At 72.1% G+C, this 230,686-nt stretch carries 187 protein-coding genes, 8 pseudogenes and 1 riboswitch (2 of these 196 running past the window's edge); of the genes and pseudogenes, 94 read left to right on the top strand and 101 right to left on the bottom strand.

Going from position 1 to position 230,686, the window contains the following annotated elements:
- The 3 genes from ACF09C_RS02050 to ACF09C_RS02040 form a co-directional block, all read left to right on the top strand.
- Positions 1-315, top strand: the end of a protein-coding gene (locus tag ACF09C_RS02050) for an NADP-dependent isocitrate dehydrogenase (protein ID WP_392087580.1). It extends 1,908 nt beyond the left edge of the window; 315 of the gene's 2,223 nt are visible here — the last part of the coding sequence; its start codon lies off the left edge, out of view; it ends in the stop codon at positions 313-315.
- A 97-nt stretch (positions 316-412) separates the two neighbouring features.
- Positions 413-742 carry a hypothetical protein gene (locus ACF09C_RS02045; protein WP_392087578.1) on the top strand — a complete coding sequence of 110 codons (330 nt, stop codon included), beginning with the start codon at positions 413-415 and terminating at the stop codon, positions 740-742.
- A 119-nt stretch (positions 743-861) separates the two neighbouring features.
- The gene (locus ACF09C_RS02040) at positions 862-2,400 is read left to right on the top strand and encodes a sigma-70 family RNA polymerase sigma factor (protein ID WP_392087576.1); all 1,539 of its coding nucleotides are present in this window, start codon (positions 862-864) and stop codon (positions 2,398-2,400) included.
- Between the two features lie 27 nt (positions 2,401-2,427).
- Here ACF09C_RS02040 and ACF09C_RS02035 read toward each other — a convergent pair whose 3' ends face one another.
- The 4 genes from ACF09C_RS02035 to ACF09C_RS02020 form a co-directional block, all read right to left on the bottom strand.
- On the bottom strand, positions 2,428-3,219 hold the full coding sequence (locus ACF09C_RS02035; protein WP_392087574.1) for a CAP domain-containing protein: 792 nt from the start codon (positions 3,217-3,219) through the stop codon (positions 2,428-2,430).
- A 149-nt stretch (positions 3,220-3,368) separates the two neighbouring features.
- Entirely contained in the window at positions 3,369-4,268 is a 900-nt protein-coding gene (locus ACF09C_RS02030) for a universal stress protein (RefSeq protein ID WP_392087572.1), read from the bottom strand.
- A 121-nt stretch (positions 4,269-4,389) separates the two neighbouring features.
- On the bottom strand, positions 4,390-5,709 hold the full coding sequence (locus ACF09C_RS02025) for an acyl-CoA dehydrogenase family protein (RefSeq protein ID WP_392087570.1): 1,320 nt from the start codon (positions 5,707-5,709) through the stop codon (positions 4,390-4,392).
- A gap of 155 nt (positions 5,710-5,864) precedes the next feature.
- Entirely contained in the window at positions 5,865-6,323 is a 459-nt protein-coding gene (locus ACF09C_RS02020) for an RrF2 family transcriptional regulator (protein ID WP_392087568.1), read from the bottom strand.
- A gap of 580 nt (positions 6,324-6,903) precedes the next feature.
- Here ACF09C_RS02020 and ACF09C_RS02015 point away from each other — a divergent pair.
- Complete coding sequence (locus tag ACF09C_RS02015) at positions 6,904-7,815, top strand: glutathione S-transferase C-terminal domain-containing protein (protein WP_392087566.1); 912 nt, start codon at positions 6,904-6,906, stop codon at positions 7,813-7,815.
- 77 nt (positions 7,816-7,892) lie between these two features.
- Here ACF09C_RS02015 and ACF09C_RS02010 read toward each other — a convergent pair whose 3' ends face one another.
- Positions 7,893-8,930, bottom strand: coding sequence for an NAD-dependent epimerase/dehydratase family protein (locus ACF09C_RS02010; RefSeq protein ID WP_392087564.1), 1,038 nt, complete (start codon positions 8,928-8,930; stop codon positions 7,893-7,895).
- Positions 8,931-9,076: 146 nt separating this feature from the next.
- On the opposite strand from ACF09C_RS02010, the gene ACF09C_RS02005 reads away from it, so the two are divergent.
- Both ACF09C_RS02005 and ACF09C_RS02000 read left to right on the top strand, forming a co-directional pair.
- Positions 9,077-9,319, top strand: coding sequence for a DUF5133 domain-containing protein (locus ACF09C_RS02005; RefSeq protein ID WP_392087561.1), 243 nt, complete (start codon positions 9,077-9,079; stop codon positions 9,317-9,319).
- Between the two features lie 92 nt (positions 9,320-9,411).
- Positions 9,412-9,870 carry an ATP-binding protein gene (locus ACF09C_RS02000; RefSeq protein WP_392087560.1) on the top strand — a complete coding sequence of 153 codons (459 nt, stop codon included), beginning with the start codon at positions 9,412-9,414 and terminating at the stop codon, positions 9,868-9,870.
- Positions 9,871-10,003: 133 nt separating this feature from the next.
- Here the strand turns inward: ACF09C_RS02000 and ACF09C_RS01995 are convergent.
- Positions 10,004-10,876: pseudogene (locus ACF09C_RS01995) on the bottom strand (SigB/SigF/SigG family RNA polymerase sigma factor); the annotation flags it as partial.
- Positions 10,877-11,118: 242 nt separating this feature from the next.
- On the opposite strand from ACF09C_RS01995, the gene ACF09C_RS01990 reads away from it, so the two are divergent.
- The gene (locus ACF09C_RS01990; protein ID WP_392087558.1) at positions 11,119-11,466 is read left to right on the top strand and encodes a hypothetical protein; all 348 of its coding nucleotides are present in this window, start codon (positions 11,119-11,121) and stop codon (positions 11,464-11,466) included.
- A gap of 102 nt (positions 11,467-11,568) precedes the next feature.
- Entirely contained in the window at positions 11,569-13,662 is a 2,094-nt protein-coding gene (ligA, locus tag ACF09C_RS01985) for an NAD-dependent DNA ligase LigA (protein WP_392087556.1), read from the top strand.
- 84 nt (positions 13,663-13,746) lie between these two features.
- On the opposite strand, the gene ACF09C_RS01980 is transcribed toward ligA, so the two are convergent.
- Complete coding sequence (locus ACF09C_RS01980; RefSeq protein ID WP_392087554.1) at positions 13,747-15,117, bottom strand: D-alanyl-D-alanine carboxypeptidase family protein; 1,371 nt, start codon at positions 15,115-15,117, stop codon at positions 13,747-13,749.
- Positions 15,118-15,648: 531 nt separating this feature from the next.
- Here ACF09C_RS01980 and ACF09C_RS01975 point away from each other — a divergent pair.
- Positions 15,649-17,547 carry an NAD-binding protein gene (locus ACF09C_RS01975; RefSeq protein ID WP_392088660.1) on the top strand — a complete coding sequence of 633 codons (1,899 nt, stop codon included), beginning with the start codon at positions 15,649-15,651 and terminating at the stop codon, positions 17,545-17,547.
- A 64-nt stretch (positions 17,548-17,611) separates the two neighbouring features.
- Here ACF09C_RS01975 and ACF09C_RS01970 read toward each other — a convergent pair whose 3' ends face one another.
- Complete coding sequence (locus ACF09C_RS01970; protein WP_362008225.1) at positions 17,612-17,857, bottom strand: hypothetical protein; 246 nt, start codon at positions 17,855-17,857, stop codon at positions 17,612-17,614.
- Positions 17,858-17,944: 87 nt separating this feature from the next.
- Positions 17,945-18,382: a DUF4345 domain-containing protein gene (locus tag ACF09C_RS01965; protein WP_392087552.1), complete on the bottom strand. Its 438-nt coding sequence runs from the start codon at positions 18,380-18,382 to the stop codon at positions 17,945-17,947.
- 86 nt (positions 18,383-18,468) lie between these two features.
- On the opposite strand from ACF09C_RS01965, the gene ACF09C_RS01960 reads away from it, so the two are divergent.
- Complete coding sequence (locus ACF09C_RS01960; RefSeq protein WP_392087550.1) at positions 18,469-19,089, top strand: TetR/AcrR family transcriptional regulator; 621 nt, start codon at positions 18,469-18,471, stop codon at positions 19,087-19,089.
- A 157-nt stretch (positions 19,090-19,246) separates the two neighbouring features.
- Here the strand turns inward: ACF09C_RS01960 and ACF09C_RS01955 are convergent, their stop codons facing one another.
- From ACF09C_RS01955 to ACF09C_RS01935, 5 genes are all read right to left on the bottom strand, one after another.
- Complete coding sequence (locus tag ACF09C_RS01955; protein WP_392087548.1) at positions 19,247-19,729, bottom strand: NUDIX domain-containing protein; 483 nt, start codon at positions 19,727-19,729, stop codon at positions 19,247-19,249.
- A 23-nt stretch (positions 19,730-19,752) separates the two neighbouring features.
- Positions 19,753-20,487 carry a D-Ala-D-Ala carboxypeptidase family metallohydrolase gene (locus ACF09C_RS01950; protein ID WP_392087546.1) on the bottom strand — a complete coding sequence of 245 codons (735 nt, stop codon included), beginning with the start codon at positions 20,485-20,487 and terminating at the stop codon, positions 19,753-19,755.
- Between the two features lie 133 nt (positions 20,488-20,620).
- The gene (locus ACF09C_RS01945; RefSeq protein WP_392087544.1) at positions 20,621-21,889 is read right to left on the bottom strand and encodes an NAD(P)/FAD-dependent oxidoreductase; all 1,269 of its coding nucleotides are present in this window, start codon (positions 21,887-21,889) and stop codon (positions 20,621-20,623) included.
- A complete protein-coding gene (locus tag ACF09C_RS01940; RefSeq protein ID WP_392087542.1) occupies positions 21,886-23,355 on the bottom strand; it encodes an FAD-dependent oxidoreductase in 1,470 nt (489 codons plus the stop codon). The genes ACF09C_RS01945 and ACF09C_RS01940 overlap by 4 nt, the downstream gene beginning before the upstream one ends.
- Positions 23,352-24,803 carry an FGGY family carbohydrate kinase gene (locus tag ACF09C_RS01935; RefSeq protein ID WP_392087540.1) on the bottom strand — a complete coding sequence of 484 codons (1,452 nt, stop codon included), beginning with the start codon at positions 24,801-24,803 and terminating at the stop codon, positions 23,352-23,354. The genes ACF09C_RS01940 and ACF09C_RS01935 overlap by 4 nt, the downstream gene beginning before the upstream one ends.
- Before the next feature lie 331 nt (positions 24,804-25,134).
- Here ACF09C_RS01935 and ACF09C_RS01930 point away from each other — a divergent pair, with 331 nt between their 5' ends.
- Entirely contained in the window at positions 25,135-26,109 is a 975-nt protein-coding gene (locus ACF09C_RS01930) for a hypothetical protein (RefSeq protein WP_392087538.1), read from the top strand.
- A 59-nt stretch (positions 26,110-26,168) separates the two neighbouring features.
- Positions 26,169-27,701, top strand: coding sequence for an amino acid permease (locus tag ACF09C_RS01925; RefSeq protein WP_392087536.1), 1,533 nt, complete (start codon positions 26,169-26,171; stop codon positions 27,699-27,701).
- Positions 27,702-27,804: 103 nt separating this feature from the next.
- On the opposite strand, the gene ACF09C_RS01920 is transcribed toward ACF09C_RS01925, so the two are convergent.
- The gene (locus ACF09C_RS01920; protein WP_392087534.1) at positions 27,805-28,569 is read right to left on the bottom strand and encodes a GntR family transcriptional regulator; all 765 of its coding nucleotides are present in this window, start codon (positions 28,567-28,569) and stop codon (positions 27,805-27,807) included.
- A gap of 200 nt (positions 28,570-28,769) precedes the next feature.
- On the opposite strand from ACF09C_RS01920, the gene ACF09C_RS01915 reads away from it, so the two are divergent.
- The gene (locus ACF09C_RS01915) at positions 28,770-30,110 is read left to right on the top strand and encodes a DUF2252 domain-containing protein (protein ID WP_392087532.1); all 1,341 of its coding nucleotides are present in this window, start codon (positions 28,770-28,772) and stop codon (positions 30,108-30,110) included.
- A gap of 54 nt (positions 30,111-30,164) precedes the next feature.
- Here ACF09C_RS01915 and ACF09C_RS01910 read toward each other — a convergent pair whose 3' ends face one another.
- The gene (locus tag ACF09C_RS01910; protein ID WP_392087530.1) at positions 30,165-31,553 is read right to left on the bottom strand and encodes an FAD-dependent oxidoreductase; all 1,389 of its coding nucleotides are present in this window, start codon (positions 31,551-31,553) and stop codon (positions 30,165-30,167) included.
- Positions 31,554-31,578: 25 nt separating this feature from the next.
- The gene (locus ACF09C_RS01905) at positions 31,579-31,956 is read right to left on the bottom strand and encodes an ArsR/SmtB family transcription factor (RefSeq protein ID WP_392087527.1); all 378 of its coding nucleotides are present in this window, start codon (positions 31,954-31,956) and stop codon (positions 31,579-31,581) included.
- A gap of 151 nt (positions 31,957-32,107) precedes the next feature.
- On the opposite strand from ACF09C_RS01905, the gene ACF09C_RS01900 reads away from it, so the two are divergent.
- From ACF09C_RS01900 to ACF09C_RS01885, 4 genes are all read left to right on the top strand, one after another.
- Positions 32,108-34,030, top strand: a complete 1,923-nt coding sequence (locus ACF09C_RS01900; RefSeq protein WP_392087525.1) for a heavy metal translocating P-type ATPase — start codon at positions 32,108-32,110, stop codon at positions 34,028-34,030.
- Positions 34,031-34,086: 56 nt separating this feature from the next.
- Positions 34,087-34,833 carry a hypothetical protein gene (locus ACF09C_RS01895; protein WP_392087523.1) on the top strand — a complete coding sequence of 249 codons (747 nt, stop codon included), beginning with the start codon at positions 34,087-34,089 and terminating at the stop codon, positions 34,831-34,833.
- Between the two features lie 91 nt (positions 34,834-34,924).
- Positions 34,925-35,455: a toxin-antitoxin system, toxin component gene (locus tag ACF09C_RS01890; protein ID WP_392087520.1), complete on the top strand. Its 531-nt coding sequence runs from the start codon at positions 34,925-34,927 to the stop codon at positions 35,453-35,455.
- Between the two features lie 14 nt (positions 35,456-35,469).
- The gene (locus ACF09C_RS01885; RefSeq protein WP_392087517.1) at positions 35,470-36,720 is read left to right on the top strand and encodes an MAB_1171c family putative transporter; all 1,251 of its coding nucleotides are present in this window, start codon (positions 35,470-35,472) and stop codon (positions 36,718-36,720) included.
- 76 nt (positions 36,721-36,796) lie between these two features.
- Here the strand turns inward: ACF09C_RS01885 and ACF09C_RS01880 are convergent, their stop codons facing one another.
- The 16 genes and pseudogenes from ACF09C_RS01880 to ACF09C_RS01805 all read right to left on the bottom strand — a co-directional run bounded on the left by ACF09C_RS01880 (position 36,797) and on the right by ACF09C_RS01805 (position 54,050).
- Positions 36,797-37,330, bottom strand: coding sequence for a PadR family transcriptional regulator (locus tag ACF09C_RS01880; protein WP_392087515.1), 534 nt, complete (start codon positions 37,328-37,330; stop codon positions 36,797-36,799).
- Between the two features lie 32 nt (positions 37,331-37,362).
- The gene (locus ACF09C_RS01875; RefSeq protein WP_392087513.1) at positions 37,363-39,396 is read right to left on the bottom strand and encodes an FAD-dependent oxidoreductase; all 2,034 of its coding nucleotides are present in this window, start codon (positions 39,394-39,396) and stop codon (positions 37,363-37,365) included.
- 98 nt (positions 39,397-39,494) lie between these two features.
- The gene (locus ACF09C_RS01870) at positions 39,495-40,343 is read right to left on the bottom strand and encodes an ATP-binding cassette domain-containing protein (protein WP_392087511.1); all 849 of its coding nucleotides are present in this window, start codon (positions 40,341-40,343) and stop codon (positions 39,495-39,497) included.
- Positions 40,340-41,089: a cobalt ECF transporter T component CbiQ gene (cbiQ, locus tag ACF09C_RS01865; RefSeq protein ID WP_392087509.1), complete on the bottom strand. Its 750-nt coding sequence runs from the start codon at positions 41,087-41,089 to the stop codon at positions 40,340-40,342. Before cbiQ ends, ACF09C_RS01870 begins: the two co-directional genes overlap by 4 nt.
- A gap of 6 nt (positions 41,090-41,095) precedes the next feature.
- A complete protein-coding gene (locus ACF09C_RS01860; protein WP_392087507.1) occupies positions 41,096-41,443 on the bottom strand; it encodes an energy-coupling factor ABC transporter substrate-binding protein in 348 nt (115 codons plus the stop codon).
- Positions 41,443-42,141, bottom strand: a complete 699-nt coding sequence (locus ACF09C_RS01855) for an energy-coupling factor ABC transporter permease (protein ID WP_392087504.1) — start codon at positions 42,139-42,141, stop codon at positions 41,443-41,445. The genes ACF09C_RS01860 and ACF09C_RS01855 overlap by 1 nt, the downstream gene beginning before the upstream one ends.
- 28 nt (positions 42,142-42,169) lie before the next feature.
- Positions 42,170-42,394: riboswitch (cobalamin riboswitch) on the bottom strand.
- Between the two features lie 72 nt (positions 42,395-42,466).
- Positions 42,467-42,871 carry a PTS-dependent dihydroxyacetone kinase phosphotransferase subunit DhaM gene (locus ACF09C_RS01850; RefSeq protein WP_392087502.1) on the bottom strand — a complete coding sequence of 135 codons (405 nt, stop codon included), beginning with the start codon at positions 42,869-42,871 and terminating at the stop codon, positions 42,467-42,469.
- Positions 42,868-43,467: a dihydroxyacetone kinase subunit DhaL gene (gene dhaL, locus ACF09C_RS01845; protein ID WP_392088658.1), complete on the bottom strand. Its 600-nt coding sequence runs from the start codon at positions 43,465-43,467 to the stop codon at positions 42,868-42,870. Before dhaL ends, ACF09C_RS01850 begins: the two co-directional genes overlap by 4 nt.
- Before the next feature lie 82 nt (positions 43,468-43,549).
- Positions 43,550-44,542, bottom strand: coding sequence for a dihydroxyacetone kinase subunit DhaK (gene dhaK / locus ACF09C_RS01840; RefSeq protein WP_392087500.1), 993 nt, complete (start codon positions 44,540-44,542; stop codon positions 43,550-43,552).
- A gap of 613 nt (positions 44,543-45,155) precedes the next feature.
- A complete protein-coding gene (locus ACF09C_RS01835; protein ID WP_392087497.1) occupies positions 45,156-45,614 on the bottom strand; it encodes a cyclic nucleotide-binding/CBS domain-containing protein in 459 nt (152 codons plus the stop codon).
- The gene (locus tag ACF09C_RS01830) at positions 45,611-47,086 is read right to left on the bottom strand and encodes an AAA family ATPase (protein ID WP_392088655.1); all 1,476 of its coding nucleotides are present in this window, start codon (positions 47,084-47,086) and stop codon (positions 45,611-45,613) included. The genes ACF09C_RS01835 and ACF09C_RS01830 overlap by 4 nt, the downstream gene beginning before the upstream one ends.
- A 356-nt stretch (positions 47,087-47,442) precedes the next feature.
- The gene (locus tag ACF09C_RS01825) at positions 47,443-48,063 is read right to left on the bottom strand and encodes a TetR/AcrR family transcriptional regulator (protein ID WP_392087494.1); all 621 of its coding nucleotides are present in this window, start codon (positions 48,061-48,063) and stop codon (positions 47,443-47,445) included.
- Between the two features lie 69 nt (positions 48,064-48,132).
- A complete protein-coding gene (locus ACF09C_RS01820; protein WP_392087492.1) occupies positions 48,133-48,819 on the bottom strand; it encodes an NADPH-dependent F420 reductase in 687 nt (228 codons plus the stop codon).
- 219 nt (positions 48,820-49,038) lie between these two features.
- Positions 49,039-51,975: an ABC transporter permease gene (locus ACF09C_RS01815; RefSeq protein ID WP_392087489.1), complete on the bottom strand. Its 2,937-nt coding sequence runs from the start codon at positions 51,973-51,975 to the stop codon at positions 49,039-49,041.
- Between the two features lie 2 nt (positions 51,976-51,977).
- Complete coding sequence (locus tag ACF09C_RS01810; protein WP_392087488.1) at positions 51,978-52,715, bottom strand: ABC transporter ATP-binding protein; 738 nt, start codon at positions 52,713-52,715, stop codon at positions 51,978-51,980.
- Positions 52,716-52,836: 121 nt separating this feature from the next.
- Positions 52,837-54,050, bottom strand: a pseudogene (locus ACF09C_RS01805) (nitrate/nitrite transporter).
- A gap of 236 nt (positions 54,051-54,286) precedes the next feature.
- Here ACF09C_RS01805 and ACF09C_RS01800 point away from each other — a divergent pair.
- Genes ACF09C_RS01800 through fdhF form a run of 3 tightly spaced genes read left to right on the top strand, consistent with a single transcriptional unit; the run spans position 54,287 to position 58,976 of the window.
- A complete protein-coding gene (locus ACF09C_RS01800; RefSeq protein ID WP_392088654.1) occupies positions 54,287-54,544 on the top strand; it encodes an SHOCT domain-containing protein in 258 nt (85 codons plus the stop codon).
- 53 nt (positions 54,545-54,597) lie between these two features.
- Positions 54,598-56,286: an NAD(P)H-dependent oxidoreductase subunit E gene (locus ACF09C_RS01795; protein ID WP_392087485.1), complete on the top strand. Its 1,689-nt coding sequence runs from the start codon at positions 54,598-54,600 to the stop codon at positions 56,284-56,286.
- On the top strand, positions 56,283-58,976 hold the full coding sequence (gene fdhF, locus ACF09C_RS01790; protein ID WP_392087483.1) for a formate dehydrogenase subunit alpha: 2,694 nt from the start codon (positions 56,283-56,285) through the stop codon (positions 58,974-58,976). Before ACF09C_RS01795 ends, fdhF begins: the two co-directional genes overlap by 4 nt.
- A 12-nt stretch (positions 58,977-58,988) precedes the next feature.
- Here fdhF and ACF09C_RS01785 read toward each other — a convergent pair whose 3' ends face one another.
- The 8 genes from ACF09C_RS01785 to ACF09C_RS01750 form a co-directional block, all read right to left on the bottom strand.
- On the bottom strand, positions 58,989-59,846 hold the full coding sequence (locus tag ACF09C_RS01785; protein ID WP_392087480.1) for a universal stress protein: 858 nt from the start codon (positions 59,844-59,846) through the stop codon (positions 58,989-58,991).
- On the bottom strand, positions 59,843-60,523 hold the full coding sequence (locus tag ACF09C_RS01780) for a CBS domain-containing protein (RefSeq protein WP_392087479.1): 681 nt from the start codon (positions 60,521-60,523) through the stop codon (positions 59,843-59,845). The genes ACF09C_RS01785 and ACF09C_RS01780 overlap by 4 nt, the downstream gene beginning before the upstream one ends.
- A complete protein-coding gene (locus ACF09C_RS01775; protein ID WP_392087477.1) occupies positions 60,523-60,792 on the bottom strand; it encodes an acyl carrier protein in 270 nt (89 codons plus the stop codon). The genes ACF09C_RS01780 and ACF09C_RS01775 overlap by 1 nt, the downstream gene beginning before the upstream one ends.
- On the bottom strand, positions 60,789-62,120 hold the full coding sequence (locus ACF09C_RS01770; RefSeq protein WP_392087474.1) for a 2-oxo acid dehydrogenase subunit E2: 1,332 nt from the start codon (positions 62,118-62,120) through the stop codon (positions 60,789-60,791). The genes ACF09C_RS01775 and ACF09C_RS01770 overlap by 4 nt, the downstream gene beginning before the upstream one ends.
- A gap of 1 nt (position 62,121) precedes the next feature.
- Positions 62,122-63,132 (bottom strand): alpha-ketoacid dehydrogenase subunit beta, encoded by a 1,011-nt coding sequence (locus tag ACF09C_RS01765; protein ID WP_392087472.1) that lies wholly within the window; start codon positions 63,130-63,132, stop codon positions 62,122-62,124.
- Positions 63,129-64,067 (bottom strand): pyruvate dehydrogenase (acetyl-transferring) E1 component subunit alpha, encoded by a 939-nt coding sequence (pdhA, locus tag ACF09C_RS01760; protein ID WP_392088651.1) that lies wholly within the window; start codon positions 64,065-64,067, stop codon positions 63,129-63,131. The genes ACF09C_RS01765 and pdhA overlap by 4 nt, the downstream gene beginning before the upstream one ends.
- 131 nt (positions 64,068-64,198) lie before the next feature.
- The gene (acsA, locus tag ACF09C_RS01755) at positions 64,199-66,001 is read right to left on the bottom strand and encodes an acetate--CoA ligase (protein WP_392087470.1); all 1,803 of its coding nucleotides are present in this window, start codon (positions 65,999-66,001) and stop codon (positions 64,199-64,201) included.
- On the bottom strand, positions 65,998-66,675 hold the full coding sequence (locus ACF09C_RS01750; protein ID WP_392087468.1) for a CBS domain-containing protein: 678 nt from the start codon (positions 66,673-66,675) through the stop codon (positions 65,998-66,000). Before ACF09C_RS01750 ends, acsA begins: the two co-directional genes overlap by 4 nt.
- Between ACF09C_RS01750 and ACF09C_RS01745 the strand changes: the two genes are divergently transcribed.
- Positions 66,572-67,141 (top strand): DUF1918 domain-containing protein, encoded by a 570-nt coding sequence (locus ACF09C_RS01745; protein WP_392087465.1) that lies wholly within the window; start codon positions 66,572-66,574, stop codon positions 67,139-67,141. The two genes, ACF09C_RS01750 and ACF09C_RS01745, sit on opposite strands and share 104 nt — an antisense overlap.
- A gap of 6 nt (positions 67,142-67,147) precedes the next feature.
- Here the strand turns inward: ACF09C_RS01745 and ACF09C_RS01740 are convergent, their stop codons facing one another.
- A complete protein-coding gene (locus tag ACF09C_RS01740) occupies positions 67,148-67,747 on the bottom strand; it encodes a CBS domain-containing protein (RefSeq protein ID WP_392087463.1) in 600 nt (199 codons plus the stop codon).
- 366 nt (positions 67,748-68,113) lie between these two features.
- On the opposite strand from ACF09C_RS01740, the gene ACF09C_RS01735 reads away from it, so the two are divergent.
- Together ACF09C_RS01735 and ACF09C_RS01730 are read left to right on the top strand one after the other, a co-directional pair.
- Positions 68,114-69,016 (top strand): universal stress protein, encoded by a 903-nt coding sequence (locus ACF09C_RS01735; protein WP_392088649.1) that lies wholly within the window; start codon positions 68,114-68,116, stop codon positions 69,014-69,016.
- Positions 69,013-69,738, top strand: a complete 726-nt coding sequence (locus ACF09C_RS01730; protein ID WP_392087460.1) for a helix-turn-helix domain-containing protein — start codon at positions 69,013-69,015, stop codon at positions 69,736-69,738. The genes ACF09C_RS01735 and ACF09C_RS01730 overlap by 4 nt, the downstream gene beginning before the upstream one ends.
- 170 nt (positions 69,739-69,908) lie before the next feature.
- Here ACF09C_RS01730 and ACF09C_RS01725 read toward each other — a convergent pair whose 3' ends face one another.
- On the bottom strand, positions 69,909-70,766 hold the full coding sequence (locus ACF09C_RS01725; RefSeq protein WP_392087458.1) for a universal stress protein: 858 nt from the start codon (positions 70,764-70,766) through the stop codon (positions 69,909-69,911).
- 231 nt (positions 70,767-70,997) lie between these two features.
- On the opposite strand from ACF09C_RS01725, the gene ACF09C_RS01720 reads away from it, so the two are divergent.
- The 8 genes from ACF09C_RS01720 (at position 70,998) to ACF09C_RS01685 (ending at position 80,634) form a co-directional block, all read left to right on the top strand.
- A complete protein-coding gene (locus tag ACF09C_RS01720; RefSeq protein WP_392087456.1) occupies positions 70,998-71,903 on the top strand; it encodes a universal stress protein in 906 nt (301 codons plus the stop codon).
- The gene (locus tag ACF09C_RS01715) at positions 71,900-72,910 is read left to right on the top strand and encodes a universal stress protein (RefSeq protein WP_392087454.1); all 1,011 of its coding nucleotides are present in this window, start codon (positions 71,900-71,902) and stop codon (positions 72,908-72,910) included. Before ACF09C_RS01720 ends, ACF09C_RS01715 begins: the two co-directional genes overlap by 4 nt.
- Positions 72,911-73,038: 128 nt before the next feature.
- The gene (gene ppsA / locus ACF09C_RS01710; protein WP_392087451.1) at positions 73,039-75,441 is read left to right on the top strand and encodes a phosphoenolpyruvate synthase; all 2,403 of its coding nucleotides are present in this window, start codon (positions 73,039-73,041) and stop codon (positions 75,439-75,441) included.
- Positions 75,442-75,681: 240 nt separating this feature from the next.
- Entirely contained in the window at positions 75,682-76,095 is a 414-nt protein-coding gene (locus ACF09C_RS01705; protein WP_392087449.1) for a CBS domain-containing protein, read from the top strand.
- 213 nt (positions 76,096-76,308) lie between these two features.
- Entirely contained in the window at positions 76,309-76,764 is a 456-nt protein-coding gene (locus ACF09C_RS01700) for an Hsp20/alpha crystallin family protein (RefSeq protein ID WP_392087447.1), read from the top strand.
- Positions 76,761-77,264: a flavodoxin domain-containing protein gene (locus tag ACF09C_RS01695; RefSeq protein WP_392087445.1), complete on the top strand. Its 504-nt coding sequence runs from the start codon at positions 76,761-76,763 to the stop codon at positions 77,262-77,264. The genes ACF09C_RS01700 and ACF09C_RS01695 overlap by 4 nt, the downstream gene beginning before the upstream one ends.
- A 48-nt stretch (positions 77,265-77,312) precedes the next feature.
- Positions 77,313-77,906: a hypothetical protein gene (locus ACF09C_RS01690; protein ID WP_392087442.1), complete on the top strand. Its 594-nt coding sequence runs from the start codon at positions 77,313-77,315 to the stop codon at positions 77,904-77,906.
- A complete protein-coding gene (locus ACF09C_RS01685) occupies positions 77,884-80,634 on the top strand; it encodes a cation-translocating P-type ATPase (RefSeq protein WP_392087440.1) in 2,751 nt (916 codons plus the stop codon). Before ACF09C_RS01690 ends, ACF09C_RS01685 begins: the two co-directional genes overlap by 23 nt.
- Here the strand turns inward: ACF09C_RS01685 and ACF09C_RS01680 are convergent.
- The 7 genes from ACF09C_RS01680 to ACF09C_RS01650 all read right to left on the bottom strand — a co-directional run bounded on the left by ACF09C_RS01680 (position 80,583) and on the right by ACF09C_RS01650 (position 86,923).
- A complete protein-coding gene (locus ACF09C_RS01680) occupies positions 80,583-81,263 on the bottom strand; it encodes a DUF4389 domain-containing protein (protein WP_392087438.1) in 681 nt (226 codons plus the stop codon). The genes ACF09C_RS01685 and ACF09C_RS01680 overlap by 52 nt on opposite strands.
- 5 nt (positions 81,264-81,268) lie before the next feature.
- A complete protein-coding gene (locus tag ACF09C_RS01675) occupies positions 81,269-81,874 on the bottom strand; it encodes a CBS domain-containing protein (protein WP_392087436.1) in 606 nt (201 codons plus the stop codon).
- A gap of 41 nt (positions 81,875-81,915) precedes the next feature.
- Positions 81,916-82,641 (bottom strand): potassium channel family protein, encoded by a 726-nt coding sequence (locus ACF09C_RS01670; protein ID WP_392087434.1) that lies wholly within the window; start codon positions 82,639-82,641, stop codon positions 81,916-81,918.
- A gap of 303 nt (positions 82,642-82,944) precedes the next feature.
- Positions 82,945-84,279: a nicotinate phosphoribosyltransferase gene (locus ACF09C_RS01665; RefSeq protein ID WP_392087433.1), complete on the bottom strand. Its 1,335-nt coding sequence runs from the start codon at positions 84,277-84,279 to the stop codon at positions 82,945-82,947.
- 53 nt (positions 84,280-84,332) lie between these two features.
- On the bottom strand, positions 84,333-84,986 hold the full coding sequence (locus ACF09C_RS01660; protein WP_392087430.1) for a CBS domain-containing protein: 654 nt from the start codon (positions 84,984-84,986) through the stop codon (positions 84,333-84,335).
- 10 nt (positions 84,987-84,996) lie between these two features.
- The gene (locus ACF09C_RS01655; RefSeq protein WP_392087428.1) at positions 84,997-85,401 is read right to left on the bottom strand and encodes a cyclic nucleotide-binding domain-containing protein; all 405 of its coding nucleotides are present in this window, start codon (positions 85,399-85,401) and stop codon (positions 84,997-84,999) included.
- 94 nt (positions 85,402-85,495) lie between these two features.
- The gene (locus tag ACF09C_RS01650) at positions 85,496-86,923 is read right to left on the bottom strand and encodes an MBL fold metallo-hydrolase RNA specificity domain-containing protein (RefSeq protein WP_392087426.1); all 1,428 of its coding nucleotides are present in this window, start codon (positions 86,921-86,923) and stop codon (positions 85,496-85,498) included.
- 172 nt (positions 86,924-87,095) lie between these two features.
- On the opposite strand from ACF09C_RS01650, the gene ACF09C_RS01645 reads away from it, so the two are divergent.
- Genes ACF09C_RS01645 through ACF09C_RS01635 form a run of 3 tightly spaced genes read left to right on the top strand, consistent with a single transcriptional unit; the run spans position 87,096 to position 91,339 of the window.
- Positions 87,096-88,136, top strand: coding sequence for an alcohol dehydrogenase catalytic domain-containing protein (locus tag ACF09C_RS01645; RefSeq protein ID WP_392087424.1), 1,041 nt, complete (start codon positions 87,096-87,098; stop codon positions 88,134-88,136).
- Positions 88,137-88,145: 9 nt separating this feature from the next.
- Positions 88,146-88,952: an HAD family hydrolase gene (locus tag ACF09C_RS01640; RefSeq protein ID WP_392087421.1), complete on the top strand. Its 807-nt coding sequence runs from the start codon at positions 88,146-88,148 to the stop codon at positions 88,950-88,952.
- A complete protein-coding gene (locus tag ACF09C_RS01635) occupies positions 88,949-91,339 on the top strand; it encodes a glycoside hydrolase family 65 protein (protein WP_392087419.1) in 2,391 nt (796 codons plus the stop codon). Before ACF09C_RS01640 ends, ACF09C_RS01635 begins: the two co-directional genes overlap by 4 nt.
- An 8-nt stretch (positions 91,340-91,347) precedes the next feature.
- Here ACF09C_RS01635 and ACF09C_RS01630 read toward each other — a convergent pair whose 3' ends face one another.
- A complete protein-coding gene (locus ACF09C_RS01630) occupies positions 91,348-92,337 on the bottom strand; it encodes an Acg family FMN-binding oxidoreductase (protein ID WP_392087416.1) in 990 nt (329 codons plus the stop codon).
- 22 nt (positions 92,338-92,359) lie between these two features.
- Positions 92,360-92,983 (bottom strand): CBS domain-containing protein, encoded by a 624-nt coding sequence (locus ACF09C_RS01625; RefSeq protein WP_392087414.1) that lies wholly within the window; start codon positions 92,981-92,983, stop codon positions 92,360-92,362.
- A gap of 245 nt (positions 92,984-93,228) precedes the next feature.
- On the opposite strand from ACF09C_RS01625, the gene ACF09C_RS01620 reads away from it, so the two are divergent.
- From ACF09C_RS01620 to ACF09C_RS01605, 4 genes are read left to right on the top strand one after another with little or no spacing between them, the layout of a single operon-like run.
- The gene (locus ACF09C_RS01620; protein WP_392087412.1) at positions 93,229-94,131 is read left to right on the top strand and encodes a universal stress protein; all 903 of its coding nucleotides are present in this window, start codon (positions 93,229-93,231) and stop codon (positions 94,129-94,131) included.
- On the top strand, positions 94,128-94,988 hold the full coding sequence (locus tag ACF09C_RS01615; protein WP_392087410.1) for a universal stress protein: 861 nt from the start codon (positions 94,128-94,130) through the stop codon (positions 94,986-94,988). The genes ACF09C_RS01620 and ACF09C_RS01615 overlap by 4 nt, the downstream gene beginning before the upstream one ends.
- Positions 94,989-94,995: 7 nt before the next feature.
- Complete coding sequence (locus ACF09C_RS01610) at positions 94,996-97,617, top strand: cation-translocating P-type ATPase (RefSeq protein ID WP_392087409.1); 2,622 nt, start codon at positions 94,996-94,998, stop codon at positions 97,615-97,617.
- A gap of 48 nt (positions 97,618-97,665) precedes the next feature.
- Entirely contained in the window at positions 97,666-99,396 is a 1,731-nt protein-coding gene (locus ACF09C_RS01605) for a GAF domain-containing sensor histidine kinase (protein ID WP_392088646.1), read from the top strand.
- Between the two features lie 11 nt (positions 99,397-99,407).
- Here the strand turns inward: ACF09C_RS01605 and ACF09C_RS01600 are convergent, their stop codons facing one another.
- From ACF09C_RS01600 to ACF09C_RS01570, 7 genes are all read right to left on the bottom strand, one after another.
- The gene (locus ACF09C_RS01600) at positions 99,408-100,094 is read right to left on the bottom strand and encodes a response regulator (protein ID WP_392087407.1); all 687 of its coding nucleotides are present in this window, start codon (positions 100,092-100,094) and stop codon (positions 99,408-99,410) included.
- Positions 100,095-100,155: 61 nt separating this feature from the next.
- Entirely contained in the window at positions 100,156-100,782 is a 627-nt protein-coding gene (locus ACF09C_RS01595) for a CBS domain-containing protein (protein ID WP_392087405.1), read from the bottom strand.
- 25 nt (positions 100,783-100,807) lie between these two features.
- Positions 100,808-101,266, bottom strand: coding sequence for a Crp/Fnr family transcriptional regulator (locus ACF09C_RS01590; protein WP_392087403.1), 459 nt, complete (start codon positions 101,264-101,266; stop codon positions 100,808-100,810).
- 287 nt (positions 101,267-101,553) lie between these two features.
- Complete coding sequence (locus ACF09C_RS01585) at positions 101,554-102,099, bottom strand: flavodoxin family protein (protein WP_392087401.1); 546 nt, start codon at positions 102,097-102,099, stop codon at positions 101,554-101,556.
- A 14-nt stretch (positions 102,100-102,113) separates the two neighbouring features.
- The gene (locus ACF09C_RS01580; protein ID WP_392087399.1) at positions 102,114-102,758 is read right to left on the bottom strand and encodes a hypothetical protein; all 645 of its coding nucleotides are present in this window, start codon (positions 102,756-102,758) and stop codon (positions 102,114-102,116) included.
- A 220-nt stretch (positions 102,759-102,978) separates the two neighbouring features.
- Positions 102,979-103,377, bottom strand: coding sequence for a cytidylyltransferase domain-containing protein (locus ACF09C_RS01575; RefSeq protein WP_392087397.1), 399 nt, complete (start codon positions 103,375-103,377; stop codon positions 102,979-102,981).
- Between the two features lie 195 nt (positions 103,378-103,572).
- A complete protein-coding gene (locus tag ACF09C_RS01570) occupies positions 103,573-104,355 on the bottom strand; it encodes an aminotransferase class IV (RefSeq protein ID WP_392087396.1) in 783 nt (260 codons plus the stop codon).
- Between the two features lie 152 nt (positions 104,356-104,507).
- Here ACF09C_RS01570 and ACF09C_RS01565 point away from each other — a divergent pair.
- Positions 104,508-105,022: pseudogene (locus tag ACF09C_RS01565) on the top strand (putative immunity protein).
- Between the two features lie 202 nt (positions 105,023-105,224).
- On the opposite strand, the gene ACF09C_RS01560 reads toward ACF09C_RS01565, so the two are convergent.
- The 3 genes from ACF09C_RS01560 to ACF09C_RS01550 form a co-directional block, all read right to left on the bottom strand.
- A complete protein-coding gene (locus ACF09C_RS01560; RefSeq protein WP_392087394.1) occupies positions 105,225-105,845 on the bottom strand; it encodes a carbonic anhydrase in 621 nt (206 codons plus the stop codon).
- Between the two features lie 399 nt (positions 105,846-106,244).
- Entirely contained in the window at positions 106,245-106,634 is a 390-nt protein-coding gene (locus ACF09C_RS01555) for a DUF6479 family protein (protein WP_392087393.1), read from the bottom strand.
- Positions 106,635-106,816: 182 nt separating this feature from the next.
- Positions 106,817-107,212 (bottom strand): DUF427 domain-containing protein, encoded by a 396-nt coding sequence (locus ACF09C_RS01550; RefSeq protein WP_392087392.1) that lies wholly within the window; start codon positions 107,210-107,212, stop codon positions 106,817-106,819.
- A gap of 35 nt (positions 107,213-107,247) precedes the next feature.
- Here ACF09C_RS01550 and ACF09C_RS01545 point away from each other — a divergent pair.
- Positions 107,248-107,778: pseudogene (locus ACF09C_RS01545) on the top strand (SDR family NAD(P)-dependent oxidoreductase).
- A gap of 131 nt (positions 107,779-107,909) precedes the next feature.
- Entirely contained in the window at positions 107,910-108,485 is a 576-nt protein-coding gene (locus tag ACF09C_RS01540; RefSeq protein ID WP_392087389.1) for a TetR/AcrR family transcriptional regulator, read from the top strand.
- A gap of 45 nt (positions 108,486-108,530) precedes the next feature.
- Here ACF09C_RS01540 and ACF09C_RS01535 read toward each other — a convergent pair whose 3' ends face one another.
- Both ACF09C_RS01535 and ACF09C_RS01530 read right to left on the bottom strand, forming a co-directional pair.
- Positions 108,531-109,694: a class I adenylate-forming enzyme family protein gene (locus ACF09C_RS01535; RefSeq protein ID WP_392087387.1), complete on the bottom strand. Its 1,164-nt coding sequence runs from the start codon at positions 109,692-109,694 to the stop codon at positions 108,531-108,533.
- Positions 109,695-109,897: 203 nt separating this feature from the next.
- On the bottom strand, positions 109,898-112,108 hold the full coding sequence (locus tag ACF09C_RS01530) for a SpoIIE family protein phosphatase (RefSeq protein WP_392087385.1): 2,211 nt from the start codon (positions 112,106-112,108) through the stop codon (positions 109,898-109,900).
- A 284-nt stretch (positions 112,109-112,392) separates the two neighbouring features.
- On the opposite strand from ACF09C_RS01530, the gene ACF09C_RS01525 reads away from it, so the two are divergent.
- The 3 genes from ACF09C_RS01525 (at position 112,393) to ACF09C_RS01515 (ending at position 114,891) form a co-directional block, all read left to right on the top strand.
- Positions 112,393-113,367, top strand: coding sequence for an NAD(P)H-dependent flavin oxidoreductase (locus tag ACF09C_RS01525; RefSeq protein ID WP_392087384.1), 975 nt, complete (start codon positions 112,393-112,395; stop codon positions 113,365-113,367).
- A gap of 49 nt (positions 113,368-113,416) precedes the next feature.
- A complete protein-coding gene (locus ACF09C_RS01520; protein WP_392087381.1) occupies positions 113,417-114,043 on the top strand; it encodes an enoyl-CoA hydratase-related protein in 627 nt (208 codons plus the stop codon).
- 710 nt (positions 114,044-114,753) lie between these two features.
- On the top strand, positions 114,754-114,891 hold the full coding sequence (locus ACF09C_RS01515) for a hypothetical protein (RefSeq protein WP_392087379.1): 138 nt from the start codon (positions 114,754-114,756) through the stop codon (positions 114,889-114,891).
- A 147-nt stretch (positions 114,892-115,038) separates the two neighbouring features.
- Here the strand turns inward: ACF09C_RS01515 and ACF09C_RS01510 are convergent, their stop codons facing one another.
- Positions 115,039-115,683, bottom strand: coding sequence for a hypothetical protein (locus ACF09C_RS01510; RefSeq protein WP_392087376.1), 645 nt, complete (start codon positions 115,681-115,683; stop codon positions 115,039-115,041).
- Entirely contained in the window at positions 115,680-115,841 is a 162-nt protein-coding gene (locus ACF09C_RS01505) for a hypothetical protein (protein ID WP_392087374.1), read from the bottom strand. Before ACF09C_RS01505 ends, ACF09C_RS01510 begins: the two co-directional genes overlap by 4 nt.
- Positions 115,842-115,965: 124 nt before the next feature.
- Here ACF09C_RS01505 and ACF09C_RS01500 point away from each other — a divergent pair, with 124 nt between their 5' ends.
- On the top strand, positions 115,966-120,249 hold the full coding sequence (locus ACF09C_RS01500; protein ID WP_392087372.1) for a tetratricopeptide repeat protein: 4,284 nt from the start codon (positions 115,966-115,968) through the stop codon (positions 120,247-120,249).
- 42 nt (positions 120,250-120,291) lie between these two features.
- On the opposite strand, the gene ACF09C_RS01495 is transcribed toward ACF09C_RS01500, so the two are convergent.
- Positions 120,292-120,873 carry a hypothetical protein gene (locus tag ACF09C_RS01495; protein ID WP_392087370.1) on the bottom strand — a complete coding sequence of 194 codons (582 nt, stop codon included), beginning with the start codon at positions 120,871-120,873 and terminating at the stop codon, positions 120,292-120,294.
- A gap of 758 nt (positions 120,874-121,631) precedes the next feature.
- On the opposite strand from ACF09C_RS01495, the gene ACF09C_RS01490 reads away from it, so the two are divergent.
- Both ACF09C_RS01490 and ACF09C_RS01485 read left to right on the top strand, forming a co-directional pair.
- A complete protein-coding gene (locus ACF09C_RS01490; RefSeq protein WP_392087368.1) occupies positions 121,632-122,279 on the top strand; it encodes a hypothetical protein in 648 nt (215 codons plus the stop codon).
- A 577-nt stretch (positions 122,280-122,856) separates the two neighbouring features.
- Positions 122,857-123,687, top strand: coding sequence for a thioredoxin domain-containing protein (locus ACF09C_RS01485; protein WP_392087366.1), 831 nt, complete (start codon positions 122,857-122,859; stop codon positions 123,685-123,687).
- 311 nt (positions 123,688-123,998) lie between these two features.
- Here the strand turns inward: ACF09C_RS01485 and ACF09C_RS01480 are convergent, their stop codons facing one another.
- Complete coding sequence (locus tag ACF09C_RS01480; protein WP_392087363.1) at positions 123,999-125,951, bottom strand: amino acid transporter; 1,953 nt, start codon at positions 125,949-125,951, stop codon at positions 123,999-124,001.
- 226 nt (positions 125,952-126,177) lie between these two features.
- Between ACF09C_RS01480 and ACF09C_RS01475 the strand changes: the two genes are divergently transcribed.
- The 3 genes from ACF09C_RS01475 to ACF09C_RS01465 are packed head-to-tail and all read left to right on the top strand — an operon-like array spanning position 126,178 to position 127,983.
- Positions 126,178-126,648, top strand: coding sequence for a hypothetical protein (locus ACF09C_RS01475; protein ID WP_392087361.1), 471 nt, complete (start codon positions 126,178-126,180; stop codon positions 126,646-126,648).
- Positions 126,649-126,662: 14 nt separating this feature from the next.
- Positions 126,663-127,310, top strand: a complete 648-nt coding sequence (locus ACF09C_RS01470) for a class I SAM-dependent methyltransferase (RefSeq protein WP_392087358.1) — start codon at positions 126,663-126,665, stop codon at positions 127,308-127,310.
- A 10-nt stretch (positions 127,311-127,320) separates the two neighbouring features.
- Complete coding sequence (locus tag ACF09C_RS01465; protein WP_392087356.1) at positions 127,321-127,983, top strand: hypothetical protein; 663 nt, start codon at positions 127,321-127,323, stop codon at positions 127,981-127,983.
- A 54-nt stretch (positions 127,984-128,037) separates the two neighbouring features.
- Here the strand turns inward: ACF09C_RS01465 and ACF09C_RS01460 are convergent, their stop codons facing one another.
- Complete coding sequence (locus tag ACF09C_RS01460) at positions 128,038-129,009, bottom strand: helix-turn-helix transcriptional regulator (RefSeq protein ID WP_392087354.1); 972 nt, start codon at positions 129,007-129,009, stop codon at positions 128,038-128,040.
- A gap of 63 nt (positions 129,010-129,072) precedes the next feature.
- Here ACF09C_RS01460 and ACF09C_RS01455 point away from each other — a divergent pair, with 63 nt between their 5' ends.
- Positions 129,073-130,227 (top strand): epoxide hydrolase family protein, encoded by a 1,155-nt coding sequence (locus ACF09C_RS01455; RefSeq protein ID WP_392087352.1) that lies wholly within the window; start codon positions 129,073-129,075, stop codon positions 130,225-130,227.
- 93 nt (positions 130,228-130,320) lie between these two features.
- Here the strand turns inward: ACF09C_RS01455 and ACF09C_RS01450 are convergent, their stop codons facing one another.
- The 3 genes from ACF09C_RS01450 to ACF09C_RS01440 form a co-directional block, all read right to left on the bottom strand.
- Positions 130,321-133,971 (bottom strand): DNRLRE domain-containing protein, encoded by a 3,651-nt coding sequence (locus ACF09C_RS01450; protein ID WP_392088644.1) that lies wholly within the window; start codon positions 133,969-133,971, stop codon positions 130,321-130,323.
- Positions 133,972-134,466: 495 nt separating this feature from the next.
- On the bottom strand, positions 134,467-136,779 hold the full coding sequence (locus tag ACF09C_RS01445) for an RICIN domain-containing protein (protein WP_392087349.1): 2,313 nt from the start codon (positions 136,777-136,779) through the stop codon (positions 134,467-134,469).
- A gap of 164 nt (positions 136,780-136,943) precedes the next feature.
- Positions 136,944-138,071 carry a methyltransferase gene (locus ACF09C_RS01440; RefSeq protein WP_392087346.1) on the bottom strand — a complete coding sequence of 376 codons (1,128 nt, stop codon included), beginning with the start codon at positions 138,069-138,071 and terminating at the stop codon, positions 136,944-136,946.
- Between the two features lie 178 nt (positions 138,072-138,249).
- Between ACF09C_RS01440 and ACF09C_RS01435 the strand changes: the two genes are divergently transcribed.
- The 3 genes from ACF09C_RS01435 (at position 138,250) to ACF09C_RS01425 (ending at position 141,583) form a co-directional block, all read left to right on the top strand.
- Positions 138,250-139,254, top strand: a complete 1,005-nt coding sequence (locus tag ACF09C_RS01435; RefSeq protein ID WP_392087344.1) for an ion transporter — start codon at positions 138,250-138,252, stop codon at positions 139,252-139,254.
- Positions 139,255-139,383: 129 nt separating this feature from the next.
- Positions 139,384-141,228: a bifunctional metallophosphatase/5'-nucleotidase gene (locus tag ACF09C_RS01430; protein WP_392087342.1), complete on the top strand. Its 1,845-nt coding sequence runs from the start codon at positions 139,384-139,386 to the stop codon at positions 141,226-141,228.
- A gap of 55 nt (positions 141,229-141,283) precedes the next feature.
- A complete protein-coding gene (locus tag ACF09C_RS01425) occupies positions 141,284-141,583 on the top strand; it encodes a DUF1876 domain-containing protein (RefSeq protein ID WP_362415355.1) in 300 nt (99 codons plus the stop codon).
- A 210-nt stretch (positions 141,584-141,793) separates the two neighbouring features.
- On the opposite strand, the pseudogene ACF09C_RS01420 reads toward ACF09C_RS01425, so the two are convergent.
- The 4 genes and pseudogenes from ACF09C_RS01420 to ACF09C_RS01405 all read right to left on the bottom strand — a co-directional run.
- A pseudogene (locus ACF09C_RS01420) lies at positions 141,794-142,390 on the bottom strand (CBS domain-containing protein); the annotation flags it as partial.
- Between the two features lie 96 nt (positions 142,391-142,486).
- Positions 142,487-143,719: a glycoside hydrolase family 64 protein gene (locus tag ACF09C_RS01415; RefSeq protein WP_392087340.1), complete on the bottom strand. Its 1,233-nt coding sequence runs from the start codon at positions 143,717-143,719 to the stop codon at positions 142,487-142,489.
- A 224-nt stretch (positions 143,720-143,943) separates the two neighbouring features.
- Positions 143,944-144,609, bottom strand: coding sequence for a GntR family transcriptional regulator (locus tag ACF09C_RS01410; protein WP_392087338.1), 666 nt, complete (start codon positions 144,607-144,609; stop codon positions 143,944-143,946).
- 120 nt (positions 144,610-144,729) lie between these two features.
- Complete coding sequence (locus ACF09C_RS01405) at positions 144,730-145,908, bottom strand: CaiB/BaiF CoA transferase family protein (protein ID WP_392087335.1); 1,179 nt, start codon at positions 145,906-145,908, stop codon at positions 144,730-144,732.
- 135 nt (positions 145,909-146,043) lie between these two features.
- Here ACF09C_RS01405 and ACF09C_RS01400 point away from each other — a divergent pair, with 135 nt between their 5' ends.
- Positions 146,044-147,246, top strand: a complete 1,203-nt coding sequence (locus ACF09C_RS01400) for an acyl-CoA dehydrogenase family protein (protein ID WP_392087332.1) — start codon at positions 146,044-146,046, stop codon at positions 147,244-147,246.
- Positions 147,247-147,265: 19 nt separating this feature from the next.
- Here ACF09C_RS01400 and ACF09C_RS01395 read toward each other — a convergent pair whose 3' ends face one another.
- From ACF09C_RS01395 to ACF09C_RS01385, 3 genes are all read right to left on the bottom strand, one after another.
- Positions 147,266-147,805: an FBP domain-containing protein gene (locus ACF09C_RS01395; protein WP_392087330.1), complete on the bottom strand. Its 540-nt coding sequence runs from the start codon at positions 147,803-147,805 to the stop codon at positions 147,266-147,268.
- A 26-nt stretch (positions 147,806-147,831) separates the two neighbouring features.
- Positions 147,832-149,325 (bottom strand): PLP-dependent aminotransferase family protein, encoded by a 1,494-nt coding sequence (locus ACF09C_RS01390; protein WP_392087328.1) that lies wholly within the window; start codon positions 149,323-149,325, stop codon positions 147,832-147,834.
- Between the two features lie 306 nt (positions 149,326-149,631).
- Positions 149,632-151,083: a DUF6777 domain-containing protein gene (locus tag ACF09C_RS01385; protein WP_392087326.1), complete on the bottom strand. Its 1,452-nt coding sequence runs from the start codon at positions 151,081-151,083 to the stop codon at positions 149,632-149,634.
- A gap of 85 nt (positions 151,084-151,168) precedes the next feature.
- On the opposite strand from ACF09C_RS01385, the gene ACF09C_RS01380 reads away from it, so the two are divergent.
- Positions 151,169-152,494: a streptophobe family protein gene (locus ACF09C_RS01380; RefSeq protein WP_392087324.1), complete on the top strand. Its 1,326-nt coding sequence runs from the start codon at positions 151,169-151,171 to the stop codon at positions 152,492-152,494.
- Between the two features lie 37 nt (positions 152,495-152,531).
- On the opposite strand, the gene ACF09C_RS01375 is transcribed toward ACF09C_RS01380, so the two are convergent.
- From ACF09C_RS01375 to ACF09C_RS01365, 3 genes are all read right to left on the bottom strand, one after another.
- Positions 152,532-153,539: a serine/threonine-protein kinase gene (locus ACF09C_RS01375; RefSeq protein WP_392087322.1), complete on the bottom strand. Its 1,008-nt coding sequence runs from the start codon at positions 153,537-153,539 to the stop codon at positions 152,532-152,534.
- Entirely contained in the window at positions 153,539-154,183 is a 645-nt protein-coding gene (locus tag ACF09C_RS01370; protein WP_392087319.1) for a hypothetical protein, read from the bottom strand. The genes ACF09C_RS01375 and ACF09C_RS01370 overlap by 1 nt, the downstream gene beginning before the upstream one ends.
- 98 nt (positions 154,184-154,281) lie before the next feature.
- A complete protein-coding gene (locus tag ACF09C_RS01365) occupies positions 154,282-156,873 on the bottom strand; it encodes an FHA domain-containing protein (RefSeq protein WP_392087317.1) in 2,592 nt (863 codons plus the stop codon).
- 90 nt (positions 156,874-156,963) lie between these two features.
- Here ACF09C_RS01365 and ACF09C_RS01360 point away from each other — a divergent pair, with 90 nt between their 5' ends.
- Positions 156,964-157,584 (top strand): TetR/AcrR family transcriptional regulator, encoded by a 621-nt coding sequence (locus ACF09C_RS01360; protein ID WP_392087316.1) that lies wholly within the window; start codon positions 156,964-156,966, stop codon positions 157,582-157,584.
- A gap of 11 nt (positions 157,585-157,595) precedes the next feature.
- Here ACF09C_RS01360 and ACF09C_RS01355 read toward each other — a convergent pair whose 3' ends face one another.
- Positions 157,596-158,402, bottom strand: a complete 807-nt coding sequence (locus ACF09C_RS01355) for a class II aldolase/adducin family protein (protein WP_392087314.1) — start codon at positions 158,400-158,402, stop codon at positions 157,596-157,598.
- Positions 158,403-158,639: 237 nt separating this feature from the next.
- Here ACF09C_RS01355 and ACF09C_RS01350 point away from each other — a divergent pair, with 237 nt between their 5' ends.
- Together ACF09C_RS01350 and ACF09C_RS01345 are read left to right on the top strand one after the other, a co-directional pair.
- The gene (locus tag ACF09C_RS01350; protein ID WP_392087313.1) at positions 158,640-159,338 is read left to right on the top strand and encodes a ThuA domain-containing protein; all 699 of its coding nucleotides are present in this window, start codon (positions 158,640-158,642) and stop codon (positions 159,336-159,338) included.
- A gap of 241 nt (positions 159,339-159,579) precedes the next feature.
- The gene (locus ACF09C_RS01345) at positions 159,580-160,971 is read left to right on the top strand and encodes an NADP-dependent succinic semialdehyde dehydrogenase (protein ID WP_392087311.1); all 1,392 of its coding nucleotides are present in this window, start codon (positions 159,580-159,582) and stop codon (positions 160,969-160,971) included.
- Between the two features lie 182 nt (positions 160,972-161,153).
- On the opposite strand, the gene ACF09C_RS01340 is transcribed toward ACF09C_RS01345, so the two are convergent.
- Both ACF09C_RS01340 and ACF09C_RS01335 read right to left on the bottom strand, forming a co-directional pair.
- On the bottom strand, positions 161,154-162,167 hold the full coding sequence (locus ACF09C_RS01340) for a PHP domain-containing protein (protein WP_392087309.1): 1,014 nt from the start codon (positions 162,165-162,167) through the stop codon (positions 161,154-161,156).
- A gap of 10 nt (positions 162,168-162,177) precedes the next feature.
- Positions 162,178-164,268 (bottom strand): SpoIIE family protein phosphatase, encoded by a 2,091-nt coding sequence (locus tag ACF09C_RS01335; RefSeq protein ID WP_392087307.1) that lies wholly within the window; start codon positions 164,266-164,268, stop codon positions 162,178-162,180.
- Positions 164,269-164,539: 271 nt separating this feature from the next.
- On the opposite strand from ACF09C_RS01335, the gene ACF09C_RS01330 reads away from it, so the two are divergent.
- Positions 164,540-167,824 (top strand): BTAD domain-containing putative transcriptional regulator, encoded by a 3,285-nt coding sequence (locus ACF09C_RS01330; protein ID WP_392088642.1) that lies wholly within the window; start codon positions 164,540-164,542, stop codon positions 167,822-167,824.
- A gap of 38 nt (positions 167,825-167,862) precedes the next feature.
- On the opposite strand, the gene ACF09C_RS01325 is transcribed toward ACF09C_RS01330, so the two are convergent.
- On the bottom strand, positions 167,863-168,768 hold the full coding sequence (locus ACF09C_RS01325; RefSeq protein WP_392087304.1) for a siderophore-interacting protein: 906 nt from the start codon (positions 168,766-168,768) through the stop codon (positions 167,863-167,865).
- A 183-nt stretch (positions 168,769-168,951) separates the two neighbouring features.
- Between ACF09C_RS01325 and ACF09C_RS01320 the strand changes: the two genes are divergently transcribed.
- Together ACF09C_RS01320 and ACF09C_RS01315 are read left to right on the top strand one after the other, a co-directional pair.
- Positions 168,952-169,152: a hypothetical protein gene (locus ACF09C_RS01320; RefSeq protein ID WP_361966323.1), complete on the top strand. Its 201-nt coding sequence runs from the start codon at positions 168,952-168,954 to the stop codon at positions 169,150-169,152.
- Between the two features lie 256 nt (positions 169,153-169,408).
- Positions 169,409-170,587 (top strand): acyl-CoA dehydrogenase family protein, encoded by a 1,179-nt coding sequence (locus ACF09C_RS01315; RefSeq protein WP_392087302.1) that lies wholly within the window; start codon positions 169,409-169,411, stop codon positions 170,585-170,587.
- A 102-nt stretch (positions 170,588-170,689) separates the two neighbouring features.
- Here ACF09C_RS01315 and ACF09C_RS01310 read toward each other — a convergent pair.
- The 3 genes and pseudogenes from ACF09C_RS01310 to ACF09C_RS01300 form a co-directional block, all read right to left on the bottom strand.
- Positions 170,690-171,154, bottom strand: a pseudogene (locus tag ACF09C_RS01310) (transposase family protein); the annotation flags it as partial.
- 330 nt (positions 171,155-171,484) lie between these two features.
- The gene (locus tag ACF09C_RS01305; RefSeq protein ID WP_392087299.1) at positions 171,485-171,970 is read right to left on the bottom strand and encodes a hypothetical protein; all 486 of its coding nucleotides are present in this window, start codon (positions 171,968-171,970) and stop codon (positions 171,485-171,487) included.
- On the bottom strand, positions 171,970-175,689 hold the full coding sequence (locus ACF09C_RS01300; RefSeq protein WP_392087297.1) for a DNRLRE domain-containing protein: 3,720 nt from the start codon (positions 175,687-175,689) through the stop codon (positions 171,970-171,972). The genes ACF09C_RS01305 and ACF09C_RS01300 overlap by 1 nt, the downstream gene beginning before the upstream one ends.
- Before the next feature lie 721 nt (positions 175,690-176,410).
- Here ACF09C_RS01300 and ACF09C_RS01295 point away from each other — a divergent pair.
- From ACF09C_RS01295 to ACF09C_RS01265, 7 genes and pseudogenes are all read left to right on the top strand, one after another.
- Positions 176,411-177,004 (top strand): annotated as a pseudogene (locus ACF09C_RS01295) (oxygenase MpaB family protein); the annotation flags it as partial.
- Positions 176,901-177,305 (top strand): annotated as a pseudogene (locus ACF09C_RS01290) (DUF2236 domain-containing protein); the annotation flags it as partial. The pseudogenes ACF09C_RS01295 and ACF09C_RS01290, both read left to right, overlap by 104 nt.
- Positions 177,287-179,650: a tetratricopeptide repeat protein gene (locus ACF09C_RS01285; protein WP_392088640.1), complete on the top strand. Its 2,364-nt coding sequence runs from the start codon at positions 177,287-177,289 to the stop codon at positions 179,648-179,650. The pseudogene ACF09C_RS01290 and the gene ACF09C_RS01285, both read left to right, overlap by 19 nt.
- A 171-nt stretch (positions 179,651-179,821) precedes the next feature.
- The gene (locus ACF09C_RS01280) at positions 179,822-181,360 is read left to right on the top strand and encodes a phytoene desaturase family protein (RefSeq protein WP_392087294.1); all 1,539 of its coding nucleotides are present in this window, start codon (positions 179,822-179,824) and stop codon (positions 181,358-181,360) included.
- 225 nt (positions 181,361-181,585) lie between these two features.
- On the top strand, positions 181,586-182,614 hold the full coding sequence (gene tdh, locus ACF09C_RS01275) for an L-threonine 3-dehydrogenase (protein WP_392088639.1): 1,029 nt from the start codon (positions 181,586-181,588) through the stop codon (positions 182,612-182,614).
- A gap of 66 nt (positions 182,615-182,680) precedes the next feature.
- Positions 182,681-183,880: a glycine C-acetyltransferase gene (locus tag ACF09C_RS01270; protein ID WP_392087292.1), complete on the top strand. Its 1,200-nt coding sequence runs from the start codon at positions 182,681-182,683 to the stop codon at positions 183,878-183,880.
- A 4-nt stretch (positions 183,881-183,884) separates the two neighbouring features.
- A complete protein-coding gene (locus tag ACF09C_RS01265) occupies positions 183,885-184,793 on the top strand; it encodes a LysR family transcriptional regulator (RefSeq protein ID WP_392087289.1) in 909 nt (302 codons plus the stop codon).
- A 72-nt stretch (positions 184,794-184,865) separates the two neighbouring features.
- On the opposite strand, the gene ACF09C_RS01260 is transcribed toward ACF09C_RS01265, so the two are convergent.
- Entirely contained in the window at positions 184,866-186,650 is a 1,785-nt protein-coding gene (locus tag ACF09C_RS01260) for a serine hydrolase (protein ID WP_392087287.1), read from the bottom strand.
- A 170-nt stretch (positions 186,651-186,820) separates the two neighbouring features.
- On the opposite strand from ACF09C_RS01260, the gene ACF09C_RS01255 reads away from it, so the two are divergent.
- From ACF09C_RS01255 to ACF09C_RS01235, 5 genes are all read left to right on the top strand, one after another.
- Positions 186,821-187,930, top strand: a complete 1,110-nt coding sequence (locus ACF09C_RS01255) for an NAD(P)H-dependent flavin oxidoreductase (protein WP_392087285.1) — start codon at positions 186,821-186,823, stop codon at positions 187,928-187,930.
- Complete coding sequence (locus tag ACF09C_RS01250) at positions 187,927-189,474, top strand: acyl-CoA synthetase (protein WP_392087283.1); 1,548 nt, start codon at positions 187,927-187,929, stop codon at positions 189,472-189,474. The genes ACF09C_RS01255 and ACF09C_RS01250 overlap by 4 nt, the downstream gene beginning before the upstream one ends.
- 69 nt (positions 189,475-189,543) lie before the next feature.
- On the top strand, positions 189,544-190,653 hold the full coding sequence (locus ACF09C_RS01245; protein ID WP_392087280.1) for a calcium:proton antiporter: 1,110 nt from the start codon (positions 189,544-189,546) through the stop codon (positions 190,651-190,653).
- A 63-nt stretch (positions 190,654-190,716) separates the two neighbouring features.
- Positions 190,717-192,228 (top strand): fatty acyl-CoA synthetase, encoded by a 1,512-nt coding sequence (locus tag ACF09C_RS01240; protein WP_392087278.1) that lies wholly within the window; start codon positions 190,717-190,719, stop codon positions 192,226-192,228.
- A 50-nt stretch (positions 192,229-192,278) separates the two neighbouring features.
- Positions 192,279-192,737 carry a hypothetical protein gene (locus ACF09C_RS01235; RefSeq protein WP_392087276.1) on the top strand — a complete coding sequence of 153 codons (459 nt, stop codon included), beginning with the start codon at positions 192,279-192,281 and terminating at the stop codon, positions 192,735-192,737.
- A gap of 195 nt (positions 192,738-192,932) precedes the next feature.
- Here the strand turns inward: ACF09C_RS01235 and paaK are convergent, their stop codons facing one another.
- A complete protein-coding gene (gene paaK / locus ACF09C_RS01230) occupies positions 192,933-194,219 on the bottom strand; it encodes a phenylacetate--CoA ligase PaaK (RefSeq protein ID WP_392087274.1) in 1,287 nt (428 codons plus the stop codon).
- 163 nt (positions 194,220-194,382) lie between these two features.
- On the opposite strand from paaK, the gene ACF09C_RS01225 reads away from it, so the two are divergent.
- From ACF09C_RS01225 to ACF09C_RS01195, 7 genes are all read left to right on the top strand, one after another.
- The gene (locus ACF09C_RS01225; protein WP_392087272.1) at positions 194,383-195,198 is read left to right on the top strand and encodes a hypothetical protein; all 816 of its coding nucleotides are present in this window, start codon (positions 194,383-194,385) and stop codon (positions 195,196-195,198) included.
- A gap of 180 nt (positions 195,199-195,378) precedes the next feature.
- Complete coding sequence (locus ACF09C_RS01220) at positions 195,379-196,635, top strand: type III polyketide synthase (RefSeq protein WP_392087269.1); 1,257 nt, start codon at positions 195,379-195,381, stop codon at positions 196,633-196,635.
- A complete protein-coding gene (locus ACF09C_RS01215; protein ID WP_392087267.1) occupies positions 196,632-197,855 on the top strand; it encodes a cytochrome P450 in 1,224 nt (407 codons plus the stop codon). Before ACF09C_RS01220 ends, ACF09C_RS01215 begins: the two co-directional genes overlap by 4 nt.
- Before the next feature lie 16 nt (positions 197,856-197,871).
- Positions 197,872-198,414, top strand: a complete 543-nt coding sequence (locus tag ACF09C_RS01210; protein WP_392087265.1) for a cupin domain-containing protein — start codon at positions 197,872-197,874, stop codon at positions 198,412-198,414.
- 87 nt (positions 198,415-198,501) lie between these two features.
- A complete protein-coding gene (locus ACF09C_RS01205) occupies positions 198,502-199,287 on the top strand; it encodes a GNAT family N-acetyltransferase (protein WP_392087263.1) in 786 nt (261 codons plus the stop codon).
- A gap of 155 nt (positions 199,288-199,442) precedes the next feature.
- Positions 199,443-200,705 carry an FAD-dependent monooxygenase gene (locus ACF09C_RS01200; protein WP_392087261.1) on the top strand — a complete coding sequence of 421 codons (1,263 nt, stop codon included), beginning with the start codon at positions 199,443-199,445 and terminating at the stop codon, positions 200,703-200,705.
- Entirely contained in the window at positions 200,705-202,234 is a 1,530-nt protein-coding gene (locus tag ACF09C_RS01195) for a hypothetical protein (RefSeq protein WP_392087259.1), read from the top strand. Before ACF09C_RS01200 ends, ACF09C_RS01195 begins: the two co-directional genes overlap by 1 nt.
- Here ACF09C_RS01195 and ACF09C_RS01190 read toward each other — a convergent pair.
- Positions 202,231-203,031 carry a pentapeptide repeat-containing protein gene (locus tag ACF09C_RS01190; protein WP_392087257.1) on the bottom strand — a complete coding sequence of 267 codons (801 nt, stop codon included), beginning with the start codon at positions 203,029-203,031 and terminating at the stop codon, positions 202,231-202,233. The two genes, ACF09C_RS01195 and ACF09C_RS01190, sit on opposite strands and share 4 nt — an antisense overlap.
- Positions 203,032-203,130: 99 nt before the next feature.
- Here ACF09C_RS01190 and ACF09C_RS01185 point away from each other — a divergent pair, with 99 nt between their 5' ends.
- Positions 203,131-204,651 (top strand): alpha/beta fold hydrolase, encoded by a 1,521-nt coding sequence (locus ACF09C_RS01185; protein ID WP_392087254.1) that lies wholly within the window; start codon positions 203,131-203,133, stop codon positions 204,649-204,651.
- A gap of 51 nt (positions 204,652-204,702) precedes the next feature.
- Here the strand turns inward: ACF09C_RS01185 and ACF09C_RS01180 are convergent, their stop codons facing one another.
- The 4 genes from ACF09C_RS01180 to ACF09C_RS01165 form a co-directional block, all read right to left on the bottom strand.
- The gene (locus tag ACF09C_RS01180) at positions 204,703-205,713 is read right to left on the bottom strand and encodes a transporter (RefSeq protein ID WP_392087252.1); all 1,011 of its coding nucleotides are present in this window, start codon (positions 205,711-205,713) and stop codon (positions 204,703-204,705) included.
- Positions 205,710-206,606 (bottom strand): ABC transporter ATP-binding protein, encoded by an 897-nt coding sequence (locus ACF09C_RS01175; RefSeq protein WP_392087251.1) that lies wholly within the window; start codon positions 206,604-206,606, stop codon positions 205,710-205,712. The genes ACF09C_RS01180 and ACF09C_RS01175 overlap by 4 nt, the downstream gene beginning before the upstream one ends.
- Entirely contained in the window at positions 206,603-207,007 is a 405-nt protein-coding gene (locus tag ACF09C_RS01170) for a GntR family transcriptional regulator (RefSeq protein WP_392087249.1), read from the bottom strand. The genes ACF09C_RS01175 and ACF09C_RS01170 overlap by 4 nt, the downstream gene beginning before the upstream one ends.
- A 263-nt stretch (positions 207,008-207,270) precedes the next feature.
- The gene (locus ACF09C_RS01165; RefSeq protein WP_392087247.1) at positions 207,271-208,902 is read right to left on the bottom strand and encodes an acyl-CoA synthetase; all 1,632 of its coding nucleotides are present in this window, start codon (positions 208,900-208,902) and stop codon (positions 207,271-207,273) included.
- Positions 208,903-209,079: 177 nt separating this feature from the next.
- Here ACF09C_RS01165 and ACF09C_RS01160 point away from each other — a divergent pair, with 177 nt between their 5' ends.
- From ACF09C_RS01160 to ACF09C_RS01120, 9 genes are all read left to right on the top strand, one after another.
- Complete coding sequence (locus tag ACF09C_RS01160) at positions 209,080-209,880, top strand: crotonase/enoyl-CoA hydratase family protein (protein WP_392087245.1); 801 nt, start codon at positions 209,080-209,082, stop codon at positions 209,878-209,880.
- A gap of 196 nt (positions 209,881-210,076) precedes the next feature.
- The gene (locus tag ACF09C_RS01155; RefSeq protein ID WP_392087243.1) at positions 210,077-211,036 is read left to right on the top strand and encodes a Zn-ribbon domain-containing OB-fold protein; all 960 of its coding nucleotides are present in this window, start codon (positions 210,077-210,079) and stop codon (positions 211,034-211,036) included.
- Positions 211,033-212,109, top strand: coding sequence for a thiolase domain-containing protein (locus ACF09C_RS01150; RefSeq protein WP_392087241.1), 1,077 nt, complete (start codon positions 211,033-211,035; stop codon positions 212,107-212,109). The genes ACF09C_RS01155 and ACF09C_RS01150 overlap by 4 nt, the downstream gene beginning before the upstream one ends.
- Positions 212,102-213,268 (top strand): thiolase domain-containing protein, encoded by a 1,167-nt coding sequence (locus ACF09C_RS01145; protein WP_392087238.1) that lies wholly within the window; start codon positions 212,102-212,104, stop codon positions 213,266-213,268. The genes ACF09C_RS01150 and ACF09C_RS01145 overlap by 8 nt, the downstream gene beginning before the upstream one ends.
- Positions 213,269-213,380: 112 nt before the next feature.
- Positions 213,381-213,623, top strand: coding sequence for a DUF397 domain-containing protein (locus tag ACF09C_RS01140; protein ID WP_392087237.1), 243 nt, complete (start codon positions 213,381-213,383; stop codon positions 213,621-213,623).
- A 57-nt stretch (positions 213,624-213,680) separates the two neighbouring features.
- Entirely contained in the window at positions 213,681-214,091 is a 411-nt protein-coding gene (locus ACF09C_RS01135) for an ACT domain-containing protein (protein WP_392087234.1), read from the top strand.
- A gap of 698 nt (positions 214,092-214,789) precedes the next feature.
- On the top strand, positions 214,790-217,498 hold the full coding sequence (locus tag ACF09C_RS01130; protein WP_392088636.1) for an ATP-binding protein: 2,709 nt from the start codon (positions 214,790-214,792) through the stop codon (positions 217,496-217,498).
- Positions 217,499-217,644: 146 nt separating this feature from the next.
- Positions 217,645-218,145, top strand: coding sequence for a hypothetical protein (locus tag ACF09C_RS01125; protein ID WP_361966387.1), 501 nt, complete (start codon positions 217,645-217,647; stop codon positions 218,143-218,145).
- A gap of 24 nt (positions 218,146-218,169) precedes the next feature.
- Positions 218,170-218,535, top strand: coding sequence for an RNA-binding S4 domain-containing protein (locus ACF09C_RS01120; protein ID WP_392087232.1), 366 nt, complete (start codon positions 218,170-218,172; stop codon positions 218,533-218,535).
- A gap of 29 nt (positions 218,536-218,564) precedes the next feature.
- On the opposite strand, the gene ACF09C_RS01115 is transcribed toward ACF09C_RS01120, so the two are convergent.
- The 3 genes from ACF09C_RS01115 to ACF09C_RS01105 form a co-directional block, all read right to left on the bottom strand.
- Positions 218,565-220,778 (bottom strand): germacradienol/geosmin synthase, encoded by a 2,214-nt coding sequence (locus ACF09C_RS01115; protein ID WP_392087230.1) that lies wholly within the window; start codon positions 220,776-220,778, stop codon positions 218,565-218,567.
- Between the two features lie 158 nt (positions 220,779-220,936).
- Positions 220,937-222,859, bottom strand: a complete 1,923-nt coding sequence (locus tag ACF09C_RS01110; protein ID WP_392088633.1) for an N-acetylmuramoyl-L-alanine amidase — start codon at positions 222,857-222,859, stop codon at positions 220,937-220,939.
- A gap of 335 nt (positions 222,860-223,194) precedes the next feature.
- On the bottom strand, positions 223,195-224,319 hold the full coding sequence (locus ACF09C_RS01105) for an aminoglycoside phosphotransferase family protein (RefSeq protein ID WP_392087228.1): 1,125 nt from the start codon (positions 224,317-224,319) through the stop codon (positions 223,195-223,197).
- 233 nt (positions 224,320-224,552) lie between these two features.
- Here ACF09C_RS01105 and ACF09C_RS01100 point away from each other — a divergent pair, with 233 nt between their 5' ends.
- A complete protein-coding gene (locus ACF09C_RS01100; RefSeq protein ID WP_392087226.1) occupies positions 224,553-226,046 on the top strand; it encodes a hypothetical protein in 1,494 nt (497 codons plus the stop codon).
- A 242-nt stretch (positions 226,047-226,288) separates the two neighbouring features.
- On the opposite strand, the gene ACF09C_RS01095 is transcribed toward ACF09C_RS01100, so the two are convergent.
- Entirely contained in the window at positions 226,289-227,767 is a 1,479-nt protein-coding gene (locus ACF09C_RS01095; RefSeq protein ID WP_392087224.1) for a PP2C family protein-serine/threonine phosphatase, read from the bottom strand.
- Between the two features lie 198 nt (positions 227,768-227,965).
- Between ACF09C_RS01095 and ACF09C_RS01090 the strand changes: the two genes are divergently transcribed.
- Positions 227,966-229,345 (top strand): hypothetical protein, encoded by a 1,380-nt coding sequence (locus ACF09C_RS01090; RefSeq protein ID WP_392087222.1) that lies wholly within the window; start codon positions 227,966-227,968, stop codon positions 229,343-229,345.
- A 16-nt stretch (positions 229,346-229,361) separates the two neighbouring features.
- On the opposite strand, the gene ACF09C_RS01085 is transcribed toward ACF09C_RS01090, so the two are convergent.
- Positions 229,362-230,012, bottom strand: a complete 651-nt coding sequence (locus tag ACF09C_RS01085) for an NADPH-dependent F420 reductase (RefSeq protein ID WP_392087219.1) — start codon at positions 230,010-230,012, stop codon at positions 229,362-229,364.
- A 142-nt stretch (positions 230,013-230,154) separates the two neighbouring features.
- Between ACF09C_RS01085 and ACF09C_RS01080 the strand changes: the two genes are divergently transcribed.
- On the top strand, positions 230,155-230,686 hold the 5' portion of the coding sequence (locus ACF09C_RS01080; RefSeq protein ID WP_392087217.1) for a GNAT family N-acetyltransferase. It continues 11 nt past the right edge of the window; 532 of the gene's 543 nt are visible here — the first part of the coding sequence; the start codon lies at positions 230,155-230,157; the stop codon falls past the right edge of the window.

The raw sequence follows: 230,686 nt of genomic DNA, 5'->3' as shown, positions 1-230,686 counted from the left end.
GGCACCTTCCTCAACGAGGACAAGTCGCCGACCCGTCGCGTCGGTGGTATCGACAACCGCGGCAGCCACTTCTACCTGTCCCTGTACTGGGCCCAGGAGCTGGCCAAGCAGACCGACGACGCGCAGCTCGCCGAGGCCTTCGCCGGCCTGGCCAAGACCCTGACCGAGCAGGAGGGCACCATCGTCTCCGAGCTCAACGCGGTCCAGGGCTCCCCGGCCGAGATCGGCGGCTACTACCAGCCCGACCCGGCCAAGGCCGCGGCCGTGATGCGCCCGTCCACCACCTTCAACGAGGCCATCGCGTCCCTCGCCTGACCCTGGCGCGACAGCCGAACCGCCCCGGCCGGGATTCCTCCCGGCCGGGGCGGTCCCGTCGGTGGCGGATGTGCCATTCGGGTGTGAACCTGGATGGATGAGCTGGGCATCATGGACGACCCCCGGCGTCTACACCGGGCGCGGTGGGGTGCTCACCGACGAGGTCGGTACGGTCACCGGCGACATGACCGTGCACACCACCTGGGTAGATGGCGAAGCACGCGTAGCCGTGCAGTACACCGGCGCCTCCGACTGGTTCACCATGGCGGGCAGTCCGGTGCCGTGTGCCTCCGAGGCGGAGAGCCGCGATCTCCACGCGGCCGCCGTCGAAGCGGTACGGGAAGGGCACGCGGCCACCGTGCCGTACCTGCCCCACCCACCCGTACAGGGCCTGCCCGCAGGACAGCCCCCACAGGACAACACCTAGGATGCGCCTCCGGCCGGAGACCCGACGTCTTCCGGCCACAGAAGTGTTATCCCACCCGCTCCCACGGGTCTCCTCAGGACGGGACGGTAAGGACCCAGTACGACGAGGGAGCAGGGCACATGCACAGCGACGAGCGCGGCACGGCCGCACTGGTGGGCGCGGCCGTGTCGGGAGACCCGCACGCCGGTGAGCGGCTCGTCCGCGCGTACCTTCCGCTGGTCTACAACATCGTGGGCCGCGCCCTCGACGGCCACGCGGACGTCGACGACGTCGTCCAGGAGACGATGGTCCGCGCCCTGGACGGGCTGCCCGGGCTGCGCGACCCCGAGCGCTTCCGGTCCTGGCTCGTCGCCATAGCGACCAACCAGATACGCCGACGCTGGCGCGAACGCCAGAGCGGACCCGTCCCCGGCCTCGACCGGGCGGCCGAGCTGGCCGACCCGGAGGGCGACTTCGTCGACCTGACCATCCTCCGGCTCGGACTCACCGGCCAGCGGCGCGAGGTCGCCGAGGCCACCCGCTGGCTCGACGACAGCGACCGCGAGGTCCTCGCGCTGTGGTGGCTCGAGGCGGGAGGCGAACTCGACCGCGCCGAACTGGCCGGGGCGCTCGACGTCACCCCGGCGCACGCGGCGGTCCGCGTCCAGCGGATGAAGGAGCGCCTGGAGACCGGCCGGACGGTCGTCCGCGCGCTCGGCGCCCGGCCGCGCTGCGCGGAGCTCGCGCGGCTGACCGCCGACTGGGACGGTGTCCCCTCTCCGCTCTGGCGCAAGCGCGTGGCCCGCCATGTCACCCCCTGCCGCCGGTGCCTGCCGCCCCGCACCGACCTCGCCCCCGCCGAGGCGCTCCTGGTGGGCCTCGCCCTGGTGCCGCCGGTCCTGCTGTGGGGCGCTACGAGTCCGGAGACCCAGGCGGCGGCGTGGGCGGCCGACGCCACGGCGCCGCAGACCGCAGCCGCCCCGAACGGCGGCGCGGGCCCCGAGCCGCTGACGGATCCGGTCCCCGCCGATCTCGGGACCGTCGGCGCGGGCGGCGGGGGCTCGCTCGGCCGGGCCTGGATCGCCGGCGCGGCCGCCGTCGGCGTCCTCGGCGGCCTCATCCTGCTCGTACCCTCCGAGCCCGAGAAGCGCGCGCCCGCGCCCGCCGCGCCCGTGGCGGCGCCCCCGGCAGCCCTGCCGACGACGCCCCTGCCGACCACCACGAGCCCCACGCCCACCCCGACGCCCACCCGGCCGCCCGCCCCGAAGCCGACGCCCACGCCGCAGCGGACGGCGACCGCGGAGGAGCGGCTCACCCGGCTCGTCAACCAGCGGCGGGCGCAGGAGGGCTGCGCACCCCTGCGGACCGATCCCCGGCTCGACGACGCGGCCCGCGCCTACGCGCGGGACATGGTCCGGCGCGGCTACTACGCGCACAGCAGCCCGGAGGGCCGGTTCGCCGACGCGCGGATCTCGGCCGTCGGATACGAGTGGTCGGCGTGGGCCGAGAACCTGGCGCGCGGCAGCTCCGACCCGGCCGCCGTCTTCGACGACTGGATGGACGGCTCGATGCACGAGCGCAACATGCTGGACTGCGCCTACCGGGACACCGGGGTCGCCGCCGTCTCGGGGCCCGACGGCACGGTGTGGGTGCAGAAGCTGGCCACGCCCGCGCCGTGAGACCGCGTCCTCGACGTGGCGGCCGGATCAGCGCCGGGTGCCGAAGTTCTGCACCCACCACGGCCCGTTGGCCGTCAGGGTCACCCCCACGCCGATGTCCTTGAACGCGCAGTTGAGGATGTGGCGGCGGTGCCCGTCGCTGCCCATCCAGTCCTCCATCGCCTGGACGGGGGTCTTCGGGCCGCGGTGGATGTTCTCCGCCCAGCTCGACCACGCGTACCCGGCCGCCGTGATCCGGTCGCCCGCGTCCTTGCCCTCGGGCGTCCTGTGCTCGTAGTAGTCGCGGTCCGCCATGTCGTCCGCGTGCGCCTGGGCGGACTCGGCCAGCCGGTGGTCGGCGCGCAGCGGCGCACAACCGGCCTTCTCCCGCCGGGTGTTGGCGAGAGCGATGACCTCCTCGACGTACCGCCCGGCCGTCCCGCCGACCATGGACTCGGCACCGGGCGCCTGCTCCTGCGCCGCCTTCTCCGGCGCGGGGGTCTGCCCCGGCGCGGGGGCCTTCTCCGGCGTCGCAGGCGCCTGCGCGGACGGGGCCTGCGAGGCCGGGGAGGCGGCGGGCTCCGGTGCGGACCGTCCGGACAGCGGCGCCAGGTCCGGGGGCGCGACGGCCTCCGAACGGGTGGCGGGCGGGGTCCCCAGGGTCGCCACGTACGCCCCCGCGGCCACGGTGAGGACGACGGCGGCCGTGCCCGCGAGCGTCACCGCCGTACGGAAGGAAGGACCCCGACGGGTCCGAGGACCCGCGCCCCCGCCCCTGCGGTGCCGGCCGCCGTCCGGCGTCGGCTGTTCGTCGGGGCTCGTGTCGTCGTGGTGTGCCATGGGCTCCGCTCTCTTCTCCGGGGGCCGCCGGACCGTCCGGCGCGCGGGAGAGCCGCCGGGGCGGCGGTCAGAACACTTTCCGGCGCCGGTCCGTTCGACACTCCTCGTCAACCCGGCCCGTCAACACGCCGCCCCGTGGAGCCACCGCATCACCCGTGGGGCACGACCGCCACCGGACACGGCGCCAGATGCAGCGCGGCATGCGCCACCGAACCGATCCGGGACCCGAGCGCCCCGCGCCTGGCCCGTCGCCCCACCACCAGGAGCCGCGCGGCACCCGAGGAGGAGAGCAGCACCTGACCCGCGCTCCCGATCTCCACCTGCTCCGTCACCCGCACCCCCGGGAACCGCTCCCGCCACGGCGCCAGGGCCTCGCGGAGCGCCTTCTCCTGGTACGGGACGAGCCCGCCGGCCTCGTCGGCGAGCGCCATCGACGCCGGGCTGTAGGCGTACAGGGACGGTACGCTCCACGCCCGTACCGCCCTGAGCGAGGCCCCGCGCGCCGCCGCCGCGGCGAACGCGAAGCCGACGGCCGGGGCGCTGTCCTCCGGGCCGCCCTCCTGCCCGACGACGATCTCGCCGCCCTCGTCACCCGCGTCGCCGGCGCCCTCGGCGCCGTCCGTCTCGGGGGCGTCCCGCGTCCTGACCGCCACGACCGGGCGGGTGGCGGCCGCGATGATCTGCTGGCCGTGGGAGCCGAGCAGGAAGCCCACCACCCGCCCGTGCCCGCGCGAGCCGATGACGAGCATCTCGGCCCGCTCCTCGGTGCCCAGCAGGGCCGCGACCGGGGTGTCGGGCAGGACCTCGGCGGTGAGGGCGAGGTCGGGATGCCGGCCGCCGACCGTCGACTCGGCCGCCCGCACCACCTCTTCGGCCATACGGTCCTGGCGCGCGCGGTCCTGGTCGAGCGGGATGTTGAGCGGTTCCGACCGCCAGGCGTACACGAGCCGGAGCCCGAGGCCGCGGCGCACCGCCTCCCGGGCGGCCCAGTCGGCCGCGGCGAGACTCTCGGGCGAACCGTCCACTCCGGCGACGATCTCGCGACTCATCAGGCTGTCTCCCTCACGTCCGTGGCGGGCCCGGCCGAGGCTGGGCCCCTCTGCCTTCCAGCTTGGGCCCGACGGCCGCCCGAGGAGAGGGTCGGAGGTCCCGACATGCCGGACGGCCTCCTCAGGCGAGCAGTCTGAGGCCCGGCCTGGTCCCGTGGAGGTAGTGGTCGCCGATGTCGCGCAGGCGGTGCGTGGGGGAGGAGTGCGCGGTGAGCGCACGCGCGTTGCGCCAGAACCGGTCGAAGCCGGGGCCGCCGCCCGGGGCGTCGGCGGGCGCCGTGGTGTCGACGAGTTCCAGGATGCGGGTGGTGATCCGGACGGCCGCCCGACTCGTCACCGCCTCGGCCGCCGCGACGAGGACGGCGATGTCGGCGCGGTCCTCCACGCCGAGCGCCCGCCCGGCGGCGAGGCCGCGCGCCAGGGCGTCCGTGGCGCGCTCGACGACAGCCGCCGCGGCGTGCGCCGCCGTGGCCAACTCACCGTAGGCCAGGAGGAGGTACGGATCCTCCGGGCCCGGCGTGTGGTCGGGCGCCCCGACACGCGCGAGCGCCGCCGGGGCGGCCAGGGTCGCGCGGCTGACGTCCCGGGCCTCGGCCAGCGCGCCCTCGGCGATGCCGAGCCCGACGTGGACGAGCAGGAGCCGCAGCGCGAGCGGGGCCAGCGTCGTGAACGGGGCGACCGCGTGCTCGTCGCGGGGGAGCGTGCCGAGGATCCGCCGGGCATCCACCCTGACCTGGTCGAACGTCACCGTCCCTGCGCCCGCGAGCCGCTGGCCGACCCGTTCCGCGGCGGCCTCGACGAAGACGGCGGGGTCGGCTGGATCCACGAGCACGACCAGGACGTTCCCGGTCTCCGTACAGCGCGCCCCGACGACCAGGCGGTCCGCGACCGTCACCCCGGAGCCGAAGGAGCGGCGCCCGTGGAGGACATGGCCGCCGCGGGTCGGGGTGAGGGAGAGTTCGCGCCCGATGTCCGTCGCGGGCGACTCGGGGCCGCTCGTCCCCGTCGGCTCCATACCGCCGCCGAGCAGCAGGCCCTCCCGGGCGGTGCCGTCCTCGAACGCGGTGTGCGAGGAGGCCCCGGGGGCGGGTGGCTCGCCACCGCCGAGGAAACGGGCGCTCCAGGCCAGGACGTAGTGGTGGGCGAGGAGTTCGCCGATCGAGCTGTCGGCGGCGGAGATCTCCCGGATCACGGCGCACCCGGCCCGCCAGTCGGCCCCCCGCCCACCGGCGCCCGGCGGGGTGAGCAGGGCGGGCAGCCCGGCCTCCCGCAACCGGGCGACCTCGTCGAACGGAGGCTTCCCGGCCCGGTCCCGGCCCGGGGCGTCGAAGGAGAGGTCGTCGGCGAGCTCGCGGGTGACGCGGGGCCAGATCTCGTCGTCACCCCGGCGGTCGGCCGGCCGGGAGGTGGGGCGCAGCGCGGACTTCTTCGGCGTTCTCACGTCACCTCATAGGATCCCGAGTTTTCCCACTGGAATAGTAGGGATAGTCCCAGAGGGAGGGGCATGGCCCCAAGGGGCGTTCGCATCATGGACAGTTCAATTCCAGGAGTCGAGACGGCCCGGCGTCGTGCGGGGTCGGAGGAAGTGCGGGGGAGTCAGGGATTGGTCCAGGCGTCCGGCGACTCCGCGAGTCCGGAGATCTCGGCCGGCAGCTTTCCTGCCGCCACGTCCGCGAGGGAGACCCCGTCGAGCACGTTGCGCACATTCGCCCGCAGCGCGATCCAGAGCGTCAGGAGCGATGCGGCAGGACCGGTGTACGAGAGCTCCGGAGGCCGTACCCCGCGCACCGACACGAGGGGGCCGTCCACGCACCGGATCACGTCCGCGACGGAGATCGTGTCCGCGGGCCTGGCCAGCCAGTAGCCGCCGTTGCCGCCTCGCTGACTCTGCACGAGACCGCCCCGGCGCATGTCGCCGAGGATCCCCTCGAGGAACTTGTGCGAGATGTCCTGGGACTCGGCGATCGCCTCGGCCTTGACCGGCCCCGCGTCCTGGGCGGCGGCCAGCTGGAGCGCGGCTCGCACCGCGTAGTCGGCCCTGGCTGAGATGCGCATGCCCGCATTATTCCGCACCTCGGTGACCGGATCCGTACCCCACGGGGGAGTGCCGGGGAGGCTACGTGTCCGAGGCTTGTCCGCGGTCTTGACGCGGGCCGTGGCCGCGCCGACACTCGGGAGACGGGAATCCGAGTGAACGGGTAGGGAACGATGACGCGCAGGGGAGCACGGACGACGGCCTTCGCCGGCCGACCGGTGCGCTCACCGGCCCTGACCTCCCGCCGTCACATCGACCTGCTGCGCGTGTGCAGCGCGGCGAGTCGCCACCACCGCCGGCCCACGGCACCCACCGACGGCTCCACCCGCTGAGCCCGCTGGGCCTGCGGGCCCCAGCCCTCGGGCTGCGGGCCGAGCCCTGGTCTGCGGGCCGGAATCCGGCCTCCGGGCCGACCCCGGGCGCCGCCTGCCGGGCGGGTCCGTCGGCCGGCCGTCGAGCCCGGCGGGCGGGCTGTACGCCCCCGACCGCGGCCTTCCGTACCACTCCGCCCTCCTCCTTCCCGTACCTCTGCTGCCTCCGGACGCCCGCCGACGCCGTCGCGCGCCCGTGACCCAGCACCGAGCACCCTCAGGGAGAAGCATGTCCGTCACCCCGCACCTCGGCCCGGACGTCGCCCCACCGGCCTCGGCCCCCGCCGCCGTGTCCGCCGCGCCCGCCTTCCGGGGCCGCATCGGCGCGGACGTCCGCAGCGGCCATTACGCCGTGCCGCACCGCTACCGGATCCACCTCTCCCTCGCCTGTCCCGGTTGTCTGCGCATCGCCGTCACCCACAGTCTTCTCGGGCTCGATGAGACCGTCCCGCTCTCGCTCCTCCCCGCCACCCCGGACACGCCCGGCGGCGGGTACGCGGACCTGCTGCCGCTGTACGAGGCCAGTGCCCACCTCTACCCGGGTCCGGCCGCGGCGCCCGTCCTCAGCGACGGCTGGACCGGCCGCATCGTCAGCACCCACGCGCCCGACATCCTGCGCGACCTCGCCCTGCGGTTCCGCGGACCCGGCCGCCCCGACCTGCTGCCCGAAGGGCGCGAGGCCGAGATCGCCGCCATCGCCGAACTGTGCGAGCGCGGCATCAACCGGGCCGCGCAGCAGGCGGGGGAGCTCGGTCTCGACGACGAGGCCGCCCACCAGGGCCCGCTCGCCGAACTCTTCGCCGCCCTCGGCGGCCTCGAGCGCGGACTGCGACGGCGGGCGTACGTCCTCGGCGACACCCTCACCGCAGCCGACATCCACGTCTGGGTGACCCTCGTCCAGCTGGACACCGTCCACCGCCGCCATCTGGACGCCGGCGCCCTGGAGCGGATCGCCGGACACCCGGCGCTCTGGTCCTACGCCCGACGCCTCGCCGCCCGCCCGGCGTTCGGCCACCACCTCGACCTCGACGGCATCGCGGCGCGCCACCGCGCCCACTGCGGCGGCCGGGAGGCGGCGGGAGCCGCCATGGGCGTCGTGGACTGGGCGGCGTACGGACGGAGCCACGGACCGACGGGTTGACGTACCGACGGAGCGACGGGCTACCGGGCTGACGGGCTGACGGACTGACGGACTGACGTGCTGACAGGCCGAGGCCGTCAGCCCACGCGGCGGCCCGCGAGCGGGGCCGTCGCGTCGCCGCTGCCCGCCCGTACGCCCCGCAGGAAGGCGCTCAGCGCCTCCACCGAGGTGCGGGTCGGTTCCCAGTCCAGCTCACGACGGGCCCGCTCGGTGTTCATCAGGGGCAGTCGGAGGACCGCGTCGAAGAGGTCGGGGGAGGCCCCCGCGACCCGGAGCCGCCAGGCCGCCGAGAGGAGGCCGCGCGCCGCCCCGCTCGGCACCTTCACGGGCCGGGCGGACAGGAGGGAGGAGAGCGCCGCCGTGTCGATCACGGGGTCGGCGGCGATGTTGAACGCACCCCGGACGTCTCCCACGAGCGCGCGGACGTACGCCTCGGCCGCGTCGTCCGTATGCATGGCCTGGAAGCGCAGCCCGGCCGGCTCCGGGAGGAGCGGCAGCAGATCGGGACGCATCAGCCACCCGGGGAAGAACCGGCCGGCGAAGATCCGCCGCTGCTCGCTCGCCGACTCCTCCTTGAAGAGGAAACAGGGCCGCATCCGCACCACGCGGGTCTGGGGGTGGTCGCGCTCGAAGGTGTCCAGGACGCGTTCCAGATACGCCTTCTCGCGGGTGTACGCGGCGCCCGGCCAGCCGTGCGTGGGCCAGGCCTCCGAGACGGGCGCGCCGTTCCCGGGCCCCGGGGAGTAGGCGCCGACGGACGAGGCGTACACCAGGGCCGGCACGTGCGCCGCCGCCACCGCGTCGAAGACCCGCATCGCCCCGAGGACGTTGGACCGCCAGGTCACGGCCGGTTCATGGGTCGGCTGGAAGGCCCAGGCGAGATGGACCACGGCGTCGGCGTCCTCGATGTACCGCGCCAGCTGCGGCTCGTCGCCCTCCAGCGACAGGTCCACCTCGGCCCACTCGGTCTTCCCCAGGGACAGGTTGGGTCTGCGGCGGGCCAGGCCGAGCACGGAGGCGATCCGCGGCTCTCGTTCCAGAGCCCGGACCAGACTCGTGCCGACATTGCCCGTGGCGCCGGTGACGACGACCTTCAGACCCGCACTCGCCTTCATGGAATCGACCATCCGCCATCCCGCGCGCCGCCGCACGCCGGACGGACGCCGTGACGGAACGTGTCCGCATGGGTCGCGCAGGTGACCCGCCGACCCGAATATGGAGCGACGGAGGGAAGGGAGGGGGGACGCGCCAGGAGGACTAGATGTTGATGCCCGACAGAAACACCGTCGACCGGCTGCTGCGGCACTATCGGGCTCAGGAACGGGGTGTCCTGGCCAGGCCCTGCGACCTGTCGGTCCGTCGCCGCTTCGAGGACACCGCGTACACGCTGTGCGTGCTGATGGGGGAGCGGACCGCGCGCGAGGCGGTGCACGCCGCCGAACGGTACGTCGGAGGCCCGGGCACCGCGCCCCGCCAGGCCCTGGAACGGCTCCCCGGCTCCTGAGCGCCGGCTCTCGTACCGACGGGACGAACCATGCGTTCCGGGGCGTGAGTGGGGTATGCGCCCGTACGAGTACGGAGGGAGGCGGGTGACCGATGGAGTCGGAGCACGGCGCGTCCACGGCCCCGCACGCCGTGGACGAGGAACAGGTCCGGCGGCTGGTGCTGTTCGGGACGAGGGGCGTGGTCACGCGTTGCCGCGACTTCACGGAGGCGGCGCTCGGCGACTGGGGCTGGCTCCCGGCCGAGGACGACGACGGGCGGGAGCGGGCGGAGGACGTCCTGCTCCTGGTCTCCGAGGTCGTCACCAACGCCTGCCTGCACGCCGAGGGCCCCGAGGAGCTGGTCCTGCGGCACCGCGACGACCACCTGCGCGTCGAGGTGTCCGACGCCAGCCCCGAGCCCCCGAAGCGGCGCCGGTCCAGGGCGCCGTCGCTGCCCGGCGGCCACGGCCTGATGGTCCTCGACCGGCTGGCAGGGGCCTGGGGGTCCGAGCCGCGCGGGCGCGGCAAGGTGGTCTGGCTCGAGGTCAGCCGCCCGGGGCACCCGCGCTGAGCGACGCGGACCGGTCGGGGGCGTGGGTCCCCCGGTCCTCGGTGTCGGCGTGCCGGTCGTGGGTGTGGGCGTGCCGGTCCTCGGCGTGGGTACCCCGGTCCTCGGCGTGGGTGTCGGCCTGCAGGTCCTGGACGTCTTCCCGCAGGCCCGCGCGGAGCTCGCCGAGGATCCTGGCGAGCAGCCGGGAGATGTGCATCTGCGAGAGGCCGAGCCGATCACCGATCTGGGCCTGTGTCAGTTCCTCGCCGAAGCGCAGCGCCAGGATCCGGCGGTCCCGCAGGTCGAGCCGCGCGATCAGCGGCTTGAGCGACTCCAGCGTGTCGATCAGCTCGAAGGCCGGTTCCTCCGCCCCGAGCCGACGGGCCACCGCCGACACGGACGACTCGTCGTCCCCGGCGGGGGTGTCGAGCGAGCGGGCCACGTAGCCGTTCGAGGCCTGTTCGCCCTCCGCCACGCTCTCCTCGTCGAGGTGCAGATGGGCGGCGAGCTCCGCCCGGGTCGGACGTCGGCCGAGCCGCTGCTCCAGGATGTCGACGGCCTTCGCCAGCTCGATGCGCAGCTCCTGAAGGCGTCGCGGCACCTGCACCGCCCAGCTGGTGTCGCGGAAGAATCGTTTCATCTCCCCGACGATCGTGGGCAGGGCGAAGGCGGAGAACTCCACCTCCCGGCCCGTCTCGAACCGGTCGATCGCCTTGATCAGGCCGATCGTGCCGACCTGGACGATGTCCTCCGGCGGCTCGGTGCGGTTGCGGAAGCGGCGCGCGGCGAACTTCACCAGGCTGAGGTTCAGCTCGACCAGTGTGTTCCGGACGTACGCGCGCTCCGGCGTGCCCTCCTCCATCTCCGCCAGCCGGGCGAAGAGCGCGGTGGAGAGCGTCTGGGCGTCGCCTGTGCTCACTTCGGTGGGCCGGTCGACCTCGGGCAGGCCGTCCAGCGCGCGCTCGCGCACCGCGGCCGCCGCACCCGTACGGGCGGTGACGGGTGGGGCGGGAGGGTTCCGGGGCATGGACATGTGGCTCCCTCGACGGTGGTGGCGAGCCTGCGTCGCCGAGCGGGGCGGCGCGGTCCGTCGTTCGAGCGTCCTGGGTCGATTATCCCATGTATGGGTGATTCACCCGCTTCTTGCGGGGGCGGCGACACCTCACTTGCGGGGTGGCGGTACCTCGGACCGGGGGAGGTGTCCGGGGGCTCCCCGCGGGTACCCGCGGGGGTGGAAGGCGCAGGGCGTGCAGGTGGAGGTGTCCGGCGATGGACGAACCCCGGCTCTCGCAGCGGGAGCGGCGGATCCTGGCCGAGATGGAGCGTGATCTCCGCGCGGACATGTCGGATGCGTCGCCGGAGGACGGCTCGCGTCGCAGGCGCCGCCTCGGAGGAGGGGGCCGCCCGTCCGGCCGCCCGGGGCACGGCCACGCGCTCGCGGTGGTCGTCGCCCTCCTCGGCGTGCTGTCACTCGGGCTGCTCGTCCTGGCGGTCGCCACCGGTGAACCGGCTCTGGTCTGGGTCTTCGCGGTCACGTGGGTCCTGACCGTGACCGGCCTGCTGCGGCTGGTCATCCGCTGGTCGCGCCATCTGAGGCCGAGGTCCTGGCCGAACTGACCTTGCGCTGACCCGACACCTCCGGGGGCGGCGTGGCCGGGGGAGTCGACCGCGCGCGGAGCCGTCGGTCGGCGGGGCCCGTTGTCAGTGGTGCCCGGCACGATGGAGTCCATGACGACGACTCCGGTTCTCGCCGATGCCGCCGCGTACGCGCGGGCGGTCGAGGATGCCAAGCACGCCGCCGCGGCCTACTACGCGGGCGGTACGTCCCCGCTGGACGACGACGCCTACGACCACCTCGCCCGGGCGATAGCCGCCTGGGAGGCCGACCACCCCGGGCAGGCGCGCGCCGACTCACCGACCGGCAAGGTCGCCGGGGGCGCGGCCACCGGGGACGTCCCGCACACACGGCCGATGCTCTCCCTGGACAACGTCTTCTCCGCGGAGCAGTTCACCGCCTGGGCCGCCTCGCTGGAGCGCCGGATCGGCCGGACGGTGGAGCGGTGGAGCGTCGAACCCAAGCTCGACGGACTCGCGATCGCGGCGCGCTACGAACGGGGTCGGCTCGCCCGTCTCATCACCCGCGGGGACGGCACGGCAGGGGAGGACGTGTCGCACGCCATCGGGACGATCGTGGGTCTGCCGGAGCGGCTCGCCGAGCCCTTGACGGTCGAGGTCCGCGGCGAAGTGCTCATGACCATCGAGCAGTTCGAGGCCGCCAACCCGGTCAGGGTGGCCCACGGCGGCGAGCCGTTCGCCAACCCGCGCAACGCGGCGGCGGGCACCCTGCGTGCCAAGGACCGGCCGTACCGGGTCGAGATGACCTTCTTCGCCTACGACCTGCTGGGCGGCGCCGGTCTCGGCGGGGCGGCCCACAGCGAGCTGCTCGCGCGAGCCGCCGCCCTCGGGCTGCACACCTCGGCCGCCACCGCCGTTCCCGGCCGGTCGGTGACCGGCACGGCCGAGGTCCTGGCCAGGGTCGAGGAGATCGCGGCGCTCCGGGCGGAGCTGCCGTTCGGGATCGACGGGATCGTCGTCAAGGCCGACCTCGCCGCCGACCGCCGCGAGGCCGGAGAGGGCTCCCGCGCGCCGCGCTGGGCGATCGCGTACAAGCTGCCGGCCGTGGAGAAGGTCACCCGGCTCCTCGCCGTCGAGTGGAACGTCGGCCGTACGGGCGTCATCGCGCCCAGGGCCGTTCTGGAGCCGGTGGACATCGACGGCAGCACCGTCACGTACGCGACCCTGCACAACCCCTCGGACATCACCCGCCGCGATCTTCGCCTCGGCGACCATGTGATGGTCCATAAGGCGGGCGACATCATCCCCCGGGTCGAGGCGCCCCTCGCCCAGCTGCGGACCGGTGAGGAACAGCCCATCGAGTTCCCCGAAGCCTGTCCGCAGTGCGGCTCGGAGATCGACCGCAGCGAGCAGCGCTGGCGGTGCGCGCAGGGCAGGAACTGCCACCTCGTGGCCTCCCTCTCGTACGCCGTCGGCCGCGACCAGCTCGACGTCGAGGGGCTCGGCGCGTCCCGGATCGTGCAGCTCGTCGACGCCGGTCTCGTCGCCGACGTGGCCGGTCTGTTCACCCTGACCCGTGAGCAGCTCCTGGGCCTGGAGCGGATGGGCGAGACCAGCGCGGACAACCTGCTGGCCGCGCTCGCCACCGCCCGGACCCGGCCGCTCTCCCGCGTCCTGTGCGCGCTCGGTATCCGGGGCACGGGCCGTTCCATGTCCCGTCGGATAGCGCGCCACTTCGCCACGATGGACGAGGTCCGCGCCGCCGACGAGGAGGCGATGCGGAGCGTCGAGGGCATCGGGGCGGAGAAGGCGCCGGTCATCGTGGCCGAGCTGGCCGAGCTCGGCCCGGTCGTCGACAGGCTCGTGGCCGCCGGAGTGAACATGACCGAGCCCGGAGCCACCCCGCCGCCCGCGCCGGGGACGGCCGGCCCGGACACGGGTCCCGAGGCGGAGCACGTCGCCGCCGCATCCGACGCCCCGGCCGGGCCGCTCGCGGGTCTCTCCGTCGTCGTCACCGGAGCGATGACCGGGGTGCTGGCCGCCCTGAGCCGCAATCAGATGAACGAACTCGTCGAGCGCGCCGGGGGCAGGGCCTCCTCCAGCGTCTCCCGGCGCACCGGGCTCGTCGTCGCGGGCGAGAAGGCCGGGTCCAAGCGGGCCAAGGCCGAGGAGCTGGGCATCCGTCTGGTCGGTCCCGAGGAGTTCGCCGAACTGCTCGGGGAGTTCCTGCCCGCCTGACGAGGGCGGGGAGCCGGTCGCGCGGCGCTCACCGTGGCCCGTGGCGTGGGGCCCCGGTCTCTCGCGGCGTCGCGCGACCGGCGGTCACAGGCCCCCGTCACCCCGTCCGGCGGACCGCCGGCGCCAGACCCAGAGCGAGAGCGCGGCGCCCAGCGACGCCCCGACCAGGGCGAGCGGAAGCCCCGCCCAGGGGCCCGAGGGCACGTCCTCCTGGCGTACGGCCTTCGCGGGTGCGGAGAGCGCGGCCATGTCGCCGGAGACCGCGGCCGCCCCGGCCCGCGGCGCGGTACGCGCATCGGGCCCGGTCGCGGTCCCGGTCCCGGCGCCCGCGCCGCGCTCGGCGCCCGCCTTCGGCCCCGCCTGCGGCACGGCCCCCGAGGTCTTCCCCGCCGCTTCGGCCGCCGGCTTTCCCGCCGCCGGTTTCCCCGTGGCCTTCTTCACCTGCCCGTCCTTGGCCCGGTCCCGTACGGCCGCCGGAGCGAGCGAGCCGACCGGCTGGACCCGTCCCGCCGCGTCGAAGCCCCAGTCCAGCAGCGTCCGCGCCTCCTCGTACACCGCGAGCCCGCCGCCCCACTGCGGGTTCATCACCGACACGACCAGCGTCCGTGAGCCCTGCCGGGCGGCCGCGATCAACGTGTTGCCCGCGTTGGTCGTGTATCCGTTCTTCACGCCGATCAGCCCGGGGTAGCGGCGCACGCCGTCCTCCCCGGTCAGCAGCCGGTTGGTGTTGCGGATGCCGTAAGACCAGCCGTCCGCAGGGAATTCCGCGTACCGCGTCGAGGAGTACCGGACGAAGTCCGGATCCTGCAGCCCGGCACGGCCGAAGAGCGCCAGGTCGTAGGCGGAGGACACCTGACCGGGCGCGTCGTACCCGTCAGGGGACACCACACGGGTGTCATGAGCCCCCAGCGCCCGGGCCTTGGCCTGCATCTGACGGGTCGTGGACTCCCAGCCGCCGTTCATCGCGGCGAGCACCCGCACCGCGTCGTTCCCCGAATTGAGGAAGACGCCGTTCCACAGGTCGGAGACCTTGTACGTGAGTCCGGCCTGGACGCCGACCATGCTGCTTCCGCTGCCGATCCCCGACAGCTCCGACTCGGAGACGGTGTGACGCTCCCTCTGGTCGATGCGGGGGAGGGCGGTCACGGCGAACAGGGTCTTCAGCGTGCTGGCGGGCGGCAGCCGCCGATGCGCGTTGCGCGCGGCCAGGACCTCGCCCGTGGAGGCGTCCGCCACCAGCCAGGACAGCGCGGAGACGGAGGACGGCGCCGCCGGGCCACCGGGCAGGGCCTGGACCTGGGTGCCCGAGCGGTGGAGGCGGGCGGGATCGATGAAGCGTTCGGCAGGAGGCGTGGGTTCGGTGCCGGAGGCCGCCGCGGCCGCCGGCACGGGCAGCGCGAGCAGCAGCGCCGCGGCACCGGCGGCAGCATGACGGACAGCTGACATGACGATCATTCAGCCACCGTAGGAAGCGGGACCGGCCCTCGCAGATCGGAGTGCGCCGACCGGCGTACGGGGAGTGGCGTACGGGCGGTTCGGGACTCTCGAACGGCGGGAGAGCACGCCGGCCCGAGCCGCCACGCCCGCCGCCGGGTCCGCCGCCACGTCCGCCGCCCCCGGTAGCCGTCCGGGCGGATCCCTCACGACGCCCCGAACCCCGCTCCGAGCCGCGCCCAGACGGGCGGGGGCGGCGCGGGCAGCGGCAGCGGCAGCGACCGCGACGGAGCCGACTTCCGACGCGGAGCCGACCCGACGGCGTCGGGAAACCACCGACGCGGGCGGCGCAACCACCCATCGCGCATGGGCGGTGGCCGGAGTGTCGGTGCCACACGGCATCCTGGTGACGTGTCCTCACTTCCGCACCAGAGCTTGCCCGTTCCTCCGGAACCCGCTCGGCGGGCGCCCTCCGCCGATCCGCAGGGCAGGCCCCTCGGCGCGCCCGCGGCGCGACCCGACCGGCTCCCGCCGCCCGCCCCGGCAGGGCACATGATCGTCTGCGGTGACGACGTCCTCGCCCACCGGCTCGCCCTTGAGCTCCACGATGTGTACGGGGAGCGGATCACCCTCCTCGTACCCGTGCGGGGTGACGAGCCGCAGCAGCCCTCCGGCCGCCTGGGCCGCGCCGCCTCGCTCTTCGGCCGGGTGACCGCCGCCATGACGCGTACACCCGCCCTGGACCAGCGCGGCGCGCCCGAGGGCCGGTCGATCCGGCTGGTGGAGACGGCCGAGGTCGACGACGCGGTGCTGATCGACGCGGGAGTGGAGCGGGCCGCCGCGCTCGCCCTCGTCCATGACGACGACGAGACCAACATCCGCGCCGCCCTCGCGGCGCGACGGCTCAACCCGCGACTGCGCCTGGTCATCCGGCTCTACAACCGCAGGCTCGGGCAGCACCTGGAGACGCTCCTCGACCAGGCCGCGACGGTCGCCGAGCCCGGCCTCGATCCGAAGGAGCTCGACGCGGCGACGACCGTGCTCTCGGACGCCGACACCGCGGCGCCCGCGCTCGCGGCCACGGCCGTCGCCGGTACCAGCAAGGTCGTGCAGGCCGGCGGGCTGCTCCTGCACGCCGTCGAGCGGACCCCGCCCGCCCGGGGTGAGGTCGCCGACCCGGGGCTCTGCACGCTCGCGCTGCTGTCGGCGACGACGAACGACCCGGCCGGCGTCGAGGGCGCCGAAGGCAGCGGCGCCCAGGGCCCGCTGCTGCTGCCCGACGACCGGGCCGTCGCCGCCGCCTCCGGGCGGGGCACGGTCGCGCTCGAAGCGATCACCTACGCGGGCCCCACCCTGTCCCACAAGCGGTTCGGCGGCTCCTCCCTGCCCGTGGGCTCGCTGTTCTCCCGCAGGCTGCGCTGGTCGCTCGCGGGCGTCACCGCCGCCGTCGGGGCGATCGCCCTCGCCACGTGGCTGGCCACCGACGACCACCCCCTGCACGCCGCGTACCTCACCCTCCTCGACATCTTCGCCATCGGAGACCCGGCGGTCGAGGAGACGACCGGCCGTCAGGTGCTGCAGATCCTCGCCGGGTTCGTCGGGCTCCTCCTGATGCCGGTGCTCATGGCGGGCATCCTCGAGGCGCTCGGCACCTTCCGTACGGCGACCTCGCTGCGCCGCCCGCCCCGCGGGCTCTCCGGACATGTGGTGCTTCTCGGCCTCGGCAAGGTCGGCACCCGCGTCCTCGCCCGGCTGCGGCGCCTCGACATCCCCGTGGTCTGCGTCGAGTCCGACCCCGAGGCCCGCGGCATCGCCCTCGCCCGCCGGCTGCGCGTGCCCACCGTCATCGGCGACGTCACCGAGGAGGGCGTCCTGGAGGCCGCCCGGATCCACCGGGCGCACGCTCTGCTCGCGCTGACCAGCATCGACATCACCAATCTGGAGGCCGCGCTCTCGGCCCGCTCGGTCAAGCCCGACCTCCGGGTCGCGCTGCGGCTCTACGACGACGACTTCTCCACCGCCGTCTACCGGACCCTGCGCGCCGCCCACCCCGAGGCGCTCACCCGCAGCCGCAGCGTCTCGCACCTGGCGGCCCCCGCCTTCGCGGGCGCCATGATGGGCCGCCAGATCCTGGGCGCCATTCCGGTGGAGCGCCGGGTGCTGCTCTTCGCGGCGGTGGAGGCGGGCGGCAACCCGTACCTGGAGGGCCGTACGGTGGCCGAGGCCTTCCGTCCTGGGGCCTGGCGGATCATCGCCCGCGCCACCGGTTCGGCGCCTCTCGGCAGGCACGCGGCGGGGCTCGTCTGGCAGTTGGAGCCGGACCGGGTCCTCGGCGCGGGCGACCGGGTCCTCGTCGCCACCACCCGGCGCGGCCTGGCCGAACTCCTCGGCCGCCATCCCCGCCCCCCGCGTCAGGAGCGGCCCGACTCCACCCGCCACAGGACGCGTTGACCCCGGGATCCGAACCCGGCACGAACCGACACCCGCGCGCGTCGCACCGCAACGTCCTCGCCGTTCACCCCGTCCGGCCGAGGTCCGCGGTGGGGGAGGCGCGCAGGGCCGACACGAGATGCAGCAACCTCGCCTCGTTCCCGGAAAGCCCCGCCGCGCGCAGCGCCTCGTCGGCCTCGGCCATGGGGTGGGTGAGCATCGCCGCCGCGTAGGGCACGAGGTGCGGATCCGTCAGCACGGCCTGGGTGGACTCCAGCAGACGGAGGTACGCCTGGGCTGCGGCGCGCTCACGGACGGTGATCGTGGTCATGTCGGGCTCCCTCTCGACAGGTTGGCAACCTCCACCCTCTCGTACGGGTCTGACAACGCCCCTCGAAGCGGTTCCGGTGGGCGTGGCTCAGGCGGGATCCGGAAGGGACGGCCCGGCCGCCGCCGCACCCGCCGGCACCCGCTCCCGGGCCGCCCGCTCGTCGGCGTCCGCCAGCCAGAACCAGACGGGCGGGAGGGCCAGCTCGACCACGGTCAGCGCCACCTGGAACGAGTGCGGCCAACCGTGCACCGCCAGGGACAACAGCCGCCCCGCACCGCCCAGGAGGAAGACCGCCGCGAGCCACCGCACCACCCGCGCCGGGACCGGGTGCTGCCTGGCCGCCCACAGCCAGACCAGCCCGTACCCGGCGAAGATCGCGCCGAAGAACCGGCCCAGGCTGTCCAGAGTGGGGCCGGCGTCGGCCTCGCCCGGAATCGCGGCATTGCCGCCGACCACGTGGAACAGCCCGATCGCCGTGCAGGCGAGGCCCATCACCCAGGCGAACACCCGGAGTGCCTTGGCCATATGACTCCACCCCACTTAGTTGACGTGTGCCTACTTATCTTCAGGATAGGGTCCCTTGGTAGATGAGTGTCAAGTAATCTGGGCGCGTGCCTCCCCGTCGACGTCTGAGCCCTGCCGACCGCCGTGCCCAACTGCTCGCCGTCGGCGCCCGGCTCTTCTCCGCCGCCCCCTACGACGACGTGCTGATGGAGGACGTAGCGCGGCAGGCCGGTGTGTCCCGCGCCCTGCTCTACCAGCACTTCCCGAGCAAGCACGCGCTCTTCGCGGCGGTGTACCAGCAGGCGGCCGACCGGTTGCTGGAGGCGACCGCGTTCGACCCCGACGCCACGCTCGTCGAGCAGCTCGCCCAGGGCCTGGACACCCATCTCGACTACTTCGTCGCCAACCGGCACGCCGTCCTGGCCGCGAACCGGGTGCTGGCGGGCGACCCCGTCATTCAGACGATCATGACGGACGAACTCGACGCCCTGCGTTCACGTCTGCTCGGTGTGCTCCCGCTCGCCGACGCGCGCACGCACGCCGCCGTCTCCGCGGCGCTGAAGGCCTGGCTCGTCTTCGTCCAAGTGCTGTGCGTGGACTGGCTCACCCGCGAGACCTGCACCCGCACCGAGCTGCGGGACACCTGCATCGGCGCGGCGGTCGGCGCTCTGCGCCCCCTGCTCTCCGAGGACCCCGCCCCCGACTGGCCGCCCGCTCCACCCGCCTGAACCGGCCCGACCGACCGACCGGCCCGACCGACCGACCGGCCCGACCGACCGACCGGCCCGACCGACCGACCCGACCGACCGGCCCGATCGACCGGCCGGCACGACCGCCCGACCGGCCCGATCGACCGCCCGACCGGGCCGACGGGTCGAGCGTCGGTCAGGACCCGCCCCGCCCGTCCAGCCACTCCGAGAGCCGTTCGAGGAAGATCCGCTGGCCCGGAACGAGCAGGGGCGCGGCCGTTTCCGGAGTGAACCAGCCGACCCGGTCGATCTCGGGAAACTCGCGAACGACACCGGAGCCGCGCGGCCATTCCATGGTGAACGTGCCCGGCACGACCAGGGTCGGATCGAGATCCGCCTCGACCGCCCAGATCGTGACGGTCTTTCCGCTCGTCTGCCGGGCCTCGCCGAGTGCGATCCGCTCGCCGTCGGGTGCCGGCAGGCCGAGCTCCTCCTCGAACTCGCGGCGGGCGGCGGCCTGCGGTGCTTCCTCAGGGCCGTACTCGCCCTTGGGGATCGACCAGGCGGAGACGTCCTTCGACGCCCAGAAGGGCCCGCCCATATGGCCGATGAGCACCTCGAAACCGCCGTCCGCACTCCGGCGGAAGAGAAGGAGCCCAGCGCTGCGCTTGTCAGGCATACCGCTCAGTGTCGCCGAGCGGGTCAGATACCGCAGCTGCTCGCCGACCAGAAGCGCGAGGCGCGGGTGTCCACGTGCGCGTGGTCGCCGTGGCCCGGGTAGCCCGGACCGAGGATGCCGTTGAAGCCGTGGTTGCGTGCCTGCTTCGCGAGCGTGCACAGCGAGGGCGATCCCGTCAGGTCGATGCCGTCGCCGTACAGGTGGCGGCTGTCGGAGGCGCCGCCCACCGCCGCGTTGCAGGCGTGCGAGCGGAAGCCGCTGCTCACCGAGATCGGCACGTCGCCCAGCGCGTGGCGGAGCGCCTCCAGCTTCCACATCGCGCGCAGGGCGTTGGACTTGGCGGTGGCCGCGCTGACGGCTCCGCCGGAGAAGTCGCCGTTGCACTTGTTGAGCTCGGCGTAGGTGAAGTGGACCGGGGTGCAGTCCGCGTCCTGGAGGGCGTACAGCTTCGCGAAGGTCGCGGGTCCTGCGACGCCGTCCGCGGCGAGCCCGTACGCCTGCTGGAAGCGGGTCACGGCGGCCTGGGTGGCCGGGCCGTAGGAGCCGTCGACCCCGAGGACCGCGCCGTAGCCGGGGTATCCGGCCACCCGGATCTGCAGCTGTGTGACGTCTGCACCGGACATGCCCGAGGAGAGCGTGCGGCCCCAGGTGTAGCACTCGTCGGCGTGCGCCGTGCCGGACGTCGTGACCGTGCCCGTGAGGGCGGCGGCCACCACCAGGAGCGTGGCGAGCAGGGATCTGACCATGCGCCGGACCATGACACCTCCGTGTCGTAACTGGACGGGGTCTCCGCCCGCAGTGTTCGGCATGAACATGACCAGCAGGATGGGGGGAGGTGACGCGGCGGTCAACGGTTCCGTGCACCTGCCAGTGGCCCAGGCCACTGGCAGGTCAGACCGTGACCCATACCGTCACCGGCCCGCCCGCCGGATCGACCCCGCGCGCCCAGCCGCCGGCCACCCGCACCGAACGGTGCGGCCAGGCCGTACCGAGAAGCCGGGAGCGGTGCAGGACCCGGCAGTCCTGACGGACCTCCACGAGCGGCCGGGTCAACGGCTCGCTCGCCCGCAGGAGGAACGGGCGGAACGCGGCCCCCTCGGGCGGCGCGAGCGTGATCCGGTTCGGCGCCACCCACTCCACCGGGCCTTCCACCCGCACCGGCACCGCCGTCACCGGCCAGGGTTCTCCGGCCAGATGGCGCAGTACGGCGTCCGCCGCGGCCCTCCCCTCGGCCGCCGCGGCCCCCGCCGACTCGACCCCGCGCAGGACGTTGCCCGCCGCGAAGACGCCCGCCGTGGCGGTGCGGTGGGCGCCGTCGACCGAAGGGCCGCGCGTACCGCCGTCGAGGGGCACCCCGCCTGCCCGGGCCAGTTCGTGTTCGGGAATCCAGTCCCCGGTGAACACGACCGTGTCGCAGCCGATACGGCCCTCCAGGCCGTCCGCGCGGCGCAGCCGGACACCCGTGAGCCGCCCCCGGCCCAGCAGTTCGGTGACCGCGGTGCCGGTCAGCAGCGGGGGCGCGGGGAGCGTGCCGAACCACCGCCGGGACCGGGGCTGTTCGGTGACCATCGCCACCACGTCCACCTGCGCCCGGCGGAGCGCCCGTACCGCGTGGTGGGCCACCGGTTCCGCGCCGATCACGACGGCGCGCCGCCCGAGCCGCTCGCGCCGGACCCCGTACAGGTGCACGGACTGCTGGAGCTCACCGGTCGTCAGCACCCCGGCAGGACGTGTCCCCGGTACGAGGCGTGCGCTGCGCGGCCGTTCCCGCGCACCGGTCGCCAGGATCACCGCCCGCGCGGTGATCCGTTCCAGGCCGGTCGGTGCCGTGACGTCCAGGGTGAGCGGCCCGGCCCAACCGGTCACCGACACACCCGTACGGACCGTGGCACCTGCCCTGTCCGCCGCGCGCGTCAGCCGGCGGGCGTATCCCGGGCCGTCCAGCGGCCGCCCGAAGTCGGCCAGGCCGAAACCGCCGTGGGCGCAGTGGCGCGGCACCCCGCCGGCCTCGCGCTCACGCTCCAGGACCTCGACCCGGAACCGCCCCGCCCCCGCGGCGGCGAGCCGCTCCGCCGCGGTGAGTCCGGCGGGCCCCGCGCCGACGACGAGGACATCGACGAACCGGTGCGCGGGTCCGTCGAGGCTCGGCTGCCCGCTCACGCCTCCCGCCACGGCCGCCCCACCCCCTCGTCGAACAGCGCCCGGACCGCCGCGCCGCAGGAGAACCCCTGGCACCGGCCGCCCCGCGCCCGCGTCCTGCGCCGCAGCCCGTCCAGCGACGCCGGTGCGACGGTCGAAGTGAGAGCCGCCCGGATCTCGCCCCGGGTCACCCGCTCGCAGTGGCAGACGATCGCCCCGAACTCCGGATCCCGGGAGATCAGTTCGGCGTCCCGGTACGGGCGTGGGAAGGCCTCGCCGAGGTTGGGCATCCGGACCGGGGCGAGCGGCAGCTCCGGCCCGAGTGCGAGGCCGCACTCCGCGAGCAGCTCCATCGTGTGCGCGGCGATCGCCGGAGAGGCCGTCAGGCCGGTCGACCGGATGCCGCCCGCCGTGACGTACCGCAGCCCGGGATGGGCGGCGCACTTGTAGTCGTCGTCCTCGGTGGCCGCCCGCAGCCCCGCGTAGACCGCGGTGACCTCCTCGTCGAGGAGCGCGGGCAGCACGCGGCGTCCCTGGTCCAGGAGGCCCGCAAGCCCGTCTGCGGTCGTTCCGGTGGCCGTCCGGTCGTCGAGGTTCTCCGCCGTGGGGCCGAGCAGCACCTTCCCGTACACCGTCGGTGCGACCAGAACCCCCTTGCCCAGAGCGCCCGGTACGGGCAGGAGGATGTGGCGGACGAGCGAGCGGGCGAAGGAGTCGAAGACGATCAACTGACCGCGCCGCGGCGTCACCGTGAAGTCCCGGCGCCCGAACAGCGCGTCGAAGCGGTCCGCGTGGAGCCCGCAGGCGTTGACGACATAGCGGGCCCGCAGCACGCCGCGGGGCGTGACCAGTCGGTGCGGTACGCCAGGATCGGCCTTCTCCACACGGCAGTTGAGGTGCAGGTCGACGCCGGAACGGACGGCCTGGGTGGCGTACGCGAGCGTCGTCGTCCAGGGGCAGACGATCGACTCGCCCGGCACTTCGAGGGCTCCGAGAGCCCCCGGACCCAGGTGGGGCTCCCGCGCGCGGAGTTCGTCGGCGGCCAGGAGGCGTGTGCTGCGATGGCCGTTGCGTACGGCCTTGTCGGCGAGGCGGGGGAGTGCGGCCAGCTGCTCCTCGTCCCAGGCGACGAGGAGTGCGCCGAGGGGCTCCACGGGAATGCCCGTCTCCCGCGCGTAGTCGAGGAGCAGGCGCTGCCCCTCCCGCACCAGTCGCGCCTCCAGCGAACCGGGTACGGCGTCGAAACCCGTGTGCAGGATCGCGGTGTTGGCCTTCGACGTGCCCTCGCCGACGTCCCCGGACGCCTCGACCAGCGCGACCCGCATCGGCCTGCGGGCCAGCTCGCGCGCGATCGCACAACCGACCACCCCGGCGCCGACGACCACGACGTCGTACGCGGCGCCGGGTGCCGAGGTGTCCGGCAGGGTGCCGGCGCGCGTCACGGCCCCGGGCCGCCGGTCCGGCGGCGCCGGTCTGTCCGGGTTCACGGCCGGGCCGCCCCACCGGTCCCGTCGAGCAGCGCCGCCACGGCGGCACGGAACCGGCCGAGGCGCTCGTCCGCCTCCGCTCCGGTCACGGCCGGCTCGTAGGCGGCCGAAGGCTTCCACTCCGGTACGGCCTCGTGGACGGGGAGCCCCGGGTCGAGCCCGAGCCGCGCGACCGCGCCGACCCCGAGCGCCGTCGCGTCGGGCAGGGCCGAGACCTCGACGGGGAGTTGGAGCAGGTCCGCCTGCGTCTGCATCAGGAGCGCCGAGCGGGTGAGTCCGCCGTCCACGCGCAGGGAGGTGAGCGGTCGGCCGAGATCGCTCGCCGCCGCGGCCGCCAGCTCCACGACCTGTGCGGCGATGCCCTCGCAGAGCGCCCTGACCAGGTGTCCCGCGGTCGTGTCCAGGCCGAGGCCGTGCAGGGAGCCGCGGACGTCGCCCCGCCACCAGGGCGCGGCGAGACCCGCGAGCGCCGGGACGAAGGTGACCCCGCCGGTGTCCGGCGCCGTCGCGCCCACCGCGTCGAGCTCTCCGGCGCCCGACAGCAGCCCGAGGTCGGTCAGCCACCGCACGGCGGACGCGGCCGTGTACACCTGGCCGTCCAGGCAGTAGCTCGTCAGGCCCCTGAGTCGCCAGGCCACACAGCTCACCAGTCCCGAGGCGCCGCGGCGCGGCGACGAGCCCGTCTGGGCGAGCAGGAACGCCCCGGTTCCGTACGTGCACTTGGCCGCGCCGGGGGCGGTGACGCTCTGCGCGAGCAGGGCCGCCTGCTGGTCCACGAGCAGCCCCGTCAACGGGATCGGCCGGCCGAACGCCGTCGTCGTGCCGATGTGCGCGTCCGCGTCGACGACCTGGGGCAGCCGTTCGGCGCCCAGGCCGTAGACGTCGAGGGCGGGCGCGGACCAGGACACCGAGTCCAGGTCGAGGAGCCCGGTGCGCCCCGCCGTCGCGGCATCGGTGACGAACGCGCCCGTCAGACGGTGCACCAGCCACGCGTCGCTCGTGGTGACCACTCCCGCGCCGGTGAGCCGACGGCGGATCCAGGCCATCTTGGGAGCGGCGAAGTAGGGATCGAGCGGAAGCCCGGTCCGATCCCTCAACTCGTCGGCATGGTCGGCGAGTTCGCCGCAGATGTCGGCCGCTCTGCGGTCCTGCCAGACGAGAGCGTCGGTGAGGGGTTCACCCGTCGCGGGATCCCAGGCGAGGACGGTCTCGCCCTGGTTGGCCAGGCCCACGGCGACGACCGGGGTGCCCGCCTCGGCGAGCGCTGCGCGGCCTGCGGCGACGACGGAGTCGTAGAGCTGCGCCGGATCGACCTCGACCAGGCCACCGGGCAGATGGCGCGGTCGAACGGGAGCGGAGCCCGTTCCGATGACGCCCCGTTCGGGGCAGACGACGAGCGCCTTGGTCCCCGACGTTCCCTGGTCGACGGCGAGCACCGGACCCGTCATCACTCGTCCTCCTGCCCCTCGAAGGGTCGCGGGCCTTGATCGCGGAACCGGCAAGACTGGTGCACGCGCCGCGTCCCGTCAAGCGGAGCGGAGTCTCTCCGTCGGCTTCCTCCCCGAGAGATGACACATGCTCAAATTCGCTCCGTGGCTGGATAGTTACGGTCAGATTTGAAAGCCGATCGCGATCAACCGGCGGAGCCTATAGTGATCGCCGATCATCACCGGTCATCGCCGATCGCCACTGATCGACGCCGACCAGCGGCCGATACGTCTCACCGATGCGCCCCACCCACCGAGGAGCCATGTCACCCACCGCACGTCCCGTCCTGTGATGGCTGGGCACGGATTCAAGCCCGTCTACCATCCGGCGGGCCACGACCACGCCCTGCGCAACGCGGTCCAGGAGCTGCGGACCGGCCGCTGGGTGTCGACGGCCCGATTACTCGACGAGACCCCCGGCTGGGCCGACTGGACACGGCGTACCCAAGTGCTCGCCACCGTCGCCGCGGGCGGCGACGTCGTCCAGACCTGGCGGACCGAGGAGCCGGACAGCGTCCCCGCGCTCGTCCTGCACACCCGCGTCGCCGTCGAACGCGCCGTACGCGCCCACCGCGGCGGTCACCCCCGCACCCGCGAACTGTGGCAGGAGGCCTGGACCGCCTGCCGTCGCTCCGCCGAGAGCGCGCCCGCCGACCCCGTCCCCTGGATCTGCCTGCTGGCCCTCGCGGCCCTCGACGACCGGCAGCGGATGCCCGAGCACCGGCAGTCCCCGCCCGCGCCGCTCCTACCGCCCGGCCCCTGGGGGCTGCTCGCCGAGGCCGAGCGGCGCGATCCGCAGAACCGCGAGGCGCACCACCGGCTGCTGCAGTTCCTCTACGTCCGCCGCGCGGGCTCCTTCTCCGAGGCCGTCAACTACGCGCAGTGGGCCGCCGGTTCCGCCCCCACCGGCTCGGCCCTGCACGCCCTGCCGCTGTACGTCAGGGTGGAGCGATACCGACGGGAACGCGGCCACACGCACGCCCTGGACCTGCACTGGGTCGCCGAGGACGCGGTCCGTGACGCCCAGCAGGCCCTGCGGTCCTGGTTCCTCTTCTGCGCCACCGACGAGGCGTCCCTGCTCGACCTCAACCACCTCGCCCACGCGCTCTTCGGCGCCCAGCGCTTCGCGGACGCCGCCCGGGTCTTCGAGGCCCTCGGGCCGTACCACACGGTGCTGCCCTGGGCGTACCGCACCGAGCGCCCCGACGACCGGGCGCTCGCCACCGAGTTCTTCGTCCGCGCCCGCGCGCGCTGTCTCGACCCCTGACCCCCGCTCCCTCCGCTCACTCGTCCCTCTCCCCCCGTCCCCACCCCGGAGGTACCGCCATGTCCCGCACCGCCCCCGTCGACGAGACAGCCAGGCCCCGCGCGGGCGGCCAGGACGACGAGGCCCGGCTGAGAGAGCTCGGCTACCAGCCGGTCCTCGCCCGTCGCATGGGCGGCTTCGGCAACTTCGCCATCAGCTTCTCCGTGATCTCGATCCTCTCCGGGTGCATGACGCTCTACGGGTTCGGCCTCGGCACCGGCGGCCCCGCCGTCATGCTGTGGGGCTGGGCGGGCGTCGGGCTCTTCGTGCTCTGCGTCGGACTCGCCCTCGCCGAGGTCACCAGCGCCTACCCGACCTCCGGCGCCCTCTACTACATGGCCGACCGGCTGGGCGGCCGCCGCTGGGGCTGGTACACCGGCTGGCTCAACCTGCTCGGCCTGCTCGGCGCGATCGCCGGCATCGACTACGGCGCCGCCCTGTTCACCGGAGCCTTCCTCAACCTCCAGTGGGGCATCGTGCCCACCGCCGGCTCGACCTTCCTGATCTTCCTCGCCATCCTGCTGCTGCACGCCGGCCTCAACCTCTTCGGCGTACGGCTCGTCAGCGTGCTCAACTCCGTCAGCGTCTGGTGGCACCTCGCGGGGGTCGCCGTGATCGTCGGGGCGCTCGCCTTCATCCCCGACCGCCACCAGTCCGCCGAGTTCGTCTTCACCGAGTTCGTCAACGACACCGGCTGGGCCAACCCGTTCTACGTCGCGGCCATCGGCCTGCTCCTCGCCCAGTACACCTTCTCCGGTTACGACGCCTCCGCCCACCTCTCCGAGGAGACCTCCAACGCCTCGGTCAGCGCCGCCAAGGGCATCGTGCGAGCCATCTGGGTCTCGTGGATCGCCGGTTTCGCCCTGCTCGCCGGACTGACCTTCGCGATCCAGGACTACGCGGGCACCCAGAGCACCGCCACGGGCGTACCGCCGGCGCAGATCCTCCTCGACGCCCTCGGCTCCGGCGCCGCGAGCGCGCTGCTGCTCGTGGTGATCGTCGCCCAGCTCTTCTGCGGCAACGCCGAGGTGGCCGCCGCCAGTCGGATGGTCTTCGCCTTCAGCCGGGACAACGCCCTGCCCGGCTCCGCCCTCTGGCGGAAGGTCAGCAGCCGGACGCAGACCCCGGTGCCCGCGGTCTGGCTCGCCGTCGGCGTCGCCGCCCTCCTCGCCCTCCCGTCGCTCTACTCCGCCACCGCGTACGGCGCCGTCACCGCGATCAACGTCATCGGCATCACCCCCGCCTACGCGATCCCCATCTACCTGCGGCTGCGCGCGGGCAAGCGGTTCACGCCAGGACCGTGGAGCCTGGGCCGGTGGAGTCGCCCGATCGGCTGGGTCGCCGTGGGCTGGGTCGCGCTCGTCACCGTGCTCTTCTGCCTGCCGCAGAAGTCGCCGGTGACGATCGACTCGATGAACTACGCGGTCATCGCGCTGGCCGTGGTCCTCGTGCTGGCCAGCGTGTGGTGGTACGTGGCGCGCCGCTCGTACGGCACGCCGTCGGCGTACGGAACGGCGCGCGAGGAGGCTGAGATCGAGGAGGGGATCGTCTGACGAGTCCCAGCCGCCGGACATCGGACATCGGACCTCAGACATCGGATATCGGATCCAAGATCCAATATCCATGATCCAAGATATTGGATCCGATCCTCCGTCGTCAGCCGCTGAACTCGTAGGTCCAGGAGACGCCCTGGGCGGCGCAGTCGATGTCCGTGATCTCCAGCGCGTGCCCGTGCTGGTCGCACACCACGCGGTGGACGGCCAGCCGGGGCGCCCCGCCTCCGACTCCCGTCGCCCGGCCCGGCGGTACGCCGATCGACTCCCGTCGGGTGAGCCGTAGTCCGGCCTGGTGCATCCAGTGGTAGAGCAGGCGCATGTCCGGGTGGAGCACGGAGCCTCTGGTGCGCCGGTACTTGGCGAGTTGCGGGATCTCGCTCAGCGCGGCCCGCGAGAACCAGGACACCGACCGCTGCATCGGTGTCCCGCCGGGGGAGAGGACGACATGCCGGTGGACGAGGGTCGGCTCGCCGGGCACGAGCCCGAGCCGCGTCATCAGCCCGGCCGGTGGTGCCTCCCAGGTGAGCGAGGTGCGTACGAGGGCGTCGGCGGCTTCCGTGCCGCCGGGGAAGAGCTGCCGGCGCACCGTCAGGGCCGGTTCGCCCGGCTCGTGTCCGCTGCCCGCGGCGAACGTGCCGCGCCGGTCGGTGACGACGAGCCGTTCCTCGCGCAGGAGTTGGAGCGCGCTGCGGACGGTCTGCCGGTTGACGTGGTAGCGGTGGGCGAGCGAGCGCTCGGACGGGAGCCGGCTGCCCGGCGCGATCTGCCGGTCGGCGAGGTCGTCCCGCAGCGCCGCGGCGACCTTCAGGTAGAGCGGGACCGCCGCCGGGTGCTCAGGTTCCGGTACGGGTGCGGCTTCGGTCATGGTGCGAACCCCTCTCTTTGCTCAGCGTGACAGTCTGGTCCGCAGGGGTGATCAATTCCTATCATTGGTCTAAACCATTAAGGAAGAGGCGGCGAAAGGGAGTGGCCGAAAGCCGGAGCGCCCCGGAGTGCGGACCGCGCCGTCTGACCTTGTAATGAGTCTCAACCGGACATGGCTGCGGAAGAGGCGGGTGAGGCCGGATGACGACACCGGCGGAGCGGGCCGAGGCGGGGAAGGCGGCGCGCAAGAGAGTGCCGCGCTCCTCACACGGCCGCTGGATACCCCCCTCGCAGCGCCAGGACCCCCTGCGCATCCTGGAACGGCAGGCCGTCGACCGGGTGCCCGAACTGATCCCGATCCGGTACGGCAGGATGGCCGTCTCGCCGTTCGCGTTCCTGCGCGGCGCGGCGGCCGTCATGGCCGCCGACCTCGCCCCGCAACGGCACACCGGGCTCACCGTCCAGCTCTGCGGCGACGCCCATCTGCTCAATTTCGGCGTCTACGCCTCACCCGAACGGGCGCTCCTCTTCGATGTGAACGACTTCGACGAGACCCTGCCGGGACCCTTCGAGTGGGACGTCAAGCGGCTGGCCGCCAGTGTGGCCGTCGCCGCGCTCCAGAACGGCACCAGCAAGGCCAAGGCCCGCCAGGCGGCCCTCGTCGTCGGCGAGGCGTACCGCGAGTCCATGCGCCGCCTCGCGAGCCTCGGGGAACTCGCCGTCTGGTACGAGCGGATCGACGCCGACGACCTGGCCCCGCTGGTCCGCCGGAACCGTCGTGCCACGTTCGAGAACCGCCTCGCCAAGGCCCGCCGCCGCACGAGCCTGCAGGCCCTCGGCAAGCTCACGGCCCTCGACGAGCAGGGCATCCGGCAGATCGTCGACGACCCCCCGCTCCTCGAACGGGCCACGGACCTCGACCGGGTCACCCTCGGCAAGATCTTCAGCGACTACCGCAGCTCGCTCTCCGAGGAGCGCCGGCTTCTCCTTGACCGCTTCCACTACGTGGACGCGGCCCGGAAGGTCGTCGGCGTCGGCAGTGTCGGCACCCGCTGCTTCATCCTGCTCCTCCAGGGCAGGGACGACGGCGACCCGCTGATCCTCCAGATCAAGGAGGCCGGTCCCTCGGTGCTGGAGGAGTACCTGCCGCCGACCGCGTACCGCCACCAGGGGCAGCGGGTCGTCCGGGGCCAGCGGCTGACCCAGGCCGCGAGCGACATCTTCCTCGGCTGGATGACCGGACCGGAGAAGCGCCACTTCTACTGGCGGCAGCTGCGCGACATGAAGGGCTCGGCCGAGGTGGAGGCCATGTCACCGGCGATGCTCCGCGCGTACGCGGGCCTCTGCGGCCGCGCCCTGGCCCGCGCCCACGCCCGCTCGGGCGACCGCATCGCCATCGCCGCCTACCTCGGTACGTCGGGCGTCTTCGACCACGCCGTCGCCGACTTCGCGATGCGCTACACGGACCAGAACGCCGACGACTATGCGGCCCTGGGCGCGGGGATCGCCGCGGGCGTGATCACGGCGGCGCCGGGCGTCTGACACCCGCCCGCGCGCCGCCGCGCCCGCCGCGCCGCCAGTACGCCTCGCGGCGGACTAGGCCCCGCGCCGCATCGGCGGATCGGCCGGGGTCTTCGGCACCGGGCCGAAGAGCACCTGCCGGGCGACCGCCGGGGCGAACAGAGCCGTCATCGGCTCCTTCAGGGTCAGCACCGAGCGGAACGCGGCGCCCACGACCGGGTCCCCTCCGTACCGCTCCTGGAGCCGGCGCAGGTACCAGCCCACCGGCCGGTCCACCGCGCGCGCGGCGAGGTCGTTCCCCGTCGCGCCCGGCATCTTGCGGTCCGCCCCGGCCGCGATGTCCCAGGCCTGCTTGGAAGTGTCGAGCAGCGCCTTCTGCACGGTCCGCGTGGTCGGGGTCCGCCGCGGGTCGGCGAGGACGCGCCGCAGGGTCACCGCGCTCATCGCGGCCACGGCCATGCCCTGTCCGTAGATGGGGTTGAAGGCGCAGAGCGCGTCACCGACGGCGAGGAATCCGGCCGGCCTGCGGCCCGGACGGTCGTACCGGCGGCGGACGTTGGCCGTCTGCCGGAACCCGTGCACCGACGACTCGGGTGTCGCCTTCGCGAGCCACTCGCTCAGGACGGGGTGCGGGAGTTTGGCCGCGAACGCCTCGAAGCCCTCTTCGTCGGTGGGCGGCAGGTCGTCGCGCAGCCCCGAAAAGGTGACCAGGTGGAGTCCGTCCCCGACGGGCAGTGCCACACCGCCGTACACCTGCTCGGGGTTGGGGACGATGTTGAAGCCCACGGCGTCCATGCCGGGGTCGGCCGGCCCGCGGTACATCCGGGTCGCGTAGCCGAGACCGGTGTCGATCGTCTCCTCGTGCGGCGCCTCCGCGCCGATCGACGCGAGCCAGTCAGGGGCGTGCGTGCCGCGCCCCGAGGCGTCGACCACCAGGTCCGCCTCCAGGGGGCGGCTCTCGCGCTCCTTGCCCGCGCCGCGCTCACGCAGCCGCACGCCCCGCACGCGCGAGGCGTCACCGACGAGACCGACGGTCTCCGTGCCCTCGACGAGCTCGATCCGCGGATCGGCGAGGACCCGGCGGCGCACCAGCCACTCGAGCTGGGCGCGCGGCCCGGTGTAGAGGTGGGTGGTGGACGGAAGGCGGCTGAACCAGCGTCCGTTCTGCCACTGCACCATGTCCGCGGGCATGCCCACCCTCGGGGCGCCGAGGTCGCGCAGCTCGCCCATGAAGCCGGGGAGCAGCTCGTCGAGCGCCTCCTGCCCCGAGTCGAGCAGCACGTGCACGTGGCGCGACTGGGGGACGCCCGGCCGCGCTTCGGGTCCCTCCGGGAAGCGGTCGCGCTCGACGACCGTCACCCGTTCCGCGTGTTCGCTGAGTACGCGCGCCGCCAGCAGGCCCGCGAGACTGCCCCCGATGACCACCGCGTGACGTGTCTCGCGGTGCCCCAACTCGTCGGTCATCCCCGCCCCTTCAACGAAGTGTGGTCTACGGCGATCCAGTATCCACCGTCTCCCGGGGCACGTCGCGTGCGCCGAGCCGCAGGTGCTCGATGTGGTACACGGCCTCGTCGAGGAGTTGGGCGACGTGGTTGTCGTAGAGGCTGTACTCGATCCGCCGGCCCTGTCGCACTCCGGTCACCAGACCCAGCGCGCGCAGCAGGCGCAGCTGGTGGGAGACGGCGGACTGTTCCATCTCGACGGCGGAGGCCAGTTCGGTCACTCCGCAGGGGCCCTGCCGCAGGCGGGTCAGGATCATCAGCCGTGAGGGCGTCGCGAGGGCCTGGAGGGTGGCGGCGATCGTGGCCGCGGACTCCGCGTCCAGGTGGGTTGCCGGGGTCGTCCCGCCGTTCGCTCCGTGTCCCATGGGCTCATCGTAGTCGTGGCCCATGAATCACCGCGGAAGTGAAACCGATGAATGAAGACCTCTTCATGTGTTCCGCTATGGTGGTCGCGTCAGCCGCCCCGCCGACCGACCCCGTCACCGCCCTGCCCCACGATCGAAGAGGTGCCCGCCCATGGCTTCCCCGGTGCTCGACGCGCGGACCGCCGCGTCCCCCGACAAGGCCGGGCCGTCACCCCGGCGCACGCGCGCGTGGGCCCTGCCGGAGGTCCGCTGGGCCGCGCTGTCCGCCCTCGCCTTCCTCCTCGCCCTGCCCCTCGACCTGGCCGGAGCCCCCGCCTGGGCCTGGGGGCCGCTCTACGCGGTCTGCTACGCCGCCGGCGGCTGGGAACCCGGCCGGGAAGGGCTCGCCGCACTGCGGGAGAAGACCCTCGACGTCGACCTGCTCATGGTCGTCGCCGCCCTCGGCGCCGCGGCGATCGGCCAGTACCTCGACGGCGGGCTGCTCATCGTCATCTTCGCCGTCTCCGGCGCCCTGGAGGCGCTCGCCACCCGCCGCACCGCCGACTCCGTGCGCGGACTGCTCGACCTCGCACCCGCGCGGGCGGTACGCCTCACGGCCGCCGGGACCGAGGAGCCGGTGGACGTCGCCGACCTGCGGGTCGGCGACACCGTCCTCGTACGGCCGGGGGAGCGACTGCCCGCCGACGGCACCGTGCTCGACGGCGCGAGCGACGTCGACCAGGCCGGCATCACCGGCGAGCCGCTGCCCGCCCCCAAGGCGCCGGGCGACGAGGTCTTCGCCTCCACCCTCAACGGCACGGGCGCGCTGCGGGTACGGGTCGACAAGGACGCGGCCGACTCCGTCGTCGCCCGGATCGTCGCCCTCGTCGAGGAGGCGAGCGCCACCAAGGCGCCCATCCAGCTCTTCGTCGAGAAGATCGAACAGCGCTACTCCGTCGGCGTCGTCGTCGCCACCCTCGCGCTCTTCGCCGTCCCGCTCGCCCTCGGCGCCGAGCTGACCCCCACCCTGCTGCGCGCCATGACCTTCATGATCGTGGCCTCGCCCTGTGCGGTCGTCCTCGCCACCATGCCGCCCCTGCTCTCCGCCATCGCGACCGCCGGCCGGCACGGCGTCCTCGTGAAGTCGGCCGTGGTCATGGAACGCCTGGGCACGGTCGACCGGGTCGCGCTCGACAAGACCGGCACCCTGACCGAGGGCGCGCCGCGCGTCACCGGCGTCGAGGGGGACGAGGAGGCGCTCGCCCTCGCCGCCGCGGCCGAACTGCCCAGCGAACACCCGCTGGCCCGCGCCGTGGTGGCCGCCGCACGCGCGCGTGGGCTGCGCGTTCCCGAGGCGAGCGACTTCGCCTCGATCCCCGGCGACGGCGTACGGGCGACGGTCGAGGGGCGGGAGGTACGGGTGCGCCGGGCGCCGGGCGAACACGCCGACACCGCCGTCGAGGTCCTCGTCGACGGCACCCGCGTCGCCGTGCTCGCCCTCGCCGACCGGCTCCGCGACGGCGCCCCCGAGGCCGTCGCCGCCCTGACCCGCCTCACCGGCGTCACGCCCACCCTCCTGACCGGCGACAACGCGGGCGCGGCGGCCCGGATCGCCGAGCGGACCGGTATCACCGACGTCCGCTCCGGGCTGCTGCCCGAGGACAAGGTCGCGGTCGTACGGGAGTGGGAGCGGACCGGCGCCCGGGTCCTGGTGGTGGGCGACGGCGTCAACGACGCCCCCGCCCTGGCCGCCGCCCACAGCGGCATCGCCATGGGCCGGGCCGGCTCCGACCTGGCCCTGGAGACCGCGGACGCCGTGGTCGTACGCGACGAACTGGCCGCCGTCCCCGCCGTCGTGGCCCTCTCCCGCCGCGCCCGCCGCCTGGTCGTCCAGAACCTGGTGATCGCGGGCAGCTGTATCGCCGCCCTGGTCGTCTGGGACCTGGTGGGCCACCTGCCGCTCCCGCTCGGCGTGGCCGGCCACGAGGGCTCGACCGTCCTGGTGGGCCTCAACGGCCTGCGCCTGCTGCGCGACGCGGCCTGGCGCAGGGCGGCCGACGAGGGGCAGCCCCGAACGCGGATGCCGCGGCGATGACACCTACGGGCATTGCTAGCCTTGAGCGGCCTCGTTCAACGACCCCGGGAGTGTGTGTGGCTGAGGGACCTGCTCCGGACCTGATGGGCACGGTGCGCCGGATCGACGGGTTGCTGGACCGCATCGGCCTGAACCGCGGGGACGTCCTGCGGGTGCAGGGCGACGGCGGGCTCTCGTACGCCTCCGGAGTGCCGGTGGTGGACGTCGAGAAGCTGCTGCGCGGCGAACCGCTCGACCCGGCCGGGTCAGGGGCAGCCGGCGCGGACGCGGTCGAGGCACGCCACCGTCGCGTGCTCGAACGCATCCTCTTCCTGCGCGCGACCCGGATGAGGACGGCCGTTTCGGGCATCAGACGGCCCCACTCGCTCGCGGAGATCGCCACCGCCGTCGGGACCAGCGCGCAGTGGCTCGACAAGATGATCAAGACCGGCAAGGTGCCGAACCTCGACCACGCCGCCGGCATCGCCGCGTTCTTCGGGGAGAAGATCGAGTTCCTGGTCGCCGAACCCGCCGAGGCCCTGGACCGCGTCCTCCAGCAGATCCACAAGGACCTGTTGGAGCGGACCGTGGAGCGCCAGGACCAGGACCTCCAGCGGCTGCGCAACGGGGTGCCCACGGGCGGGGTGGACCCCGAGCTCGGCGTCGTCGCCTTCGCGGCCCGGGCCCTCGTCGACGTACCCGACGACACCGCCCAGCCGCTGATCGCGCTGATCGAATCCGTCGCCCGGCGCTCCCGCGAGGAGCGCGCACGGGAGACCCGCGCGGCCCTCGAACCGGGAGTGGGGCACAATGGCGTCGGTTGATCACGGCTGACCGAAACCGTGGCTGAGCAGCGGTAACGCACAACGAACGACGCGCGGGGGCTGTGTGTCGGGATCGATCAAGGGGGCACCGGTGCTGGTCTCGCGTCAGATGAAGCGCCATCGTGACGAGCTCTGCGCGGGTCTGGGGGAGCCGCCCGCGGCAGGACCGGTGGAGCTCCTGAACGCCATCTGCGCGAGCGCGGCGAAGCTCAAGGGCCGCGAAGTCCGCCTGATGCTGGAGGAGTTCCCGCCGGAGACGGTGACCGGACTCTGGTTGGACATGGGCGACTACGACCTCATCGCCCTTGAGGCGAACACCTCGCCCCTGCATCAGATCGTCATCCTCGGGCACGAGTTGTGGCACCTCAAGGAAGGCCACCGCGGTCACGGCGGCGCCGCCGGCGCGCCGGCCGCGGCGCGCATGCTGGGTGACCGTTGGAGCCTGAGCGACGCCGTCAGGCACGTCGCCGCCCGTACGGAGCCGGACCTCGCGGAGGAGCGCCGTGCCGAGACGTTCGGCCGCATGCTCGCCGGCAAGGTCAGGCCCTACCTGGAGGGCGGGCAGGGCACGCGACAAGCCGCGGGTGTCACCGGCCGCATCTGGGCGTCACTCAAGGGCTGAGGGTTCGTCGCAACGTGAACCTCTACATCCCCGTCGCGGCGCTCGCCCTCGTCCTGGTCGTCAAGTTTCCCTCCCTGGTGAAGCACTGGCGCAACCCTGTCGTCCGCAGCGCCAACACCACGATCTTCCTGCAGGCCGCGGCCTTCTTCTTCTCCGCACCGCCCACGATCGTGGCCGTCAACGAGATGACCGGCGTCAGCAACTTCTCCGTGGTCCTCGTCTACTGCCTGCTCTGCGCGTACGCGTGTGCCTGCCTGGTCCTTCTGGAGAACTGGCGGGAGGACACGCGGTCGAAGCCCTGCACCCACCGCAGGGTCCGGTTCTACATCGCGAGCCATGTCGTCGTCGCGATTCTTCTCGTCGGCCTCTTCGCCCTGGGCGACGCACCGGTGGAACGGACGCGGGGCTTCGAGACCTACTACGCCACCACCCCCTTCATCCGCGAGATGATGCTGCTCTGCCTCACCACGACCACGACGACGGCCGCCCTGGCGGCCGCCACGTGCTGGAACTGGGCGCGGGACATCCACTGGGGTGGCCGCGAATGGCGGACGGCGACGGGTGCCTCGCTCCGCCTCGGGCTGAGCTTCCTCGGTGCCGGGTTCCTGACCCACCTCACCTACGGTGTGGCGAACTTCGTCGCGATCGTCGTCGTCTGGCTGGGCCGCGACGGCAGACCGATCAACCGCGTGGGCGTGTCCTTCGCCGCCCTCGGATCCCTCCTCGTGGCCCTCGGTTTCCTGATCCCGGTCGTCGGACCCTGGCTGGCGGAGCGAGTGATCGTGCCCCTGAGGACCCTCCGGGCCCTCGGCCCGCTGTGGCGCGCCGTCAGGTGCCCGGCCGATCGCCGGACCAGGGTGCGGCTCACCACCCCGTGGTACGCGGGCCCCGGCCGGCGCCTCACGGACCGCATGACCGACATCCACGACCGGACGCTGGAGCTTCTGGCGTACTGCTCGCAGGAGGTGCGCGCCGACGCCTGCGCGCGGGCCCGGGCCGGCGGAGCGACCGAGGCCGAGAGCGTCGCGACCGGCCTGGCCGCCATGTTCAAGGCGGCGGCCGCCGCCCGTGCCCTCGGTGGGCCCGCAGACAAGGAGGAGGCCGCGGCGGCGGCCCGGGCGTTGCGCGCCGCCGAAGCCGAGTACCGCGACCTCCTGGTCGGTGTCTCCCGCGCCATGCCCGCGGTGCCTGCCGTGTCCGTGGGTACCCCCGTAGCCCCGGATACGGAGTCGTCCCCCGTGTCCCCCGTCGGGGGCGGGCCGTAGCGCGGCCCACCCCCTCGTCGGAAGCTCAGGGACGGGCCCACTTGGCACGTGCGGAGTCCGCAGGGCCGTGACCCGCTCAACCCTCCAGCTCGGCCAGCGCCCGCGTCAGCCACTCCACCCAGAAGCGCTCCAGGTCGATCCCGCCCCGCAGGACGAGATGGCGCAGCCGGTCGGGTTCGGTCTCCCTGCGGGCGGCCGGGAAGTCCCTGACCTCGATCGCCAGGTACTCGTCCAACTGGCTCTGGTGCAGATCGAGATGGCGGCGCAGCTCCGCGCGCATGCCCGGTGCCCCGACCACCGCCGCCGCGCGCATCCGGAGCAGGAGGGCGGAGCGGAGCGGCTTGGGGTCCTCGGTACGGGCGACCCAGTCGGCCAGCTCGGTGCGGCCCGCGGGCAGCACCTCGTACTCCTTCTTCTGGCCACGCGCCGGCACCGGAGCGGGCAGGGCCCTGATGTGCCCCGCCTGCTCCAGCTTGCCCAGCTCGCGATAGATCTGCTGGTGCGTGGCCGACCAGAAGTAGCCGATCGACCGGTCGAAGCGGCGCGTCAGTTCGAGGCCGGAGGACGGTTTCTCGAGCAGCGCCGTGAGGATCGCGTGCGGGAGGGACATGCCCGCATCCTAGATTCGGCCCGCCGACGCGATCACAGGGTGGCCGCGAGCCGCGTGCCCTGGTCGATCGCGCGCTTGGCGTCCAGTTCGGCGGCCACGTCGGCGCCGCCGATGAGGTGCGCCGTACGGCCCGCGGCGAGCAGCTCCTCGTACAGACCGCGCCGCGGCTCCTGGCCGGTGCACAGGACGACGGTGTCGACGGGCACGATCCGCGACTCGCCGTCGACGGTGAGGTGCAGGCCCTCGTCGTCGATCCGCTCGTACGCCACGCCCGCGACCATCGTGACGCCCCGGTGCTTCATCTCCGCGCGGTGGATCCAGCCGGTGGTCTTGCCGAGGCCGGCGCCGACCTTGGAGGTCTTGCGCTGGAGCAGGTGGACCTGGCGCGGCGGCCGGGGCCGCTCCGGGGCACGCAGCCCGCCGCGGCTCTCGTACGAGGTGTCGACGCCCCACTGCTTGAAGTACGTCTCGGGGTCCTGGCTCGCCCCCTCGCCGCCGTCGGTGAGGTACTCGGCGACGTCGAAGCCGATGCCGCCGGCGCCGAGGATCGCGACGCGCTCGCCGACGGGCGCGCCGTCGCGCAGGACGTCGAGGTAGCTGACGACGCTCGGGTGGTCGACGCCCTCGATCTCCGGGGTGCGCGGCGTGACGCCGGTGGCGACGACGATCTCGTCGTACCCCTCCAGGTCGCCGGCGGAGACCGGGGTGTTCAGCCGGACGTCGACGCCGCGCGCGTCCAGCTGGACGCGGTAGTAGCGGAGGGTCTCGTCGAACTCCTCTTTGCCGGGGACGCGCTTGGCGATGTTCAGCTGGCCGCCGATCTCGTCCGCCGCGTCGAACAGGGTGACCGCGTGGCCGCGTTCGGCGGCGGAGACGGAGAAGGCGAGACCGGCCGGTCCCGCGCCGACGACGGCGATCCGCTTGGCGAGCCGGGTGGGGGAGAGGACCAGTTCGGTCTCGTGGCAGGCGCGCGGGTTCACCAGACAGGAGGTGATCTTCAGGCTGAAGGTGTGGTCGAGGCAGGCCTGGTTGCAGCCGATGCAGGTGTTGATGGCGTCGGCGCGGTCGGCGGCGGCCTTGGCGACGAAGTCGGGGTCGGCCAGGAAGGGGCGGGCCATGGAGACGATGTCGGCGCGGCCCTCGGCGAGGATCCGCTCGGCGACCTCGGGGGTGTTGATGCGGTTGCTGGTGACGAGCGGGATGTTCACCGAGCCCATCAGCTTCTGGGTGACCCAGGTGTAGGCGCCGCGCGGGACGGAGGTCGCGATGGTCGGGATGCGGGCCTCGTGCCAGCCGATGCCGGTGTTGATGATGGACGCGCCGGCGGCCTCGATCTCCTTGGCGAGGGAGACGACCTCCTCCAGCGTGGAGCCCCCCGGGACCAGGTCCAGCATGGAGAGGCGGTAGATGACGATGAAGTCCTCGCCGACCTGCTCGCGGATCCGGCGGACGATCTCCAGCGGGAAGCGCACGCGGTTGGCGTAGCTGCCGCCCCAGCGGTCGGTACGGTGGTTGGTGGCGGCCGCGATGAACTCGTTGATGAGGTAGCCCTCGGAGCCCATGACCTCGACGCCGTCGTACCCGGCCTCCTTGGCGAGCTCGGCGCAGCGGGCGTAGTCCTCCACCGTCCGCTCGACCTCGGCGTCGGTCAGCTCGTTCGGTACGAAGGGGCTGATCGGTGCCTGGATCGCGCTCGGGGCGACGAGCCCGGGGTGGTAGGCGTACCGGCCGAAGTGCAGGATCTGCATCGCGATCCGCCCGCCCTCGGCGTGCACCGCGTCGGTGATCTGCCGGTGCTCGGCGACCTCCTCCTCGGTGGTCAGCTTGGCCCCGCCGTCCCACGGGCGGCCCGCCTCGTTCGGGGCGATGCCGCCGGTCACGATGAGCCCGACACCGCCGCGGGCGCGCTCGGCGTAGAAGGCGGCCATGCGCGCGAACCCGTTCTCGGTCTCTTCGAGACCGACGTGCATGGAGCCCATGAGCACCCGGTTGGGCAGGGTGGTGAACCCGAGGTCGAGCGGGCTCAGCAGGTGCGGGTACGGGGTCGCAGCCGGGGTCGGGTTCATGGGGGCGCCTCCTCGCGCAGGATCGTCACCCCTGTTCTAAGTGACCCCGCCCCCGTTATGCAACTAGTTGCAGAAGGCTGGTCGAGTGATCTGCGCTACTACTCGGTAACCGCCGTCTCGGCCCACACTGCCAGCTCCTCCGCCGTACGCGGACCGGGCACGTCCGGGCCGAGCAGGCCGTGAGCCCGGAGGAGACGGGTGACCGCCATGCCCCACGGCCGCCGCAGCCGCGCCGCGTCGAGCAGCGCGTCGTCGGCGAGCAGCTCCTCGATCGGCCCGGTCCGCAGGCCCTCCGGGGTGAGGACGGCGGCCTCGTCCGCCCAGCGCAGCGCCAGGTCGACGTCGTGCGTCGCCATCACCACCGTCGTGCCCGCGTCGCGCAGCCTGCCGAGCACCTCCAGGAGCCGTTCCTGCCCGTGCGGATCGAGCCCCGCGGTCGGCTCGTCCATGATCAGGACCCGCGGGCGCATCGCCACGGCGCCCGCGATCGCGGCCCGCTTCCGCTGCCCGTACGACAGCAGATGCGTCGGGCGGTCCTCCAGCGCGACGATGTCCAGCGCCTCCAGTGCCTCGCGCACCCGGAGCCGTACCTCCTCCTCCGGAAGTCCGAGGTTCATCGGGCCGAACGACACGTCCTGCCCGACCGACGCGGCGAACAGCTGGTCGTCCGGGTCCTGGACCACCAGCTGCACGGTCGTCCGCAGCCGCGTCAGCCCCTTCCGGTCGTACGACACCTCCGTACCGTCGAGCCGGAGGGCCCCGCCGCCGCAGCGCAGGCCCCCGCTCAGCAGCCGCAGCAGCGTCGTCTTGCCGCCGCCGTTGCGGCCGAGCAGCGCGAGCGCCCGGCCCTCCGGCACGGCGAAGTCGACGCCGTCGAGGATCAGCGGCCCGTCCTCGTAGGCGAACGTGGCCTTCACCAGCTCCACGACAGGGGGTGCGGGACTCACGGCAGTGACCTTTCCAGGACGAGGGTGAGGGCGACGAGCCCGGTGAGCAGGGCGGCCGTCGAGGCGAGGAACCGGCCCGAGACCGCCGCCTCGGGCACCAGGACGCGCAGCGTCCCGTCGTAGCCCCGCCCGGCGAGCCCGGACTGCAGCCGCTGGGCCCGGTCGAAGGCGCGGACGAACGAGGTCGCGCCGAGCCCGGCGAGCGAACGCCAGGTCGCCGCCCGCGTCGTCAGCCCGAGGCGGGCCGCCTGCGCCTGTCGGATTTTGGATAGGGAATCCAGAAGGAGAAAACTGATCCGGTACATCACCAGCGCCACGTCCACCACCGGCGCCGGCACCCCCGCCCGCACGAGCCGGGGCAGCACGTCCGACACGGGCGTGGTGAAGGCGAACAGCAGCACGCCCAGGGACGCCGACGAGGTCCGCAGCAGCAGCTCACCGGCATGGACCGGGCCGTCCTGAGCGAGCACGACGAGACCCCGCGCCCCGCCCACCTCGAAGAGGAGCGGGACCGCGCCGGTCACACAGAAGCCCAGCGGGATGCGGAACGCGCGCCACAGCTGACGCCCCGGCACCCCCGCGGGACCGAGCAGGACGGCGAGGGTCGCCGCCGCGACCAGGACGGCACCCGGCCACGGCGGCAGACAGACCGCGCACAGCGTGAGCCCGAAGCCGAGCGCGGCTTTCTCGCACGGGTGACGGCGGCGCCAGCGACTGCTGTGCGCCGCCGCGTCGATCGGCAGCACCGGCGGCTAGACGTCGTCGCCGGACGACGCCGACCGCAGCGCCTTCGCCTTGGCGCGCGCCTCCCCCTGCTTGCGGCCCCGGTGCACACCGAAGTAGTACGCCAGCACACCCGCGCCGAGCGCGGCCTGCAGGGCGAACAGTGCCGACTCGATCTCGCCGGACGCCGGCTCGTAGAGCGGGCTGAACCACGGCTCGTAGTCCGGGGCGATCTCCGTGATCGCCGCCTCCGCCTCGGCGTCTGCCCCGGCGAACGGCTCCTCCTTGTGGTCGCCGAGACCCAGAACCAGCGGGAGCACCGCAAGGGCCGCGACGACGAGCAGGAGCAGGGAGTTGATCTTCGCGTTCCGGCTCATCAGGCGCTCGCCTCCGCCTTCTCGTTCTTCTTGCGGGACGGGAGCAGGACCCCGAGCCTGGTCAGGTCGGCCTTGCTGGACTGCGTGAGCAGCCGCATGACCAGCACGGTGAGCAGACCCTCGCTGACGGCGAGCGGCAGCTGCGTGACGGCGAAGATGGAACCGAACTTGGCCAGCGCCCCGAGCACACCGCTGCCCGGGTCGGGGAAGGCCAGCGCGAGCTGGACGCTGGTGACGCAGTACGTCGACAGGTCGGCGACGAACGCGCCGAAGAACACGCTCACCATGAGCGGCACGTCGAACCGGCGCAGCAGCCAGTACGTACCGAATCCGGCCCACGGCCCGACGATCGCCATCGAGAACACGTTGGCCCCGAGCGTCGTGAGCCCGCCGTGCGCCAGCAGCAGCGCCTGGAACAGCAGGGTGATCGTGCCCAGGACCGCCATCACGGGCGGGCGGAACAGGATCGCGCCCAGGCCCGTACCGGTCGGGTGCGAGCAACTGCCCGTGACCGACGGGATCTTGAGGGCCGACAGGACGAAGGTGAACGCGCCGGACGCGCCGAGCAGCAGGGTGGACTCGGGGTTGGCCTTGACCTCACGGGTCAGCGCGCGGACGCCGTGGACGACGAAGGGAGCGGACGCGACGCCCCAGGCGGCCGCGTGCACAGGGGGCAGATACCCCTCGGCTATATGCATGGTTGGGAGACCCTCTCCAGCACCTCGTGGATGGACAACGCACCTTGGCCGGTCTCCTGGCTGACGGGTCATGCCGCCGCGGCTCCGCCTTCCCACACCACCGCGGTCTCCCGCAGCGGTCCAGTGGCTTCCCCGGAGGGATGGAGCCGGACTTCCCGATCACAGTGGCGAGGGCCGCACCGGTACCGCACCGGTTTCCCGTACACCAAGGCGCTGTGACATTAGTGGGTTGACCAGGTACATCACAACACGGGGGCACTCCGGGACGGTGTGTGACACATCTCCCGCGCGCCCCCTGCCCGCCTCTCCTGCCCCTGGTGCGCGCTCACTCCTTCCGGTACGTGTACGCCTCCGCCGCCGCGGCCGACACCGCGTCCAGGTCGCCGCCCGCGCTCGCCGTCACGAGCGCGGCGACGGCGCCCTCCACGAAGGGCGCGTCCACCAGCAGCGCCCCCTCGGGCAGCTCGTCGCCCTCGGCGAGCAGTGCCTTCACCGTCAGGACTGCGCTCCCGAGGTCGACGAGGAGAGCCACCCCGGCGCCCCCGTCGACCGCCTTCGCCGCCTCGACGATCCGCTCGGAGCTGGTGCCGAGCCCTCCGTCCGGGGTGCCTCCGGCGGCGGCGACCGGCGCGGTCGCCCCACATCCCGCCAGCCCCCGGGCCAGCTCGGCCACGGAGTCGGCCACCGCCGCGCTGTGCGAGACCAGCACGATGCCCACCTGACCGGTCATGCGGCGGCCACCTCCGCGAGCGCGGCGATCAGCAGCGCCGACGAGGTCGCCCCGGGGTCCTGGTGCCCGATCGAGCGCTCGCCCAGATAGCTCGCCCTGCCCTTGCGCGCCCGCAGGGGTACGGTCGCCAGGGCACCGGCCTCGGCCGCGTCCCGGGCGGCGGCGAACGAGTCGCCGAGCGCCTCGGCCGCGGGCACGAGCGCGTCCAGCATCGTCTTGTCGCCGGGCTTGGCACCGCCCAGCTGAGCGACGCCGGCGACCCCTGCGGTCAGCGCCGCCGCAAGCTCCTCCCGCGTCACCGCTCCGGCCTCGCCGAGCGCCTTGCCGGTGCGGCGCAGCATCGTCCCGTAGAGCGGCCCGGACGCGCCGCCGACGGTGGAGATCAACTGCCGCCCGGCCAGGACGAGTACGGCCCCCGGGGTCTCCGGCAGCTCCTTGTCCAGGACCTCCGTCACGGCGGCGAACCCCCGCTTCAGATTGGCGCCGTGGTCGGCGTCGCCGATCGCCGAGTCGAGCTCGGTGAGCCGGTCGGCCTCGCGCTCGACGGCGCCGGCGGCCGCGGCCAGCCAGCGACGGAAGAAGGCGCCGTCGAACAGCTCCCCGCCGTCGTCGGTCTCGTCGTTCACGCCCCGGCTCCCTCGCCGGCTCGCTTCCTCGTTCATCTCGGACATCCCGCCCTCACCGACCCCAGCGCAGGGCGGCCGTCTGCACGGGCGCGTCCCAGAGCCGCAGCAGTTCCTCGTCGGCCTCGCAGAGGGTCACCGAGCAACCGGCCATGTCGAGCGAGGTCACGTAGTTGCCGACCAGCGTGCGGGCGACGGGCACGCCGCGCTCGGCCAGCACTCGCTGCACCTCGGCGTTGAATCCGTACAGTTCGAGCAGCGGCGTGGCACCCATCCCGTTCACCAGGGCGAGCACAGGCCCGGAGGGTCGCAGGTCCTCGAGGACGGCGTCGACGGCGAAGTCGGCGATCTCGCGCGAGGTCATCATCGCCCGCCGCTCGCGCCCGGGTTCACCATGAATACCGATCCCCAACTCCAGCTCTCCCTCGGGTAGTTCGAACGTCGGACTGCCCTTGGCGGGCGTGCTGCAGGCGCTCAGCGCCACACCGAAGCTCCGCGACCGCTCGTTCACCCGCCGCGCGATCGCCTCGACCCGCTCCAGCGGCGCCCCCTCCTCGGCCGCGGCCCCGGCGATCTTCTCCACGAAGAGCGTCGCCCCGGTGCCCCGCCGCCCGGCTGTGTACAGACTGTCCGTCACGGCCACGTCGTCGTTCACCAGCACCTTGGCGATCTGGATGCCCTCGTCCTCGGCGAGTTCGGCGGCCATCTCGAAGTTGAGGACGTCACCGGTGTAGTTCTTCACGACGAACAGCACCCCGGCCCCACTGTCGACCGCGGCGGCGGCCCGCACCATCTGATCGGGCACCGGCGAGGTGAACACCTCGCCAGGACACGCGGCCGCCAACATCCCGGGCCCCACGAACCCCCCGTGCAACGGCTCGTGCCCGGACCCACCCCCGGACACCAGCCCCACCTTCCCGGCGACGGGCGCGTCCCGCCGCAGCACCACACGGTTCTCGACATCGACGGTGAGCTCGGGATGCGCGGCGGCCATACCCCGCAGCGCGTCGGCGACGACGGTCTCCGGAACGTTGATCAGCATCCTCACGGGTATCTCCTTGGGATTCTGGCGGAGGAGGGTATTCGCTGGGTCTTCACAGGTCAGACTGTGTCTTCGCGATAGATGATCTTGGCGATGGGTGGCGCCTCCTGGCGCCTTCGGTCGGAGCTGACGCTGACTTGTGTGACGGTTTGTCAGGTGGCCATGGCGGAGGGGCGGGTGGCGGTCGTGATTCCCTTCCTCGGCAGTATTGACGTTGCCGCCGCGAAGGTCACGTGGGCAAGGCTGAAGCCGGGCGAGTGCGTTCCCGCCCGGCCGTGAAGCGCTCGGAGGCCCACCAGCCGTGCGACCAGCAGCAAGGAGGGCTCGGTTCCCGGAGTTGGTATCCGCAGGCTTCGGCTCAACAGCGCGCATACTGATCGCTTGTATCGGCGCGCTTGATGCCGCCCAGGACAGTGACAAGCCGCTCGATGTCGCCGTCGTCGGCCATCTGCCTGCCCTGCCAGCGGAGGAGATCCTCGCGTTCGAGCCCCCGCGCCCCTTGGGGGCGGGGAGGCCGGCGGTCGAGCCGTGTGCTTCCCCGTCCGCTCGCTTCTTGGCCGTGACGTTCTGTGACGCCAGGCGCCCAGGGGGCCACGAGGACGGTGGCCGACCGGATCGGTCAGGTCCCGCTAGGTCCCGTGTTCGCCGAGGGCGGCTCGGGCGGTTCATCGAGGACGCTCCACGCGATCGGACCCAGCAGGTCCGCCAGGCGCTGGAAGACGTCGATGAGCATGTCGTCCACGGTAAGGACACCGACGATCCGGTGACCGTCGAGGACGGGCAGGCGACGGAACCCGGACCTGCGGAAGGTCCGGTAGGCGACGTGGATGTCGTCGGTGACGTCGACCGTGATCACGGGTGAGGTCATCACCGAGTCCACCCTCTCGTCGGCGTCCCATCCACGGGCGACAGCGCGCACCGCGAGGTCCCGGTCGGTGACGATGCCGCGGAGCGTTCCGCCTTCCGTGACCAGGACCGAGCCGACCTCGTACCCGGCCATCTCCCGGGCGACCTGGCCCAGGAGTGTCCCTGCAGGAACGGAGACCGCCGGACGGCTCATGACCTCGGAGACCTTCATCCCGCCTCCAGGTAGGGGCGGCGGAAGACCAGAGGGCCCGTGCCGTACGGGCGTACCGCGGCCAGCGCACGGTCGACCGCGGCCTCCAGAGGGCCGCTGGTGTCGACCGAGACGGCCTCGGTCCACGGCGACTCGCGCTCCGCCATGGCGATCGCCACGTCGACGTCCGCGTCGGACGGTCCGGTCGTGCGGGCTTCCAGGCGCGCAGCCGCCGTCGCCTCCGGGGCGTGACAGTGCAGGGCCACGAGGTCGGCGCTGGTGCGTTCGGCCATGCGCAGGGCGGCCTCGTGCTGTGCGGCGTTCGACCAGGTGGCGTCCAGTACGACGGACTCGCCGCAAGACAGCAGGGCGGATGCGCGATCGAGCAGGGCCGCATACGTCCTGGTGGTCCACTCCGGTGTGTACAGGCCCTCGCCGTACGGGGCGGCGGCGGGCTGGTCCGCCGGGATGCCGGCGAGTTCCTTGCGTACGCGGTCGCTGCTGAGCAGCGTGACACCCAGGCGGTCGGCCAGCGCTCCGGAGAGCGTGGACTTGCCGCTGCCGGGGAGGCCGCCGACAAGGGTCAGGCCGACGGCGGACGTGCGCAGATGGCGCAGGGTCGCCGCGATCAGTCGCCGCGCCGCGAACTCCGCGCCGGGAGCACCCTGGCGTGCCTGGATCAGGGAGACCTTGGCGCGGACGAAGGCACGGTAGGCGACGTAGTGGTGGCGCAGGGAGGGGGGCGCGGGGTCGCCGGAGTACTCGCTGTACCAGGTGAGGAAAGAGGCCGCCGACTCCGGTGCGTCGAGCTGTTCGAGGTCCATGGCCAGGAAGGCGGCGTCGTCGAGACCGTCGACATGGCGGAGGTGGTCGTCGAATTCCAGACAGTCCAGGACGCGCGGGCCGTCGTCGAGACAGAAGATGTCCTCGGCGAGCAGGTCGCCGTGCCCCTCGACGATACGGCCCTGCCCGACGCGCATGTCGAACAGCGGGTCCCGGCCGGTGAGGTACTTTCGGACCAGCTTCTCGATCTCCTCCAAGCCGTCGGGCAGGGCCATGTCTTCGGCCACCAGGTCGCGCACCTGTGCGAAGCTCGCTTCCCAGCGCGACGACAGGGCGTCCCGCGTGCCCTGGGCGTCGACGTGCGCTGTGCGGGGTGCGTCCGCGTGCCGGGTGGCGAGGAGACGGGCCACTGCCCGCAGGCAGTCGCCGACGTCCGCCCCTTCTCGCACGAGCCGGGACAGACGGCGGTCCGCCGGCATACGGCGCATCACCACGAGAGGTTCAGGTGCCTCTGTGTGTGGGGCACGGATCTCGCCCACGCCCAGGTAGACGTCGGGCGCGAAGCGCCGGTTGAGCGCGACCTCACGTTCACACGCGGTCCGCCGTGCCGCCACGGCGGTGTAGTTCAGGAACGTGAGGTCGACCGGCTTCTTGAGCTTGTAGGCGCGATCGCCGACGAAGAGTACGACTGCGGTGTGGGTCTCGATCACCTCGGCGCGCGGGAGCGAGCCGGTGTCGAGCCCGGTGCCCGCCCCAAGCGCGTCCTCGTGATCCGGGCGGCCCACCGTGGTCTGCCCCCTCGGGTCGTCCGGTTCAGTCACCCGGACGCTCCTCGGCCGCGCTCTCCCGTGGTTTCCGGACGAACTCCGAAGGGACGCAGGCCGGTTCGAGGGCTGGCTCCATGGCGACCGCCTCCTTCCGTGCGATGCCGGGACGGACGGGCATGCGGGCGTGTCCGCAGGGGAGCGCACCGCTTCCCCTCAGAGAAGTACCTCAGGTCGTTCCATCGCGCACGCGGGCCGCGACGAGCGCGCCTGCCGTGGCGGACCTCCCGCCGATGACGACGTCACTCCGTTGTGCCGGAGGAAGGGCCCTGACTGCTCGTCGGGGGCAGGCCGGCCAGGACGAGGTCGACGGCGTCCTCTGCCCAGTCGGCACGACCGCCACGTCCGGCCATGTAGTCGGCGTAGAAGGGGCCGAGAAGTGCGGAGACGGCTGCTTCGAGGTCGGTCCCGGAGCGGATCTCGCCTCGGTCGCGGGCCTGTTCGAGTACTTCACGCAACAGGGCGCGCCTGGGCAGGACGGTGCGTTCACGCAGAAGGGTGAGGAGTTCGGGGGTGTGGGCCTCCTCGGCGAGGCAGGTGCCGATGAGAGCCATGCCGCGCACGCGTTCGACGGTAGCGGCGAAGTCCTGGAGGATGGCGATCAGGTCGGAACGCGTGTCCCCGCTCGTGGGTGGGGCGTCAGCCATGCGCAGAGCGGCGAGTGCGGCGGTGAGCAGGTCGGCCTTGGTCTTCCAGCGCAGGTGGATGGTGGACTTGCTGACCTGCGCGGCGGCGGCGACCTGGCTGAGGCTCATACGTGTGTAGCCGTGCGAGGCCAGCAGCTCCAGCGCCGCCTGGAGAATGGCGGCGTCCTTCTCGGCCGATCGCGGCCGCCCGGCACTTCTGCTCTCCGTATCACCCATCCGGTCAGCATAGGCGAAATCCGCACCGAGCGGTTCGGTACGGATTTCCGGCGGCCGATCAGCTCCTCGTCAGGCTCCGGCGATGTGGAAGTTGAAGTCGGCGTGGCCGAGCGATCCCCACAGACGCAGCCAGATCGGCAGCAGCATCTCCGCGCCGCGGGCGGTGCTGATGTCACCGAGGTCGAGGACGCTGCTCTCGGGCCAGCCGAAGGAGACGAGCAGGTCGGTGACGGCCTGCTTGGCGCCCGGGTCGTCACCGGAGACGAACACGCTGTGGTCGCCCGGGACGCGCGTCGGATCGACCATGATCTGCGAGTTCATCGTGTTGAGAGTCTTCACGACCCTGGAGTCGGGGAAGGCACGCTGGATCTGCTCGCCGAGGCTGTCGGTGTTGACCGGCTTCAGCGACGGAGGCATGCCCTGGGAGAAGTCCAGCGGGTTGGCGATGTCGATGAGCACCTTGCCCGCCAGGTTCGTCGCACCGGCTGCTTTCAGGGCCTGCAGGCTGCCGGTGCCCGCGGTGGTGTTGACGACCGTCTCGCCCCAGGAGGAAGCGTCGGCGAAGGCCTCCAGGCGGATCCGGTCATGCAGGGCGAGCCACTGGGCGAACGGCGGGTTTCCGTAACCGTCGGGCTCGGTGCGCGCGAGCGTCGCCTTCGGGTCGCGGGTGCCGATGACGACCTCGTGGCCGAGGGAAGCCAGCTTTGCTGCGATGGTCCGGCCGACGATGCCGGTGCCGAGAACTGCGTAGCGCACGGGAGAGGTCCTTCCGGGAGTGATGAGACACGACAGCAGGGCCGTCTTGCTGACGTTAAATCTAAACCGAGCGGTTCGGTATTGCAAGGGCATCGCCTTGGTTCCTGCACGAGGGCGGGCCCTTGGCGGTGCTGTCGCCGAGGGCCCCGATCGCGGGGTTCCACCCGGAAAGCGAGCAGTACCTGGCGGAGGCAAGGGTGTTGCCACTGCTGAGGCCGGTCATTCCGCGACGCGGACCGCGAGCGCGGGGCGGATGGCGGCCGCGCGGCGGGCTGGGCCGATCGTGGCCAGGAGCGACGCGGCGAAGGTGGCTGCGGCCAGGCCGCAGATGCTGGCCCATTCGACGGGGAACCCTCCTTCGAGGCCCTCGAATGCGGCGCTGTTGCTGTACATGAGCCACGTGGTGAGCACGCCGAGGAGCGAGCCGAGCACGATTCCCTCCACGGCGACGAAGGCGCTCTCCCACAGGAAGGACCGCTGGACGGTCCGCGCCCGGAAGCCGAGGGCCCGGAGGATTCCGATGGTGCGTCGGCGTTCGCGTACGGCGCGGACCATGACCACACCGAGGCCGGTGATGCCCACGCCGAGGCCCAGGACGAGGAAGCCCTGCATGAGGCGGAAGAAGGCGGTGCTGGAGTCGAACTGTTGGCGGATGTCCGACTCGATGGGTGTGGCGACCAGGCTGGAGGAGAGTTGCTCGCCCTGCAGTCGGGTCGCCAGGGCGTCGGGTGCGGTGCCGGGGCTGGTCCTCACCAGTGCGGAGGCGTTCTGTGCCTGGGTGCCGAAGAGTTCGCGCGTCGCCCGCTCACTCATCACCACGGGGTACGTGGTGGAACTGGCGCCGGTTCCCGGGTAGAAGACCAACCCGTTGCTGAGCACGCCGGCGATGACCTTCTGTTCGCTGCGGCCCGTCCGGGGATCCGTCAGGGTGAGGGTGTCCCCGGGGTCGTAATAGTCGCCGGCCGGGCCGCCGGTGCTGCCGAAGAAGCCGTCGAGAACGACGTAGCGGGGATCGGAGGCGAGGGCCCGCCAGACCGCGGGGTCGTCGGCCAGGCCGGGCAGCCGTTCGCGGAACGTGATGCCGGTGATCGCTCCGTCGGGTACGCCGACGACGGCGGTGTCCAGAGGCTGGGGGCTGCGTCCACCCGGATCGGTGGCCCGCCCTGTGGCGTTGAGCAGCGGTGACACGGCGGAGATCCCGGCGGCCGACGGGCCGCCGCGCAGATCGGGGACGAGTCGGTCGCCGGCGACCTGGGGGTTGTAGTCCAGTCGCAGGGAGTATCCGGCGGTGGCATCGGCGACGACTCCGTCGACGCCGGCCCGGAGAATGCCCGAGATCTCCGTCAGCAGCACGAGGACGAACACGATCAGGGTGTACATCACCAGCGTCGCACCGGTCCGGAACCGTTTGGCCAGCGGGTACGCGACGGCGAGCCGCGCCGCCAGGCCCGACTCCGACGGTCGCTCCAGGATCCTCCGCACCGGGCGGAGCAGTGTCTTCTGGTTGTCGCTGACGAGCACCACGGCCGAGAAAGCGGCCAGGGCGCCCTGGATGACGTACACGGACATCGAGGGAGTGTCGAAGATCCGTGGGCGTACGACGGGTGCCAGCAGCGTCCAGGCGAGCACGGCTCCCGCGACCAGAGTGGTGACCGTGTGGCGTGGAAGGACGCGCAGCAGCGCCGGAGTGGCGAAGGCGAGGGCGAGCGCCGGCATGAGGTAGGTGGCGTCGGGCTGGCTGCGCGCCACGGCCGGGACGGCCACCAACGCGCACAGGACGGCCAGGGTGGTGGAGACCGCCAGCAGACGGCGGCGTGGCCCCTGTCCGGGCGTGGCGGGGAGGTCGCGGATCGCGGCGATGATGTTGAACCTGCTGATCCGGACGCTGGTCGCGAGGATCGCGGCGAAGGCGATGAGCAGGCCCATGGCGAGTCCGTTGACGACGCTGGTGGGGGTGATGGCGAACGCGATGCGGATGCTGCTTCCGCCGACCGACCAGCCCTGGAAGATCTGCGCCGCCACCACGGCGACGCCCCAGCCGACGGCGACCCCGATGGCCACGCCCGGCAGCGCGGACAGCAACGCGTAGGTCGCCCCTTCGAGGGTGAAGGACCCGACAAGGCGCGAGCGCTTCATTCCCACCGCCCGCACCATGCCCATCTGGGACTTCCGCTCCTCGCCGAGCATGACGAAGATGTTCACCAGAAGCAGGGCGCCCGCGATGATGCTGAAGCTGCCGATCATGAGGAACAGGGCTCCGAGGGAGTCCCCGGCCTGCTTGGCATCCCGCAGGACGGTGTGCTTCGGAGCGTCGATCGCCGTCTGGTCGGCGAGCGGGCCAAGAGCCTGCCGGATGTCGGCGGTCACCCGATCCGTCAGGGCTTCGCCGCTTTCGACGCCGCCGCGATTGGACACGAAGGTGACCGAGCGCGGTTCCGCTCCGGCGGCCCGGGCGGCGGAGTCCAGGGCCTCCGGCGGCAGGAACACGTCGCGGTTGAGCCTGCCGCCCAGGCCCACACCGGCAAGGCCCTGCTCCGGGACCACACGCTCGACCCGGTACGTCTGCGGTGCCCCGAACAGATACACCGTGACCGGATCACCGGCTCCCACGCTCAGGGACCGGGCCAACGGCTCGTTGACCACGACCTGGCCGGGCCTCGGGTTCGGTCCGCCGAGACCGGAGTCCCCACCCGCCTCGCCGAAGCGCGACGCCTCGCCGAAGTCCATCTGCCAGGCCAGGACCCGTGGCTCGGCGACCGTGTGGTCGCCGGAGCCGCTGACGGCCGCTGCCTGAGTGGCTCGGGCGTTCAGCACTCCGTCGATGTCGGGGTCGCCGGCCAGGCCGGACAGGCGTTCGGTGACGGCGCGGCCGGTCGGCCCCGGAGGGGCGACCACGCGTTCGTCCACCGGTCCCAGCGTGCGGTACGCCTCCTGCCGTACGGAGAAGTTCAGGGTGTCACCGACGACCAGGGCCCCGATGACGATGGCCGTTCCGAGCATCGACCCGCCGATCACCAGCGCCGCCTCGGTGCGCCGACGGGCGACCTGCCGAAAGGCCAGCCGCCGAGACACCGGCTGCCGGACCGCGACCAGGACCAGGGCCGCGAGGGCGAGGGCCAGGGCGGTGAGCAGCGGGACGAGGAGGTTCGGGTACATGGTCAGCCCATGGGCGTGTCGCGGGTGGCGGCCGGGGCGGTGACGGCTTGGCGAACGTCGTCGACCAGTTGCCCGTCGCGCATCCGTATCAGTCGGGGGACGCGTGCGCCGATAGCGCTGTCATGGGTGACCAGGACGATCGTCTGGTCCTCGTCCTGGTTGAGCGTGCACAGCAGGTCCATGATCTGGTCGGCCATCGCGCTGTCCAGGTTGCCCGTCGGTTCGTCGGCCCAGACGATGGCCGGGCGTCCGGCGAGGGCACGGGCGATGGTCACCCGCTGCTGCTCGCCGCCGGACATCTCGCTCGGCCGGTGTTCGACCCGGTGACCGAGACCCACCCGGTCCAGGATGTCCAGAGCTCTGCGACGCGCTTCCTTCGGCCGGGTGCCCACGAGCAGCAGGGGCAGCTCCACGTTCTCCACCGCGGAGAAGACCGGTATGAGGTTGAACGCCTGGAAGACGAAACCCATGGTGTGAGCGCGGTGCTCCGTGCGCGCCGCGTCCGACATGGCGAAGAGGTCGTGGCCGTCGACCTCCACCCTGCCGCCGTCGATTTCGTCGAGCCCCGACAGGCAGTTCAACAGCGTGGTCTTTCCGGACCCGGACGGTCCCATGACCCCCACCATCTCTCCTTGGCGTACGAGGAGATCCAGGTCGAGCAGGGCTGTGACCTCGACGGAGCCCGTCCGGTAGATCTTGCTGACGCCGGTGGCGACGAGGAGTGCCCGGTCGGTGTTCATGCTCTCCATACCAACCGCCAGAAGGAGGTGAAGGCTACGGCCACCCAGGTCCGGAGGAGGGGCCGAAGGGCCCAATCGCCGGTTCACCTCGAGACCCGCCCGAGCGCGTTCGCCGTAGTGGTCAGGCGTCCGCTGCCGCTCGCGCGCGTCGCCGGACGGCGGTGGCGGACAGGGTCCCCGCGCCCGCCGCGGTGACGGCGAGGAGGACGAACCCCCAGGTGTAGTCGTGCGCGATGCCGTCGACCGCCCCCATCACGAGGGGTGGGAAGAAGCCGCCGAGGCCGCCCGCCGCACCGACCACTCCCGTCACCGAGCCGACCCGCTCGGCCGGGACCAGTCGTGCGACGAGCGCGAAGACCGCCCCGGACCCGGCGCCCAGGCCGCGGCCATGCCGAGGAAGGCCACCGTTCCGACGGGGACCAGTTCCGTCTCGAACGCCGCGACCAGGGCGCACGTCGAAACGAGCCCGTACGAAGCCGTCAGTACGGGCACGGGGTGGACGCGGTCCGACAGCCAGCCGCCCACGGGCCGCATGGCCACGGCGAGTACGACGAATCCTGCGGTTCTCAGTGCCGCGTCGGAGCGGTCGAGCTCGTAGGCCCGGGTGAGGTAGGTCGGCAGGTAGACGCTGAAGGCGACGAACCCGCCGAAGGACACGGCGTACAGGAACGCCAGCTGCCAGGTGGCGGGCGTACGCACGGCGAGGGCAGTGCGCGAGAGCATCGACCCTGTCGCCGTCGCGCGCCCCGGACAGTCGCGGAGCAGGAACCAGGCCACCCCGGCGTACACGGCAAGGCAGGCGGCCACGAGATCGAACGGGAAGGCCCGTCCGACGGCGTCGGCGAGCTGGACGGTGGTGAACGCAGACAGGGCCGTTCCACCGGTGCCGATGCCGAAGATTCCGAGGGCGACGCCCCGCCGTGCGGGTGGGTACCAGGCGTTGACGAACGGCACACCGACGGCGAAGGCCGTTCCCCCGAGCCCGAGCAGGAAGCCACCCGAGAGCACCTCCGCCAACGAGTCGGCCAGGTGACCCAGGTACAGCACGGGCAGGATCGTCAGGGCCGCGACGAGCGGGAAGACGCGGCGTGCGCCCCAGCGGTCCGTCAGCGCCCCCGCTGGGATCCGGCCGAGCGCGCCCACCACCACGGGCACGGCGACCACCAGCGACTGCTCGAACGAGCTGAGGCCGAGGTCGTCCCGGAGCCTCGGGCCGAGCGGGGCAAGCAGCGCCCACGCCCAGAAGCAGAGGGCGAACCCGGTGGTGGCGAGGAACAGCATCTGCCAGGGCCGCGGTGCATCCGTGACCGGTGGGGTCCCCGAGTTCCGGACCATGGTGGCCTCCCGGCAGCGATCCGCAGGGGCGACGTGAGCCCTGCTCCTTCCCACCCTCCGGCCGTCGGGATCCCGGCTCCATGGGCCGCTCGTTCCCATCCGTGGCCGACCGGACCCCTGCCGTGGGCCGGTCGGCCCTGTACGGGCGTCCTGGGGCGATGCACGGTGGGAGTGGCGGATGGACCATGGGCAGGGTGTCCGCTCCTGTCGGTCCGCCGCCGGGAGTGAGAGTGGCGATGATGTTCTGGTACGGCGACGGCATGAACGGATGGGGCTGGTTCGCCATGTCGGCCGGCATGGTGCTGTTCTGGGGCCTGCTCATCACCGTCGCGGTGATGCTCTTCCGCACACTGGATCACGCCTCGCAACGGCCGCCAGGGTCTCGGCCCGCCACGTCGGCCGAGCAGATCCTGGGCGAGCGACTGGCGCGTGGTGAGATCGAGGAGGAAGAGTACCTTCGGCGCCTGACCGCCCTGCGCGGTGCGGAGCCGTGAGTCTCTTGTCCGGCTGGGATGCGGGCGGGGAACCGGCCGGTCACGCTGGGAGCATGAGGATGTCCGGGGAGCCGGGCCCACGCTCGGACGCGCTCCGTGAGCTGTCCGCCCGGCACGGAAGGCGCGGGGGGCTGTTGCCGGCCGCCTTGGAGCGCGCCAGGGCGGGCACCTCCGAAGGGCCCGAGGCATGGGCACCCCAGGTCGCGGAGGCAGCCGGAATCCCGGCCGCCGCAGGGCTCGGCCCGGCCACCTTCTTCGCCGATCTCGCCGCCCCGCGCGGCGAGCGGCACGTACGGGTGTGCACCGCCACGGCGTGCTTCGCAGCGCGGGGCGGACGGCACCTGGCGGAGGTCGAACGCGCCCTCGGAGTGACGGCGGGCACGGTCGACGAGGCGGGTTCCACCTCGTTGCAGACCGTGCACTGCCTCGGCTACTGCTACGCGGGCCCCGCCGCCCTCGACGGCACCCTTCCCCGTATCGGCCCAAACCTGGCCGACCAACTCCGCGGGCGGGCCGAACCGCGCACGCTGGGCATCCCCGCGGCCGACACCACCGGGGCGCCCGTCCTGCTCGCCGGCATCGTGGGAGGGCAGGACGCCTGGGACGTGTGGCGACGGGCGGTGGCCGGACTGCGGCCTCGCGACCTACAACAGGAGACCGCCGCCTCGGGACTCCGCGGGCGAGGCGGCGCCGGGTTTCCGGTGGCCGACAAGTGGGCCGCTGCGGCGGGGAAGCCCGACACGGTCGTCGTCGCCAACGGGGACGAGGGCGACCCCGGCTCGTACGCCGACCGGCTGCTCATGGAGGAGGACCCCGAGCGCGTCCTCACGGGCCTCGCCCTGGCCTGCTTCGCCTGCGGAGCCGGGCGCGGGATCGTCCTCGTGCGCTCCGAGTATCCGAAGGCCATGGCCCGGCTGCGCCTGGCGGTGGAACGTGCGACGGAGGCGGGCGACCTGGCTCCTTCGGTCGGGGCAGCCGGTCCGCGGCCGTTCGTCGAGATCGTCGAAGGAGCCGGCTCCTATGTCTCCGGCGAGGAGACCGCCCTCATCGCCCGACTGGAAGGCGCTCGTGGCTGTGCGCGACCCCGGCCCCCCTACCCCACGGACCACGGCCTGTGGGACACGCCGACGGTGGTCAACAACGTGGAGACCCTGGCCGCCCTGCCATGGATCGTCGCCCACGGCGGAGCGTCCTACTCCCGGCGCGGCGTACCGGACGAGACCGGCACCAAACTGGTGTGCCTCTCCGAACGCTTCGCCCGGCCCGGAGCCTACGAGGTCGAACTCGGCACTCCCGTGGACGAGATCGTCACCCGGTTCGGCGGCGGCCTCAAGGACGGGCGTGAGCTCGTCGCCCTCCAGATCGGCGGGCCCCTCGGCGGCTTCCTCGCAGGGCACGCGCTCGACGTTTCCCTCACCACGGCAGCGCTCGCCGAGCACGGCGCGGCCCTCGGTCACGCCGGCATGGTCGCCTTCGACGCCGACACTGATCCGTACGAACTCCTCCGGCATGTCTGGGAGTTCGCCGCCGACGAGAGCTGCGGGGCCTGCTCTCCCTGCCGGATCGGTACCCGACGAGGACGAGAACGAGCACAGGGCCGGGACGGGCCGGGGGAGTCCTACGAACGGCTGGCGCGACTGATGGCCGAGGCGAGTCTCTGCGCCTTCGGCAGGCGCGTCCCCGCCGCCGTCCGCAGCCTGGCCCGAGCCTTCGGGCCGGCCCTGGGAGGGTGGGATCGATGACACGGCTCCAGGTCGACGGAGTGTCGGTCGAACTGCCCGCCGGGGCCTCGCTCCTCGACGCCGTACGCGCCACCGGAGTCGACCTGCCCGCCCTCTGCCACGATGACCGCCTCCGGCCGGTCGGCTCCTGCCGGACCTGCCTGGTCCGCGCCGACAGCCGCACCGTCGCCGCCTGCGTCACACCGGCGACACCGGGCCTCACCGTCGACACGACCGAGGAGGGAGTGCAGAACCTGCGCAGGGACGCGGTCGCCCTGATCGCCTCGGCGCTTCCGCCGCGCGCGCTCGCCGATGGTGCGCACAGTGAACTTGCCGAGGTGTGCCGGGCCTTGGGGATCTCTGCGGATGCGGCCGCCGGTGACTCCACGCGCGGACCGGACGAGAGTCACCCGTACGTTCACCTCGACCCCGACCTGTGTATCGCCTGCGGGCGCTGCGTCCGGATGTGCTCCGACGTCCAGGGCACGTTCGCGCTCACCCTCACCGGGCGCGGCGCCGACACGGTCGTCGCCCCGGGAACTGGTGGCGCCTGGGCCGCATCCGACTGCGTGTCCTGCGGCGGCTGTGTCGACACCTGCCCCACGGGCGCGATCACCCAGCCCGGCCCCGGGCAGGGCCTCACCACAGGGCAGGCGCCCGCTGATCGCGTGCGCACCACCTGCGGCTACTGCGGCGTCGGCTGTGCCCTCGACGTCGTCGTCCGCGAGGACCGCGTCGCCGCCGTCCTCCCCGCCCGGGACGGGCCGGTCAACCGGGGCCACGCCTGCGTCAAGGGCCGCTTCGCGTACGGGTACCTCAGCTCCGCCGAACGTCTCACCGAGCCTCTCGTCAGGGAGAACGGAGCTCTGAGGTCGGTGAGTTGGGACGAAGCGATCGCCCGGGTAGCCGACGGCCTGCGCGCGGCAGTGCGTGACGGCGGCCCCGACGCGGTCGCCGCGATCTCCTCAGCCCGTGCCACCAACGAGGAGAACTACCTCGTCCAGAAGTTCCTGCGGACCGTCATCGGCACCAACAACGTCGACAACTGCTCCCGCCTCTGCCACGCCCCTTCCGCTGCCGGCCTCACCGCATCCTTCGGACGTGCCGGGGGCACCGATCCTTTCGACGACGTCGAGACCGCCGACTGCCTCCTGGTCGTCGGGGCCAACCCCGTCGAAGCCCACCCCGTCGTCGGAGCCCGCCTCCTCCAGCGGGCGCTCGCAGGCGCCTCCCTGATCGTGGCCGACCCCCGAACCGTCGGACTCGCCCGCCATGCCGACACGCACCTGCGCCCCCGCCCCGGCACCAATGTGGCCCTCTTCCACGGCCTCGCCCACGTCCTCGTCGAGGCGGGCATGACCGACGCGGACTTCCTCCGCGATCGCGCCACCGGACTGGACGAACTCGCCGACCTGCTGGCCGACTACCCGCCCGAACGGGTCGCCGAGATCACGGGCGTCCCCGCCGACGACATCAGGAACGCCGCCCGGCTCTACGGCCACGCGGAGCGGCCGGCCGTCGTGTACGGACTCGGCGTCACCGAGCACCTGCACGGCACCGACGGCGTCCGGACCCTGGCGAACCTCCCCATCCTGCGCGGCGCCGTCGGAGGCACCGGCCGCGGGTTCGGCATCAGCCCCCTGCGCGGCCAGAACAACGTCCAGGGCGCCTCCGACATGGGAGCCCTGCCCGATCTGCTCCCGGGGTACGGCCGGGTCACCGACCCGGAGGCCCGCGCCCGCGCCGAGGCGGTGTGGGGCCGGCCGGTCCCCGAACAGCCGGGCATGCGCATCCCCGAGATGTTCGCGGCAGCCCGAGAAGGCAGGCTGCGGGCGTTGTGGATCATCGGAGAGGACGTCTGCGCGACCGACCCCGACAGCCGGCGCGTCGCCGAGGCCCTCGACGCCTGCCCCCTCGTCGTCGTCAACGAGCTCTTCCTCGGCGAGACCGCCCACCACGCGGATGTCGTCCTGCCCGTGGCCTCCTGGCTGGAGAAGGACGGGACCTTCGTCAACTTCGACCGCCGCTTCCAGCGCGTACGGCCTGCGGTGACTCCACCGGGCACGGCACGCTCCGACTTCGAGGTCGTCCATGCCGTCGCCGATGCCCTCGGTGCCGACCTCGGCTGCCCCACCCCAGCGGCGGCACTCGCCGAATGCGGACGTGTCACGCCTCTCTTCGCGGGCCTCTCACACGAGCGTCTCGACCGGGAGGGGGCCGTACCCTGGCCCTGCCCCGCGCCGGACCGACCCGGCGAACGCACTTTGTACGCCGACGAGTTCGCCACGCCCGACGGGCGTGCGCACCTGTCGGCGGCGCCCTATCTGCCACCCGGCGAAGAACCGGACCAGGACTATCCGCTGGTGCTCGTCACGGGGCGCCGATGGGCCCACTACAACTCCGGGAGCATGACCCGGCGCGGCGGCAACCTCCTCCTCGACGCCTCCGACCACCTGGACCTGCACCCCGAGGACGCCGCCCGGTTCGGAGTCCGGGACGGCACCCACGTCACCGTCGAGAGCCGCCACGGACAGGCCCGGCTCGTCGCCCGCGTCGGGAGGGAACTCGCTCCCGGGCAGGTCTTCTGCGCCTTCCACTTCCCTGCCAGCGGAGTCAACTCCCTCACCTCGGAGCACGCCGACACCGTGACCTCGTGCCCGGAGTACAAGGTCACGGCGGTACGGCTGCGGCCTACCGCTTCCGACGGCTGATCGGCACCGAGCTCAGGAGTGGGGCACGAGGGCAACGGGCGCCGGGCTGTGGTGCAGCACCGCGTGGGCCACGCTGCCGAGGTGAGCGCCCAGCGCCGAACGACGAGTGCGCCGGCCCAGCACCACCAGCGAGGCCGTCCGGGAGGCCGCCACCAGTTCGAGCCCGGCCGATCCGACCGCCACACCGGCTGTCGCATCGACGTCGGGGTGCTTCGCCCGCCAGGGCTCCAACAGGTCCTCCAGAGAACGCCTGATCTCCGGAACCATGGACAGCCTGAAGTCCGGGACCATGGCCGGCCCCATTCCCGCATGCAGCGGGAGCTGCTGTACATAGACGACGAGGACGGGTCTGTGCCGCCGTGCCGCCGCCTCGAAGGCGAAAGCCAGTACGGAGTCCATGGGCTGTCGCGCGTCAGCCCCGACCACGATCGGCCCGCGTGGCGTGCGTGCCGTGTCGACGGCCCGTACCAGGACGACAGGCTGATCGACGGCACCCGCGACCGTCAGGCCGACCGAACCGAGCAGGTAACCGGCCACGCTGCTGAGCGCGCGCGAGCCGAGGACCAGCAGCTCGCTCTCCTGAGCCGCGGCGACGAGTCCCGGTACAGGGCCGTCGGTCAGCAGTCGCGTGGTCACCGAGAGGCCGGGATGGCGCTTGACCAGCTCGGTTGCGGTGCGTGCCACCATCTCCTCGGCCCACGCTTCCTCGGAGTCCCGCGCCAGGAAAGGAAGAACGGCCTCCGGAACGGGTACCTGCGCATGCACGAGACGGACACCGGTGCCGCGCAGCAGCGCCTCCTCGGCCGCCCACTCCGCGGCGGCCTTCGCTTGTTCTGTTCCGTCCAGGCCGACCACGATGCTCCGCGTCATGACCGTCCACCTCCTCGTGCGGTGTCATCGACGTCGTACGTGAGACGAGTACAGGAGACCGAGACCACGCCGTCCACCGTCGCGCACATGCGCTCGATCGCCGGGATCATGCCTCGGAAGGGCAGCCTGCCGCTGAGGTCCACCCGTCCGTCGTGCACCTCGACGCCGAGGGCGGCCGGTTCGAGTCGCAACGTGTCACCGAGCACGTCTTCGACGATCTCCCGGCGGATGGCGTCGTCCTCGCGGAGGAAGATGCCCACCAGGTCGCGGCGGCTCACGATGCCCACCAGGCGGTCCTCTTCGTCGACGACGACGAGCCGCTTGACGCCCTGGACCTCCATCAGCCGTGCCGCTTCCGCGACGGTCCAGTCGGGGCGGGCGCACACGGCGGGGGCGGTCATCAGTTCCTCGGCCCGTGTCCCCTCGGCCTTCGCTCGCTCCCACGCCTCCAGGTCCGGGACGGCCGGCAGGCCACCCGGTGTGGCGGCTTGGTCGGCTGTCTTGCGCAGGAGATCCCCCTCCGACACCACCCCGACAACCCGGCCCCCGCCGTTCAGCACGGGAACCGCGGTCACTTGGTGTTGCGAGAGCGTGCGGGCGATCTCCTTGAACGAGGCGTCGCCGCGGACGCTCACCACCTTACGGGTCATCAGCCGACTGATCCTGCGGTGATGCATCAGCCTCTCCTTCCCTGTACGGACGTACGTGCCTCGCCCACGAGGTGAGCGGCGCAGCCGTCCCAGGTGTCGAGTGCCGGATAGTCGTCCTCGGTGAGTTCCGTCCCGCTGAGTTCGGCGAGCGCCTCGACGAACTCGAGGAAGTCCAACGAATCCATCTCGAACGTGTCCCGCAAGGAGGCATCCGGATCGAGCCCGGTGAACTCGGCGCCGGGGACGACACGCTGCACTGCTTGCCGAACGAACGCCTTTGCCTGTTCGTGGTTCACAGTTCCTCCGGTCGTTGCAGGAGCCGGTCCATGCTGGTGAGGAGGCGCGCGCCGGTGGCGCCGTCGGCGGCTCGGTGATCGGCGGACAACGTCGCCGTCAGCACGGGACGCACTCCCAGCAGCCCGTGCACGGCCACCGGCCGTTCGACGATCCTGCCGAGGCCGACGAGCGCGACCTGCGGCGGGTAGACGACGCCGAAGACCGCCTCGACGCCCTGGTCGCCGAGGTTCGTGACGGTAAGACTGGGATCGGCGGTCTCCGACGCGCGGAGCCGACCGCCCCGTGCCCGTGCCACCAGGTCCTTGAGCGCGGCCATCACTTCGGCCACGGAGAGTGTGTCGGCGTGGGCGAGGGCCGGGGCGACGAGGCCACCGCCCCGCAAGGACACGGCAACGCCCAGCCGTACCTCCTCCGCCGGAACGAACCCGTCGCCACCCCAGTGCCCGTTGAGTTCGGGCACTTTGCGTGCTGCCATCGCGACGGCCTTGAAGGTGAGCGCGGCGGGCACCAGACGGGCGGACAGCGGCAGTTCGCGGTTGCGGGCGTGCATCCACTCCAGCGCCGCTGCCATGTCGACGGTCGTGGAGAGATAGAAGTGCGGGATCTCCCGCTTGGACCGGCTCATGAGCCGGGCGGTCGCCGCCCGAGCGGCGTCCGGGACGGCCGGCCGCCGGGCGCTCTCGGCGGCCGCCGAACGGACATCCTCGGCACGGACGGTGCCTCCCCGGCCCGTGCCTGTCACCGCGGAGAGGTCGACGCCGAGTTCCGTGGCCAGCCTCCGCGCGAGCGGTGAGGACTTCACGCGTTCAGGAGCGGGACGCTTCCCGGTCGAGTCGTCGCTGCGGGCCGGCTTCGCCGGCCGTGGCGTCGGCGCGGTCTTTTCGCGCTCTGCTGGTGCTGGCTCCGGCTCCGGCTCCGGCTCCGCGCGCTCCACGTCCGCGCGTGTGATTCTGCCTCCTGGACCCGATCCATGGAGGGCGGCGAGGTCCACGTGCCGGTCCTCGGCGATTCGGCGGACCAGGGGCGTCGACGCCGGCGGGCTTTCGACGGGCGGGCTTTCGGCGGGACGGCTTTCGGTCGGCTGGCTTTCGGCGGTCGTGCCGATACGTGCCAGCGGGGTGCCCACCGGCACGGTAGTGCCCTCGTCGACGAGGAGAGCCTCGACCGTACCGCTGTCGAAACACTCCACCTCGATCGCCGACTTGGCGGTCTCGACCACGGCGATCACGTCGCCCCGCGTCACCTGCTCACCCGGGTGCACCAACCACTCGGAGAGTGTGCCCTCGTCCATGTCGGCGCCGAGCGACGGCATCGTGAACTCGGCCATCTCAGCTCACCACCCGGCGCGCCGCCGCCACGATTCCGGCAGGCTGGGGGAGTGCCGCCTCCTCCAGTCGACGGGCATAGGGAATCGGGACCTCCACGCTGCACACTCGTTCGACAGGCGCGTCGAGTTCGAAGAACGCCTGCTCGTAGATGCGCGACTCGATCTCGGCGGACAGGCTGCCGCTGCGCCACCCCTCGTCGACCACGACGGCCCGGTGGGTCCGCAGGACCGACCCGACGATCGTGGCGTCGTCCAGGGGCCGCAGCGTCCGCAGGTCGACGACCTCCGCGTCGATCCCTTCCCCCGCCAGTGTCTCTGCGGCTTCGAGAGCCTTGGACACACAACCGCCGTACGCGACGACCGTGACGTCGGTGCCCTCGTGGCGGACGGCCGCGTGGTCCAGGTCGACCTCATGGACCTCCGGATCGAGCGTGCCGGCCGCGTTGTAGAGGGTGCCGTGTTCGAAGAGCAGGACCGGGTCGGGGTCGGCGAGCGCGGCCGCCAGCACATGGCGGGCGTCGTCGACCGTGGCCGGCGCCAGGACCCGGAGCCCGGGGATGTGCGCGTACCAGCCTTCGAGGCTGTGGGAGTGCTGGGCGGCCAGCTGCCGTCCCGCGCCCGTCGTCATGCGGATCACCAGCGGCACACCGAGCTGCCCGCCGGACATGTGCCGCAGGGTGGCGGCGTTGTTGAGGATCTGGTCCAGAGCCAGCAGGCTGAAGTTCACCGTCATGATCTCGACGACCGGCCTCATCCCGGCCAGAGCGGAGCCGATCCCGGCTCCCACGAACGCGGACTCCGACAGAGGCGTGTCCCGGACGCGATCAGGGCCGAACTCCTCCAGGAGGCCGAGGCTCACGCCGAAGCAGCCGCCGTAGCGGCCCACGTCCTCGCCCATGAGGAAGACGCGATCGTCCGAGGCCAGGGCATCGCGCAGACCCTCCCGAAGGGCCTCCCTGTATGTCGTGGTGCCGTCGTCGGGATGCGCCCGCGGTCTCGTCCGCGTGCTCATGACGAAGCCTCCTCGTGTCGGCCGGTGACATGAAGCAGCAGGTCTTCGGCCGACTCCTCGGGAGCCTGTTCGGCCGCCCGGACGGCCCGGTCGATCGCCTCCACGACCTCGTGGTCCAGGGCCTCTTGGGCCTCGGTATCGAGGAAACCGGCCTCCCGCATGCCGTCGGCGAGGCCCGTGACAGGGTCGTGCCGCTTCCACTCCTCGATCTCGTCCTTCGGCCGGTACCGGTCCGGGTCGTACATCGAGTGCGCGCGGAAGCGGTACGTCCGCATCTCCAGGAAGTGCGGTCCGTTGCCGGCCCGTATCGACTCGACCGCCCCGCGCGCCGCCTTCTCCACGGCGTGCACGTCCATGCCGTCGACGGCCCAGGCCGCCATGCCGTACGACGCGGCCCGCATGGCGAGGTCCGTCTGGGCGTGTTCGCGGACGAGGGCCGTCCCCATCGCGTACAGGTTGTTCTCACAGACGAAGAGCACGGGCAGTCCCCAGAGCGCCGCCAGGTTGGCGGTCTCGTGGAACTCGCCCTCGGCGAAGGCCCCGTCACCGAAGAAGCAGCAGGTCACCCCGGACTCGCCACGCATCCGGTCGGCGAGCGCCAGGCCGGCCGCGAGTGGCAGCCCGCCGCCGACGATCGCGTTGCCGCCGTAGAAGCGTCGGGCGGCGTCGAAGAGGTGCATGGAGCCGCCGCGACCGTGGCTGCACCCGGTGGCCTTCCCGTACATCTCCGCCATCACGGCCTCGGGCGCTATCCCACGGGCCAGGGCATGGCCATGCTCGCGGTACGTCGAGACGACCGCGTCCCGCTCGTCGAGCGCCTGGTGGACGCCCACCGCCACTGCCTCCTCGCCGATGTAGAGGTGGACGAAGCCGCGGATCGCCGCCGCGCTGTACAGCTCGACGCACCGTTCCTCGAACCGCCGGATGAGCAGCATCTGCCGCAGGAGATCCAGGTCGTGGGTGTTCGCAGGAGTGCGGGAGGGAGTCGCGGTCGCGGTGCCACGAGCACGACGGGGGCGCTTCGTCCTTGGTGTCCCGGCGGACGTGCCGCCGCGTGCGGTGGCCATCACGGCTCCTTCCCGGACATGCCGGCCGTCCCGGCCGGTTCGGGTGTCTCCAACGTCGACACATCACCCTCGGGCAGGCCCAGTTCGCGGGCCCGCAGCAGGCGCCGCATCACCTTTCCGCTGCGCGTGTGGGGCAGATCCTCGACGAACTCGATCTCCCGGGGAGCGACGGCCGGGCCGAGACGCCGTCGGGCGAACGCCAGGACATCGCGCCGCAGTTCGCTGTCGGGCTGATACTCGGGGCGCGGCAGCACGAACGCCTTGACGATCGCGCCGGCCAGCGGGTCGGGGCGTCCGATGACACCGGCTTCGGCAACCGCCGGGTGCTCCATGAGCGCACTCTCCACCTCGAACGGCCCGATGAGGTGCCCTGCGGACTTGATGACGTCGTCGGCCCGGCCCACGAACCAGTACCAGCCGTCGGCATCGCGGCTCACCAGGTCGCCCGTCAGGTACCACCCGTCGGCGAAGCATGTCTCGTACCGGCTCGGCTCGTGGAGGTAGCCGCGGAACATCGACGGCCAGCCCGCTCGAAGGGCGAGCTCGCCCTGGGCGCCCGGTTCCCGGAGGGTCTGGACGTGCCCGCCGGTCATCGCGGCCCGGCCGTCCTCGCCGCACGACAGCACAGCGGCCTCGACACCGGGAAGGGGTCGGCCCATCGAGCCGGGCCGCACGGGATCGGCCGCGAAGTTGGCGATCATGATCGCGCCCGTCTCGGTCTGCCACCAGGTGTCGTGGACCGGCAGCCCGAGTGCTTCTCGTCCCCAGTGCACGGCCTCGGGGTTGAGCGGCTCGCCGACGCTCGCGATGAACCGGAGCGCGGAGAGGTCGTGGCGCGTGGCAGGCGTCGCGTCGCCGCTGCGTGGTGCGGCCCGCATGAGCATGCGCAGTGCGGTGGGGGCCGTGTACCAGACGGTGACGCGCTGGTCGGCGAGGATCCCGTACCAGCGGGCGGGGGCGAAGTCCCCTTCGTCGACGACGGTCGTCACGGCGTGGGTGAGCGGGGCGATGATGCCGTACGACATGCCGGTGACCCAGCCGGGGTCGGCGGTGCACCAGAAGACGTCGCCGTCGTGCAGGTCCAGGGCGTAGGCGGCGGTGACATGGTGGGCGAGGACCGCCTCGTGCACGTGGATCGCGCCCTTGGGGGTGCCCGTCGTGCCGCTGGTGAAGTGCAGCAGCGCCGGCTCGGCCGGATCGGTCGGCCCCACGGTGTACTCGTCCGGCGCGGCGGACGTGAGAGCGGGGTAGGAGAGGGTGTCCGGGGGCGGGTCGGTCCCGGGGTCGAGGAGCAGCACGTGGCGCAGGTGCGGAAGCCGGGACCGTACCGGGGCCACCTTGCGCTCGTACAGCTCCCGCGTTGTGACCAGAGCCCTGGCGTTGCCCAGCTCCATGCGCAGCGCGACGGGTTCGGGTCCGAAGGCGGTGAACAGCGGGCAGAGGACTCGTCCGGCACGCAGCGTGCCGAGGACGGTGCTGTACAGCTCGAAACGGCGGCCGAGCAGGGTGAATACGCGCTCGCCGCGTTCCACGCCCAGCGTTTCCAGCAGGTGCGCGAAGCGGGAGCTCTCGGCCGCGAGCCGGGTGAAAGTCACCGTCTGGACGGATCCGTCGCGGGCGACACAGTGCAACGCTACGCGTTCGCCGTGGCCCTCGCGCAGGTGCCGGTCGACCGCCTCGTAGCCGATGTTGACGCCGCCGTCGGGCAGCCCGGCGAGGCGGGACCGCTCGCGTCGCCAGGAGAACGTGGCCCGAGCGCTGTCGTAGTCGGGCATGACGGGTCCTACCCACAGGGCGTTCATCGCGGTGGCTCCACGTCGAGCGCGAGGTTGTCGTACGTGTACTCGATCGATTCGTGCAGGGCGACGACGCAGTCTACCGAGCGGCAGAGCCGCACGATGATGGGGATGTCGGCGCGCTCGTCGACCCGGCCCGTCAGCCTGACGACTCCGTCGTCCACGGTCACACGGATCGTGTCGGGGGCGAGGCGCAGGGTGCCGACCAGGACGTCGTGCTCGATCTCGTCAAGGATCGCGGTGTCACCCCGCAAGAAGGGACGCAGCAGGTCACTGCGGCTGATGATCCCGACGAGCCGACCTGTCTCGTCGATGACGGGAAGCCGTTTCACCTTCTTGAGGTGCATCGTTCGGGCCGTCTCGACGAGGTTCCAGGCCGGCTGGGCCGCGACAGCGGGCGAGGTCATCAGCTGGGCGGCCGTCTCCGCGTCGGGCAGCCCTCGTTCCTGGGGCAGCAGTCGGACGCCCGCCGCGCGGCCCTCCAGATCGGGGAGCTCGGCGGTGGTCCGCAGCAGGTCGGCCTCCGAGACCACTCCGAGCAGGCGTCGGTCCGGGTCGACGACCGGAACCGCCGAGATGTCGTTGTCGGCGAAGAGACGGGCGATCTGCTTGAACGAGGTCTCTGGGGCGGCGGTGACCACGTCGTGGGTCATCACCTCGAAAACCGTGCGGTGCTGCATGACGGTCCTCCTTCGCGGGGAAGCGGCCCCGGTAGTTCTCACCCTGCTGTGCGAGGCTCACCCTCGGGCAGTGCCGAATGGTCCCCTTCCGGGACTGTTCGCCCCTATGACGGTCGGCCGTCCGAGACGCACGCTGGACGGCGAGAGCGCCGGTCTCGGGAGGGCCGCGGCCAGGTGCGTGGGTCGGGAGGCGAGAACAATGACTGCGACCGGAACACGGAAGGGCGAGGTGAAGCCACGCGCCGGGTTGTGGGCTCGCATCGGCGACCGGCTGATCGTGGGTGGTGCCACGGTCGGGGACGAGGGGCGCGACGGTGAGATCGTCGGTCTGCACCACGTGGACGGCACTCCCCCCTTCGACGTCCGGTGGTCGGACACGGGCCGGGTCACTATGGTGTTCCCTGGCCCGGACGCGCGGGTCCAGCACTTTCCGCCGCATGACATGAGGGCCGCTACGCGGTCGTGAACGCCGCTACGCGGTCGTGAACTCCGCCGCTGCGTCGACCACGCCGGGCACGGCCCGGGTGAGCCGCAGAGCCAGATCCGTAGGGACGGACTGGGGCAGATGTCCGGTGAGCGTCACCACGCCGTCCGCGACCCGTACGGTGAGTGCAGCGTCGCCCTCCGGGATCAGGTGCGTGAGGAGTTCGTGCCTCACGTCCTCGGCGAGTTCGGCGTCGGAGCGCAGGTAGACCTTGAGCAGGTCGCCCCGGCTGACGACGCCGACCGGGCGGCCGTCCTCGTCCACCACGGGAAGTCGCTTGAGATGGCCCCGACCCATCAGGCGAGCGGCCCCGGCGATCGTGGCACCGCGCGAAACGGTGACCGCCGGCGCCGACATCAGGCTGCCCGCCGTCACCGATCCCACGCCGTCCCGGTCCTCTCCCGGAACCTTGCCGAGAATGTCCGCCTCGGACACCACGCCGACCACCCGCCCCTCGGCCGACAGCACGGGAACCGCGCTCACGCCCCAGCGCCGCATGGACTGGACGATTTCCTTGACCGGCGCATCGAGCCTGGCGGAGACCACCGCATGGGTCATCACGTCGTCGACGGTACGTGGGTGCTTCATGACCGGCCTCCGGTACTCCTGCGCCCTGAGTCCTGTTGCTGAGAGCGTGTCGCCGCCGGGCGGCAGCGGCAAGGGCCGAAAGGGGCACGTTCGTACCCGGGCAGCCCTGGCACGGACCGTCGACCGGGGCTTTCCTGAAAGTGAGGAGGGGCCCGCCCCAAGGACGCGGGGAAGCGGTTTCGAGCCGCGCACCGCGCGATCAGGATCCGCGAGAAGCGGATGGGCCCCTCCTCCCGTCGTGTCGCGGCGCCGCTCCCCGCGTGGTCCGGGCGGACCGCGCCCGGGACCGACCGGCCCTACCCAGCCCCCGCAGCCGGTGCGAGCGTGGGAGCAGGCCATCACTCGACCCGGAAGGCGGTGAGCATGATGGAAGCGCCCCTGGTGGTAGGGGTCGACGGCTCCGACGCCAGCCTCACGGCTCTGGATTGGGCCGTCGACGAAGCGGTACGGCACGGGCTTTCCCTGCGGATCGTCCACGCCTCGATGTGGGAACGGTACGAAGGAGTCGTCCCGACCTGGGCCACGAACCGGCCCTCGGGCCAGGTCCTGGCCGAGAACATCGTCGGCACTGCGGCCGAACGAGCGCGACGCCGCGCACCCGACCTCCCTCTCACCGCTGAGGTCCTCGCCGAGGACGCCGCCAGCGGGCTGCTCAGGGAGGGGCGGGAGGGCTCGTTTCTCGTCGTCGGGTCCCGGGGGCGCGGTGAGTTCGCCGACCTTCTGCTCGGATCCGTCAGCCTCGTCGTGGCCGCCCGGGCCCACTGCCCGGTCGTCGTCGTCCGTGGAGACCGTCATGCCCTGGAGGCACGCCACGGGCGCGTCCTGCTCGGAGTGGGAGACCACGACGTCGACTCGCCGGCCGTACGGTTCGCCTTCCGAGAGGCGGCCGTCCGCGACGTGGAACTCGATGTCGTCCGCACCTGGCGACGGCCGGCCCGTGAACCGATCGACCACCCGCTGATGAGGGGTGACGGGGGAGCCTACTTCGCGGAGCGGTCCTCCGAACTGCTCGACAAGGCCCTTGAGGCCGCGGCGTCCGAGCATCCCCAGGTACGCCTGCGCAGGACCTCGGCCGAGGGCTCCGCCCACAGAGTGCTGACCGAGCGCTCCGCCGCCGCCGACCTGCTGGTCGTAGGGGCTCGACGCAGGGACGGGCTCGTCGGCATGGAACTCGGCAGGGTGGCTCACCGCGCTCTGCACCACGCCTCGTGCCCGGTCGCGGTCGTCCCTCAGAGGCGTCCCGAGACCACGGAAGGAGAGCAGCGATGAACAGGGACGGCGACCGGAACGCCCCGCATGCCACGAGCGACCTCGGCCGCCGTGTTGCGGCCAGGCGTGCACAACTCGGCCTGTCCTGGGAGGACGTGGCCGAGCGAGCCGGCTCCACGCCCGGCTACGTCGCCTACGTGGAGCAGCAGGTGCCCACCCCAGGTGTCGAATTCCTGGTCCGGCTTGCGAATGCCCTGGAGACCACCGTCCAGGATCTCACCGGGTACACGGTGGAGCTCGCGCCCGGAGCAGCCCGTGCTGGGTACCGGGCGCGGATGGATGACATCGGTGAGGAAGAGTGCTGGGAGCTGCTCGGCGGCCATGGCGTCGGCCGGGTCGCCATCGAGGGGCCGGAAGGGCCGGCGGTGTTCCCGGTGAACTACCGGGTCGTCGGCAGGGAGATTGTCTTCATGACAGCAGCGGACTCGTCCCTCGCGCGCGCCTCGGCGTCCGGCTCAGAGGTCGCCTTCGAGGAGGACCGGTTGGACGAGGCGTTCAGCCAGGGTTGGAGCGTGCTTCTGGTCGGCCCGGCACGCACGGTGTCGGACGAGACCTCGGTACGGAGGATCAAGGACGCCGGCAGCCCGGAGCCGTGGGCCGGAGACGGGCGCGACATCCTTGTGACGCTCTCGCCGCGCCGGGTGACCGGCCGCCGCATTCGGGTGCCGGGCGCGCCCGGCACTCCGTCCGGGTCTGCTGACCGAGGGCCGTCGCGTACGTGATCCCTGAGTGCTGGGCGGGCTCGAAAACTGCTGCGGCGGGCGTGCCCGGCCGCCCGCCCGCGCGGCGCCTGGTGCACACGGCTGACATGGCCGAGGACGAGGCGCAGCTCAGTCCCCTGTGCCGATGGTGCAGTTGATCGACAATCGCGTCCGCTCACATCAACGCCCACTCACACCAACGGGATGACGGCGACCGGCGCGGGGCTGTGGTGGATGACCGCGTGGGCGACATGGCCGAGATGTGCGCCGAGGGGGACCTTCCGGTTCCGCCGTCCCACGATGACGAGCTGCGCCGTCCGTGACGCCTCGACCAACTGGTAAGCAGGCGAGCCCACGACAGCTTTGGCCGCGACCTCCACGCCCGCGTAGCGCTTCCGCCACGGTTCCAGGAGGTCGTCCAGACCTCCGAGGAGTCGGCCGCCCAGCTCCTCACCGATTCCCGGGTCCATGACTGCCGCGTAGCCGTACGAGGCGGGAAGCGTCCAGCTGTGCAGGAACCGCAGGGGCAGGCCCCTGCGCGCGGCTTCGTTGAACGAGAACGCGAGCAGAGCTTCGCACGGGTGGAAGATGTCGACGCCCACCACGATTCCGCCTTCGGGGGCCCCGGTGGTGCCCTCTGCGCGTACGAGGACGACCGGCCGGCGGGCCGCGCCGACGACGGCAAGGGAGACCGAGCCGACGAAGAAGCCCCGGAACCCACCGAGCCCACGCGATCCGAGCACCGTCAGATCCGCTTCGTTCGCGGCGGCCGTCAGTTCGTCGGCCGCCCGGCCACGCGCACGCTCCGTGAGCACTTCGAGGCCGGGATGGTCCTTCCGCACACGGTCCGCCTCGTCCCGCAGGAGATGCTCGGCCCGCTCGGCCAAGGTGCGTGCGTACGGCAGGGGCACCTCAGGGGTGTTCGGCCACTCCTCCACGTGCACCAGCCGAAGGGGCTCTTCGCGCAACACCGCTGCCTTCGCCGCCCAGCCCACAGCGGCGAGGCTTTCCTCCGAGCCGTCCAGACCGACGGTGACCTGGGCCGTCATGGAGAGCCTCCTCAGTCGTGTCCGCTCCGCTCCGTTCCGTGCGTGAAACGGATCGGAGAGGACATCCCGACTTTCAGGCTGGTGGTCCCCTGCCTCTCGGCATCAGGGCCGGTCAGGTCTCGATCGGGGCCGAACGGCCCATCCCAAGGAGGCCTGCCAGGGTGTCAGCGTGGGAGGTGTCGCCCCTCGGGAGGTGCTCCCGAGCGCCGGGCGTACCCCGCAGGAGGAGCCATGACCAGCGAGATCCCCGCTCGACCGGAGCTCGGCGACGTCGTCGTGGGCGTCGACGGGTCTCCTTCCGGGCGCACGGCCGTGCTCTGGGCCGCCGCCGAGGCGGACCGCCGCGGGCGGCCGCTGCGTCTCGTCCATGCCGCCGACACCGACCGCCGGGCCCTGTTCGCCAACGCCGAGACGATCCAGGCGGTACGCGAAGCGGGCCGCGAGCTGCTGATCGAAACCGAGACAGCGGTCCAAGAGCGCTTCCCGGAGCTTTCCGTCACGAGGGAACTGAGCCGCCAGGAGGCGGTCGCCGCTCTCCGGGCGGCCGCAGGCCACCATGGCACCATCGTGGTGGGCAACCGGGGCCTCGGCGGATTCTCCGCACTCATGCTCGGCTCCGTGGGGCTGGGCGTGGCAGCCCGCGCGGAGGTGCCGGTGATCGTCGTCCGTGGTGACAGTGACCGCCCCGAGTCGGGGTCGGTGACGGCAGCGGTGCACGGTGCCTCGGACATCGGCTGGCTGCTCGTCGCGGCCGCCGAGGCGGACGCCCGCAAGGCGCTGCTGCGACTGGTGAGCGTCTGGAACGTGCTCACCCACGTCGGCAGCGTCGCGACCATGCTGGACGATCTCGACGAGATCGCGCGGCAGCGCGTGCACGAGATCAAGGCGCTCGCCGACCGCGTGCGTGACTTCTATCCCGGGCTCAACGTCAGCCATCACGTGGAGACGGGCACGAGCACGCCAGGGATCCTGGTGGAGGCGACTGCCCACACCGATCTGCTCGTGATGGGCAGAGAACACCGAGTTCTGGGCGCAGGCCCGTCTCTGGGGCGCGTCGCCCATGTCCTGCTCCACCACGCACACTGCCCGGTGGAGATCGTCCCACCCGCCTTCGCCACCCGGGTCGAGGAGACGTGAACGAGATACTGCTCGGCATCGACCCCCGGGAGCAGTCGATCCCCGCTCTCGTCTGGGCCGCCGACGAAGCCGTACGAAGAGGACTGGCGCTCCGCCTGATCGCCGCCGTACCGCCCGCTCACGACTGGCTTCGTTACGACGCGATTGCCCACCAGAGCGCCCTGCGACTCCGCGCGGAGTCGGCGCTTGCCAATGCGGAGGACCTCGTGCGGGAACTCCACGACGGTCTGCGTATCGCGACGGAACGCGTGAATGGTGTGCCGGCGACCGTGCTTCGCGACCTGGCGGCGCACGCCGCGCTCGTCGTCATCGGCTCGCGCCGTCTCGGCCGGGCGGCCGAACTGTTCAGCGAGAGCTCCGTGGTCGTCCCGCTCGCCGCCCGGGCCGAATGCCCCGTCGTCGTGGTCCGAGAACCCGAGCACAGTGCCGTGCACCCACCGACCCTCGTCGTCGGCGTGGACGGAAGCGCGTCCTCACGGGCCGCAGTCGCCTTCGCCGTCGAGGAGGCGAGCCTGCGTGAGGTACGCGTACGTGCAGTCTGGGTCTGGCCCCCTTCCGTCCTCGCCCGCGACGATCTCGACGAGGGCCTGGCCGAGCGCCGAAGGCGGCTCGCCGAATCGGTGGCGGGGTGGGCTGAACGGTATCCGGACGTCGCCATCTCCCGAGAGGTCCTGCGAGGACACCCGGTCGAGCAACTCGCCCTGGCGTCCCAGGCGTCCCTCGCCCTGGTCGTCGGCCGCAGAGGCCGCGGCGGCTACTCCGGCATGCGGCTGGGTTCGACGGTCCACGGCGTGTTGCACCGCGCCATGTGCCCCGTGATCACCGTCCCCCTTCCACAGCGCGGCGAGCGCGTCGGCGACCCGGCATGGGCCGACCGGTCCCGTTCCAGGACGACCGACCGGCCCCGTCGGGCTGACCCGCTCGGCACTGGGGCGCGACGGCCTCCACACGGGACGGTGGGACGCGAGGACGACCCCGGTCCGTCCTCCGGTTCCCCGGAGAGGTGAGCACCATGCAGCGCATCCGGATCAGCCCCCGGCCCCGACAGCCCCGCCGGCCGAGCACCCTCGATCTGCGTACACCGTCCGGCCGACCGCTCCCGTACTGAGGAAGCCTGCGAGCCACGGAGGATGTCATGGAGCCGACGCGACGCGTCGTACCGTTCAGTGAGCTGAGCCGCTCGGACGTCAGTCGGGTGGGAGGCAAGAACGCCTCGCTGGGCGAGATGACCAACCGGCTCGGCGCTGTGGGCGTACGTGTACCGCCGGGCTTCGCCACCACCGCCGAGGCGTACGAGGAGTTTTTCGCGGGCCCCGGACTGCGCCACTCTGTCGAGGAGCAGATCGGCCGCCTGCACCAAGGGGCCCCGCTCGACGAGGTCGGGGCGGCCATCCGTTCGTCCTTCCTGGCGCAGCCACTGCCCCAACCCCTGCGGGACGCCATCCTGACCGCGTACGAGCGGCTGGCCGAGGAGAGCGGCCGGGAGGTGCCGGAGGTGGCCGTGCGCAGCAGCGCGACAGCCGAGGACCTGCCCGAGGCGAGCTTCGCCGGGCAGCAGGAGACCTATCTGAACGTACGAGGACCCGAGGTGCTCCTGGAGGCGTGCCGGCGCTGCTACGCCTCCTTGTACACCGACAGGGCGATCGACTATCGCGAGCGGATGGGCTTCGACCACCTCGCCGTCGCCCTCTCCGTCGGCGTCCAGCTCATGGTCCGCTCCGACCTGGCCGGTGCCGGCGTCGCCTTCACCCTCGACCCGGAGAGCGGCTTCCCCGAGGTGATCGTGGTGAGTGCCGCCTGGGGCCTGGGCGAGACCGTCGTCAGCGGCCAGGTCGACCCCGACGAGTACACGGTGTTCAAGCCCAGCATGAAGGATGCCTCCCTCAGTCCCGTGATCGATGTGCGGATCGGCACGAAGCGGCTGAAGACCGTATACGCGGACACCGGGTTGACCCGGACGGTCGACACCCCCGACGCCGAGCGGAACCAGCGGGTGCTCTCCGACGCGGAGATCCGCGAGCTCGCCGCGTGGGCGGCCGCTGTCGAGGAGCACTACGGCTGCCCGATGGATCTGGAATGGGCCAAGGACGGTCTCACGGGCGAACTCTGGATCGTCCAGGCGCGTCCTGAGACCGTGCAGTCGCGCCGGCGGTCCACGACCCTCCGTCGCTGCCTGCTGACCGCCGTCCCCGGTGAAGCCCTCGTGGAGGGCATCGCGGTCGGCGAGGCGATCGGCCAGGGCCCCGTCGTCGCCCTCGACGCCCCCGTCGAGCTCGACCGGTTCCCGAAAGGCGGGGTTCTCGTCACCCGAATCACGGACCCCGACTGGGAACCGGTCATGAAGAGGGCGTCGGCGATCGTCACCGACCACGGCGGCCGCACCTCGCACGCCGCCATCGTCAGCCGCGAACTCGGCGTCCCCGCTGTCGTCGGCACGGGCACCGGCACCCAGGTTCTGCAGGAGAGCAGGCAGGTGACCGTCTCGTGTGCCGAGGGCGAACGCGGGCGCGTCTACGACGGGCTGCTCGCGTACGAGGAGATCCTGACCGACCTCGCGGAGCTGCCCGTCACGCGCACCCGAATCATGCTCAACCTGGCAGACCCTTCGGCCGCGTTCCGCTGGTGGAGGCTCCCCGCCGATGGAGTGGGCCTCGCGCGTCTTGAGTTCATCGTCGCCCACCAGGTGAAGGTCCACCCGATGGCCCTGCTGCACCCGGAGCGGCTCGATGCGCATGACCGTGATGTGATCGACCGGCTCACAGAGGGGTACCTGGACCGCGGACAGTACTTCGTCGATCGCCTGGCCAACGGGATCGCCCGGATCGCCGCTTCCCGCTGGCCGACCCCCGTCGTCGTTCGGACCAGCGACTTCAAGACCAACGAGTACGCCAAGCTGCTTGGCGGTCGGCCCTTCGAACCTGATGAGGCCAACCCCATGATCGGCTGGCGCGGTGCGAGCCGTTACTACAGCGACGGCTACCGCGAGGGATTTGCCCTCGAATGCCGTGCGCTGCGCCGGGTCCGTGAGGGGATGGGACTGACGAACGTGGTCGTCATGATCCCCTTCTGTCGGACCCTCGAAGAGGCGGACCACGTCCTCGCGGTGATGGCGCAGGAGGGGCTCGCACGAGGTGAGAACGGCTTGCGCGTCTACGTCATGGCGGAGATACCGGCCAACATCATCCTCGCCCAGGACTTCGCGGAACGCTTCGACGGGTTCTCGATCGGCAGCAATGACCTCACCCAGCTCACGCTCGGCGTCGACCGTGACTCCGAGGCCCTCGCCCACGTCTTCGACGAGCGGGATCCCGCCGTCGTCCGCAGCATCCAGACCCTCGCCGCCCGCGCCCACGCGGCGGGCCGCCCGGTCGGGCTGTGCGGGCAGCGGCCCAGCGACGATCCGGCGTTCACCGCGATCCTGGTCGACGCGGGCCTCGACTCCATCTCCGTGGCGCCGGACAGCTTCGCCGCCGTAAAACGGCACGTGGCCGCAGCGGAGGCGACGCTCGAGAGCGGCGCCGGACGAACGGAGGAGTGACCATGCCCAGGAAGACACGGCAGCAACTTGCCCGGGACACCGTGCCGACGGCCAAGCTCGGTCGACCGGCTTCCACGGACACGAGGCGCGGGCGCCCCGACGAGGACCAGCCGTCCTCAGGGGGAGTGAACCGGCGTCCCCTCCGCCCGGTACACACCATCAGGGCGTCGACGCTCTTCCTCTGAATGAACGGCGAATCGGCCGGATCGAGAGTAGGGGGCCCGAAAGGAGGCCGCGGCCATGACGACCGCAAGGGAAATGATGCACGCCGGTGCGAGCTGCGTGCAGGAGAACGAGTCGCTGATGGACGCCGCGCGGCGCATGAGCGAACTGGATGTCGGTGCCCTGCCCATCTGCGGGCCGGACGACCGGCTGCACGGCATCATCACCGACCGGGACATCGTGGTGAAGTGCCTCGCCAAGGGCAAGGACCCCCACCACATGACGGCCGGGCACCTCGCTCAGGGCAAGCCGGTCACCGTGGACGTGGACGCCGACAGCGAGCAGGTCCTGCGCACGATGCAGGACCACCGCATCCGCCGCGTGCCCGTGATCGACGACCATCGCCTGGTGGGCATGATCAGCGAGGCGGACGTGGCCCGGCACCTTCCGGAGGAGCGGGTGGGCCACTTCGTCGAGGAGATCTGCCGCTGACAGCAACGGAGCCGTGGCGCCATGGGCCGGTCGGTCCAGGTGCGGTCCGTTCGGCCCCGTCGGACAGCCCCCTTGGATGCTGCGCCACGTGACCTCGCGGGCGGACGATGGGGTTACGGAGTCGGACCGGCCCCGTAACCCGGTCCGCAGCCCGTCCGTACCGACTCGGGTCCCTCGCGACCGCGCTGGGCCCCGCGAACGAGGAGTAGAGCAATGGCCGGAGGCAAGGTGGAACGCAGGCACAGCCTCTTCCCCGACTTCAACGACTGGTTCAACCGAGAGTTTCCGGGGCTGCCCGGGTGGCGACCCGCGACGGCTGCTCACTCCATTCCGGTGGAGGTGACGGGCGGAGAGGGCACGTACGTGCTGCGGGCCGAACTGCCCGGGATGGACCCCGACGACTTCGCCATCACCGTCGACGACAACCTGCTTACGGTGAGTGCGGAGCACAGCGAGAGCGAGGAGGACAAGGAGCACTCGGAGTTCCGCTACGGATCGTTCCGCAGGACCGTGCGACTCCCCGGGACCATCCCGGCCGATGACGTCGAGGCGTCGTACGCGGATGGCATCCTCACCATCCGCGTCCCGATGCCCGAGGAGAAAGCCGACGCCGTACGCACGATTCCGGTGAAGCGCGGCGGCACCCCGCCCGAAGGAGCCAGGTCGTGAACCCCAAGCGCGTGCTGGTCGCCTACGGCAGCAAGGCCGGCGCGACCGCCGGCATCGCCGAGGAGATCGGCAGGACGCTCCGGGACGACGGCTTCGACGCCGTCGTCCTTCCGGCCGAGGACGTCACCGACGTAAGCGGCTACGACGGCGTCGTCCTCGGTGGAGCCCTCTACGCCGGGCACTGGACCGGCAAGGCACGCCGGTGCGCCCGGCGCAACGCCGACCAGCTCAGACAACGGCCGCTTTGGCTCTTCAGCAGCGGCCCCGTCGACAGCTCCGCGGACGAGCACGACATCCCGCCCGTGCGAGGGGTCGCCCGGCGGATGAAGAAGCTCGGTGCTCGTGAGCACATGACCTTCGGCGGCGCCGTGACGGCCGAGACGTCGGATCCCGTCGCCCGGCACATGGTGGAGCGAGGCAAGGGCGGCGACTTCCGTAATCCGGAACGGATCCAGGCGTGGGCCCACCACATCGGAACGGAACTCGACGCCGCCCCCTGAACGGCGTCCCGGATCTTTCAGTCGGCCACACCCGACGGGAGGTGCGGCATGTCTCACCCGGAGTCTTCGAGCGACGGGTCCATCCCGCTGGCGAAAGGATCCCGCGGGCGTGCCGCCTACGTCCTCGTCCTGATCGTCGCCCTGGTCTGCGGCGCCGTGGCCGCCGGAATGCTGTGGAACGCCGGAGCCAGGACCGATCGCGAACTCGCCGCGCACCGTCATCAGGTGAAGGCGACCACCACAGGGCCGGCCAAGGACCCGCCCGCCGCCGACCGGTACGGCACGCAGCCGCAGGCCCTCGCACCGGCAGTGTGGGAACAGCCGGCGCACGTCAGCCGAACCGGGACCATCCACGTCCCGCCCCGGACGCCCCAGGGCCGCACCGTGACGATCTGGGTGGACGACGCAGGGACCCCTGCCCGGCCCCCGGGTAGCGCTGCGGACCGAGCATTCACCTCCCTCTCGGGCGGTATCGCGGCGGCAGGTGCCGTCGGGGTGACGGGGGCCGGCGTGGTGCTCCTCGTGCGGCGGCAGGGCGAAGGTCACCGGCTCGCGGCCTGGGAGCGGGAGTGGGAGCAGGTGGAACCCGTCTGGTCAGGCCGCCTGCACCGGGGCAGCGATGCCGGGGGTGACGATGACTGATCGTGCCGCTGGCCGAGCCGCAGCGGCGGAGGCGAGCACCACCCCTGCCCCGGCTCTGCCCTTCGACCCCAGTGAACCCCTGCCCAGACTGCGCAGGGAACTGGCCACAGGACCAGACGGACTGTCCGCTCGCGAGGCTGCCCGCCGGCTCGCCGTTCACGGTCCCAACGAGGTACGGCGCAAGGCTCGCTCCTCTTTCGTGAGGGAGCTGGTGGGGCAGTTGATCCACCCCCTCGCCCTGCTGCTGTGGGCCGCAGCCGTGCTGGCCTTCGTCGCGGACCTCGCGGTGCTCGGCTGGGCGATCCTCGCGGTCATCGCCGTCAATGCGGCCTTCGCGCTGCTTCAGGAACGCCAGGCGGAGCGGGCGGTGGAGACCCTCGCGCGCTATCTGCCCGAACACGCCCTCGTCGTACGCGACGGCCGGCCGCTCACCGTGGAGGCCCGCGACCTGGTGCCGGGCGATGTGATCGTCCTGGAGGAGGGCGACAAGGTCCCTGCCGACGCGCGTGTCTCCGAAGGCGGAGTGGAAGTCGATCTGTCGATGCTCACGGGGGAGTCGGTCCCCGCCGAGCGCATGGCGGCGGCCGGGCTCCTCGGGGCCCCGCTACTGGAGGAGCCGAACCTCGTGTTCAGCGGGACGACCTGTGTCGAAGGACAGGCTCGTGCGGTCGTGTTCGCCACCGGCAACCACACCGAACTCGGCCGGATCGCCGCCCTCAGCCAGCGAACCCGTCGCGAGGCCAGCCCCCTGGAGCGGCAGGTCAAGAAGGTGGCCTGGCTCATCGCCGGCGTCGCAACGGCCATGGGGGGCGTGTTCCTGGTCCTGGGAGTGGCTGTCGGGCTGCCGGTGACCGACTCCCTCATGTTCGCCATCGGACTCCTCGTCGCCAACGTCCCCGAGGGGCTGCTTCCGACCATCACCCTGGCCCTCGCCGTCGGCGTCCGCGCGCTGGCGCGTGAGGGTGCCCTGGTGAAGCGGCTCAGTGCGGTGGAGACACTCGGTTCCACGAGCGTCATCTGCACGGACAAGACCGGCACGCTGACCCGCAACCGCATGAGCCTGAGGGTGCTGTGGACTGCGGGTCATGGAACGGAACCCGGCCCCTGGGCCCGGGAGCTGGCACGGGCGAGCGCGCTGTGCACCACGGTCACCGGTGACGAGGACGGTGAGCTGCACGGTGATCCGACCGAGGCCGCCCTCGTCACCGGGTCCGCCGACCGCGGGGTCCCGGTGGATCTCACGCGGCGCGACAAGGGACGGCGCAGACTGTTCCGCTTCGACCCGCGGCTGCGGCTGATGTCGGTCGTGCAGGACGACGAGGCGACGGGTCGCCCGCGGATCGTCACCAAGGGGGCGGCTGAAGCCGTCCTGACCCGCGTGCGTCCCGACTCCGCCACGGAGGCGGCCCGCTCGGCGGCGGAGGAGCTGGCCCAGGGTGGCATGCGGGTCCTCGCCGTTGCCGTGCGCGACCTGCCGTCGGGCGCGGAGTCGCCGTCGGACCGTCAGGAAGCCGAATCGGGACTGACACTGCTCGGTCTTGTCGGCCTGTACGACCCGCCGCGCCCCGAGGTGGCGGAGGCCGTCCGCCGCTGCCACGAGGCCGGGATGCGCGTGCACATCGTGACGGGGGACAGCGGAGCCACCGCCGCGGCGGCGGCCCGGGAGGTGGGCATCGGAGTGCCCGGCCTGCACGTCGTCGCGGCTTCCGAGTCGCTGGGCGACGACGAGCTCGACCGGCTCCTGGTGGAGGGGGACGCCGAGATCGTCTTCGCCCGCTCCTCGCCCGAGACGAAGCTCAAGGTGGCCGACACCCTGCGGGCCCACGGTCGGATCGTCGCGATGACGGGTGACGGCGTCAACGACGCCCCGGCGCTGCACCGCGCCCATATCGGGGTGGCCATGGGACGCTCCGGCACCGACGTGGCCCGCGAGGCCGCCACCATGGTGCTCACCGACGACGACTTCGCCACCATCGTGACCGCTGTCGAGTCCGGGCGTCGCGTCTACGACAACGTACGCAAGTTCATCGTCTACATCTTTGCCCACGCGACCCCGGAGATCGTTCCCTTCCTCGTCTTCGCACTGTCCGCCGGTGCCGTCCCACTCCCGCTCACCGTGCTGCAGATCCTCGCCATCGACCTCGGCACGGAAACACTGCCCGCACTCGCTCTCGGCCGGGAACGCTCCGAGCCCGGCATCATGCAGCGGCCGCCTCGGCCACGGCACCAGGGCGTGATCTCCCGCGACATGCTGGTCCGCAGCTGGGGCTACCTGGGCCTGGTGTCGGCAGCCCTTGTCATGGGTGGCTACTTCTACGTGCTGTGGCGCGCGGGCTGGCAGCCGGGCGATCCCACGGGCACGGGCAGCCCCCTCCACCACGCCTACGTGACAGCCACCACGGCCACCTTCGCCGGCATCGTCACCTGCCAGGTAGGCACAGCCCTCGCGGCCCGCACGGACCACGCCGCACTGCGCGACATCGGGCTGTTCTCGAATCCGCTGCTGCTCGCCGGTATCGCCTTCGAGCTCGCGTTCACAGCCGCCCTCGTCTACGCGCCCCCGCTCCAACACCTCTTCGGTACGGCCGCCCTACCCCTGGACGTCGTCCTGATCATCGCGACGTTCCCGGTCCTGGTGTGGGGCACGGACGAACTGCGGCGTGCAAGGCGGCGCCGTCAGCGGCCGGCGACGGTGCGCTCGGTCCAGCCCGGCTCCGTGCCGCCCTGATCGAGACGGAAGGGCGGGTAGGCGTCCGTCATGAGGCTCGCGTATGCGGCGACGCGCAGGACCCAGCGGTTCAGGCCGACGATCAGGGCGAACAGGTCGCGCGGATACCGATCCGTGAAGGCCACGGCGAAGCCCGCGATGAGCGTGAGGAGCGTGATCAGTCCGCTGCTCCACCATCCTGCGTGCATGCCGCTGGTGAAGAAGGCGATCACGAGGTAGTGGGGGATGGCGAGCAGCCACCATTTGACCAGGACCTGCGAGCGGGAGAGGCGCTCCGGGTAGGCGATGTCCAGCCGGGCGGGGTAGTCCGGCTCGGGGCCCAGGCTGAAGGGCGGGTAACGGTCGGTGCCGAGGGCGCCGTACGAGTAGTACGACACGCGCCAGGACCAGCGGAGGACGCCGAGGTTGAAGTCGAACAGGCCCCGTGGGAAGCGTTCGGTGAACAGGATGGCGAAGAACGCGATCACCGTCACGACGAGGAAGGCGATCCAGAGGAAGAACAGCACGATCCAGTGGGGGATCACCAGGACCCATTTCACCAGCCACAGCCAGCGGGACAGCTCCTTGTCCAGCTCGGCCGTCACCGCCACGGGAACGACGGGAACGTACGGGGCACTCGGGGTGACCATGATCGTCACTTCCTCGTCAGGTCGTCGTCTTCGTACGTGAGTCGGTCGACGACCCCCACGACGCCGTCGACGCTGTTGCAGAGCTTGAGGAGCACCGGAACGAGGCTGCGGCGGCGGACCGTGCCACTGAGGGTGACCCGGCCGTCCACCACCTCGACCGACAGGGCGGACGGGCTCAGCCTCAGGGTGTGGGTGATCACGTCCTCGACGATCTCCTCCTGGATCGCCCGGTCCCTGCGTAGAAACAGCCGGACGAGGTCGCTGCGGCTGAGCACGCCCACGAGCCGCCCGTCGTCGTCGACCACGGGCAGGCGCTTGACGCCGGCCCGGTCCATCACGCGTGCGGCGCGCACCACGCTCCACTCGGGTCGGGCGACGACAGCGGGACTCGACATGAGGGCGCCTGCGGTGTCGAGCCCGGCCCCGGAAGCACGGCGGCGGACCAGGTCCGCCTCCGAGACCACGCCGAGTGGCCGGTTCGACTCGTCCACCACGCACACCGCGGTGATGTCGAATTCGTCCAGGAGCCGTGCGACCTCTTTGAACGTCGTGGCCCGAACGACGCTGACTGCCGTGGGTGTCATGAGATCCGCGACGCTGCGGTGCCTCATCGCTCGTCACCTTCTCACGCGTTCGACCGGCGCCCCCACGTTCAGGATCGCCCGCTGCCGCCGTCCTGGGGAGGGCCGTCCGGCCCCTGGGGATGCCCGTGGTCGCCGGCGTAGGCCGCGAAGACCCGCTCGGGTCCCCCGGCCGTGTGCAGGAAGCTCTCGTCGAGCACCACGGCCAGGTCTTCCAGTGCCCTGCGCAGGACCGACGCGGAAAGCCTGACGTCCGGGTGGTGCGCCCCGTCGGCTTGGTCCGCGAGGCGCAGGGCGTAGCGGATCTGCCGGGGCAGGGACGTGTTCTCGTCCCCGTCGTGGAAGTAGTACGACTCGGCGTACTGAAGGAAGTCGACGGTGATGGTGGAGAGGGCGGAGGCGAGTCCGTCCAGGAGCGCGGCGCCGCCGTCGGAGTCGAGGGCCTGGGCGGTGGCGCTGCTGCGGCGCACGTGGGACAGCCGCAGGGCCAGCGATCTGCGGCGGGCGAGCGCCGGGTAGATGCCGAGGACCCAGGCGACGGTCGCCGACAGCAGGACGAAGCCCACGAGGGCCTCCATGGGAGCGAGGACCCGCAGCCATCCGGAGGCTGGCGCGATGTCGCCCAGTCCGAGCGTGGCCAGGGTGACCAGCGAGATGTAGAGGGCGTCGAGCGGGCCCGCGTGTTCGGACGGGACGAGCCCCGTCGCGTACGAGAAGTCCTCCGGCATGTGGGGCCAGTAGATGAGCCCCCACCCCACGGCCACCGTCAGCGCCCACGCGGCGACGACCACCACCATGCCGAGCGGGCCCGCTAGACCGGCCGGCCGCCTCCGCCCCCCGAGGCGTGCGGACAGCCACCAAAGGGACACCATCACCAACCTGCTCAGACCTCCGTGACGGGTCGGGTGCCAGAGCGTGTGGAACACGTCCCGGAGGATGAACAGCACCAGGACAGCACCCACCGGCGTCGCAAGCCACGTCATCCCCGTATCTTTCCCACGACCGGCGACGGCGTCCCGGCGACGGGCTTCGATCTCAGGCCACTGGCCGTGCCCGCTCGCTCCATCGGGCGCGCCGTCTCCGCCCGCGTGTCCCTGTTGCTACAGCTCAACTTGTGTCCGGGCCTCGATGCGGCCTCGTACGACGGTCGTCAGAGCCGACAGCCGGTTCGACATCACAGACACCGGGGCCACGGGGTCCTCGATGCGGCGCGCCACCTCCGGCAGTGCGGCGAGATCCGCATCGAATCGGGCGCGGGCGGCGGCCAGGGTGTCGGGCCGTTCCGTGCGGAGCCCGCCGTGCATCATGGTCTGCAGCAGTGGCTCCGTGGCCTCGGGTGGCTGCTCGTGCGCCAGGCCGATGACATCGCGGAAGCCGGGGCCGCGGAACACCTGTTTCGAGGCCGGAGCCGTCACCTTCGCCGACGAGAGCTTCATGACGGGCCGTCCGTCGTACTCGACCAGCTTGTACACCGCGTCCAGATACGGGGCGTCGGCGGTCGTGCCGACTTTCGTCCCCACGGCGAAGACGTCGATGGGTGCCCTGTCCCTCACGAGTGCGGCGACGGCGTACTCGTCGAGGCCGCCACTCGCGATGATCTGCACGTCTCTCAGCCCTGCCGCGTCGAGTGCGGAACGGGCGCGTCGGGAGAGGGCGCCGAGGTCGCCGCTGTCGAGGCGGATTCCGCACCCCGGGCCGAGCCACAAGTCGTTCAGGACGCGCGCGGCCGTCGCGACCCCGCGGTCGGTGTCGTAGGTGTCGACCAGGAGGGTCACGGGGCCCGGATGGGTTCGGGCAAACGCTCGAAAGGCGTCCTCTTCCGAGGCGAAGGTCTCGACGTAGGAGTGGGCCATGGTGCCGGATGCGGGAATGCCGTACCGGGTGGCGGCGGCGACGTTGCTGGTGCCTGCGAACCCGACCAGGGCGCAGAGGCGCGCGGCCTGCATGCCGGCCTCGGGTCCGTGGTCGCGGCGCAGAGAGAAGTCCACCAGGGGCCGCCCGGCGGCGGCGAGCACACACCGCGCCGCTTTGGAGGCGACCGCCGTCTGGTGGCAGACGAGGGACAGCAGGTACGTCTCCACGAGCTGGGCCTGTGGCAGGGGCGCGGTGACCTCCAGGAGCGGCTCACCCGCGAGGACGAGCCGCCCTTCGGGTACGGCGCGGACCTGGCCGTCGAATGACAGGCCGTGCAGCGGTTCCAGGTCCTCGACCGGCCGACGCAGCGCCTCGGCGAACTCAAGGACGTCGGAGCGGCTCACCCGGAACCGGGAAAGGTAGTCGAGGCCCGGTTCGAGCCCCGCCGCGACGAGGAATCCGCGGCCCGGGGGTAGGTCGCGGACGAAGAGGCTGAAGGTGGCCGGGGCCCGCATGCCCTCCCGCAGGTACGAGAGCGCCATCGTGACCTCGTACAGGTCGGTGCAGGTCACCTGAGACATGCTGCGGGAATGCGCGGTGCCCCCGTGACCCGTGTCGGAAGGACCGGACATGACTACGTCCGGCCCTGGGCGGTGAGCTCGCACCGCACGTCCACCACGCCTTCGACAGCGCGGGCCAGGCGGGCTGCGAGTGGGATGCGTGCGCTGTCGCGGACTTCCCCGGCCAGGGTGACGACTCCGGCGTCGACACGGACGTCGACCTGGTGGTGGGAGAGCGGGAACAAGTGATCGATGACGTCGTGGCGCACCTCGGCGGCGAGATCCTCGTCCGGCCGGAGGAAGACCTTGAGGAGGTCGGAGCGGCTCACGATCCCCTGGATCGTGCCGTCGGCGTCGACGACCGGCAGCCGCTTCACGCGATGGGCGGCCATGAGACGCGCGGCCCGAGGCAGTGACGCCTTGGAATCGACGGTGACGGCGGGCGAGGTCATCAGGTCCTCGGCCCTGTGAAAGCCGGCTTTGGCGGTGGCGTCGAGACGGCGCATCTGTTCGACGATGCCGAGGCGGTGGTCGTGGAACTCCTCCTTGTGGAGCAGATCCGCCTCGGAGACCACTCCGACGACACGGCCCTCGCCCTCGACCACGGGCATGGCCGTCACCTTCCACCGCTCCATGGTGGCGACGATCTCCTTGAACTCCGCGCCGGGGAGGACGGCGACGACCTTCTTGGTCATGACGTCGGCGACTGTGAACGGCTGAGGTGTCATGGCTCGTTCCTCACGCGAGGAGTCGGCGCTCCTGCGCCGCGGCGACGGCCGCGGACACCGCCTCGCCGATCGAGATGTCCTGTGCGCAGAGACCCCTGAGCGTCCTCCCGTCGAACTCCAGGGCGTGCACCTCGGTGGTGGCTGTGGCGCCGAAGAGCCACTGGTACGGAGGGATCATCCAGGAACAGCCGAGGAGATCTCCGGCCACGAGCGTGTCCACGAGAGCGGGGCCGGGACCGGGGACGTGCTTGTTCAGTTCGACTCGCCCGGACTCGATGATCCAGAAGCGGTCGGCATGCTCCTCCTCGCGGAAAATGCGCGTGTCCGCGGCGAAGCGGACCTGACGCGCCTGTCGCAGGAGCTGGTCGCGCGCCGCCGGAACGAGATCGTTCAACAGCATCCTCATAGTGCTCATGATCTGCCTCCCGCCTTTCCCCACAGACTTCCGCGCGGCGGGTGGGCATCGGGAGGGCCGTACGGGTCACACTGGGGGCCCGAAGGGCCCCGCCTCAGCGGACCAGGACGGCTTCCCCGGAGCGGGGTACGACGGCTGTCCAGCCCAGTTCGTGGTCGATGCGGTCGCGCAGGGCCTCGGACGCGGCCGGTTCGCCGTGCACGAGGTAGGTGGTGTGCGGGGGAGGGGCGCCGCGCAGCCAGTCGATGATCTGGCCGGCGTCGGCGTGGGCCGAGAAGTGGGGTACGTCGGCGACCTCGGCTCGTACGGGCACGTACTCGCCGAACATCTTGAGCGCCCGGGCCCCGTCCACCAGGTCCCGCGCCCGGGTGCCCGCCGCGGCGAATCCGACGATGACGACTGCGTTTCGCGGATCGGGGAGCAGCCGGTGCAGGTGGTGCAGGACGCGGCCGCCGGTCGCCATGCCGGCCGAGGAGACGATGACGGCGGGTCCGTGCGCGCTGTTGATGTCGATGGATTCCTGGACCGTCCGGGCGGCGAGGAACGGTTCGGGGCTCAGCGCGGCCTCTCCTTCGGCGAGGATCTCCGGCCTCAGCTCGTCCGAGCGCTCGCGTACGGCGTCCCGGTAGACGTCGAGGGCGGCCAGGGCCATGGGGCTGTCCACGTACACGGGCACAGACCGAGGCAGGACGCCCTTGTCGCGCAACAGACCTAGTTCGTGCAGGACGACCTCGGTCCGGTCGATCGCGAAGGCCGGGATGACGACGGTGCCACTGCGTGCGAGGGCCCGCGCGATCACTGAGGCGAACTCCGACCGGGCGGACTCCTGGTCGTGGCGGCGGTCTCCGTACGTCGACTCCATGAGCAGCGCGTCCGCGCCTGAGAACGGCTCGGGTGGCAGCAGGAGCGGATGTCCGGGCCGGCCCAGGTCTCCGGAGACGGCCAGTGTGTGGCCGTCCTCCAGGGTGAGGTGCGCCCAGGCCGACCCGAGGATGTGCCCGCCGTGGTGGAGCCTCAGCCGGTTGCCGGCCATGATCTCGACGTCCGCGCCGACCGGGACGGGGTCGAAGAACGCCAGCGTCTTCTCGACGTCGGAGTCGTCGTAGAGCGGCTTGGCCGGGCGGTGCTTGGACCAGCCGTGCTCGTCGGCATGCCGGGCGGCCTCCATCTGGAGGCGGGCACTGTCGCGCAGCACGATTCCGGCGAGCCGGGCGGTGTGGGCGGTGGTGAGGATCGGGCCCCGGAATCCTTGCCGGACCAGGCGGGGCAGGTAGCCGCAGTGGTCGAGGTGGGCGTGGGTGACGACCACGGCGTCGACGTCGGCGGCGTCGCGGGCGAACCGCTCCCAGTTGCGGCGTCGCAGGTTCGCGAAACCCTGGAAGAGACCGCAGTCGATGAGGATGCGGGCATGGTCGCTCTCGACGAGGAACTTGCTGCCGGTGACCGTCCCCACTGCGCCCAGGAAGCTCAGGAGCGCCGGGCGAGGGGTGGTGGGAGCCGGGTTCGGGGCTGCTTCGGACATGGCCAGCCCTCCTTCGGTGGGGGCCGGTCTCCACCTTCGCATCCGGCCGATCCGATCTTGAGGGTCCAATCGGACCCGTCTTGGGACCGACCGGCTCATGCGCCGCAGGGGGACTCCGCGGAGCCTGGTGCCGAAGACCGCAACGACGCGCGATGAAGAGTGGGTGCACGCCATGAAGGGACTCGTCTTCCAGGGGCCGGGCCGTATGGGCTGGCAGGACGTGCCCGACCCGGTCGTCAAGGACCCCGGCGACGCGATCGTGCGGGTCGACGTCGTCACCATCTGCGGCACGGACCTGCACATACTCAAGGGGGACGTGCCGGAGGTGACGCCGGGCCGCGTGCTCGGTCACGAGGCGGTGGGCACGGTGGTCGAGACCGGCGGTGACGTGCGTACCGTCCGTCCCGGTGACCGCGTCCTGATCTCCTGCATCTCGGCCTGCGGCCGCTGCCGTTTCTGCCGCGAGAGCCGCTACGGCCAGTGCAGGGGAGGGGGAGGCTGGGTCCTCGGGCACACCATCGACGGAACTCAGGCGGAGTACGTCCGGGTGCCCTTCGCCGATCTGTCCGTCCACGCACTGCCCGACTCCACGGACGGACTTGACGCCGTCCTGCTCGCCGACATCTTCCCCACCGCCTACGAGGTCGGTGTGCTGAACGGTGCCGTGAGCCCCGCCGACACGGTGGTCGTGGTCGGCGTGGGACCCGTGGGGCTCGCTGCCGTCGCCACCGCCGCGTTCTACAGCCCGGGGAACATCGTCGCCGTCGACCTGGCCGAGTCGCGGCTGGACGCCGCCCGCGCCCTCGGCGCGCACGCCACGGCCCACGCCACGGAGGAACCGGAACAGCTGGTCGCGGATCTGACCGACGGCCTGGGCGCCGACGTCGTCATGGAGGCCGTCGGCGTTCCCGAGGCGTTCGAGATGTGCACGCGGATGGTGCGGCCCGGGGGGAGGGTCGCCAACATCGGTGTCCACGGCAAGCCGGCGGCGCTCCACCTCGAAGACCTGTGGATCAAGGACGTCACCATCACCACGGGGCTGGTGGACACCTCGTCCACACCTCTGCTGCTGCGCATGATGGCCGCGGGCCGACTGCCGTCCTCGTCGCTGATCACCCACCGTTTCGACCTGGGGCAGATGGAAGAGGCGTACGACGTCTTCGGGCGTGCGGCAGAGACAGGGGCCCTCAAGGTCGCGCTCCGCGGGGCCTAGGGCACGCCGGTGAGCGGCACCGACCCTCGCCCGGCAGGCAGCGGTGCAGGGGACGACCGAGGCCCAGGAACCCGCTCGCCCCGCGCCCTCGTCCTTGACACGGACGGGGTGCTCCTCGACTCGGCCGGCCTCCACGCGGCGGCCTGGAAGACCGCGCTGGACGCCTGCATGGCAGCGGTCGCCGGCGAGGAGGAGCCGCCCTTCGACGCCGACGAGGAGTACCGGCGGTTCGTCGATGGAAGACCCCGCTACGAGGGCGCCGCGGCCTTCCTCACAGCCCGGGGCCTCGCACTCCCGGCGGGAACGTCCGGTGACCCGCCCGGCTCCGCCACGATCTGGGCGGTCGCCGCCCGCAAGGAGCAGGCGTTCGTCGACCTGCTGCGCGAGGACGGCGTCGCGGCCTTCGACGACAGTCGGCCCGCCCTACTGGCCCTGCGCGCGGCGGACGTGCCGTGCGCTGCCGTGTCGGCCTCCCGACACGCTCGGCAACTGATCCGTGCGGCAGGTCTCGCAGAGCTCCTTGCCGTGATCGTGGACGGCGAGGACGCCGCCCGCCTCGGCCTCGCCGGCAAGCCCGATCCCGCGCTCTTCCTGCGGGCGGCCGCTCTCCTCGGCGCCCGCCCGCAGGAGACCGCGGTCGCCGAGGACGCACTCGCCGGGGTGGAGGCGGCGCGTCGCGGCGGCTTCGGCCTGGTCGTCGGCGTCGATCGCACCGCGCTGCGGCGTACCGCCGCCCCGCTGAGCGAGCAGGGCGCCGACCTGGTGGTTCCCGATCTCACGACACTGGTCCGGAGCGTGTGGGGTGAGCGCGGATGACCTCGAGCTGGACGTGGAGGTACGACCGGTACGACGCGGAACACGAGCCGTTGGTCGAGGCACTGTGCACCCTCGGAAACGGCCGGTTCGCGACCCGGGGCTCCGCGCCCGAGTGCACGGCCGGTGGCGCGCATTACCCGGGCACCTATCTGTCCGGCTGCTACGACCGGCTCACCTCGCTCGTCGCGGGGGAGCGGGTCGAGAACGAGGACCTCGTCAACCTTCCGAACTGGACGCTGCTGCGCTACCGCTGCCTTCCGGACGACGGTCCGGCCGGCGACTGGCTGACGCCCGACAACGAGAAACTGCGCCACTACGACGTCCATCTCGACCTGCGCGCGGGGGTTCTCACCCGGCGCCTCTTCTTCGAGGACGCCCCTGGGCGCGGCCTGCGCGTGAGCCACCTCCGCCTCGTTCACATGGGAGACCCCGGACTGGCAGCCCAGCGCACTCTGTTCCGCGCCTACGGCTGGAGCGGTGACATCGAGGTGCAGTCCATCCTCGACGGCGCCGTGACCAACGCGGGAGTCGACCGCTACCGGCATCTGGAAGGTCGGCATCTCACCGACCACCGGGCCGGATTCGCGTCCGACGGCGTCGCCTGGCTCACCTGCCGCACGGCCGACCCGGGCATCGGGATCGCCGCCGCCGTGCGCACGGTCACCAGCCCCGTCCGGCCCGCGAGGCAGGAAGCCACGGGGACCGGCACCGTGCAGACGTACCGCCTGCCCGTCGTCCCCCGCCGTTCGGCGACGGTCGTGAAGACCCTGGCCCTCCACACCTCGATGGACTGGCCCGCCGCCGACCCGCACTCCGCAGCCGTCGATGCGATCGTCCGCGCCCCCGACTTCCCCCGGCTGCTCTTCGCTCACAAGGCGGCCTGGCAGCGCATCTGGGAGCAGGGCGAGTTGCACGTGCCGGGGCAGGTGGGCCGCATCCTGCGGCTGCACGTGTTCCACCTGCTGCAGACGCTCTCCCCGCTCACGGCGGAACTCGACGTGGGCGTGCCCGCGCGCGGACTGCACGGGGAGGCATACCGGGGGCACGTCTTCTGGGACGAGCTCTTCGTCCTGCCCTATCTCGACCTTCACTTCCCCGAGGTGGCCCGGGCCCTGCTCATGTACCGGCACCGTCGACTGCCGGCCGCGCGCGAGGCCGCTCGTCTCGCCGGTCGCCGAGGAGCCATGTATCCCTGGCAGAGCGCGAGTTCGGGCCGGGAGGAGACCCAGGCCCTACACCTCAACCCGCGATCAGGACGCTGGCTCCCCGACCACTCCAGGCTTCAGCACCATGTGAACTCCGCCATCGCCTACAACGTGTGGCGGTACGCGCAGGCCACCGGTGACCGGGGGTTCCTGCACTCCGCCGGTGCGGAGATCCTCCTGGAGGTCGCCCGCTACTGGTCCACGGCCGCCGTGTTCGACCCGGCCCTCGGTCGTCACCGCATTCGCGGGGTCGTAGGACCCGACGAGTACCACGACGCCTACCCCGACGCCGCGAACCCGGGGATCGACGACAACGCCTACACCAACGCGACCGCCGCCTGGGTACTCGCTCGCGGCCTCGACCTCCTCGGCGAACTGCCCGAGGCCCGCCGCTCGGAGCTCCGGGAGCAACTGTCGCTCGACGACGGTGAACTCGCTCGCTGGCAGGACGTCTCCCGCCGCCTGTACGTGCCGTTCCACCGAGGCGTCGTCAGCCAGTTCCAGGGGTACGGCGATCTGGCGGAGCTGGACTGGGACCGCTACCGCGACCTGTACGGCGACATCCGCAGACTCGACCGGATCCTGGAGGCCGAGGGCGACACGGTCAACCGCTACCAGGCGTCGAAACAGGCCGACACCCTCATGCTCGGCTACCTGTTCCGGCCCGAGGAGCTGGCCGACCTGTTCGGCCGGCTCGGCTACGCGCTGGACGACGAGGTGTGGCGGGCGACCGTCTCGTACTACCTCCGGCGCACCAGCCACGGGTCGACGCTCAGCAGCCTCGTCCACGGCTGGGTGCTGGCCCGGCAGAAGGGCGCGGACGCCTGGCGGTACTGCGAGGAGGCCCTGCTCGCCGACGTGGCCGACGTCCAGGGCGGTACGACCGGGGAAGGCGTCCATCTCGGAGCGATGGCCGGCACGATCGACCTCGTCGAGCGCGGGATCACCGGCCTGGAGACGGGACCGGAAGGTCTGCGAGTGACTCCGGTGTCACTGGCGGCGATCCCACGGTTCACTTTCACTCTGTGCTGCGGCCGTCATCGCGGAGTGCGGCTGAGGATGTTCCCCGGGCGGCTCGCCATCACGGTTCCTGACTCGCCCGAGGGCCCGCTCGACGTCGTGCTTCCCGGTGACCGGAAGCTCAGCGTCGCACCTGGGCAGGAGCGGTGGTTCCGGCTCTGAGCGCGGCTTCAGTCGAAGGTGAGCACCTCGGCGACGGGCCGGCGCGGCGTGGCCCGCCCCTGGGGGCCGTAGCCCAGGCGGAACACCATATGGACGAAGCCGATCGCCGAGCCGGGATCGCGTGCGTCGGACCGGAGTTCGGGCCATTCCAGCGGCTGGGACATCAGGGAGGTGGCGAGACCGTCCAGCGTGGCCTGGAGCAGCACCCGCTGCATGGCCTGGCCGGCCTTCAGCCATTCCTCCGGCGTGTCCCCGACCGTGCCGAGCAGCGCGATCTGCGGCCTCTTCTCGAAGCGCGCCGAGACACGTCCGGGTACCTGGCGGGGAGCGCCGAAGTCCCTGACGGGAGACGTCACGTCGTACTGCCGTGGACCGAAGGCGTATGAGGGGATGCCTTCGGTGTCGGAGCCTTCTCCTGCCGCGCCTGTGCGCGTCCAAGCGGCGATCTCCGCGCGGACGGCCTCGTCCGCCGCTTCGAACAGTTCGGAGGCGTGGACGAGGTTCATGACGGTGTCGGTGTGCCAGGCCCCGGGTACGACCAGCCGGCAGCCCTCCAGCAGAGCCGCGGCGCGGAGCTCGTCGATCACCTCGGAGGGGATCTTCTCCTCGGTGAAGGGGAATCGGCTGGTGTGCCGATGCGGCAGGGCGGCGTGGAACTCCCCCAGGTCGCTGTCGGCGTCGTCCGGACCGTCGAACCGTACGTCTGCGAGGTGCCAGGGATCGTCGGGGGTGGGCAGCAGCCGTACCACCGGCTTCAGGGCCCGGTGCGCGGCGCCGACTCGCAGACCGAACAGGGCCGCGCCGCAACCGAGGTGGAGAGCGCGGTGATCGGGGTCCTCGTGCGGCATGCCGCGCAGCGGATCGCCGTGCAGCTCGATGACGCCGAAGTCAGTGCGGGCGACGAACTTCCACGGCTGTGCGTTGTGCATCGAGGGAGCGGTGACGGCGTCTTCGATCAGCGACGTCACGAGCGGTCGGGTCAGAGGGGTGGTGGACACGGTGAGTCCTGTCTGCGGTGAGTCACCAGAGGCTGTCGTGCGGAGTCCGAGTGGAGGACGAGAGCCGCGTGTCGTCCTCCTGGGAGGACAGTCGGTCCACGACGGCGACGACACCGTCCACCCTCTCGGTAAGTTCGACGAGCATCCGGGCCTGAGTGCGTCGCCGGACGCGGCCGGCGAGCGTCGCCACACCGTCGAGGACGTGGACGTCCACCGCGTCGGCCGGCAGGTCCATGGCGTCCGAGAGGACGTCCTCATGGATGCGTCGTCGTATCTCGGCGTCGGGTCGGAGATAGACGTAGAGCAGATCGCGGCGGGTCACGATGCCCACCAGCCGTTCCTCCTCGTCGACGACGGGAAGGCGTTCGACGCCCCGCCGTACCATCAGGCGCGCCGCGTCAGCCACCGTCTCCTCGGCGTGAACGGTGATGGCCGGCTGCGTCATCATGTCTTTCACGGTCAGCTCGTGGCGGGCCAGGAGATCGCTCTCCGACACGACTCCGACGACATGGTCGTCTTCGTCCACGACAGGAAGTCCGCTGATGTCGTGTTCGGCGAGGGCCTTCGCCGCGTCCCGAAACGACATCGCAGGGAGGGCGGAAACCACGTCGTCGGTCATCAGGCCGCCGACCTTCATGTGCTTCATCGCCACGCCTCCTGTTCAGGGGTTCGGCGGTGCTGTCCTGCTTCATCACCCTTCCCTTCCGGATGCGTGCAGGGGAGGGCCGAACGGTCCACCCTCAGGACCGAACGGTCTCTCGGCATGGCCCGTGGTCTTCCCCGACCAGGTGGTGGGCCCTTTGGTCCCGTCGTTGGCCCCAGCGGCCCTCCGTTCGCCTGCGACCGAATGGGAAAGTGGAAGGAGTCCTTCGGACTGTGTGAGGAGGAGCCATGGCGGCATCCACGTCCCGTCCGGGCCTCGGCAGTGTCGTTGTCGGCGTCGACGGATCACCATCTGCGCGTATGGCGGTGATGTGGGCGGCGGAGGAGGCGGCCCTGCGGGGTAGCTCTCTCTGCGTCGTCCACGCGGCGAACACGGACGCACCGGTCCCGTTTCTGTCCCAGGCGGAGATCGTCGCGAGTCGGCGAGCAGGGCTGGAACTGCTCGACAGGACTGCCGAGGAGATCGCGACGCGTCACCCCGAGCTCACGGTTCTCACAGAACTCGACGACGGCGCTGCCCCTGACAGTCTGCGACGGGCCGCTGCCGTCACCGGAACGATCGTCGTCGGGCACCGGGGCCTGGGCGGGTTCTCCTCGTTGTTGCTCGGCTCGGTCGGGCTTGGCGTGGTGGCTGCCGCCACCACGCCCGTGGTCGTGGTTCGCGGGGCCACCGAGCCTGCCGAGACGGGCGTTGTCCTGGCAGCGGTCCGGGACGCGGCCGATGTGGGCTGCGCCCTCGCGGCGGCCCGTGAGGCCGTGCTGCGCAAGGTGCCCCTGCGGCTCCTGCACATCTGGAATGCGGGACTGTCCGCCGGCCCACGCGCTCTGTTGCACAACGGAGGCGAGGAGATCGCCAGCGAGCATGTACACGCGCTGGCCGAAGTCACCGACCGGGTCCAGAACGAATTCCCGGAACTGACGGTGCAGGCCGACGGCCAGAAGAGCCACAGCGTGCCCGGGGCTCTCGTCGACGCGTCACACCACGCCGACCTCGTGGTCGTCGGAGGGAGACGGTCGCCCGGATACCTCGGACCCAGTATCGGGCGAACCACGCTCACTCTGCTGCAGCACGCCCACTGTCCCGTGGAGCTCATCCCCCGGCGAGGCCCTGGACACGGGAGTACGTCATGACACGCACCACGGATCGCCATGACATCGTCGTCGGCATCGACCCGGTCAAGAACTGGCACCTGGCCCTTGCCTGGGCCGTGGACGAGGCCCGGTTGCGAGGCATGGGACTGCGGCTCGTGGTCGCGGTTCCACCGCAGCACGACACCCAGCACGTCGACGACACACCTCGCCACCTGGCACTGCGGCAGACCGGCACGGAAGCACTCCGCACAGCAATTGCCTGGGCGCACTCCCGGCAGCCCGCCGTGAACGCCACCTCCGCCCTCTTCGACGGTTTCCCGGCAGGAGTCCTGAACGGTCTGTCATCCGAGGCCGGAATGATCGTGCTCGGTTCCCGGCACCTCAGCCGTACAGAGGAGTTCCTCAGCGCCGGCTCTCTGGTGGTCCCGGTCACCGCGCAGGCGCACTGCCCGGTGGCCGTCGTGGGCGACGCGGAGCATGTCACTCAGGAGGCGCCGTACCTCGTCGTCGGCGTCGACGGCAGCGAGTCCTCGCGAGCAGCCCTGGCCTGGGCCTTCGAGGAAGCGGACCTCCGGCGTTGCGCGCTCCGGGCCATCGCTGTCTGGCAGCCTCCGGTGTTCTCCCTGCACAGCGGTGACACACTGTTCCACGCCGAGCGCCGCATGCTCTCGGAGACCACCGCAGGCTGGGCGGAGAAGTATCCCGACGTCCGGATCACCCACGAGGTGTTGATCGGTTCCCCCGTCGAGACGCTCGCGAACGCCGCCGAGCACGCCCTCGCCGTCGTCGTCGGCCGTCGAGGCCGGGGCGGATACACCGGGATGCGCGTCGGCTCCGTCGTGCACGGACTGCTGCATCGTGCCCACTGCCCGGTGATCACGGTGCCCGCGGTGTGAGCGGGCCATGGCGAGGTCAGCACCGGACCGGGCTCCTGCACAGGTGCGGGAGACGACGGGACTCACCCAAGAGGAGGCGGCCCGCCGGCTCGCCGACACAGGCCCCAACGAGGTGACGGCAAGCAGGCCAGTGCGGCTCCACAAGCGGATCCTGGCCCAGCTGACAGACCCGCTGATCATGGTGCTCCTCGGGGCCGTCGTGCTGACTCTCGCGATCGGAGACCATCCCGACGCGATCGTGATCGGCCTGGTCGTCCTCGTGAACACGACCGTCGGCGTGGCGCAGGAGATCCGCGCAGACAACGCCGTCGCCGCACTCTCGGCCCTCACCGCCCCGCACGCGCGTGTGCGGCGCGACGGTGCCGTTGTCGACCTCCCCGCTGCGGTGGTCGTCCCTGGTGACGTCCTCCTCGTCGGTGAAGGTGACATCGTCGCCGCCGACGCAGAACTCGCCGAGGCGTCCGCAGTACTGGTGGACGAGTCCATGCTCACCGGGGAGTCCGTGCCCGTCGACAAGGACCCCGGTGCGACGCTGAGCGCCGGCACGGTCGTCGTCCGGGGCCGGGGCGTCGCCGTTGTCACGGAAACCGGAGCATCCAGCGCGCTCGGCCGCATCGCGGCCCTTCTCGACGAGCGCCGCGAGCCCACCCCGCTGCAGCGCCGCCTCGCCGCCTTGGGACGCGTCCTTGCAGGCGTGACGCTCGCCCTGTGCGTTCTGGTCTTCGCGCTCGGCCTGATGCGGGGGCTCCCGCTCGGCACGATGGCCGTCACCGCCATCAGCCTGGCCGTGGCGGCGGTACCCGAATCCCTTCCCGCCGTCGTCACCCTGGCACTCGCGCTCGGAGCCCGGCGCATGGTCACCCGGCACGCCTTGGTGCGCCGACTTCCCGCGGTGGAGACGCTCGGCTCGGTGTCCGTACTCGCCACGGACAAGACCGGCACCCTGACCGAGGGCCGCATGGTCGTCCACCACGTCTGGACACCGCAGGTGAGCGCCGTGCTCTCGGGTGTGGGGTACGAGCCCGTGGGCGAGGCCCTGGTCGACGGAAGGCCGGCGGCGTCGGACGAGCTCGAGTCGCTGCGTGAGCTGCTGACGGTGACTGCGCTCTGTAATGACGCCACGCTGCGCCCCGCGGACAGCAAAGCGTCCGACGCCCGCTGGACGGCCCTGGGCGATCCCATGGAAGCCGCCCTGCTCACGGCCGCGGCCAAGACCGGCTGCCCGGATGCCGCGGAACTGGCGATGACCCGGCCGCGGATCGGAGAAGCACCCTTCGACAGCCTCCGCAGACGCATGACCACGCTCCACGAGACGGGCGGAGACAGGGTCCTCGTCTGCTTGAAGGGGGCTCCCGAAGCCGTTCTCGACCCGGCCGTCCTGCTCGATCCCCCGGACGCGCTCGCGGCGGCCCGCCAAGAGGCCGCGAGCCTGGCGGCCCGGGGATACCGCGTGCTCGCCGTGGCATCGGGTGCGCGGAACGACACCCCGATCCCGATCACCGCGGCGGAGTCGGGGCTCGCTCTCCTCGGGCTCGTCGCGCTCAGCGACCCGCCCAAGCCGCACGCGGCAGCGACCCTCGCCGCCTGCCGGGCGGCCGGCATCACCCCCGTCCTCATCACCGGGGACCATCCGGCGACGGCTCGGGCGGTCGCGTCCCACGTCGCCCTCCTGGGCAACGGCGGCGAGATGGAAGGCCACGTCGTCACGGGGGCGGACGTGGCCGCAGGCCGCGTTGCCGACCTCACCTCGGTGCGGGTCTTCGCTCGTACGGACCCACAACAGAAGCTGGACATCGTCGAGGCGTGGCGCGCCCGGGGTGCTGTCACTGCCATGACCGGCGACGGAGTCAACGACGGCCCCGCCCTACACAGGGCCGACATCGGCGTCGCCATGGGCGCACGCGGCACAGAGGTCGCCCGCCAGGCCGCAGATCTGGTCCTCACCGACGACGAGCTCGCGACGGTCGTGGCGGCCGTCGACGAGGGACGGCGCGTCTACGACAACATCCGCCGCTTCCTGGTCTACGGGATGGCCGGCGGAGCCGCCGAGATCCTCGTCATGATCATCGGCCCGCTGCTCGGGCTGCCACTGCCCCTGCGGGCGGGCCAGATCCTGTGGATCAACCTCCTGACGCACGGCCTCACCGGCGTGGCCATGGGCGCCGAACCAGCGTCCCCGGGAGCGATGCGGCGACCACCCCGCCCGCCTGACCAGCACATCCTCGGCGGAGGTGCCTGGCAGCGCCTCCTCGTCCTCGCCGCCGTCGTCACAGCGGCTTCCCTCAGCGCAGGACTCACCGCCCGGACACTCGACCTCGCCTGGCAGAGCGTGCTCTTCCTCGCCCTGCTCGCGGCGCAACTCGGGGTGGTGCTGGGGCTCCGTTCCCGGCTGTTCACCCGGAAGAACCCGTTCCTACCCCTGTCCGTCTTCGCCTCCGGCCTCCTGGCTGCAGCGGCGCTCTACGTGCCCTTCCTGAGCACGGTTCTGGAGACCGAACCGCTCGGCTGGGCCGGCGCCGGGATCGCCGTCGCCTGCGCACCCGCCGGCTTCCTGGCCGCACGACTCGTCCGCACCGCCTTCCGTGGGGCGCGTCCGGCTGGAGGGTCCTGGGCACCGGAACTACCGTGAAGATGTGCTTCAGGCGTGGACGGGTTCTTGGCGTGGCCGGAGGTGACGATGGTGTCGGAGGGGCTGGGGCCTGCGAACCGCGAGGTCCCGCGGCTGCGACTAGACGAGCTGCTCGACGAGGTCCAAGTGCGCATCGACGAGGTGCGGGGCACCAGGGACCGGCTCAACGGGCTGCTGGAAGCCGTCATGTCCGTAGGCAGGGAACTCGACCTTCCCCAGGTGCTGAGGGACATCGTGGAGGCAGCCGTCACCCTCGTGGACGCCGAGTACGGCGCTCTGGGCGTCATCGGGGACGACAAGAAGCTCTCGGAGTTCCTCCCCGTCGGCATCGGAGACGACCTGCGGGCGCAGATCGGCGACCTGCCCTCGGGGCACGGACTGCTCGGCGAGCTGATCCGCAACCCCAAGCCTCTGCGGCTCTCCGAGTTGTCCGGGCATCCCGCCTCGTACGGGTTCCCGCCCCACCACCCTCCGATGCACAGCTTCCTGGGCGTGCCCATCCGGGTCCGCGACGAGGTCTTCGGGAACCTGTACCTCACCGAGAAGCGCGGAGGGGCCGAATTCGACGCCGAGGACGAAGCCGTCGTGACGACCCTGTCCGTCGCGGCCGGCATCGCCATCGAGAACGCCCGCCTGTACGAGGAGGGCCGCCTCAGGCAACGGTGGCTGGCTGCGAGCTCCGACCTGACCAGTGCCCTCCTGTCCGGGGCGGAGGAGACCACGGTGCTCGACGGGTTGCTGGAGCAGGCCGTGGACATCGCGGGCGCCGACGTGGGGGTCTTCTACCTGGTGGGTGCAGGCGGTGAGCTGCGGGGCTCGCTCGCCCGTGGTGAGGGGGCCGAGGCGCACCGGGGCGTCGTCCTGCCGTCCAGCGAGGGAACCCTGGCCGAGGCCGCCCTCGCGCAGGAGGGCCTGCTCACGGTCGCCGACGTCGAGAACGAGTCGCGCATCCGGGTGCAGCCCGAACGGTGGACGGGATTCGGGCCGGCGGTGGCCGTCACGGTCGGCACCAAGGAGCGACTGAGCGGGGTGCTGATCCTCGCCCGGAAGCACGGGCGGCCCCCGTTCACCGGCTTGGAGATCACTGCTCTCCCGGGATTCGCGGGGCAGGCAGCCCTGGCACTCGAACTGGCCGACCGCCGCCGGGACGCCGAACAGGTGGTCCTCCTTGAGGACCGCGACCGGATCGCCCGTGACCTGCACGACCTCGCGATCCAGCGGCTGTTCGCCACCGGCATGACGCTGCAGAGCGCCCGTAGGTTCGTCGAGCACCCGGAGGCCGTGGACCGGTTGACGCGGGCGATCGACGACCTGGACGCCACCATCAAGATCATCCGGTCGACCATCTTCGGTCTACGGGAACGCGAGAGCGCCGGGGCGCCGAGGCTCAGAAGTCGTGTGGTCAAGGCGGTCGACGAGATCGCGACCACGCTCGGATTCGCTCCGGCGCTGCGTATGGAGGGTCTCCTCGACACGGACGTGCCCCATGAGGCGGCCGAGGAGGTGATCGCGGTCATCGGCGAGGCGCTCACCAACGTGGCCCGGCACGCACGGGCCCACAGGGCGGAGGTGTCGGTCGTGGCCGAGGACGGCGTATTGGCAGTGATGGTGAGCGACGACGGTACCGGCATCCCGCAGGGCGGCAGCCGCAGCGGACTGCGCAACCTCTCCGAACGGGCCGAGCGGCTGGGCGGGACCCTGTCGGTCCGGGCGAGAGCGGAGCCGCGGAGCGGGACGGTACTGGAATGGAGGATCCCGCTGCCGGAAGGGCGGACGTGAGGTCCGGACGCCTACTTCTCCTCGGAGTCGTGCTCGTGTGCCTGCGCGGCGATGACGGCGGCCTGGACGCGGCGTTCCACGCCGAGCTTGCCGAGCAGTCGTGAGATGTGGTTCTTGACGGTCTTCTCCGACAGGTAGAGCCGCTTGGCGATCTGCCGGTTGGTGAGCCCTTCGCCGATGAGGTCGAGTACGGACCGCTCCCGCTCGGACAGCACTGCGAGCCGTTCGTCCTCCGTCGGCTTCGCCGCCTCCGGGTCTCGAAGCGAGTGCATCAGCCGCGCTGTGGTGGCCGGGTCCAGCATCGACTGCCCGGTGGCCACGGTGCGCACGGCCGCGACGAGGTCCGACCCCTTGATCTGCTTGAGGACGTACCCGGCGGCGCCGGCCATGATCGCGTCGAGGAGAGCGTCCTCGTCGTCGAACGACGTCAGCATCAGACAGGCCAGCTCGGGCATCCGGGACCGCAGCTCCCTGCACACGGAGATCCCGTCGCCGTCCGGCAGCCGGACGTCGAGAACCGCCACGTCCGGCCGCAGGGCGGGGCCGCGGGCCAGTGCCTGGTCGGCGGTCGACGCCTCGCCGACCACTTCCATGTCGGGCTCGTCGTCGATCAGGTCACGGAGACCCCGGCGGACGACCTCGTGATCGTCGACGAGGAACACCCGTGTGAGTGCGGTGGCTGCCGGCAGGTCCGTCATGGCGATCCTTGTGGTCGATCGGCTGGGCACCCCCCTATGGATTGTCCGTCAACGGAGCGTCTCAGGTCGCACCGAGATCCATCCGGACGTCGACGACGCCCTCCACAGCCCGCACGGCGCGGGCGACCAGCGGCACCAGCGACCGGTCGGACAGCGGGCCACGGATCGTGGCCACGCCGTCCGTGACCGTCACGTCCAGCCCCACAGGGGCGGCTGGCTCACCGAGGACGGAGCGGCGGATGTCCTGCTCGACCTCGGTGTCCGTACGGAGGAACACCTTCAGCAGATCGCTCCGGCTGACCACACCCTCCAGCATGCCGACGCCGTTGACCACGGGCAGGCGCTTCACCTTCCGCGTCGCCATGATCCGTGCCGCTTCGGCGAGCGTCGCTTCAGGATGGACGGTCACGGCGGGGCTGGACATGAGTTCCCCGGCCCGTACGGCTCCGGCCTTGGACGCGGCGGCGAACTCGTCCGGACGGGGCTCCTCCGTGCGGAACTCCTCCTTCGGCAGCAGATCGGCCTCCGACACGACCCCGATCACCCGTCCCTCCCCCTCCAGAACGGGCAAGGCGCTCACCTTCCACTGGTCCATGAGCGCGACGATCTCCTTGTACGGCGCGTCCCGTCCGATGGCGATGGCGGTGTGGGTCATGACGTCGCTGACGGCGTAGCGAGAGGCGGGCATCACGTTCTCCCAGCGGGATGAGGGCCTACAGGCCGCTCCCGTGCGGGGCGTAGAGATCCAGCAACCGCACACGAGCGGAGAAGAGACGGTGGGCGAGCATCTGTCCCACGAAGTGGTCCAGGGCGAAGCCGAAGCTCGGATCGGTGTCCATCAGCATGCGCACGGTCGCCGCGTCGAACTCGTCCGCGCGTACCCGTGTCATGGCCTCGGCGCCGAAATGCCAGCGGTACGGCTCGAAGAGCCACGACCAGCCGAGCAGCTCCCCGGCGTTGACACTGTCGACCACGGCGGCCCGCTTGCCGGGCACGCGGACGTCCAGGGTGACCGTCCCGGTCTTGATGATCCAGAACCGGTCGGCGTATCCGCCTTCCTCGAACAGCCGGGTCTCTTCAGGGAAGTCCACCGGGCGGGCGCACTTCAACAGCCGGTCACGCTGGTCGGCGGAGAGAGCGGCTGTGAGTCGTGGGTTGGGAGGTGTGCTCATCGGAGGGCCTCCTCGGCGGTGTCCACTCCCAGTCTGGCCTCGCTGCGTGAGGGGTGAGGAGGGCCGGACGGCCCCCTCGGGGGGCCTGGTCGGCCCGTACGAGGTGCGTCAACCCGCCTGTGGCGTCCCGCCGGGTGCGGTACGCATGACCCTCTGGTCCTGGGAGCTTGACCAGCACCTTCACGGGCAGGGGGGGCACATGCCTGTTTATGGCGGGATCCGCGACGGAAGCGGGTCCTGCTCGACGTGCCCTCACGCTTGCCGGTGGCGGTTCCCAGCTGGATCAGTCAAGCGATCTGGAGAGCCGCCCCCCAGGCCTTCGCGCGGTCTCGTTCGCCGGCGCGTAGCGGTCCTTCGGTGTCCTCGATGACAAAGCCCTCCGGTTCCGCGACGAGTTCGTAGCCATGACCGCGGAGCCGACGGGCGATGCCGTTCGCGGCGGCGCCGGCCAGGCGCATGTCCGCTCTGGTGTCGAAGGCTGCGGCGGCATGGGTACCGGTGTGGGCCTTCGGGAGTGTGTCGTGGAACCAGTTTCGGACGCCGGGGCCCTCGGCGCCCTCCTCGGGAGTGAAGGGACGCTCTCTGTTCTCGGCCTCTTGCTTCTCGGCCTTCAGCCCCATCTTCCGGCTCATCCCGGTGGTCATGCCCCGCATATGGGTGGGCCCGCCGACGACCAGCAGGTCGGTGGGGCCGATGCGCTCCGGCAGCGCGTCGACCACTGGCACGCACTCGACCTCGGCGTCCGGGTGCGTCTCCTTCACACCCTCTCCGATCGCGTCGGCGATCTCGCGCGTGTTGCCGAACAGGCTCTCGTACACGATCACAGCGCGCATCACGACTCATCTCCTCAGGTAATTCCCTCTCCAGCCTCCGCTGCCGCTTCGATCGCCCGCAGCGCTCCGCGCAGGACGATGCCGACGCCCGGGGAGACCAGCGTCCAGTAGCGGCCGAACCGCGTGGTGGAAACCGGGTCGGTGCACGCGGTACGCGCTTCGTAGCTCAGGAGCGACCGCCGTGCCCCGTACGGATGCACAACGAAGGCGGCGGCCATCTTCGCCCAGCCGGGCTCATCGAAGCCCGCGTAGTCACTGGATTCGACACGGCGCCACTCGATAGTGGGCTTCCATACCTTGCCGACCGCCCCGAAGGCGATCTCGCGCCCCGCGCGCTCACCCAGCGCAACCCAGGTCTGGGCCTCCAGGTCCCCCTGATCGCCACCTACGGCGGTTTCGAACAGGTCGGACAGCCGCATCGAAGGCGGTGTGACCACGGGCCGGCGTCGCACGCGGTCCGGAACTCCACGTGCCCACATGACCGCGTCGAACAGTGGCGAGTGGATGGACAGCATGTCCAGATCTCGGGCTGCGCCGTACACGACGTCCGGCGCAGCGGCGATCACGGCACACTCGAGGCGGGAGAACCGGAACTCGGGCAGGGCCGTGTCGAGCAAGAGGGGCTCGGCTGTCGTGGCGACACTCGGCTGGGCATTCATGTGCACCTCCCAGATCCGACACCATCAGTCTCGTCCAAGGAAGGGCATCTCGCTGGGGCCGAACGGTCCCCGGTCCCCTTGCGGAACCAGGACACGTCAAGATCATCCAATTGCGCGCGCTTCGGAACCGTCGGTGGCGGAGGAGCTGGGAGCGCCGCTCGACCCAGCGGAACCGCGAGCTACCCCCGAGGCGACTCGAGGTCCTTCCGCAGGTCAATGCTTACGGCGCGGGACCCACAGGTACGCGTGTGGGCGGCGCCATGCAATTGCTGCCGCGACCGGAGGAACCGGTCGGCTCTGGCAAGGTCCTCAGGTGTGCCGACCGCAAGCCCGTCGTCCGCGACGGAGAGCATCTGTACGCGGTGCCCGTGTTCGACGAAGCGCAGCATCTCCACGCCCTCGGTTCGCTCCGGCGCCCGTGCGGGAGTTGTCGGAACAGTCTGAGGGCCGTTATGAGCGGTTCGTCGCCCTGCACGTTGATGTAGGCGTCGGCGTGCAGGTGCTGCGCGCACTCGGCGATGCGGTCGGTCCCGGTGGGGTGGTCTCTGGTGCGCGTGCAGTCGATGCCCAGTTGGCGACACGCCTCCTCGATGCGTTCGTCGTCGGTGGCGACCACCATGCCACTCGTGCTGGGAGTTTTGCTGACCAACGGCTCCACAGCATGGCCCTGCCGCGAAGGTCACGTGGGCAAGGCTTGAAGTACCTTCCGGAAGCTCCGAGTGCCGAACCGGGCGGTGCTGGGCTCCCGCGCGTCCTCGAAGCCGAGCCGCCGGCCCGTGGCCGGAGTACCGGAAGTCGTAGGGCGCAGGTACCGTCACAGCCGCTCCGCGGGCAGTGCCGCGTACGCCTCCCGGAGCGCGCCGGGCACCGGGTCGCCGACGGCGAACCGCACGCCGTCGACGGCCTCCACCACGCGCACCCCGATCCCGGAGCTCGTGGCGAACGCGGCGCGCAGAGAGGGCAGTTCGTCGACATGGACCGGGCGGACGGTGGAGCCGGGGTGGGCCGAGCGCAGCAGGCGCATGGTCACCCCGGACAGCACGTCCGCCTCCGGCCACACCACCCGTCCGTCCCGGTCCACGAACCCCACGTTCCAGGTGCATCCCTCCGACACCAGCCCGTCGGGCCCGATGAACAGGACGTCGTCGAAACCGCCCCGCCGCGCCTCCCGCCGCATCCTGAGCTGACCGAACAGCGCCGTGTGCTTCACCTCGGCGGCGTCCCGGACGTACGGAAGCGCCCTCACCCGCAGCGGAGGCGCGGGCAGGGCACCCGCCGGGCGGGTGGTCACCAGCACATGCGGGTCGGCCCCCTCACCCGGGCGGGCGAGGTCGAGGGCAGGATCGAAGACGGTGACGCGTACGGTCGACGCCCCGCCCCGCCCGCCGACCTCCTCCCGCACCCAGCCGAGCACCCGCTCCGTGTCGAGCCCCGCCCCGAAGACCTCGGCGCAGTCCCGGACGAGCCGGTCCAGATGCAGGGAGAGACCGGGAACCGCCCCGTCCTCCACCCGCATGGTGGTGAAGTGCCCGTAGTTGGTGAGGGCGAGGGCCGTCAGCTGAGCGACGGACGCGGGTTCTCCATTGACAGTGGCCATGCCGGAAGTCTCCCCGTACCCACCGCTCGGCACAGTGCTCACCCGCCGCATTCCAGGCCGGCAGTCCGTATCGTTGCCCCCGCTGGGCGGTTGACTGGCGGTCGGGGCACACCGCTGCGAGCGGCGACGATGCGCGCGGAAGGGAGCGCAGGATGATCCTCCCGAAGGTCCGGGACCCTCGGTTCGTGACGCTCCGCCGTGGTGGAACTCTCACCGACACGGATCACCTCTCCTCGCTCTATGGGCCGCCTCGTGTGCAGAGCACGTCCTTGGCCTCTTCGAGTCGGCCCGGCCTGGGGACCCGCGCCCGCGCCAGGCGATCGAGCACGCCCGGGCGTGGGTGCGCGGCGAGGTCAGGATGATGCAGGCTCGCGCCGCGGGTGGCGATGCGATGGGGGCGGCCAGAGATCTGCGTGGTGCAGCACGCCATGCCGCGTATGCCGCCGGTCAGGCCGGTGTCGTCGCGCACGTCGCCGCGCACGAGCTCGGTGCGGCCGCCTACGCGATCAAGGCCGTACGTGCGGCGGCGCCTGAGGGCGAGAGCGAGATCGCGGGACGACTCGAGTGTCAGTGGCAGCGCGGTCAGCTCCCCGAGGCGATCCGTGAGCTCGTTCTTGATGACCAGAGGCTGCGCAACGACATCTGTTGGTCGGTGTTCGACTGTTGAGTGAGATTCCGCTGCGCCTGCCCTGGGCACCTCCACGATCCGGCGCCGTGCGGATACGCCGCCGGGTCGCGGAGGGTGCGGGACTGTCGGAACCTGAGCGGAACACGAGGCGTCGGAGCGAGCCGGACTCACTCGTCAAGTAGCCGGGCAGGTGGCTTCGGGAGGCCGCAGCACACGGGGGCCCTGACGTCTCGTCAGGGGATCAGGCGACCTTGTCGACACCATGGGCCGTCACGAGCCTGGCATGGCCCTCGGCAAGGTCGTAGCCCAGACCCACGACGGCGACCTCGCCCGTCGCCACCTGCTCGGCCAGAATCCGCGAGCGCTCCGTGAGCAGGTCCGCGGTGTGCCTGATGTGGGCGTCGATGATGTCGCTGCCCTCCGTGAGCCCGGCGGCGCGGGCGGCGAGGATGCTGGGCGTGACCCGCTCCACCACGTCCCGCACGAAGCCCGGCGCCGGCGCACCGTCGTCCACAGCAGCGCGGGCGGCGGCGACCGCGCCGCATGAGTCATGGCCCAGGACGACGACGAGTCGGCAGCCGAGCACGCTCGTGGCGTACTCGACGCTGCCCAGAACCTCGGCACCGAGCACGTGGCCGGCGGTCCGTACGACGAACAGGTCGCCGAGACCCTGATCGAAGATGATCTCAGCGGCAAGGCGTGAGTCGGAGCAGCCCAGGATGACCGCGAAGGGTTCCTGGCCGGGTGCGAGCTCCGCGCGGCGGGCGGCGTCCTGGTTGGGGTGCTCCTGGGTGCCGTCGACGAAGCGTCGATTTCCGGCGAGCAGAGTGTCCAGAGCGGCGGAGGGAGAGGTACGAGGCATGCCGCACACAGTAGCGAGACGGCTCGGCTCACGTTCGGCCGGTCTCCGACGACGTGCCCTTTTCCCGATCCGGGGGCTCTCTCCGAACGCTTCGGCCGCCGTCCCGTGGCACTGCTCGGCGCATGCGGCGCGGCCGGCGGGGCATCAGCCACGATGCCGAAGCGTCTGGGCCGGCCGGCTCAGGACTCCCCGCCGTACGCCTGCGAATCGGTGATGATCATCGCTCATGCCCTTCCACGGGGTCATCGGGGTCTCCGATCCACGGGGTCATGGGGGTCTCCGAATGACCTGATGGGGAGCCGCCGTGCCGTGCGGGGCGGCGGGCCTTTGCGTGTGCTGACGGGAACGTGCTCGGCCATTGCGGTCGAGGGCGTGGGCCGCAAGCCCGCTCGCGGCGCGTCAGTCTCCGTGCCCGACGCCACCGCTGCCGAAGCCGCCGCTCGAGATGCCGCCCCACTTACGGCGTTCCTCGCTCGGAGGTTCGGGCGAGGTCTCGGAGCCGGTGGTGCCGCCTCCCTTGAGCTGATGCGGAGTGAGCCGGTGCTCTCCGTCGGTGCGGGGTACTTCGGCGGGCCGTCGGTACTCGGACATCTCGCCGGGGAGGCGGTCCGTCCGCGGACGGTGCGGCTGAGTCTCCGGGTCGGGCGGCGGCAGTTCCTTGTCCCTGACCCTCGTGCCGAGGACGAAGGCGCCGATGATGACGAGCCCACCGATCACCTGCGCGAGCCCTGTCTGCCAGACGCCGGCTGTCTCCGTCAGAGCGTCTGCCGCGATTGCGTGTGCACTCACTGCTCACCTCTGTGGGGGGAGGGAGGAACGGGAACCTCGCGGGTAGGGTGCGGGCTCCTGTCGCCTCGTGATGGGAGAGCGAACCTGCCGGCTTTCTCTGGCCCCTGTTTCGGCCGACGCGCGTGCTGTGGATGCAGCGGATCGGGCGATCGCTCCTGAGGGCCCAGGTCTGTCGCCCCATCTCACCAGCCGGACGTTCCTCCTTCGCCTTTGAAGGGGCCGAGTATCTCGTTCGTGATCCATCCGCCGTAGAAAGCACCGGCCTGTGCCCGCACCTTCTCGCCGCCGACCGTGCAGAGATCGACCTTGCTCGCGTAGAAGGCAAGATGGAAGGCGATCCCTGCGTAGCCCGGGTCGGGCATCTCGTAGCTCCAACAGACGTCGCGGACGGTTTCGCCTCCGATGTCGACGTTCCAGTACGTGGCGATTCCCTTCCACTCGCGGCGTGTGGTCCGTGCCGACCGCGACAGCAGGTCCGTCCGCACGTCGTCTCTCGGTACGTAGAAAGCCGGGGGGTGACTCGTTTCCAGAACTCGCAGGCAGTCATGCGAGTCGGCCAAGGGCACTCCCCGGTGCACTACGGTCGCCCGCCGCGAGTCAGGCGTTACACGCGGTGATCACCGGCCGCAAGCCGGACGCGCTGGCCGCGGCCGTCGCCGCGCTCGGCGGTCCCGACCGCGCGCTCGGTGTCGCCGGCCACGCCGCCGACACCGCCCACCAGGAAGAGGTGATCGCGAAGGCGGTCGACACCTTCGGCGGCGCCGACCTGCTGGTCAACAGCGCGGGCATCAACCCGGTGTACGGGCCGCTGATGGAGCTCGACCTCGACGTGGCCCGCACCGTCGTCGAGGTCAACGCCCTGGCCGCGCTGTCGTGGGTCTAGAAGGTGCACAAGGCGTGGCTGTCCGGCCGCGGCGGTGCGGTCGTCAACGTGGCCTCACTCAGCGGCATCCGGCCGGAACCCGGCATCGGGATGTACGGCGCGAGCAAGGCGATGCTGATGCATCTCACCAAGGAGCTGGCAGTCGAGCTGAGCCCGCGCGTCCGCGTCAACGCGGTCGCGCCGGCCGCCATGGGCTTCTCCGTTCCGTTCGGCGCGCTTGCTCGGTTGGTTAAGTGGATGTCGATACGAGTTCGAGTTTAAGGAGTTCCCGAGGCGTGTCAATACGCGCGGAAGGGGGAGGCGGCGTCGTTCGGCTGATACGATCTCGAATCGTGTTCGATAAAAATGCGACAAGCCGGACTCCGGCTCGCCCAGCGGCCCAGCGCCGCGGGATGGAGCGCAGGAAGGCCATCCTCGACGCCGCCGAGGCGCTGCTCGCCGAGCAGGGGTACGAAGCCGCCACCCTGAAGGCGACCGGCGAGCGGGCCGGCATCCCGATCGCCTCGATGTACCACTACTTCGCCGACCGGTACCAGGTCGACGCCGAACTGCTGCAGCGGCACCTGGGCGAGCTGGACCGGCTCATCGGCCTCGCCCTGGCCGAACCCAGGGCGCAGACGCTGCGCGAGGCCGTCGACGTCATGATCGACCTGCTCCTCGGTTACATGCGCGGCCATCGCAGCTGCACGGAGCTGTGGTTCGCGGGACGCCAGCACGCCGCGCTCGACGAGATGGTGCGCGCCTTCGACGAGGCTCAGGCGGAACGGCTCTGGCGCCACCTCGTCGACCAGCGCCTCGTGTCGGCCGACACGCCCCTGCTCGCGCTGCTCCTCGCCTTCGAGGCGGCCACCCGGCTCTTCGACAGCGCGTTCCGGCGCTCGCCGGCCGGGGACGACGCCACGATCGACGAGGCGCGCCGCATGGTCACCGCGTACCTGGAGACCTACGGCTCCGAAGCGACGGGGTGACCGCGACCGGCCCGCACGGGCCGCCGGCGGGCTCGCGGGCGGACGTCAACACAGCGGATCGCCCCACCGCACCTGCTCGCGCAGCCGGTTCTTCAGCAGCTTCCCTCCTGCATTGCGCGGCAGCGCCTCGCCGACGACCGTGGCGTACTGCGGCACCTTGAAGTCGGCGAGCCGCTCCCCGCAGTGTGCGATCACCGCAGCGAGATCCAGCTCCGCCCGGTCGACGAAGAGTACGGCTCCGACCTTCTCGCCCATGACGTCGTCCGGCACGGCGAGGACGGCGGCGTCGGCGACTCCGGGGGCGGAGAGCAGCACCCCCTCGACCTCGGCGCTGGAGATGTTCTCGCCGCCGCGGTTGATGATGTCCTTGATCCGGTCGACGATGTGCACGCGCCCGGCCGCGTCGACCCGGACGATGTCCCCGGTGTGCAGCCATCCTCCGGTGAATGCCTCCGCCGTCGCCTCCGGCCTGCGCCGGTAGCCGGTCGTCACCGTGACCCCGCGGACCACCAGCTCGCCCGTGCAGGGGTCGTCGCCGATCGGGACGACGCCGAGTTCCACCGACGGCACCGCGTAGCCCACGGAGTCCGCGTGCTCGGCGGCGTCCCGGTCCGGCAGGACGGTGATCAGCGACGCCGTCTCCGTCATGCCGTACCCGTTGATCACCGTGGCCGCCGGAAAGGCGTCCTTCAGGGCGCGCACGAGTGACGGCGCGATCGGGGCGCCGCCGTACGCCAGCCAGCGCACCCCGGAGACGTCGGCACCGGCGAAGGCCGGGCGGCGCAGCAGCAGGGAGTACACCGCGGGCACCGTCACGAGGAACGAGATCCGTTCCTCCGTCAACGCCGCCGCGAGGCGCGGCAGATCGAGCGTGGGCATGATCACCGATGTGCCGCCGAGGACGGCGGCGACGACGAACTGCGCGTTGCAGCCGGTGACATGGAAGAGCGGCACCGAGACCAAGGTCCGCAGCTCGGGGCCGGCGTCCCGGGGGATGCCGAGGCAGCGGATCAGGTTCTCGGCGTTGGTCACGAACGCCTCGTGCGTGGTCGGCACCCCCTTGGGGCGCCCGGTCGTGCCCGAGGTGTAGAAGAGGGCGGCCACGTCGGTGGGGTCGGGGTCCGGGGCGACGAACGGATCGCCGTCCGGCAGCGGGGCGCCCTCCGGCAGGTCGACCTTCACACCCGCGTCGGCGAGGACCGCCTCCACCTCCTGCGGCGCCGACCGGGTGTTGACAGGCCACGGCGATCCCGCCGACGAGCACGGTGCCCCAGAAGGCGAGTGCCCAGTCCGTGCCCGCCTCGTACCGCACGGAGACCCGGTCCCTCGATGAGGCCGACTCGCCCCCTGGCCCGGCGGGCCTCGCCGGCCTACGGAGGGCCCCGCCGGGGCCGTCGGGGGCCGTCGAACGCCTACGGAAGCGGCTGCTCGGCCCAGATGGTCTTGCCCTCGCGGCCGGGTCGCGTACCCCAGCGCGCGGCGAACTGGGCGACGAGCAGCAGGCCGCGGCCGCCCTCGTCGAAGGTCCTGGCCCGGCGCATGTGCGGCGCGGTACTGCTGCCGTCGAACACCTCGCAGGTCAGGGACGAGTCGAGGACGAGCCGCAGGAGGATGGGGGGCTTGCCGTACCGGATCGCGTTCGTCACCAGCTCGCTGACGATGAGTTCCGTGGTGAAGGACAGCTCGTCAAGGCCCCACGCGCCCAGCGTGTCGGCGCAGAAGCGACGCGCCCCCGACACCGCGGCGGGGTCGGACGGGAGGTCGAGTGTGGCGACGTGGCCGGGGTCGAGTGCCCGGGTCCGCGCGACCAGGAGGGCCACGTCGTCGGCGGGGCGTGCCGGGAGCATCGTGGCGAGCAGCCGTTCACAGACCTCGTCCGGCGAGGCGGAGGCCCGTGACGCCTGTGCGAGGGTGTCGCTCAGCAGCGTCAGAGAGGCGTCGAGATCGCGCGTACGGCTCTGGATGAGGCCGTCCGTGTACAGCGCCAGCAGGCTCCCCTCGGGCAGCTCCCAGCGGACGGTCTCGAACGGCAGGCCCCCGAGTCCCAGCGGCGGGCCGATGGGTAGCTCCGGAAGGTCCGGAAGCTCCGGCGGCTCCGGAAGGTTCGGCAGCTCCGGCGGTTCTGGCAGCTCCGGCAGCTCGGGAAGGCCGGCCGGTGCACCGCCGGCCGCAGGGGGCGCCACGGCCGGAGGTACGTGCCCGGCGCTGGCGAGGGAGCAGAGGCGGGTGGCGGGGTCGTAGACCGCGTACAGGCAGGTGGCGCTGATCTCGCCGTCCTCGTGGGCCTCCTCCCGCTGGAGGCGGATGACCACGTCGTCCAGATGGGTGAGCAGTTCGTCGGGCATCAGGTCGATGTCGGCGAAGGCGCGCACGGCGGTCCGCAGGCGGCCCATGGTGGCGGCCGCGTGCAGCCCGCGGCCGACGACGTCGCCCACGACGAGGGCGACCCGTCCGCCGGACAGCGGGATCACGTCGTACCAGTCGCCGCCCACGCCGGCCCGTGAGCCGCTCGGGAGGTAGTGGGCGGCCGTCTCGACGGCGGACTGCTCCACCGGGCGCTGGGGCAGCAGGCTGTGCTGGAGCGCGAGAGCGGTGGTCCGCTCATGGGTGTACCGGCGGGCGTTGTCGAGGTACACCGCCGCTCTGCCGGCGATCTCCTGCGCCAGCAGCAGGTCGTCGTCGTCGAACGGGGCAGGGGTGCGGTGGCGGACGAACTGTGCGAGGCCCAGGGTGGTTCCCCGCGCGTACAAGGGCAGCAGCAGGACCGAGTGGAAGCCGAAGCGGAGCGGGTCGGGCGGTGCGAGCCAGCGCGGAACGTCCGAGTCCGAGACCCGCAGCAGCTGGGGCAGCCCGGTGGCCAGCGCCTCCGCCGGTGCCGACTCCGGTGCGTAGGCGTGCTCTTGACCGGTGGCGACGGGGGAGTCGGGGCAGCCGTCCAGGGCGGAGCGCTGGGCGACGCGGCGCAGCACCGGCGCCTCCGTCGGAGGATGGGCCTCGCCGCCCTGGAGGACGTGCACGAGCAGGTCGACGGTGACGAGGTCGGCGAAGCCGTCGGCGCCGACCTCCGCCAGCTCCTCGGCCGTGCGCGTGGTGTCGAGGGTGGTCCCGATCCGTCTGCTCGCCTCACTGGTGATCATGAGCCTGCGCTGTACCTGCCGGTCGCGCACCTCCTGATAGGTGGCGACCACCTGCTCCGAGTTGAGGTCGACGTATGCGAATCCGGTCTCGATCAGCCGGATCGTCGCGGTGTTGGCCAGTTGCTGGTCGTCGGTGAGTCGTGTGACCTCTTCCTGGAGCAGCCGCAGCATGTTGACGTGCCCGATGCGGTAGGCGCGGAGCAGCGTGCTGAGCGGTACGCCCGCTTCGGCGAACCGGCGGGCGACCTCAAGGGCGGCGGGAGGCGCCTGGACCTCGGTGACGTCGCGACCGTGCTCCAGGGCGTCGAGGAAGGCGGCGACGTGGGCGGCGGTCTCCTCCAGCGCGCGCCGGGCGAGGTCCTCGTGCTGCCAGAGCCCGGGAAGTTCCTCGCGCAGTCGCTCCATCACGAGAGCGACCCACTGGTCCGAGCGCGTCCCCCGTTCGTGTGCCAGGCGGCCGAGGAAGGCGGAGACGTCCTTCTCCATGAAGGAAACGTATCCAAGGGCCCGGTCGCTCGCCTGTCCGAGCGGCGGGCGCGGGGCTGGCGGCAGGCCCGGCGTCTCCACCCGTGGAGGGTGCGCCGGTCGATCGGGGTGGGCCGGGGCGTCGCCGGGACCTTGACAGTTCCTCACCGCACGACTCTAAACTCAAACTCGATTCGAAATCGATTCTCGCTGTCGGCCCGCCACGCCGATGCGACACGAGGTCGCCGTGCGACTCCCGCACGGCGACGGCGGAAGAACGGAGAGGGCCCTGGCCGGCCTTGATCATGATCTCGACGACCTTCACCGAGCTGTTCGCAGTGGACCACCCGATCGTCTGCGGCGGCATGACCGGCGTGGGCACCGCGGAACTCATCTCCGCCGTGGCCGAGGCGGGTGCCCTCGGGTTCCTCACGGCACTCACCCAGCCCACGCCGGAGGCGCTGACGAGGGAGATCGCGCGGTGCCGTGAGCTGACCGACCGGCCCTTCGGCGTGAACCTGACCGTTCTGCCGACCCTCAAGCCGGTGCCCTACGCGGAGTACCGGGCGGCGATCATCGAGAGCGGCATACGGGTCGTGGAGACGGCTGGCGGCAACCCGGTCGAGCACGTGGCCGACTTCAAGGCCAACGGTGTCAAGGTGATCCACAAGGCGGTGGCCGTGCGGCACGCCCTCAAGGCGCAGGCGCTCGGGGTCGACGCGGTCAGCATCGACGGCTTCGAGTGCGCGCGGCACCCGGGCGAGGAGGACATCCCCGGCCTCGTGCTCATCCCCGCCGCCGTCCGGCGGCTGGAGATCCCGGTCATCGCCAGCGGCGGCTTCGCGACCGGCGACGGCCTCGCCGCAGCCCTCGCGCTCGGCGCCTGCGCCGTGAACATGGGCACCCGCTTCGTCGCGAGCGCCGAAGCGCCGGTGCATCGGAACGTCAAGGACCAGATCGTGGCGAACGACGAACGAGCCACCCAGCTGGTCTTCCGTGAGTTCGGGAACACCGGCCGCGTCGCGCGCAACGCGATCTCCGAGGAGATCGTCGCCCGCTCGCAGCGACCCGGGGCGGCCTTCGAGGACATCGCCGAACTGGCCTCCGGTGTCCGGGGCCGTACCCGCGTGCTCGAACAGGGGCACATGGACGACGGCCTGTGGTGGGCCGGTCAGGCGCAGGGGCTCATCGAGTCGGTCGCCACCTGCCAGGAGATCGTCAGCGGCATCGTGGCCGACGCCGAGAAGGCCATCGGCAGGCTCGCCGACCTGCGCGGATGAACCCCGCCGCACCCACCGCCCTCACCCACCGGGCAGGAGCGAGCACGTCATGACCTGGACCACCCTCCGCCACCGCGTCGACGACGGCGTCCTCACCGTCACCCTGGACCGACCGGACCGACCGGACCGCCTGAGCGCCTTCACGCCGACCATGGCCGGCGAACTCGAACGGACCTTCGCCGAGGTGAACGACAACGACGACGTACGGGCCGTCATCGTCACCGGCGCGGGCAAGGCGTTCTGCGCCGGCATGGACCTCGGCTCGAACGGCAACGTCTTCGGGCTCGACGAGTCCCGCACCCCCACGCTCGCCGACATGGACGATCTGAACAGTCCGGACATCAGCCGGGTCAGGGACACCGGAGGCCGGGTCACGCTGGCGATCCACGGCTGCCGCAAGCCGGTGATCGCCGCGATCAACGGCCCCGCCGTCGGGATCGGCGCGACCATGACGCTGGCGATGGACGCGCGGATGATGTCGACGACCGCGCGCTTCGGCCTCGTCTTCGGCCGGCTCGGCATCACGCCGGAGGCCGCCTCGACCTGGTTCCTGCCCCGCCTCGTCGGCCTGCCCAAGGCCCCATGGACCTGCTCTACTCCGCTGAGATCCTCGACGCGGAGGCCACGGCGGCCGTCGGCCTCGCGCACGCGGTCCACGAGCCCGACCGCCTTCTGAAGGAGGCCCGCGCGCCGGCGGACCGCTGGACGCTCGGCCGCTCACGCGTGGCGACCGCGCTGACCCGTCAGTTGACCGTCCGCAACGCGAACCTCGAACGCCCGCAGGACGCCCATCGGGTGGAGTCCCTTGCGATGTTCTACTCCAGCATCGGCGACGGGGCCGAGGGGGTGTCGGCCTTCCGTGAGAAGCGCGCCCGCGCTTCACGCGGCCCGCGTCCGCGATGCCGCCGTTCTACGACGAGTGGATCGCCGCCGCCGACAACGGCTGAAGGGCGCCGTGCCGGTCGGGGCGCCTTTCAGACCTGCTCCCACCACCGCAGTGCCAGGACGAGGCCCTTCTTGGCGGAGCACCCGAACCTGTGCCCTCTGAGCGAGAACCAGACGGAGGCGAGCGCGGCCGTCGAGGCGGTCGCGCCGACCGATGGCGATGCCGATCGTCCAGGAGAGGAAGAATCCGAGGAGCAGGGCGGGTATGAGCATGATCAGGCCGCCGACGGCCGCCTCACGGAGCACGCGCTTCCAGCTCGCTCTGTGCCACGCGCGCGCTCGGCCGGAGTACCCCTCGAGGGGGACGTGCCGTGTGGTGCCGCATGCTTCCGTGCTCATCACGATCGCTCCCGGGGGTGTGCGCGGGGCAGACTGTTCTGGAATTCGCACTCGAATCCGAATCGGGTTCGAGTGTACTGTCGGTCGGCGAGGAGCTGCCAAATGGACGATCACCCCATGGACCGCGCGAACGAGCGCTGGAAGCTGAAGGGCGTCGCCTGGCGCGTGTTCTTCTACGTCCTCGGCACGTACGCGTTCCTCAACGTGGTGGGGCTCCTGAGCGCGCACGCGCAACGCTGAGACCCGCGGGTGCAACCGCCCAGACCCGCGGGTGCAACCGCTGAGACCCGCGGGCGTGTCCGCAAGGGCCGGGCTCGTCATCGCGAGGGCGGTGTCGGGGCCCGCGTCCGCGCGTCCGCGGGCTCGGCCCGGAGGCGTCGGGCCGGCTCAGCGTCCCGTCGCGCCGAGGAACACCACCGCGCCGACGATCACGAGCACGGCGGAGAGGAAGGTGTGCCGTCGCGCCCTGCGCAGCTTCTCCCGCACGATCCAGGCGTGGGCGGTCGCCAGCAGCCAGCGCACGTACGGGTCCGTCCGCGCGATGTTGCGATGGGCCGTGGCCAACCCCTGCTCCAGTGCGGTCCGTTCCGCCGCTCCGGCGGTCGCCAGCCGCCGGGAGATCTCCGTGGCGACCCGGCGATGCCGCAACAGACCCTCGACGTCGGTGGCCGCGGAGCCGAAGTAGAAGCCGGGCGCCGCGTCGAACCGCTCGCGCAGCTTGTGCAGGGCCGGTGACGTGAGGACCTCGGGCGTGGTCAGTGGCGGTACGAGCACCTCGCTGGTCCGCCACATCGCCCAGGCGATGCCGAGCAGGGCCACGAACAGGCCGCCGCCCGCCCAAGCGGCGTGCGCCCAGTCGTCGATCCGCCCGACGGCGAGCAGCGGGCCGCCGCCGAGCAGCAGCGCGCCCACCGCCCCGGTGGACGCCAGGGTCCATCGAGCGGCCTCCCGGCTGTCGGCGACCGAGTCCAGCGGCGAGGGCAGGGCGTTGAGGACACCGGCGCCGGGGTCCCCGGCCACCGGAGTGCTCACGGGGAGTCCCCCCGGATCACGAGGCCGAGGGGCCCGGGATCGTCGTCCTGCAGGTCCACGTACGGCGCCCACACCTCTCCGTCGAAGTACTCGAGGAGGCCGGCGTCGTTGACCCGCACCGCGTTCGGCTGCGGGGGCTCCACCGGAGTGTCCGTCATGAACTCAGTATGGCCGGAACGGCAGTTGGCGTCACCATGGAACAGGGTACCGGTGGGGTGACGGCGCACGGCGTACGTACATGGCGCACGGCGCACGGTGAGGCGGGACGGGGCGGGGGCGCACGTGATCAGGCTGGACATCGGCACCACGAGCGTGCGGTGCGACATCGGGGGAGTCACCACCGCGCAGACACCGAAGGCGGAGAGCCAGCGCACGGCGGATCTGCTGTGGCGGTTGCGCAGGGCCCCCTCCGACGACCTGCTGCGGGAGGTGGGGGTCGCGCTGTCGGACCGGTTCCTTGACGGCCCCGTCGGCCGGGCGCTGTCGGCGGAGCTGCGCCGACCGGGCCGCCACCGGGTCGGCGTCGACGTGACCGATCCGACGGTGGCGGACCTGCCCTGGGAGACGCTCGTTCCGCCCGGGCGGGAGGTCCCGCTGGCGCTCGATCCCGGCGTCGACCTGTACCGGACGACGCGGCGCACGGGCGAGCCCGCCCCCGCCGAGGCCGGCGGCCCCCTGCGGATCGTCGCCGCGGTCGCCGCCCCCGACGACAGCTCGGGTGACCTTCTCGACTACGAACGGGAATGGGCGAGGATCCTGGACGCGGTGGAGCCCGGTCGACGCTGGGGCCACCGGGTACGGGTCCTGGAGTGGGGCAGCACGGCGGCCATCCGCTCCGCGCTCGACGCCGAGCCCTGCGACGTCCTGCACATCTCCTGCCACGCCCGACCAGGCGCCCTGCTCCTGGAGACGCCCACGGGCGAGGAGGACGCGGTGGACGCGGGCCGCTTCGTACGGGACGTCCTGCCGTCCGGCGGCGAGGTGCCGCTCATCGTGCTGGCGGGCTGTTCCACCGCGCTGGAGGGACAGGAACAACTGCCCGGTCTGGCCAGGAGCCTGCTGGACCACGGGGCCCAGGCCGTACTCGCGATGAACGGCGCCGTCAGCGACGACTACGCCATCGAACTGTGCGCGCGCCTGTACGAGGGGCTGGCGCGCCGCCCGGACGGGGACCTGCTGACCGTCTTCTCCGAGGTGCGCCGGGAACTCGCGTGCGAACGGCGGCCCGTTCCCGAGTGGGCGACGCCCACGCTGTTCCTCGCTGATCCGGAGTTGCGGCCGGGCGGCGGCCCCTCTGCCGGGCCGCGCGCCGCCCACCCTCTGGACGCCCCCGGCACCAACCCCGCCCCCTCCCGGGATCAGGCGGTCGTGGCCGACGGCACGGTCCGGGCACGGCACGACTTCGTCGGCCGCCGAAGGACCCTGCGGAAGCTGGCCGGCAGCGAGCCGAGGGTACTGCTGCACGGCATCGGGGGCATCGGCAAGACGAGCCTCGCCGCCGAACTGGTCCGCCGTTTCACGGCGACCGCGCCGGACGGTGTCGTGGTGGCTGTCGCCGGTGAGACGACCGTCGACACGATCATGGAGCAGCTGCGCCGCCGGCTGACTGCCCACTGCGCCAGGAAGGGGCTCGACGAGACCCATCCTCTGCGCCAGTGGGTGATCGCCCTGCACGAGCCCGGAGGTGACTGGCGGGAGCTGCTCGGGGCGCCCGCGCGGGACGCCGTACCGCTCCTGCTCGTCCTCGACGACGCCGAGGACAATCTGGACGCGGAGCACCACCTCGCCGACGCGGAGCTCGCGGAGTTCCTCCAGGTCTGGGCGGAGCGCCACAGCACCCTCGTGACCAGCAGGCATCCCTTCCCGATCGCGGGTGTCCAGCACCTTCATCTCGGGGCGCTGACCTGGCAGGAGACCCGGAAGCTGATCTGGCGCCTGCCCGGAGTCGACGCCCTGCCGTCGGCCGAACGGGCGCAGGTGTGGGCGCGTCTGGGCGGTCATCCGCGGTCCCTGGAGTACCTCGACGCGCTGTTGCGCGACGACTCGGTCCGCTTCGACGAGGTGAGCGCACGCCTGGGGGCCGCGGCCGCACGGGAGAGCGTTCCGGGCGGAGGTCTGGCGCGGAAGGTGGACGAGACCGGGGCGCAGATCGCGCAGGACGTGCTGCTGCCGGAGCTGCTCGCCAGGCTCGACGCTCTCCCCTCGGCGCGGCGATTGCTCCTCGGCGCGGCCGTGTACCGGCTCCCGGTGGACCTGACGGGGCTCGGATGGCAGCTGGCGGACGCGCCGGAGGACCTGTCGGGCGCGACGGACCCGTCATGTGTGACCGATCCGTCCGGTGCGACGGACCCGTCATGTGCGACCGACCCGTCGGCGGAGGTGGACACGTCGGCGGAAGTGGACTCGTCGGCGGAGGTGGACCCGTCGGCGGCGACGGAGCCGCCGGACGAGCCGGACGCTCTGAACGAGGCCCTGGCACGTCTCCTGCACCTCGGGCTCATCGCACCCGCAGGCGACGGCTATCTGGTGCACCGCTGGACCGCCGAGGCGCTCGCGCGCGTCGCCGGACCGGAGTCGCTGACCCGCGCCCACCGCAGGGCGGGCGCGTACTGGGCGTGGCGGTGCGGCACGACGTCGGCACAGGACACCTACATCGGCTACGCGCTGGAGGCGCGGTTCCACGAACTGGCCGGCGGCCGGGTGGAACGGGCTCTCGACCGCACGGAGGAGGCCTGCCGCGAACTCGACCGGAGCGGTCAGTGGGCCCGGGAGGAGCGGCTGCGCCGGGAGGCGCTGGCGATGGCCGCACCGGGGTCGCTGGCCGCCGCCGGGTTCCTCTCGGCGCTCGGCGGCCTGGACGCCCGCCGCGGGCGGTACGTGCGGGCCGAGGGCCGATACCGGGAGGCGATGTCCCGGTTCGCGGAGCTGGGGGAGGACGCCCTGGTCGGCGGTGTGCTGCACAACCTGGGCCTGCTCGCCGAGCACCGGGGGGACCACGACGAGTCCGAGCGGCTGTACCGGGAGTCGATGGCGATCTCGGAACGCGTGGGGGAGCGCGCCCGGGTGGCCATCAGCCTGCACCAACTCGCCCACCACGCCAGCCGCCGGGGCGACGACCTTCTCGCGGAGCGGCAGTACGTCGAGGCGCTGGGCATCTGCGAGGAGCTGGGTGACCTCGAGGGGATCGCTGCCGCCCAGCACCAGATCGGCATCCTGGCCTTCCGCGCGAAGGACTACGAGAAGTCGGAACGGTGCACGCGCGTCGCGCTCTCCCACCACATCACCCTGGGAGACCGGCTCAACGAGGGAAACGGCCGGTACAGGCTGGCGAAGATCGCTCTGGCCCGTTTCGACCACACGACGGCACACGCGCATGCGAGGGCGGCCCTGGAGATCTTCGAGACGATCGGGAGCAGTGCGAGCGTCGCCGAAGGCTGCGAACTGCTCGGCGAGATCTCGCGGGACCTCGGGGACCTGGCCTGGGCGGAGACGTGCTTCGCACGCGCGAGCGCCGTTTTCGAGGCGCTCGGCGAGCGGGGGCATCTCGCGGCGTGCAACCGCAAGCTCGGCCCCGTACGAACGGTTCGTGGGCGGGCCGAGGAGGCGGTGCCGTGCACCCTCCAGGCCTGGCTCGAGGACCAGCGGGATCCGAGCGGTCGCCGGGACCTCGACTGGCTCGCCGTCCAGTGCATGGAACTCGGTACGGGCACCTTCGACCGGACCGTGCGACGGCATGCCGACGCCCGGACCGCGGACCATGTCGTCGACCTCACCGTGCGGTACATCCGGATGCTCGAATCCGAGCGGACTCCTTCGACGTTGGGCACCGCCTACGTGCAGCTCGCCATCTCGGAGGGCAGGCGGGACGCGTACGGCACAGCCCGGATGCTCCTGCTCCGCGCGCTGCCCGTGTGCGAGGCGGCCGGATACACCGAGGCCGTCGCCAAGTGCCATGAAGACCTGGGGCTCGTGAACCTGAGTACCCGCCACCTGGAGGCCGCCGAGCGGAGCTACCGGGCCGCGCTCACGCTCTTCGAGCAGCTGGGGAACGAGGCCAACCGGGCCGTCGTGCTCCACCAGCTCGGCCAGGTCTGCCAGGAACGGGGCGCCTACGCGGAGGCGGAGGAGTACTTCCGCGCGTCGGTGGCCGTGAAACGGAGGCTGGGCAACCGGGCGGGCGTCTCCAACAGTACGTTCCACCTCGGCCGGGTGGCCCAGCTGCGGGGCGACCTGGAGATGGCCGAGCGGTGCTACCGCGAGTGCCTCGCCATCGACGAGGCGGCGGGCGCCTGGAAGGAGGTGGCGCTCGACTACGGCGAGCTGGGCAACCTCCGCGCGGAACAGGGCCTTCCGGAGGAGGCCGTACCGCTGATGGTGCGGGCGCTCTCCCTCAACCAGCAGGTCAAGTCGGACAACGTGGTCCGCAACCTCACGGCCCTGCGCCGACAGCGTGACGCGCTCGGCGAGGAGGAGTTCACCCGCTTACTGCACCGCCACCTCGACCATCAGTCGGTCGCGGCCGTCCTCTCCCTCACAGCCACCCTGCCGACAACCAGAACCTCTTAGTCTGCAGGCTTCCGCGACGTCGGTTCCGTCGCCGGATCGGGGTCATGTCCGTGGACCGTGAACCTCCAGGACGACCGCAGTGCCGGCCGCGTCTCGGTCTTCGTGCATGGTGATCTCCTGACCGGGCTGGACGTGCGTCCAGTGGGATGGAGTGAGCGGCACCAGGCGCACCGTGGCGCGCCCACCGGGCTCCAACACGGGCATGTTCTCAACCCAGAGGCCGGCGATGCTGACCGCATGTCCACCGGTGGGCGAGCGGAGTCCGATGTTCCACATGGGTCGAAGAACACCGGCGGCGGAGATCGGTGTCGTGCGCCGCGTCTCGGCGGCGGGGCGGAGCGTCAGCTCCGCTCGGATCACGCCATTGCGGAGCTCAGAGCATCGCCAATGGCACCAAGCCGCACTCCGTTCCAACTGGAGCTGATCAGCCGCCTCGGCGAGCTTCTCCCAGAACGCCAGAGGGCACGGGGGAGCACCCCCCAACTCCTCCAGCAGCCCCAAGGCGACCTCCCACTCGTCGTGGACGAGGTAGTCCCAGACGTCTCGCACCGTGATGTCGTTCGCGGTGGCGGTCTCTTCCGGAACCAGCAGGGAAGCTGCTTCGAGCAGCTCAGGGACGTCCATGGGCTCATTGTCGACGACGTGAAGTGCCGCCCCGGCTCCAAGTGTCAGACCCTGCGCATATGGTGCGAGCGAGGGATGGGGCCGGTACCGAGGCCACCAGCACGGGAGAACGGCAGCCTCCCTGGTCTGCTCGGGGGTGGTTTCGGCCCAACCAGCGTCCAGGCATCGTCGAGGGCCACGAGCGCAGCCCGACAGCCCGGCCCCATCTCGTCCGGCGTCCTGGGCCCACAGCGCAGGAGCTGCCTCTCGTGGACGCGCGGCTGGGCGGGACCCATGCGCGGGAACGCATCACGAACGACTCCCCTCCCGACCAGGCCGCCGTCGTTCCGTTGCTCTCCACGTACATCTGCCGAAACGCGCCGACTCCTACGGCCGCAACGCCGGCCCGCCGGCATCGGCGAAAGCCATGAATTCGCTGTCTCGGCACCGCACCGAATTCGACGGAAGTATCCCGCCTCCACGTTTGCCCGGATCGCCGGGGCGGTGTACGTCGTCATGCCGGACGGAGAGGCATGGTTCGCCAACTCATCTGTCGACGCTTGGCTTGGGCCGGAGTTCCTGGATCGATGGCTCCCTTGATGTCGGCCAGGCCGTCCTGATCCGCTGGCCCGATTGATGCATGTCGGACCGCTGACTGGCCCCTCTACCCTGGGCGCATGGTGGATGAGGGGGACTTCCGGGTCGGTGACGTGTTGTCGGTCGCTTGTCCTTTCACGGCCGCCAGGGTCGAGCAGGGAGTCACAGGGGACCATGTGTCGGTGCGATGGCCGTGGTGGGACATCGACAGGGCCAACGAGTTCGCGCACTGGAACGGGATCGTCGCCCTTGGCGTCACCGATGGCCGTGGCGTCGCGCCCGAGGTGGAGGCCGAGCTGTTTCGGACCGACCCTCCGGCCGCACAGTTGAAGGCGGGAGACGTCTGCCGGGTCGGCGTGCCCACCACCGTGGTGCACGTGACGGCTGTCCAGCACCACGATCCTCCGCTGGAGACCGCCTGGCTTCCGCATCCCACCCGGACCGTGACTGTGCTGCGCCGGGGGTTGTCCTACCGCGAGTTCCCGGACGAGAGCCATCTCGACGGCTCCGGGTACACCCTTCACCCTGGCGATGGGATCCCCTTCACCTTCGTACGGTTGATGCGTCCGTACGCGTCTCTCCACCTGGGCGACGAGGTCGCCGACGCTGCCGGACGGGCATGGCGGTTCGACGGTCCCTGGGACTGGAGCGCCTTCGACGGAGAATCGGCCGGTTCGGGCCCCGAGTGGCCACTCGTCCTGCTCACCCGAGCGGGCAGGCCGTGCTCCGTCGAGGACGCGGAGGCGGTGGCGGCGAGTACAGCGAGCGGTTCGCACACGGAGACGGTCCGCGAGTGGATGTCACTCACAGAGGCCTCGCCCACACCCTGACCCACTGGGCCGAGCTCGCCGCCTTGCGTGTGGGGCGTTGATGACGCCGATGAGGACCGAAGCGAGGGCCAGCGGGACGATGGCGTACAGGACGGCTTGCCCAAGTGCCGTCAGGGGCCTTGCTCACCGCCCAGCCCGGTGAGTTTGAGGGCTGGGCTGATACCGGAGCGGTTTGTTCTCGCCGTAGAGGGGTTCGCTCTACCCGCAGGCCCGATCGGCGTCCAAATCCCGAGCTGTGCGGGGCAAGGGGGGACCAATGGCCCTCCTGGCAGGGGCGATCGGCGGGATTTCGCGCCGTGGCCCCTTGCTAGCTTGAGAGAATGTCCGGAATGCGGTGGATGGTCTTTGCGTGCGCGGCGAGCGTCCCTCGTTGCGTGCTCAGTTCTGGCGACCACGTCGCAGGTGTGGACAGCACATGCCCTGCCGCGGACCCACGCGCCCTTCCCCGACCGTCCGGGCTGCCGGCATGACGTTCTGCGCGGGGAGTCACGTCCCCGCATCCGCCCACCGATCCGCCGTGGCGCGCACCTGCCGGCACCCCCGGCGCGGGCGGCCCACACCGGAGGAAGAACACCGCATGAGCAGCAAGAAGACGACCGTCCGCGAGTCCCACGTGGCCCGCAAGCCCTCGCGGGCGACTCCCCGCGAGCGGTTGCACGCCGAGCGCCAGGTCAAGGCCGGCCGCGCCCGGCGGCGCAGGCGCGTCCTGACCGCAGGCGGAGCCGTCGTCGCCCTCACCCTCGCCGTCGGGGCCGGTATCGCCATCGGCGCCGGCGGCAGCGGAGCGGACGTGGCCGAAGGCAAGCCACTGGTCGTACCTGCGAACGCCACCGGCAAGGACGGCACGCTCATCACCGTCGGCAGGCCGGACGCGCCCACGACCCTCGAGGTGTACGAGGACATGCGCTGCCCCTCCTGCGCCAAGTTCGAGCAGAAGCTCGGCCCCACGCTCAAGAACCTTGCCGACTCGGGCAGGGCGAGGGTCGACTTCCACATGGCCGCGTTCCTGGACGAAAGCCTCGGCGGCAAGGGATCCAAGACCTCGCTCGCGGCCCTGGGCGCCGCGTTGAACGAGAGTCCGGACAAGTTCAGCGCCTTCCACGCGGTGCTGTACGCGGCCCATCCGAGGGACGAGACCGATGACGTCTTCGGCAGCACCGCCAAGCTCCTCGACCTCGCTGACAAGGTCCCCGGGCTGCGTACCCCGTCCTTCAACAAGGCAGTGAAGGAGGGCACCTATCTGCCCTGGGCGGCCAAGGTCGCCGACGCCTTCTACGACAGCGACGTGTCCGGCACGCCGACGGTGAAGGCCAACGGCAAGAAGCTCACCGTGATCGGCGAAGACGGTCAGGCCGTCAGCCCGCAGGACTTCACCCGCCAAGTGGACGCCGCCGCCAAGGCGAAGTAGGCGCCGGTCCTGTTGGTGTCCGTGATATCCGGCGATCTGGTTGAACGTGTCGGTGGCGAGTACGCCGCCCAGTCGATCGCCGCCCTGACGTCGGCCTCCCGTGACGCCTGCTCCCCCCTCCGGAGTGTCCGAAGTAGGCGCCCACGGCGAGGACGACCGGCACGCGCGCCCTCGGGCAGCCGCTCCGACGGCAGGACGTCAGCGTGCAGTTCGGTGTCGGAGCCGTCCTAGGACGGTCACCCGGAGGACGACGACGGGCGCCGGCGCGCGCGGCGACCAGTGACCTGCCTGCCCCTGCACGAGGCCGTGCCTCAGCCGACGTGGACGCGGGGGCGACGCGTCCGGTCGGGTTCCGCTTCGCGGAGGACTTCGCGGGTGACCGGGGCGACCTCGCCCTGGCCGAGGAGGAAGAAGCGGAAGAAGTTGGCGAACGGGTGACCCTCGGTCCACTCGAAGTAGATGTGCGGGCGGGTGCCGGTGAGGTCGCGGGCCTGCAGGAGGAGCGCGGCCAGGGCGTTGGGGACGGAGGAGCTCTCCACCGTCAGCACCCGGTAGCGGCCGTGCATGACCTCGCCCCGGACGGTCAGGCCCGCCTCGAATTCGGACGGGTCGGTGACGGTGACCTCGACGAACACGAAGTCGTCGGAGGTCGGCAGGTCGTTGTCGGTACGGATCTGCTCGATCTTCTCGCGGTACTCGGCGACGTCCCGGTGGTCGGGCTCGTTGGCGATGAACCGGGGGGTGCGGTGGGAGATGTCGCGGATGAAGCGTTCCGCCATGTTGTCCAGCTCGACGTGCGTGACACGGAGCTCGAAGGCCCGGCCCAGGCGGGAGAGCAGCGAGATGAGGATGATGCCTGCGATGAAGCAGGCACCGATCTTGACGCCGTCGGGCCGCTCGATGATGTTCACGACGGTCGTGTACAGGAAGACGGCGGAGATGACGCCGAAGCCGATCGTCCAACCGCGCTGGCCGGCCTTGCGCGCCGCGATCGTCACGGCGATGGCCGCGGAGCAGATCAGGACGAGGACGCCGGTGGCGTACGCGCCGCCCTGCGCGTCCACGTCGGCGTCGAAGATCCATGTCACCAGGAACGCGACCAGGGTGAAGACGATGACCATGGGGCGCACCGCGCGGGCCCAGTGCGGGGCCATGCCGTACTTGGGCAGGTAGCGGGGCATGAGGTTCAGCAGGCCCGCCATGGCGGAGGCTCCCGCGAACCACAGGATGAGGATGGTCGAGACGTCGTAGACCGTGCCGAAGGTGTTGCCGAGGTACTCGTGCGCGAGGTAGGCGAGCGCGCGGCCGTTGGCCTCGCCGCCGGGCTCGAACTCCTCGTGGGGGATGAGGACCGTGGTGATGAAACTGGTGCTGATCAGGAAGACGCTCATGATCAGCGCGGCGGTCGTCAGCAGCTTCTTCGTGCCCCGGATGCGGCCGGCGGGCTTCTCCTCCGTGTCGCCCGGCTCGCCCTCGACGTGCGGCATGACGGCGACACCGGTCTCGAAACCGGACAGGCCGAGCGCGAGCTTGGGGAAGACGAGCAGAGCCACGCCGATCATGGCGAAGACATTGCCGTGCTCTGCGGTCAGCGCGGTCGTCCAGTCCGTGACGACATGCCCCTCGGTCAGGACGTGCCACACGCCGGCCACCACGACGACCGTGTTGAGCGCGAGGTAGACACCGACGAGGACGGTGGCGACGCCGATGGCCTCCAGAAACCCCTTGAGGAACACCGCGCCGAGCAGCGCGATCAGCACCATGGTGATCAGGACCTGCTTGTCGTGCAGTGTCTCGGCCAGGTGCGGGTTCTCCACCAGGTGGGTGGAGGCGTCCGCGGCGGAGAGGGTGATCGTGATCAGGAAGTCGGTCGCCGCGAAGCCCAGCAGGGTCAGGACGAACAGCTTGCCCTTCCAGAAGGACAGCAGCCGGGACAGCATCGCGATCGAGCCCTCGCCGCGCGGGCTCTCCTCGGCCACCCGCCGGTAGACCGGCAGTGCGCCGGCCAGGGTCACGATGACGAGCACGATCGTCGCCACGGGGGAGAGCAGCCCTGCCGCCAGGGCGGCGATGCCTGGCTGATAACCGAGGGTGGAGAAGTAGTCGACACCGGTCAGGCACATCACCCGCCACCACGGCTGACCCTTGTGGGCGGGCTCCGTCTGCGCCTTCGGGGCGGATGGGCGGCCCTTGCCCATGTCGGACAGCCCCTCCAACATCCACGCGCGCAGTCGTCCGGTGGGCGCTTCGTCGGTGGGGGCCATCGCGAGGTGCTCCTGGTGTGCTGCGGGGGTCGATTTCCGGCCGTTGCGGCAACGGCCGGGCCAGCGTAAGGAACGGGTGAGGCGTCAGCCCCGGCAGAAGCGCAAAGAAAACGTCAAGATCCCTCCCTGGAGCCTTGTGCGTGCCGCCGAACGCGCTGGCGGGGGCCCCTTTCCGCTGTGGTGTCCCGCTGATCAACGCCGCCTGGGTGCTCTCGGCGAGGCCGCGGTGAGCGGCCTGGTGACGCCCGACGCCGTGCTCGTCGACCGGACGACCCTTGACGTCTTCGAGGAGCTGTACGGGGAGCCCCGCGACGTCGAATGGGCCCGTGCGGAGGGAGTGTTCGGTATCCTCCAGGCACGCCCCGTCACCACCGAGGTCCCGCCCGCGCCCGAGGTCCGGAACGCGAGCCTCGGCACCGACTCGCTGTGGACCGGGGCCGACCTCGGCGAGGCGGTACCCGACATCACGACGCCTGCCACCTGGTCGTTCGTCCGGCGGTTCATCGGCGACGTGAGGGTCGGCGCGACCCTTCACGGGCGTCCCCTGTACGGCAACCTCGGCGGCCGCTTCTTTCTGATCGGCGCCGACCCCTTGGCCGGGCTGCCTGCGGGCTCCGACCTCCTGTGTGACCTCGACCGTACGGCCGGCCGACCGGCGATGCTCCCCCGCGCGGACCTCGCACGCGAGTCACGGTGAGTAGGGTGGCGCGCATGGTCGACCACGATGCCCTCACCGCCACCCGCGAGGCGTACGACGCCGTCGCCTCCACCTACGCCCGGCTGTTCAGCGACTCGTTGCGTGACAGCGTCCTGGACCGGGCGATCCTGGGGGCCTTCGCCGAGGCCGTACGGGAGACGGGCGACGGTCCGGTCGCGGATCTGGGCTGTGGTCCCGGCCATGTCACCGCTCACATGGCGGAGTTGGGACTCTCGGCGTTCGGGGTCGACGCCTCCCCGGCGATGGTCGAGCTGGCTCGGCTGGCCCACCCCCGGCTGCGGTTCGACGTGGGTGCGATGGCAGCGCTCGACATCGCCGACGGCGCGCTGGGCGGCGTCCTGTCACGGTGGTCCATCATTCACACCCCGCCACGCGAACTCCCCGGCACTCTGCGGGAGTTCCGGCGTGTGCTGGCACCGGGAGGCCATCTGCTCCTCGGCTTCTCGGCGAGCGAGGACGCGTCCCACCCGACACAGGTCTTCGACCACACCGTCGCGCCGGCCTATCGGTGGTGGCCGGACCACCTTGCCGAGCTGCTGCGCGAGTCCGGGTTCGCCGAGGTGGCCCGGCTGGTGCGCGAGCCCCGCCCCACCGACCGAAGGCAGTTCCGGGAGGTCCATATCCTCGCCCGCCTTGCGTAGGGTCGGGACCATGGACACCGACAACACCGCACTCACGGAGCGGACGGCCACCGCCTGGCAGCAGTTGACCGCATGGCTGCGCGAGCACGCCCCCACCTCGTACGCCTCGATCCTTCCGCCGGCCCCCGTCGCCGAGGTCGAGGAGGCGGAAGGCCGCCTCAGGCAGAACTGCGGATTCGGCCTCCCGCCCGAACTGGTCGCCCTCTGGGGCCTGGCCGGAGGCGTGCGGCAGCTCGACATCGAGGAGTGCGACGAAGAGGGCGAGGTGGCGACCGGGGCCTTCCTGCCCCACGGGGTGCTGCTCACGCCCGAGCAGTCGATCCGGCCCCGGCTCTACGGTCTCGACGCCCACGGCAAGGACTACTGGGACGGCGCCGAGTGGGCGGCCCCCTTCGGGAACTACATCGAGGCGACCGACGTCGGTCTCTATCTGTCGGCCGACGGCCTCGGCAAGTGGCGGAGCTACGAGGGCCTGTTCATGGAGGCCCCGCTCTTTCCGTCGATCGCCGCGTACCTGGAGTCCGTCGTCCGGACGCTCCGCGAGGGCCCGGCCGACCTGATGGGCCCCGAAGTGCCCGGCATCGTGTACGGATGCCTCGTCTGGGAGGACCCGAGGTATCCGACGCTCGACGAGACGCTCCCCGACTGGCGGCCCGTCCACCCGGTCCACTAAGGGCTGTCAACGGGCGGCCTCGCATCGTGGACCGCGCGCCGGCATCGTCACCGGCTACGACGAGGTCGATGGGTGCTGATCCGTCGCGCTGGTGAGCCGGGTCGCCAGCGTCTTGATGTGCTCGACAAGTTCGGGGGGTTCGTGCACGTGGAAGTCGAAGCCCTTGGTCGTCACGTAGATGGCCAGCTCGTCCAGCGAGTCGGATCCGGCCCGCAGAGTGCAGCTGTGCTCGTCGATCGGTTCCAGGGCCGCGGTGGTGGGGGCGATCCGTTCGGCTGCGGTCTCGGCGTTGACGTGCAGGGTGAACCTGGCCTGGTAGCGGTAGGCCGACGTGGAGATCGCCCGTGAGGTGTAGGCGCTGAGATCGGGGTCCGGCGGGGTGCGCGGGGTGAACCGGGGGCCGGTGGGTGTGCGTGGGGCGATGCGGTCGACGCGGTAGGTGCGCCAGTCCTCGCGGTCGGCGTCCCAGCCGATGAGGTACCAGCGCCGGCCGGTGTGCACCAGGCGGTGGGGCTCGGTCGTGCGGATGCTGGTGGTGCCGTCGTGGGTGCGGTAGTCGAAGCGCAGGCGCAGCGAGTCGCGGCAGGCGGCGGCGATGGCGGTGAGGGTGCTCGGGTCGACGGTGGGGCCGGTGTTGGCCATCGGGACCGTCATCGACTGCAGGGCGTTGATCCGGTGGCGCAGCCGGGAGGGAAGTACCTGCTCGAGCTTGGCCAGGGCCCGCACCGAGGTTTCCTCGATGCCGGTGATCGAACCGTTCGTGGCTGTGCGCAGGCCCATCGCGACGGCGACCGCTTCGTCGTCGTCGAGCAGCAGCGGTGGCAGGTCCGCGCCGGCGCCCAGTCGGTAGCCGGCGGTGCCGGCGGTGGCCAGCACGGGGTAGCCGAGGTCGCGCAGCCGGTCGATGTCGCGGCGCACGGTGCGCGGAGTGATCTCCAGCCGCTCGGCCAGTTCGGCGCCGGACCAGTCGCGTCGGGTCTGCAGGAGCGAGAGCAGTCGCAGTAGCCGTGTCGAGGTTTCCCACATGGTGTGAAGTCTGCCATCGGCCTAGGACCGGATCTGTCCTAACCGGCTCCTAGGGTTGTGGGCATGGACAACAACAGCGCGATCCGGCCTTTCACCATCGACATTCCCCAGGCCGACGTGGACGACCTGAGGGGTCGGCTTGCCAGGACCCGGTGGGCCGCGGACCTGCCCGATGCCGGCTGGAGCCGCGGGGTGCCGGTGAGCTACCTCAGGGGGCTGGCCGAGTACTGGCGCGACGGCTACGACTGGCGCGTCCACGAGCGGGAGCTGAACTCCTACCCGCAGTTCACCACCGAGATCGACGGGCAGGACATCCACTTCCTGCACGTGCGCTCGCCCGAGCCGGACGCGCTGCCGCTGATCCTGATCCACGGCTGGCCCGGCTCGATCGTGGAGTTCCTGAACGTCATCGGCCCGCTGACCGACCCCAGGGCACACGGCGGCGACCCGGCGGACGCGTTCCACCTGGTGATTCCGTCGATCCCCGGCAGCGGGTTCTCCGGGCCGACCCGCGAGGCAGGTTGGGACACCAACCGGGTGACCAGGGCGTTCGCCGAGCTGATGAACCGGCTCGGCTACGACCGCTACGGTGCTCAGGGCGGCGACACCGGCGCGGTCATCTCCCCGGGACTCGGCCGCCTCAATCCCGACAAGGTCGTCGGCGTGCACGCGAACGGGCTCGCCGCGTTCACCGAGGTCGACCCGGACGAGGTGGGAGAGCTGACCGAGACCGAGCGGGCGCGGCTGGAGACCCTGCGGTACCTGGAGACCGAGCAGTCCGGCTACGCGATGATCCAGATCAGCCGGCCGCAGACCCTGGCGTACGGCCTGCACGACTCCCCGGTCGGGCAGTTGGCCTGGATCGTGGAGAAGTTCAAGGAGTGGACCGATCCCGCTGCCGAACTGCCCGAGGACGCGGTGGACCGGGATCTGTTGCTCACCAACGTGATGCTGTACTGGCTGACCGGCACCGCCGGGTCCTCGGCCAACAGCTACTACGAGACCGCCCATGCCGGAGCCTGGGGCGCCAGTGAGCGTTCCACGGTGCCGACCGGGGTCGCGGTGTTCCCCACGGACGTGTCGATCCGGCGCACTGTCGAGCTCGAACACACCGTGGTGCACTGGTCCGAATTCGACCGCGGCGGCCACTTCGCCGCCATGGAGGCCCCCGACCTGCTCGTCGGCGACGTGCGGGAGTTCTTCCGCCAGCTGCGCTGAAACCGCCGCGGCGCCGACCTCGCCAAAAAAGCCACGGCAGTGCCCACCCCGGGTGATCCCGGGGTGGGCACTGCCGTGTTCACCGCAGCGGGGCTACGGCTTCGTCATCGTGCAGATCAGCTCTGCCTTCGAGGTGTCGCAGCCCTTGAACCAGGCGTTGCCCGGGTCGAGGAAGTACGCCTGCTCGTCGAGGAGCCGCATCTGGCGCGCGAAGTCGCCGAAGGGGCGCATCGAACCCTGGTTGACGTCACCGGACATCGACGACCTGCCGCAGTTCTCGTTGAACGTCGGCGGGTCGTACCGGGTGTCGTCGAGGAAGTGCACGCTTCCGTCGTCCGTCGTGGCGGACACGGTCTGCATGCAGTCCGCGCCACCGTTCGGCGCCTCGTTCTTGCCGCCGTCGACGGCCTTCATGCCGGCCGACTGGTACGTCGACGCGAACGGGAACTCGTCGCAGTTGACCTCGTCGAAGTGCGGTCCCGCGTGGTGCAGGGCCGTCTTCGGGTGGGGCAGGAACGTCTTGCGCGGAACCCAGCCCGTGCCGGCCGACTTCGGCCCCTTGTAGCGGGTGCACATGGCGTCCCGGCTCTTCTGGGAGTCGTAATCGTGCTTGTTCCGTGCCTGCGGCGGCAGGTACTGCAGCGGGGCGTCCCAGCTCTGGCCCACGCCCTTGACCTTGGACTTGTTCTGGATCACCCAGGCGTGGGCGGCCGCCTCCGGGTACGCGGCGGTGTTGAACGCGTACGTCGGGGCGTACTGCGGCAGCACACAGCCCGGGGCGCCGTACGAGGCGACCTTGTCGCAGGTCACCAGGAGCTGCGGGGACTGCCACGACGCGTAGTCGTCGCGCCATTCGCCCTTCTTGCCGTTCAGGCCGGGCGGGGGCTCCACCTCGGTGACCGGCCGGCCGTTGAAGGACACCAGCATGCTCTTCGACTGGTCGTCGTCGGTCGTGCCGGCGGCGTTGTCCACCGCGCCGTTCCACTTGTGGTCGGCCGTACCGGTCGCCATGTGGGTGTCGACCGGGTCGTTGCCGTTCATGCCTCCCTTCCAGGTGAGGTCGCCGTAGAAGTCGATGTTCTGCCGCTGGCTGTCACCGCCGCTGTTGCAGCCGTCGCTCACGCACATCGAGTCGAACCAGGCGCCCGGGTTGCCGGCGCCCATCACCACCGCGCGCTCGTCGCCGGGGAAGTTGTTGTAGACCGGGTTGATCTGCACCCAGGTCTTGACGGCGTCACCGTGGGCGTCCGTCTTGACCTGGAAGTGGACCTCGAAGTTGGCCTGGTACTTCACCGGGACGACGCCGTCCTCCAGCTTGCTCTCCGCGGTGAAGGAGAGGTCGAAGAAGACACAGGCCTGCGTCCGTGTCATCAGCGACTTCTGCGCCTCGCCGAACAGCGTGGGCTGGCACCAGGAGTCCTTGACGATCGGGTCGGGACGCGAGCCGGCGCGCAGCCCCTGCTCCCGCGCGGCCTTCTGGGTGAACGCCTTGGAGGCCTGGTCCCTCGGGGTGATCGTGACCTGGGTGTCGTCCCCGGTCGTGAAGGTACGGGCGGTCGCGGAGGCGGAGCTCCCCTGCTTCCAGCCGTCCCAGGCGGGCTTCGGAGGATCGGTGGGGTCCGGCTGCTGAGAGCTGGTGTCGTTGGCCGGGAGCTTGATGTCGATCTTCGGCGCCCGGTTGTAGTCCCGGTTCCCGGCGGTGAACCCGTAGTCCTTGATCGGGCCCACGTTGCCCGCGCGGTCCACGGTGCGGGTCTGCGCCACGTGGTTGCCGTCCGCCGCGGGGGTGACCGCGTAGGAGGCGTCCGGGGCGGCCGGGGCGGCGGGAGCCGCGACGGCCCTGGAGGCCACCGTGCCCGAGGTGGTGCTCACCGAGGACCAGCCGGCGTCGTCCGCGTCGTCGGAGTACGGGTCGAGGCGGTAGCGCACCTGGTAGGCGTCCGGAGCACCGGTGGTGACGGCGAAGTCGCCCGGGACGCCGGCACCGCCGCCGCCCCAGTTCTCCGGGTAGGTCGCCGAGCTGACGCTCTGCGGCACACCGGGGGCGGTGGTGTCGACGACGAACTGGGTCCAGGGGGACCAGCTCACGTTGTAGTGCGTGCCGTCGTAGGCGTTCGTACGGAACTTGTACGTCCGGCCGTCCTGCAGCTGCCCCGCCGGGACGGTGACCGAGGCCGGCTTGCCCGAGTCCACGAAGGCGGACACGATCAGGCCCTCCCCGGCCGGGGTGGTGATGGGCGTGTTGGTCGCCGCGTCGTACACCTGGAAGGTGCCGTTGACCTTGTCGCCGTCGGGGTCGGTGAAGGTGTCACGCAGGGTGGGGGTGGTGGAGTCGACCGCCCACACGCCCGCGTACGACCTGAACGGCGCGCCTGCCTGGCGGTTGGTGCCGTCGGAGGGGCGGTAGTTGTAGGTGACGGTCAGCTTGGGCTGGTTGGCCGTGTTGTTCGCGGAGTTGACCCGCTTCCACGCGCGGACGTCGTCGGTGGCCGCGCGCAGGCCCATGTGGCCGCGCGTCGCCTTGGCGGACGCCCAGGTCTGGACGAGCGTGTCGACGTCGGCGTTGATCCAGCCGTCGGGCTGGGCGGCGCACTCCGGGTTGCCCTTGGTCTCGGTCGAGGAGTGGTACTCCTTGTTCCAGGTGGGCTGCGCGGTCCAGCGCGAGGACGTGGACGGCGCGCTGGTGTCCCACACGGTCCAGGACTGGGCGGCGCAGTCGGTGTTGCCGGAGTGGAAGTTCCACAGCGCGAGGTTGGTGTCGACGATCAGCGCGTCCTGGATCGGCGTGGTGTTCCAGCTGATGAACGAGCGCGCGGTACGCGGCGTGCCGTCGGGGTTCTTCGTGCCGGGGTTGCCGAGGTCGAGCTCGGTGTCGTTGGACCAGTCGACGGTCTCGCCCTGCTGCACATAGGTGTCGAAGGTGTTCGACAGCGCGGAGGTGGAGGGGTCGACGGTGACGGGGTACGTCGTCGCCGGGTCGGCGAGGAAGGCTGCCGAGGGGGTGACGACCAGGTCGAGTTCGCCGTCGCCCTTGTCCACGACCTTCATGTCGACGCGGGCGCGACGGGTGTGCTCGCCGGACCGCTCGTCGACGGAGGCGTCCCACATGACGGGGGCGGGCATGGTGGCCCGCTCGGCGCCCGTCACGGCGTCGGTGAAGGTGACCGAGCCGTCCGTGTTCGCCCGCGCCTTCAGGCCCTTGGCCTTGACGGGGAGGGTGTACGTGTACGCGCCGACGGGCCGCTCGCGCACCTCGACGAACTGCTCGAAGCCGGTACGCGTGGCCTCGACGACGACATCGGCGCCGGGCACGGCGTTCCGGTAACGGGCGCGGGTGCCGTCCAGTTCGGGCTCGGGCAGGCCGCCCTTCCAGCGGAGGGTCACCTGGCTGTCGCCACTGCCCAGGGTGACCAGGTCGCGGGCGGTGTCGTCCTGCGCGGCGCGCAGGGACTTCGGCCGAACACCGCTCTTGCCGCCCAGGCGCAGGCCGCCCGGGTGCGCCTGGGCGGCGACGGTGCCGTCGGCGGCCTGGACGAGGGTGGCGTCGGCCTTCCGCCACGCGCCGTTCTTCCAGACCCGCTCGGGGCCGGCGGTCAGCTCGGTGGTCAGGGTGCCGTCCGGGTTGGCGACGGTGTAGGTGGTGGGGGTCGTCTCGTCGGTGGCGACGGTCTTCTTCCCGGTCTTCTTCGCCTCGGCGAGCGCCGAGGCGATCGAGCCCTTCGCGTGCTGGGCCGCCCAGGCCAGGTCCGACTCCCAGATCGCCTGCGGGGAGGGGGAGTTGGCGCGGGTGGTGGCGCTCGGTGCGGTCGGCTCGTCCGGCGCCGCCGCGGCGGTCTGGCCGGATATGAGGGCGGCCTCGGCCGCCAGGAGGAGTACGGAGGCCAGGGCGATGCGCCCTGTTCGCCGCCGCGCGCCGGAACGTCCGGCTGTGTGTCTGGACACGGGTGTTGCATCCCTTCCGATCCTGCCGCTCAGCAAGATCAACAGCGGACGCTAGCCGCGGTCCGCACCCGTTCCATGAGTGGAATATGAGATTCCGCGTGATGATCAACATGGTTGCCCGAGCGAACGTGTTTGTTCCGTGGAGGTCTTCGGGGAGGAGTGGAGATCTTGCAGGAGCTTGCGGAACCGGGGCTGCCTACCAGCGAGTTCGGGACAGGCCGGGGTCGTGTGACGACGTGTGCCCCCGCCCGTACGGGCGGGGGCACACGTGTCAGGCGCGGCGGATCCGCCTGCGGGTCAGGTGATCGTCCACCGCTGCAACGGCGAGGAGGTGTCCGGCTGTTGGGTCGCCAGGGCACCGTTCGCCGTCGACGCGGTGGTGAGGAGCAATCCGCTCTTGAGCGAGGCAACGGTGTAGGTGCCGTCCGCCCGGCGCGTGGCGGTCCAGCGCTGGTTCGTGCCACCCGTGCACGTCCACTGGATCACCTTCGCGCCGGCCGCGGTCGAACCGCCGTCGACGTCCGCACACAGCCCCGACTCGACGTTGACCAGTTCGTACGAGCCGTCCGGCTGCCGGGTGAAGCGCCAGCTCTGGTTGGCCCCGCCGTTGACCGCGTACGTGATGAGCTGGGTGCCCGGGGTGGTGCTGTGCCCCGGGTTGTCCAGGGCCTTGCCGCCAATGACCAGGGTGCGGACGCCGTCGAGGGAGACGGGCGCCTCGCCCACGGGCGTGAGGGTGAGCGTCTGCTCCGCCGCCGTACGCGCCCCGCCGACCCCGCTTCCCGAGGTGTCGGTCCACGAGCGGCCGGGCGTGGTCTCGGCCGGCCGCGCGGAGTCGGCCGACATGCCGATCACCAGCCCGCTGTAGCGGTTCACCAGCCGGTACGCACCGGTCGGCGCCCCCGTGGAGGTCGTGCCGGGGACCACGAACCACTGCTGCCCGACCGTCGGACCGCCCGCCCCGACCGCCGTCACGGTCGGCCGGGTGCCCCAGGCGCGGCTGCCCGTGACGGAGGAGTCGACGCCCAGGAGTCCGCCGGTGGCACTGTTGGCGATCCGGTAGGCGCCGTCGCCGAGCGGGGTGAACGTCCACGCCTCCAGCGCGGCTCCGGTGGGCGCCGCCAGGGAGGTGGTCGCCGAGCCGCCGGAGACCTGGGCGAGGACGCGCCCGCCACCGGACGAGATCCGGTGGGTCCGGCTCGGGTCGACGGGGGCGGCCGGGGCCGACGTACCGATGGAGACGTTGACGTACTCACTGGACGAGCCGCCCGAGCAGCCGAAGGAGCAGTACGAGCGGAAGTCCCTGCCCACGATCGCCGAACTCGTGCGGCTCGTGCTGTCCAGGAACCAGCGGTACCAGGAGGCGTTGGTGTGGCCGCCGGTGTCCCCGATCAGCTGCCACCGCTGCTTCGACAGGTCGTCGGTGGCGTAGAACTGCTGCGGAGCGCCGCCGCTCTGGTCCACGGCCTGGGGCTGGCCGATGTACAGGCCCAGATGGGCGTTGTACGTGATGTCCATGACGAACAGCGGGGACGTGGGCGGCATCAGTCCGGCCGCGACCTGCTGGCTCACCGTGCCGGCCGTCGCCGGGTCGTACTCGTCGGCGACGGGGGTGTAGCCGGTCGTACTGGAGGCGCCGACCGGCACCATGTTGCTCTCCCGGCCCCCGACACCCGGCTCGGTCCAGGCGCCGTCGTACCACTTCCGCCAGGAACCCGGCGCCATCTTGCCCGAGATCGGAGCGCGGGCCACATGCGCGTGGAAGGCCTTCCAGCCGCCGCCCTTCTCCACGATCCGGGAGCCGTAGAAGACGTAGAAGTAGCCCGACGCGGTGTCGACGAACAGCCTCGGATCGCCGTCGCCGTAGTGGTACGTCTGCTGCGGGAAGGCGGCCGTGTCGCCTCGCTTCGTGCTGTACGGAGACGTGATGACGTGGGACCTGATCCGCCAGGTCCGGCCCCGGTCGGTGGAGACCGCGTAGTCGATGCCGTCGTAGTGGACGCCGTCACCGAAGGGCTGCGGGGTGAACTCGTTGTGCACCAGGCCGTACCAGTCGCCGGTGTCCGGGTCGACCCACACCCCCGCCAGGTCGCAGAAGTTCTTCTGGGAGTAGCCCGACCCGGCCGGCGGGGCGGTGGACTCCAGGCCCGTCGGGCTGTTGTTGCACCGCCAGGTCGTGTCGTTGTTCCGGTCGTTCGGGTTCGCCGGGTCCACGGCGTCGCTGATCGCGCTCGACCGGGTGGCCGTGTCGAAGTCGGAGCCGGTGAAGAAGCTCCACTTCCTGGGCTGCGTCGCTCCGTAGAGCGCGTGGGCCTGCTGGAACCAGAAGGTGCCGTCCTTGTCGATGTAGGGGGCCGCCGGCGTGTCGTCCGGGTGGGTCCAGGACCCCTTGGCGCCGACCGTCACGGTGTACGTCGCCGCGGGAGCCAGAGCCGAGGGAGCCGCCGGGGCGGCCGGGGCGACGGGGGCGGCCTCGGCGGGCGGGGCGGCCTCGGCGGGCGGGGCGGCCTCGGCGGGCGGGTGCGCCGAGGCGCCCCCGCCGCCGGTCAGGGTGAGGGTCAGGGTCACGGCGGCGAGCGCGGTGACCATGAGGGATCTTCGAGCGGGCATGGAGCACTCCTCCCCGGGGCGCCGCGCGGGCCGCGCCGGCCGCCCCACGCGGAACCGGGCGAACCGCAGCTTCCTCGGCCCGGAACCGCGTGCCCATGGACGCATGCGTGGCAGGGCTTGGACTTTGGACTTCACGAGGCCGCCCGCGGGTGCGTTCCGTTCGCTCAGGCCGCCGCCAGCCGCCACAGCGAGGTGACCTCGGAGGCGCGGGCACGGTGCAGCGGGTCCGAGGGGTCGGCCGCCCGCGCGTGCCGGGGCTTCGTCGTGGTCCGGGACAGCACGCGCAATCCCGCCGCCGTGATCGCGTCCACGAGTTCGGTGCGGCCGCGCAGACCGAGGCGCTCCGCGAGGTCGGAGAGGATCAGCCAGCCCTCGCCGCCCGGCTCCAGGTGGTCCGCGAGCCCGGCCAGGAAGCCGCGCAGCATCCGGCTCTCCGGGTCGTACACCGCCCCGTCGAGCGGCGTGCGCGGCACGCCGGGCAGCCACGGCGGATTGCAGACCACGAGATGGGCACGGCCCTCGGGGAACAGGTGCGTGTGGCGCACGTCGATCCGCGCGTCGAGACCGAGCCGGTCCGCGTTGTCCCGGGCGCACAGCACCGCGCGGGCGTCCGTGTCCGTGGCGACGATCCGCCGCATCCCCCGCCGGGCGAGCACCACGGAGAGCACACCCGTACCCGTACCGATGTCGAAGGCGGTGCCCCCGGCCGGCAGTTCGGCCTCCGCGACCAGGTCGACGTACTCCCCGCGGACCGGCGAGAACACGCCGAAGTGCGGGTGGATGCGCTCCCCTCCCAGCGCCGGGATCTCGACGCCCTTCCGGCGCCATTCGTACGACCCGACGACACCGAGCAACTCCCGCAGCGAACCGTGGCCGGGCGCCGAGCAGGGGCCGTACGCCTGGAGGCACGCCTCCCGCACGCGGGGCGCGCCGCGCAGCGGGATCCACCAGTCGGTCTCGTACGGCACGAGGAGCCTGCCGAGCAGCACGGCCCGGTGGGACTGGGCCAGGCGCTGGCGCCGGAAGGTCTCGGCGGGGGACTGGGCCGGCGTCGTCCGGCCACGCTCGGCCCGGCGGCCGAGCGCGGCGAGCAGCCGGCGCGCGGACGGAAAGTCCCCGCGCCACAGCAGGGCGGAGCCCTGCGTCATGAGCTGATGGGCGGCGGCGACACTGATGGTCTCCTCGGCGGGCACGATGTGCGCGGGTGGCGGGGCGCCGTTCGCCGCGTACCAGCGGGCACCCTCGTTCGCTCCGCCGCTCGTCGTGGCCCACCGCGTGGTCTGTGTCGTCACCGGACATCAACTCCTCGAGGGCTGATCTTCGACCAGACGGAGCTCCGTGGGCCTTCCGGCGGAAATGTTTCGCGCGGTCTTGACGCGCGCGTCAAGAGCCACCGAAGGGACCAGAACCTGCGCGCGTCGTCGCCGTTGGAACACCAGAGCATGGTTCAACGAATCGAGGAGCGCCGAAATGCCGGATCAGTCCGCCGTGGTGGGACGCGGCCGCCAGGACCTTCGGGTGCGTGTGGCGGAGCGATGCCGCGAGATCACCGAGGCCCGCTGGTTCGCCACCGCCGTCTTCCTCCTCATCCTCGGCAACGCCGCCGTTCTCGGCATCGAGACGTACGCCGGTGTCACCGCCCGCTGGCACGGCGAGCTGCGCCTGGTCGAGCACCTCTTCCTGGCCGCGTTCGCGACGGAGATGTTCCTGCGCGCCGGGGCGCACGCCGCCCGCCCGGGGGACTTCTTCCGGGACCCCTGGAACCTCTTCGACCTGGTCGTCGTCCTTGCCGCCTTCGTCCCGGCCGCCCGTGAGAACTCCACCGTCCTGCGGCTGCTCCGCCTCGCCCGGGTGCTGCGTGCCGCGCGATTCCTGCCCCAGCTGCGGATCGTCCTCGTCGCCGTCGGCCGCAGCCTGCCGGGCACGGTCAGCTTCCTGCTGGTCGGAGCGCTGCTGCTGTACGTGTACGCGATGGTCGGCTGGGTCTTCTTCGCCCCGTACGACCCGGAGCACTTCGGCTCGATCGGCCGGGCCGTCCTCACGCTCTTCCTGCTCATGACCCTCGACGGCCTCGGCGACGCCGTCCACGCCGGCCTGGAGATCTCCCGGTGGAGTTTCCTCTACTACGTCTCGTACGTCCTCATCGCCTCCTTCGTCCTGGTCAACGTGCTGATCGGGGTCGTCATCAACTCGCTGGAGGAGGCCAGGGAGATCGAGAAGCAGGAGACCGCGAAGCTCGACGCCGCGAGGCTCGCCAAGCTGCCGGAGCCCGCTGCCTCATCCGCGCACGCCGGCCCTCCTGCCGTGGGCGACGGGGACGGCCCCGACGAGGTGGCGCTGCTGCGGCAGCGGATCGCGGCGGCCCGGCGCGCCCTGGACGACGTCGAGTCGGCGCTGCCGCCCCTGCCCCCGCCCCGCGCCCATGCCGCGGACAAGGACGGATCAGTGGCGGAAGGGGCGCGATTCCGTACATGACGGACTCGGTCGCGCCGCGATGAAGCCCGGTCATGTCCCATGCCGTAGACCGCTGTTCGAAGTTCATGGCCATGACACCCATACCCGTTGAGATGGAGGTGCTCGTTCCACTCCGAAGGAGTCATCGCCTTGAGAAACGTCCTTCGCCGGATCGGCGTCATCGCCGCGGGCACCGCCCTCATCGGCGGCGCGCTGTCCGTCTCACCGGCCTCCGCAGACGACACCCTCGACGTCCAACTCCTCAGCATCACCGACTTCCACGGCTACCTCCAGCCGCCCACCCCAGGGCAGGGCGGGCAGATCCCCGCGGGCGGCGGCACCTCCGTGACCGTCGGCGGAGCCGCCTATCTCGCCACCCATCTGGACCGGTTGCGTTCCGGGCACCCCAACTCCGTCTTCTTCTCGACCGGTGACAACTTCTCCGGCTGGCCCTTCGAAGTGGACGCCTTCCAGGACGAGCCGACGATCGAGGTCCTCAACAAGCTGGGCCTGCGCTTCACGGCCGTGGGCAACCACGAGCTGGACGTGTCCCCGAGCTTCCTCGTCGAGCACATGGGGAAAGGCACCTGCTTCGGCACGGTCGGAGTGGACAGCTGCTACCAGGACTCCACCGGACAGCGCTTCCACGGCGCGGACTTCGACTTCCTGACCGGCAACATCGTCGACGCCCGGACCGGGAACCCGATCGTCGAGCCGTACCGCATCGAGTGGTTCCGGTCCGCCGAGGGCAAGAGCGTCCCCGTCGGCTTCCTCTCCACGACCACGGAGTCCACCCCCACCGGCTCGACGTCCTTCCAGCCGGGACTCCGCGCCCTGGACCAGGCGAGCACCATCGACCGGTACGTCGGCGAGCTCAAGAGCCGCGGCGTCGAGGCCATCGTCCTCAACGTGCACGAGGGCGGTTCGCCCAAGTCCGCGGCGACCTCCGGGTACGACGTGTGCGACTCCGCCTACGGGCCGGTGATCGACCTGGCGAGGAAGGTGTCCGCCGAGATCGACGCGGTCGTCACCGGAGACTGGCACTCGCGCTTCAACTGCATGGTGCCCGACCCGGCCGGCGTCCCGCGTCCGGTCGTCGAGACCGGCAACCACGGCGCCCTGATCAACGAGATCAAGCTGTCCATCGACCCGGCGACCGGCGAGGTCCTCCGCGACCGCACCCGCTCCGTCAACCACGCCGTCACCCGTGACGTGGCACCCGACCCCGAGGTCAAGAGGATCGTCGACCACTGGGCCGCCCGCGGAGCCGAGCGCTTCGCCGAACCGCTGGCGACCCAGACCGGCCCCTTCACCCGGGCGGCGAACGCCGTCGGCGAGAGCACCGCGGCCGACCTGTACGCCGACGTCCAGTACTGGAACGCCAACCGCACCCGCGAGGGAAAGGCCGATCTGGCGCTGATCGCCGCACAGCCCACCAAGGGCAGCAACGCGGTCCGCGCCGACCTTCCGTATGCCAAGGGCAGCCACCCCGCCGACGCGGACGGGCGCATCCTGTTCGGCGAGTCCTGGAACGCGTACGGCTACGGGAACCCCGTCCTCACGGTCGGCGTGAAGGGGAGCCGGCTGGACGCGATCCTCGAACAGCAGTGGCAGAAGCAGGCGGACGGGTCGGTCAGGTTCGCCCCGCTCGCGGTGTCCAGGAACGTCTCGTACAGCTTCGACCCGACCCGCCCGGTCGGCCGGCGGATCGCGTTCGGGGACGTACGGATCAACGGCGTCCCGATCCACCCCGAGGGCACCTACCGGGTGGCCGCGCTCGCGTACACGGTCATCGGCGCCGACGGCTACGACGCCTTCGCCGGCTACACCGACCCCGTCCGCAACGGAGCCGACCACGAGAGCTTCGTGGACTACCTCCGGACCCACAAGCAGATCACCCCGGCTCCGCTGAACCGGGTCAGGGTCAAGGGCAGGCAGGTCCCCGGCGCGCCGCCGTCGCCGCGCGATGTCACGCGCCCGGGCGGATCCTGGTAGGTAGGAAGGGACGCGCGGCGGTCCTACGCGTCCCGACGGCGCGAGGAGGCAGACCATGACACGGACACTGGAGTGGACGGTCGGCCTGGAACTGGTCGAAGAGGACGGCAGGACCAAGGCCGAGGCGCATCTGAACACCGGTACGTCGACCCTCACCGGCCACGGCACCGCACGCTGCAACCCGTCGGACGTGGATGTGCCGGCGATCGGTGACGAGCTCGCCGCGAGTCGGGCCATGAAGGATCTGGCCGGTCAGCTGATGCGCGAGGCCAACCGGGAGATGGAAGCGGTGGGCGCCGGGACCGTGCCCCAGCACACCGGCCCTGGATACGGCTGGCCGGAGGCGGTCTCCTGACGGGACCGCCGCGCGCACCGGGCCCCTCGGCTTCCCGCCGACGGGCCCGGTTCCTTGTCAGGCGCCGGCGCCCGGGGCCGACACGGCGGACTCGTCCGCGTCGTCACCGCCGCCGTTCTCTGCCTCGGCTCGGGCCTTGCCGTCGCCGTGGCCGTCGGCTTCGCCCCTGCCCTCGGCTTCGCCGCTGCCCTCGCCGTCGTCCTCGCCGTCGTCCTTGTCCTCGTCCTCGTACGAGAGGCGGTCGACGACCTCCACGACGCCGTCCACGCTCTCGCAGAGCCGTACGAAGACCGGTGCGAGGCTGCGGCGCTCCAGCGTGCCGCTCAGCGTGACCCGGCCCTCGTCCACGTCGACATGGAGGGCGGCGGGGGAGTGGCGCAGGATCCGGATGACCACGTCCTCCAGGATCTCCTCCTGGATGGCGCGGTCGCGACGGAGGAACAACTGCAGCAGGTCGCTCCGGCTGAGCACCCCGATGAGCTGTCCGTCCGCGTCCACCACCGGCAGCCGCTTCACCCGGTGCCGCTCCATCAGCCGCGCCGCCTCCACCGCCGTCCAGGACGGCCGGGCCACCACGACGGGGCTGGACATCATGGCACCGGCGGTGCTCGGACCGTCCTTCGCCGTGTGGCGGCGCAGCAGATCCGCCTCCGAGACCACGCCGATCGGCCGGTTCGCCTCGTCCACCACCGGCACGGCGGTGATGCCGTACTCGTCCAGCAGCCGCGCGATCTCCTTGAACGGCGTCCCCGGCTGCACGGCCACCGCGGTCGGCGTCATCAGGTCGGCGACACTGCGGTTGCGCATCGTCCGTTCCGTCCCTTCTCCCGCTCCTCCGTCCATGATCCCTCACATGGCGGGGAGGGCGGCGACGCCGACGCTCCGGGGGCCCGGGGCCGGCGTCTAGTCGAACGGGTCGAGGGTGACGTACGCCTGCTGCGGATTGCCGTCGTGCACCAGGGACTCGTGGGCGCCGACGTCGTCGAACGCGAAGCCGTAGGCCTTGCCGTCGGCCATGCGCGCGTGGATCTCGCGCGAGTAGTGGTTGGTGACGGCGTCCTGGTAGAAGCCGGCCGAGGAGCTGTCCGGCTGGTTGGGGTTGGTCAGCAGGGTGGAGCGGTTGTAACCGGCGCAGAGGGTACGGGAGATGGGGCCCCGCACCTGGTCGTTCGGCGCGTCGAGCCGCTTGTAGCAGCCGAACACGCTGTCGGAGTCGGGCTTCTGGAACGACGTGACGACCGCTCCCGTGCCGTCGGTGAAGTTCATGACGCCGCCGGAGACACGGCCGAAGTACTTCACGGACGGCTGGTTCGCGAACGGTGTCACGGTGAGCGTCGAGGTCGCGTACTTCGTCCAGACCCGGTTGATGTAGTCGTCCATCACGGTCGCGGGGAGGGCGCCCGCCTCGATGCCGTGGCCCGGCGCGAGGGCGCGCAGGACGGTGCCGTCGGCGCGGGTCCGGATCAGGTTTCCCCAGCCGCCGGGGCGGGCGCGCAGGGAGTCGAGGAAGCCTCGGTAGCCGCCGGGCTTGAGCCGGCCGGTGGTCGCGACGCTGCCGTCGGGCCGCTTGACGCCGACCGCGTAGGGGGCCGAGACCATGTCGACCTGGGTGCTGTTGAGCCAGAGGCCCGCGTCGTTGAGCGTGTACTCGGACCAGTTGAAGAGGATGTTGCGGTTGGGGTCGCTCGGGTTCTGGACGGCGGGCTGGACGAGTCCGCCGGTCGCGAGCCTGAAGTCGAGCTTCTGGCCGTAGCTGAAGTAGATCCGGCCGGAGAACTTCGGCAGCCGGATCGTCATGGACTGCCCCGCCCCGGGCCCCGCGATCGACGCGTCGGGGGCGGGGACGGGCACCGGGCTGCCGGCCGGCCAGGGGTGGAAGGTGCCGTTCGCGTCCGCCCAGCCCTGACGGCCGGTGGAGAGCTCGGTGCCCAGGTTGTAGACGTAGATCCGCTCACCGCGGCCGGAGTTGTTGGTGAAGGTGAGCGGAATGGTGGCAGGGACGGCGGCGGTGCCCGTGGTGGCGGCCTGGACCGTGGGCGAGGGGCCGGCCAGGGTGACGGCGGTGCCGATCAGGGCGGCGGTGGTGACGGACGCGAGCAGGGCGAGCCGCGCCGGTCGGCGGCGATGGGAAGGCATGCGGGGTGCTCCTCGGGGTGGGGGGAACGAGGGCTGAGAGCGCTCTGAGAGCGCTCTCAGAATGGTGAGGATGTTATGACCCTGTCAATGCTTCGGACGCCCTCGTGCCCGTGCGGAGCAATCCGGGGGCCGCCATGCGGGGCTCCGGGAAGCGCTGTGTGGCGCCGGGGGCATCGTGCGGCCCCCGGGAGGCGGCTGTGCGGCGCCTTCCGGGGGTGGGCCCCTCACCCCAGGTCGAGGACCTCGCGCAGGGCGGTGACCGCGTGCGCCCGGTGCGCGTCGAGCTCGCGCACCACGGCCTCCTCGTCGCCGTTGCGTAGGGCCGAGACGACCGCGCGGTGCTCGCGCACGGCCAGCTCCCGGTTCGGCGTCTCGGTGTAGTACAGCGAGCGGTAGGCGTCGGTGGCGTCCCACAGGGTCGTGACGAGGCGGACCAGGCGTGGCATCCCCGACGCCTCGATCAGGGCGAAGTGGAAACGGCGGTTCGCCGCGCCCATCGCCGTCACGTCCCCGGCGTCGGCGGCCCGTTCCACCTCCCGCTGGATCTCCTCCAGGGACGCGAGCAGTCCGTCGTCCGCGCGCCGGACTCCGAGCCGGACCGCCTCGGTCTCCAGCAACTGACGGATGCGGTACACCTCTTCCAGATCGGCGAGCGACAACTCGGTGACGAAGTAGCCCCGGTGGATGTGATGGACGACGAGTCCCTCGCCCTCCAGGATCTTCAAAGCCTCCCGCAGCGGCACGCGGCTGACGTCGAGCCGGGCGGCGAGCGCGTCCTGGCGGATCTGTCCGCCGGGCCGCAGTTCCCCGGCGGAGATCGCGCGCCGCAGTTCCTGGAGGACGAACTGCTGGGCGGTCGGCGGCCGCCCCTTCCGCACCGCGCTGCTCATCGCCTGTGACCCTTCCGTCGTTCCGTGCTCGTGCTTCGTTCCCGGCTTCCTGCCCGGCTTCGTTGCCGGCTTCCCGCCGGCCGCCCCGCGCCGTGCGCGGTTCTTGATCCGGACATCTTGCTACGACGCCGTGCCGGGCGCCCGTCCCAGTTCGTCGCGCAGGGCGTCCGTGTGCTCCCCGAGGCGCGGGGGAGCGGTGCGGTACGAGGCTGGGGTGACGCCGAGCGTCACCGGGTTGACGACCTGGCCGGGCCCCGCCGCATCGGCCGGTACGCGCGGGGCGAGACCGAGCCGGCCGGCCAACTCGAAGGCGGCGGCGAGGTCGTTGATCGGCCCGCAGGGCACCCCGGCCGCGGTGAGCTCCTCGAACCAGCTGTCGGCGGTCCGCTCGGCGAGCGGGACCGACAGGGCCGCGACCAGTTCCTCGCGGTGGGCGACGCGGGCCGGGTTGGTCGCGAAACGGGCGTCGTCGGCGAGAGCGGGCAACCCGAGGCGCGCGCAGAGGGTGCGGAACTGGCGGTCGTTGCCCACGGCGAGGACCAGCGGCCGGTCCCGCGCCTCGAACACCTCGTACGGGGCGATGCTCGGATGCCGGTTGCCCAGGGCGCGCGGGACGACCCCGGCGCCGAGATGGGCGGCGGACTGGTTGGTGAGGGCCGAGAGCAGCGAGGTCAGCAGGGAGACCTCGACCCGCTGGCCCTCGCCCGTCCGCTCCCGGTGCCGCAGCGCGGCCAGCACCCCGAAGCCCGCGTGGAGGCCGGTGATGACGTCGACGAGCGCGACGCCCGTCTTCGTCCCGGGACCGCCGGGCTCGCCGGTCACGCTCATCAGCCCGCCCATCGCCTGGACGAGGAGGTCGTAGCCGGGCAGACGGGCGCCCTCGGCGGTGCCGAAGCCGGTCACCGAGCAGTAGACGAGCCCGGGGTTGGCGGCGCGGACGTCCTCGTACCCGAGGCCGAGCTTCTCCATCGTGCCGGGCCGGAAGTTCTCCACGAGGACGTCCGCGCGGTCGACGATCGACCGGGCGGTGTCCCGGTCCGCCGGGTCGGTCAGGTCCAGGGCGATGGAGCGCTTGTTCCGGTTCACCCCGAGGAAGTACGTGGCCTCGCCGTCGGCGAAAGGGGGACCCCACGCGCGGGTGTCGTCACCGGAACCCGGCCGCTCGATCTTGATCACATCGGCGCCGAGGTCCGCCAGGAGCATGGTCATGTAGGGGCCGGCGAGGACACGCCCGAAGTCGGCCACGACGATGCCGGACAGGGCGCCGGGCCCGGACGGTTCCCGCTGATCGGCGTGCATCTCGAACCCCTCCACCGGTGATTGGATCCGATCCGAACGTAGGCATCGGAGATCGGATATTCAAGACTGGATCCAAAATCCAATCTCCCGCTACGCTCGCCCCACCGCATCGTCGCACCAGCCTGGAGGCCGTCCGTGAAGTCGTCGCAGCCGTCGCCCGCGTCGAAGTCGTCCCCCGTCCACCCCTTCGACCTGCTGGCGATCGACGGTCTGCTGACCGACGAGGAGCGGGAGATCCGCCGGACGGTGCGCACCATGGCGGACAAGGAACTCCGCCCCCACGTGGCCGGCTGGTTCGACCGCGGGGAGATCCCCGCCCGCGAACTCGCACGGCAACTCGGCGGCGTCGGGGTCCTCGGCATGCACCTGGAGGGCTACGGCTGCGCGGGTACCAACGCCGTCGCCTACGGCCTCGCCTGCCTGGAGCTGGAGGCCGTGGACTCCGGGCTGCGCAGCCTCGTCTCCGTGCAGGGCTCCCTCGCGATGTACGCGATCTGGAAGTACGGCTCGGAGGAGCAGAAGCGGCAGTGGCTGCCCGGGATGGCGGCCGGCGAGTACATCGGCTGCTTCGGACTCACCGAGCCGGACGCCGGATCGGATCCCGGAGCCATGCGCACCCGCGCCCGCCGCGACGGTGCCGACTGGGTGCTCGACGGCACCAAGATGTGGATCACCAACGGCTCGGTCGCCGACGTCGCCGTCGTCTGGGCCCGGACCGACGAAGGGGTCCGCGGCTTCCTCGTACCCGCCGGGACCCCCGGCTTCAGCGCGCCCGAGATCAAGCAGAAGCTGTCGCTGCGGGCCAGCGTCACCAGCGAACTGGTCCTGGACGGCGTCCGGCTGCCGGCCGACGCGATGCTGCCCGAGGCGCGCGGACTCTCCGGCCCGCTGGGCTGTCTCAACGAGGCCCGTTTCGGCATCGTGTTCGGTGCGCTCGGCGCCGCCCGTGACTGCCTGGAGACCGCCATCGCCTACGCCGGCGACCGCATCGTCTTCGAACGGTCCCTCGCCTCCTACCAGCTGACGCAGCAGAAGCTCGCCGACATGTCCCTGGAGCTGGGCAAGGGCATGCTGCTCGCCCTCCACTTGGGACGCCTCAAGGACGCGGGCGGCCTCACGCCCGAGCAGGTCAGCGTCGGCAAGCTGAACAACGTACGTGAGGCCATCGCCATCGCCCGTGAGTGCCGCACGATCCTCGGCGCGAACGGCATCACCCTGGAGTACCCGGTGCTGCGCCACGCCAACAACCTGGAGTCGGTCCTCACCTACGAAGGCACCAGCGAGGTCCACTCCCTCGTCATCGGCAAGGCGCTCACGGGCGAGCAGGCCTTCCGCTGACCCGTTGGGCGTCGTCGGCCTAGCCGGCCGTCACCTTCGCGAGGAACGCGTCCAGGTTGCCCGTCATCCGCTCGATGCGCGCCTCGATCGACAGCGACTCCTCCGGGCGGCCGGCCCGCAGCCTGGGCTGGCGCTTGCCGCGTACATACAGGGAACAGGCCAGGTCGGCGCAGAGGTAGATGCCGACCGTGTTCCCCTCACGTCCGCGGGTGCCGGCCAGCGGCGCCGCCAGCAGGGTCACACCCGAGGAGGCGTGCCCGGTCAGGCAGACCTGGCACAGGCTGGACTTGACCGCGCTGGTACGGCTCGTGGCGGGCACCCGCAGGGTGATGCCGAGCGGGCCGTCCGGGCGGGGGACGACGAGGTGGGCGCGCAGCGGCGCGCCCGGGTCGACCCAGCCGAGGAAGTCGAGGTCCTGCCAGGGGAGTTCGGCGAAGTCCAGCGGAAGCCTGAGTCTGCTCGCCTCGCCCTTCGTGCAGTTCACGAACGACGAGCGGATCTGTTGGTCGGTGAGAGGTTCCACTCGGTGGACCGTACACACATCGTGCGGTGCGAGCATCCGGATTTCGGTCGGCCGGCAGCCCGTCAGGCCACCCAGTCCGGCAGATCAGGGTCGACGAACCGGGCCGGCGCCCCGGCCAGGGCCGTCGCGAGCCGCTCGCCGGCCGTGTCGTAGACCTCGGGCGGCAGCGCGAACGGAATCCGCAGGCGGTGCTCGTGCGTGCCCACGTCCACACCGAAACGGGTGCCGCCCTCCACCCGGACACCGTGCCGCAGCGCCCGCGCCGCCAGCGCCGAGGCGACGGGGCGCCCCAGGTCGACCCAGAGGCACAGACCGCCGGGCGGGAGCGTCCAGCGCCACTCCGGGACATGACGGGCGAGCGCCGTCGCCAGGGCGTCACGGCGCACCCGCAGCTCCGCGACGCGGCGCGGCAGGATCGAGTCCAGCCGGCCGAGCAGTTCCACGGCCACGAGCTGGTCGAGGACCGAACCCGACAGATCGGCGGTGATCCGGACCCGCGCCAGTTCGGTGACCACCCGGGAGGCGGCCCGCGCCCAGCCCACCCGCAGACCGCCCCAGCAGCTCTTGCTGAGCGAGCCGACGCTGATGATCTGCTCGCCGTCGCCCGACGCCGGTGCCGCCGCGAACGGTCGCGGCGCGGGCACGTCCAGGGCCATGTCGGTGAGCGTCTCGTCGACCACCAGCCAGGTCCCGGTGGCCCGCGCCGAGCGCGCCACCTCCCGGCGCTGCGCGTCCGGCATCAGCCGCCCGGTCGGGTTGTGGAAATCCGGGATCAGGTAGGCGAGTCGGGGCGCCGTCTGCCGCAGGGCCGCGTCGATCAGCCCGCTGTCCCAGCCCGCCTCGGTGACCGGTACGGGCGTGAGGCGCAGACGCCGCCCGCGCATGGCGTCCAGGGCGTTGGTGTACGAGGGGTTCTCCGCGAGCGCCCGGTCACCGGGGCCGCCGAGGAGCGCCACGGCCAGGGCGAGCGCCTGCTGGGCACCCGTGGTGACGAGGATCTGCTCGGGGAGCGTGGGGAGCCCGCGACGGGTGTACCGGTCGGCGATCGCGGAGCGCAGCTCGGGGAGGCCGAACGGGTGGTAGCCCTGGGAGCCCGCGTAGCGGGGCAGTTCGGCGGAGGCGGCGGTCAGCGCCTCGGCCAGGTCGTCGGCGGGGGCCTCGGGCGCGGCGAGCGCGAGATCGATCGCGGCCTCGGGGGAGGCGTGGAAGGCGGCCAGGCTGGTCGGGGTCTGGCCGTCCGGCAGCGCCGTCCAGGTGCCCGCGCCCCGGCGGCTGTGCGCGTACCCGCTCTCCCGCAGCAGGTCGTACGCGCCGGTCACGGTCGTACGGCTCACGGCCAGCGCCTGGGCTAGTTCGCGCTCGGCGGGCAGCCGCATGCGCAGGGCGACCCGGCCGTCGAGCAGGGTCTCCCGGACGGCCCGTGCCAGCTCCCGGTAGCCGAACCTGCCCTCCGGCGGTCGCGTCAGGAGCGCCGCCAGCTGGCGGCCGGTCAGTGTGCGGTCCGCAGTATGGACCACGGTCCGGACCACACTGCGGACCACTCGACCCTCTGCCATGCCAATCACTCCTCATTGGCTCTGCTACCCAGGCCAATAAGGCTACAGACTCCGTCTCAGTGGCCCGGCGGCCACGGAGAGGAGAACAGCGATGAGTGCACGCCTCACCGACCGTGACGAGAGGCTGTGGCAGCAGCGGGCGGAGGAGCGCCGCGCGGAGCCCGTGCCGATCGGAATTTGGATCCGAAAGCTCGGCGCGGCCTTGGCGGCGGCGGGTCGCCGCCGCGCGGGCACCGGCGTCGAGTCCACCGCCCCGTCCCGCGCCTGCCCCTCGGCCTGAGCCGCACCGGCGGTAGAACGAACGCTTCAGGAGGCCGGCCGGGCGTCCGCGAGGACCACATCGGCGGCGCCCGGCCCGGACTGCGGGGCCGGCCCGGAGGTCGACTCCGAGATGTCCGCCGACTGCGGGCTCACGGACGCCGAGCGCTCCGTCGTGCCGTTGGAGGGCGTGCCGTTCGTCGGCGTCCCGTCGGCGGTGCTGTCCCCGGTCGCCGGCTCCGACTGCGGACTCACCGACTCCGGCGAGACGGGCGACTCGGGTGAGGCGGGCGACTCGGGCGACTCGGAGGCCGGCGAGGACGACGACGGCGAGTCCGACGGGCACGCCGGGGGAGTGACACCGTCCTTGGGTGTCGGCGTGTCCGTGCCCGTCACCGTCACACAGGGCACCGGCGAGGACGGGGACTGCGAGCTGGGGGACTCGGTCACCGAGCCGGAGACGGAAGGCGACGGGGGCGCCGTCGGCGGCTTCGTCGGCTTGTCCTGCTTCCCGGTGTCGCCCGGCTTGCGGGCGAACCAGTCGTCGTCCTCGGGGTCGTACACGACGAAGACGTTCACCACCGTCACCGAAGGCGCCACGACGACCACCTGGGAAGGCTGATAACCCGCCCACTTGGTGCCCGTCGTCTTGAAGTCCTGCTGGGCGACCGGCGGCGTCAACGGGTTTCCGCAGGCGCAGCGCACCCGCGGCACGCCCCGGTCGTCCACGAGCACGGCCGTACCGGCCTGGAGCACCGCCTGGTAGGCGGTCGGGCCGCCGTCCCGGAAGCCGTGGTTGGTCACCCGGGTGTCGACCCGGAGCTGAAGCGGGGTCAGGGAGCGCAGATACCCCGGCACCTCGCCGGGGGAGATCCCCTGGACCTGGGCGAAGGCCGCGTTCTTGGCCGGCTCGTCGGCCAGGTAGCGGACCTGCTGTTCGACGTCACAGCTCGCCGTGGACTGCGTACCGCCGTAGAGGCCCGGCGCCGCACCGGACACGCTGCGCGTGGCGGTGGCGTCCGCGGAGCGCGTCGGGCTGGGCAGCGGGGCGGGCGACTGCGAGGCGTTCGTGGTGCGGGCCGTCGACTTGGTGAACGGATCGGGGCCGGTGGCCGCGGCGTTCTGCAGGAACACCTCGCCGCCGGAGCCCCCGGTGTCTCCGCCGTTGCCGTCCGGGCGGGTGAGGACGACCACCAGGGCCACGGCCGCGACCAGCACCGCGGTGACCGAGGCGACCTTGGGGACGGAGCGCCACCAGGGGCCGCCACCGTCGCCCGGGCCGCGGCCCGTACCGCCACCGCCGCCGGGCCCGCCGGAACCGCCCGAGCCGCCCCCCGAGCCGTCGTGCGGCGGTCCTGGGGGCGGTGGGGGGCCGGCCTGCCCTGGGCTGGTGCTCGGGCCCGAGAGGGGGCCCGAAGGCGGACCTGCGGGAGGAACCGAGGGGCGGCCGGACGACGGGTGGGAAGTCACGTTTTTCCCTTTCTTCCGTTCCGCGCCCATTGTGTGCGCGGAAGGTGCCCGGCCCGCAAGCGGACGCCGTCCACAGCCCCTGCGAGCAGCGGTCGCCGGTACTAGCGTGGTGAGCGTGAGCAGTCGGCTCCCCACCACGTCCGGCCCGGCGCACGACACCGGTCACCTCGCCCGCCATTGGGGCGAGGCCCTGGCCGCCGTCCTCGCCGGGTTCCTCGCGATGGCCGTCGTCGCCGCACTCGGCCTCTGGGCCGCGGGCGCCGCCGATCTGCCCGGCGGATTCGTGAACGTCGTGGCCGCGGTCGTCGTCATGGCCGCCGGCGGCCAGATCGACCTCTCCGGCGACGCCAGCGCGCTCGCCGGTACGAACGCCGAACTCACCGCCATGCCCCTCACCGTCACCCTGGTGGGCGCACTGGTCACCGGATTCTGCTTCCTCCTCCCGCTCCGCCACCACGCCGTGGCCCGCACCGGCGACCTCCTCGCCCGCGTCGGGCGCACCGTCCTGCTGTGGCTGGCCGCGCTCGCCGGGCTCTCCGCCCTCGCCCGCCGCGACTTTCCCGTCACGCTCCCCGGCGGCCAGAGCGAAGACCCGATGTCCGACCTGTTCGGCGAACTCCTCGACGCCGTGAACCCGACGGTCGGTTTCCGCACCGAGCTGGGCCCCACCCTGCTCTACGGGCTCCTGTGGATCCTCGGCGTCCTCCTGATCGCCCTGCTGGTCTCGCGGGCGACCCCGCTCCCACCGCGCCTGGTCCGCTACCACGAAGCCGTCCGGCCGGTGGCCTCCGCGATGTTGCTCCTCGTCCTCGCGTACGTCGTCATCGGCCTGGTCATCGGGATCGTCGTCGCCGCCACACGCGGCCACGCGGCGGAGACGTTCGCCGTCATCCTGCTGGGCCTGCCCAACGTCAGCTGGCTCGCCCTCGGTGTGGGGATCGGCGGCTCCTGGCAGGGCACGGTCGAAGGGCCGTTCGGGCTGCCGATGCCGCCCATCCTCGACGCGGTGCTCCGCACCGACACCGAGGGCCTGTCCACGGTCGACCTCGACTCCCTCGCCTCGTACGACTCCCGGGCCTGGTGGATGATCCCGGTGGCGGCCGTCCTCGTCCTCGCCGTGGCCTTCGTGGCCGCCGTCCGTTCGCCCGCCCGCACGCGCCTCTGGCAGCACGCGCTCCACCTCGGCATCGCGTTCGCCCTGACCATGCTGGTCGTCGCCCCCGTGACGCTCGTCGAGGCGCGGTTCGGGCTCTCCATCCTCGGCATCGGCGAACTGGAGTCCCTCGGCGGCCAGGTCATCCTGCGCCCCGACGTCTGGAAGATCGTCGGCTTCGCCCTGCTCTGGGGGCTCGTCGCCGGATTCCTGGGTGGTCTCCTGGCCTCCGGCGTCCGCCGCCGCGGTGAGACGGAGTCCGGGGGGACCGGGCGGCCGAAGGCCTGACAGGGGCCCCGACGCCGAGTCGAGTACGAGGACGGGCCTAGCGCCAGGACGAGGGCGGCTCCCGGAAGACCGGGCGGGCCCAGGCGGGCGGTTCGGGGGGCGGGGGCGGCGGCTTCGGGCCTCCCCCCTCGTCGGGACCCGGGCCGGGGCCCGGCGCACCCCGCTCCAGGGCCGCCCGCAGTGCCGCGACGAACTCCAGGCACGTTCCGTACCGCTCCTCCGGCACCTTCGCCAGCGCCTTCGCGAGCACCTGGTCGGCCGCCTCGGACAGCTCGGGCCGTTCGGTCGACGGCGGGGGCGGCGGGTCGTACTGGTGGGCCCAGAGCAGCGCCATGTCGTCGTCGCGGCGGAACGGCGGCACACCCGTGAGCGTCTCGTAGACCACACACGCCAGGCTGTACACGTCACAGCGGCCGTCCACCGGCTTGCCCGAGATCTGCTCGGGTGCCACATAGTCCAACGTCCCCACGAACTGGCCGACGGTGGTCAACCCGGTCAGCGACAGGGACTTCTTCGTGAGCCCGAAGTCCGTGAGGTAGACGTGCTCGGGATGGTCGCGGTCGGTGCCCTCGGCGACCAGGATGTTCCCGGGCTTCACGTCCCGGTGCACCAACTCGTGGGCGTGCGCCGCGTCCAGCGCCGACGCCACCTGCACGGCGATCCGTCCCGCCTTCACCGTCGGCAGCGGGCCCTCGCGGTCGAGGAGCGCCCGCAGGTCCTGGCCGGCGACGAAGCGCATCGCGATGTACAGGACACCCTCCGTCTCACCCGCCTCGAAGACCGGCACGATGTTCGGGTGGTCGATCGCGGCCGCCACCCGCGACTCGTGCGCGAACCGCTTGCGGAAGGTGTCGTTGCGGGCCAGTTCCGGCGCCAGCAGCTTCAGCGCCACCGTCCGGTCGAGCCGTAGGTCGAGCGCCCGGTAGACGACCGCCATCCCGCCGCGGCCGATCTCGGCCTCGACGCGGTAGTCGGCGATCTGCTTCCCGACGAGCCCCGACTCCCGGCCCGCCGGGAGGCCCGTGTCTCGGGCCGGCCCGCCCATCAGCTCTCACCCGGCAGGTGCGCCTGGTCCACGATCTGGGTGGGGGGCGGGCCGGCGGGCGCTTCCTGCTGGTCGTCCTCCGCCGGTCGGGGCACCACCCGGGTGGGTTCGTGCACCACGGAGGCGACCGAGGGGCCGGCCGAGGCCGCGTACGTACTCAGGGCCGTACCGTCGCAGTACACCCAGCGCTCGTGCTCGGCGTCGTACAGCCAGAGGGCCTCGCCGTCGACCACCATCCCCACCCGCAGCCCGTGCGTCCGCCGCTGGAACCCGTCCCGGTCCACCCGGGAGGCCGCCAGCTCCTCCGCGGCCCGCCGGTACCTGCCGAGCGACTCCTCCGCACGGGCGATCAACGGCCGGGGATCGGCGGTCCTGGCGAGCGGCTGCCGGGCCTCCGGCGGATCCAGGGGCACGGAGACCAGCAGTCGGGCGTCGACCCACGCGGACCAGCCGTTGGAGCACAGGACCTCGCCCCAGTCGCCGACGCGCTGCGTGAGCTGCACGGGCAGGAACGCGTCCAGGGGCACCGTCGGCAGGCCCGGATCGGGACCCTCCCAGGCGGGCAGGCCGTCGCGCGGCACGATGTGGGTCGGCCGGAAGTCCGGTACCTCGTCGGGGACCGGGGGAGTGACCGGGATGCCCATGGACCGCCTGCCTTCACTGGATGTCAGACATTGGACATCGGATATCGGATCCCATTGGACATCGGATATCGGATCCAGAATCCGTCGCGTCCCGGTGATCACTTCCGCATGATCACCGGCTCATGCCGCCGCAGCAGCCTCGCCACGAGGAAGCCGAGCACGACACAGAGCACCACCAGCATCCCCATGTCGAACAGCCAGGCGCCCACCGTGTGGTCCATCAGGGGGTCGGCCGTCTTCTCACTCGGCGCCGTCGTCCCGATGTCGATCGTCGCCCCCATCGCCGCGAACGCCCACCGCGACGGCACCAGCCACGCCAGCTGTTCCAGGACCGGTGTCCCGGTGACGGTGAGCAGCGCGCCGCAGAACACCACCTGCACGATGGCCAGGAGGACGAGCAGCGGCATCGTCACCTCCTCCTTGCGGACCAGCGCGGAGACGAACAGGCCGAGCATCATCGCCGTGAAGGAGAGCAGCGCGACCGCGAGGGTGAGTTCGATGAGCGGGGGCATCAGGACGCCCTTGCCGCCGGGGACGTTCAGTGGCACCCCGATCAGCGCGACCAGCGTGAGGACCACCGCCTGGACGACCGTGATCAGCCCGAGCACGACCACCTTCGACATCAGGTACGCGGACCGCGAGAGGCCGACGGCTCTCTCACGCCGGTAGATCGTGCGTTCCTTCACGAGCTCCCGCACGGCGTTGGCCGCACCCGTCAGGACGCCGCCGACGCACAGGATCAGCAGCACGTTCAGTGTCGACTCGGGGTTGAGACTGCCCTCCGAGAGTGCCCGGGCCATCGCCCCCATGATGAACGGCAGGGCGATCATGATGGCCAGGAACGTCCGGTCGGCGGAGAGCGCCGCCGCGTACCGGCGCACGAGCGTACGGAGTTGGGACCACCAGCTCTGCGCCTTGCGCGGCGGCGGTGGCTCGGGGGCGCCGGCCCCGGCGGCCGGCAGCCCGGGCCGCTCCATCGCGTCGGCGATGTACTGCCGGTGGAAGCGCGACGAGCGGTACTGTCCCGCCCAGTCGCGCCCCCGCTCGGTCTCGAACGCCTCGAACGCCTCCGGCCACTGGTCGAAGCCGAAGAAGCCCAGGGTGTCGTCCGGCGGCCCGAAGTAGGCGACGCGGCCGCCGGGCGCGAGCACGAGCAGCCGGTCGCAGACGTCCAGGCTCAGGACGCTGTGCGTGACGACGATGACCGTACGGCCGTCGTCGGCGAGCCCGCGCAGCATGTGCATCACCGAACGGTCCATCCCCGGGTCGAGGCCGGAGGTCGGCTCGTCGAGGAAGAGCAGGGAGGGCTTGGTGAGCAGTTCCAGCGCGACGCTCACCCGCTTGCGCTGTCCGCCCGAGAGGCTGTGGATGGGCTGCTGCGCCCGCTCGACGAGGCCGAGCTCACCGATCACCTCGTCCACCCGCGCCGTGCGTTCGGCGGCGGCGGTGTCCTCGGGGAAGCGGAGCTCGGCGGCGTAGGCGAGGGCCCGCCGCACGGTCAGCTGCAGATGGAGGATGTCGTCCTGCGGGACGAGGCCGATGCGCTGGCGCAGCTCGGCGTAGTCGCGGTACAGGTCACGGCCGTCGTAGAGGACCGTGCCGCGGTCGGCGGGGCGCTGACCGGTGAGCGCGCCGAGCAGGGTCGACTTGCCCGCGCCGGACGGCCCGACCACCGCGAGCAGGCACTTCTGCCCGACGGGGAAGGACACCTCCTCCAGGAGCGTCTTCCGGCCGTGGTCGACCGTGACGGCGAGATCCTGCACGTCGAGGGAGACCTCGCCGGTGTCGGTGAACTCGACGAGCTGCCCGCCGATGAGGCAGAACGCGGAGTGCCCGACGCCGACGATGTCGTCGGGGGTGACCCGGGCCTCGGTGACAGGGGCGCCGTTGAGGAAGGTGCCGTTGTGACTGCCGAGGTCCTGGATCCAGTACGTACCGTCCGGGTGGGCCCGCAGTTCGGCGTGGCGCCGTGAGACGACGAGGTCGTCGACGACAAGGTCGTTGTCGGGCGCCCGGCCGATGCGGACGGTGCGCGTCGGCAGCGGGCGTACGGACGTGGGCTGCCGGAAGGTTCCGGTGAGGGCCGGGTGCGAGACCGAGGACGGCCGGGGCGGGGTACGCGGCGGCGCGGGCGCGGGCGGCTCGGGCACCGGCACGGGGGGCGGCGCCGGGGCCGGTTCGGGGCCCGGTGCGGGAGGCGGGGGTACGGGCGTCCCGGGCCCCGGCTCCCCCAGGAGCGGAGCCTCGGGGAGGTCCGGCGTCGGGGCCTCGTGCAGCGGGGCGGGCGGCGACTCCGGGGTCGGCTCCGCGCTCGCGGGGCCACCGGGGGAGGGAGTCGCGGCCGGTGGAGCAGGGGCGGCCGGGGCCGGCGCCGTGCCCGAGAGCACCGCGCGGGGGCCGTCGCCGGGATGTCCGAACCGGATGACCGTCCCCGGACCGACCTCGCGCAGGGCGACACGGTGGCTGTCCGCGTAGGTTCCGTTGGTGCTGCCCTCGTCCTCGAGGGTCCAGTGGTCTCCGACGGCCCGCAGGACCGCGTGGTGCCACGAGGCGCGGGCGTCGCCGAGGACGATGTCGCTGGTGGGGTCGCGCCCGATGCGGTAGACCCGGCTCGGACTCATCAGGGTGGCGTCCCCGTCGATCTCGAGGACGAGCTCGGGTGCGGCGGGCGCGACGGGCCGCTGTCCCATGCGTGAATTTTATCTTCCGGGACCGATCCGTGCCTGCGAGGGCCGCCGGTATCGTGGGCGCCTCCACGCACCACCGAAGGAGGGCCCACCGTGCCGAAAGGTGTCACCAAGCGTCGGCCCCGGACCAGAGCAGCCCTGCTCAAGGCCGCCCTGGAGACCTTCGCCGAGCACGGCTTCCACGCCACCTCGATCGAGCAGATCTGTGAGCGCGCCGGCTACACCCGCGGCGCGTACTACTCGAACTTCGCCAGTAAGGAAGAGCTCTTCCTCGCCCTCTTCGACGAGCACAGCGAACGGACCGTACGGCGGCTCGCCGAGGCCGTCGACACCCTGGCCGCCGAGGACTACACCCTGGAGCGGCTCGCCGAGCTCGCCTCCCGGATCGAGCCGGACGAGCGCGACTGGTACCTCGTGACCACCGAGTTCACCCTGCATGCCATCCGGGACCGCCAGGCGGCCTGGGTGCTGGCCCGGCACGACGCCCGGCTGCGGGCCGAGATCGCGCGCGGGCTGACCGCCGTCCTGCGCAGGGCGGGCCGCGAACTGACCGTCGACGCGGACCGGTTCGCCCGGATGCTGATCGCCCTGCGCGAGGGGGGACTCGCGCAGAGCTATGTCGAGCCGGAGGAGTTGCCCCCGGGCAGCCTGGAACGGGACTTCCTCGCCCCGCTGTTGGCGGCGTCGACCCGGGAGATCGACAGCGGCCGGTAGCGGACCGCCGGTCAGCCGAAGAGGTCGGGGTCCGAGGCGGTGATCTGGTCCCACAGCGGCCGGGCCTGGAACCAGCCGGCCAGGTGCGTGCCGACCTGGCCCCGGGTGATGAGCGCCGTCTCGCGGTCGATCAGCTGCGGTGTGCCGGCGGCCATCGCCAACAGCTGTGCCTGGCAGGAGCGTTCCATGGTGACGAACCACCAGACGGCCTCGGCGACCGACTGCCCGACGGTGAGCAGGCCGTGGTTCTTGAGGATGACCGCCTTGTACCCCGCGAGGGCCTTCGCGACCCGTTCGCCCTCGTCGAGTTCGTTGACGACGCCCCGGTAGTCGTCGTAGATCCCGTGGTCCTCGAAGAAGGCGCACGCGTCCTGGGTGATCGGCGCGAGCGGGATGCCGAGGCTGGAGAACGCCTTGCCGTGCAGGGAGTGCGAGTGCGCCGCGGCGACCGCGTCCGGCCGGGCCGCGTGCACCTGCGAGTGGATGACGAACGCGGCACGGTTCACAGGGCGGTTGCCGACGAGCACGGTGCCCTCGTGGTCGACGAGGATCAGATCGGAGGCCTTGATCTGGCTGAAGCTCATCCCGAACGGATTGACCCAGAAGGCGTCCGGGTTCTCCGGGTCGCGCACGGTGATGTGCCCGGCGACCCCCTCGGAGAACCCGAACCGCCCGAAGAGCCGGAATCCCGCGGCGAGTTGCTCCTTGCGGTACCGACGCTCCGCCTCGACGGTCTCGAAGGCCGGCGGCAGCGGCAGCGTGACCCCTTCGGGCAGCGGGCCCACGGCGGCGGCCAGGGCGGGCGGGAGAGTGCTCACGGGGGCTCCTCACGGCGGCGGGACGCGATGCCGCCAGAAGATACAGAGATGTATCCGATTCGCCAATGGGCCGGGCGCCGGTCCGCGACCCGTTGCGGACCCAGGTCGCGCGCTCAGGTCGCGCACCCAGGTCCCGGACCCTGGTTGCGGGGCGGGTGTGCGGGTGGCTACGGTCGGCCGGACACCGAACGGTGAAAGCGCTTACTGCGCCTGCGTCTGCCTGGGGAGGGCTGACTCGTGCCGACCGCCGACGTCCTGATCTACACCCGTACCGCCGCCTACCGCCACGACTCGATCCCGGCCGGATCGAAGGCGCTCGTCGCCCTGGTCGAGGCGGCGGGCCACGAGGCCGAGGTGACCGACGATCCGGGGGCCTTCACGGCGGAGCGGCTCGGCCGGTGCGCGGCCGTGGTCTTCCTCTCGACCACCGGCACGGTCCTCGACCCCCCGGCCCGCGCGGCCTTCGAGGCGTACGTCCTCGGCGGCGGAGGCTTCCTGGCGATCCACGCGGCGGCGAACGCGGAACCCGACTGGCCGTTCTACGGCGAGCTGCTCGGCACCCGTTTCGACGGCCACCCGGAGATCCAGCCCGGCGTCGTCCGTGTGGACGCGCCGGACCACCCCGCGACGGCCGCGCTGCCGGGCAGCTGGGCCTGGACGGACGAGTGGTACAACTTCACGTCGAACCCCCGAGCCACCGGGGTGCGGGTCCTGGCCCGCGCCGACGAGTCGACGTACCGGGGCGGAACGCTGGGCGCGGACCACCCTCTGATCTGGTGTCGCGAGGCGGGCGCGGGCCGGGTCTTCTTCACGGCACTCGGACACGCGGCGGAGGCGTACGAGGACGAGACGTTCCTGGAGCATCTGGCGGGTGCGCTGCGCTGGGTCTCGTCGGCCCCGGGAGCTTCGGGCACGCACCCGGTCACGGACGGCTGACGCGCTGGGCCCGCGCCCGCTCACGCGCCCGTGACGCTCTCGGCCTGCACCCGGTCACGGACCGCTGACGCGCCCGTCGCGCCCCAGCCCGTCGAGCCCCCGCCCTCGGGCCCGCCCCCCGGGTCCCCGCTTCGGGGGCGCCCCCCCCCGGGTCTCGTCACCCCCGCGCCCCCTCCCCGATTGCGGTCCGGTCCCGGGCGCGGGAGGGTGCCTGTGGGACGGACGCGCAGGAGGAGCTCAGATGGCGATCGCCACCGTAAATCCCGCCACGGGCGAGACGCTGCGCACCTATGAGGCGCACGGTCACGACGAGGTGGAGCGGCGTGTCGCCGCCTCGTACGAGACGTTCCGGCAGTACCGCTCCACCTCCTTCGCCGAGCGCGCCCGGCTCATGCGCCGTGCCGCCGACCTCCTCGACGAGGACGCCGAGGACGTCGCCCGCACGATGACCACCGAGATGGGCAAGACGATCACGGCCGCCCGCGCCGAGGCCGCCAAGTGCGCCAAGTCGATGCGCTGGTACGCCGACCACGCCGAGGCGCTGCTCGCCGACGAGCATCCCGCCCCGGCAGACGTCCGCGACGCGGGCGCCGACGCCGCGCGCGTCCACTACCGGCCCCTCGGCCCGATCCTCGCCGTCATGCCGTGGAACTTCCCGCTCTGGCAGGTCATCCGGTTCGCCGCGCCCGCGCTCATGGCCGGCAACACCGGCCTCCTCAAGCACGCGTCCAACGTGCCGAGGACCGCCCTCTACCTCGGTGACCTCTTCCGCCGGGCCGGATTCCCCGAGGGCTGCTTCCAGACCCTCCTCATCGGCTCCGGCGCCGTCGAAGCGGTCCTGCGCGACCGCCGGGTCGTCGCCGCCACCCTCACCGGGAGCGAACCGGCCGGCCGCTCGGTCGCCGCCATCGCGGGGGACGAGGTCAAGAAGACGGTCCTGGAGCTCGGCGGCAGCGACCCGTACATCGTGATGCCGTCCGCCGACGTCACCCGTGCCGTCAAGACCGCCGTCACCGCGCGCGTCCAGAACAACGGGCAGTCCTGCATCGCGGCCAAGCGGTTCATCGTCCACGGCGACGTCTACGACCACTTCGCCGAACGCTTCACCGCCGCCATGTCCGCGCTCACGGTCGGCGACCCCCTCGACGACGCCACCGACGTCGGTCCGATCGCCACCGAGCAGGGCCGCGCCGACCTGGAGGAACTCGTCGACGACGCCTTGCGCAAGGGCGCCACGGTCCTCTGCGGCGGATCCCGCCCGGCGGACCGGACGCGCGGCTGGTTCTACCTTCCGACCGTGCTGGCCGACATCACTCCCGAGATGCGCATCCACCAGGAGGAGACCTTCGGCCCGGTCGCCACCCTCCATCAGGTCAGCGACATCGAGGAGGCCGTGGCCGTCGCCAACGACTCGCCGTTCGGGCTCAGTTCGAACGTGTGGACGCGCGACGACGCGGACATCGCCTTCTTCGTACGGGACTTGGAGGCAGGCGGTGTGTTCGTCAACGGGATGACGGCCTCGCACCCCGCGCTGCCGTTCGGCGGCGTGAAGCGGTCCGGTTACGGACGTGAACTCTCCGGCCACGGCATCCGCGAGTTCTGCAACGCGACCACCGTCTGGCAGCGGACCTGACCCCGGGCCGACCTGGGCCTTTCGTTTGGATCATGCCGGGCTCGCGGGCCCTGGCACGCCCGCTCGCCGCGTTGTCGTCGGTCGCCGACGCTCCGCGTTGACTCCCTCCTCCGCCTTGCGATCGCACGCACCAGACCCCGCTCCCTGATCCGGCCTGACCCAAACGAAAGACCCTAGCCCTCTCATCCGCCCCGCGCCCACGCCAACAGCTCCTCCGCCGACCAGGTGTTGACCACGCGCTCCGTCGGTACCTCGCACTCCTCGGCCCGCGCGCACCCGAAGATCTGCCACTCCAGCTGGCCCGGCGCGTGCGCGTCCGTGTCCACCGCGAACCACACTCCCGCCGCAACGGCCCGGCGCAGCAGCCGGCGCGGCGGATCGAGCCGTTCAGGACGACTGTTGATCTCCACCGCCGTCCCCGACTCCGCGCAGGCGGCGAAGACACGGTCCGCGTCGAAGGCCGACTCGGGCCGCAACCGCCCCCCGCTGACCAGCCGGCCCGTGCAGTGCCCGAGGACGTCCATCAGCGGATTGCGCACCGCCTTCTCCATCCGCCGGGTCATCGCCGGCGCGTCCATCCGCAGCTTCGAGTGCACGGAGCCGACCACCAGGTCCAGCCGGTCGAGCAGCTCCGGCTCCTGGTCCAGCGAACCGTCCTCCAGGATGTCGCACTCGATCCCGGTCAGCAGCCGGAACGGCGCCCACTCCTCGTTCAGCCGCGCCACCACGTCGAGTTGCTCGCGCAGCCGCTCGGGCGACAGGCCGCGGGCCACCTTCAGGCTGGGGGAGTGATCGGTCAGGACCGCCCAGTCATGGCCGATCCGTGCGGCGGTGCGGCCCATGTCCTCGATGGTGCTGCCGCCGTCGGACCATTCGGAGTGGAGGTGACAGTCGCCCCGCAGCGCCGCCCGCAGTGTCTCGCCGCCGGTGACCTCGGGGACGGGGATCTCGGCCTCCAGGCGCTCCAGATACTCCGGCACCCGCCCTTCAAGGGCCTCCCTGACGACGGCGGCCGTCTTCGGCCCGATGCCCTTGACCGTCTCCAACGTCCCGGCCGCCGCGCGCCGCTCGGCCTCGCCGTCCGCCATGGCCGCGACGGCCGCGGACGCGGTACGGAAGGCCCGTACGCGGTATGTGGGCGCCTGGGAGCGCTCCAGCAGAAAGGCGATCCGGTCCAGCGCCGCCACGGGGTCCATGACCGTCTCCTCACCCCTCACCCTGTCCCACGGAGACCCCCGCCGCCTCGTGCACGGGGCCGATCTCGCACCACACGGCCTTGCCCTCGCCGCGCGGCTCGACGCCCCACCGCGACGCCAGGGCGTCGAGCAGCAGCAGCCCCCGTCCCGACGTCGCCGCCTCACCCGGCGTACGCCGCCGGGGCCAGGCGCTCGACCGGTCCTGTACCGACAGCCGTACCCGGCGCACCGGCTCCGGCAGGACCTCCAGGGTGAGCACCGCGCCGCCCTCCGTGTGCAGCAGAACGTTGACGAGCAGCTCGCCGGTCAACAGCTCGGCATCGTCTGCTAGTTCGGTCATGCCCCAGTCGCGCAGCGCCTGCCCCACCGCCGCCCGCGCGTCGGAGAGCCCCTGTGGATCCGCCTGGTGGATGTACTGGTGCATGCGCGGCGCCCGCGGCGTCCCGGGGTCCGGGCTGCGCCGCAGCACGAGCAGGGCCACGTCGTCCCCCGCGCCCCAGCGCTCCCACAGCTGCTCCGAAAGGTGGTCCGCGAGCGCCTCCGCCTGGGGCGGACCGCTGCTCATCGCCCCCGAGAGCGCGTCAAGACCGGACTGGATGTCCGAGCCCGGCTGCTCGACCAGGCCGTCCGTGCACAGCACCAGCGTCTCGCCCGGGACGAGGTCCAGCCGGGTCTCCGGGAACTCCTCGTCACCGAAGACGGTCGCCAGACCGAGCGGCAGCCCGCCCCGCAGCTTGGGCTGCCCGACCCGCCCGTCGGTGTGCCGGATCAGCGGCCCCAGGTGTCCGGCGCGCACGGCGCGCACCGTGCCGGTGCCGAGGTCGACCTGGGCGTACGTGCACGTCGCGAAGCGGTTGGTGTCCAGCTCGGCGAGGAAACGAGAGGCCCGGGCGAGGACGGTCGAGGGGGCGTGGCCCTCACCCGCGTACGCCCGCAGCGCGATCCGCAACTGGCCCATGATGGCGGCCGCGTGCGTGTCGTGCCCCTGCACGTCCCCGACCACGACCCCGACCCGGCCCCGGGGCAGCGAGATCACGTCGTACCAGTCGCCGCCGACCTGCCGCCCGCTCCAGGCCGCGTGGTAGCGGACCGCGATCTCGCCACCGGAGATCACCGGGATTCGGCGCGGCAGCATGGTCTCCTGCAGTCCGGTGGCCAGCTCCCGCTCCTCGTCGAAGAGTTTGGCGCGCTGGAGGGACTGCGCGACGATCGCGGCGAGGCCGAGCAGCAGATTGCGCTCGTCGGCATTGAACGGGGACCGGCGCCGGTAGAACAGCGCCATCCCGCCGAGCGAGCGGGCCTGGGCGACGAGCGGCAGGTAGCAGGCGGACGTGAACCTCAGCCGCTCGATGTAGGGGGCAAGCTCCGGGAAGTCCCGGCCGAGGGAGCGGAACGCGGGCACGAACCGGGGCCGTCCGCTCAGCACCGTCTCCGCGAGCGGCAGTCCCCGGTCGAGGCGGTGCGAACGGAAGTCGTTCAGGGCCTCCAGGGAGTCCCCGCTGAGCGCGATGACATTCAGCGAGCCGTTCTCCACCAGGCCGAGCGCGAGGCCGTCCGCGCCGAGCCGGGCGAGCCCGCCGGGGCCGGTCATGGCCGCCGTCACGTCGTCGACGGTCACCGCCCGCGACAGCGCGTGCGTCGTCCGCTCGACGATGCTCGTCTGGACCTCGCGGCGCTTCTCCAGGTCCAGGACGAAGGCGGAGTGGGTGACCTCGGCCGTCGTGTCGCGGACGACGCCGACGATGCGGTGGGCCCGCCGGTCCGGCGTCCGCAGGATCCGCGCCTGGACGTGCGTCCACTGCTCCGTTCCGTCGTCCCCCTCGATCCGGAACTGCGCGGTGTACGAGGTCTCGCCGCTGGTGATCGCCGCCCGCACGACCGCGTCGAGGCGGGTGCGCTCCGCGGGGTCGAGGCGCCCGACGAGCGTGGCGGGGCGTCCGTCGAACTCGGTCGCGTCCAGCCCGAACACCAGCAGCCCGGCCTCGTCGACGTCGATGGTGCCCGTGTCGAGGTCCCAGTCGAAGCTGCCGGTCCGATTCATGGCGAGCCGCTCGGTGGGCCCGATCTCGCCACTGCGCGTGCGCCGGTCGTCATCGGTCATCCTCACCATTGTCGAACCCGCACCCCTCCGACGCCATGGCGGCGACACACCGAGTGCCCGAGTTGTGACCGACGGAGACGCGCCGCCCGGGGCCGTGCGGGGCTGCCCCGGGGCCGTAGGGGATGCCCAAGGGGATGCCCCTGGGGCCGTACGGGTCCGCAAGGGCGCGCGGGGCAGTCGGCTGCGCGGAGGTGGGGCCGCGGCCCGTAGGGGAGGCGGAGGGGCTGGTGGGAGGGGAAGCGGGCGACCGGGGGAGAATGGGCCGGTGATCATCCGGTACCGCGTGCTCGGCCCCTGCGAGGCCCTCCGGGCGGACGGCGGGGAGGCCGTGCTCAGCGGCGCCCGCCTCCGCGCGCTGCTGGCCGCTCTGGCGAGCGCGGTCGGGCGCACCGTCCGGGTGGACGAGCTGATCGGACTGATCTGGGAGGGCGAGCCGCCCGGGGACGGCACGGAGGCGCTCCAGGCACTGGTCGGACGGCTCCGCCGGGCGCTGGGGCGGGAGGCGGTGGTCTCCGTCGCCGGCGGGTACCGGCTCGCCGCCGGGGCCGAGGACGTGGACCTGTACGTGTTCGAGCGGCTGGCCGCCGAGGGTGGGCAGGCGCTGGCGACCGGGCAGGCGGAGCAGGCGGCGCTCCTCCTCGACCAGGCGCTCGCGCTGTGGCGCGGTCCCGCGCTCGCCGATCTGCCGGGCCGGGACGGCGACCCTCTGGTCGTACGGGTCGAACAGCGCCACGCCCAGGCCCGCAAGGACCGCCTCGCGGCCGAGGTGGCCCTCGGGCGGGCCGAGGAAGCCGTGGCGCCGCTGGAGGCCCTCGCGGCCGAGCGCCCCTTGGACGAGACCGTCTCCGCACTCCGCATCCGCGCCCTGCGGGCCGCCGGGCGCGGGGCCGAGGCGCTGCGGGTGTACGAGGAGGTCCGCACCGTGCTTGCGGACCGCCTGGGGGCGGACCCGGGGGCCGAACTGCGTGCCCTGCACGCGGACTTGCTCGCCGGCGACGGTTCGCTCTTCGCGCCGGCGCAACGGAAACCGCAACCGCAACCGCAACCGCAGCCGGCGCTGCCGCTGCCCGCACGCCCGACCTCGTTCGTCGGGCGGGAGCAGGAACTCGACGATCTCGTGCCCGAGTTGGAGCTGCGGCGACTGGTCACCCTGATCGGACCGGGTGGCGTGGGGAAGACGAGGCTGGCCCTGGAGGCCGCCGACGCGGGGACGCGGCACCGCCCGGACGGGACCCGGTTCGCCGAACTCGCCTCCGTACGTTCGGAGTCCGAGGTGGCGGCCGCCGTCCTGACCGCGATCGGCGGTCGCGAGACGCAGCCGTGGGGTGCCACGTCCCGGGAGGCGCTGACCCGGCTGGTGGAGCACTGCGGGTCGCGTCGGCTGCTGTTGCTCCTGGACAACTGTGAGCATGTGGTGGGTGCGGCGGCGGAGTTGGTGGAGGTGTTGCTGGCGCGGTGTCCGGGGGTGACGGTCCTTGCGACGAGCCGGGAGCCGTTGGGTGTGCCGGGGGAGTTCGTACGGCCGCTGGAGCCGCTCCCGCAGGACAAGGCGTTGCGGCTGTTGGCGGATCGGGGTGCGGCGGCCCGGCCGGGTTTTGATCCGGCGGGGGATCCGGAGGCGTGTGGGGAGATCTGTCGGCGTCTGGACGGGTTGCCGTTGGCGATCGAGCTGGCGGCGGCGCGGCTGCGGGTGCTGTCGCCGCGGCAGTTGGCGGATCGGTTGGACGACCGGTTCCGGTTGCTGACCTCGGGGGCGCGGACGGTGCTGCCGCGGCAGCAGACGTTGCGTGCGGTGGTCGACTGGTCGTGGGATCTGCTGACCGAGCCCGAACGTGCCGTTCTGCGCCGGCTTTCGGTGTTCTCGGGCGGCTGCGACCTGGAGGCGGCGGAGGCGGTCTGCCCGCCGGGGGACACCCTCGATCTGCTCGGTTCGCTGGTCGACAAGTCACTGGTCGTCGCCGCGCCCTGCGACGACGGGCACGGCGGCGGTATGCGCTACCGGTTGTTGGAGACGGTGGCCGAGTACGCGGGGGAGCGGCTGGAGGAGGCCGGGGACCGGGCGGAGACCGAGCGCCGGCATCTGGTCCACTACCGCGAGCTCGCCCGCCACGCCGACCCCGCCCTGCGCGGCCCGGACCAGCCGGTCTGGCTCGGGCGCCTCGAGACCGAGCACGGCAACGTGACGGCCGCCCTGCGCACCGCCGTGGGTCTCGGCGCGGAGCAGGAGGCGCTCTGCCTGGTCCTGTCCATGAGCTGGTTCTGGCAGCTCCGTGCCCGGCAGACCGACGCCCGCCTCTGGTCGCGAGCGGCGGCGGCCCTCGGCCCCGACCCCTTCGCCCCGCCCGTCCGGCACGCCGTCCCCCTCACCGCTCGCTGCACCGACGCGCCGCCGCCCTGGTCGGAGGAGCAGCTCTGGGAGGCGCGACGCGGGTGCGCGCTCGTCGCCCTCGCCGCAGAGGGCGGCGAGGGCGCCAAGTCCCTCGAACGGCCCGAGATCCGCGCCCACCTCGACGCGATCGTCGCGGCCTACCGCCCCGGCATGCCGCAGAACTGCCGTCAGCCGGGCACCATGTGGTTCTTCGCCCGGCTGATGACCGGCGAGTTCGACAGCCTCGAAGAGACACTCGACGCCGTTCTCTCCGCGTGCCGCGCCGAAGGCCTCGGCTGGGAGCTCGCCTTCACCCACCTCATGCGGGCCAAACTCCTCGGCGACCGCCCCGCCGACGCGGATGCCGCCCTCGCCCACTTCGAGCGGGTGGGGGACCCCTGGGGCACGGCCGAGTCCCGCTCGGCGCGCGGCGAGGCCCGCGAACGGTCGGGCCGCCTGGTCGAGGCCGCCGCCGACTACGAGCAGGCCGCGCGGGCCGCCGCCGGACTCGGCGCGCACGCCCAGGCCACCGTGTTCACGGCCAGACTCGCGGCCGTACGCCTGCGCCTCCCGGCCACGGACACGGACCCGGAGGCGCGCGCGGCGGCCGAGCGGCTCCTGGTCGAGGCCGCGGCGGACGCTTCGGCCGAGTCGAGCGGGGAGCCCGTCAGCACGGCCCGACTGCTCCTCGCCCAGCACTACGCACACACCGGACGCACCGCCCTGGCCCGGGAGCAGGTCGACCGGATGCAAGCGGAGTTCAGCGGCGACACGCCCGACCTCTTTCTCGGTGTGACCGGAGGCCTGCGCGGCTGGCTCGACTGCCTCGACGGGGCGTACGCCGACGCCGCCGTACAGCTCACCCGCGTGGTGCGGGACGTGGAGGGCCTCGCGTACCTCGTGGCCCCGCACCTCCTCCTCGGCCTCTTCCCGACGGCGGCCTGGGCCAGGGCGGGCCGCGGCGGGCCGGGCGACGCCGAGGACGGTGCCCGACTGCTCGGCGCGTACGACGCCCACCCCGGGGACGCGGGCGGGGCCGGCTTCCGCCCCTTCACCGAACAGACCGAGTCGTCGGTGCGCGCCCACGCGGAGCATGCGCTGCGCAGATCCCTGGACCCGGCGACGTACGCGCGACGGTACGAGGAGGGCGCCAGGCTCTCCGTACGGGAGGCGGCGACGCTCGTGTGAACGCGGACGGCGCCACGCTCTCCAGCCTCTCGCCCCCTCTACCCCCGCGCTCTCCCCTCCGCCGACTCCAGCCGCTCCCGGGCCTCCGTGAGGTCCTCAGGCGTGGGCGCGTCGTCCTGGGTGAGGTGGCGGCGCCAGTACCCGGTGAAATGCACGGTGCGCCGGTCGTAGCCGCGCTCCTGGAGCAGGTGCCGCCGGAGTTCCCGTACGGCCCCGGCCTCCCCGGCGAGCCAGGCGTAGGGCGTGCCGGGCGGCAGCGCGGCCCCACGCACCGCGTCCGCCGGTGAGACGTCCTCGCGCAGCCAGTGCACGGTCAGATCGGCGGCCGTGACGAAGGGCAGCTCCTCGTCGGCGTCGGCGACCTGGACGAAGGCGAGCGCCCGATGGCCGGGCGGCAGCGCTTCGACGACGGTCGCGAGGGCGGGGAGCGAGCACCCGTCGGCGGCCAGCAGCGTCCACTCCGCCGCGCCGACGGTCACCGGAGTGGCGAAGTACGCCGAGGGCCCGAACATCCCGAGCGTCTCGCCGGGCCTGGCGCCGCGCGCCCAGCGCGTCGCGGGCCCCTCCCCGCTCCGGCCCTCCCCGCTCCGGTCGTCCGCGCCGTGCAGGTAGAAGTCGATGTCGACGGTCGCCGCCGCGGGATCGTGGGCCCGGATCGTATAGCTGCGCATCCAGGGCCGCTCGGCCTCCGGGATCGCGGCGTACGCCGCGTACCAGCGCATCACGTCACCGGACGGGTCGGGGGAGGGCAGCACCGGCTCCGCCTGGCCGGGGCGCGGGACGTACAGCTTCACCTGCTGGTCCGGCCCGTCGAGGGTGAGGCCGGCGAGCGACTCGCCACCGAAGGTGATCCTGACCGAGCGAGGGGTGACCGGGCGGACGGCCAGGACGCGGATCCGGCGGAGGGGAAGGGCGGCGGACGCGGCGGGCGGGGACGCGGGCATCGGGGCTCCTGGTGGTCGAGGCCGGTGATCGCTTCATCGGCGGGCGGGGTCACCACCCTCCCCGAGCCCACCGACGCGGGGCCGACACGGAACCGATACGGCGGCGCCGGGCTCCTGCCCGGATGCGGTCGAGGTCACCGGACACGAGAATGGCCGGTACCGGAAGAACGAGTAGGAGGCGGCATGAACGCTGAGTCCGACAAGACATCTCCGGGGGAGAGCCCGACGCCCGACCGCCTCTTGCATGCCGGGTCGGAGGGCGAATACACGGCGGAGGACCTGATCCTCGCCTCCGGACGTGACGTGAATCCGAAGAGCCTCGCGTGGGCGGAGCGCCGCATGGCGGAGAAGGGGCGTGCCTCCCTCGACGAGCTCCTGCCCTGACCCTGGACGACGGCCCGCCGACGGCGGGCCCTGACAGACACGTCCGAACAGACCGGCCTGAACAGACACCTCTGAACGGACACGTCCGCACAGACACCTCTGAACAGCCACCCGGACGACCGGCCCACCCGACCGCCCTGGCCCGGACTCTCCTCGCCGAGCCAGGGCGGTCGTGGGGCTTCCCCATTTGTGGAACACGTTCTACCGTGGCCGCCGTCGCGCGCACGGTACCCAGGACGCCGCCACGGGAGGCCCCATGCACCTCGAGTACACGCCCGCCCAGCACCGCCTGCGCGAGGAGCTGCGTGCGTACTTCGCCGAACTCGTGCCGGACGACGTCCACGCGCGCTACGCCGACCCGGCCGCGCAGAAGCGCTTCTACCGCGAGACCGTGCGCAGGCTCGGCACCGACGGCTGGCTCGGGGTGGGCTGGCCGGTCGCGTACGGGGGCCGGGGGCTCAGCCCCATGGAGCAGTTCATCTTCTTCGACGAGGCCGCCCAGGCCGGCGTCCCGTTGCCGCTGATGGCCCTGAACACCGTCGGTCCGACGATCATGCAGTTCGGTACCGACGAGCAGAAGGCGTACTTCCTGCCGAGGATCCTCTCCGGCGAGATCGACTTCGCCATCGGCTACAGCGAGCCCGACGCCGGTACGGACCTCGCCGCACTCAAGACGCGGGCGGTCAGGGACGGCGACGAGTACGTCGTGAACGGCCAGAAGATCTGGACGACCAACGGCGACACCGCCGACTGGGTCTGGCTCGCCGTCCGTACCGACCCGGACGCGCCCGCCCACAAGGGCATCACCATGCTCCTCGTCCCGACGAGCGAACCCGGGTACTCCTGCACCCTCATCAACACCCTCGCCTCGCACGACACCACCGCCAGCTACTACGAGAACGTCCGCGTCCCGGTCTCCCGCAGGGTCGGCGACGAGAACAAGGGCTGGCGGCTCATCACCAACCAGCTCAACCACGAGCGCGTGACCCTCGCCGCCCACGGCACGATGGCGATCCGGGCGCTCCACGACGTCCAGCGCTGGGCCGCCGACACCAAGCTCGCCGACGGCCGACGGGTCATCGACCTCGGCTGGGTCCGCCGGAGCCTCGCCCGCACGCACGCCAGGCTCGACGCGATGAAACTCCTCAACTGGCAGATGGTGAACGCCGTCCAGCAGGGCACCCTCACCCCTCAGGACGCCTCCGCCGTCAAGGTCTACGGCTCCGAGGCCCGCCGCGACGCCTACGCCTGGCTCATGGAGGTCGTCGGCTCCGCGGGCGCGCTCAAGGAGGGCTCGGCGGGCACGGTCCTGCACGGCGAACTCGAACGCGGCTACCGCTCGGCGGTCATCTTCACCTTCGGCGGCGGCAACAACGAGATCCAGCGCGAGATCATCTCCTGGATCGGCCTCGGCATGCCCCGCGTCCGCCGCTGAGCGTGTGACGAGGATTCTTAGTCGGCACAAAAGATGGATCGTCGGCACCGAGAACACTCGTCGGTGTCGATGTCCGGTCCTGTTGAGGGCTGCATCGACAGATGATCGAGCCGCGGTCAGGTCATGGCTGCGTCCGGGCAGCGCGGGCCAGATCCACGGCAGCCTGCCCGAGGCATCGGCGACGACCTGCACGTTCGCGCCATGACGGCGGTGCTTCTGAGAGAGGTCCGCCCGGCTGTCGCCGACGCGGTCGCACTCGGCGAGGGTCCCGTCGCGCAGGACATGGTCGGGATCGGTCTCCCGCAGGACCCGCAGGAGGCCGGGCGCCCTTCGGGACAGGTGCTCGACGACGGCCTTGACGTAGGCGTGGGCGGTGCCGACGGACATGCCGAAGCCGGCGGCGATCTGCGTGAGCGTGTCGTGCCGGCGCAGATAGACCAGGCCCACGAGGGCACGCTGGTGAGGCGGAAGCTTGCAACGGCGGTCACCCTCGCGGGTGACGATGAGTATGGATACCCACTCGACCAGGGTGTGCGGCAGGTCGAGTGTGGCAGAATCGGGAACCAACAGGGCTTCTGTGCCGATGGGTTGAGACTTCGAACACCTCCCCCAACGGCACGGGAGCCTCGTGCGTTGAGGGACGTCAGCCCGTCACCCGATCAGTGGCCACTCTGAACGAGCTCAGTGGTTGGGCAGGCCGACCTTGCATCCTCGGTGAACGTACCGACGTTCATCCCGTCTTGGCGTGGCGATAGGTTCCTTAGGAACGGCTGCGAGCCCTGGGCCAATTGGTCCAGGGCTCGCTCTTTTGATGGCGGGTCAGCCTCGAGGACACTCACTTTCCGGGCTCAGCAGCTCTGGCCAGAAACATGGCGGACCTGGCTCGGGAGTATACCTTTACGGCTTGACAGGGTCGCCTTCGCCCACTTCCACCCACCACACACCGTCGGCGCGTGACAGATTGAGCGTTTGTCTCTTGCCTTCAGCGAAACGGAGTTCAACGGAAGCCAGGTCAGGTGTGACCGGATCGGCGACGGTGGCCACCACCGGCTTGTCCGCGACACTCTGGTACTCCGCGATGAGGTCTTCGGCTGCCTTCTCCTTGTTGGTGAACCAGGGGGCGCCCAGTGCCGCCAGGGCCTCGGCGTCACCGGCGAGGAGACGCTGGACGTAGACCTTGATGAGGAGGTCTACTTCACCGGCGACCTGTTTGGCTTCTGGGTAGTCCGACTGAGTGGGTCGGACGGCGACGGTCACCGAGGGGGATTCACGCAGGGCGTACGGGGCGGTGTCCTGCTGCCGCCACCAGACAAGCGCGGCAGCGCCGAGGCACAGGGCGAGTGCCGTAGTCACGACCCAACGCATGCGGGGAATCTTGGGCATCAGTACCACTCCGGCCTGACTCGGATGATGTCTGCCCACGTGCCACGATGGCTCTGCACGTAGGAGTCGAGACGATAGTTGAGCCGGTTGTTGGTGTGGGCGCTGACGTACGCCTTACCGTTGGCCATCTTCGTGATGACACCAGCGTGATCCCAGCCGCCCTGTCCTCCCCAGTTGAAGAAGACGATGTCGCCGACCTTGGCGTACTTCTGGTGGCTCTCCTGGTACACGGCACCGTTGCTGTGTCGGCTCAGGAACTGACGCATCTTGTCTGCGACAGTCCAGGTGTGGGAGTCGATGAAGTAGGTGCCCCCACCGGAGTGGATCGGCGCGATGTACTTCTTTCGCCACCAGGTGTTGACGCTGGTCCTGTCCTTGTCGTAACCCTTCATGCGCATTCCACCGCCGTAATGCAAGGCTTCGGAGATGAAGTTGGTGCAGTCCTGGCCGTACTTCCCGCGGTCATTCCAATGAGCCCGGGCCCAGGTTGCCGTGCCGCTCATGTTGATGGTTCCGAACGGCCCGTACTGCTCCTCGTCGGGAGACGGCGGGCTTGCCGGCTCAGGGGCGGGCCTGGGTGCGGTCGTGGCGTCAGGGCCGTCGTTCTCGATCGTCCCGTAGGCGACGGTACCGAACACACTGTCATCCGACGCCAAGCGCTGCTCGAAGGAGGATGCGCTGACCTTGCTGCGCAACTGCGGGTTGGCACCGGTGGAGAAATCGTAGAGGAAGGGCGCCTCGCTCTCCTCGGGCTCACCGGGCGCGTCGGCGGCCGTCTTCTTCTCACGTACCGATGCCCGAAGGGTCACGGAACCGTCGACCTCAGGCAGGGCGAGGACGTCGGAGAGGGCAGAAGTGACGTGTGTATAGGTGAGGCCCTCCGCTCTGAGGGCGTCGCGAGTGTCGATCAGCCCGGGCTCCTCGGCGTTGAGCAGCCAGGTGTACAGGGCCGAGTTCGGCCGGCCGGCCAATGCGGCGTCGCCGTTCTTGCTCGCGCCCGTCGTCAGCGAGGCAGCCGCTGCAAGGTACTCCGTCACAGCCTGCTGGTAGGTGGCGGTTGCCAGCGGTGCGCTCAAGGGCGTTGCGGGATTGCTGGAGACGGTGTCACTCGTACCGTGGCGGCTGGAGGCGCGGATCTGGAAGGTGTAGGAGGTGCCGTTCTGGAGCCCGGTGATGACGGCATCCGTGCGGTGTGTGGTGTGCTCGCTGACGGTGGCACCCGTAGCGTCGACCGCGCTCACCTGGTAGGTGAGGAGCGTGTCGTCGTAGCCGCTGTCCGTGCTCGCGCCCCAGGTGACCAGCGCGCCACCGTCTCCGGGGCGGGCCTGTGGGTCGACGGGTGCCGAGGGGGGCGTCGCGGCTTCGTATGCGACGGTCAAAGTGGCGCCGGTGAAGGTGACGCCGGCCGTGCTTGGCGCACCATCGGGCTTGCGGAGTACCAGACCGTGATTACCGTTCGCGCCGTCCGTCCAGCCCGTGACGAGACCGGTGACGTCTATGGTCCACGGTGCGGTCGCATCCACGTTTACCCCCGGAGCCGTGACACGGTCCAGGTCGGCACCTGTGCCAGTGGTGGCCCATGCTCCGTTGAGGGCGTGAACGGCCAGCGCCGGGCTTGTCGAGGTCGACTGGAGCTGAAGCGTCGCGCTGATCACACGGCCGTCCGCCGGAATCTTCGAAACATCAGCCTTGACGTAGCTACGCCAGTTCTTGCCCGAGACGCTGCCGACTTTCAGCGAGCCGGTGGTGTCACCGACGCAGGCGTCGGAATCGGTGCACACGGTGGCTTGCGTGAGAGGAAGGGACACTGACGCGCTGGCATCCGTGGTGGAAGGGGGAGCACCGGAGCCGGCCTTGATTGGAGTCGCGGAGGTCCACGCTGAGCACTTGCCGGTATAGCAGGCACGCATGGACCACGTGTGCGGGCCGCCCGACGCCAAGGCGACCGCAGGGACCTGGAAGCCCGCCCTCTCGCCGTTGGGCACAAGCTGGGCCCCCAGAGTCTGCGTCCCAGCGGCGTTGCTGATCCGGAACTGAGCTTCGACCATGCCACCGTTAGGAGAGGAGACGACCCCAGAAATCAGAGGAGAGCCGGTGTCCGTCGCCCCGGCCTGAAGCTGCTGCGGCAAGTCAGCGGGAAGCTCCGCACTCGCGGCAACCCGGAAAGTCGTCCAGCCAGACCAGCTGGAGGTGTCTACGCCGTCATAGGTACGCGCACGGACCTGAAGGTGAGCACCTTCCGGGAGCCCTGTGACGGTGGACAGCTGGGCCATGGAGACCGAGCCCGACGTGACCTGACGCCCTCTGCCCGTCCAGGTCACGGTGGTGTCCGCATAGGCCGGATCAGGTGCGACCTGGAACTCCGCCGTCAGGAGAGAGCCCGGGTCGCTGTCAGTGACCCGAGCGTGAAAAGCAGGGTTCGGGGACGCCGTAGTCGTCACTGAGGTGTCGGCCCTGACCGGCGAGGTGGTGAGCCCGGTGGGGATTGCAGGCGCGGAATTGTAGGTGACGATGAGCGACGGCTCCGACGCTGCGTCGTGCGAACCGTCGACGTAGTTCGCCGAGCGGTAGCGCCGCCAGGTCAGCGGATCTGTTTCGTCCACGGCCGCCAGGCGTACCCCGTAGTTGGGCTGACCAGCCGCCCACGCCTGGACGATGCCGTTCACGTCCCACTCAACGTTTCCTGCCGGACAGCTGGCGCTGTAGCCCTTCGCTACCTTCGACACCGGAGCGACCGCCGTCGTCGTTGCGGGCTGGCTGGCCCAGGAGATGGCAGAGGGGTCCCAGTCGGAGGTGACTCGGCGGACCTGAATCCCGGCGTTGTCGGTCGAACAGGAAGACGACCAGTACGAGAACAAGCGGAGGTCGGCGTCCAGGACCTGCTTGCCGAGGAACCGGGTCGTATCGAACTTCAGGTAGGCCCGGGCCCGTTCCGTTCCGTTGTAGGTGCCTGCCTTCAGTTCGGTGGACCCACGCTGGGACGTCGGGTAGTCGTCGCCCTGAATCCATGTGTCCGTGACCGGTCCCAGGAGAGTGTTGGTCGGGTCTACCGTTACCGGGTACGTCACCTCAGGGTTATCCAGGAACGCGGCGTCCGGCTTCAAGACCAGAGTCTGGGCGTCTCCGCTGCCCTCGACAGACGCGGCGACATCGGAGACTTTGGCCGGCTCACGGGTATTGGCGTGCTCATCAGCGCCCCACATGACAGGCACAGGGGCGGCAGCCACATCCCTACCGTCCTTGCTCTCCCACAGCAACCGCTCATCGGCCGTCTCGCGGAGCCTCAGGCCTTCGGCCACCACGGGGATCCGCAGTTCGACCTGCTCCTTGGGCCGCTCGTTCAGCACCAGTAGATGCGAGAACCCTTCCGGCAGAGCCGTAACAACGAGATCGGTGTCGGGCCCCACGTTCTTGTAGGTCGCGGAGTTTCCATGAAGAGTCGGCCGGGGCAGCTGACCGTCCCAACCAAGGCCCAGCGCTCGTGCTCCCTCAGTAACCTCGGCCAGTGGGCCAACACCGCCATCGGAAAACCGGATGCCCGCAGCGGCCTGCTTGGGCTGGACGCTCCCGTCACGGAACACGAGCGTGGTGTCCACGTTCTGCCAGACACCCGTCTCGCTCTTGACCCTGATCGGACCCGTGGTCGATTCTTCGGTCAAGGTTCCGTCAGGGTTGGCGTAGGTGGTCGAAGTCTCTGCCCGCAACGTGGTGATCTCCACGCGCTCCCCGAGCAGAGCGGCTCGCGCACGGGCGGCTGCGGCGAGCTCTTCCTCAGACGGCTGAACCTCTATGACTGAGGCAGGAGGGGCCGGGGCGGCAGCAACGCCGACCGGGATGCCCAGTTCGATGGCCAGGAATCCGGCCAGCGGGTAAATGCCTCTTCGCAGCAGAGCCGAGCGAAGTGGTCTATGGCGTTTTCTCATCAGTATGCCCCCCTGTTGAGCCCCGAACGGGCCAACTGCAAGATCATTGCATGAGCGTCTTTGGCGGGCGCATGACGTTCTTGAGGGTGTAGGCCCGGCCGGCTGCGAAGAGGGTGAACGGCACACCCGCAGGGCAAAGTGCGCGGCCACCTGTCGGCTGACCAGTAGGCATCTGAAGACCCTCGCTGAAGTCGACTTCCCAGTGCTCCTGCGATCCGAGAGCTCACGTCGTCGGCCGACACCATGAATCCCGTGGTGTCGGCCGTTGGCTGATCGGCGCCATTCAGCGGAATAACCGGAAGAGCGCTCGGCTCGCGACCTCTGAGTCTCGGTCCCGTCGGTCCCGCCGGTCCCTCTTTCGCCTGCTCGGCGAGCCAGTGCGCGTACGGCTCCCGCAGTTGGCGGCCGTCGACGCGGGCGCTGCGGACATGGACGAGGACGGTGTGGTCGTCCACGTGCGCGAAGCGCGTCGCCCGAACCCCCGGCCGATCCGGAGCGTGCCCCGTAGCCTGACCGTATGAGCAAGGACGCCGATCCCGGGCTGTTCGGTCCCGGTTCCGTGACCTGGCAGTTGCACGGCGATCCCGTGATGTGGATCGCCGGCGTCAGCGCGCTGTATCTGCAGGCGCTTCACCCCGTGGCCGTGCGCGGCGTGATGATCAACAGTGACTTCCGCCGCGACGCCTGGGGCCGGCTGCTCCGGACCGCCGACTTCGTCGGCACGATCAGCTACGGGACCGCCGAGGCCGCCGAGGCGGCCGGAGCTCGGGTACGGAAGATCCACCGGCTGCTCGGCGTCGACGACCCCGAGCTGCTCCTCTGGGTGCACTGCGCCGAGGTCGCCTCGTACCTCTCCGTCGTCCGTCGCTCCGGCGTATCCCTCACCGACGCCCAGGCGGACCGGTACGTCGACGAACACCGCGTCTCCGCCCGCCTCGTCGGCCTCGACCCGGGCGTTGCCCGCGACCGTCGACGAACTCGGCGCCTACTTCGACGGGGTACGGCCGCGGCTCGCCGCCGGAGCGGACGCCCGCGCCGTGGACGCCTTTCTGCGCCGCCCGCCCGTCGCCCCCGCCCTCGTACCGGCGCGCGAGATCATCTGGCGGCGCGTGGCCTCACTCGCGTACGACTGCCTGCCCCTCTACGCCCACGAGCTCTACGGCAGGCCCGCGCCGCCGCCCGAGACCGTCACGTACCAGCTCACGGCCACGGCCAATCTGCTGCGTTCGATTCCGGCCCGGCTCCGCTGGCGGCTGCCGCCGGGTCACATTCTGAAAGCGATGTCCCGGCTCGGCCCCGACGCGCGTCCCGCCCCGTACACACTCCGCAGCCAGGCCGCCATACTGGACGAGCCGGGGAGGGCGCGAGGAACACACGGGGGCGACAGCACGCGATGGCGGAGACCAGGCTGATCCAGGGCCGGTACCGGCTGCACGACGTGATCGGGCGCGGCGGCATGGGCGAGGTGTGGCGCGCCACCGACGAGTCGCTCGGCCGCCGGGTCGCGGTCAAGTGCCTCAAACCGCTGGGACCGCAGCAGCGGGACCCGCACTCCCTGACCGTGCTGCGGGAACGGTTCCGGCGCGAGGCCCGGGTGGCGGCCTCGCTCCAGCACCGCGGGGTCACCGTCGTGCACGACTTCGGTGAGTACGACGGGGTGCTCTTCCTCGTCATGGAACTGTTGGAGGGGCACAACCTCAGCCAGCTCCTGGAGGAGAACAAGCAGCACCCGCTACCGGTGCAGGACGTCGTGGACATCGCCGAACAGGTCGCGGACGCCCTCGCCTACACGCACCGGCAGGGCATCGTCCACCGCGACCTCAAGCCGGCCAACATCATGCGGCTCGGCGACGGCGCTGTGAAGATCTGCGACTTCGGGATCGCGCGGCTCGGCGACAACATCGGCCACACCTCGCAGCTCACCGGCACCGGCATCGCGATGGGCACCCCGCACTACATGTCGCCCGAGCAGATCAGCGGCGGCCAGGTCGACCACCGCAGCGACCTGTACTCGCTGGGCTGCGTGCTGTACGAGATCGCCACCGGAGCCCCGCCCTTCGACCTGGAGGACGCCTGGGCCGTCCTCGTCGGCCACCGCGACACCCCGCCGCGACCCCTGCGGACCCACCGGGCCGAACTGCCCGACTATCTCGACCGGATCGTGCTCGACCTGCTCGCCAAGACCCCCGACGACCGGCCCACCGACGCGGGCGTCCTGCGGCGCAGGATCATCTCGGCCCGCACCGGAATCGGACCCGGCCCCGACTCTGGTCGCGGACTCGGCTCTGGACTCCTCCCCGACTCCGGTCGCGGACTCGGCCCCGGCTCCGGACTCGGCCCCGGCTCCAGCGGCGGTGTGCGGGAGGCCGTCGTTCCCGCTGCCGTCCCTCCCGCGCGGACGCCCGCCGACGAGGCATCCCCCCGACTCCCCTCCTGGGCCAGGGACATGACCGCCGGGCACCCCGCGACCGGTGAGGCCGACGCGTCGCGCCCGCAGGCGTACGACCCCGTCGCCGCGCTCACGGGGGAGTGGACGACCGCCTCCCGCGTGGTTCCGCCGCGCTCCCCGGACGGCCCGGAACGAGCCACCGCGCCGCCGGAACTCCTCGCCGTGCTCGCCGGCCGGCACCGGGCCGGGCTCGGCCTCGGCCGGCTCGGCCGCTGGGACGAGGCCGAGGACGTGCACCGGTCCGTCGTCGAGGACCGCCGCCGCGTCCTCGGACCCGACCACCCCGACACCCTCGCCAGCCGGTACGAACTCGGCTTCACCCTCAGCAGGCTCGCCCGCCCCGCCGAGGCCCTGCGCGAATTCGACCTGGTGGCCGAGGCGCGCGAGCGGGTCCTCGGCGCGGACCACCCCGACACGCTGGCCGCCCGTCAGGAGACGGCGTACGTCCTCGGCCGGCTCGGGCGGCACGTCGAGGCGCACCGGGTGTACGTGGACGTGCTCGCCGCGCGCGAACGCACCATGGGCGCCGACCACCCCGACACCCTGCGCTGCCGCCACAACCTGGCCTTCAACCTGGGACGTCTCGGGCGCCGCGAGGACGCGTACCGGATGGCCGCCGAGGTGGCGGCGGCGCGTGGCCGGCTGCTCGGCGCCGACCATCCCGACACCCTGGTGACCCGCTACGAGGTGGCCTACGACCTGGGCCAGTTGGGGCGCTGGTCGGAGGCGCTCGCCGCCTACCGCGAGGTCGTCGCCGCGCGCTCCGACGTCCTCGGCCCCGACCACCCCGACACGCTCGCCGCCTGTTACGAGGTCGGCATCTGCCTCGGCCGGCTCGGCCGGAGCGGCGACGCCCTCGGCCTCTACCGCGACCTGGTGGCCGCCCGCACCCGCGTGCTCGGCCCCGAGGACCCGGAGACGCTCCGCGCCCGACACGGCCTCGGCGTCAACCTCGGGCGGCTCTCCCGCTGGGAGGAGGCCGTCGCCGAGGCCAGTGACGTGTGCGCGATCCGCGAGCGGGTCCTCGGCGCCGACCACCCGGACACGCTCGCCAGCCGGCGCGAGATCGCCGTCGGCCTCGGCCGGCTGACGCGCTGGGCCGAGGCTCTCGCCTGCCACCGTCAGGTCGCCGAGGCCCGCGAGCGGAGCCTCGGCCCCGAGCACCCCGACACGCTGGCGGCCCGCCACGACGAGGCCCACTGCCTCGAACGGCTCGGTCGCGCCACCGAGGCCGCCGCCTCGTACCGCCGGGTGGCCGCCCCGCGGGAGCCCGCCGGCGGCAGCGACGCCCGTACGCCCCGGTCCTGAGCCGTCCCCCGTACGTCCCCCGTACGCCCCGGTCCTGAGCCGTCCCCCGTACGCCCCGCGTGGCCGACGGGCCCGAGCCCGACTGCGCGAGGCAGACCGGCGGGCCCCAGCCGACGCGGTCGCGCGCTCCCACGGGGTTCCCCCGGCGATCTTCGCGTGTTAGCAAGAGACATGACCGCACAGCGCTCGTACGACGCCGTCATCGTCGGCGGTGGCCACAACGGACTCGTCGCCGCCGCCTACCTGGCCCGGGCCGGACGTACCGTCCTCGTCCTGGAACGACTCGGCTCCACCGGCGGCGCCGCCGTGTCCACCCGGCCCTTCGCCGGCGTCGACGCCCGGCTCTCCCGGTACTCCTACCTCGTCTCGCTCCTGCCGTCGAAGATCGTGCGCGAGCTGGGGCTGCGCTTCGAGGTGCGGAAACGGTCCATCTCCTCGTACACACCGAAGGGCAACGGCGGACTGCTCGTCGGCGGGGGCGCGGACCGCACCCGTGCCTCCTTCGCGGCCCTCACCGGCTCCGACCGCGAGTACGAGGCCTGGCAGGGCTTCTACGCCCGTACGGCCGAAGTCGCCGAGCGGGTCTTCCCCACCCTCACCGAGCCGCTCCCCACCCGCGCGGAACTGCGCTCCCGCGTCGGCGACGAAACCTCCTGGCGCATGCTGTTCGAGCAGCCGATCGGCGCCGCCGTCGAGGAGACCTTCGCCGACGACCTGGTCCGGGGCGTCGTCCTCACCGACGCCCTGATCGGCACCTTCGCCGACGCCCACGACCCCTCCCTGCTCCAGAACCGGTGCTTCCTCTACCACGTGATCGGCGGCGGCACCGGAGACTGGGACGTCCCCGTCGGTGGCATGGGCGCCCTCACCGACGCCCTCGCGGACGCGGCCCACGCGGCGGGCGCGGAGATCCGTACCGGCCACGAGGCCGTGCGGATCGAGACCGACGGGCTCCGCGCCGAGGTCACCTACCGCACGGCGGACGGCGAGGGCGTGGTCGCGGCAGAGCACGTACTTGTCAACGCCTCCCCACAGGCCCTCGCCGAGCTCCTCGGCGAGACGCCCCCGGTGCCCGCCGAGGGCGCCCAGCTCAAGGTCAACATGCTGCTCACCCGGCTGCCCCGGCTACGCGACCGCTCCGTCGACCCGCGCGAGGCGTTCGCCGGTACCTTCCACATCGCCGAGGGGTACGGCCAGTTGGCCACCGCGTACGCCGAGGCGGCCGCCGGCAGGCTGCCCACCGCGCCGCCCTCCGAGATCTACTGCCACTCGCTGACCGACCCCAGCATCCTCGGCCCCGAGCTCGCCGGGCAGGGCTACCAGACCCTCACCCTCTTCGGGCTGCACACCCCCGCGCGGCTCTTCGCCGCCGACAACGACGGCGCCCGCGCCGCCCTCCTCAAGGCGACCCTGGCCGAACTCGACGCCGTCCTGGACGAGCCGCTCGCCGACTGTCTCGCCGTCGACGCCGACGGCAGGCCCTGCATCGAGGCGAAGACCCCGCTCGACCTGGAGCGTGACCTCAGGCTGCCCGGCGGGCACATCTTCCATCGCGACCTCTCTTTCCCCTACGGGGAAGAGGGCACCGGCCGCTGGGGCGTGGAGACCGGCCACGGCAACGTGCTGCTCTGTGGCGCGGGGGCCGTGCGGGGCGGCGGAGTCAGCGGCATCCCCGGCCACAACGCGGCGATGGCGGCGCTCGGGCGCTGACGCGGCGATAGCGGCGCTCGGACGGTGACGCGGCGATGGCGGCGCTCGGACGGTGACGCGCCGGGCGCCGCGGCCGGCGGCGTGAAGCTCACCTGTGGCAGCGCTTAAGAAATCCTCGATGGACCCCGATGCAGGACGTACGGAAGATTCTCTTCGGGGATCTTGGGCGCGGAACCGTGCCCGGACCCCGAAGGTCACAGGACACGCACGTCGGGAGCCATGGCATTGAAGGCGCTGGTCAAGCAGAAGGCGGAGCCGGGACTCTGGCTCATGGACGTACCGGAGCCGGAGATCGGCCCCGGAGACGTACTGATCAAGGTCAAGCGGACCGGCATCTGCGGCACGGATCTGCACATCCGCTCCTGGGACGGCTGGGCCCAGAAGACCATCGCCACGCCGCTGACCCTCGGCCACGAGTTCGTCGGCGAGGTCGTCGAGACCGGCCGTGACGTCGTCGACATCGCGATCGGCGACCTGGTCAGCGGCGAGGGCCACCTCGTCTGCGGCAAGTGCCGCAACTGTCTGGCCGGCCGCCGCCACCTCTGCCGCGCCACCGTCGGCCTCGGCGTCGGCCGCGACGGCGCGTTCGCCGAGTACGTCGCCCTGCCCGCGTCCAACGTCTGGGTGCACCGCGTCCCGGTCGACCTCGACGTCGCCGCGATCTTCGACCCCTTCGGCAACGCCGTGCACACCGCGCTCTCCTTCCCGCTCGTCGGCGAGGACGTCCTCGTCACCGGCGCGGGCCCCATCGGAATCATGGCCGCCGCCGTCGCCAAGCACGCCGGCGCGCGCCACGTCGTCATCACCGACGTCAGCGAGGAGCGCCTCGACCTCGCCCGCAAGGCGGGCGTCTCGCTCGCGCTGAACGTCGCCGAGCAGACGATCGCCGACGGCCAGCGCACGCTGGGCCTCAAGGAGGGCTTCGACGTCGGCCTGGAGATGTCCGGCAACCCGCGCGCGATGCGCGACATGGTCGCGAACATGACCAACGGCGGCAAGATCGCCATGCTCGGTCTGCCCGCCGAGGACTTCGCCGTCGACTGGGCGAAGATCGTGACCTCCATGATCACCATCAAGGGCATCTACGGCCGCGAGATGTTCGAGACCTGGTACGCGATGTCCGTCCTCCTGGAGGGCGGCCTGGACCTCGCTCCGGTGATCACCGGCCGCTACGCCTACACCGACTTCGAGGCCGCCTTCGACGACGCCGCCTCCGGCAAGGGCGGCAAGGTCATCCTCGACTGGACCGTCTGACCCGGCTCCTCTCGTCCACCTCGTCTTCTTCCTCCGCGCGTCCGACCTCCCGCTAAGGAACCCCACATGTTCGACTCCGTACGCGACGACCTCCGCACCACCCTCGACGAGATCCGCGCCGCCGGTCTGCACAAGCCCGAGCGCGTCATCGGCACGCCCCAGTCCGCGACGGTGGCCGTCACGGCCGGCGGGCAGCCCGGCGAGGTGCTCAACTTCTGCGCGAACAACTACCTCGGCCTGGCCGACCACCCCGAGGTGATCGCCTCCGCCCACGAGGCGCTGGACCGCTGGGGCTACGGCATGGCGTCCGTGCGCTTCATCTGCGGTACGCAGGAAGTGCACAAGGAGCTGGAGGCCCGGCTGTCCTCCTTCCTCGGCCAGGAGGACACGATCCTCTACTCCTCCTGCTTCGACGCCAACGGCGGTGTCTTCGAGACCCTGCTCGGCGCCGAGGACGCCGTCATCTCCGACGCCCTCAACCACGCCTCGATCATCGACGGCATCCGGCTCTCCAAGGCCCGCCGCTTCCGCTACGCCAACCGCGACATGGCCGACCTGGAGCAGCAGCTCAAGGAGGCCACCGAGGGCGGCGCCCGCCGCAAGCTGATCGTCACCGACGGCGTCTTCTCCATGGACGGCTACGTCGCCCCGCTCGGTGAGATCTGCGACCTGGCCGAGCGCTACGACGCCATGGTCATGGTCGACGACTCCCACGCCGTCGGCTTCGTCGGCCCCGGCGGGCGCGGCACCCCCGAGCTGCACGGTGTCATGGACCGGGTCGACATCATCACCGGCACCCTCGGCAAGGCCCTCGGCGGCGCCTCCGGCGGTTACGTCGCGGCCCGCGCCGAGATCGTCGCCCTGCTGCGCCAGCGCTCCCGCCCGTACCTCTTCTCCAACACCCTCGCCCCGGTCATCGCCGCCGCCTCCCTCAAGGTCCTCGACCTGCTGGAGTCCGCGGGCGACCTGCGCGAGCGGCTGCGCGCCAACACCGAGCTGTTCCGCACCCGGATGACCGCGGAGGGCTTCGACATCCTCCCCGGCGACCACGCCATCGCGCCCGTCATGATCGGCGACGCCTCGGAGGCCGGGCGCATGGCGGAGCTGCTCCTGGAGCGCGGTGTGTACGTGATCGGCTTCTCGTACCCCGTGGTTCCGCAGGGCCAGGCGCGCATCCGTGTCCAGCTCTCGGCCGCGCATTCGTCCGATGATGTGAACCGGGCTGTGGACGCGTTCGTCGACGCGCGCGCCGCCCTGCGAGACTAGGGGAATGATCGAAGCGCGGCGGCTGCACATCCTCCGAGCGGTGGCCGACCACCGCACGGTCACGGCGGCTGCCGCCGCGCTCTATCTCACCCCCTCCGCCGTCTCGCAGCAGCTCGCCGCCCTGGAGCAGGAGACCGGCCACCGGCTGGTCGAGCGCAACGCCCGGGGCGCCCGGCTCACGCCGGCCGGCGAGATCCTGCTCAGCCACGCCAACGCCGTCCTGGCCCAGCTGGAGCGCGCCGAGTCCGAACTCGCCGCGTACGGCTCCGGTGAGGCCGGGACGGTCACGGTCGCGGCCTTCGCCACCGGCATCGGCCTGGTCGTCGCCCCCGCCATCTCCGGCCTGGCCCGCACCGCGCCCGGCATCCAGGTCCGAGTGCGGGACGCCGAGGGCGACGAGAGCCTGCTGATGGTCCTGGACCGCCAGGTCGACGTGGCCGTGGCCGTGGAGTACCGGGGCGCGCCCGGTGAGGACGACGCCCGGCTCACCCGCGTACCGCTCTACGCGGAGCCCTTCGACGCCGTCCTGCCGCCCGGCCACCCCCTCGCGGCTGGGGATCAGGTCGCCCTCGCCGATCTCGCCAAGGACGCCTGGATCGGTCAGTCCCCGGGCAATCCCTGCCATGACGTGACCGTCCTGGCCTGCGAGTACGCCGGATTCGCGCCCCGCTTCGAGCACTCCTCCGACGACTTCCGCGCGGTCGTCTCCCTCGCCGCGGCGGGCGCGGGCGTCGCGCTCGTCCCGCGCTCGGCGCTGCGGGGCGCGGCCCTGGACGAGGTGGCGATCCGCCCGGTCGACGGCGTGGCCCCCACCCGCCGCGTCTTCGCGGCGGTCCGCAGGGGCGCCGAGGAGCACCCCCTGATCAGCCCGGTCCTCGCGGCCCTGCGGGAGGCCGCCGGCCCGGGTGCCTGAACCGGAGGCCGCCGGCCGGGTACCTGACCCGGAGGCCGCCGGCCCGGGTGCCACACCCGGAGGCGCCCCGGCTCAGTCCGCCGAGGCCGTCCAGCCCACGGCCTCGATCCGCGACGCGTCGGCCGGCCGGGCGTCGTCGAAGAGGGGCCGCCCCGAGGCGTCCAGGACCCTCAGGGCGTCCACGTACACCCCGCGCCCGACATAGCGCTGGTCCGTCGCGTACCGCCACCGCAGCCGTACGGGCCCGGTGCCCGCGCCCGTCGGGAGGTCCGCCGCCAGCCGGTGCCAGACCCGCCCGGACCAGCCGCTCACCGACCCTGCCGGATGCGACCGCGGCTCCTGCCCCTTCCGTACGGTGGTGAACGGCACCGGGCCCCATGTCCCGCCGCCGTCCGTGGAGGCCTCCAGGTGCGCGGCGTCCGCGGCCGGCTCGGTGTCCCACCACAGGGCGCACTCCACGCGCGCCGCGCCCGCCAGAGCCGGCAGGGTCAGCGTCGCCGTGGTCGCGTTCGCCATGCCCGAGAACCAGGAGCTGTGGCCGCGCGCCGGACGGACGGGCACGGCGCGGGCCAGGTGGTCGGCGGCGGCGGCCCGGGGCGCCGAACCGGAGCGCCATGTACGCACCGGGTGGACCGAGTTGCCGAGGACGACCAGGAACGCGTCGGTGCTCGGGTCGAGGACCAGACTGGTCCCGGTGAAGCCGGTGTGGCCCGCCGAGCGCGGCGTCGCCATCGCGCCCATGTACCAGTGCTGGTAGAGCTCGAAGCCGAGGCCGTGCTCGTCGCCCGGGAACGCGGTGTTGAAGTCAGTGAACATCAGCTCCACGGACTCGGGGGCCAGGATCCGCGCGCGGCCGTACGCCCCGCCGTTGAGCAGGGTGCGGGCCAGGACCGCGAGGTCCCAGGCGCAGGAGAACACCCCCGCGTGGCCGGCGACACCGCCCATGCCGAAGGCGTTCTCGTCGTGGACCTCGCCCCGCACCATGCCCCGGTCGAGCCCGGACCAGGGCAGCCGTGCGTCCTCGGTCGCCGCGATCTTCGGGCGCCACGAGGACGGGGGGTTGAAGAGCGTGCGGTGCATCCCGAGCGGAGCCGTGATCTCGGTCCTGAGCAGGCTGTCCAAGGTGCGTCCTGTGATCTCCTCCAGGATCAGCTGGAGCGAGATCAGGTTCAGATCGGAGTACAGATAGCGGGTGCCGGGCGCGTTGGCCGGCGCTTCCTGCCACAGCAGCCGCAGCTGTCCCTCCCGCGTCGGCTCCTTGAACAGCGGGATCCAGGCGCGGAACCCCGAGGTGTGGGTGAGCAGCTGACGGACCGTGATGTCCTGCTTGCCGCCGCCCCCGAACTCCGGAAGATACGCCGTGACCTTCGCCTCGAGTTCGAGGGTCCCGCGCTCGATCTGCTGCACCGCCAGGATCGAGGTGAAGAGCTTGGAGACCGAGGCCAGGTCGAAGACCGTGTCCTCGGCCATCGGGATCCGCTCGTCCGGCGGCAGTTCGACGCCGGTGTCCGTCTTCTCGTCGTACGCCGCGTACCGGACCGCGTGCCCGATCGGCCGGTGCAGCGCGACCGTCCCCCCGCGCCCGGCGAGCAGCACGGCGCCCGCGTACCAGGGGCGGCGGGGGGAGGGGGCGAGGTACGTCTCGGCGTCGGCGACCAGCAGATCCAGGTGCTCGGCGAGCAGCCCGGCCCGTTCGGGGGAGCCACGCCGCAGGGTGGTCCGGTCTCCGCCCCGGGGTGTGGAGGCCGCGGCGGCCCCCGGGATCGAGCCGACCATCACCGCACCTCCCAGGGCGAGAAGCCGGCCACCGAACGCCCGGCGGCCGATCCCCGCACTCCCTGCCGAATCCTCCGTCATCCCTACCCTCTCCCACGCCACTGAAAGAATCCTTCGGCCACACGCGCAACGCCTGAAACTTTCTTACCGGGGTGAGGGGTCGTCAAGGAAGCGGGCTGCGCTCCAAAGAATCTGACACTGCATCAGAAAATCTCTTCCCTCGGCCGTGTCCCTGCGGCATCCTGCCGCCCATGAAGACGGAGCTGAGCCAAAAGCTGGGGATCGAGCACGCCATCTTCGGCTTCACGCCCTTCCCCGCGGTGGCCGCCGCCATCACCAGAGCCGGCGGGTTCGGCGTGCTGGGGGCGGTGCGCTACACCGCCCCCGACGACCTGGCCCGAGACCTCGACTGGATGCAGGACCACACCGACGGGCTGCCCTACGGCCTCGATGTCGTCATGCCCGCCAAGAAGGTCGAGGGGGTGAGCGAGGCCGACGTCGAGGCGATGATCCCGGAGGGGCACCGCGAGTTCGTCCGCGCGACCCTCGCCAAGCACGGCGTCCCCGAACTCGCCGAGGGCGAGGCCTCCGGCTGGCGGATCACCGGCTGGATGGAGCAGGTCGCCCGCAACCAGCTCGACGTCGCCTTCGACTACCCCATCAGGCTCCTCGCCAACGCGCTCGGCTCCCCGCCCGCCGACGTCGTCCAGCGCGCGCACGACCACGACGTCCTCGTCGCCGCCCTGGCCGGCAGCGCCCGGCACGCCCGCCACCACGCCGAGGCCGGCATCGACATCGTCGTCGCCCAGGGCTACGAGGCAGGCGGCCACACGGGCGAGATCGCCTCCATGGTCCTCACCCCCGAGGTCGTCGACGCCGTCTCCCCGCTGCCCGTCCTCGCCGCCGGCGGCATCGGCAGCGGCGAGCAGATCGCCGCCGGGCTCGCCCTCGGCGCCCAGGGTGTCTGGCTCGGCTCCCTCTGGCTCACCACCACCGAGGCCGACCTGCACTCCCGTGCGCTGACCGCCAAGCTCCTCGCCGCCGGTTCCGGCGACACCGTCCGCTCCCGTGCCCTGACCGGCAAGCCCGCCCGCCAGTTGCGCACCGAGTGGACCGACGCCTGGGACGATCCGGAAGGCCCCGGCACGCTCCCCATGCCCCTCCAGGGGCTGCTGGTCGCCGAGGCCGTCTCCCGTATCCAGAAGTACGAGGTCGACCCGCTGCTCGGCACTCCGGTCGGCCAGATCGTCGGCCGGATGAACGCCGAACGCAGCGTCCAGCAGGTCTTCGACGACCTCACCCGCGGCTTCGAACGGGCCGTGGACCGCATCAACCGCATCGCCGGACGGAGTGCGCCGTGAGCGAGACGAACGGTTTCTGGTCCCAGGCCGCCGCCGACCCCGCCCGTACGGTCCTGATCGCACCCGACGGCGAGGAGTGGACCGCGGGGCGGCTGCACGCCGACGCCAACCGGCTGGTCCACGGACTGCGCGCGGCGGGCCTGGAGCGCGGGGACGCCTTCGCGGTCGTCCTGCCCAACGGCGTCGAGTTCCTCGTCGCCCATCTCGCCGCCACCCAGGCCGGGTTCTACCTCGTGCCGGTCAACCATCACCTGGTCGGCCCCGAGATCGCCTGGATCGTCGCCGACTCCGGCGCCAAGGTGCTCCTCGCCCACGAGCGGTTCGCCGCCACTGCGACGGCCGCCGCCGACGAGGCCGGGCTGCCCGCCACCCACCGCCACGCCGTCGGCGAGATCCCCGGCTTCCGCCCGTACGCCGAACTCCTCGCAGGCCACCCGGAGTCCGCGCCCGAGGACCGCACCCTGGGCTGGGTCATGAACTACACCTCCGGCACCACGGGCCGGCCGCGCGGCATCCGCCGCCCGTTGCCCGGCAAGCTCCCGGAGGAGACGTACCTCGGCGGCTTCCTCGGCATCTTCGGCATCCGGCCCTTCGACGGCAACGTGCACCTGGTCTGCTCGCCGCTCTACCACACGGCCGTGCTCCAGTTCGCGAGCGCCGCCCTGCACATCGGCCATCCGCTGGTCCTCATGGACAAGTGGACGCCCGAGGAGATGCTGCGGCTCGTCGACGCGCACGCCTGCACCCACACCCACATGGTCCCGACCCAGTTCCACCGGCTTCTCGCGCTCCCCGAAGAGGTGCGCGGCCGCTACGACGTCTCGTCGATGCGGCACGCCATCCACGGCGCCGCGCCCTGCCCCGACCACGTCAAACGGGCGATGATCGAATGGTGGGGGAGCTGCGTGGAGGAGTACTACGCGGCGAGCGAGGGCGGCGGCGCGTTCGCCACCGCCGAGGACTGGCTGAAGAAACCGGGCACGGTCGGCAAGGCCTGGCCCATCAGCGAGCTCGCCGTCTTCGACGACGACGGCAACCGGCTCCCGCCCGGTGAACTCGGCACCGTCTACATGAAGATGTCCACGGGTGGCTTCGCGTACCACAAGGACAAGGAGAAGACGGCGAAGAACCGCATCGGCGACTTCTTCACCGTCGGCGACCTGGGCGTCCTCGACGAGGACGGCTACCTGTTCCTGCGCGACCGGAAGATCGACATGATCATCTCGGGCGGGGTGAACATCTACCCGGCCGAGATCGAGTCCGCGCTCCTCACCCACCCGGCCGTCGCCGACGCCGCCGCCTTCGGCATCCCGCACGCCGACTGGGGCGAGGAGGTCAAGGCCGTGGTCGAACCGGCCGAGGGCCATGAGGCGGGGGAGGCGCTGGCCGCCGCGATCCTGGCGCACTGCGAGGAACGCCTGGCCGGCTACAAGCGCCCCAAGTCGGTCGACTTCATCGTCACGATGCCCCGCGACCCGAACGGCAAGCTCTACAAGCGCAGGCTCAGGGAGCCCTACTGGGAGGGCCACGAGCGCCCGCTCTGACCCCGCCGCGTCCCTGGACGGCCCACCGTGCAAGTCGGGCGAATGGCGCGATGTGGCAGGATGCGGATCATGAGTTCGAGTACGGCGGGCGGCCTGGCACGACAGTGGACGACATGGGGACCGGTCGTGGCGGCCGTCGACCTCGCGCTGACGTGGGGGCGTGATCTGGCCGGCTTCGGGGTGGCGATCGCGGCCGTCTGCCTCTTCGCGGCCGTGCTCGCCGCCGTCCACCACGCCGAGGTCGTCGCCCATCGCGTCGGCGAACCCTACGGCTCGCTCGTCCTCGCCGTGGCCGTCACCGTCATCGAGGTCGGACTGATCGTCACCCTCATGGCGGGCGGCGGCGAGAAGACCGCCACGTACGCCCGGGACACCGTCTTCGCCGCCGTCATGATCACCTGCAACGGCATCGTGGGCCTCTCGCTGCTCGTCGGCGCCCTGCGCAACCGCATCGCCGTCTTCAACGCGGAGGGGTCGGGCGGCGCCCTCGCCACCGTCTGCACCCTGGCGACCATGACCCTGGTCCTGCCGACCTTCACCACGAGCCACCCGGGGCCGGAGTTCTCCGGCGCACAGCTGGCCTTCGCGGCCGTCGCGTCCCTCGCTCTGTACGGGGTCTTCGTCGCCGTCCAGACCGTCCGGCACCGTGACTACTTCCTGCCGGTGTCCAGAGAGGGCCAGGCCGGTGCGGAGTCGGAGGACGACCACGCCGACCCGCCGACCAAGCAGGAGATGTGGATCAGCCTCGGCCTGCTCGTCCTCGCGCTCGTCGCCGTCGTCGGGCTCGCCAAGCTCATCTCGCCCACCATCGAGGACGGTGTGGAGTCGGCCGGCCTGCCCAAGGCCGTGGTCGGCGTCATCATCGCCCTGATGGTGCTGCTTCCCGAGACCCTCGCCGCCGTCCGGGCCGCCCGCCGGGACCGCATGCAGACCAGCCTCAACCTGGCGTACGGCTCCGCCATCGCCAGCATCGGTCTGACGATCCCCTCGATCGCGCTCGCCTCCATCTGGCTCTCCGGGCCGCTGATCCTCGGCCTCGGGGCCGTCCACATGGTGCTGCTCGTGCTGACCGCCGTCGTCAGCGCTCTCACCGTCGTGCCGGGCCGGGCCACGCTCCTCCAGGGTGGCGTCCACCTCTCCATCTTCGCGGCCTTCGTCTTCCTCTCGTTCAGCCCCTGACCCCGAAGGCCCCGGGTGGCACACGTACTTGACCCGCCACCCCGGGCCGCCGAGGATCACGCCATGGACCGACTCCTCAGCCGTACCGTCGACGGCGTCCTGCGGATGACCGCCCAGCGCACACCCGACCGGATCGCGGTCCGGTACGGGGACCGCTCCTGGACCTACGCGGAGCTGGACGCCGCCGTGTCCACCGGGGCCGCCGTCCTGCGGGAGCGCTACGGCCTCGAGGAGAGCGCCCGCGTCGCGACGTACGGCCACAACTCCGACGCGTACCTCGTCGCCTTCCTGGCCTGCTCGCGCGCGGACCTCATCCACGTCCCGGTCAACCACCACCTCACCGGCGACGACCTCGACTACATCCTGCGCCAGTCGGGCAGTTCGCTCGTCCTCGCCGACCCCGCGCTCGCCGACCGCGTCCCCGCGGACCTGCCCGTACGGGCCCTGCGGGACACCGAGGACTCCTTTCTCACCGCGCTCGACGAACCCGAGGCGTTCGACCCCGACCGTGATGCCCGTGAGTACGTCCAGCTCCTCTACACCTCGGGCACGACGGCGCTGCCCAAGGGCGCCCGGATGACGCACCGGGCGCTCGTCCACGAGTACGCGAGTGCCATCGAGGCCCTGGACCTGAGCGCCGACGACCGGCCGGTCCACTCGCTGCCGCTCTACCACTCCGCGCAGATGCACGTCTTTCTGCTGCCCTATCTCGCGGTCGGCGCCGAGAACACCATCGTGGACGGCCCGGACCCCAAGGTGCTGTTCGACCTGATCGAGGCGGGCCGCGCGGACAGCCTCTTCGCCCCGCCGACGGTCTGGATCGGCCTGGCGAACCACCCGGAGTTCGCGACCCGCGACCTCTCCGGCCTCCGCAAGGCGTACTACGGCGCCTCGATCATGCCGGTCCCCGTCCTGGAGCGGCTGCGCGAGCGCCTCCCCGGACTGGGCTTCTACAACTGCTTCGGCCAGTCCGAGATCGGCCCGCTCGCCACGGTTCTCGGCCCCGACGAGCACGAGGGTCGCCTGGCCTCCTGCGGGCGTCCCGTCCGCCACGTCGAGGCGAAGGTCGTCGACGAGCACGGCGAGGAGGTTCCCGACGACACCCCCGGCGAGATCGTCTACCGCTCCCCGCAGCTGTGCGACGGCTACTGGTACAAGCCCGAGGAGACCAAGGAGGCCTTCCGGGGCGGCTGGTTCCGCTCCGGCGACCTCGCGGTGCGCGACGCCGAGGGCTATTACACGATCGTGGACCGGGTGAAGGACGTCATCAACTCCGGCGGCGTCCTGGTCGCCTCCCGCCAGGTCGAGGACGCCCTCTACACCCACCCGGCCGTCGCCGAGGTAGCCGTCGTCGGCCTCCCCGACGACCGCTGGATCGAGGCGATCACGGCGGTCGTCGTCGCCCGCGCGGAGGTCACCGAAGCCGCCCTGATCACCCACGCCCGCGAGAAGCTCGCCCCCTTCAAGGCCCCGAAACGCGTCCTCTTCGTCCCCGAACTCCCCCGCAACGCCAGCGGCAAGATCCTGAAGCGCGAACTCCGCGACCGCTTCACGCCGCCACGAGACGATGCCTGAAGGCGGTCCCGCCCTCGGGCGCTCGTCGAGACTCCCGTAGCGTCCGTTCCATGACCGAGCTGGAGGCCCTCGTCCGCCTGTGCCCGCCGCCCACCGAAGCGCCGCCGGCGGTGGACTGGGCGTCGGCCGAGCGCGCTCTCGGCGTGACGCTTCCCCATGACTACAAGCGGCTCGTAGAGACGTACGGAGACGGCATCTTCGACGAGACGATCTGGCTGCTCGCCCCCGACTCCGCCTACGACGACTGCGACCTGCACGCACAGACCGCGGAACGGGACGAGATCCTGGCCGACTTGTGGGAGATGGGTGAGGAGAAGCCGGCCGCCCTGCTCGAACCGGGGGTCCGGGTCCTGCCTGGGCCTTCGAGGAGGGCACCGGGGCGTTCCTGTACTGGCTGGTGCGCCCCGGGCAGCACCCCGACGCGTGGACCGTGCTCTACAACGAGGGACGCGGCCCCCTGTGGGAGCACCACGCGACCGGGTGTGTCGCCTTTCTGCGGGCGGTGCTGACGGGAACGGCGGAGACGGACTACTTCGGTTACCTCCACGAGGTGCTGCAGCCGAAGGAGCACCTCTTCGAGACGGCCGACCAGACCCTCGGCGCGTCCGAGTCCTGACATCGTCGGCCACTCCCGGCGCCCTGACCCGCCAGGCGGTTCCTGGGTCGTGTCCGGAAAGTCCGGCCTGGCTCGCGGCGGACGCTCCCTAGCCCTGCCGCAGATCCACGATCCGCTTGATCTTGCCCACGGAGCGCTCCAGCGTCTCCGGGTCGACGACCTCCACCGCGACCGAGACGCCGATGCCGTCCTTGCAGGCCGTCGCGATCGCGCGGGCCGCCTCCGCACGTTCGGCGGGGGTGGCGTCCGGGCGGGCCTCGGCGCGGACGGTGAGGGCGTCGAGGCGGCCCTCGCGGGTGAGCTTCAGCTGGAAGTGCGGGGCCACGCCCGGCGTGCGCAGGACGATCTCCTCGACCTGGGTGGGGAAGAGGTTCACCCCGCGCAGGATCACCATGTCGTCGCTGCGGCCCGTGACCTTCTCCATCCGCCGGAAGACCCGCGCCGTGCCCGGCAGCAGCCGCGTCAGGTCGCGTGTGCGGTACCGGATCACCGGCATGGCCTCCTTGGTGAGGGAGGTGAACACCAGCTCGCCCTCCTCGCCGTCCGGCAGCACCTCGCCCGTGATCGGGTCCACGATCTCCGGGTAGAAGTGGTCCTCCCAGATGTGCAGGCCGTCCTTGGTCTCGACGCACTCCTGCGCCACGCCCGGGCCCATCACCTCGGACAGCCCGTAGATGTCGACCGCGTCGATCGCGAACCGCTCCTCGATCTCCCGGCGCATCGCCTCCGTCCACGGCTCGGCGCCGAAGATGCCCACCTTCAGCGAGGTCGTCCGCGGATCGACGCCCTGCCGCTCGAACTCGTCGAGCAGCGTGAGCATGTACGAGGGCGTGACCATGATGATCTCGGGCCGGAAGTCCTGGATCAGCTGGACCTGGCGGGCCGTCATACCGCCCGACGCCGGGATGACCGTGCAGCCGAGCCGCTCCGCGCCGTAGTGCGCCCCGAGCCCTCCGGTGAACAGGCCGTATCCGTAGGCCACATGGACCTTGTGGCCCGGCCGGCCGCCCGCCGCCCGGATCGAGCGGGCCACGACGTCGGCCCAGGTGTCCAGGTCGCGCTCGGTGTAGCCGACCACCGTCGGCCGGCCGGTCGTCCCGCTGGAGGCGTGGATGCGCCGGACCTCCGACTGGTCGACGGCGAACATCCCGAACGGGTACTGGTCCCGCAGATCGGTCTTGACGGTGAAGGGGAAGCGGGCGAGGTCGGCCAGCGAACGGCAGTCGTCGGGACGCAGCCCGGCCTTGTCGAAGGACTGCCGGTAGAAGCCCACGTTCTCGTACGCGTGCCGCAGGGTGGACCGCAACCGCTCCAGCTGGAGCGCCGGCAGCTCCTCACGTCCGAGTCGTTCGCCGCTGTCCAGCAGATCCGTCATGCCGCGCCCACTCCCGTTCCGCCACCGTGAAGTCGTGATGAATCGGACTACCGATCATTCGGTAGATCCTTTCGGGGTCAGTAAATCTGCCCGGACCCGGTGCGTGGCAAGAGGGTGGCGCCGAATTTCCCGTTCCGTGACCGGCTGATTACGCTCGGTCGCCGTGACTCTCTGGATGCTCAACCACCTCAGCACCCTGACCCTCGGCGTGATGATCGTCGGCGGCACGGTCCTCGTCTCCCTCGTCGGGAGCGTCCTCCTGCGCAGGATGCACCCCCGGCTCGCCGAGGGGGAGCACAACGACATGGTGGGGGTCGTGCTCGGGATGTTCGGCGCGATCTACGGCATCATCCTCGCCTTCGTCATCGTCACCCTGTGGACGCAGATGGAGAACACCCAGAACGTGGTCGCCGCCGAGGCCACCGGCGTCGCCCTGGTCGTGCGCGACGCCCGCGCCTTCCCGCCCGAGGCCAAGGCCCGCGTGGACGCCGCCGCCTCGGGCTACGTCCACGGCGTCGTCGAGGTGCAGTGGCCGCTCATGCGCGAGGGCGCCGCGGACTACTCCGTGACGGGCGGCAAGCTCGACGGGCTGTACGACGCCCTGCAGGCGTACGAACCCGTCACCGAGTCGGAGAAGGCCTTCTACGCCCAGGCCGCCGCCACCCTCGACGACGTGGCCGGCCAGCGCAGGGCCCGGATCACCATGGCCGGCCAGCAACTGCCGCTGCTCCTCCAGTTGCTGGCCGTCGGCGGCGCGCTCGTCATCATCCCGCTGACCTTCCTCTACGGGATGCGGAGCCGGCGCATGCAACTCCTCTTCGTCGGCGCGGTCGCGGCGCTCATCGGATTCAGCCTCCTGCTCGTCGTCGTCCTCGACCGGCCGTTCGCCGGCGACCTGAGCGTCAGCCCCGCGCCGTACAAGGAGGGTGCCCTGGCGGCCTTCTGGGAGCCCGGCGCGCAGGACATCGCACGGGGCTGACAACTCTTCTGCGCTTCTGTCACCACGGTTACTTCAAGATCACACAATTGAGTGTGTTTGATCGTCTTTCTGATCGTTCCGCCCTCCCGGGGGTAATCCGCAGGGAACCAGAGGTACGCCCGGCGGCTCGTCCCCGGCCCGGACGGACCTCGTACGCCCCTTCGGACACAAAGGCCCCCCATGCCCGTCCTGTGCCGTCCCGCCGTCTCCGTCCCCGAGCACACCATCACCCAGGACGAGACCCTCGACCTGGCCCGCAGACTGCACGCCGGACACGCGCAACTCCCGCTCGTGCTCCGTCTCATCGCCAACACCGGAGTCGCCAAGCGCCACCTCGTCCAGCCGATCGAGCAGACGCTGGCCCACCCCGGCTTCGCGGCGCGCAACGAGATCTACGCGGCCGAGGCCAAGGCACGCGTGCCCGCCGTCGTCGTCGAGGCCCTCGCCCACGCGGGCCTCGACGCCCAGGACATCGACCTGATCGTCTACGTCTCCTGCACCGGCTTCATGATGCCCTCGCTGACCGCCTGGATGATCAACAACCTGGGGTTCCGCAGCGACACCCGCCAGATGCCGATCGCCCAGCTCGGCTGCGCAGCCGGCGGCGCCGCCATCAACCGCGCCCACGACTTCTGCGCCGCCTATCCGGGGGCCAACGCCCTCGTCGTCGCCTGCGAGTTCTGCTCCCTGTGCTACCAGCCGACCGACCTCACGGTCGGCAACCTCCTCTCCAACGGACTCTTCGGCGACGCCGTCGCCGCCGCCGTCATCCGCGGCACGGGCGGCGTCGGCGTCCGGCTCGAACGCAACGGCTCGCACCTGGTGCCCGACAGCGAGGACTGGATCGCCTACAAGGTGCGCGAGACCGGCTTCCACTTCATGCTCGACAAACGCGTCCCCGGCACGATGGAGCAGCTCGCCCCCGCCCTCGTCGACGTCGCCGCGAAGCACGGACAGGACGCGGGTGCCCAGGACTTCTACGTCATCCACGCCGGCGGACCCCGCATCCTCGACGACCTCGGCCGCCACCTCGGCGTCGCCCCGGAGGCCTTCCGTTTCAGCCGAGCCACCCTGACCGAGTACGGAAACATCGCGAGCGCCGTCGTCCTGGACGCCCTGCGCAGGCTCTTCGAGGAGGGCGGCCCTCCGCCCGGCTCACCGGGGCTCATCGCGGGCTTCGTCCCCGGGATCACGGCCGAGATCTCCCTCGGCAGTTGGACCGGCGACCACCCGGCGGACGAGATCCGCCGCGAGACGGTCCACCTGCACGGAGGCCCGGTCCCCATCCGCGTCCCGGCCGTCCCCGTACCCGCTGCCCTTCCGGCTCCCACACCGGCTTCCACCACCCCCGTGCCCGCCGGTCTCTCCGCGCGGACCACTGCCTCTCGCCCCCTCAGATCGCCGAACAGCCCCGCACCCGCGAAAGCCGCCTCATGACCACCACCGCCACGCCCGAGTCCGCCGCCACCCCCCGCGTCCACTTCTGGGCCGTACCGGACCTCACCGGCCTCGAATTCGACCCCCTCCTCGCCAAGCTGCTCCACGAGGACCCTGTCACCCGGGTCCGGCTGCCGCACGGCGAGGGCCACGCCTGGCTGGTGACCCGCTACGAGGACGTCAAGTTCGTCTCCGTCGACCCCCGCTTCAGCCGCCAGGCCGTCCACGGCCGCCAGGTCACCCGGCTCGCCCCGCACTTCATCCCCATGGACGGCGCCGTCGGCTTCGCCGATCCGCCCGACCACACCCGGATGCGGCGTGTCGTCGCCCGGGCCTTCTCCGCCCGCGCGCTCGCCGCCCTGCGCGACCACGCCCAGGCCACCATGGACCGGCTCCTGGACGCCATGGAGGAGCAGGGCGCCCCCGCCGACCTCATGGCCGTGGTCAACCGGCCGTTCCCGCTGGCCATGGTCAGCGAGCTGATGGGCGTACCGGAGGGGGACCAGCAGCTGATGGCGGGGTGGTCCGACACGATCATCTCCGCCGGCGCGGGACGCGAGGCCAGCGAGCAGGCCAAGGCCCAGCTGGCCCAGTACTTCACTGACCTGGTCGGACGCAACCACGGCACCGGCCGCGAGACCCTCGCCGCCGTCCTCGCCGACGCGGTCGACGACACGACGCTGGAGGAGCACGAGGCCGTCGGGCTCGCCGTGCTCATCCAGATCGGCGGCGCGCATGCCGTCCGCAACAACAGCGCCAACATGGTCTACGCCCTGCTCACCCACCCCGAGCACCTCGCCCGGCTCCGCGCCGAGCCGGAGCTGCTGCCGCAGGCCGTCGACGAACTGCTCCGCTACATCCCGCACCGCAACGCGGTCGGCCTCTCCCGGATCGCCCTGGAGGACGTCGAGGTCGGCGGCGTCCTCATCCCGGCCGGCGACCCCGTCTACGTCTCGTACCTGACGGCGAACCGGGACCCGGAGGTCTTCCCCGAACCCGAGCGCCTGGACTTCGACCGCGGCTACAACCCGCACGTCGCCTTCGGGCACGGGCCGCACTACTGCCCCGGCTCCCAACTCGCCCGTATCGAGTCGGAGATCCTCCTCGACACCCTCTGGAAGCGGTTCCCCGGACTGCGGCTCGCGGTGCCCGAGGAGGAGATCGAGTGGCAGCGGGGCGCGCTCATCCGCGGCCCCGAGACCCTGCCGGTCACGTGGTGAGAGGCCCGACGGAACCATGACAGCGATCCATCCCGCCGACGGACTCGTCGTGCCACCGGGACACGGCAAGACCCTGACGGCCGCCGCGCAGCGGGTGACGTTCAAGGTCACCGGCGCGCACACGCCGACCGCCTCCACCTTCGAGGTCGAGGTCCCGCCGGGGTTCGACGTCGGCGCCCACACCCACGGCCACAGCGAGGAGCTCTTCTACCTGCTCGAAGGAGAGCTGGACGTCCTGGCCTTCGAGCCCCGCGTCCGCACCCCCGACCGGTGGCGGGACTGGGAGTCCGCCTCGGGCGAACGGGTCGTCCGGGCCACCCCCGGCACCCTGATCCTGGTCCCGCCCGGCTGCCCGCACGCCTTCGCCAACCCGACGGGGGAGCCCGCCCGGATGCTCTTCCAGGCATCCCCGCCCCCCGACCACGAGCGGTACTTCGAGGAGCTCATCGAGATCCTCGGTTCCGGCGGAGAGGTCGACCACGCCGCGGTCGAGGCGCTCCGCCGCCGCTACGACATCGAACAGCTCACACCCCTGCGCCACGAGCCGGCCCCCGGCTGACGACGGGCGACGCACGGCAGGACCGTCGGGGGCGCCCGCGCGGAAAACGGATTGCAGCGCCCCGGCGGCCGGTGCTGGAGTCTGCCCATGACCGACGACGCGATCCTCGCCCTGTACGACCGCCAGCTGCGCCTCGGCGCCCGCCCGGACGGGCCCGGCGTGCGCGTGGAGCGGGACGGTCCTGTCGTACGCCAGACGGGCCCCGCCCACGCGTGGAACGGCGTCCTCTGGTCAGGGCTCGACGAGCGGGACGCCGATGCGGCCGTGGCCGAGCAGATACGTCACTTCACCGCCCTCGGGCTGCCCTTCGAGTGGAAGGTGTACGGGCACGACGGCCCGGCCGACCTCGCCGACCGGCTGCGCGCGGCCGGGTTCGACACCGAGGACGAGGAGACCCTGATGGTCGCGGAGGCGGCCACCCTGCCCCTCTCCGTCGACCTCCCCGAGGGTGTCGAGCTGGTCCCCGTCACCGACGCCGCCGGAGTGGAGCTGGTCACCCGGGTCCACGACCGGGCCTTCGGCGGGGACAGCTCCCACATCGGCCGGCAGCTCCTCGACCGGCTCGCGGCAGAGCCCGACACCGTCGCCGCGGTACTCGCCCTGGCCGGCGACGAACCCGTCAGCGCGGCGCGCCTGGAGCTCTACCCCGGCACCGACTTCGCGGGCCTGTGGGGCGGAGGCACCGTCGAAGCCTGGCGGGGCAAGGGCCTCTACCGCGCCCTGGTCGCCTTCCGCACCCGTATCGCCGTCGAGCGGGGCCACCGCTACGTCCAGGTCGACGCGGCCGACACCAGCCGCCCGATCCTCCACCGCCTCGGCTTCACCGCGCTGACGACGACCACTCCGTACGTCTACGTCCCTCGCACGCCGTAGCCGCCCAGGGGCGCGGCACAGGTCCCTGGCCCACATTGACATGCCTGGGGCGACATGTTGCTATGAGGCGCCGCTCAGCCCTCCCCCTGCGCCGCGCCCCGACCACCCACCGCCGGAACACGTGCGGCCGAGCCCCAGAACCTGAGCGAGGAACCATGCCGCAGCGCGCCGCCACCGTCGTCGGCGGCGGGATCGGCGGCCTCGCGGCCGCCCTCGCCCTGCACCGGCGCGGCTGGCGCGTCGAAGTCCTCGAACGGGCCCCGCGGTTCACCGAGATCGGCGCCGGGATCTCCCTGTGGCCCAACGCCCTGCGCGCGCTGGAAGCACTCGGTACGGCCGACACCGTGCGGGCCCTCGGCGCCGTCGAGAAGGCCGGCGGCGTGCGCGACCGCAGGGGCCGCTGGCTCTCCCGTACGGACACGGCCGCACTCGTGCACCGCTTCGGCCATCCCCTCGTCGTCCTGCACCGCGCGGACCTCCTGCGCGCACTCACCGAGGCGCTGCCCGCGGAGTGCCTCCGGCCCGGCAGCGAGGTGAGCGCCGTCCACGACGACGGCCAGGGCCTCGTCGTCCAGCACACCGGTGGCGCGTCCCGCGCCGACCTCGTCATCGGCGCCGACGGACTGCGCAGCACGGTCCGCCGCGCCCTGTGGCCCGAAGCACCCGACCCCCGGTACGCCGGCTACACCGCCTGGCGCATGGTCACCGAGCCCCTCGCCGAACCGCCCGCCGAGGGCGCCGCCACCTGGGGCCGCGGCGAGCGGTTCGGCTACACGGCCCTCCCCGGCGGCCGGATGTACTGCTTCGCGACCGCGTCCCTCCCGCCGGGAGCGGCCTCGGGCACCACCGAGCATGCCGAGCTGCTGCGCCGGTTCGGCGCCTGGCCGGACCCGATCCCGTCCCTCCTCGCCGCCGTCCCCGCCGAGGCGGTGCTCCGCCACGATCTGTACGAACTGCCTCCGCTGCGTTCCTTCGTACGCGGCCGGGTCGCCCTCCTCGGTGACGCCGCCCACGCCATGACGCCCAATCTGGGCCAGGGTGCCTGCCAGGCCCTGGAGGACGCGGTCACCCTCGCCGCCTGCCTCGACGACACCCCGGACGTGACCGCCGCGCTCCGCTCGTACGACCGGCTGCGCCGCCCCCGGGCCCAGGCCGTCGCGCGCCGCTCGGCCCGCCTCGGCGCGATCGGCCAGCTGGCGTGGCCACCGGCCGTGTACCTGCGCGACCTCGCCGCCCGGCTCACGCCGGAGCGGGCGACGCTGCGTTCCATGACGCCGGTGCTCGGCTGGACCCCGCCCGGTTCACCGGCGACCGCGACCGCGACCGCGACCGCGACCGCGCCTGACCCCGCGACCGACACGGCCCCTGCGCCGGCGCCCGAGACGGCGGCACCCGCACCCGAGAACGAGACCCACTGATGCCGGACTGGACGTATCACCCCCTGCGCGGCGCCGCCGCCTCCCTCGTCGGCACGCGCCGCTCGCAGCGCACCGCGCTGCGGCTGCTGGCCTCGATCGGCTCCCGGCCCGTCGGCGCGCGGCTGATCGCCCGGGGCTTCGGACACCGCCATCCGCCCGAGCGGCTCGCGGGCGAGATCGCGGGAGTGCCTGTGGCCGTCCGGCTCGGGATATCCGTGCCGCCCGCGCTCGCCCGCGAGACCCTCCGCGCCATGACCCCGATCGGGGCCGGCGTCGTCGAGGTGGGGCCGGTCGCGGCGGCCGATGCCGACACCGTCAGGGCGGCCGCCGCAGGTCGCTCGATCCCGCTGGTCGTCCGTACCGACGACGCTGAGGCGGAGGCCGCCCTCGCCGCCCACGTCGACGGCTTCACGACCGGCGACGAGCCCCACGTCCTGCGGGTGTCCGACCCGTCGGTCGGCGCGGCCGCCGACGCGCTCGACGACCCGAAGGCGGTCGTGCTCGTCCGGCCGGCCGTGCTCGTCGAGGCAGGACCCGGCTGGTTCGCCCGCGTCACCGAGGCGGCCACCCCCACCGCCCCGGCCCCTCGGCTGCGCGACATCGGCCGCGATCCCCGCCGCTGGCCCGCCTGGGTGTGGGCGCTGCTCGTCGGTCTCGGCATGATCGGCGCCGGGCTCGGCGCGGCGGCGATCACCCTCGGCCCCGTCCTGCTCTGGTACGACCGCGACTACCTCGGCATGACGCTGGACGAGCTGCACGCCGCCAACCACCACCTGGTGCACTTCCTCCAGCACGACCGGATCACCATGGCCGGCACGATGGTGTCCATCGGCGCCCTCTACACCGGCCTCGCCGTCGGCGGGATCAGACGCGGCAGGGCCTGGGCCCGCGAGGCGTACCTGGTCTCCGGCGCCATCGGCTTCCCCACCCTCTTCTACTTCCTGGCGACCGGCTTCGTGGAGCCCCTCCACACGGCCACCACGATCGTCCTCTTCCCGATGTTCGTCGCGGCGGTGCTCCGCGCCCCGCACACCCCGCGCTGGCGCCGGCCGGCCGAGGGGCCGGAGCGCGAGCGGCGGCGGGCCCTGGTGGGACAGCTCCTGCTCATCGTCACGGGAGCGGGCCTGTTCGCCGGCGGCACGGTCATCTCGGTGGTCGGTCTCACCGGCGTCTTCGTCCCGAGCGACCTGGTCTTCCTGGGCGCCGACACACAGGCACTGGAAGCCGTGAACCCCCGGCTCGTGCCGTTCGTCGCCCACGACCGCGCGGGCTTCGGCGGCGCCCTGATGGCCGCCGCCGCGGCCATCACACTCCTCAGCGCGTGGGGCTGGGGACGGGGTGAGGCATGGGTGTTCTGGTCCCTGGCCACAGCGGCGGCCTTCGGCTTCCTGCCCGCCGTCGTCGTGCACGGCGCGATCCACTACACGGACTTCCTCCACCTCGCGCCCGTGTACGTCGGCATTCTCCTGACGGCACTCGGCCTGTACCTCGCCCGCCCGTACCTGTGCGCGAAGGAGCCGGGCGTCTAGGCCCAGTGCGCCGGGCGCTCGAACGCCCCGGGCAGGCGGGTCGTGGCGTCGCCGCGGGCCGAGTTGAGCTGCGGCTGGGTGAGGAACAGGGCGTCCGTGAGGTCCGCGCCGGACAGGTCCGCGTCGCGCAGGTCGGCGCCGATCACGTCGGCCAGGGACAGGTCGGCGCCGCTCAGGTCGGCGGCGATCAGCAGGGCGCCGCGCAGGTCCGCGCCCCGCAGCTTCGCTCCGCGCAGCCGGGCCCCGATCAGGTCCGCCCCGCGCCGGCTCTTGACCTTGGCGCCCGCCGCGGACCGCACGAGGGCGCTGGTCTTCAGGAGCAGTGGGTTGACCTCACCGCGCACGGCGGCGACGTCCAGCTTCTCCAGCGCGTCCGCCGACCCCTCGGTCAGGCCCTCCACCCGCGCGAGGAGCTTTCGCAGCTCCGCGTGGACCGGGCGCGCGGCGGGACGGGCGAGGGCCTCGGTGAGATAGCGCAGCAGCTCGTGGAGCTGGCGCATCACGGGGAACACCTCGTACATCTGCCGTGCGCTCTCCGGCGCCTCGCGCCAGGAGACCCCGCCGAAGGTGACCTGCGAGACCTTCTGGCCCGCGCCGAAGCAGTCGTACACCGTGCAGCCGGAGTACCCGCTCGGCCGCAGCCGCGTGTGGATGCCGCAGCGGAAGTCCTCCTGAAGGTTCCGGCACGGCTCTCCGGACGCCTTGTTCGCCGCGAAGTCGGCGGACTTGGCGAAGGGGAGGGCGACGCAGCACAGCCCGAAGCAGTTCGTACAGTCGCCTCGGAGGGTCTCGGGCATGGGAAAGTGGTTCCTTCGCGGGTGGGAGTGAACCCACCGTATCGCGCCGCCGGCGAAATCGCTTGCGAAGATCATCCGGTTGCGCGCACGATCGGTGCCATGCCGATCTTCACGACGTACGACGGGACCGAACTGGCCTACGACGTACGAGGGGAGGGCGAACCCCTGGTCTGTCTGCCCGGCGGCCCGATGCGCGACGCCGCGTACCTCGGCGCGTTCGGCGGCCTGGCCGCGCACCGCCGTCTGATCGTGCTCGACCCGCGGGGCACCGGCGCCTCCGCCGAGCCGACGGACCCCGCCTCGTACCGCTGCGACCGTCAGGTGGCCGACGTCGAGGCGCTCCGTCGTCACCTCGGCCTGGAGCGGATGGACCTCCTGGGCCACTCGGCCGCCGGGAACCTCGCCGCGCTGTACGCGGCGTCCCACCCGGAGCGGGTGCGCTCCCTCGTCCTGGTCACCCCGGGTACGCGTGCCGTCGGCATCGAGATCACCGACGAGGAGTGGGACAGGGCGGGGGAGGTCTTCGCGGGCGAGCACTGGTACGAGGAGGCCAGGGCCGACCTGGCGACGATCGGGCCCGACACGCCCCCGGCGCGGATCATGGAGCTCGCCGCCCCCTTCGCGTACGGCCGGTGGGACGAGGCGGCCCGGGCGCACGCGGCGGCGTTCACCGACGAGGCACACTGGGACGCGGCGGCCGCCTTCTACGCGGACGGCGCCTTCGACCCCGAGGCGACCCGGGCCGCGCTGCCCGGGCTCACCGCGCCCGTGCTGATCCTGGCGGGGGAGCACGACGGCGGGCCGAGCCCGGTGCGGGCGGCCGAGCTGGCGGCGTGCTTCCCGCACGCCGAGCTGGTCGTCCAGCGCGGCGCCGGACACTACCCCTGGGTGGACGACGCGGGCGCCTTCGCCCGCCCGATCGTCGCCTTTCTCGACCCGGAGGTCCGCACGGTCACCGTCGACGGGGTCCGCCTCGCGTACCGGGTGTGGGGCGAGGAGGGCGCGCCGCCCGTCGTCCTGGTGCACGGGCGCGGCGGGAGTGGTGCCGAGTGGGCGCGGATCGCCGGGGAACTGGCCGCCGATCACCGGGTGTACGCCGTCGACCTGCGCGGGCACGGTCTGAGCGACTGGACGGGGCCGTACGGATTCGACGTGTTCCGTGACGAGCTGCGCGGCTTCCTGAAGGAACTGGACCTCACCGGCGCGGATGTGGTCGCCCATTCGATGGGTGGCGCGGCGGCCTACCTCCTCGCCATGGACGAGCCCGGCCTGATCGGCCGGCTCGTCCTGGAGGAGGCGCCCGTCTTCCTCCCTCTCGATCCGCCGCGCGCCCGCGCGGACCGTCCCGAGGGTCCCCTCGGCCTCGACTGGGAGGTCGTGCACGCGACCGACGCCCAACTGAACGAGCCGGAGCCCACCTGGCGCGAGGGCTTGGCGGCGATCACCGCCCCGACCCTGATCCTGGCCGGCGGCGAGCTCAGCCACTTCGCGCAGGAGCGCATCGCGTGGATGGCGAACGCCCTGCCCGCCGCCCGCCTCGTCACGATCGACGCCGGCCACGAGATCCACCGGTCCCGGCCGGACGCCTTCCTCGCGGCCCTGCGGGCCTTCGGGATCTAGGGTGCGATCTCGGCTGCCCCAGGGGTGCTCTCGTAGCGGGCGTGGCGGCTTTCAGGTCACCCGGCGGCGGATCCACCAGGCGCAGAACCCGGTCAGGGTCAGGGCGAGGCCGAGGTAGAGCCCGGTCTCGGCCCACTGCAGGGCCCAGAAGTTCCCGGCGGGCTGGTACGTCACCTGCTGCTGGTAGCCCAGGGCGCCGAGGTCGGCGAGGCAGCCTTCGAACTGCTGCAGGGTGGGCGGGCCCGCCTTGGCCTGCAGGCAGTCGGCGAAGGACGACGGCACAGCGGCCGGCTGACCGGCGGCGTTCAGCGTCTGCTGGGAGGTGACCCAGGCCCCGGGCGTCTGTTCGAGATGCACGATGATCTGCCCGGCGTCGTCCTGGATGCTGATGGGGGCGCCGCCTGGCTCGATCGGCACGGTGGTCCGGTCCGCGGAGGCTAGGTGGGCCCTGACCCACGTGGGCACCGCGATCTGGAAGGCGGCGTAGAGGGCGAACGCGGTGGCCATCGCGGGCAGGGTGCGGCGGATGACCAGGCCGAGGGCGACGCCCAGGACGAAGGCGAAGGCGGCATGGGCCATGGGGACGACACCCCGGGCGGCGAAGGCCACGGGGTCGAGCCGCGGGAAGTACGTGTCCGTCGCGCCGCCCCCGTTGACCGCCCGGTCGATGGGGCTGCTCCACCAGCTCACCGCCAGGCTGGTCAGTCCGGCAGCGGTCATGGAGGCCGCCGCACCGATGCCCAGCTTGGCCGCCAGCCAGCGGGTGCGGGTGACACTCTGGTTCCACGCGACGTAGTGGGTGCCGGTCTCCAGCTCACGGGAGATCAGCGGCGCGCCCCAGAACATCCCGATGACCGCCGGCACGGCGAGCACGACCAGCAGTCCGGTGTAGTAGAGGGTCTGGTCCGCACTGGAGACCTGGTCCACCAGGCCGCTGCCGACGGTGCGGTAGAGGTCGGCCAGCTGCGGGCCGGTGACCGCGAGGGTGGCGGCGAGGACTGCGACCGCGGCGGACATCACGGCGGCCTGGGTGCGGAACTGGCGCCAGGTCAGCCAGATCATCGGAGTACCTCCAGTGCGGGTCGGGTGTCACGTACCGCATCGGCGGGCCGGGTCATGTAGGCCAGGACGATGTCCTCCAGACCGAGCGGGCTGACGGTCCAGGACGGGTCGTGGACCGGGGTGTCGGTGCGCACCAGGAGCGTGGTCTGCCGGTCGGTGTGGCTGGCGGTGATGACGTGCACGCCGGACGGGAGCGTGGCCGGGTCCCGGCGCGGTCCGGTGAGCCGGTGGTGGCAGGAGACCAGGTCGTCGATGTCGCCGGCCACCTGCACCCGGGAGTCGACCAGGACGATGACGTGGTCACAGGTCCGCTCCACGTCGGAGACCAGGTGGGAGGAGAGCACGACGCTCAGCTCGTGCTCGGCGACGGCCTCCATCAGGTCCTGCATGAACTCCCGCCGGGCGAGCGGGTCCAGGGCCGCGACGGGCTCGTCCAGGATCAGCAGTTCCGGGCGCTTGGCGATGCCCAGGGTGAGCGCGAGCTGCGCGCGCTGGCCGCCGGACAGCTTGCCGGCCCGCTGCTTCGGATCCAGGCCGAGGCTACGGATCCGGTCGCGCGCCACCGCGTCGTCCCAGTGCGCGTTGAGGCGCTTGCCGAGTTCCAGGTGGTCGGCGACGCTCAGCGCGGTGTAGGTCGGTGTGTCCTGGGCGACGAAACCGACCTTGGCCAGCTGTTCCACACCCGTGGCAGGACGGCCGCCGCACACCTCGATGGTGCCGGCCGACGGGGTCAGCATGCCGGAGGCCAACTTCAACAAGGTCGACTTGCCGGCGCCGTTGGGGCCGACGAGGCCCACCACCCGGCCGGCGGGGACGTCCAGGTCGCAGTTCTGCAGCGCCCAACGCTGCGTGTACCTCTTGCCCAGGCCCTGGGCTCGCAGGACGGCGCTCACGCCACGTCCTCTCCGGCAGCGTGACGAAACGTGCTCATGAAGAGTGCCTCGATGCTCTCGTCGTCGAGCCCGGCCAGGCGCGCCTTGGTCAGCCAGCGCTGCAGGTCCTTGCGGAGCGGTCCGTGCGCGGCGAGCGTGTCGTCGGCCAGCGTCCGGGTCACGAACGTCCCGACGCCGGGACGGGCGGCCACCAGACCGTCGTGCTCCAGCTCCCGGTACGCCTTGAGCACCGTGTTCGGGTTGACCGCCATCTGCTTCGCGACGTCCTTGACGGTGGGCAGCCGGTCCCCCTCGTTCAGCAGGCCCAGCCGCAGCGCGTGCCTCACCTGCTGGACCAGCTGCTGGTACGGGGGCAGGCCGGACCGGCTGTTCAGGTGGAACTCAATCACCGGTTCCTCCATTTATCTAGGTGCCTAGCACTATAGCCCCCTACGTCGACGCTGCGGCAAGGCGCGCACGGCGGGCGCCAGTCGGGAAGAGATGTCGGTGAACGGCGGTCGGTCCGGCCTCGGTCCGGCCTCGGTCCGGCCTCGGTCCGGCGTCGGCCCCGAGCGTGACGCCGCCCGGGAGCGGCCGGCGGCGTGAGGCCGGTCGTTCCCGGGCGGGTGATCGGAATCGGGTCGGTGCGCATCCCCGCGCGCTGCCGACGCGACTCTTCGGTGAGTCAGGCCTGGGTGCCCGAGTCCTCGGCGGCGGCGAGGGAGCGGGCCCAGCGGTAGTCGGCCTTGCCGCTGGGGGAGCGCTGGATGGCGTCGGCGATCACCAGCTGGCGGGGGATCTTGTAACCGGCGAGCCGGGTGCGGCAGTGGGTCTGGACGGTCGCGAGGTCGAGCGAGGGGGCCCCGGCGCGCAGCTGGACGACCGCCGCCACGTGGTTGCCCCACTTCGCGTCCGGTACGCCCGCGACCAGCGCGTCGTACACGTCCGGGTGGGACTTGAGCGCCTGCTCGACCTCCTCCGGATAGACCTTCTCACCACCGGTGTTGATGCACTGCGAGCCCCGCCCGAGGACCGTCACGATGCCGTCCTCGTCGACGGTCGCCATGTCGCCGAGCAGAACCCACCGCTCGTCGCCCTTCTGGAAGAAGGTCTCGGCCGTCTTCGCCGCGTCGTTGTAGTAGCCCAGCGGGACATGGCCGCGCTGCGCGAGGCGCCCCACCTCACCGACCGCGACCTCCTCGTACGTCGCCGGGTCGACCACCCGCGTCCGCTCGTTGACCTCCAGGCGGAAGCCCTTCTCCGGGCCCGAGTCGTCCGTCGCCTTGCCGTTGGAACCGGACTCCGAGGAACCGAAGTTGTTCAGGAGCAGCACGTTCGGCACGAGCGCCTGGAACTGCGCCCGTACCGTCTCCGACATGATCGCCCCCGACGAGGAGACGCTGAAGAGGGAGGACAGGTCCGTCCCCTTGAGCGGGCCGTGGAGCGCGTCGATCAACGGCCTGAGCATCGCGTCGCCCACCAGCGACACGCTGGAGACCCTCTCCTTCTCGATCGTCCGCAGCACCTCCTCCGGCACGTACTTGCGGTGGATGACCACCCGCTGCCCGTAGTTGAAGGCGATGAACGAGGTCAGCGTCGAGGTGCCGTGCATCAGCGGCGGGGCCGGGAAGAACGTGATGCCGGCGCCGCCCGCGGCGACCCGCTCGGCCAGTTCCTCGGGGCGCTTGACCGGCTCGCCCGCCGGGTCGCCGCCGAAGAGGCCGGCGAAGAAGAGGTCCTCCTGGCGCCACATGACGCCCTTCGGCATCCCCGTCGTACCGCCGGTGTAGATGATGAAGAGGTCGTCGGCGGAGCGCGGTGCGAAACCGCGCTCCGGAGAACCGGCCGCCTCCGCGTCCGTGAAGGGTACGCACGCCAGCGACGGTGCGTCCTCGGGAGGGGTCCCCACCCGCACGAGGTGCCGCAGCTTCTCCGTCTGCGGCCGCGCCGCCGCGACCCGCTCGGTGAACTCCGCGTCGAAGACGAGGGCGGCGAGGTCGGCGTCCCGGTAGAGGTAGACCAGCTCCTCCTCCACGTACCGGTAGTTCACGTTGACCGGGACGATCCGCGCCTTCAGGCAGGCCAGGACGGTCTGCAGGTACTCGATCCCGTTGTACATGTGGATGCCCAGGTGTTCGCCCGGCCGGATGCCGGAGTCGACCAGGTGGTGGGCGAGCCGGTTCGCGGCTGCGTCCAGCTGCGCGTACGTGAGGCGGCGCTCCGCACCGGTACCGGGGTGGTCGACGTAGACGAGCACCTCGCGCTCCGGGACCACGTCGACGACCGACTCGAACAGGTCGGCAAGGTTGTACTCCACCGTTCCTCCTGACCCCGCTGGTCGCCCAGGCCCGAACTGACTCGGCGGTCATTAGAGCGCCGGGCGGCGGAGGTGGGAAGGGGTCGCGCAGAAGAATCTGACTGAGTGTCAGGAAACTATTGAACTGGAACCACACCTCCTGCAACCTGTTCTAGGTCTGGAGACGGGAGAACACCCATGGGTGGGACCGAACACCTCACCGTGCAGCGCGAAGGCGCCACACTCGTGCTCACGCTCAACCGGCCTGAGGCCAAGAACGCGCTCTCACTGCCCATGCTGGTCGGGCTCTACGACGGCTGGCTGGAGGCCGACGCCGACGACACGATCCGCTCCGTCGTCCTCACCGGCGCCGGCGGCTCCTTCTGCGCCGGTATGGACCTCAAGGCGCTGGCGGGCAAGGGCATGGAGGGCGAGCACTACCGGGACCGGCTCAAGGCCGACCCCGACCTGCACTGGAAGGCGATGCTCCGCCACCACCGCCCGCGCAAGCCCGTCATCGCCGCCGTGGAGGGCTACTGCGTCGCCGGTGGCACCGAGATCCTGCAGGGCACGGACATCCGCATCGCCGGCGACACGGCGACCTTCGGGCTCTTCGAGGTGAAACGCGGCCTCTTCCCGATCGGCGGCTCGACGGTCCGGCTGCCACGCCAGATCGCCCGGACCCACGCGCTCGAAATGCTGCTGACCGGACGGCCCTACGCGGCGGAGGAGGCGGCCCGGATCGGACTCGTCGGCCGCGTCGTCCCCGCCGGCACGGCGCTGGAGGCCGCGCTGTCCGTCGCGGAACAGATCAACGCCTGCGGGCCGCTCGCGGTCGAGGCCGTCAAGGCCTCGGTGTACGAGACGGCGGAGCAGACGGAGACGGAGGGGCTCGCCGCGGAACTCGCCCGCGGCTGGCCGATCTTCGACACGGCCGACGCGAAGGAAGGGGCGCGCGCGTTCGCGGAGAAACGGCCACCGGTGTACCGCCGGCAGTGACCTTTCCCCACCCCGCCCCTTCCCGAACTGGGGGCAAGCCCCAGCCCCCCGTACGGCCTGCGGCCGTGTCCTCAAGCGCCGGACGGGCTGAATTTCGCCCTCCGGGCGAAAGGGGCGGGGTGCGGTGAAAGCCCCGCGCGCAGCGGTCGCCCCCGGCCCGCACCCACGCCACGACCTCCACCAAGGAGCCCCGCCCATGACAGTCGCCCCCGTCCCCGAAACCCTCCGCGCCCCCCTCGTCGTCGAGTTCCCCTTCACCCGGTCCCTCGGACCCGTGCAGTCCGCGTTCCTGACCGGGCTCCGCGAGCGGACCGTCCTCGGCGTGCGGACCGAGGCGGGCACGGTGCTCGTCCCGCCCGTCGAGTACGACCCCGAGACCGCCGCCGAACTCCGCGACCTCGTCGAACTCGGCACCACCGGCACGGTCACCACCTGGGCCTGGAACCCCGACCCCCGCACCGGACAGCCCCTGTCCACGCCCTTCGCCTGGGTCCTCGTCCGCCTCGACGGCGCCGACACCGCCCTCCTCCACGCCCTCGACGCGCCCGGCCCCGAGGCCGTCCGCACCGGCATGCGGGTCCGGATCCGCTGGGCGGAGGAGCGGACCGGCGCCATCACGGACATCGCCTGCTTCGAGCCGTACGCGAGTGAGCCCGCGACCGACGTCCGTGCCCACGACGGCACCTTCGGCGACCCCGTCACCGGCATCGTCGCCCAGGCCAGGCTCGACTACACGTACAGCCCCGGCCGGGCCCAGACCGGCTACCTCCACGCGCTCTCCGAGCGCAGGACCGTCGGCGAACGCTGCCCCTCCTGCACCAAGGTGTACGTCCCGCCCCGAGGCGCCTGCCCCACCTGCGGGGTCGCCACCACCGAACACGTCGAGGTGGGCCCGCGGGGCACGGTCACGACCTTCTGCATCGTCAACATCAAGGCCAAGAACCTCGACATCGAGGTCCCGTACGTCTACGCCCACATCGCCCTCGACGGGGCCGGGCTCGCACTCCACGGCCGGATCGGAGGCATCCCCTACGACCAGGTCCGGATGGGGCTGCGCGTCGAACCCGTGTGGAGCGAGGACGGCCGCTACCCCGACCACTACCGGCCGACCGGCGAACCCGACGCCGACTACGACACGTACAAGGAGCTGCTGTGACGCCGGACCGACGAGACCGACACGACCGCGACGTCGCGATCGTCGCCTTCGCGCAGACCGACCACCGGCGCCGCACGGACGACCTGTCCGAGGTCGAGATGCTCATGCCCGTCCTCCACGACGTGCTGCGCCAGACCGGACTGAAGACCGCCGACATCGGCTTCACCTGCTCCGGCTCCTCCGACTACCTCGCCGGGCGCGCCTTCTCGTTCACCATGGCCCTCGACGGCGTCGGCGCCTGGCCGCCGATCTCCGAGTCGCACGTCGAGATGGACGGCGCCTGGGCGCTCTACGAGGCCTGGGTGAAGCTGCTGACCGGCGAGGCCGACACGGCGCTCGTCTACTCGTACGGCAAGTCCTCACCCGGATCCGTACGCGACGTCCTCACCCGGCAGCTCGACCCGTACTACGTCGCCCCGCTCTGGCCCGACTCCGTCGCTCTCGCCGCGCTCCAGGCGCAGGCGCTCATCGACAATGGGCATACGGACGAGCCCGCACTGGCGGCCATCGCCACCCGCAGCCGCGAGGACGCCACCGCCAACCCGCACGCCCAACTGCCCGGCGCCCGCGAACAGGGCGGGTACCTCGTCGAGCCGCTGCGCACCGGCGACTGCCCGCCCATCGGCGACGGCGCCGCCGCCGTGATCCTCGCCGTCGGCGACCGCGCCCGCGAGCTGTGCGACCGCCCCGCCTGGATCCGCGGCATCGACCACCGGATCGAGGCGCACTCCCTCGGCGTGCGCGACCTGACCGACTCGCCGTCCACCCGGCTCGCCGCCGAGCGGGCCGGTGCCTTCGAACGGCCGGTCGACACCGCCGAACTGCACGCCCCCTTCACCTCCCAGGAGGTCGTGCTCCGCCGAGCCCTCGACCTCGACGACAGGGTGAGGGTCAACCCGTCCGGCGGAGCGCTCGCCGCCAACCCGATGATGGCCGCCGGCCTCATCCGCCTCGGCGAGGCCGCCGCCCACATCCACCGGGGCGCCTCCGACCGCGCCCTTGCCCACGCCACCTCGGGCCCCTGTCTGCAACAGAACCTGGTCGCCGTCCTGGAAGGGGAAGCCCGTGCCTAAGGCGCCAGTGGCCATCGTCGGAATCGGCCAGACCAAGCACGTCGCCGCGCGCGGGGACGTGTCGATCGCCGGACTCGTCCGCGAGGCCGCCCTGCGCGCCCTGGAGGACGCCCAGCTGACCTGGGCGGACATCGACGCCGTCGTCATCGGCAAGGCCCCCGACTTCTTCGAGGGCGTGATGATGCCGGAGCTGTACCTCGCCGACGCCCTCGGCGCCGTCGGCAAGCCGATGCTCCGGGTGCACACGGCGGGCTCGGTCGGTGGTTCCACGGCGCTCGTCGCCGCGAACCTCGTCGCCGCCCGCGTCCACGGCACCGTCCTCACCCTGGCGTTCGAGAAGCAGTCCGAGTCCAACGCCATGTGGGGCCTCTCCCTGCCCGTCCCGTTCCAGCAGCCGCTGCTCGCCGGGGCCGGCGGCTTCTTCGCGCCGCACGTCCGCGCCTACATGCGCCGCACCGGCGCGCCGGACGCCGTCGGCTCCCTCGTCGCGTACAAGGACCGGCGCAACGCCCTGAAGAACCCCTACGCCCACCTCCACGAGCACGACATCACGCTGGAGAAGGTCCAGTCCTCGCCGATGCTCTGGGACCCGATCCGCTACTCCGAGACCTGCCCGTCCTCCGACGGCGCCTGCGCGATGGTCCTCACCGACCGTGCGGGCGCGGCGCGTTCGCCCCGGCCGCCCGCCTGGGTGCACGGCGGCGCGATGCGCAGCGAACCCACCCTCTTCGCGGGCAAGGACTTCGTCTCGCCGCAGGCCGGGAAGGACTGCGCGGCCGACGTCTACCGGCAGGCCGGCATCACCGACCCGCGCCGGGAGATCGACGCGGTCGAGATGTACGTCCCGTTCTCCTGGTACGAGCCGATGTGGCTGGAGAACCTGGGCTTCGCCGAGGAGGGCGAGGGCTGGAAGCTCACCGAGGCCGGGGTCACCGAACTCGACGGCGACCTGCCGGTGAACCCCTCGGGCGGTGTCCTGTCCACCAACCCCATCGGCGCATCCGGGATGATCCGCTTCGCCGAGGCGGCGATGCAGGTACGGGGGCAGGCGGGCGAGCACCAGGTGGAGGGGGCGCGCAGGGCGCTCGGGCACGCGTACGGAGGGGGCGCGCAGTTCTTCGCGATGTGGCTCGTCGGCGACCGCCCACCGGCTTCCTGAACCTTGGCCGGAGGTCTTCCCGACCCGTGTGCGGAGGTCTGTCGGCACCCGGTGCCGCTCGCTACCCTGAGCCCCGGACGACGACGTTGCGCTATGCGGGAGGAGCACGGACGTGGCGGACAGCACCACCACCCAGCACGCCTTCACGGGGTGGCACAAGCCGGACCTCGACCTCAGCGGAGCCGACTGGCGCTCCAGCAGCCAAGGCGCGGGGGACGTCCAGATCGCCTTTGTCGAGGGCTTCATCGCGATGCGGAACGGAGGCCGGCCCGAGGCGCCTTCGCTGATCTTCACCCCGGCCGAGTGGCGGGCGTTCGTGGTCAACGCCCGCGAGGGCGAGTTCGACCTGACGTGACCTGACGTGACCTGACGTGACGTGGCGTGGCGTCGGCGCCCCTCTAGAGTGCCGATCATGACCGCGGAACGGAACCTGACCCGGCTGATCGCCGGGATGCGGCCGGAGCTGAACCCCGGCCGCTACGTCTTCACCACCGTGGACGGGCCCGCTCCGGCGGGCGTCGTCCCGGTCGTCACCGTCGCCGAGCAGGAGGGGGTGACGCTGGTCGTACGCCAGGAGGAGGCCGACGCGGCCGGCCTGGCGTACGACTACGTGGCCGGCTGGATCACCCTGCGGGTCCACTCGGCCCTCGACGCCGTCGGTCTGACGGCGGCGGTCGCGACGGCGCTGGCAGACGCCGGTCTGAGCTGCAACGTCGTGGCCGGTTTCCACCACGACCACCTCTTCGTGGAACACGCGGGTGCCGAGCGGGCGTTGGCCGTTCTGCGCGGAATCGCGGACCGCGCGTCCGGCTCCGCCGTCTGACCTCGCGAGGGGCGCGTACGGGCGTACGCTGAGGTCTTCGCGGGGCTCTCCGGCCCGGCCGCACTCATCCGCGCGCCGGGTGTGCGCCCCCGGCGTGGGGGTGGAACGTGGTGGTACGCAGCGGTGGTAGGGACCGCCGGGGTTTCGGCCTGTTCGAGCGCGAGGCGGAACTCGCGGCGGCGGAAGAGGCCCTGAACCAGTTGACGGGTCTGGGCGGGGACGGCCGGTGGCCGGCAGCGGGCGACGACGGGTGGCGGGGGACTCCCGGCGCGCCCTCCGGAGACGGCGACACCGGCGTGGACGGTGGCGGTAGCGGTGGCTCGTGGTCGGGCGCCGGTGACGACGGTGGCTGGTGGCCCGGCATCGGCGACGACGAGTGGCGCACGGCCGGTGGGGACCGGCCCGGGCCGGAGGGCGGCGACGCTCTCCCGCCCCAGCGGGCGGGGATCGACAGCCCGGCCGTAGCCGCCGGCCCGCGGCGTGCGGGCGGCGAGGGCGGTGGCCCGGAGGCGGGCGACCGGGGCGGCGTGCCACTTCCGCGGTCCGACGCCGACGCCGACGCCGACACTCCGGCCGCCCGCGTGGGCGTCCAGGCCGGCAGCCCCACGCACGTCGGCGGCGCCTCCTCCCGCACGCCCCAGACCCCGCGCGGCGGGGTCCTCGCCTTCGCCGCGCCCGCAGGCCTCGGGAAGACCACCCTGCTCGCCGAGATCCGGCGCCGCGCGGGTGCCAAGGGGTGCACCGTGCTCGCCGCGCGCGGCGGCGACCAGGAACAGCGGGTCGCGTTCCACGTCGCCCGGCAGCTCCTCCAACCGCAGCTCGCCACCGCATCCGACACCGAACTCCGCGCCCGCCTGGGCAGTTGGTACGACATCGTCGGCCCGGCCCTCGGCCTGTGCGCCCCCGCCGACGGCGGGCCGCCCGACCCGCAGGGCCTGCGCGACGGACTCGACTGGGTCCTCACCCACCTGGCCGTCCGGCGCGCCCCGCTCGTCGTCGTCCTCGACGACGCCCACTGGGCCGACCCCGAGTCCCTCGGCTGGCTCTCCGCCTTCGCGCCCCGCGCGGAGGAACTGCCCATGCTCCTGGTCGTCGCCTACCGCCCCGACGAACTCCCGGACACCGGAGCCGAGTTCAAGGGGCGGCGGTCCGGGCGGCGGCCCCTCGGCCTGGAGCCGCTCACCTCCTCCGCCATCGCCCGTCTCGTCCGCGACCGGGTCGGCGCCCACGCCGACGACACCTTCTGCCGCGAGTGCTGGACCGTCACCTCCGGCAACCCCTTCGAGGCCGTCGAACTGGCCGCCAAGGTCCGCGACCGCGGCCTCGAACCCCGCGCCGAGGCCGCCCACGAGCTCCGCGACCTCGCCGCCGCCGTCAAGGGCCACGGCCTCGCCGCGACCCTCGAACGGCTCGGCACCGCGACCGTCCGGCTCGCCTGGGCCTGCGCCGTCCTCGGCACCGAGATCTCGCCCCAGCTCGCCGGGGCCGTCGCCGGTCTCGGCACGGAAGCCGTGGCCGAGTGCGCCGGGCGGCTGCGCGAGGCCCGCGTGCTCGCCGGCACCGAGACCCTGGAGTTCGTCCACCCCCTCATCGCCACCGCCGTCTACCAGGCCATCCCGCCCGCCACCCGGGTCGCCCTGCACGGTCAGGCGGCCTGGTGCGTGACCGACGCCGGGCTCGGCGCCACCGCCGCCGCGCGCCATCTCCTGGAGACCCACCCCGAGCAGGACCCCTGGGTCGTGAGCCAGCTGCGCGAGGCCGCCCGCGAGACCCTGCGGGCCGGTGCCCCCGACGCCGCCCGCCGCTTCCTCGCGCGCGCCCTGCGCGAACCTCCGGCCGACGAGGAGCGCGCCGCCGTCCTCTTCGAACTCGGCAGCGCCTCCCTGCTCACCGAACCCGCCACCACCGTCAACCACCTGCGGGCCGCCCTGGAGGAGCCCGTCGCCGACCCGGCGCTGCGCCACGGCATCGTCTACCGCCTCTCCCAGGTGCTCGCCCACAGCGACCGGCTCGTCGAGGCCTCCGAACTCCTCGGCCGCGAGTCCCGGCTCACCACCGACGCCCGCAGCCGGCTGCGCATGCAGACCGAGAAGTTCATGTGGGACGCCTTCCGCGCGGACGAACCCGACTCGCCCGCCCGCTCCCGCCGCCTCGCCCGGCTCGCCGACCGGCTCACCGGCCGTGACCTCACCGAGCGGTACGTCATCGGCCTGCGCGCCTGGGACGCCACCCTGCGCGCCGAACCGTCGACCGTCGCCGTCGGCCACGCCGAGCGCGCTCTGGAAGGCGGCCTGAGCTGGGCCGACGAGAGCCGCGGCTTCGAGGTACCGGTCCTGGTCGCCCTCACCTTCCTCTACGCCGACCGCCCCGGCCGCGCCGAGGAGCTCTTCGCGGCCGGCACCGCCGAGTTCGAGCGGCAGGGCTGGCGCGGCGCCCACCTCTCCTTCGCGTACACCCTCCTCGGGTACATCCGGCTGCGCCGCGGCCGGCTCGTCGAGGCGGAGGACTTCGTCCGCGCGGGGCTGCGCCTCGCCGAACGTGTCGGCCCCCGCACCCCTGCCCTCTGGTACGCCGTCGGGGTCGCCGTCGAGGTGCTGCTCGCCCGCGGCCGGGTCGAGGAGGCCGACCGGCTGGCCCGTACCCACGACTTCGGCGAGCCGTTCCCCGCGGCCGTCACCTTCCCCGACTCTCAGACCGTCCACGCGGAACTGCTGCTGGCCCTGGGCCGGGTCGACGAGGCGGCGACCGAGCTGGCGGCCGTCGGGCGCCGCCTCGACCCGCGCGGGATGCGCAATCCCGCGTGGTGCCCCTGGCAGCTCCACCTCGCGCTCGCCGAGGCCGCGAAGACCCCCGAGCGGGCCCGTGAGACCGCCCGGGAGGCGGTCGCCAGGGCCCGGCAGTACGGTGCGCCGTCCGCGATCGGCCAGGCGCTGCGCGTGACCGCCGAGGTCGTGGGCGGCGACGAGCGGGTCAAGCTGCTGGAGGAGTCCGTGGACTGGCTGGAGCGGTCGCCCGCCGCCTACGAGCTGGCGCGCTCCCTGGTGGCCCTCGGGGCCGCGCTGCGGCGCGCCGGTCGCACCGGGGAGGCAGCCGATCGGCTCTACCGTGGCCTGGAGGCCGCCCAGACCTGCGGCGCCGACGGCCTCGGCGAGGCGGCCCGTGCCGAGCTGGCCGCCTCGGGGCTACGGCCGCGCGCCCTCCACCCGGCCGGCACGGACGCGCTCACCGCCAGGGAACGGCTCGCCGCCGATCTCACGGTCCGCGGCGAGGACCCCGCCGGCGCCCTGAAGGCCGACCGGGGTGCCGTCACCCTGCTGCTGTCCTCCGTCTACCGCAAGCTCGGCACCGACCGGACGGGGCTCGCCCAGGCCCTCCGCCGCTCCGACGGCTACTCCCGCCCCGCCTGACCGAGCGGCGGCGGGCCCACCACGCGGCCCGCCGCTCGGCGTGTCGGTCGACGCGTCGGTCGGCGTGTCGCGGGTCGCCGCGGAGCGCCCGCGCGGGACCCGCCCCGGCGCGTCGCGGTGGGGGCCGGGACACGTACCATGGCCGTATGTCCTTCCTCCGCCGCCGCAGCGCCGCCACACCCGCGGGCCCGGACTTCGATGTCCTGGCCATGGACCCGGGGGACTGGCCCGGCAACCTCGGTGCCGGTCTGCTGCCCGCGCCCGACGGCAGCTGCCAGGGCGTCTTCCTCCGCTACGACCTGTTCGGCGGTCGCGGCCCCGCGATGATCATCGGCAATCTGCCGGAGGGCTCCCCGGCCCGCGAGCTCGCCGAGGGGCAGATCCCCTTCGAGGTCGCCCAGCTCCTCGCGGCCCTGGAGAACGACGAGCCGGTCGAGGTCCTCGACACCGAGGACATGCCGGTGATGCAGGGCGACAACCTGCTGATCGTGCGCCGGCTCAAGCTCTCCGAGAGCCGGATCGCCTGCGTCCAGTTCGACCGCAGCGACAACGTGCTCGTGACGATCGCCAGTTGGGACCGGCCCATCACCGACGATCTGTACGCTCTGCTCAAGCCGCTGCCCGCAGAGCTGTTCCAGCAGGGCTGACCGCGAGACGAAGGACGGGGGCCGATGAGCGCACGCGTCGACAGCTGGATCTGGGCGGTCCGCCTCACCAAGACCCGCTCGCAGGCGGCCGCCGCCTGCCGGGCGGGCCATGTCAAGGTCAACGGTGACCGCGCCAAGCCCGCCCAGCCGGTGAAGCCCGGCGACGAGGTGCGCCTCTTCCACGGCGGCCGGGAGCGGATCGTCGAGGTCAAGCAGCTCCTCACCAAGCGCGTCGGCCCGCCCGTCGCCGCCGAGGCCTACGTCGACAACAGCCCGCCGCCGCCCCCGCGCGAGCACGTGGCCCTCGCCGCGGTACGCGACCGCGGCGCCGGCCGTCCCACCAAGCGCGAGCGCCGCGAACTCGACGAGTTGCGCGGCCGCTCCGTCTGAGACCGGGAGCGACCGCGCCACGGGCGGCCTCAGGGCACGAACAGCTCCGCCAGCCGCGCCGCCGATGTGCCGATCCGGGCGGTCCCGATCCCGCCCGCACCGACCCCGGTCGGGCCCACTCGGGTCAGCGCGCCGGACGCGTGCACGTCCTCGGGGCCGTAACGACGCGCGACCCGGTGCCAGTTGAGGATGCCGGCGAGCCAGTCCTCCAACTCCCTTACGTACGCGGCGAAGGCGGCCCTGCCTTCCGCGTTCAGGCCGAAGTCCTCGTACAGCAGTGGGAGTTCGTGCTGCTTCAGATGCTCGAACTGGCGCAGGCGTCCGCGCATCAGGTCGTCGACCATGGCCACCGCCGTCGGGTAGTCGCAGTCGAAGAAAGTCTGGAGCACCAGGACACCGTTGTGGACCTCGCCCTCCACCTCGATCTCCTTCTGGTAGGAGTAGAGGTCGTTGAGGAGGGTCGCGTAGTCCGCCGCGGAGTTCTCGAGGGCTCGAGCCGTACCGCTGCGCAAGATCTCCCGCGGCAGAGACTCCGGGCGCCGCAGCTTGCAGAGCAGCATCGTGAGCTCGGAGCCGAAGGTCGTGCGCCGCATCTCGATGTAGTCGACCGGGTCGGGCACCCGGTGCTGCGCCTGGTTGTGGAGCTCCCACAGCCAGCTGTCGAGCATCGCGTCGACGGCCACCCGCAGCCGTTCGCGGGCCTCCGGAGCCATCGGCGCTGCGGTACGGGCCCACAGGTCGGCCAGCGCGCCCTCCAGGGGGCTCACGGCGAACGCCCGCCCGGCCTCAGGATCCTCCAGTGACATGACGGACTTGAGCCGCTCCGTGCATTCCTTCGCGCCGATCAGGTTCCGCAACCGGCCGAATACGAGCGGAAGGTAGTCGTCGGCGTAGGTGCCCCAGGCCAGCCACTCCGTGCTGAGTTCCAGCTCCTCCAGGGTGGCGTCCGGGTCGAGCCCCGCCGCACAGACCGCGAAGTCGAACCCCTCCGCCTTCTCCCGGTCCCAGATGTCGCCGAACAGCCCCATCCGCTCCGACCAGTCGAGCGAGCGCCGCAGCGCCTCACGGCGGTGCGGGCTGAGCGTCAGCGGGTAGGGCAGGTCGAAGGCGGGCAGCAGCGAGGGCCCGACCAGCTGGTGCGGAACATGCGTCAGCGCGCGCAGCCGGGCGTCCGCGGGCCGGCCGAAGAGGGTACGGATGTCGAGGGCGGAGGTGCCGAGGACCCCGTCGAGACGCGAAGGCCCGGTGTCCAGGCCCTCGTTCATATAGCGGCTGGAGCGCATGTGCCATTCGTGGCCGCCGGACTGCCAGTCCTGAAGACCCTTGGCGTACGCGGCGATCGCCGCGCACTCCTCCGGGGTCAGCCCCTTCTCCAGGCAGAGGGCGGGGACTTCGGTGAGGGCGGTGTTCTCGAACTGGTGGAGCCGGGAGGTGAGCAGGTCGTTGACGGCCTCTGCCGCCTGCTGCGTCGTGCACCCGAGGAACCTCTCCAGGACGAGGACCCCGTTGCTGTTCTCGCCTTCGTCCTCGACCTCCCGCTGGTACGAGAACAGGTCGTTGCGCAGGTGCACCGCGTCGGAGAACGTGTCGCGCAGCACGAGCAGCGGCCGGGCGTACGCCACCTGCGCGGGCACCTCGGCGCCCGCCGCGTACTCCACGAGCCCGGCCGACCAGGGCGCGCCGCCCACCTTGCGGCGCATCTCGATGTACTCGACCGGGTTGGCGATCCGGCCCTCGTTGATGTTGTCGAGCTCCCACAGCGACTCGTTCAGGAGCGCCTCGGTCGCGGTGGCGAACCGTTCCCGCCAGCCGGCGGACATGGACGGCACCGTGCGCCGCCACAGGTCGGCGAGCCCCGCCTCGACGGGGTTGGCCGGCGCGGGCATCACGGCCGACGGGTCCCCCGGCATGAAGAGCGGCAGCCGGTCGAGGTACGCCTTGCTCCCCGGCCGGTCCTGCGTGCGTTTGAAGACCTCGAGGAAGTGGTCGTCGAAGAAGAAGACCCAGGTGTACCAGTCGGTCACCAGGGACAATGCCTCCGCGTCGCAGTCGGGGTGGGTGTACGAGCAGAGCAGCGCGTAGTCGTGGGACTCGAGGTCGTGCTCCTCCCAGACGCCGGAGCCCTCCAGCATCCCCATGGACCGCGCCCACTCACGGGTGTGGGTGCGGGCGGTCTCCACATGGGGGTTGAGCCGCGCCGGATACGGGACATAGAAATCCGGCAGAACGAAGGGCTGAGCCATGCGTGCGGGGCCTTCCGGTGTGCGTGGGCAGTGATCGGCCGAGCATTACCCCTCGCCCGGACGGCCCACGCGACACCGGGAATAGTCGTATGAACGGAAGCGAGGTGTCGCCGGGCCCCCGCCCCGCTGACACCCCGCGCGCTCTGGCCGGATTCGTCTCAGCCGCGTCGAACCCGCACGTCAGCCGCCTTCACGAAGGCGATCCGATGGCCGAATTGGATCTGGTAGTACTCCTCCTGGCCCCGGACCACCCGATGCCCCGCGGTGTCGAACGTGGGAGCGAAGTAGTACTCGCCCGGGGTGCGGCCGCCCACGACGTACGACTGACCCGCGAGCAGCTTGTACGGCAGCGGGGAGACGGCCTGGACCGGGACCCCCGCCGGATAGGCCGAGGGCTCGGGGTAGGCGCGCCCGTACACCGGCACCTCCGCCAGGCCCTTCCTCGGGGTGAGCAGCAGGCCGCGCGAGTCGACCGCCGTCCGCCCGCCCTTCGGATCGTGGAACCAGGCCTTCTGCCCCAGGTACCAGATCGCCGTCCAGTCGCCCCGGCGCTCCGCCACCGCGTAACTCTGCCCGGTCGACGCCCGCGCGCCGGTGTCGTTGACCCCGGTCGTCGATTCCTCGCCGCCCGGACGCAGCCCGACGTCCTTCACCAGCGGCGCGTCGAGGCTGGGCGCCGTGTACAGCCTGACCGCGCCGCTGCCGTGCGGGGCGCAGGCCTCTCCCGCCTTCACACACCCCGTGTACGTCGGCTGGTGCGTGGCGTACGAGGGCCGGATCGTCACCACGCGCGCCTCAGGACCCGCGCTCGCCGTGAACGGGCGGCCGAGGAGGCGGAAGTAGTGGTCCCAGTCCCAGTAGGGACCCGGGTCGGTGTGCATCCCGCGGATCGTCGAGGTGACCGTCCCGGGCACGTTGTCGTGGCCGAGGACGTGCTGCCGGTCCAGCGGGATGTCGTAGCGCCCGGCGAGATACCGCACGAGCCGCGCGGAACTCCGGTACATGGCCTCCGTGTACCACGAGTCCGGCGCCGTCAGGAAGCCCTCGTGCTCCAGACCCACCGACTTGGCGTTCACGAACCAGTTGCCGGCGTGCCAGCCGACGTCCTTCAGCGGCAGGTGCTGGGCGATGTGGCCGTCGGAGGAGCGCAGCGAGTACTGCCACGACACGTACGTCGGGTCCTGCACCAGCTTCAGCGTGACGTCCCAGGTCGCCTCCGTGTCGTGCACGACGATGTAGCCGATCGACTGGGACGCGGGCCGGTCCGCCTTGTCGTGGTTGCCGTAGTCCCCGTCCCCGAACTCCTCGTACGGCGCCGGGATCCACTCGCACGCCACCGTGCGCGGGCACTCCGTCGGTCCGCTGCTCGGCGCCCGCAGCCCCAGCGAGCCCACCTGCCCGCGCGCGGGCGCGACGTCCGGATCGGCCGCGAGCGTCACCACCTGCCCGCTGTCCGTCGTACGGGACTCTCCGGTGCGGATCACGTCGAACACGTCGTTCGCGTACGCCGTCGCGGTCGCCGTGTCGTCGGCGCCGGAGTAGCGCGCCACCGCGCCGAACCAGTCGGCCGGGGCGCCGCCCAGCGGCCGGCCCGACGCGCGCTGGGCCGCGGCGAGCAGCGCCGCGCCACCCTCGATGTTCGCCGCCGTGCCCGCACGCAGCTCCTCCGCGGGGACCCCGGTCAGCGCCGCCGCCCGGTCCAGGGTCCTGAGCCGTTCGGGCAGCCGGTCGCGCGTGGGCAGGGGAGTCTCGGACGCCGAGCCGTGGCGCGGGCCGCGCGCGTCGTCGCCCCGGGCGTCCTCCGTACCGTGCGAGTGGTGCGGCGCGTCGGCCAGCGCGGTCACCGCGTCCGTGAGGTGCATCGGGCCGTAGCCCCCGGTCACGCTCGGCGCGCCGCCGTGCCCGTCCCAGCGCGACTGCAGGTACGACACCGCGAGCAGCACGCTCTGCGGCACGCCCTGCCGTTCGGCCGCCGCCGCGAACTGGCGCTGCAGCGAGCCGGGCACGGGCGGTCCGGCCGTGGCCGGCGGAGCGGCCGAGAGGAGCGGGAGGAGCAGCGCGGCGGACGCCACGGCGCCCATCGCTCGGGGGACCCGTCTGCGCGACGCGGAACGGTGCAAGGCGGCCTCCAGATACCAGGGGTGACGAGGGGGCGTGCGGGGCCGGACCCGTACAGGGGTAGCGGCTTCCCGACGATCCGTCAATCACCCTCACCCACACGGGAATTCCCACGTCAGGAGCGGTTCGGGGGAGGCGTCGCGGAGTTTCGCGGCGGCGGTGCGCGGGCCTGCGGCGCGTCAGTGGAGTGGACCAATGGCCGGGTGGCGTGCGGGGGAGAACGCCGAAACGCCGTGCGCCCGGTGTGTCGGCACCGGGCGCACGGCGTGTCACCCCCGTGGGGACGGTCGGCGTGGAGTCAGCGCGTACCGACCGCCGCGCGCACGGCCCGCCGTGCCATGGCGCAGTCGTCGTGCAGCCGCCGCAACAGCCGACGCTGTTCCTCACCGGGCGAGACCGCTCCGGAGGGGACGGGAACCGAACCCGCGGGCGGAGCCTCCCTGATGGTCCGCTGCACGGCCGTCTCGTACGTACGGATCTCCCGGGTGAGCACGATCATCAGGTTCACCAGGAAGGCGTCCCGGGACGCGGGACCCGCCTGCTGGGCGAGCTGGCTGATCTGGCGCCGGGCCAGCGGCGCGTCACCGAGCACCGACCACAATGTCGCCAGGTCGTAGCCCGGCAGGTACCAGCCCGCGTGCTCCCAGTCGACGAGGACAGGTCCCGTGGGGGAGAGGAGGATGTTGGAGAGCAGGGCGTCGCCGTGGCAGAACTGACCCATGCCTTGGCGGCCACCGGCGTGCGCCAGGCCGTGCAGCAGCTTCTGCAGGTCGTCCCGGTCGCGGTCGGTGAACAGACCCAGCTCGTGGTAGCGCGCGATCCGCGCCGGGTAGTCCAGCGGGGCGTCGAAGGTCCCGGCGGGCGGGCGCCAGGAGTTGAGCCGGGCGATGGCACCCAGCGCCGCGCGCAGATCCGCGCGGGGCGGGGCCTCGACGGGGTGGCGCGTCAGCGCCGCCGCCCGCCCCGGCATCCGCTCGATCACCAGCGTGCAGTTCTCCGGGTCCGCCGCGATCAGCCGCGGCGCGCGCACCGGAGGACGGTGCCGGACGAAGGAGCGGTAGGCAGCTATTTCGTGCTGGAACCGCTCGACCCACGCGGGGGAGTGGTCCAGTAAACACTTCGCGACCGCCGTGGCCCGCCCGGTCGTTCCGACGATCAGGACGGAACGACCGCTGCGCCGCAGGACCTGCACCGGGTTGAACTCCGGGCAGATCCGGTGGACGGACGCGATCGCCATCCGTACCTGCGCCCCCTGCGGGCCCGACAGGTCGATTCTTCCACTGAGCGGTTGAGCGGCACTGCCCGCCCATCGCCTCGGCCGGACCGCCGGAGCGACGGGGGCGAGGTACGGTCCGCTCCCGGCCGGTACGGAACGGTGCTGCGGCCGGGGCGGGGCGGACACGGAGGACGATGCTGTGTACATGGGGAGACAGATCCCTTCGTGTGCCGACGAGTTGCGTGCGTCGCCCCGCCCGACCTCCGGTCCGCACCCTGGGGAATGAGGGCCGGTTGTCGGGGCGGGGTGGCGCGTTCCTACCTGACACCCGGGCGCGGGTGGCGGAACATTGAGCGCACCCTGGCGAACCCTGGCGAATAGTCGCCAGCCCTATGACAGGGGGTTACTGTCAACTCAGCCGAGAACCTGGGGGCTTAGACGTGACCGGACAGACCAACACCCGCCTGGCAGACCTCTTCGGCCTCGCCGGCTGGTCCAAGGGAGAGCTCGCGAGGCTCGTCAACCGGCAGGCGGCGGCCATGGGCCACCCGCAACTGTCGACCGACACCTCACGGGTGAGGCGATGGATCGACATGGGGGAGACCCCGCGCGACCCCGTCCCCCGGGTGCTGGCTGCACTGTTCACCGAGCGACTCGGCCGTGTCGTGACCATCGAGGACCTCGGGTTCGTACGACACGGGCGCGCCGGGAAACGGCAGAACGTCAGGAACACCGACAACCCTGACGGGCTGCCCTGGGCGCCCGAGCGTACGGCAGCGGTCCTCACCGAATTCACGGGAATGGACCTCATGCTCAACCGACGCGGCCTGATGGGCGCGGGCGCCGTGCTCGCCGCCGGCTCCGCCCTCACCAGCGCCATGCACGACTGGCTCCACACCGACCCCACGCGCGCCGCCACCGCGCCACGCGCCAACGATCCCCTCCACGCCGACCCCGCTGGGTTCGACCGCTACGAGGCCGCCCCCATCGGGTCGGAGGAGATCGAGGCGCTGGAGCGTTCCGTGGAGGTGTTCCGCGCCTGGGACGCCTCCCGCGGCGGCGGCCTCCAGCGCAAGGCGGTCGTGGGACAGCTCAACGAGGTGGGCGGCATGCTCGCCTACCACCACCCCGACCACCTCCAGCGGCGCCTGTGGGGCGTCGCCGCCAACCTGGCCGTCCTGGCGGGCTGGATGTCGCACGACGTGGGCCTGGAACCCACCGCCCAGAAGTACTTCGTCATCGCCGCCCACGCGGCGCGCGAGGGTGGCGACCGGCCGCGTGCCGGGGAGGCCCTGTCTCGTGCGGCCCGTCAGATGGTCCACCTGGGCCGGCCCGACGACGCCCTCGACCTGATGAAGCTCGCCAGGTCGGGATCGGGCGAGCAGGTGCTGCCCCGCACCCAGGCCATGCTGCACACGATCGAGGCCTGGGCACAGGCTTCCATGGGCAAGGGCCAGGCCATGCGCCGTACGCTCGGCGAGGCCGAGGAGCTCTTCGTCTCCGACCGTTCCGACGTCCCGCCGCCGAGCTGGATGCAGAACTTCGACGACGCCGACATGCACGGCATGCAGGCCCTCGCGTACCGCACGCTCGCCGAGCACGACCCCGCCGCCGCGGTCCCGGCCCAGCGCCACGCCAAGCTGGCCCTCGAACTGCGCCGCAACGGACACAACCGCTCGAAGCTCTTCGACTACATCTCGCTGGCCTCGGCCTGTTTCATCGCCGACGACCCGGAGCAGGCGGACCGGTACGCCCGGCTCGCGCTGGTCTCCATGGGCGAGACCTCCTCGCACCGCACCTGGGACCGGCTGCGCGAGATGTACCGGCTCACCGGGCAGTACGCCGGCTACGCCAAGATCGAGGACCTGCGCGAGGAGATCGCGCTGGCGCTGCCGAAGCCCGCGGCCAAGCGGCCCCGGAGCAGCGGGATCTGAGCGGATCCCCGAGGGGGTTCGACCCCAGGGGACGCGCGAAGGGTTTCTCAGGGACCGAGTATGGGACTCGGCCGCTGTCCGTACCGAAGCGTCCTGAGTCCGTCACCCGACCGTATTGAGTCCGTCCGCACGCCGACCTGACGTGCGGCGCGCACCGGCACGCACGACAAAGACACAGGGCACACCGGCCTGAGCCGCGCCGGTATGCCCTCGTAGTCGCGCCTGCTCGTGCCCGCTCGCTCCTAGTCCCCGACCCGGACCACCATCACGCAGGCGTCGTCCTCGCGGGGTGCCTCACCGAACTCCTCCACCACCGACCGTACGCAGTCCTGTGCGTCCCGTGCCCCGGCAAGGCGGGGGGCCAGGTCGAGCAGCCGCTGCGTACCCGTGTCGTCCAGGCCGCCGCGGCGGGTCAGGCCGTCCGTGTGCAGCACCAGCAGATCGCCGGGGAGCAGTCTGATGGCCGTCTCTTCGTACGAGGCCCCGGTCGTCGCTCCCAGCAGCACACCGTCCGGCCGCTTCAGGGCGCGCCCCGTTCCGCCGCGGAAGAGCAGCGGGGCGGGGTGCCCCGCCTGCGCCCACGAGAGGGTCTGGCTGGCCGGGTCGTAGCGGCAGCACATCGCGCTGCCGAGCGCCGGCTGCACCGAGGATTCGAGCAGCTGGTTGAGATGGCCCATCAGCGCCCCGGGGCGAATTCCGGCCACTGCCATTCCGCGCAGCGCGCCGAGGAGCATGGCCATGGAGGAGGTCGCGGAGACACCGTGGCCGGTGAGGTCGCCGACGGTGAGCAGCGCGTCGCCGTCGGGGAGGGCCAGCGCGTCGTACCAGTCGCCGCCGATGAGACCGGTGGTGGCGGCCGGCAGATAGTGGCCCGCCACGTCGAGCGGGGCGCCGGGGCCGCCGTGCGCGAAGCTCAGCGAACCACGCCACGGGGGCAGCACGGCCTCCTGGAGCTCCACGGCGACCCGGCGCTCGGTGCGCTCGATGTGCCGACTGCGCTGGAGGCTGTCGCGGGACTCGCGGACCGCGCGCTCGCTGCGCCGCAGCTCGCTGACGTCGCGCAGGACGGCCCACATGGAGGCCGTGCAGCCGTCGGCGTCGAGGACCGGCTCGCCCATCATGTGGAGCGTGCGGACCCGGCCGTCGGTGCGGACGACCCGGAACTCGCCGTCGATCGGCTTCCCGTCGATCAGACAGTCCGTCACCATCGCCTGCAGCACGGGCTGGTCCTCGGCGAAGACCATGGACGGCAGTTCGTCCAGGGACATCGGGCCGCTCTCCGGGTTCCGGCCGAAGATCTGGTACAGCTCCTCCGACCAACTCACCTCGTCGGTCAGGAGGTTCCACTCCGCGCTGCCGACACGGCTCAGGAGAGAGCCGGTACGGGCGGGCCCGGGGCCGCCGTACGCCGCACCGGGGTCGGAGGCGGCCTCGACCGTGTCCTCGGCACCGACGGACTCGACGCCTGCCGCGAGCGACGACTCGTCCGGGATGCCGGCCTTGAGCTGACCCAAATGGGCGCCCAGGTCGTCGAGTTGGTGCACGGCGAGATCGCAGAGGGCACGCTGCCAGCGGTTCTTCGGGTCGTCCTCGTCCAGGACCGCGTCCCGGCGCACGGCGTCCACGTCACCACGCAGACGGCGGGTCTGCGAGATCAGCGCTTCCACGGTGCCGGGCTCCGGCGGCTGGGCTGGACGGTCCGCGTAGAGAGGGGACGGCATGTCGTACTCCGATACAGGCGCGGCGCGGGCGAGCGGTGGAACGAGGCCCGGATATGACTGTTGCACAGGCGGGCACAGCCCGTAAGGGATTTGGCAACACTCGATACGGTGGTGCTTCTGGCATATGCCAACGGCCCGCCGATTATCGGCCATCGGGGTGGTAACGGGAAGGGCCCGTGAGAAGGTTACGGTGCTCGTGTGGTGAACGACGACCTGGACTCGGTGGGGACGGCAGTGCTGCTCGCGGCGGCGCCGGCCGGACGCGGTAGGGCGGTGGACGCGGCGGCCGTGCTACCCGCGTTCGCCGCGGTGCCGCCGGGGGCGCTGACCGGCACGCCGGTGGCGACGGTGGTCGAACTCGCCGACCCGCTCGACCCGCAGACCGTCCTGACGCGGCTGCGTTCCGCGGCAGCGGCGCCCGGACCACTGGCCCTCTTCCTCGCGGGTCAGCTCCAGGTGGACCGCCGACAGCACCTTCCGCACCTGGCGTTGGCGCGCTCCACCGCGACGACCCTGCGCTACACCGCGCTGCCCTGGCACTGGCTCGCGGCGGAGCTGGCGGTGCGGCGCGCGGGCACGACGACGGTGGTGGCGGACTTGGTCGCCGACGCGGAGCTGTGGGAGCGACTCGGCGCCGCCCCGGGCCTCCTCTCCCTCGGCCCGGGCATCCGGCTCTACGGCCGCGTCGCTCCCACCCCGCGCCGGAGCGGCGCACCCATGACCCCGGAGTACCTGCGCCACTTCGCCACGGTCTGGCGCACGGGCGCCCGCCCGCCGCTCGCGCACCTCCACGCGGAGGCGGCGACGCAGGCGGGTCCGGGGGAGGCCGTCTGGCTGGCCCAGGAGGCGGTGGGTCCGGACGGGGTGAATCCCCGGGTTCCGCAGCCGAGTTCGCATCCCGTACAGGTGGGCGGGCGCGCGGCTGTCGCGACTCCGGCCGCCCTGCCCGCACTGGCGGTCGTGGCTACGCCGGCGGTCCTGCCCGTACCGGCGGCTGTGCCCGAGCCGCATCCGGAGCACGGGCGGGCGACCGCCGTCGCGGCACCGTCGTCCGTCCGTCCGCCCGCGCCCGCGGCACGGGAGACCACGCCGGGTGCCGGATCCGCCTACGAGCCCCCGGTGCGCGCCGCCTCCGCCCACGAGCCTTCGGTGCGCGAGCCTTCGGTGCGCGAGCCCGACCCGCATCCCGCCATCCTCGAGGCGGCGCGCGCCGGGCGCCACGGGGAGGCCGTCGCGGTCGCGGTGGCCTGGGAGCAGGCGGCCCTGCGCCGGTTCGGGGCACGGTCGCCGGAGGCCGTGCACTGGATGGAGGTACGGGCCGACCTCGCCCGGCTCGCCGAAGAGCCCGCCCGCAGCTGCGAGTTGTGGATCGCCGTGGCGCGGGCCCGGCTCGCCCTCGGCCAGGGGCCGCAGGACCCCGAGGTCGAGGGGGCGGTGGACCGGGCCCACCATCAGTGGGAACGGATCGAGGACCCCGCCCGCGCGCGTGAGCTGGGCAATGCCCTCGTCGCGCTCCGGCGCCGTGTCCCGGGTCGCAGGGCCGGGGCGCTCGCCGCCCTCCAGCGCCGCATGGTCTGAGGGCGTGGCCGGCACCCTACGGGGTGGCGGGCGGGACCACTCGGATGCCGAAGGCGAACGAGTCGATCGCCCGGGCGATGCCGACGAAGAGCAGCGCGAAGTGCTCCTGTCCCCGGGCGGTCTCGATGCCGCCGAGGTCGAGCACGGACTCCTCGGACCAGCCGAGATCGGCCAGCAGCCCGCTCACCGTCCGCTTGGCGGCGGCGTCGTCGCCCGACAGGAAGATCGTCGCAGGACCGGAGAGGCTCCCGGGGTCCACCATCACGACCCTGTCGATGGTGGAGAACGTCTTCACCACCGGCGTCGCCGGGAAGGCCCGCTGGATCTCCTCACCGAGGCTGACCACGGGGTGCGAGAGGCTCTCGTCCTCCAGGAAGCCGACGGCGACGTCCAACAGCACCTTCCCGTCCAGTGCGGCGGCGCCGATCGACTCGAGCACGGCCATGGACGCCGTCCCAGGCGTCGCGTTGACCAGCACCTCCGCGTGCGCGGCGGCGCCGGACGGAGTCCCGACCCGCACGCCGGCGTCGAGGAGTTCCTTCAGTTCCGCGAGGAGGTCCGTGTCCTCGGGTCGCCGTGACCCGAGGACGATGTCGTGACCCGCGCGGGCCCAGCCCGCCGCGAGGGCCTGTGCCACATGTCCCGTACCCAGAAGTCCGATTCGCATGGTGACGACGCTAGGCGCGGGCCGAAGGCGGCGGCATCGGACCATGGTCGGGCCCGGGCGGCCGATGGGCCTAGGACGACCTGCCTAGGACACCCCGCCCTGGGCGGGGCGGGCCGGGTGCGGGGCTGAGATGATCGTACGTATGCACGCCTCACCCTCCGCCGCGTCGCGCGGCGACCTCAGCACCGAACGGTTGCTGCTGCGGCCTGTGCGGACGGCCGATCTGCCTGCCGTCACCCGGCTGTGGACCGACCCCGAGGTCCGGCACCATCTGGGCGGGCCGGTGAGCGAGCAGGTGGTGAGGATCCGGCAGCGGCGGGTCGTCGGAGCGCCCGGGGTGCGCGCGGTGGTGCGGGCGGCCGACGGGGTCCTGCTCGGGCTCGTGACGGTTGAGCCGGGGGCGCGCGACGGGGAGACGGAGCTCTCGTACCAGTTCCTGCCCGAGCACTGGGGTCACGGCTACGCGCGCGAGGCCGTCGCCGCCGTCCTCGATGCCACGCTCCGGGACACGCCGAGCGTGGTCGCGCTGACCCAGGAGGCGAACCACCGCTCCCGACGGCTCCTCGAAGCCGTCGGCATGACCCATGTCTCCTCCTTCGTCGAACACGAGGCCCACCAGGTCCTCTACCGGCGCGGCGACCGTCCGCCCACTCCGGGCGGGGTGTCGTCCCCGC

It is taken from the genome of Streptomyces sp. NPDC014870 (genome assembly GCF_043081505.1).
Classification (GTDB): Bacteria; Actinomycetota; Actinomycetes; order Streptomycetales; family Streptomycetaceae; genus Streptomyces.
This window is presented reverse-complemented; position numbering and strand designations above follow the sequence as displayed.

Bases quoted from the DNA above. Each gene is read 5' to 3' on its own strand.
- ACF09C_RS02045 (WP_392087578.1), top strand. From the start codon at position 413: ATGAGCTGGGCATCATGGACGACCCCCGGCGTCTACACCGGGCGCGGT.
- ACF09C_RS02040 (WP_392087576.1), top strand. From the start codon at position 862: ATGCACAGCGACGAGCGCGGCACGGCCGCACTGGTGGGCGCGGCCGTG.
- ACF09C_RS02035 (WP_392087574.1), bottom strand. From the start codon at position 3,219: ATGGCACACCACGACGACACGAGCCCCGACGAACAGCCGACGCCGGAC.
- ACF09C_RS02030 (WP_392087572.1), bottom strand. From the start codon at position 4,268: ATGAGTCGCGAGATCGTCGCCGGAGTGGACGGTTCGCCCGAGAGTCTC.
- ACF09C_RS02020 (WP_392087568.1), bottom strand. From the start codon at position 6,323: ATGCGCATCTCAGCCAGGGCCGACTACGCGGTGCGAGCCGCGCTCCAG.
- ACF09C_RS02015 (WP_392087566.1), top strand. From the start codon at position 6,904: ATGTCCGTCACCCCGCACCTCGGCCCGGACGTCGCCCCACCGGCCTCG.
- ACF09C_RS02010 (WP_392087564.1), bottom strand. From the start codon at position 8,930: ATGAAGGCGAGTGCGGGTCTGAAGGTCGTCGTCACCGGCGCCACGGGC.
- ACF09C_RS02005 (WP_392087561.1), top strand. From the start codon at position 9,077: ATGTTGATGCCCGACAGAAACACCGTCGACCGGCTGCTGCGGCACTAT.
- ACF09C_RS02000 (WP_392087560.1), top strand. From the start codon at position 9,412: ATGGAGTCGGAGCACGGCGCGTCCACGGCCCCGCACGCCGTGGACGAG.
- ACF09C_RS01990 (WP_392087558.1), top strand. From the start codon at position 11,119: ATGGACGAACCCCGGCTCTCGCAGCGGGAGCGGCGGATCCTGGCCGAG.
- ligA (WP_392087556.1), top strand. From the start codon at position 11,569: ATGGAGTCCATGACGACGACTCCGGTTCTCGCCGATGCCGCCGCGTAC.
- ACF09C_RS01980 (WP_392087554.1), bottom strand. From the start codon at position 15,117: ATGATCGTCATGTCAGCTGTCCGTCATGCTGCCGCCGGTGCCGCGGCG.
- ACF09C_RS01975 (WP_392088660.1), top strand. From the start codon at position 15,649: ATGATCGTCTGCGGTGACGACGTCCTCGCCCACCGGCTCGCCCTTGAG.
- ACF09C_RS01970 (WP_362008225.1), bottom strand. From the start codon at position 17,857: ATGACCACGATCACCGTCCGTGAGCGCGCCGCAGCCCAGGCGTACCTC.
- ACF09C_RS01965 (WP_392087552.1), bottom strand. From the start codon at position 18,382: ATGGCCAAGGCACTCCGGGTGTTCGCCTGGGTGATGGGCCTCGCCTGC.
- ACF09C_RS01955 (WP_392087548.1), bottom strand. From the start codon at position 19,729: ATGCCTGACAAGCGCAGCGCTGGGCTCCTTCTCTTCCGCCGGAGTGCG.
- ACF09C_RS01950 (WP_392087546.1), bottom strand. From the start codon at position 20,487: ATGGTCCGGCGCATGGTCAGATCCCTGCTCGCCACGCTCCTGGTGGTG.
- ACF09C_RS01935 (WP_392087540.1), bottom strand. From the start codon at position 24,803: ATGACGGGTCCGGTGCTCGCCGTCGACCAGGGAACGTCGGGGACCAAG.
- ACF09C_RS01930 (WP_392087538.1), top strand. From the start codon at position 25,135: ATGGCTGGGCACGGATTCAAGCCCGTCTACCATCCGGCGGGCCACGAC.
- ACF09C_RS01925 (WP_392087536.1), top strand. From the start codon at position 26,169: ATGTCCCGCACCGCCCCCGTCGACGAGACAGCCAGGCCCCGCGCGGGC.
- ACF09C_RS01920 (WP_392087534.1), bottom strand. From the start codon at position 28,569: ATGACCGAAGCCGCACCCGTACCGGAACCTGAGCACCCGGCGGCGGTC.
- ACF09C_RS01915 (WP_392087532.1), top strand. From the start codon at position 28,770: ATGACGACACCGGCGGAGCGGGCCGAGGCGGGGAAGGCGGCGCGCAAG.
- ACF09C_RS01910 (WP_392087530.1), bottom strand. From the start codon at position 31,553: ATGACCGACGAGTTGGGGCACCGCGAGACACGTCACGCGGTGGTCATC.
- ACF09C_RS01905 (WP_392087527.1), bottom strand. From the start codon at position 31,956: ATGGGACACGGAGCGAACGGCGGGACGACCCCGGCAACCCACCTGGAC.
- ACF09C_RS01900 (WP_392087525.1), top strand. From the start codon at position 32,108: ATGGCTTCCCCGGTGCTCGACGCGCGGACCGCCGCGTCCCCCGACAAG.
- ACF09C_RS01880 (WP_392087515.1), bottom strand. From the start codon at position 37,330: ATGTCCCTCCCGCACGCGATCCTCACGGCGCTGCTCGAGAAACCGTCC.
- ACF09C_RS01875 (WP_392087513.1), bottom strand. From the start codon at position 39,396: ATGAACCCGACCCCGGCTGCGACCCCGTACCCGCACCTGCTGAGCCCG.
- ACF09C_RS01860 (WP_392087507.1), bottom strand. From the start codon at position 41,443: ATGAGCCGGAACGCGAAGATCAACTCCCTGCTCCTGCTCGTCGTCGCG.
- ACF09C_RS01855 (WP_392087504.1), bottom strand. From the start codon at position 42,141: ATGCATATAGCCGAGGGGTATCTGCCCCCTGTGCACGCGGCCGCCTGG.
- ACF09C_RS01850 (WP_392087502.1), bottom strand. From the start codon at position 42,871: ATGACCGGTCAGGTGGGCATCGTGCTGGTCTCGCACAGCGCGGCGGTG.
- ACF09C_RS01835 (WP_392087497.1), bottom strand. From the start codon at position 45,614: ATGAAGGTCTCCGAGGTCATGAGCCGTCCGGCGGTCTCCGTTCCTGCA.
- ACF09C_RS01825 (WP_392087494.1), bottom strand. From the start codon at position 48,063: ATGGGTGATACGGAGAGCAGAAGTGCCGGGCGGCCGCGATCGGCCGAG.
- ACF09C_RS01815 (WP_392087489.1), bottom strand. From the start codon at position 51,975: ATGTACCCGAACCTCCTCGTCCCGCTGCTCACCGCCCTGGCCCTCGCC.
- ACF09C_RS01810 (WP_392087488.1), bottom strand. From the start codon at position 52,715: ATGAACACCGACCGGGCACTCCTCGTCGCCACCGGCGTCAGCAAGATC.
- ACF09C_RS01800 (WP_392088654.1), top strand. From the start codon at position 54,287: ATGATGTTCTGGTACGGCGACGGCATGAACGGATGGGGCTGGTTCGCC.
- ACF09C_RS01795 (WP_392087485.1), top strand. From the start codon at position 54,598: ATGAGGATGTCCGGGGAGCCGGGCCCACGCTCGGACGCGCTCCGTGAG.
- fdhF (WP_392087483.1), top strand. From the start codon at position 56,283: ATGACACGGCTCCAGGTCGACGGAGTGTCGGTCGAACTGCCCGCCGGG.
- ACF09C_RS01785 (WP_392087480.1), bottom strand. From the start codon at position 59,846: ATGACGCGGAGCATCGTGGTCGGCCTGGACGGAACAGAACAAGCGAAG.
- ACF09C_RS01780 (WP_392087479.1), bottom strand. From the start codon at position 60,523: ATGCATCACCGCAGGATCAGTCGGCTGATGACCCGTAAGGTGGTGAGC.
- ACF09C_RS01770 (WP_392087474.1), bottom strand. From the start codon at position 62,120: ATGGCCGAGTTCACGATGCCGTCGCTCGGCGCCGACATGGACGAGGGC.
- ACF09C_RS01765 (WP_392087472.1), bottom strand. From the start codon at position 63,132: ATGAGCACGCGGACGAGACCGCGGGCGCATCCCGACGACGGCACCACG.
- pdhA (WP_392088651.1), bottom strand. From the start codon at position 64,067: ATGCTGCTCATCCGGCGGTTCGAGGAACGGTGCGTCGAGCTGTACAGC.
- acsA (WP_392087470.1), bottom strand. From the start codon at position 66,001: ATGAACGCCCTGTGGGTAGGACCCGTCATGCCCGACTACGACAGCGCT.
- ACF09C_RS01745 (WP_392087465.1), top strand. From the start codon at position 66,572: ATGTCGTTGTCGGCGAAGAGACGGGCGATCTGCTTGAACGAGGTCTCT.
- ACF09C_RS01750 (WP_392087468.1), bottom strand. From the start codon at position 66,675: ATGCAGCACCGCACGGTTTTCGAGGTGATGACCCACGACGTGGTCACC.
- ACF09C_RS01740 (WP_392087463.1), bottom strand. From the start codon at position 67,747: ATGAAGCACCCACGTACCGTCGACGACGTGATGACCCATGCGGTGGTC.
- ACF09C_RS01735 (WP_392088649.1), top strand. From the start codon at position 68,114: ATGGAAGCGCCCCTGGTGGTAGGGGTCGACGGCTCCGACGCCAGCCTC.
- ACF09C_RS01730 (WP_392087460.1), top strand. From the start codon at position 69,013: ATGAACAGGGACGGCGACCGGAACGCCCCGCATGCCACGAGCGACCTC.
- ACF09C_RS01725 (WP_392087458.1), bottom strand. From the start codon at position 70,766: ATGACGGCCCAGGTCACCGTCGGTCTGGACGGCTCGGAGGAAAGCCTC.
- ACF09C_RS01720 (WP_392087456.1), top strand. From the start codon at position 70,998: ATGACCAGCGAGATCCCCGCTCGACCGGAGCTCGGCGACGTCGTCGTG.
- ppsA (WP_392087451.1), top strand. From the start codon at position 73,039: ATGGAGCCGACGCGACGCGTCGTACCGTTCAGTGAGCTGAGCCGCTCG.
- ACF09C_RS01705 (WP_392087449.1), top strand. From the start codon at position 75,682: ATGACGACCGCAAGGGAAATGATGCACGCCGGTGCGAGCTGCGTGCAG.
- ACF09C_RS01700 (WP_392087447.1), top strand. From the start codon at position 76,309: ATGGCCGGAGGCAAGGTGGAACGCAGGCACAGCCTCTTCCCCGACTTC.
- ACF09C_RS01690 (WP_392087442.1), top strand. From the start codon at position 77,313: ATGTCTCACCCGGAGTCTTCGAGCGACGGGTCCATCCCGCTGGCGAAA.
- ACF09C_RS01685 (WP_392087440.1), top strand. From the start codon at position 77,884: ATGCCGGGGGTGACGATGACTGATCGTGCCGCTGGCCGAGCCGCAGCG.
- ACF09C_RS01680 (WP_392087438.1), bottom strand. From the start codon at position 81,263: ATGGTCACCCCGAGTGCCCCGTACGTTCCCGTCGTTCCCGTGGCGGTG.
- ACF09C_RS01675 (WP_392087436.1), bottom strand. From the start codon at position 81,874: ATGAGGCACCGCAGCGTCGCGGATCTCATGACACCCACGGCAGTCAGC.
- ACF09C_RS01670 (WP_392087434.1), bottom strand. From the start codon at position 82,641: ATGGTGGTGGTCGTCGCCGCGTGGGCGCTGACGGTGGCCGTGGGGTGG.
- ACF09C_RS01665 (WP_392087433.1), bottom strand. From the start codon at position 84,279: ATGTCTCAGGTGACCTGCACCGACCTGTACGAGGTCACGATGGCGCTC.
- ACF09C_RS01660 (WP_392087430.1), bottom strand. From the start codon at position 84,986: ATGACACCTCAGCCGTTCACAGTCGCCGACGTCATGACCAAGAAGGTC.
- ACF09C_RS01655 (WP_392087428.1), bottom strand. From the start codon at position 85,401: ATGAGCACTATGAGGATGCTGTTGAACGATCTCGTTCCGGCGGCGCGC.
- ACF09C_RS01650 (WP_392087426.1), bottom strand. From the start codon at position 86,923: ATGTCCGAAGCAGCCCCGAACCCGGCTCCCACCACCCCTCGCCCGGCG.
- ACF09C_RS01645 (WP_392087424.1), top strand. From the start codon at position 87,096: ATGAAGGGACTCGTCTTCCAGGGGCCGGGCCGTATGGGCTGGCAGGAC.
- ACF09C_RS01635 (WP_392087419.1), top strand. From the start codon at position 88,949: ATGACCTCGAGCTGGACGTGGAGGTACGACCGGTACGACGCGGAACAC.
- ACF09C_RS01625 (WP_392087414.1), bottom strand. From the start codon at position 92,983: ATGAAGCACATGAAGGTCGGCGGCCTGATGACCGACGACGTGGTTTCC.
- ACF09C_RS01620 (WP_392087412.1), top strand. From the start codon at position 93,229: ATGGCGGCATCCACGTCCCGTCCGGGCCTCGGCAGTGTCGTTGTCGGC.
- ACF09C_RS01615 (WP_392087410.1), top strand. From the start codon at position 94,128: ATGACACGCACCACGGATCGCCATGACATCGTCGTCGGCATCGACCCG.
- ACF09C_RS01610 (WP_392087409.1), top strand. From the start codon at position 94,996: ATGGCGAGGTCAGCACCGGACCGGGCTCCTGCACAGGTGCGGGAGACG.
- ACF09C_RS01605 (WP_392088646.1), top strand. From the start codon at position 97,666: ATGGTGTCGGAGGGGCTGGGGCCTGCGAACCGCGAGGTCCCGCGGCTG.
- ACF09C_RS01600 (WP_392087407.1), bottom strand. From the start codon at position 100,094: ATGACGGACCTGCCGGCAGCCACCGCACTCACACGGGTGTTCCTCGTC.
- ACF09C_RS01595 (WP_392087405.1), bottom strand. From the start codon at position 100,782: ATGCCCGCCTCTCGCTACGCCGTCAGCGACGTCATGACCCACACCGCC.
- ACF09C_RS01590 (WP_392087403.1), bottom strand. From the start codon at position 101,266: ATGAGCACACCTCCCAACCCACGACTCACAGCCGCTCTCTCCGCCGAC.
- ACF09C_RS01585 (WP_392087401.1), bottom strand. From the start codon at position 102,099: ATGCGCGCTGTGATCGTGTACGAGAGCCTGTTCGGCAACACGCGCGAG.
- ACF09C_RS01580 (WP_392087399.1), bottom strand. From the start codon at position 102,758: ATGAATGCCCAGCCGAGTGTCGCCACGACAGCCGAGCCCCTCTTGCTC.
- ACF09C_RS01575 (WP_392087397.1), bottom strand. From the start codon at position 103,377: ATGGTGGTCGCCACCGACGACGAACGCATCGAGGAGGCGTGTCGCCAA.
- ACF09C_RS01570 (WP_392087396.1), bottom strand. From the start codon at position 104,355: ATGGCCACTGTCAATGGAGAACCCGCGTCCGTCGCTCAGCTGACGGCC.
- ACF09C_RS01560 (WP_392087394.1), bottom strand. From the start codon at position 105,845: ATGCCTCGTACCTCTCCCTCCGCCGCTCTGGACACTCTGCTCGCCGGA.
- ACF09C_RS01540 (WP_392087389.1), top strand. From the start codon at position 107,910: ATGGAGCGCAGGAAGGCCATCCTCGACGCCGCCGAGGCGCTGCTCGCC.
- ACF09C_RS01530 (WP_392087385.1), bottom strand. From the start codon at position 112,108: ATGGAGAAGGACGTCTCCGCCTTCCTCGGCCGCCTGGCACACGAACGG.
- ACF09C_RS01525 (WP_392087384.1), top strand. From the start codon at position 112,393: ATGATCTCGACGACCTTCACCGAGCTGTTCGCAGTGGACCACCCGATC.
- ACF09C_RS01520 (WP_392087381.1), top strand. From the start codon at position 113,417: ATGACCTGGACCACCCTCCGCCACCGCGTCGACGACGGCGTCCTCACC.
- ACF09C_RS01515 (WP_392087379.1), top strand. From the start codon at position 114,754: ATGGACGATCACCCCATGGACCGCGCGAACGAGCGCTGGAAGCTGAAG.
- ACF09C_RS01505 (WP_392087374.1), bottom strand. From the start codon at position 115,841: ATGACGGACACTCCGGTGGAGCCCCCGCAGCCGAACGCGGTGCGGGTC.
- ACF09C_RS01495 (WP_392087370.1), bottom strand. From the start codon at position 120,873: ATGGACGTCCCTGAGCTGCTCGAAGCAGCTTCCCTGCTGGTTCCGGAA.
- ACF09C_RS01485 (WP_392087366.1), top strand. From the start codon at position 122,857: ATGAGCAGCAAGAAGACGACCGTCCGCGAGTCCCACGTGGCCCGCAAG.
- ACF09C_RS01480 (WP_392087363.1), bottom strand. From the start codon at position 125,951: ATGGCCCCCACCGACGAAGCGCCCACCGGACGACTGCGCGCGTGGATG.
- ACF09C_RS01470 (WP_392087358.1), top strand. From the start codon at position 126,663: ATGGTCGACCACGATGCCCTCACCGCCACCCGCGAGGCGTACGACGCC.
- ACF09C_RS01465 (WP_392087356.1), top strand. From the start codon at position 127,321: ATGGACACCGACAACACCGCACTCACGGAGCGGACGGCCACCGCCTGG.
- ACF09C_RS01460 (WP_392087354.1), bottom strand. From the start codon at position 129,009: ATGTGGGAAACCTCGACACGGCTACTGCGACTGCTCTCGCTCCTGCAG.
- ACF09C_RS01455 (WP_392087352.1), top strand. From the start codon at position 129,073: ATGGACAACAACAGCGCGATCCGGCCTTTCACCATCGACATTCCCCAG.
- ACF09C_RS01445 (WP_392087349.1), bottom strand. From the start codon at position 136,779: ATGCCCGCTCGAAGATCCCTCATGGTCACCGCGCTCGCCGCCGTGACC.
- ACF09C_RS01435 (WP_392087344.1), top strand. From the start codon at position 138,250: ATGCCGGATCAGTCCGCCGTGGTGGGACGCGGCCGCCAGGACCTTCGG.
- ACF09C_RS01425 (WP_362415355.1), top strand. From the start codon at position 141,284: ATGACACGGACACTGGAGTGGACGGTCGGCCTGGAACTGGTCGAAGAG.
- ACF09C_RS01415 (WP_392087340.1), bottom strand. From the start codon at position 143,719: ATGCCTTCCCATCGCCGCCGACCGGCGCGGCTCGCCCTGCTCGCGTCC.
- ACF09C_RS01410 (WP_392087338.1), bottom strand. From the start codon at position 144,609: ATGAGCAGCGCGGTGCGGAAGGGGCGGCCGCCGACCGCCCAGCAGTTC.
- ACF09C_RS01405 (WP_392087335.1), bottom strand. From the start codon at position 145,908: ATGCACGCCGATCAGCGGGAACCGTCCGGGCCCGGCGCCCTGTCCGGC.
- ACF09C_RS01395 (WP_392087330.1), bottom strand. From the start codon at position 147,805: ATGCTCGCACCGCACGATGTGTGTACGGTCCACCGAGTGGAACCTCTC.
- ACF09C_RS01390 (WP_392087328.1), bottom strand. From the start codon at position 149,325: ATGGCAGAGGGTCGAGTGGTCCGCAGTGTGGTCCGGACCGTGGTCCAT.
- ACF09C_RS01385 (WP_392087326.1), bottom strand. From the start codon at position 151,083: ATGGGCGCGGAACGGAAGAAAGGGAAAAACGTGACTTCCCACCCGTCG.
- ACF09C_RS01375 (WP_392087322.1), bottom strand. From the start codon at position 153,539: ATGGGCGGGCCGGCCCGAGACACGGGCCTCCCGGCGGGCCGGGAGTCG.
- ACF09C_RS01370 (WP_392087319.1), bottom strand. From the start codon at position 154,183: ATGGGCATCCCGGTCACTCCCCCGGTCCCCGACGAGGTACCGGACTTC.
- ACF09C_RS01365 (WP_392087317.1), bottom strand. From the start codon at position 156,873: ATGGGACAGCGGCCCGTCGCGCCCGCCGCACCCGAGCTCGTCCTCGAG.
- ACF09C_RS01345 (WP_392087311.1), top strand. From the start codon at position 159,580: ATGGCGATCGCCACCGTAAATCCCGCCACGGGCGAGACGCTGCGCACC.
- ACF09C_RS01340 (WP_392087309.1), bottom strand. From the start codon at position 162,167: ATGGACCCCGTGGCGGCGCTGGACCGGATCGCCTTTCTGCTGGAGCGC.
- ACF09C_RS01335 (WP_392087307.1), bottom strand. From the start codon at position 164,268: ATGACCGATGACGACCGGCGCACGCGCAGTGGCGAGATCGGGCCCACC.
- ACF09C_RS01325 (WP_392087304.1), bottom strand. From the start codon at position 168,768: ATGCCCGCGTCCCCGCCCGCCGCGTCCGCCGCCCTTCCCCTCCGCCGG.
- ACF09C_RS01320 (WP_361966323.1), top strand. From the start codon at position 168,952: ATGAACGCTGAGTCCGACAAGACATCTCCGGGGGAGAGCCCGACGCCC.
- ACF09C_RS01315 (WP_392087302.1), top strand. From the start codon at position 169,409: ATGCACCTCGAGTACACGCCCGCCCAGCACCGCCTGCGCGAGGAGCTG.
- ACF09C_RS01305 (WP_392087299.1), bottom strand. From the start codon at position 171,970: ATGCCCAAGATTCCCCGCATGCGTTGGGTCGTGACTACGGCACTCGCC.
- ACF09C_RS01285 (WP_392088640.1), top strand. From the start codon at position 177,287: ATGGCGGAGACCAGGCTGATCCAGGGCCGGTACCGGCTGCACGACGTG.
- ACF09C_RS01280 (WP_392087294.1), top strand. From the start codon at position 179,822: ATGACCGCACAGCGCTCGTACGACGCCGTCATCGTCGGCGGTGGCCAC.
- ACF09C_RS01270 (WP_392087292.1), top strand. From the start codon at position 182,681: ATGTTCGACTCCGTACGCGACGACCTCCGCACCACCCTCGACGAGATC.
- ACF09C_RS01265 (WP_392087289.1), top strand. From the start codon at position 183,885: ATGATCGAAGCGCGGCGGCTGCACATCCTCCGAGCGGTGGCCGACCAC.
- ACF09C_RS01260 (WP_392087287.1), bottom strand. From the start codon at position 186,650: ATGACGGAGGATTCGGCAGGGAGTGCGGGGATCGGCCGCCGGGCGTTC.
- ACF09C_RS01255 (WP_392087285.1), top strand. From the start codon at position 186,821: ATGAAGACGGAGCTGAGCCAAAAGCTGGGGATCGAGCACGCCATCTTC.
- ACF09C_RS01245 (WP_392087280.1), top strand. From the start codon at position 189,544: ATGAGTTCGAGTACGGCGGGCGGCCTGGCACGACAGTGGACGACATGG.
- ACF09C_RS01240 (WP_392087278.1), top strand. From the start codon at position 190,717: ATGGACCGACTCCTCAGCCGTACCGTCGACGGCGTCCTGCGGATGACC.
- ACF09C_RS01235 (WP_392087276.1), top strand. From the start codon at position 192,279: ATGACCGAGCTGGAGGCCCTCGTCCGCCTGTGCCCGCCGCCCACCGAA.
- paaK (WP_392087274.1), bottom strand. From the start codon at position 194,219: ATGACGGATCTGCTGGACAGCGGCGAACGACTCGGACGTGAGGAGCTG.
- ACF09C_RS01220 (WP_392087269.1), top strand. From the start codon at position 195,379: ATGCCCGTCCTGTGCCGTCCCGCCGTCTCCGTCCCCGAGCACACCATC.
- ACF09C_RS01215 (WP_392087267.1), top strand. From the start codon at position 196,632: ATGACCACCACCGCCACGCCCGAGTCCGCCGCCACCCCCCGCGTCCAC.
- ACF09C_RS01210 (WP_392087265.1), top strand. From the start codon at position 197,872: ATGACAGCGATCCATCCCGCCGACGGACTCGTCGTGCCACCGGGACAC.
- ACF09C_RS01205 (WP_392087263.1), top strand. From the start codon at position 198,502: ATGACCGACGACGCGATCCTCGCCCTGTACGACCGCCAGCTGCGCCTC.
- ACF09C_RS01200 (WP_392087261.1), top strand. From the start codon at position 199,443: ATGCCGCAGCGCGCCGCCACCGTCGTCGGCGGCGGGATCGGCGGCCTC.
- ACF09C_RS01195 (WP_392087259.1), top strand. From the start codon at position 200,705: ATGCCGGACTGGACGTATCACCCCCTGCGCGGCGCCGCCGCCTCCCTC.
- ACF09C_RS01190 (WP_392087257.1), bottom strand. From the start codon at position 203,031: ATGCCCGAGACCCTCCGAGGCGACTGTACGAACTGCTTCGGGCTGTGC.
- ACF09C_RS01185 (WP_392087254.1), top strand. From the start codon at position 203,131: ATGCCGATCTTCACGACGTACGACGGGACCGAACTGGCCTACGACGTA.
- ACF09C_RS01180 (WP_392087252.1), bottom strand. From the start codon at position 205,713: ATGATCTGGCTGACCTGGCGCCAGTTCCGCACCCAGGCCGCCGTGATG.
- ACF09C_RS01170 (WP_392087249.1), bottom strand. From the start codon at position 207,007: ATGGAGGAACCGGTGATTGAGTTCCACCTGAACAGCCGGTCCGGCCTG.
- ACF09C_RS01160 (WP_392087245.1), top strand. From the start codon at position 209,080: ATGGGTGGGACCGAACACCTCACCGTGCAGCGCGAAGGCGCCACACTC.
- ACF09C_RS01155 (WP_392087243.1), top strand. From the start codon at position 210,077: ATGACAGTCGCCCCCGTCCCCGAAACCCTCCGCGCCCCCCTCGTCGTC.
- ACF09C_RS01135 (WP_392087234.1), top strand. From the start codon at position 213,681: ATGACCGCGGAACGGAACCTGACCCGGCTGATCGCCGGGATGCGGCCG.
- ACF09C_RS01125 (WP_361966387.1), top strand. From the start codon at position 217,645: ATGTCCTTCCTCCGCCGCCGCAGCGCCGCCACACCCGCGGGCCCGGAC.
- ACF09C_RS01120 (WP_392087232.1), top strand. From the start codon at position 218,170: ATGAGCGCACGCGTCGACAGCTGGATCTGGGCGGTCCGCCTCACCAAG.
- ACF09C_RS01115 (WP_392087230.1), bottom strand. From the start codon at position 220,778: ATGGCTCAGCCCTTCGTTCTGCCGGATTTCTATGTCCCGTATCCGGCG.
- ACF09C_RS01110 (WP_392088633.1), bottom strand. From the start codon at position 222,859: ATGGGCGCCGTGGCGTCCGCCGCGCTGCTCCTCCCGCTCCTCTCGGCC.
- ACF09C_RS01105 (WP_392087228.1), bottom strand. From the start codon at position 224,319: ATGTACACAGCATCGTCCTCCGTGTCCGCCCCGCCCCGGCCGCAGCAC.
- ACF09C_RS01095 (WP_392087224.1), bottom strand. From the start codon at position 227,767: ATGCCGTCCCCTCTCTACGCGGACCGTCCAGCCCAGCCGCCGGAGCCC.
- ACF09C_RS01085 (WP_392087219.1), bottom strand. From the start codon at position 230,012: ATGCGAATCGGACTTCTGGGTACGGGACATGTGGCACAGGCCCTCGCG.